210 protein-coding genes and 1 pseudogene (1 of these 211 running past the window's edge) are annotated in these 225,704 nt (G+C 66.5%); 104 read left to right on the top strand and 107 right to left on the bottom strand.

Annotation, left to right across the window (positions count from 1 at the left end; translation table 11 throughout):
- Positions 1-36 precede the first annotated feature (36 nt).
- The 4 genes from ctaD to CY658_RS02550 all read right to left on the bottom strand — a co-directional run bounded on the left by ctaD (position 37) and on the right by CY658_RS02550 (position 4,510).
- Positions 37-1,674, bottom strand: coding sequence for a cytochrome c oxidase subunit I (gene ctaD / locus CY658_RS02565; protein ID WP_101488727.1), 1,638 nt, complete (start codon positions 1,672-1,674; stop codon positions 37-39).
- A gap of 43 nt (positions 1,675-1,717) precedes the next feature.
- Positions 1,718-2,896, bottom strand: coding sequence for a cytochrome c oxidase subunit II (gene coxB / locus CY658_RS02560; RefSeq protein ID WP_101490187.1), 1,179 nt, complete (start codon positions 2,894-2,896; stop codon positions 1,718-1,720).
- Between the two features lie 59 nt (positions 2,897-2,955).
- Positions 2,956-3,432 carry a DUF2244 domain-containing protein gene (locus CY658_RS02555; protein WP_099792703.1) on the bottom strand — a complete coding sequence of 159 codons (477 nt, stop codon included), beginning with the start codon at positions 3,430-3,432 and terminating at the stop codon, positions 2,956-2,958.
- A 163-nt stretch (positions 3,433-3,595) separates the two neighbouring features.
- The gene (locus CY658_RS02550; protein ID WP_101488726.1) at positions 3,596-4,510 is read right to left on the bottom strand and encodes a class I SAM-dependent methyltransferase; all 915 of its coding nucleotides are present in this window, start codon (positions 4,508-4,510) and stop codon (positions 3,596-3,598) included.
- Positions 4,511-4,532: 22 nt separating this feature from the next.
- On the opposite strand from CY658_RS02550, the gene CY658_RS02545 reads away from it, so the two are divergent.
- The 3 genes from CY658_RS02545 to CY658_RS02535 all read left to right on the top strand — a co-directional run bounded on the left by CY658_RS02545 (position 4,533) and on the right by CY658_RS02535 (position 6,157).
- On the top strand, positions 4,533-5,249 hold the full coding sequence (locus CY658_RS02545; RefSeq protein ID WP_101488725.1) for a ComF family protein: 717 nt from the start codon (positions 4,533-4,535) through the stop codon (positions 5,247-5,249).
- 31 nt (positions 5,250-5,280) lie between these two features.
- Positions 5,281-5,742 (top strand): tRNA (uridine(34)/cytosine(34)/5-carboxymethylaminomethyluridine(34)-2'-O)-methyltransferase TrmL, encoded by a 462-nt coding sequence (gene trmL, locus CY658_RS02540; RefSeq protein ID WP_101488724.1) that lies wholly within the window; start codon positions 5,281-5,283, stop codon positions 5,740-5,742.
- Positions 5,743-5,866: 124 nt separating this feature from the next.
- A complete protein-coding gene (locus tag CY658_RS02535) occupies positions 5,867-6,157 on the top strand; it encodes a DUF4148 domain-containing protein (protein ID WP_101488723.1) in 291 nt (96 codons plus the stop codon).
- 25 nt (positions 6,158-6,182) lie between these two features.
- On the opposite strand, the gene CY658_RS02530 is transcribed toward CY658_RS02535, so the two are convergent.
- Both CY658_RS02530 and CY658_RS02525 read right to left on the bottom strand, forming a co-directional pair.
- Positions 6,183-6,653: a MaoC family dehydratase gene (locus CY658_RS02530; protein ID WP_099792714.1), complete on the bottom strand. Its 471-nt coding sequence runs from the start codon at positions 6,651-6,653 to the stop codon at positions 6,183-6,185.
- A 72-nt stretch (positions 6,654-6,725) separates the two neighbouring features.
- The gene (locus tag CY658_RS02525; RefSeq protein ID WP_101488722.1) at positions 6,726-7,346 is read right to left on the bottom strand and encodes a ParA family protein; all 621 of its coding nucleotides are present in this window, start codon (positions 7,344-7,346) and stop codon (positions 6,726-6,728) included.
- A 92-nt stretch (positions 7,347-7,438) separates the two neighbouring features.
- Here CY658_RS02525 and kefF point away from each other — a divergent pair, with 92 nt between their 5' ends.
- Together kefF and kefC are read left to right on the top strand one after the other, a co-directional pair.
- The gene (kefF, locus tag CY658_RS02520) at positions 7,439-8,188 is read left to right on the top strand and encodes a glutathione-regulated potassium-efflux system oxidoreductase KefF (protein ID WP_101488721.1); all 750 of its coding nucleotides are present in this window, start codon (positions 7,439-7,441) and stop codon (positions 8,186-8,188) included.
- Between the two features lie 2 nt (positions 8,189-8,190).
- Complete coding sequence (kefC, locus tag CY658_RS02515) at positions 8,191-10,050, top strand: glutathione-regulated potassium-efflux system protein KefC (protein WP_101488720.1); 1,860 nt, start codon at positions 8,191-8,193, stop codon at positions 10,048-10,050.
- A 9-nt stretch (positions 10,051-10,059) separates the two neighbouring features.
- Here the strand turns inward: kefC and CY658_RS02510 are convergent, their stop codons facing one another.
- Together CY658_RS02510 and CY658_RS02505 are read right to left on the bottom strand one after the other, a co-directional pair.
- Positions 10,060-11,022: a succinylglutamate desuccinylase/aspartoacylase domain-containing protein gene (locus CY658_RS02510; RefSeq protein ID WP_101488719.1), complete on the bottom strand. Its 963-nt coding sequence runs from the start codon at positions 11,020-11,022 to the stop codon at positions 10,060-10,062.
- A 16-nt stretch (positions 11,023-11,038) separates the two neighbouring features.
- Positions 11,039-12,040 carry a Bug family tripartite tricarboxylate transporter substrate binding protein gene (locus tag CY658_RS02505; protein WP_101488718.1) on the bottom strand — a complete coding sequence of 334 codons (1,002 nt, stop codon included), beginning with the start codon at positions 12,038-12,040 and terminating at the stop codon, positions 11,039-11,041.
- 122 nt (positions 12,041-12,162) lie between these two features.
- Here CY658_RS02505 and CY658_RS02500 point away from each other — a divergent pair, with 122 nt between their 5' ends.
- Positions 12,163-13,059 (top strand): MurR/RpiR family transcriptional regulator, encoded by an 897-nt coding sequence (locus CY658_RS02500; RefSeq protein ID WP_101488717.1) that lies wholly within the window; start codon positions 12,163-12,165, stop codon positions 13,057-13,059.
- A 3-nt stretch (positions 13,060-13,062) separates the two neighbouring features.
- Here the strand turns inward: CY658_RS02500 and CY658_RS02495 are convergent, their stop codons facing one another.
- The gene (locus tag CY658_RS02495; protein WP_101488716.1) at positions 13,063-13,938 is read right to left on the bottom strand and encodes an amidohydrolase family protein; all 876 of its coding nucleotides are present in this window, start codon (positions 13,936-13,938) and stop codon (positions 13,063-13,065) included.
- Positions 13,939-14,042: 104 nt separating this feature from the next.
- Between CY658_RS02495 and CY658_RS02490 the strand changes: the two genes are divergently transcribed.
- The 6 genes from CY658_RS02490 to CY658_RS02465 are packed head-to-tail and all read left to right on the top strand — an operon-like array spanning position 14,043 to position 20,755.
- Positions 14,043-14,816 carry a crotonase/enoyl-CoA hydratase family protein gene (locus tag CY658_RS02490; protein WP_101488715.1) on the top strand — a complete coding sequence of 258 codons (774 nt, stop codon included), beginning with the start codon at positions 14,043-14,045 and terminating at the stop codon, positions 14,814-14,816.
- A complete protein-coding gene (locus CY658_RS02485) occupies positions 14,813-16,666 on the top strand; it encodes a feruloyl-CoA synthase (RefSeq protein WP_101488714.1) in 1,854 nt (617 codons plus the stop codon). Before CY658_RS02490 ends, CY658_RS02485 begins: the two co-directional genes overlap by 4 nt.
- Before the next feature lie 21 nt (positions 16,667-16,687).
- Positions 16,688-17,452 (top strand): SDR family NAD(P)-dependent oxidoreductase, encoded by a 765-nt coding sequence (locus CY658_RS02480; RefSeq protein ID WP_101488713.1) that lies wholly within the window; start codon positions 16,688-16,690, stop codon positions 17,450-17,452.
- Positions 17,453-17,486: 34 nt separating this feature from the next.
- The gene (locus CY658_RS02475) at positions 17,487-18,479 is read left to right on the top strand and encodes a Bug family tripartite tricarboxylate transporter substrate binding protein (protein WP_101488712.1); all 993 of its coding nucleotides are present in this window, start codon (positions 17,487-17,489) and stop codon (positions 18,477-18,479) included.
- Positions 18,480-18,484: 5 nt separating this feature from the next.
- The gene (locus CY658_RS02470) at positions 18,485-20,224 is read left to right on the top strand and encodes an acyl-CoA dehydrogenase family protein (protein ID WP_101488711.1); all 1,740 of its coding nucleotides are present in this window, start codon (positions 18,485-18,487) and stop codon (positions 20,222-20,224) included.
- Between the two features lie 36 nt (positions 20,225-20,260).
- Positions 20,261-20,755 (top strand): MarR family winged helix-turn-helix transcriptional regulator, encoded by a 495-nt coding sequence (locus CY658_RS02465; protein ID WP_101490186.1) that lies wholly within the window; start codon positions 20,261-20,263, stop codon positions 20,753-20,755.
- Positions 20,756-20,771: 16 nt separating this feature from the next.
- Here CY658_RS02465 and CY658_RS02460 read toward each other — a convergent pair whose 3' ends face one another.
- Positions 20,772-21,425, bottom strand: a complete 654-nt coding sequence (locus tag CY658_RS02460; RefSeq protein WP_101488710.1) for a TetR/AcrR family transcriptional regulator — start codon at positions 21,423-21,425, stop codon at positions 20,772-20,774.
- 126 nt (positions 21,426-21,551) lie between these two features.
- Between CY658_RS02460 and CY658_RS02455 the strand changes: the two genes are divergently transcribed.
- The 4 genes from CY658_RS02455 (at position 21,552) to CY658_RS02440 (ending at position 24,421) form a co-directional block, all read left to right on the top strand.
- Positions 21,552-21,992 (top strand): VOC family protein, encoded by a 441-nt coding sequence (locus CY658_RS02455; protein ID WP_101488709.1) that lies wholly within the window; start codon positions 21,552-21,554, stop codon positions 21,990-21,992.
- Positions 21,993-22,043: 51 nt separating this feature from the next.
- On the top strand, positions 22,044-22,463 hold the full coding sequence (locus CY658_RS02450) for a VOC family protein (protein ID WP_101488708.1): 420 nt from the start codon (positions 22,044-22,046) through the stop codon (positions 22,461-22,463).
- Positions 22,464-22,512: 49 nt separating this feature from the next.
- Positions 22,513-23,988, top strand: coding sequence for an MFS transporter (locus tag CY658_RS02445; RefSeq protein WP_101488707.1), 1,476 nt, complete (start codon positions 22,513-22,515; stop codon positions 23,986-23,988).
- 70 nt (positions 23,989-24,058) lie between these two features.
- Complete coding sequence (locus CY658_RS02440; protein WP_101488706.1) at positions 24,059-24,421, top strand: DUF1428 domain-containing protein; 363 nt, start codon at positions 24,059-24,061, stop codon at positions 24,419-24,421.
- Between the two features lie 6 nt (positions 24,422-24,427).
- On the opposite strand, the gene CY658_RS02435 is transcribed toward CY658_RS02440, so the two are convergent.
- Entirely contained in the window at positions 24,428-25,186 is a 759-nt protein-coding gene (locus CY658_RS02435) for a sulfite exporter TauE/SafE family protein (RefSeq protein WP_101488705.1), read from the bottom strand.
- Positions 25,187-25,361: 175 nt separating this feature from the next.
- Between CY658_RS02435 and CY658_RS02430 the strand changes: the two genes are divergently transcribed.
- The 4 genes from CY658_RS02430 (at position 25,362) to CY658_RS02415 (ending at position 29,342) form a co-directional block, all read left to right on the top strand.
- Positions 25,362-26,144, top strand: a complete 783-nt coding sequence (locus tag CY658_RS02430) for a FadR/GntR family transcriptional regulator (RefSeq protein WP_101488704.1) — start codon at positions 25,362-25,364, stop codon at positions 26,142-26,144.
- 125 nt (positions 26,145-26,269) lie between these two features.
- Positions 26,270-27,682 carry an amidase family protein gene (locus CY658_RS02425; protein WP_101488703.1) on the top strand — a complete coding sequence of 471 codons (1,413 nt, stop codon included), beginning with the start codon at positions 26,270-26,272 and terminating at the stop codon, positions 27,680-27,682.
- A gap of 48 nt (positions 27,683-27,730) precedes the next feature.
- The gene (locus CY658_RS02420; RefSeq protein ID WP_101488702.1) at positions 27,731-28,735 is read left to right on the top strand and encodes a Bug family tripartite tricarboxylate transporter substrate binding protein; all 1,005 of its coding nucleotides are present in this window, start codon (positions 27,731-27,733) and stop codon (positions 28,733-28,735) included.
- A 133-nt stretch (positions 28,736-28,868) separates the two neighbouring features.
- Positions 28,869-29,342, top strand: coding sequence for a DoxX family protein (locus CY658_RS02415; protein WP_099792762.1), 474 nt, complete (start codon positions 28,869-28,871; stop codon positions 29,340-29,342).
- Position 29,343: 1 nt separating this feature from the next.
- Here the strand turns inward: CY658_RS02415 and CY658_RS02410 are convergent, their stop codons facing one another.
- Positions 29,344-30,057, bottom strand: coding sequence for a Crp/Fnr family transcriptional regulator (locus CY658_RS02410; protein ID WP_257884634.1), 714 nt, complete (start codon positions 30,055-30,057; stop codon positions 29,344-29,346).
- Positions 30,058-30,112: 55 nt separating this feature from the next.
- On the opposite strand from CY658_RS02410, the gene CY658_RS02405 reads away from it, so the two are divergent.
- Both CY658_RS02405 and CY658_RS02400 read left to right on the top strand, forming a co-directional pair.
- Positions 30,113-31,771: an adenylate/guanylate cyclase domain-containing protein gene (locus CY658_RS02405; RefSeq protein WP_101488700.1), complete on the top strand. Its 1,659-nt coding sequence runs from the start codon at positions 30,113-30,115 to the stop codon at positions 31,769-31,771.
- A gap of 117 nt (positions 31,772-31,888) precedes the next feature.
- Positions 31,889-32,248 (top strand): alpha/beta hydrolase, encoded by a 360-nt coding sequence (locus tag CY658_RS02400; RefSeq protein WP_101488699.1) that lies wholly within the window; start codon positions 31,889-31,891, stop codon positions 32,246-32,248.
- A 4-nt stretch (positions 32,249-32,252) separates the two neighbouring features.
- Here the strand turns inward: CY658_RS02400 and rtcA are convergent, their stop codons facing one another.
- The 7 genes from rtcA to CY658_RS32640 all read right to left on the bottom strand — a co-directional run bounded on the left by rtcA (position 32,253) and on the right by CY658_RS32640 (position 37,727).
- Positions 32,253-33,359: an RNA 3'-terminal phosphate cyclase gene (gene rtcA / locus CY658_RS02395; protein ID WP_101488698.1), complete on the bottom strand. Its 1,107-nt coding sequence runs from the start codon at positions 33,357-33,359 to the stop codon at positions 32,253-32,255.
- Positions 33,360-33,382: 23 nt separating this feature from the next.
- Positions 33,383-33,736 carry a zinc-ribbon domain-containing protein gene (locus CY658_RS02390; RefSeq protein WP_101488697.1) on the bottom strand — a complete coding sequence of 118 codons (354 nt, stop codon included), beginning with the start codon at positions 33,734-33,736 and terminating at the stop codon, positions 33,383-33,385.
- Positions 33,733-34,287, bottom strand: a complete 555-nt coding sequence (locus CY658_RS32320; RefSeq protein ID WP_143713527.1) for a hypothetical protein — start codon at positions 34,285-34,287, stop codon at positions 33,733-33,735. Before CY658_RS32320 ends, CY658_RS02390 begins: the two co-directional genes overlap by 4 nt.
- A 35-nt stretch (positions 34,288-34,322) precedes the next feature.
- On the bottom strand, positions 34,323-35,543 hold the full coding sequence (locus CY658_RS02385; RefSeq protein WP_101488696.1) for an RtcB family protein: 1,221 nt from the start codon (positions 35,541-35,543) through the stop codon (positions 34,323-34,325).
- A 36-nt stretch (positions 35,544-35,579) separates the two neighbouring features.
- Complete coding sequence (locus CY658_RS02380) at positions 35,580-36,080, bottom strand: hypothetical protein (RefSeq protein ID WP_101488695.1); 501 nt, start codon at positions 36,078-36,080, stop codon at positions 35,580-35,582.
- Positions 36,081-36,374: 294 nt separating this feature from the next.
- Positions 36,375-37,526 carry a slipin family protein gene (locus CY658_RS02375; protein ID WP_101488694.1) on the bottom strand — a complete coding sequence of 384 codons (1,152 nt, stop codon included), beginning with the start codon at positions 37,524-37,526 and terminating at the stop codon, positions 36,375-36,377.
- Between the two features lie 63 nt (positions 37,527-37,589).
- Complete coding sequence (locus CY658_RS32640; protein WP_180838836.1) at positions 37,590-37,727, bottom strand: hypothetical protein; 138 nt, start codon at positions 37,725-37,727, stop codon at positions 37,590-37,592.
- 507 nt (positions 37,728-38,234) lie between these two features.
- Here CY658_RS32640 and rtcR point away from each other — a divergent pair.
- From rtcR to CY658_RS02350, 5 genes are read left to right on the top strand one after another with little or no spacing between them, the layout of a single operon-like run.
- Positions 38,235-39,854, top strand: a complete 1,620-nt coding sequence (gene rtcR / locus CY658_RS02370; RefSeq protein WP_101488693.1) for an RNA repair transcriptional activator RtcR — start codon at positions 38,235-38,237, stop codon at positions 39,852-39,854.
- Positions 39,855-39,877: 23 nt separating this feature from the next.
- Positions 39,878-40,417: a 2'-5' RNA ligase family protein gene (locus CY658_RS02365; RefSeq protein ID WP_101488692.1), complete on the top strand. Its 540-nt coding sequence runs from the start codon at positions 39,878-39,880 to the stop codon at positions 40,415-40,417.
- Positions 40,414-40,971 carry an exonuclease gene (locus CY658_RS02360; protein WP_101488691.1) on the top strand — a complete coding sequence of 186 codons (558 nt, stop codon included), beginning with the start codon at positions 40,414-40,416 and terminating at the stop codon, positions 40,969-40,971. Before CY658_RS02365 ends, CY658_RS02360 begins: the two co-directional genes overlap by 4 nt.
- Positions 40,968-41,834 carry an alpha/beta hydrolase gene (locus CY658_RS02355; RefSeq protein ID WP_101488690.1) on the top strand — a complete coding sequence of 289 codons (867 nt, stop codon included), beginning with the start codon at positions 40,968-40,970 and terminating at the stop codon, positions 41,832-41,834. The genes CY658_RS02360 and CY658_RS02355 overlap by 4 nt, the downstream gene beginning before the upstream one ends.
- Positions 41,831-42,781, top strand: coding sequence for an ornithine cyclodeaminase family protein (locus CY658_RS02350; RefSeq protein WP_101488689.1), 951 nt, complete (start codon positions 41,831-41,833; stop codon positions 42,779-42,781). The genes CY658_RS02355 and CY658_RS02350 overlap by 4 nt, the downstream gene beginning before the upstream one ends.
- 33 nt (positions 42,782-42,814) lie before the next feature.
- On the opposite strand, the gene CY658_RS02345 is transcribed toward CY658_RS02350, so the two are convergent.
- Positions 42,815-45,028 (bottom strand): TonB-dependent receptor domain-containing protein, encoded by a 2,214-nt coding sequence (locus CY658_RS02345; RefSeq protein ID WP_101488688.1) that lies wholly within the window; start codon positions 45,026-45,028, stop codon positions 42,815-42,817.
- Between the two features lie 307 nt (positions 45,029-45,335).
- Between CY658_RS02345 and CY658_RS02340 the strand changes: the two genes are divergently transcribed.
- Both CY658_RS02340 and CY658_RS02335 read left to right on the top strand, forming a co-directional pair.
- Positions 45,336-45,605: a hypothetical protein gene (locus CY658_RS02340; protein ID WP_101488687.1), complete on the top strand. Its 270-nt coding sequence runs from the start codon at positions 45,336-45,338 to the stop codon at positions 45,603-45,605.
- Between the two features lie 87 nt (positions 45,606-45,692).
- Positions 45,693-46,163 carry a hypothetical protein gene (locus tag CY658_RS02335; protein ID WP_099792795.1) on the top strand — a complete coding sequence of 157 codons (471 nt, stop codon included), beginning with the start codon at positions 45,693-45,695 and terminating at the stop codon, positions 46,161-46,163.
- 50 nt (positions 46,164-46,213) lie between these two features.
- Here CY658_RS02335 and CY658_RS02330 read toward each other — a convergent pair whose 3' ends face one another.
- The 4 genes from CY658_RS02330 to CY658_RS02315 are packed head-to-tail and all read right to left on the bottom strand — an operon-like array spanning position 46,214 to position 53,701.
- Positions 46,214-47,059 carry a fumarylacetoacetate hydrolase family protein gene (locus CY658_RS02330; RefSeq protein WP_101488686.1) on the bottom strand — a complete coding sequence of 282 codons (846 nt, stop codon included), beginning with the start codon at positions 47,057-47,059 and terminating at the stop codon, positions 46,214-46,216.
- A 32-nt stretch (positions 47,060-47,091) separates the two neighbouring features.
- Positions 47,092-48,123 carry a TRAP transporter substrate-binding protein gene (locus tag CY658_RS02325; RefSeq protein WP_101488685.1) on the bottom strand — a complete coding sequence of 344 codons (1,032 nt, stop codon included), beginning with the start codon at positions 48,121-48,123 and terminating at the stop codon, positions 47,092-47,094.
- 37 nt (positions 48,124-48,160) lie between these two features.
- Positions 48,161-48,913 (bottom strand): 2-amino-5-chloromuconate deaminase CnbZ, encoded by a 753-nt coding sequence (cnbZ, locus tag CY658_RS02320; protein WP_101488684.1) that lies wholly within the window; start codon positions 48,911-48,913, stop codon positions 48,161-48,163.
- A gap of 51 nt (positions 48,914-48,964) precedes the next feature.
- Complete coding sequence (locus CY658_RS02315) at positions 48,965-53,701, bottom strand: RICIN domain-containing protein (protein WP_101488683.1); 4,737 nt, start codon at positions 53,699-53,701, stop codon at positions 48,965-48,967.
- A gap of 227 nt (positions 53,702-53,928) precedes the next feature.
- Between CY658_RS02315 and CY658_RS02310 the strand changes: the two genes are divergently transcribed.
- The 8 genes from CY658_RS02310 (at position 53,929) to CY658_RS02275 (ending at position 63,244) form a co-directional block, all read left to right on the top strand.
- The gene (locus tag CY658_RS02310; RefSeq protein ID WP_101488682.1) at positions 53,929-55,515 is read left to right on the top strand and encodes an ABC transporter substrate-binding protein; all 1,587 of its coding nucleotides are present in this window, start codon (positions 53,929-53,931) and stop codon (positions 55,513-55,515) included.
- Between the two features lie 9 nt (positions 55,516-55,524).
- Complete coding sequence (locus CY658_RS02305; protein WP_101488681.1) at positions 55,525-56,466, top strand: ABC transporter permease; 942 nt, start codon at positions 55,525-55,527, stop codon at positions 56,464-56,466.
- Positions 56,467-56,469: 3 nt separating this feature from the next.
- A complete protein-coding gene (locus tag CY658_RS02300) occupies positions 56,470-57,309 on the top strand; it encodes an ABC transporter permease (protein ID WP_101488680.1) in 840 nt (279 codons plus the stop codon).
- Positions 57,309-58,346, top strand: a complete 1,038-nt coding sequence (locus CY658_RS02295) for an ABC transporter ATP-binding protein (protein ID WP_101488679.1) — start codon at positions 57,309-57,311, stop codon at positions 58,344-58,346. The genes CY658_RS02300 and CY658_RS02295 overlap by 1 nt, the downstream gene beginning before the upstream one ends.
- A gap of 142 nt (positions 58,347-58,488) precedes the next feature.
- Positions 58,489-59,466, top strand: a complete 978-nt coding sequence (locus CY658_RS02290; protein ID WP_101488678.1) for an ABC transporter ATP-binding protein — start codon at positions 58,489-58,491, stop codon at positions 59,464-59,466.
- Complete coding sequence (locus tag CY658_RS02285) at positions 59,463-60,758, top strand: alanine racemase (RefSeq protein WP_101488677.1); 1,296 nt, start codon at positions 59,463-59,465, stop codon at positions 60,756-60,758. The genes CY658_RS02290 and CY658_RS02285 overlap by 4 nt, the downstream gene beginning before the upstream one ends.
- Before the next feature lie 20 nt (positions 60,759-60,778).
- Positions 60,779-62,263, top strand: coding sequence for an N-acyl-D-amino-acid deacylase family protein (locus CY658_RS02280; protein ID WP_101488676.1), 1,485 nt, complete (start codon positions 60,779-60,781; stop codon positions 62,261-62,263).
- A 42-nt stretch (positions 62,264-62,305) separates the two neighbouring features.
- Positions 62,306-63,244, top strand: a complete 939-nt coding sequence (locus CY658_RS02275; RefSeq protein ID WP_101488675.1) for a LysR family transcriptional regulator — start codon at positions 62,306-62,308, stop codon at positions 63,242-63,244.
- 33 nt (positions 63,245-63,277) lie between these two features.
- On the opposite strand, the gene CY658_RS02270 is transcribed toward CY658_RS02275, so the two are convergent.
- Genes CY658_RS02270 through CY658_RS02260 form a run of 3 tightly spaced genes read right to left on the bottom strand, consistent with a single transcriptional unit; the run spans position 63,278 to position 66,760 of the window.
- Complete coding sequence (locus CY658_RS02270) at positions 63,278-64,720, bottom strand: aldehyde dehydrogenase family protein (protein WP_219589571.1); 1,443 nt, start codon at positions 64,718-64,720, stop codon at positions 63,278-63,280.
- 18 nt (positions 64,721-64,738) lie between these two features.
- Positions 64,739-65,935: an ABC transporter ATP-binding protein gene (locus CY658_RS02265; RefSeq protein ID WP_101488674.1), complete on the bottom strand. Its 1,197-nt coding sequence runs from the start codon at positions 65,933-65,935 to the stop codon at positions 64,739-64,741.
- Between the two features lie 36 nt (positions 65,936-65,971).
- Positions 65,972-66,760, bottom strand: coding sequence for an SDR family oxidoreductase (locus tag CY658_RS02260; protein ID WP_308217181.1), 789 nt, complete (start codon positions 66,758-66,760; stop codon positions 65,972-65,974).
- 331 nt (positions 66,761-67,091) lie between these two features.
- On the opposite strand from CY658_RS02260, the gene CY658_RS02255 reads away from it, so the two are divergent.
- The 5 genes from CY658_RS02255 (at position 67,092) to CY658_RS02235 (ending at position 71,366) form a co-directional block, all read left to right on the top strand.
- Positions 67,092-68,315 carry an ABC transporter substrate-binding protein gene (locus CY658_RS02255; protein WP_257884632.1) on the top strand — a complete coding sequence of 408 codons (1,224 nt, stop codon included), beginning with the start codon at positions 67,092-67,094 and terminating at the stop codon, positions 68,313-68,315.
- Positions 68,316-68,407: 92 nt separating this feature from the next.
- Complete coding sequence (locus CY658_RS02250) at positions 68,408-69,298, top strand: carbohydrate ABC transporter permease (protein WP_101488673.1); 891 nt, start codon at positions 68,408-68,410, stop codon at positions 69,296-69,298.
- A complete protein-coding gene (locus CY658_RS02245) occupies positions 69,295-70,149 on the top strand; it encodes a carbohydrate ABC transporter permease (RefSeq protein ID WP_101488672.1) in 855 nt (284 codons plus the stop codon). The genes CY658_RS02250 and CY658_RS02245 overlap by 4 nt, the downstream gene beginning before the upstream one ends.
- Before the next feature lie 141 nt (positions 70,150-70,290).
- The gene (locus tag CY658_RS02240; RefSeq protein ID WP_099792797.1) at positions 70,291-70,869 is read left to right on the top strand and encodes a DJ-1/PfpI family protein; all 579 of its coding nucleotides are present in this window, start codon (positions 70,291-70,293) and stop codon (positions 70,867-70,869) included.
- A gap of 74 nt (positions 70,870-70,943) precedes the next feature.
- Complete coding sequence (locus CY658_RS02235; RefSeq protein ID WP_101488671.1) at positions 70,944-71,366, top strand: ribbon-helix-helix domain-containing protein; 423 nt, start codon at positions 70,944-70,946, stop codon at positions 71,364-71,366.
- A 26-nt stretch (positions 71,367-71,392) separates the two neighbouring features.
- Here the strand turns inward: CY658_RS02235 and CY658_RS02230 are convergent, their stop codons facing one another.
- From CY658_RS02230 to CY658_RS02205, 6 genes are all read right to left on the bottom strand, one after another.
- Positions 71,393-74,515, bottom strand: a complete 3,123-nt coding sequence (locus CY658_RS02230) for an autotransporter outer membrane beta-barrel domain-containing protein (protein WP_101488670.1) — start codon at positions 74,513-74,515, stop codon at positions 71,393-71,395.
- A gap of 363 nt (positions 74,516-74,878) precedes the next feature.
- On the bottom strand, positions 74,879-75,895 hold the full coding sequence (locus tag CY658_RS02225) for a Bug family tripartite tricarboxylate transporter substrate binding protein (protein WP_101488669.1): 1,017 nt from the start codon (positions 75,893-75,895) through the stop codon (positions 74,879-74,881).
- A 59-nt stretch (positions 75,896-75,954) separates the two neighbouring features.
- Entirely contained in the window at positions 75,955-76,932 is a 978-nt protein-coding gene (locus CY658_RS02220) for a Bug family tripartite tricarboxylate transporter substrate binding protein (RefSeq protein ID WP_101488668.1), read from the bottom strand.
- Positions 76,932-78,137 carry a 3-oxoadipyl-CoA thiolase gene (gene pcaF, locus CY658_RS02215; protein WP_101488667.1) on the bottom strand — a complete coding sequence of 402 codons (1,206 nt, stop codon included), beginning with the start codon at positions 78,135-78,137 and terminating at the stop codon, positions 76,932-76,934. The genes CY658_RS02220 and pcaF overlap by 1 nt, the downstream gene beginning before the upstream one ends.
- A 29-nt stretch (positions 78,138-78,166) precedes the next feature.
- Positions 78,167-78,814: a 3-oxoacid CoA-transferase subunit B gene (locus CY658_RS02210; protein WP_101488666.1), complete on the bottom strand. Its 648-nt coding sequence runs from the start codon at positions 78,812-78,814 to the stop codon at positions 78,167-78,169.
- Positions 78,811-79,512 (bottom strand): 3-oxoacid CoA-transferase subunit A, encoded by a 702-nt coding sequence (locus tag CY658_RS02205; RefSeq protein ID WP_099792811.1) that lies wholly within the window; start codon positions 79,510-79,512, stop codon positions 78,811-78,813. The genes CY658_RS02210 and CY658_RS02205 overlap by 4 nt, the downstream gene beginning before the upstream one ends.
- 137 nt (positions 79,513-79,649) lie before the next feature.
- Here CY658_RS02205 and CY658_RS02200 point away from each other — a divergent pair, with 137 nt between their 5' ends.
- Positions 79,650-80,435 (top strand): IclR family transcriptional regulator domain-containing protein, encoded by a 786-nt coding sequence (locus tag CY658_RS02200; protein WP_101488665.1) that lies wholly within the window; start codon positions 79,650-79,652, stop codon positions 80,433-80,435.
- 34 nt (positions 80,436-80,469) lie between these two features.
- Here CY658_RS02200 and CY658_RS02195 read toward each other — a convergent pair whose 3' ends face one another.
- A complete protein-coding gene (locus tag CY658_RS02195) occupies positions 80,470-81,474 on the bottom strand; it encodes a Bug family tripartite tricarboxylate transporter substrate binding protein (protein WP_101488664.1) in 1,005 nt (334 codons plus the stop codon).
- 205 nt (positions 81,475-81,679) lie between these two features.
- Here CY658_RS02195 and CY658_RS02190 point away from each other — a divergent pair, with 205 nt between their 5' ends.
- The 16 genes from CY658_RS02190 (at position 81,680) to CY658_RS02115 (ending at position 98,118) form a co-directional block, all read left to right on the top strand.
- The gene (locus CY658_RS02190; RefSeq protein ID WP_101488663.1) at positions 81,680-82,858 is read left to right on the top strand and encodes a nuclear transport factor 2 family protein; all 1,179 of its coding nucleotides are present in this window, start codon (positions 81,680-81,682) and stop codon (positions 82,856-82,858) included.
- Positions 82,859-82,935: 77 nt separating this feature from the next.
- Entirely contained in the window at positions 82,936-84,324 is a 1,389-nt protein-coding gene (locus CY658_RS02185; RefSeq protein ID WP_257884629.1) for a L,D-transpeptidase family protein, read from the top strand.
- A gap of 412 nt (positions 84,325-84,736) precedes the next feature.
- Positions 84,737-84,916 carry a Flp family type IVb pilin gene (locus CY658_RS02180; protein ID WP_101488661.1) on the top strand — a complete coding sequence of 60 codons (180 nt, stop codon included), beginning with the start codon at positions 84,737-84,739 and terminating at the stop codon, positions 84,914-84,916.
- 12 nt (positions 84,917-84,928) lie between these two features.
- On the top strand, positions 84,929-85,435 hold the full coding sequence (locus CY658_RS02175; RefSeq protein ID WP_257884628.1) for an A24 family peptidase: 507 nt from the start codon (positions 84,929-84,931) through the stop codon (positions 85,433-85,435).
- Between the two features lie 80 nt (positions 85,436-85,515).
- Positions 85,516-86,520 carry a Flp pilus assembly protein CpaB gene (gene cpaB / locus CY658_RS02170; protein ID WP_101488660.1) on the top strand — a complete coding sequence of 335 codons (1,005 nt, stop codon included), beginning with the start codon at positions 85,516-85,518 and terminating at the stop codon, positions 86,518-86,520.
- 48 nt (positions 86,521-86,568) lie between these two features.
- A complete protein-coding gene (locus CY658_RS02165; RefSeq protein WP_101488659.1) occupies positions 86,569-87,942 on the top strand; it encodes a type II and III secretion system protein family protein in 1,374 nt (457 codons plus the stop codon).
- Between the two features lie 41 nt (positions 87,943-87,983).
- On the top strand, positions 87,984-89,267 hold the full coding sequence (locus CY658_RS02160; RefSeq protein ID WP_101488658.1) for an AAA family ATPase: 1,284 nt from the start codon (positions 87,984-87,986) through the stop codon (positions 89,265-89,267).
- A gap of 3 nt (positions 89,268-89,270) precedes the next feature.
- A complete protein-coding gene (locus CY658_RS02155) occupies positions 89,271-90,587 on the top strand; it encodes a CpaF family protein (RefSeq protein ID WP_101488657.1) in 1,317 nt (438 codons plus the stop codon).
- A complete protein-coding gene (locus CY658_RS02150) occupies positions 90,580-91,584 on the top strand; it encodes a type II secretion system F family protein (protein WP_180838835.1) in 1,005 nt (334 codons plus the stop codon). The genes CY658_RS02155 and CY658_RS02150 overlap by 8 nt, the downstream gene beginning before the upstream one ends.
- The gene (locus tag CY658_RS02145) at positions 91,581-92,546 is read left to right on the top strand and encodes a type II secretion system F family protein (RefSeq protein WP_101488656.1); all 966 of its coding nucleotides are present in this window, start codon (positions 91,581-91,583) and stop codon (positions 92,544-92,546) included. Before CY658_RS02150 ends, CY658_RS02145 begins: the two co-directional genes overlap by 4 nt.
- On the top strand, positions 92,543-93,478 hold the full coding sequence (locus CY658_RS02140; RefSeq protein WP_257884627.1) for a hypothetical protein: 936 nt from the start codon (positions 92,543-92,545) through the stop codon (positions 93,476-93,478). Before CY658_RS02145 ends, CY658_RS02140 begins: the two co-directional genes overlap by 4 nt.
- Positions 93,475-93,891, top strand: coding sequence for a DUF3613 domain-containing protein (locus CY658_RS32930; protein WP_257884626.1), 417 nt, complete (start codon positions 93,475-93,477; stop codon positions 93,889-93,891). The genes CY658_RS02140 and CY658_RS32930 overlap by 4 nt, the downstream gene beginning before the upstream one ends.
- A 43-nt stretch (positions 93,892-93,934) precedes the next feature.
- Positions 93,935-94,420, top strand: coding sequence for a TadE/TadG family type IV pilus assembly protein (locus CY658_RS02130; RefSeq protein WP_101488655.1), 486 nt, complete (start codon positions 93,935-93,937; stop codon positions 94,418-94,420).
- Positions 94,421-94,428: 8 nt separating this feature from the next.
- The gene (locus tag CY658_RS02125; RefSeq protein ID WP_257884625.1) at positions 94,429-94,902 is read left to right on the top strand and encodes a TadE/TadG family type IV pilus assembly protein; all 474 of its coding nucleotides are present in this window, start codon (positions 94,429-94,431) and stop codon (positions 94,900-94,902) included.
- 13 nt (positions 94,903-94,915) lie between these two features.
- On the top strand, positions 94,916-96,676 hold the full coding sequence (locus CY658_RS02120; protein WP_101488653.1) for a TadG family pilus assembly protein: 1,761 nt from the start codon (positions 94,916-94,918) through the stop codon (positions 96,674-96,676).
- 29 nt (positions 96,677-96,705) lie between these two features.
- A complete protein-coding gene (locus CY658_RS02115; RefSeq protein WP_101488652.1) occupies positions 96,706-98,118 on the top strand; it encodes a sigma 54-interacting transcriptional regulator in 1,413 nt (470 codons plus the stop codon).
- 132 nt (positions 98,119-98,250) lie between these two features.
- Here CY658_RS02115 and CY658_RS02110 read toward each other — a convergent pair whose 3' ends face one another.
- The 7 genes from CY658_RS02110 to CY658_RS02080 all read right to left on the bottom strand — a co-directional run bounded on the left by CY658_RS02110 (position 98,251) and on the right by CY658_RS02080 (position 111,477).
- Positions 98,251-99,822, bottom strand: coding sequence for a TolC family protein (locus CY658_RS02110; protein ID WP_101488651.1), 1,572 nt, complete (start codon positions 99,820-99,822; stop codon positions 98,251-98,253).
- Entirely contained in the window at positions 99,819-101,114 is a 1,296-nt protein-coding gene (locus CY658_RS02105) for an HlyD family type I secretion periplasmic adaptor subunit (RefSeq protein WP_225617102.1), read from the bottom strand. The genes CY658_RS02110 and CY658_RS02105 overlap by 4 nt, the downstream gene beginning before the upstream one ends.
- An 83-nt stretch (positions 101,115-101,197) precedes the next feature.
- Positions 101,198-103,027, bottom strand: coding sequence for a peptidase domain-containing ABC transporter (locus CY658_RS02100; protein ID WP_101488649.1), 1,830 nt, complete (start codon positions 103,025-103,027; stop codon positions 101,198-101,200).
- A gap of 91 nt (positions 103,028-103,118) precedes the next feature.
- On the bottom strand, positions 103,119-103,412 hold the full coding sequence (locus CY658_RS02095) for a hypothetical protein (protein ID WP_101488648.1): 294 nt from the start codon (positions 103,410-103,412) through the stop codon (positions 103,119-103,121).
- A complete protein-coding gene (locus CY658_RS02090) occupies positions 103,409-106,513 on the bottom strand; it encodes a glutamate ligase domain-containing protein (RefSeq protein ID WP_101488647.1) in 3,105 nt (1,034 codons plus the stop codon). The genes CY658_RS02095 and CY658_RS02090 overlap by 4 nt, the downstream gene beginning before the upstream one ends.
- 111 nt (positions 106,514-106,624) lie before the next feature.
- Entirely contained in the window at positions 106,625-107,122 is a 498-nt protein-coding gene (locus CY658_RS02085; protein ID WP_101488646.1) for an OmpA family protein, read from the bottom strand.
- 92 nt (positions 107,123-107,214) lie between these two features.
- On the bottom strand, positions 107,215-111,477 hold the full coding sequence (locus CY658_RS02080) for a hypothetical protein (RefSeq protein ID WP_257884622.1): 4,263 nt from the start codon (positions 111,475-111,477) through the stop codon (positions 107,215-107,217).
- 300 nt (positions 111,478-111,777) lie between these two features.
- Between CY658_RS02080 and CY658_RS02075 the strand changes: the two genes are divergently transcribed.
- Positions 111,778-112,212 carry a DUF1841 family protein gene (locus tag CY658_RS02075; RefSeq protein WP_101488644.1) on the top strand — a complete coding sequence of 145 codons (435 nt, stop codon included), beginning with the start codon at positions 111,778-111,780 and terminating at the stop codon, positions 112,210-112,212.
- Between the two features lie 7 nt (positions 112,213-112,219).
- Here the strand turns inward: CY658_RS02075 and CY658_RS02070 are convergent, their stop codons facing one another.
- Positions 112,220-113,215 (bottom strand): LysR substrate-binding domain-containing protein, encoded by a 996-nt coding sequence (locus CY658_RS02070; RefSeq protein ID WP_257884621.1) that lies wholly within the window; start codon positions 113,213-113,215, stop codon positions 112,220-112,222.
- Between the two features lie 103 nt (positions 113,216-113,318).
- Here CY658_RS02070 and pcaH point away from each other — a divergent pair, with 103 nt between their 5' ends.
- The 3 genes from pcaH to CY658_RS02055 all read left to right on the top strand — a co-directional run bounded on the left by pcaH (position 113,319) and on the right by CY658_RS02055 (position 116,044).
- On the top strand, positions 113,319-114,041 hold the full coding sequence (pcaH, locus tag CY658_RS02065) for a protocatechuate 3,4-dioxygenase subunit beta (protein WP_101488643.1): 723 nt from the start codon (positions 113,319-113,321) through the stop codon (positions 114,039-114,041).
- An 11-nt stretch (positions 114,042-114,052) separates the two neighbouring features.
- A complete protein-coding gene (gene pcaG / locus CY658_RS02060) occupies positions 114,053-114,664 on the top strand; it encodes a protocatechuate 3,4-dioxygenase subunit alpha (RefSeq protein ID WP_101488642.1) in 612 nt (203 codons plus the stop codon).
- Between the two features lie 109 nt (positions 114,665-114,773).
- Positions 114,774-116,044, top strand: a protein-coding gene (locus CY658_RS02055) for an IS3 family transposase (RefSeq protein ID WP_219589569.1) whose coding sequence is annotated in 2 segments (ribosomal slippage) — positions 114,774-115,133 and positions 115,136-116,044 — 1,269 coding nt in all. Because the reading frame shifts where the segments join, the coding sequence is not laid out codon by codon here.
- 57 nt (positions 116,045-116,101) lie between these two features.
- Here the strand turns inward: CY658_RS02055 and htpX are convergent.
- From htpX to CY658_RS02010, 9 genes are all read right to left on the bottom strand, one after another.
- A complete protein-coding gene (gene htpX / locus CY658_RS02050) occupies positions 116,102-116,974 on the bottom strand; it encodes a protease HtpX (protein ID WP_101488641.1) in 873 nt (290 codons plus the stop codon).
- A 29-nt stretch (positions 116,975-117,003) separates the two neighbouring features.
- The gene (locus CY658_RS02045; protein ID WP_101488640.1) at positions 117,004-119,454 is read right to left on the bottom strand and encodes an IgaA/UmoB family intracellular growth attenuator; all 2,451 of its coding nucleotides are present in this window, start codon (positions 119,452-119,454) and stop codon (positions 117,004-117,006) included.
- 93 nt (positions 119,455-119,547) lie between these two features.
- Complete coding sequence (locus tag CY658_RS02040) at positions 119,548-120,345, bottom strand: DUF3025 domain-containing protein (protein ID WP_101488639.1); 798 nt, start codon at positions 120,343-120,345, stop codon at positions 119,548-119,550.
- Entirely contained in the window at positions 120,321-121,130 is an 810-nt protein-coding gene (locus CY658_RS02035; RefSeq protein ID WP_101488638.1) for an NYN domain-containing protein, read from the bottom strand. Before CY658_RS02035 ends, CY658_RS02040 begins: the two co-directional genes overlap by 25 nt.
- Positions 121,131-121,188: 58 nt before the next feature.
- Positions 121,189-122,007 carry an NYN domain-containing protein gene (locus CY658_RS02030; RefSeq protein WP_101488637.1) on the bottom strand — a complete coding sequence of 273 codons (819 nt, stop codon included), beginning with the start codon at positions 122,005-122,007 and terminating at the stop codon, positions 121,189-121,191.
- The gene (gene pyrC / locus CY658_RS02025; RefSeq protein WP_101488636.1) at positions 122,007-123,038 is read right to left on the bottom strand and encodes a dihydroorotase; all 1,032 of its coding nucleotides are present in this window, start codon (positions 123,036-123,038) and stop codon (positions 122,007-122,009) included. Before pyrC ends, CY658_RS02030 begins: the two co-directional genes overlap by 1 nt.
- A 37-nt stretch (positions 123,039-123,075) precedes the next feature.
- On the bottom strand, positions 123,076-123,597 hold the full coding sequence (locus CY658_RS02020; RefSeq protein ID WP_101488635.1) for an RNA polymerase sigma factor: 522 nt from the start codon (positions 123,595-123,597) through the stop codon (positions 123,076-123,078).
- 3 nt (positions 123,598-123,600) lie between these two features.
- Positions 123,601-123,813 (bottom strand): YgaP family membrane protein, encoded by a 213-nt coding sequence (locus tag CY658_RS02015; protein WP_101488634.1) that lies wholly within the window; start codon positions 123,811-123,813, stop codon positions 123,601-123,603.
- A 148-nt stretch (positions 123,814-123,961) separates the two neighbouring features.
- Complete coding sequence (locus tag CY658_RS02010; RefSeq protein ID WP_180838834.1) at positions 123,962-124,705, bottom strand: peptidoglycan-binding protein; 744 nt, start codon at positions 124,703-124,705, stop codon at positions 123,962-123,964.
- A gap of 165 nt (positions 124,706-124,870) precedes the next feature.
- Here CY658_RS02010 and CY658_RS02005 point away from each other — a divergent pair, with 165 nt between their 5' ends.
- The 9 genes from CY658_RS02005 (at position 124,871) to CY658_RS01965 (ending at position 133,056) form a co-directional block, all read left to right on the top strand.
- Positions 124,871-125,209: a Rieske (2Fe-2S) protein gene (locus CY658_RS02005; protein WP_101488632.1), complete on the top strand. Its 339-nt coding sequence runs from the start codon at positions 124,871-124,873 to the stop codon at positions 125,207-125,209.
- A gap of 47 nt (positions 125,210-125,256) precedes the next feature.
- Positions 125,257-125,499, top strand: a complete 243-nt coding sequence (locus tag CY658_RS02000) for a hypothetical protein (RefSeq protein ID WP_101488631.1) — start codon at positions 125,257-125,259, stop codon at positions 125,497-125,499.
- Positions 125,500-125,760: 261 nt separating this feature from the next.
- Positions 125,761-127,422, top strand: coding sequence for an ABC transporter substrate-binding protein (locus CY658_RS01995; protein ID WP_101488630.1), 1,662 nt, complete (start codon positions 125,761-125,763; stop codon positions 127,420-127,422).
- A gap of 35 nt (positions 127,423-127,457) precedes the next feature.
- The gene (locus CY658_RS01990) at positions 127,458-128,411 is read left to right on the top strand and encodes an ABC transporter permease (protein ID WP_101488629.1); all 954 of its coding nucleotides are present in this window, start codon (positions 127,458-127,460) and stop codon (positions 128,409-128,411) included.
- A 23-nt stretch (positions 128,412-128,434) separates the two neighbouring features.
- Positions 128,435-129,334 carry an ABC transporter permease gene (locus CY658_RS01985; RefSeq protein WP_101488628.1) on the top strand — a complete coding sequence of 300 codons (900 nt, stop codon included), beginning with the start codon at positions 128,435-128,437 and terminating at the stop codon, positions 129,332-129,334.
- 4 nt (positions 129,335-129,338) lie between these two features.
- Positions 129,339-130,388 (top strand): ABC transporter ATP-binding protein, encoded by a 1,050-nt coding sequence (locus CY658_RS01980; RefSeq protein WP_101488627.1) that lies wholly within the window; start codon positions 129,339-129,341, stop codon positions 130,386-130,388.
- Positions 130,389-130,423: 35 nt separating this feature from the next.
- Positions 130,424-131,413: an ABC transporter ATP-binding protein gene (locus tag CY658_RS01975; protein ID WP_101490178.1), complete on the top strand. Its 990-nt coding sequence runs from the start codon at positions 130,424-130,426 to the stop codon at positions 131,411-131,413.
- 26 nt (positions 131,414-131,439) lie between these two features.
- Positions 131,440-132,618 carry an amidase gene (locus CY658_RS01970; RefSeq protein WP_101488626.1) on the top strand — a complete coding sequence of 393 codons (1,179 nt, stop codon included), beginning with the start codon at positions 131,440-131,442 and terminating at the stop codon, positions 132,616-132,618.
- Between the two features lie 57 nt (positions 132,619-132,675).
- Positions 132,676-133,056 carry a cupin domain-containing protein gene (locus CY658_RS01965; RefSeq protein ID WP_101488625.1) on the top strand — a complete coding sequence of 127 codons (381 nt, stop codon included), beginning with the start codon at positions 132,676-132,678 and terminating at the stop codon, positions 133,054-133,056.
- Positions 133,057-133,102: 46 nt separating this feature from the next.
- On the opposite strand, the gene CY658_RS01960 is transcribed toward CY658_RS01965, so the two are convergent.
- Positions 133,103-134,017 (bottom strand): LysR family transcriptional regulator, encoded by a 915-nt coding sequence (locus tag CY658_RS01960; protein ID WP_101488624.1) that lies wholly within the window; start codon positions 134,015-134,017, stop codon positions 133,103-133,105.
- Positions 134,018-134,172: 155 nt separating this feature from the next.
- Between CY658_RS01960 and CY658_RS01955 the strand changes: the two genes are divergently transcribed.
- The 12 genes from CY658_RS01955 (at position 134,173) to CY658_RS01900 (ending at position 148,819) form a co-directional block, all read left to right on the top strand.
- Complete coding sequence (locus tag CY658_RS01955; protein WP_101488623.1) at positions 134,173-136,308, top strand: 3-hydroxyacyl-CoA dehydrogenase NAD-binding domain-containing protein; 2,136 nt, start codon at positions 134,173-134,175, stop codon at positions 136,306-136,308.
- Positions 136,309-136,340: 32 nt separating this feature from the next.
- Positions 136,341-137,531 (top strand): acetyl-CoA C-acyltransferase, encoded by a 1,191-nt coding sequence (locus CY658_RS01950; protein WP_101488622.1) that lies wholly within the window; start codon positions 136,341-136,343, stop codon positions 137,529-137,531.
- A gap of 18 nt (positions 137,532-137,549) precedes the next feature.
- Positions 137,550-138,758, top strand: coding sequence for an acyl-CoA dehydrogenase family protein (locus CY658_RS01945; RefSeq protein WP_101488621.1), 1,209 nt, complete (start codon positions 137,550-137,552; stop codon positions 138,756-138,758).
- Positions 138,759-138,770: 12 nt separating this feature from the next.
- Positions 138,771-139,913, top strand: coding sequence for an acyl-CoA dehydrogenase family protein (locus tag CY658_RS01940; protein ID WP_101488620.1), 1,143 nt, complete (start codon positions 138,771-138,773; stop codon positions 139,911-139,913).
- Positions 139,910-140,725, top strand: a complete 816-nt coding sequence (locus CY658_RS01935) for an oxepin-CoA hydrolase, alternative type (protein WP_101488619.1) — start codon at positions 139,910-139,912, stop codon at positions 140,723-140,725. The genes CY658_RS01940 and CY658_RS01935 overlap by 4 nt, the downstream gene beginning before the upstream one ends.
- Before the next feature lie 62 nt (positions 140,726-140,787).
- A complete protein-coding gene (locus CY658_RS01930; RefSeq protein ID WP_101488618.1) occupies positions 140,788-141,996 on the top strand; it encodes a CaiB/BaiF CoA transferase family protein in 1,209 nt (402 codons plus the stop codon).
- Positions 141,997-142,040: 44 nt separating this feature from the next.
- Complete coding sequence (locus CY658_RS01925) at positions 142,041-143,039, top strand: Bug family tripartite tricarboxylate transporter substrate binding protein (RefSeq protein WP_101488617.1); 999 nt, start codon at positions 142,041-142,043, stop codon at positions 143,037-143,039.
- Positions 143,040-143,094: 55 nt separating this feature from the next.
- Positions 143,095-145,047, top strand: coding sequence for an acyl-CoA synthetase (locus tag CY658_RS01920; protein WP_101488616.1), 1,953 nt, complete (start codon positions 143,095-143,097; stop codon positions 145,045-145,047).
- Positions 145,048-145,100: 53 nt separating this feature from the next.
- Positions 145,101-146,099, top strand: coding sequence for a Bug family tripartite tricarboxylate transporter substrate binding protein (locus tag CY658_RS01915; protein ID WP_101488615.1), 999 nt, complete (start codon positions 145,101-145,103; stop codon positions 146,097-146,099).
- Between the two features lie 37 nt (positions 146,100-146,136).
- Positions 146,137-146,886, top strand: a complete 750-nt coding sequence (locus tag CY658_RS01910) for an electron transfer flavoprotein subunit beta/FixA family protein (protein WP_101488614.1) — start codon at positions 146,137-146,139, stop codon at positions 146,884-146,886.
- A gap of 13 nt (positions 146,887-146,899) precedes the next feature.
- Complete coding sequence (locus CY658_RS01905; protein WP_101488613.1) at positions 146,900-147,832, top strand: electron transfer flavoprotein subunit alpha/FixB family protein; 933 nt, start codon at positions 146,900-146,902, stop codon at positions 147,830-147,832.
- Positions 147,833-147,847: 15 nt separating this feature from the next.
- Positions 147,848-148,819, top strand: coding sequence for an NAD(P)H-dependent flavin oxidoreductase (locus CY658_RS01900; RefSeq protein WP_101488612.1), 972 nt, complete (start codon positions 147,848-147,850; stop codon positions 148,817-148,819).
- A 723-nt stretch (positions 148,820-149,542) separates the two neighbouring features.
- On the opposite strand, the gene CY658_RS01895 is transcribed toward CY658_RS01900, so the two are convergent.
- The 3 genes and pseudogenes from CY658_RS01895 to CY658_RS01885 all read right to left on the bottom strand — a co-directional run bounded on the left by CY658_RS01895 (position 149,543) and on the right by CY658_RS01885 (position 151,524).
- Positions 149,543-150,670 carry a hypothetical protein gene (locus tag CY658_RS01895; protein ID WP_143713526.1) on the bottom strand — a complete coding sequence of 376 codons (1,128 nt, stop codon included), beginning with the start codon at positions 150,668-150,670 and terminating at the stop codon, positions 149,543-149,545.
- A 216-nt stretch (positions 150,671-150,886) separates the two neighbouring features.
- Positions 150,887-151,099: pseudogene (locus tag CY658_RS01890) on the bottom strand (helix-turn-helix domain-containing protein); the annotation flags it as partial.
- A gap of 155 nt (positions 151,100-151,254) precedes the next feature.
- Positions 151,255-151,524: a hypothetical protein gene (locus CY658_RS01885; RefSeq protein WP_101488610.1), complete on the bottom strand. Its 270-nt coding sequence runs from the start codon at positions 151,522-151,524 to the stop codon at positions 151,255-151,257.
- A gap of 241 nt (positions 151,525-151,765) precedes the next feature.
- On the opposite strand from CY658_RS01885, the gene CY658_RS01880 reads away from it, so the two are divergent.
- Positions 151,766-152,230: a DUF1993 domain-containing protein gene (locus CY658_RS01880; RefSeq protein ID WP_101488609.1), complete on the top strand. Its 465-nt coding sequence runs from the start codon at positions 151,766-151,768 to the stop codon at positions 152,228-152,230.
- A gap of 221 nt (positions 152,231-152,451) precedes the next feature.
- Here the strand turns inward: CY658_RS01880 and CY658_RS01875 are convergent, their stop codons facing one another.
- Together CY658_RS01875 and CY658_RS01870 are read right to left on the bottom strand one after the other, a co-directional pair.
- Positions 152,452-153,015: a hypothetical protein gene (locus CY658_RS01875; RefSeq protein ID WP_101488608.1), complete on the bottom strand. Its 564-nt coding sequence runs from the start codon at positions 153,013-153,015 to the stop codon at positions 152,452-152,454.
- A 595-nt stretch (positions 153,016-153,610) separates the two neighbouring features.
- Entirely contained in the window at positions 153,611-153,934 is a 324-nt protein-coding gene (locus CY658_RS01870; RefSeq protein ID WP_143599117.1) for a hypothetical protein, read from the bottom strand.
- A gap of 295 nt (positions 153,935-154,229) precedes the next feature.
- Here CY658_RS01870 and CY658_RS01865 point away from each other — a divergent pair, with 295 nt between their 5' ends.
- Positions 154,230-155,696 carry an aminotransferase-like domain-containing protein gene (locus CY658_RS01865; RefSeq protein ID WP_101488606.1) on the top strand — a complete coding sequence of 489 codons (1,467 nt, stop codon included), beginning with the start codon at positions 154,230-154,232 and terminating at the stop codon, positions 155,694-155,696.
- A 79-nt stretch (positions 155,697-155,775) separates the two neighbouring features.
- On the opposite strand, the gene CY658_RS01860 is transcribed toward CY658_RS01865, so the two are convergent.
- On the bottom strand, positions 155,776-156,258 hold the full coding sequence (locus tag CY658_RS01860) for a GreA/GreB family elongation factor (protein ID WP_099794983.1): 483 nt from the start codon (positions 156,256-156,258) through the stop codon (positions 155,776-155,778).
- A gap of 334 nt (positions 156,259-156,592) precedes the next feature.
- Between CY658_RS01860 and CY658_RS01855 the strand changes: the two genes are divergently transcribed.
- From CY658_RS01855 to CY658_RS01840, 4 genes are all read left to right on the top strand, one after another.
- The gene (locus tag CY658_RS01855) at positions 156,593-157,177 is read left to right on the top strand and encodes a TRAP transporter small permease (RefSeq protein WP_070060201.1); all 585 of its coding nucleotides are present in this window, start codon (positions 156,593-156,595) and stop codon (positions 157,175-157,177) included.
- Positions 157,174-158,472, top strand: a complete 1,299-nt coding sequence (locus tag CY658_RS01850) for a TRAP transporter large permease (RefSeq protein ID WP_101488605.1) — start codon at positions 157,174-157,176, stop codon at positions 158,470-158,472. The genes CY658_RS01855 and CY658_RS01850 overlap by 4 nt, the downstream gene beginning before the upstream one ends.
- A gap of 41 nt (positions 158,473-158,513) precedes the next feature.
- On the top strand, positions 158,514-159,551 hold the full coding sequence (locus CY658_RS01845; protein ID WP_099794979.1) for a DctP family TRAP transporter solute-binding subunit: 1,038 nt from the start codon (positions 158,514-158,516) through the stop codon (positions 159,549-159,551).
- A 79-nt stretch (positions 159,552-159,630) separates the two neighbouring features.
- Positions 159,631-160,572, top strand: a complete 942-nt coding sequence (locus tag CY658_RS01840; RefSeq protein ID WP_101490177.1) for a nucleoside hydrolase — start codon at positions 159,631-159,633, stop codon at positions 160,570-160,572.
- Positions 160,573-160,638: 66 nt separating this feature from the next.
- On the opposite strand, the gene CY658_RS01835 is transcribed toward CY658_RS01840, so the two are convergent.
- From CY658_RS01835 to CY658_RS01815, 5 genes are all read right to left on the bottom strand, one after another.
- Positions 160,639-161,376, bottom strand: a complete 738-nt coding sequence (locus tag CY658_RS01835) for an amino acid ABC transporter ATP-binding protein (protein ID WP_101490176.1) — start codon at positions 161,374-161,376, stop codon at positions 160,639-160,641.
- A gap of 44 nt (positions 161,377-161,420) precedes the next feature.
- Positions 161,421-162,110 carry an amino acid ABC transporter permease gene (locus CY658_RS01830; protein ID WP_101488604.1) on the bottom strand — a complete coding sequence of 230 codons (690 nt, stop codon included), beginning with the start codon at positions 162,108-162,110 and terminating at the stop codon, positions 161,421-161,423.
- Position 162,111: 1 nt separating this feature from the next.
- On the bottom strand, positions 162,112-162,843 hold the full coding sequence (locus CY658_RS01825; RefSeq protein WP_101488603.1) for an amino acid ABC transporter permease: 732 nt from the start codon (positions 162,841-162,843) through the stop codon (positions 162,112-162,114).
- 96 nt (positions 162,844-162,939) lie between these two features.
- Positions 162,940-163,839 (bottom strand): amino acid ABC transporter substrate-binding protein, encoded by a 900-nt coding sequence (locus CY658_RS01820; protein ID WP_099794976.1) that lies wholly within the window; start codon positions 163,837-163,839, stop codon positions 162,940-162,942.
- A 382-nt stretch (positions 163,840-164,221) separates the two neighbouring features.
- Positions 164,222-165,211 carry a LysR substrate-binding domain-containing protein gene (locus CY658_RS01815; protein WP_101488602.1) on the bottom strand — a complete coding sequence of 330 codons (990 nt, stop codon included), beginning with the start codon at positions 165,209-165,211 and terminating at the stop codon, positions 164,222-164,224.
- 61 nt (positions 165,212-165,272) lie between these two features.
- Here CY658_RS01815 and CY658_RS01810 point away from each other — a divergent pair, with 61 nt between their 5' ends.
- Positions 165,273-166,715 carry an amidase gene (locus CY658_RS01810; RefSeq protein WP_101488601.1) on the top strand — a complete coding sequence of 481 codons (1,443 nt, stop codon included), beginning with the start codon at positions 165,273-165,275 and terminating at the stop codon, positions 166,713-166,715.
- Between the two features lie 109 nt (positions 166,716-166,824).
- Here the strand turns inward: CY658_RS01810 and CY658_RS01805 are convergent, their stop codons facing one another.
- Together CY658_RS01805 and CY658_RS01800 are read right to left on the bottom strand one after the other, a co-directional pair.
- Positions 166,825-167,763, bottom strand: coding sequence for a 2-hydroxyacid dehydrogenase (locus CY658_RS01805; RefSeq protein WP_101488600.1), 939 nt, complete (start codon positions 167,761-167,763; stop codon positions 166,825-166,827).
- A gap of 43 nt (positions 167,764-167,806) precedes the next feature.
- A complete protein-coding gene (locus CY658_RS01800; protein WP_101488599.1) occupies positions 167,807-169,642 on the bottom strand; it encodes an ABCB family ABC transporter ATP-binding protein/permease in 1,836 nt (611 codons plus the stop codon).
- A 42-nt stretch (positions 169,643-169,684) separates the two neighbouring features.
- On the opposite strand from CY658_RS01800, the gene CY658_RS01795 reads away from it, so the two are divergent.
- Positions 169,685-170,128, top strand: coding sequence for an acyl-CoA thioesterase (locus CY658_RS01795; protein WP_101488598.1), 444 nt, complete (start codon positions 169,685-169,687; stop codon positions 170,126-170,128).
- Between the two features lie 10 nt (positions 170,129-170,138).
- Here the strand turns inward: CY658_RS01795 and CY658_RS01790 are convergent, their stop codons facing one another.
- From CY658_RS01790 to CY658_RS01740, 11 genes are all read right to left on the bottom strand, one after another.
- Complete coding sequence (locus tag CY658_RS01790; RefSeq protein WP_101490175.1) at positions 170,139-171,257, bottom strand: ABC transporter substrate-binding protein; 1,119 nt, start codon at positions 171,255-171,257, stop codon at positions 170,139-170,141.
- Between the two features lie 195 nt (positions 171,258-171,452).
- On the bottom strand, positions 171,453-172,217 hold the full coding sequence (locus CY658_RS01785) for an enoyl-CoA hydratase (RefSeq protein ID WP_101488597.1): 765 nt from the start codon (positions 172,215-172,217) through the stop codon (positions 171,453-171,455).
- Between the two features lie 202 nt (positions 172,218-172,419).
- Positions 172,420-173,013 carry a 2-hydroxychromene-2-carboxylate isomerase gene (locus CY658_RS01780; protein ID WP_101488596.1) on the bottom strand — a complete coding sequence of 198 codons (594 nt, stop codon included), beginning with the start codon at positions 173,011-173,013 and terminating at the stop codon, positions 172,420-172,422.
- Between the two features lie 50 nt (positions 173,014-173,063).
- Positions 173,064-173,810, bottom strand: coding sequence for an SDR family oxidoreductase (locus tag CY658_RS01775; protein WP_101488595.1), 747 nt, complete (start codon positions 173,808-173,810; stop codon positions 173,064-173,066).
- 5 nt (positions 173,811-173,815) lie between these two features.
- Positions 173,816-174,652, bottom strand: coding sequence for an acyl-CoA thioesterase (locus tag CY658_RS01770; protein ID WP_101488594.1), 837 nt, complete (start codon positions 174,650-174,652; stop codon positions 173,816-173,818).
- A 151-nt stretch (positions 174,653-174,803) separates the two neighbouring features.
- A complete protein-coding gene (locus tag CY658_RS01765) occupies positions 174,804-176,006 on the bottom strand; it encodes an acetyl-CoA C-acyltransferase (RefSeq protein WP_101488593.1) in 1,203 nt (400 codons plus the stop codon).
- 11 nt (positions 176,007-176,017) lie between these two features.
- Positions 176,018-178,441: a 3-hydroxyacyl-CoA dehydrogenase/enoyl-CoA hydratase family protein gene (locus CY658_RS01760; RefSeq protein ID WP_101488592.1), complete on the bottom strand. Its 2,424-nt coding sequence runs from the start codon at positions 178,439-178,441 to the stop codon at positions 176,018-176,020.
- Between the two features lie 39 nt (positions 178,442-178,480).
- A complete protein-coding gene (locus CY658_RS01755; RefSeq protein WP_101488591.1) occupies positions 178,481-178,915 on the bottom strand; it encodes a DUF2147 domain-containing protein in 435 nt (144 codons plus the stop codon).
- A gap of 45 nt (positions 178,916-178,960) precedes the next feature.
- The gene (locus tag CY658_RS01750) at positions 178,961-180,757 is read right to left on the bottom strand and encodes an acyl-CoA dehydrogenase C-terminal domain-containing protein (protein ID WP_101488590.1); all 1,797 of its coding nucleotides are present in this window, start codon (positions 180,755-180,757) and stop codon (positions 178,961-178,963) included.
- Positions 180,758-180,832: 75 nt separating this feature from the next.
- The gene (locus CY658_RS01745; protein ID WP_099794962.1) at positions 180,833-181,537 is read right to left on the bottom strand and encodes a TetR/AcrR family transcriptional regulator; all 705 of its coding nucleotides are present in this window, start codon (positions 181,535-181,537) and stop codon (positions 180,833-180,835) included.
- A 139-nt stretch (positions 181,538-181,676) separates the two neighbouring features.
- Entirely contained in the window at positions 181,677-182,435 is a 759-nt protein-coding gene (locus CY658_RS01740; protein ID WP_101488589.1) for an SDR family oxidoreductase, read from the bottom strand.
- 109 nt (positions 182,436-182,544) lie between these two features.
- On the opposite strand from CY658_RS01740, the gene CY658_RS01735 reads away from it, so the two are divergent.
- Positions 182,545-183,432: a LysR family transcriptional regulator gene (locus CY658_RS01735; RefSeq protein ID WP_101488588.1), complete on the top strand. Its 888-nt coding sequence runs from the start codon at positions 182,545-182,547 to the stop codon at positions 183,430-183,432.
- Here CY658_RS01735 and CY658_RS01730 read toward each other — a convergent pair.
- From CY658_RS01730 to CY658_RS01720, 3 genes are read right to left on the bottom strand one after another with little or no spacing between them, the layout of a single operon-like run.
- A complete protein-coding gene (locus tag CY658_RS01730; protein WP_101488587.1) occupies positions 183,422-184,270 on the bottom strand; it encodes a fumarylacetoacetate hydrolase family protein in 849 nt (282 codons plus the stop codon). The two genes, CY658_RS01735 and CY658_RS01730, sit on opposite strands and share 11 nt — an antisense overlap.
- Before the next feature lie 34 nt (positions 184,271-184,304).
- Positions 184,305-185,060 carry an SDR family NAD(P)-dependent oxidoreductase gene (locus tag CY658_RS01725; RefSeq protein ID WP_101488586.1) on the bottom strand — a complete coding sequence of 252 codons (756 nt, stop codon included), beginning with the start codon at positions 185,058-185,060 and terminating at the stop codon, positions 184,305-184,307.
- Positions 185,057-185,791: an SDR family oxidoreductase gene (locus CY658_RS01720; protein ID WP_101488585.1), complete on the bottom strand. Its 735-nt coding sequence runs from the start codon at positions 185,789-185,791 to the stop codon at positions 185,057-185,059. Before CY658_RS01720 ends, CY658_RS01725 begins: the two co-directional genes overlap by 4 nt.
- 174 nt (positions 185,792-185,965) lie before the next feature.
- On the opposite strand from CY658_RS01720, the gene CY658_RS01715 reads away from it, so the two are divergent.
- The 6 genes from CY658_RS01715 (at position 185,966) to CY658_RS01690 (ending at position 192,417) form a co-directional block, all read left to right on the top strand.
- Positions 185,966-186,673, top strand: coding sequence for a FadR/GntR family transcriptional regulator (locus CY658_RS01715; protein WP_101488584.1), 708 nt, complete (start codon positions 185,966-185,968; stop codon positions 186,671-186,673).
- Positions 186,674-186,720: 47 nt separating this feature from the next.
- Positions 186,721-187,728, top strand: a complete 1,008-nt coding sequence (locus CY658_RS01710) for a sialic acid TRAP transporter substrate-binding protein SiaP (RefSeq protein ID WP_101488583.1) — start codon at positions 186,721-186,723, stop codon at positions 187,726-187,728.
- Positions 187,729-187,739: 11 nt separating this feature from the next.
- Positions 187,740-188,297, top strand: coding sequence for a TRAP transporter small permease (locus tag CY658_RS01705; protein WP_101488582.1), 558 nt, complete (start codon positions 187,740-187,742; stop codon positions 188,295-188,297).
- A 51-nt stretch (positions 188,298-188,348) separates the two neighbouring features.
- A complete protein-coding gene (locus CY658_RS01700; protein ID WP_101488581.1) occupies positions 188,349-189,746 on the top strand; it encodes a TRAP transporter large permease in 1,398 nt (465 codons plus the stop codon).
- 2 nt (positions 189,747-189,748) lie between these two features.
- Complete coding sequence (locus tag CY658_RS01695; RefSeq protein WP_101488580.1) at positions 189,749-191,287, top strand: UxaA family hydrolase; 1,539 nt, start codon at positions 189,749-189,751, stop codon at positions 191,285-191,287.
- A 71-nt stretch (positions 191,288-191,358) separates the two neighbouring features.
- Positions 191,359-192,417, top strand: a complete 1,059-nt coding sequence (locus CY658_RS01690) for a malate/lactate/ureidoglycolate dehydrogenase (RefSeq protein WP_101488579.1) — start codon at positions 191,359-191,361, stop codon at positions 192,415-192,417.
- Here the strand turns inward: CY658_RS01690 and CY658_RS01685 are convergent.
- The 4 genes from CY658_RS01685 to CY658_RS01670 all read right to left on the bottom strand — a co-directional run bounded on the left by CY658_RS01685 (position 192,414) and on the right by CY658_RS01670 (position 196,293).
- Positions 192,414-193,298, bottom strand: coding sequence for a DMT family transporter (locus tag CY658_RS01685; protein ID WP_101488578.1), 885 nt, complete (start codon positions 193,296-193,298; stop codon positions 192,414-192,416). The two genes, CY658_RS01690 and CY658_RS01685, sit on opposite strands and share 4 nt — an antisense overlap.
- A gap of 207 nt (positions 193,299-193,505) precedes the next feature.
- Complete coding sequence (slmA, locus tag CY658_RS01680; protein WP_101488577.1) at positions 193,506-194,156, bottom strand: nucleoid occlusion factor SlmA; 651 nt, start codon at positions 194,154-194,156, stop codon at positions 193,506-193,508.
- Positions 194,157-194,243: 87 nt separating this feature from the next.
- Positions 194,244-195,137 (bottom strand): acetylglutamate kinase, encoded by an 894-nt coding sequence (argB, locus tag CY658_RS01675; RefSeq protein ID WP_099794950.1) that lies wholly within the window; start codon positions 195,135-195,137, stop codon positions 194,244-194,246.
- A gap of 64 nt (positions 195,138-195,201) precedes the next feature.
- Positions 195,202-196,293 (bottom strand): glycosyltransferase family 4 protein, encoded by a 1,092-nt coding sequence (locus CY658_RS01670; RefSeq protein WP_101488576.1) that lies wholly within the window; start codon positions 196,291-196,293, stop codon positions 195,202-195,204.
- A gap of 45 nt (positions 196,294-196,338) precedes the next feature.
- On the opposite strand from CY658_RS01670, the gene CY658_RS01665 reads away from it, so the two are divergent.
- Together CY658_RS01665 and CY658_RS01660 are read left to right on the top strand one after the other, a co-directional pair.
- On the top strand, positions 196,339-197,097 hold the full coding sequence (locus tag CY658_RS01665) for a glycosyltransferase family 2 protein (RefSeq protein ID WP_101488575.1): 759 nt from the start codon (positions 196,339-196,341) through the stop codon (positions 197,095-197,097).
- An 85-nt stretch (positions 197,098-197,182) separates the two neighbouring features.
- Complete coding sequence (locus tag CY658_RS01660; RefSeq protein ID WP_101488574.1) at positions 197,183-199,210, top strand: acyltransferase family protein; 2,028 nt, start codon at positions 197,183-197,185, stop codon at positions 199,208-199,210.
- A gap of 40 nt (positions 199,211-199,250) precedes the next feature.
- On the opposite strand, the gene CY658_RS01655 is transcribed toward CY658_RS01660, so the two are convergent.
- Positions 199,251-200,315, bottom strand: a complete 1,065-nt coding sequence (locus tag CY658_RS01655) for a glycosyltransferase family 2 protein (protein WP_101488573.1) — start codon at positions 200,313-200,315, stop codon at positions 199,251-199,253.
- Positions 200,316-200,325: 10 nt separating this feature from the next.
- A complete protein-coding gene (locus tag CY658_RS01650) occupies positions 200,326-201,330 on the bottom strand; it encodes a glycosyltransferase family 2 protein (RefSeq protein WP_101488572.1) in 1,005 nt (334 codons plus the stop codon).
- Between the two features lie 358 nt (positions 201,331-201,688).
- Between CY658_RS01650 and CY658_RS01645 the strand changes: the two genes are divergently transcribed.
- Both CY658_RS01645 and CY658_RS01640 read left to right on the top strand, forming a co-directional pair.
- Positions 201,689-202,492 carry an ABC transporter permease gene (locus CY658_RS01645; RefSeq protein WP_070060234.1) on the top strand — a complete coding sequence of 268 codons (804 nt, stop codon included), beginning with the start codon at positions 201,689-201,691 and terminating at the stop codon, positions 202,490-202,492.
- Between the two features lie 2 nt (positions 202,493-202,494).
- Positions 202,495-203,199 carry an ABC transporter ATP-binding protein gene (locus tag CY658_RS01640; protein WP_101488571.1) on the top strand — a complete coding sequence of 235 codons (705 nt, stop codon included), beginning with the start codon at positions 202,495-202,497 and terminating at the stop codon, positions 203,197-203,199.
- 52 nt (positions 203,200-203,251) lie between these two features.
- On the opposite strand, the gene CY658_RS01635 is transcribed toward CY658_RS01640, so the two are convergent.
- From CY658_RS01635 to CY658_RS01590, 10 genes are read right to left on the bottom strand one after another with little or no spacing between them, the layout of a single operon-like run.
- Positions 203,252-204,187, bottom strand: coding sequence for a glycosyltransferase family 2 protein (locus tag CY658_RS01635; RefSeq protein ID WP_101488570.1), 936 nt, complete (start codon positions 204,185-204,187; stop codon positions 203,252-203,254).
- Complete coding sequence (locus CY658_RS01630; RefSeq protein WP_070060237.1) at positions 204,184-204,549, bottom strand: GtrA family protein; 366 nt, start codon at positions 204,547-204,549, stop codon at positions 204,184-204,186. Before CY658_RS01630 ends, CY658_RS01635 begins: the two co-directional genes overlap by 4 nt.
- Before the next feature lies 1 nt (position 204,550).
- On the bottom strand, positions 204,551-205,468 hold the full coding sequence (locus CY658_RS01625; protein ID WP_101488569.1) for a transketolase family protein: 918 nt from the start codon (positions 205,466-205,468) through the stop codon (positions 204,551-204,553).
- On the bottom strand, positions 205,465-206,277 hold the full coding sequence (locus tag CY658_RS01620) for a transketolase (protein WP_101488568.1): 813 nt from the start codon (positions 206,275-206,277) through the stop codon (positions 205,465-205,467). Before CY658_RS01620 ends, CY658_RS01625 begins: the two co-directional genes overlap by 4 nt.
- Complete coding sequence (locus CY658_RS01615; protein ID WP_180838833.1) at positions 206,274-207,326, bottom strand: NAD-dependent epimerase/dehydratase family protein; 1,053 nt, start codon at positions 207,324-207,326, stop codon at positions 206,274-206,276. Before CY658_RS01615 ends, CY658_RS01620 begins: the two co-directional genes overlap by 4 nt.
- Positions 207,319-208,650 (bottom strand): lipopolysaccharide biosynthesis protein RfbH, encoded by a 1,332-nt coding sequence (rfbH, locus tag CY658_RS01610; RefSeq protein ID WP_101488566.1) that lies wholly within the window; start codon positions 208,648-208,650, stop codon positions 207,319-207,321. The genes CY658_RS01615 and rfbH overlap by 8 nt, the downstream gene beginning before the upstream one ends.
- Positions 208,643-209,725, bottom strand: a complete 1,083-nt coding sequence (gene rfbG / locus CY658_RS01605; protein ID WP_180838832.1) for a CDP-glucose 4,6-dehydratase — start codon at positions 209,723-209,725, stop codon at positions 208,643-208,645. The genes rfbH and rfbG overlap by 8 nt, the downstream gene beginning before the upstream one ends.
- Positions 209,722-210,495: a glucose-1-phosphate cytidylyltransferase gene (gene rfbF, locus CY658_RS01600; RefSeq protein ID WP_095743521.1), complete on the bottom strand. Its 774-nt coding sequence runs from the start codon at positions 210,493-210,495 to the stop codon at positions 209,722-209,724. The genes rfbG and rfbF overlap by 4 nt, the downstream gene beginning before the upstream one ends.
- 51 nt (positions 210,496-210,546) lie before the next feature.
- Positions 210,547-211,872, bottom strand: coding sequence for a hypothetical protein (locus CY658_RS01595; protein ID WP_101488565.1), 1,326 nt, complete (start codon positions 211,870-211,872; stop codon positions 210,547-210,549).
- A gap of 36 nt (positions 211,873-211,908) precedes the next feature.
- Entirely contained in the window at positions 211,909-212,391 is a 483-nt protein-coding gene (locus CY658_RS01590; protein ID WP_101488564.1) for an acyltransferase, read from the bottom strand.
- 67 nt (positions 212,392-212,458) lie between these two features.
- On the opposite strand from CY658_RS01590, the gene CY658_RS01585 reads away from it, so the two are divergent.
- Entirely contained in the window at positions 212,459-214,168 is a 1,710-nt protein-coding gene (locus CY658_RS01585; RefSeq protein ID WP_101488563.1) for a glycosyltransferase family 61 protein, read from the top strand.
- Positions 214,169-214,180: 12 nt separating this feature from the next.
- Here CY658_RS01585 and CY658_RS01580 read toward each other — a convergent pair whose 3' ends face one another.
- The 12 genes from CY658_RS01580 to CY658_RS01525 all read right to left on the bottom strand — a co-directional run.
- Positions 214,181-215,935: a hypothetical protein gene (locus tag CY658_RS01580; protein WP_143713524.1), complete on the bottom strand. Its 1,755-nt coding sequence runs from the start codon at positions 215,933-215,935 to the stop codon at positions 214,181-214,183.
- A 5-nt stretch (positions 215,936-215,940) separates the two neighbouring features.
- Positions 215,941-216,354 carry a GtrA family protein gene (locus tag CY658_RS01575; RefSeq protein WP_180838830.1) on the bottom strand — a complete coding sequence of 138 codons (414 nt, stop codon included), beginning with the start codon at positions 216,352-216,354 and terminating at the stop codon, positions 215,941-215,943.
- Between the two features lie 10 nt (positions 216,355-216,364).
- Positions 216,365-217,282 carry a glycosyltransferase family 2 protein gene (locus CY658_RS01570; RefSeq protein WP_101488560.1) on the bottom strand — a complete coding sequence of 306 codons (918 nt, stop codon included), beginning with the start codon at positions 217,280-217,282 and terminating at the stop codon, positions 216,365-216,367.
- A complete protein-coding gene (locus CY658_RS01565) occupies positions 217,279-218,028 on the bottom strand; it encodes a class I SAM-dependent methyltransferase (RefSeq protein WP_101488559.1) in 750 nt (249 codons plus the stop codon). The genes CY658_RS01570 and CY658_RS01565 overlap by 4 nt, the downstream gene beginning before the upstream one ends.
- On the bottom strand, positions 218,025-218,504 hold the full coding sequence (locus CY658_RS01560) for a GNAT family N-acetyltransferase (RefSeq protein WP_101488558.1): 480 nt from the start codon (positions 218,502-218,504) through the stop codon (positions 218,025-218,027). Before CY658_RS01560 ends, CY658_RS01565 begins: the two co-directional genes overlap by 4 nt.
- A complete protein-coding gene (locus tag CY658_RS01555; RefSeq protein ID WP_101490173.1) occupies positions 218,501-219,457 on the bottom strand; it encodes a hypothetical protein in 957 nt (318 codons plus the stop codon). The genes CY658_RS01560 and CY658_RS01555 overlap by 4 nt, the downstream gene beginning before the upstream one ends.
- A 10-nt stretch (positions 219,458-219,467) precedes the next feature.
- Positions 219,468-220,430 carry a glycosylase gene (locus tag CY658_RS01550; RefSeq protein ID WP_101488557.1) on the bottom strand — a complete coding sequence of 321 codons (963 nt, stop codon included), beginning with the start codon at positions 220,428-220,430 and terminating at the stop codon, positions 219,468-219,470.
- Between the two features lie 2 nt (positions 220,431-220,432).
- Positions 220,433-221,134, bottom strand: coding sequence for a WbqC family protein (locus tag CY658_RS01545; protein WP_101488556.1), 702 nt, complete (start codon positions 221,132-221,134; stop codon positions 220,433-220,435).
- 28 nt (positions 221,135-221,162) lie between these two features.
- A complete protein-coding gene (locus tag CY658_RS01540) occupies positions 221,163-222,269 on the bottom strand; it encodes a DegT/DnrJ/EryC1/StrS family aminotransferase (RefSeq protein WP_101488555.1) in 1,107 nt (368 codons plus the stop codon).
- 21 nt (positions 222,270-222,290) lie between these two features.
- The gene (locus CY658_RS01535) at positions 222,291-224,051 is read right to left on the bottom strand and encodes a glycosyltransferase 61 family protein (protein ID WP_101488554.1); all 1,761 of its coding nucleotides are present in this window, start codon (positions 224,049-224,051) and stop codon (positions 222,291-222,293) included.
- A gap of 144 nt (positions 224,052-224,195) precedes the next feature.
- Entirely contained in the window at positions 224,196-225,140 is a 945-nt protein-coding gene (locus CY658_RS01530; RefSeq protein WP_180838829.1) for a glycosyltransferase family 2 protein, read from the bottom strand.
- Between the two features lie 13 nt (positions 225,141-225,153).
- On the bottom strand, positions 225,154-225,704 hold the 3' portion of the coding sequence (locus CY658_RS01525) for a DegT/DnrJ/EryC1/StrS family aminotransferase (RefSeq protein WP_101488552.1). The gene runs 550 nt beyond the window's last position; the window shows 551 of its 1,101 coding nt (coding positions 551-1,101); its start codon lies beyond the right edge, outside the window; it ends in the stop codon at positions 225,154-225,156.

Below are 225,704 nucleotides of genomic sequence, written 5' to 3'. Positions count from 1 at the left end.
GTGCAGTGGCTGTGCGTGTTCGGCGTTCGCGGGCGATCAGCCGATCACCTTGGTGGCGGTCGCGTCGAGCTTGGGCGGGTTCTCGAAAGTGTGGAACGGGGCCGGCGACGGCACTTCCCACTCGAGGCCTTCGGCCGCTTCCCAGGGCTTCTGCGAAGCCTTCTCGCCCTTGCCGCGCATGGTGGGCAACACGATGAAGAGGAAGAAGTACACCTGCGCGAAGCCGAAGAAGAAGGCACCGACCGACGCGAGCGCGTTGAAGTCGGCGAACTGCATCGGGTAGTCGGCATAGCGTCGCGGCATGCCGGCCAAGCCCAGGAAGTGCATCGGGAAGAAGGTCACGTTGAACGAGATCAGCGACCACCAGAAGTGCACCTTGCCGCGCGTTTCGTTGTACATCACGCCGGTCCACTTGGGCACCCAGTAGTAGAAGCCCGAGAACATGGCGAACAGCGAGCCAGCCACCAGCACGTAGTGGAAGTGGGCCACCACGTAATACGTGTCCTGCAGCTGCGTGTCGATGGGTGCGACCGCGAGGATCAGGCCGGTGAAGCCGCCCATCGTGAACACGAAGATGAAGCCGACCGCGAACAGCATGGGCGTCTCGAAGGTCATCGAGCCCTGCCACATCGTCGCGATCCAGTTGAAGATCTTCACGGCCGTGGGCACGGCGATCAGCATGGTCGCGTACATGAAGAACAGCTGGCCCGTGAGCGGCATGCCGGTCGTGAACATGTGGTGGGCCCACACGATGAACGACAGGATGGCGATCGACGAGGTGGCGTACACCATCGAGGCGTAGCCGAACAGGCGCTTGCGGGCGAAGGCCGGTACCACCTGGCTGATGATGCCGAAGGCCGGCAAGATCATGATGTAGACCTCGGGGTGGCCGAAGAACCAGAAGATGTGCTGGTACATCACCGGGTCGCCGCCGCCGGCGGGGTTGAAGAAGCTGGTGCCGAAGTGGCGGTCGGTCAGCGTCATCGTGATGGCGCCTGCGAGCACGGGCATCACGGCGATCAGCAGGTAGGCGGTGATGAGCCAGGTCCAGCAGAACATCGGCATCTTCATCAGCGTCATGCCGGGGGCGCGCATGTTCAGGATGGTGACGATGATGTTGATCGAACCCATGATCGACGAGGCGCCCATGATGTGCATCGCGAAGATGCCGGCGTCCATCGAGGGGCCCATCTGCAGCGTGAGCGGTGCGTACAGCGTCCAGCCGGCCGCGGGTGCGCCGCCGGGCATGAAGAACGAACCCGCCAGCATGATGGCCGCCGGAATCAGCAGCCAGAAGCTGAAGTTGTTCATGCGCGCGAACGCCATGTCGGATGCGCCGATCTGCAGCGGGATCATCCAGTTCGCGAAGCCCACGAAGGCCGGCATGATCGCGCCGAACACCATGATCAGGCCGTGCATGGTGGTGAACTGGTTGAACAGCTCGGGGTTCACCAGTTGCAGGCCGGGCTGGAACAGCTCGGCGCGGATGAGCAGGGCGAGCACGCCGCCGATCATCAGCATCGTGAAGCTGAACAGCAGGTAGAGCGTGCCGATGTCCTTGTGGTTGGTCGCGAACACCCAACGGCGCCAGCCGGTGGGCGCGTGGTGGTCGTGATGCTCGTCGTGTGCGTGGCCGCCTGGGGCGTGACCGTGGGGGTCGAGGACTGCGCTCATGTCGTTGTTCCTTGCAATTTCTTCTTCGCGGGGCGCCGTCGGATCACTTGCCGCGCAGGGCCAGCACTTCAGCCGGTTGCACCAGCTGGCCCGTCTTGTTCGACCAGCTGTTCTTGGTGTACGTGGCCACGGCCGCGAGATCGGTGTCGCTCAGCTGTTTCCAGGCAGGCATGGCACCGTTGTTCTGGCCGTTGAGCAGCACCAGCAGCTGCACCTTGTGGTCGGAGTCGGTCACCTTGGCTGCGCCGTCGAGCGGCTTGATCGGGCCTGCGCCCTTGCCGTTGGCCTGGTGGCAGGCCGCGCAGTTGGAGGCATAGACCTTCTCGCCGCGTGCCAGCATGTCAGGCAGCGTCCAGACCTTGGTCGGGTCGTCGAGCTTGGCGGCGGCTTCCTTGCGCTTGGTGGCGACCCAGGCCGTGTAGTCGGCCGAGGAGACCACCTTCACGTGGATCGGCATGTAGGCGTGTTCCTTGCCGCACAGTTCCTGGCACTGGCCGTAGTAGTCGCCCACGGTCTCGGCGCGGAACCAGGTGTCGCGCACGAAGCCGGGAATGGCGTCCTGCTTGAGGCCCAGCTGCGGCACGGCGAAGGCGTGGATCACGTCGTTCGCGGTGGTGATGATGCGGACCTTCTTCTGCACCGGCACGACCATCGGGTTGTCGACCTTGAACAGGTAGTCGTCGGGCATCGCGCCCTTGGCGCCTGCGTCGGACATGGCGCGCTGCGAGCTGTCGAGCGTGGAGATGAAGGCCAGGCCCTCGCCTTCGCCGTTCAGGTAGTCGTAGCCCCACTTCCACTGGTAGCCGGTGGTCTTGATCGTGAGGTCGGCGTTGGTGGTGTCCTTCTGGGCCACCAGCACCTTGGTGGCGGGCAGCGCCATCACGATCACGATGAGGAAGGGAACGATGGTCCAGATGACCTCGACCACCACCGATTCATGGAAGTTGGCCGCCTTGTGGCCGACCGACTTGCGGTGCTTCCAGATCGAATAGAACATCACCGCGAACACGGCGATGAAGATGACCGTGCAGATGATCATCATGATCGTGTGGAGCAGATGCTGCTCCTGCGCGATCTTGGTCACGCCGACCGGAAGATTCAGCTGGCGCACCGAAGGGCCGCCGGGCAGATCGTTGACTGCGTGCGCCGCGTTGCTGAACGCCGCGCCGGCCGCCAGCAACAGATTCGCCGGCCTGTACTTATTGCGCCAAATGCTCTTCATCGTGTTCACGTTTCTTCAATTTTTCGAAAACCCAACCGTGCAGCACCGCGCGAGCCCCCTCAGGCGCCACGCAACGCCATGCGAATCTCGCGCGCCAATGCGGCTCGCAACTCCGGGCGTACATAGCGCCCCACCCTGACCGATCGACCCTGCCCCGAGACCTCGATCAGTGAACGATCGCCGGTCTGCGGTTCGATCCGCACCTGGTGCGGAAGAAATTCTGTGCGCTCGTAGTGCCCACCGTTCTCGAGCTCCACGACGAGGCGTCCGCCTTGCAGCGCGATCCGTTCGCCATCGGTGGCATGCCGCGCGTACATCATGAACGCAAAGCCCACCGCGGCCAGTTCGAGCCAGGCGAATGGCAATACCAGCGGCGCACCGTGCAGCCAGAACACCATGCCCGTTCCCAGAGATACCACGCACAGCGAGGCGTAGAGCCAGGCCAGCTGGCTCGGCGTCACCGAGCAATTTCGTTTCAGGAACCAGTGGATGTTCTGGCCTGAGACGGTGGCAAAACGAAACACGGAATTCGACACGGGCGAGTTCAGCAAATCGGTGCGTCGATGGTGGCCAAACCCCTCGTACAAACAGGATCCGACACCCCTCGATCACGGGACAATACCCGCGAGTTTCACGCAACGGCGGATTGTAGCGGGTAGAGCGCGAGCCCCGCGCACCGAATGAGGGCTGCCGGGTCGCTCAGGCGCCAGGGCGGCCGCGCTGGAGCATCGATCGCATCTCGCGCAACGACACCGCACTCTCGGGCGACAGCGCGACGCGCGGCGTCGGCTTGAAGGCGTGGCCGTAGATGACCTCGAAGGTCAGCGCGATGCGGCCCTCGCCTTCCGCGGCCGGCGCCAGCTCGGGCAGCGCCTGCTTGAGCGACCGGTGCCAGGCCTTGCCGCGCAGTGCGGGGAAGCGCGCCGGATGCAGGTTGCGCCCCAGGGTGCGCAGCTCGGCCAGGGCGGCCTCGGGCGTGGCCCAGGTGAGCACGATGCGCTCCATGTCCATCACGGGCTCGGCGAAACCGGCGTGCACGAGCATGTCGCCCCAGTCGTGCATGTCGGTGTATTCATGGCCGGCGGCGGGCCAGCCGAGGCGGGCATGCAACGCCCGCAGCTCGCGCACGGTGTCCGGGCCCAGGCAGGAGAACATCAGGAAGCCGTTGGTCGCGACCAGCCGGTGCCACTGCGCGATGAGCGCCTCGGGGTCGGCCGCCATGTGCAGCGACATGTTGGCCCAGAGCAGGTCGACGCCGTCTTCGGGCGTGGCGTCGAAGCGGGCCTTGCCGCCCTGCCAGCGGCGCGCGCTCCACCAGGGCGCGGTCAGCGCCTCGCCGGTTCGCTCGGCCAATGCGGGTTCGGGTTCGATGACGAAGGCTTCGGCGTCGCGGTAGCGGCGGGCCAGCAGCGCGTGGGCTTCGAGGCCACCGCGCAGCGGCGACCAGTCGGCCCACGTGCGGGGCTGGGCCTTGATCCATTGCAGCCGGTCTTCCATCCGGCGGCCGATTTCCTCGTGCAGCCAGGGCGAGCCCTCGGCGGGCGCGAGCCGGCGCCAGCGGTCGGCCGCCGTGGGATCGATGGTCGGCGGTCTTCTTGCGGGGTCGGTGGCCATGGGGCCGTGAGTATATTGAGGCATGCACAACCGCCGGGCCCTGAGGCCTTTCACCTCACTGCTTGCGCGGCTGCCCAGCCAGTGCGAGGTCTGCCGCGCCTGGCCCGCGCAGCGTGTGTGCGACGCCTGCGTGGCGCGCTTTGCACCGCCGACCGCACGCTGCGGGGGTTGCGCCCTGCCGATGCCCGAGGGCGTGGCCCGCTGCGGCGAATGCATCAAGCACCCGCCGCCGCTCGACGCTTGCCTGGCGGCCTGCACCTACGCGTGGCCGTGGCCCGACTGCATCGCCCAGTTCAAGTTTCGCGGCGAGGCAGGCTGGGCCGGCCCGCTGGCCACCCTGCTGCGCAGCGCGCCGTGGGTGGAGCCGGCGCTGGAGCAGTGCGACCTCGTGCTGCCGATGCCGCTGGCGCCTGGCCGACTGGGCGAGCGCGGCTTCAACCAGGCGCACGAGCTCGCGCGTCGGCTGGCACCGGCCAAGACTGACGCCACCCTGCTGCTGCGCACGCGCGACACGCCCGCGCAGAGCGGCCTGCCGCGCGCCGACCGGCTGCGCAACCTGCGCGGCGCCTTCGCCGTGGAGCCGCTGCGCGCCGACGGTCTGCAGGGACGGCGCGTGGTGCTGGTGGACGACGTGATGACCAGCGGCGCCTCGCTGTTCGCCGCGGCCGCCACCTTGCGCCTCGCGGGCGCGGCGCACATCATCGGCGTGGTGCTGGCGCGGACCGATCCGCCGCGCTGAACCCGCCGGCGGCGCCCGCGACAATCGGCGCATGTTCCATATCGTCCTGGTCCACCCCGAAATTCCGCCGAACACCGGCAACGTGATCCGGCTCGCGGCCAACACCGGCTGCACGCTGCACCTGGTGGAGCCGCTCGGCTTTTCGATGGACGACCGCCTGCTGCGCCGCGCCGGGCTCGACTACCACGAGTACGCCGAAGTGAAGCGCCACGCCGACTGGGCCGCGCTGCTTGCCACGCAGCAACCGCCGCTCGACCGCATGTTCGCGCTGACCACGCGCGGCACCCGCGCCGTGCACGACGCGCACTTCCAGCCCGGCGACTGGCTGGTGTTCGGCTCGGAAACCGCCGGCCTGCCGCCGCCGATTCGCGACGGCTTTGCCGAGCCGCAGCGTCTGCGGCTGCCGATGCGCGCCGGCCAGCGCAGCCTGAATCTGTCGAACGCGGTGGCGGTCACGGTGTTCGAGGCCTGGCGGCAAAACGGTTTCGCCTGACGGCCATTCAGCCCCTCACGCGACAGGGGCACATCCGATCAGCGCTGCGCAGCGTATGGGAAGACATGTCGGTGATTCGCACCGGCATCCGTCCCCTCAACGCTGACTGCCAAGGAGTCCCGCCATGCACACCACTTTGCGCCTCATCACGATCGCCGCCCTCGCCTTCACCGGCGGCGCCCACGCCTTCCAGGGCGAGCAGAACCCGCTCCCGCCCGCGCCCTTCCAGTCGTCGCTGACGCGCGCCCAGGTCCAGGCACAAGCCATGCAACCGCTGCAGATCAGCAATGGCGGCACCGGCGTGGCGCGCCCGACCTCGGGCAACGTCGACCGCGCGACGGTGCGCGCGAGCGCCGTCGGCATCACCCGACAGGGCGCGGCCACCTACGGCGAGGTCACCGACCGCCGGATGTAAAGAGAAGAAGAGAAGAAAAAACCGCTCAGGGAAAACGGCGCACCACCGACTCGGCGACGCACGCCGGCTTGGCGGCGCCTTCGAGTTCGATGGTGGTTTCCCAGGTCATCTGCAGGCCGTCGTTGGGAATCGGCTCGGCGCTCAACAGCTTCATGCGTGCGCGCAGGCGCTGGCCCACGGGCACCGGCGACATGAAGCGCACGCGGTTCAGGCCGTAGTTCACGCCCATGCGCGACTCGACCACGTCGATGGCCGTCTCGAAGAATTTCGGCAGCAGCGACAGCGTGAGAAACCCGTGCGCAATCGGCGCGCCGAAGGGGCCCGACTTGGCCCGCTCCACATCGACGTGGATCCACTGGTGGTCGCCGGTCGCCTCGGCGAACTGGTTCACCTGCTGCTGCGTCACGGAAATCCAGTCGCTCACGGCGACTTCCTGGCCGACGCAGGCGGCGAGATCCTGAAGGGTCTGGAATGTCTTTTTGGTCATGCGGGGCATTCTGGTGCCAAGGGCTCAAGGGTGGCTGTCGGACTTGCGACAACCGGGAATCGGGGAAATCCGGGGGCCCGTTCAGGCGTCGAGCCATTCGCAGATCGGCTGCCACTGTTCCAGGTCGCGCTGCACGCGGCCCGGCGCGATGTCGAACAGCGTGAGCCCGCGCGCCGCCAGCTGCACGTAGTTCTGCGTGTCGCGCAGCTCGCCCAGCACGGGCACGCCGAGGCCGGCAATGAACTCGTGCAGCCGGTCGGCCGCCAGCGTGCGGGCGTTCACGCGCATGCCGACGAGGCCGATGCGGGTCTTTTCGGCGCGGCGGCTTTCCATCAGGCGGTCGAGGAAATCGCGCGTGGCGTAGATGTCGAAGATGCTCGGCTGCAGCGGCACGATCACGCGGTCGGCCAGCGCCAGCACCTCCTTGAAGCGCCAGCCGTGCAGGCCGGCTGGCGTGTCGAGCACCGCATGCGTGGTGCCACGTGGCGGGCGCACCACGGTGCTCTCGCCGGTGGCTCCCCAGGTGGCGATGGGGCGGGCCTGCGGCGGGCGCAGACCGAGCCACAGCCGCGAGGACTGCTGGCGGTCCACGTCGCCGAGCATCACGGCATGGCCGCGGCTCGCGAAATAGCCCGCGATGTTCGTTGCAATCGTCGACTTGCCCACGCCACCCTTGGGATTGGCGACCAGAACCACCGGCATGAGGATCTCCTCCAGAACTGGGACAGGGTGGGATGGTAGTCGCCCCGGGGTGCGCGTCGGCGGCGGCGGGCCGTCTGCGTTATGTTCGCCACATGACGACAACAACATCCTCGGAGAACCCCGCTGGCGCCGCGAAAGCGGCCGGCAGCATCTATGTGCTGGCGGCCCACCCGCACTGGCGCGACTCGCGCGTGAACCGCCGCTTGTTCGCCGCGGCACAGCGCGTGCCCGGCGTCGACGCGAACGACCTCTACGGCAGCTACCCCGATTTCGCCATCGACGTCGACGTCGAACGCGAGCGCCTCGCCCGTGCGGACCTGGTGGTGCTGCTGCATCCGATCCAGTGGTACTCGATGCCGCCACTGCAGAAGCTCTGGCTCGACGACGTGCTCGGCTACGGCTGGGCCTACGGCCCCGGCGGCACCGCCCTGCAGGGCAAGGACTGCTGGCTGGTCGCCACCACCGGCGGCCCCGAGCCGAGCTACCACCCGCAAAGCTACAACCGCTATTTCTTCGACGCCTTCCTGCCGCCCTACGAGCAGACCGCCGCGCTGTGCGGCATGCGCTTTTTGCCGCCGCTGCTGCTGCATGGCGCGCGCCGCGCCAGCGAGGCCGAGGTGGCCGCGCATGTCGAGATGTTCGTGCAGCGCCTGGAGAGCTACCCGGTCTGGCCCGAGATGGACGAGCTCGACGCCTGCATCGCCTGCCCGGTGCCCGCGACCGACCGACCGACCGAATCGGACGACGTGAACAAGCTGGTGGCCGGCGCCTTCCACAACGCGATGACGCACGGCCTGGCCGTCGCCAACGGCAGCACCAGCACCAACAACAAGGCGGCCTGAGCATGGAACACGCACCCGCCTGGCTGACCAGCAGCCTGATCTACCTGGGCGCCGCCGTGCTGGTGGTGCCGCTGTCGAAGTTCCTCGGGCTCGGTTCGATCATCGGCTACCTCGTGGCCGGCATCGCCATCGGCCCCTGGGGACTGGGCCTCGTGTCCAGCGTCGAAGACGTGCTGCATTTCGCCGAGTTCGGCGTGGTGCTGATGCTGTTCCTCGTGGGCCTCGAGCTCGAGCCCAAACGCCTGTGGAGCCTGCGCCGCCCGATCTTCGGCTGGGGTTCGGCGCAAGTGCTCAGCTGCGCGGCGGTGCTGTTCGCCGCCGGCTGCGCCGTGGGTGCACCGTGGCGCGTGGCGCTGGTGGCCGCGCTCGGGCTGGCGCTGTCGTCCACCGCCATCGCGCTGCAGGTGTTCGGCGAACGCAACCTGCTGAAGACGCCCAGCGGCCAGGCCGGCTTCTCGATCCTGTTGTTCCAGGACGTGGCCGCGATCCCGATCCTTGCGCTGCTGCCGCTGCTGGCCGGCGCCACGGCGGCCGAGCAGTCCATCAGCGGGCTGGACCGCGCGCTCGAGGCGCTGAAGATCGTCGGCGTGATCGCCGGCATCATCCTCGGCGGCCGGCTGCTCTTGCGCCCGATCCTGCGCTGGATCGCGCGCAGCGACACGCCCGAGATCTTCACCGCCGCCGCCCTGCTGCTGGTGGTCGCCATCGCGGCGCTGATGCAGTTCGTCGGCCTGTCGATGGCGCTGGGCGCCTTCCTGGCCGGCGTGCTGCTGGCCGAGAGCGAATACCGGCGCGAGCTCGAGACCGACATCGAGCCCTTCAAGGGCCTGCTGCTCGGGCTGTTCTTCATCGCGGTGGGCATGTCGATCAACTTCGGCGTGCTGGTGGCCAACCCCTGGGTCATGGCCATGCTGGTGCTGAGCTTCCTGGCGATCAAGCTGGTCGTGATCTACGCGCTGGCCAAGGCCATGGGCCTGGCCTACCAGGAGCGGCCGGTGTTCACGCTGCTGCTGGCACAGGGCGGCGAGTTCGCCTTCGTGGTGTTCCAGGCCGCCGGGCCCGACGTGCTGCCGCCGCAGACCACCTCGCTGCTGATCGGCGCGGTCGCGCTGTCGATGCTGCTGTCACCGCTGCTACTGGTGCTGCTCGACAAGTTCGTGCTGCCGCGCTACAGCCGCACGGGCGGGCCGCAGCTCGACGAAATTTCGGAGCAGCAGGACGCCAAGGTGCTAATCTGCGGCTTCGGCCGCTACGGCCAGATCGTCGGGCGCCTGCTGATGTCGCAAGGCCTGCAGGTGACGGTGCTCGACCACGACGCCGACACCGTCGAAGGCCTGCGTCAGTTCGGCTTTCGCGTGTTCTACGGCGACGCCACGCGGCTCGACCTGCTGCGCACCGCGGGCGCGGGCACGGCGCGCGCCATCGTGGTGGCGGTGGACGACATCGAGCAGTCGCTCGACATCGTCGACCTGGTGCGCGAGAACTTCCCGCAGGCGCGCATCGTGGCCCGCGCGCGCAACGTGACGCACCTGTTCCAGCTGCGCGACCGCGGCGTGCAGGACATCGAGCGCGAGGTGTTCGAGTCGTCGCTGCGCAGCGGCCGTTCGACGCTGGAGGCGCTGGGCTGGCCGGCGGCCGAGGCGCGCGAGGCGTCGATGCGTTTCCGCCAGCGAAACCTCAAGCTCAGCGACGAGATCTACCCGCACTACAAGGACCGCGCCAAGCTGATCGCCGCCAACAAGGCAGGCCGCCAGCAGTTCGAGGAACAAATGGCGCGCGAGCGCGAAGAACGCAAGCTGCGTTCGGGCCAGGACTGGGACCGGCTCGGCGAAGACGAGCCGGGCGACGCGAAGGCGCCTTGAGGCCGGAAGTCAGACCGGCACGGTCAGGTACACGCCCTCGCGGCCGATCACCGGCGCGCGGGTCGGCATGAAGATCGTGCAGCCGTCGCAGGGCGAGCGGATCTCGCGCCCGGCCTGCACCGCGATCAGCGCGCCCTGGTCGAAGGTCTCGAAGCCGAGCACGGGCCGCACGAAAGCGAAGTCGTCCGAGGTGACTATGTGGACCTCGAGCAGCCGGAAGCGGCGTGCGGACACCGCCACGCGCGGCACCGGATCGATGAGCCCGAGGTGCGCCAGAAAGCGCAGCGACACGTCGGTGGCCAGGTCGGCGGCCGACTGCGCGAAGTGCTGGCCGCATTCGACCACCACCGCACCGCCGTCGATGCCCGGCTCGCCGTGGCGGCCGTACGCCGTCACACCCGTGCCGGGCGCGGCGCCGACAGGCATCACGAGGTGCACCGGCGGACCGCCCACAGCCTGCGCCAGACCTGCATTGCGCTCGAATTCCGGGTAGACCCAGAAGGGCTGCACGGGCGCGCGCGTGGAATGGATGTCCAGCACGTAGTCGGCCGCGTCGAGCACCGGCCGCAGTTCGCGCGCGCGGCGCAGCTCGGGGCTGTGCTCGGTGCCGTCGAGCAGCGCGGGCGACCAGATGCGGTTCAGGTTGTGCACCAGCTGGCGGTTCTCGTAGGGCCGTTCGATGTCGAAGGCCTCGTAGGCCTCGACGTTCGCGAAGCTCACGGTGAGCGTGCCGATCTTCGGGCGCACGCCGCCGTCGAGCAGGTGCGTGGCCGCGACCATGCCGCAGATCTCGTTGCCGTGCGTGAGCGCGTTGACGAGCACGTGCGGGCCGGGCTTGCCCGACGCGAAGCGGTGCACGTAGTCGATGCCGGTGTTGCCTTGCCGGTAGGCCGAGAGGTCGCGCGGCAGCACCTCGAGCGGTGCGGTGTCGGGTGCAAAGTCGGGCGTGAGGGTCGGCAGTGTCTGCGTCATGAAACCAGCCGCCCGCTCACTCGCCCCGGATGCCGGCGCGCTTGACCATCTCGCCGTACAGCGCGAGCCGCTCCGACATCATGGCCGTGAACTGCGCGGGCGACTGCGCCTCGGGCGCGAGCGAGCCGCGTGCCACCAGCCCCTCGACCATCGCCGGCTGCTCGGCCACCGAGCGCACGGCCTTGTGCAGCGCGGCGATGACTTCGGGCGGCGTCTTCGCGGGCGCGGCCAGGCCGATCCACGAGGTGGTGTTCAGCACCGGATAGCCCAGTTCGGTGAAGGTCGGCACGTCGGGCAGCGCCGCGACGCGCGTGGGCGAGGCCACGGCCAGCGCGCGCAACTTGCCGGCCTGGATGTGCGGCAGGAAGGGCGCGAGGTTGTCCAGGCCGAACTGCACTTCGTTCGAGATCAGCGCGGTCACCAGCGGGCCGCCGCCGCGGTAGGGCACGTGCGTGGCGTTGAGCTGCAGCTGCGACTTCATCAGCTCGACGTTGAGCTGGCCCATGCTGCCCGGCCCGGCGCTGCAGAAGTTGAGCTCGCCCGGGCGCGACTTCACCAGCGCCACGAACTCCTTGAAGGTCTTGGCGGGCACGGCCGGGTTCACCAGCAGCACATTGATGGAGCGCGCGAGCTGGCTGATCGACAGGAAATCCTTGATCGGGTCGTAGCCCGGGTTGGCCTGCGTCAGCGGATTGGCCAGGTGCGAGCTCTGCGACGACACCACGAGCGTGTAGCCGTCGGGCTTGGCACGCGCCACCTGCGCGCTGGCGATGGAACCACCGGCACCGGCGCGGTTGTCGATGACCACCGGCGTGCCCAGCGCCTTCGACAGCGGCTCGGCGTACAGCCGCGCGATCAGGTCGACCGAGCCACCGGCCGGAAACGGCACCACCAGCGTGACCGGGCGGGACGGAAAGGCCTGCGCACGCGCGGACAGCGGCAGCAGCGCCGCCGTCAGGCCGGCGCCGAGGATCTCGCGCCGGCGGAGGGCGGGCACAGCGGGGGTGGTGGTGCGCATGGCAATGTCTTTCTGCAGAAGAAGCGGGCAATCGGGCGGACAGGTCCGGCCGAAATCGTGCATTCATTTTTGCAAGGCGGCTCTATTTTTGCAATACTCGTTGCAAACATGAGGTTTCTCCGATGCCGCACGCAGACAGCCCCGCCGCTCCCAGCCTGAACCAGCGCATCTCGGGCTACGGCAAGAAGCTCACGAAGAGCGAACAACGACTCATCGAAGAGTTGCAGGCGCATCACCCGCAGGGGCTGCTCGAATCTGCAACGAGCCTTGCAAGAAAGGTGGGCACCAGCGCCTCGACCGTGGTGCGGCTGCTCGCCAAGCTGGGCTACACGAGCTACGCGCAGGCGCAGATGGAAGCGCGCGCCGAAGTCACCGCCCTGCTCGCTTCGCCCGCCACGCGCGCCGACGCGGTCATCGGCGACGACACCTCGGTGCGCAGTTGCCTGGACAACGCGCTGCTGCACGACCAGCACAACCTCGCCGCCACCTTCGCGGCGCTCGACGTGGTCGCGTTCGAGGCCGCGGTGAAGCTGCTCACGCAGCGCAAGGTGCGCGTGCATGTGCTCGGCCAACGGCACGGCGTGCCGCTGGCCAGCCACCTGGCGCTGCACCTGAACCTGTGCCTGCCCGATGTGCGGCTGCTGGGCGGCGCGGGCCCGCTGCCGCTCGAAGACCAGCTGCTGCGCATCGACGAACACGACCTGCTGCTCACGCCCACCTTTCGCCGCCATTCGCTCGCCATCGCGCGCACGGCGGCGTACTTCCGCGAGCGGGGTGCGAAGGTCGTCATGGTCACCGACAGCCCCACGGCGCCCGCCGCGGCCTCGGCCGATCATTTGCTGCTGGTGCGCACCTCCAGCGCGTCGCCGTTCGATTCGTACACGGCGGCGCTGTCGGTCTGCAATGCGTTGATCACCGCGGTGGCGCAACGCCGAAAGAAAGAACTGGCCGTTGCGTTCGAACGCGGCGCGCCGCTGTGGGAGCCGCAGTGGAACGACGCGGCGCCCCGCGCCGCCTGAACCTCAGGCCGCCGGGGTCTCGAGCTTCAACAACCGCACCGCGTTGCCCTTCAAGATGCCGGGCATCACCTCGGGCTTGAAGCCGGCCGCTTCGAAGTCACGCATCCAGCGGTCGGGCGTGATCAGCGGGTAGTCGCTGCCGAACAGGATGCGGTCCTTCAGCAGCGTGTTGGCGTACTGCACCAGCTGCTTCGGAAAGTACTTGGGGCTCCAGCCCGACAGGTCGATCCACACGTTGGGCTTGTGCGTGGCCACGCTCAGCGCCTCGTCCTGCCAGGGAAAGCTGGGGTGCGCCATGACGATCTGCATGTCGGGAAAGTCGATGGCCACGTCGTCCAGGTGCATCGGATTGCTGTACTCCAGCCGCAGGCCGCCGCCGCAGCGCATGCCCGAGCCGATGCCGCTGTGGCCGGTGTGGAAGATGGCCGGCAGCTTGTACTCGGCGATCACCTCGTAGATCGGCCAGGCCATGCGGTCGTAGGGATGAAAGCCCTGCACGGTCGGGTGGAACTTGAAGCCCTTCACGCCGTGCGCCTCGATGAGCCGCCGCGCCTCGCGTGCACCCATCTTTCCCTTGTGCGGATCGATGCTGCCGAAGGCAATCATGATGTCGCTGTTCTGCGCCGCGGCCTCGGCGATCTCTTCGTTCGGGATGCGCCGGCGGCCCATGTTCGATTCCGCGTCGACCATGAACATCACCAGCCCGATCTTCCTTTCACGGTAGTACGCCACGCTCTCGGCGATGGTGGGGCGCCCGCTCGAGCCGAAGTACTTGTCGGCGGCGCGGTCGTATTCCTCGCCGTAGTTGTCGAAAGGGTTCCAGCAGCTCACTTCGGCGTGGGTGTGGATGTCGATCGCAATCAGGTTCCGTGGGTCCATGTCGTTGTCTCCGGTTCGGGTAAATCCCTAGGATTCGGGAGGCTCCAATGCCTTGAATTGATTATTTCTCATAACCATAATCCAACGCAACCCCGGACACCCTCATGACCCATCCAGACCTCCACCTCGACATCCGCGACGACGTCGCCATCGTTCGTCTCACGCGCGGCGCCAAGCGCAACGCGCTGTCCGACGGCCTGATCCTCGCGCTGCGCAACACCTTCGAGACGCTGCCCGCCACCGTGCGCGCGGCCGTGCTCGACGGCGAGGGCCCGCATTTCTGCGCCGGCCTGGACCTGAGCGAGCTCAAGGAGCGCGACGCCGGCCAGGGCATGCAGCACTCGCGCCTGTGGCACAGCGCACTCGACCTGATCCAGCACGGCCCGGTGCCGGTGGTGGCGGCGCTGCACGGCGCGGTGGTCGGCGGCGGGCTCGAGCTGGCGACCGCCTGCCACATCCGCGTGGCCGACCGCTCCACCTTCTACGCACTGCCCGAGGGCTCGCGCGGCATCTTCGTGGGCGGCGGCGGCTCGGTGCGCATCCCCAAGCTGATCGGCGTGGCCCGCATGACCGACATGATGATGACCGGCCGCGTCTACAACGCCGAAGACGGCGAGCGCGCCAACTTCGCGCAGTACCTGGTCGACGAAGGCACCGCTTTCGACAAGGCCTTCGAGCTCGCCAAGCGCATCGCCACCAACGCGCCGCTCACCAACTACGCGCTGATGCACGCCCTGCCGCGCATCTCCGAGCAGTCGGCCGACCACGGCTTCTTCACCGAGGCGCTGATGTCGGGCATCGTCCAGGCCGCGCCCGAAGCGAAGGAACGCGTGCGCGACTTCCTCGAAGGCCGCGGCGCGAAGGTGAGCAAGGGATGACCGCCGTCCGCTACCGCCCGCTGGCCTTCGGCGTGACGCGCGCGCTGCTGCGCGACGGCGCGCCGGGCACGCGCTACCTCACGGCCGAGACGCCGCTGCAGGCCTACCGCGAACGCATGACCGACCGGCTCGCGCACTGGGCGCAGCTGGCGCCCGAGCGCACCTTCATCGCGCGCCGCGAACGGCTGGCCGACGGCCGCACCGGCGACTGGCTGCGCGTGAGCTATGCGCAGGCGCTGGAAGAAGCGCGCGGTATCGGACAAGCCCTGCTCGATCGCGGCCTGAACGCCGAGCGCCCGGTCGCGATCCTCAGCGAGAACGGCATCGAGCACGCGCTGCTCGCGCTGGGCTGCCTCTACGCCGGCGTGCCCTACTGCCCGGTGTCGCCGCCCTACTCGATCGTGAGCCAGGACTTCGACAAGCTGCGCCACGTGTTCGACACGCTCACGCCGGGCCTGGTGTTCGCTTCCGACGCCGCGCGCTTCGCCCGCGCCATCGAGGCCACCGTGCCCGCCGGCACCGAGGTCGTGCTCGCCGAAGGCACGCTCGCGGGCCGCGCCACCACGCGCTTCGACGTGCTCGCCGCCACGCCGGCCACGCCCGCCATCGACGCGGCGATGCAGGCCACCGGGCCCGACACCATCACCAAGTTTCTCTTCACCTCGGGCTCGACCAAGATGCCCAAGGCGGTGATCAACACGCACCGCATGTGGTGCGCCAACCAGCAGCAGCTGCGCCAGTCGATTCCCGCTTTGGGCGACGAGCCGCCGGTGCTGGTCGACTGGCTGCCCTGGAACCACACCTTCGGCGGCAATCACAACGTGGGCATCGTTCTGGACAACGGCGGCACGCTGTACATCGACGACGGCAAGCCCACGCCCGCCGGCATGGCTGAGACGCTGCGCAACCTGCGCGAGATCGCGCCCACCATTTACTTCAACGTGCCGACCGGCTTCGAGGCGATCGCGAACGCGATGGAAAGCGACGCCGTGCTGCGCCGCAACCTGCTGTCGCGCGTGAAGATGTTCTTCTACTCCGGCGCCGCGCTCGCGCAGCCCGTGTGGGACAGCCTGCACCGCACGCAGGAAGCGGAAGTCGGCGAGCGCATCGTGATGGGCACCGGCCTGGGCATGACCGAGTCGGGCCCCTTCGCGCTGTACGTGACCGGCCCCGACGTGAAGTCGGGCGACGTGGGCCTGCCCGCTGCCGGCATCGAGCTCAAGCTGATCGAGGTCGACGGCAAGACCGAGGTGCGCTACCGCGGCCCCAACATCACGCCCGGCTACTGGCGCGCGCCCGAGGCCACGGCGGAGGCCTTCGACGACGAAGGCTTCTTCTCGACCGGCGACGCGGTGAAGTGGATCGCTGACGACGACATCCACCGCGGCCTGCGCTTCGACGGCCGCATCGCCGAAGACTTCAAGCTCGCCACCGGCACCTTCGTGAGCGTGGGCCCGCTGCGCGCGAAGATCATCGCGGCCGGCTCGCCTTATGTGCAGGACGCGGTGCTGACTGGCATCAACCTGAAGGAAGTCGGCGCGCTGATCTTCCCGACGCAGAAGGTGCGGCAACTCGCCGGTCTGCCCGCCGACGCGACGATGCAGCAGGTGCTCGAAAGCGTGCCCGTGCAGGCGCACTTCCAACAGGTGGCCAACGACCTGGCCGCCATGGGCACCGGCAGCGCCAACCGCATCGCGCGACTGCACCTGATGGCCGAGCCGCCGTCGATCGACCGCGGCGAAGTGACCGACAAGGGCTCGATCAACCAGCGCGCCGTGCTCAAGCACCGCGCCGCGCTGGCCGATGCGCTGCACGCCGACACGCTGCCTTTCACGCTCAAGCCCCGCTAACCCCATTCAGGAGACACACCCATGAAGATCGAAGGACAAGCCGCACTCGTCACCGGCGGGGCCTCGGGCCTCGGCGAAGCCACCGCGCGCGAACTCGCGCGCCTGGGCGCCAAGGTCGCGGTGCTCGACCGCAACGCCGCGCTCGCCGAAAAGGTGGCTGCCGACATCGGCGGCGTCGCCTGCGTCTGCGACATCACCGACACCGACAGCGTGAACGCCGCGCTCGACAAGGCAGCTGCCGCACACGGCCCCGCGCGCATCCTGATGAACGTCGCCGGCATCGGCAGCGCCAAGCGCATCGTCGGCAAGGACGGCAACCCGGCGCCGCTCGAAGACTTCGTGCGCGTGGTCAACATCAACCTGATCGGCGGCTACAACATGGCGCGCCTGTTCGCCGCGCGCTGCGCGAAGCTCGATGCGCTCGACAACGGCGAGAAGGGCGTGATGCTCTTCACCGCCTCGGTCGCGGCCTTCGACGGCCAGGTGGGCCAGCAGGCCTACAGCGCGTCGAAGGGCGGCCTCGTCGGCATGACCCTGCCGATGGCGCGCGACCTCGCGCAGCACGCCATCCGCGTGTGCACCGTGGCGCCCGGTCTCTTTGCCACGCCGCTGCTGCTGGAACTGCCCGAGGCCGTGCAGCACTCGCTGGCCGCGTCGATCCCGTTCCCGCCACGCCTGGGCAAGCCTTCGGAGTTCGCCGAGCTGGCCTGCCACATCGTGACGAACGGCCATCTCAACGGCGAAGTGATTCGCCTCGACGGCGCCCTCCGAATGGCGCCGCGCTGATCCCAGCCCCCGCAGACAACCAGGAGACAACACCATGACCACTCGACGCCAACTCATGACGGCGCTCGGCGGCACCGCCGCGCTCGCCGCATTGCACCCCCTTGCCGCACTCGCCCAGGCGGTGCAGCAGCAGGTGAAGATCTATTACGGCTTCCCGGCCGGCAGCGCGGGCGACAGCGTGGCCCGCCGCGTGGCCGACAAGCTGGGCAACACGCCCTTCACCGCCACCAACCCGGTGGTCGAGAACAAGCCCGGCGCGGGCGGACGCATCGCGCTCGACACACTCAAGACCTCGCCGGCCGACGGCTCGGTGCTGTGTCTCGCGCAGGCCTCGGCGCTGTCGATCTACCCGCACATCTACACCAAGCTCAGCTACGCCATTCCCGACTTCGCGCCCATCTCCATCGGCGCCGTGATGACGCACGGCCTGGCCGTCGGCCCGATGGTGCCGGCCAGTGTGAAGACGCTGAAGGACTACATCGCCTGGGCCAAGGCCAACCCCGGCCAGGCCAGCTACGGCTCGCCGGGCGCGGGCTCCACGCCGCACTTCCTGGGCGCGCTGCTGGGCCTGAGCACCGGAGCCGACCTGCGCCACGTGCCGTACCGCGGCTCGCTGCCCGGCATCAACGACGTGGTGGGCGGCCAGATCGCCTCGTGCCTGACGCCCGCGGGCGACTGCCTGCCGTTTGCCAAGGCCGGCAAGCTGCGCGTGCTCGCCACTTCGGGGGCGCAGCGCCCGGCCTACCTGCCCGACGTGCCGACCTTCACCGAGCAGGGCTTCCCGGAAATCGTCGCCGACGAGTGGTTCGGTTTCTTCGCACCCGCCAAGACGCCGGCCGCGACCATCGCTGTCGCGAGCACCGCGGTCCAGGCTGCGCTGAAGGACAAGGCCGTGGCCGACGGCCTGCTGTCGGTCGGCCTCATCGCGCACGGTTCCTCGCCCGAGGAAATGAAAAAGTCGCTGCAGTCCGAGTACGAACGCTGGGGTCCGCTGGTCAAGAAGATCGGCTTCACCGCCGAGTCCTGAGACCGATGCACTACCAGCCCCGCCCCGAAGACGTCCGCTTCCTTTTGAACGCGGTGCTCGATGCACCCACGCGCCTGCGCGCACTCGCGCCTTTCGCAGAGCTCGACGAAGCGCTGCAGTCGCAGGTGCTCGAAGAAGCCGGCCGCTTCGTCGGCGAGGTGATCGCGCCGATCAATCGCGAGGGCGATGAAGTCGGCTGCCGCTTCGACGGCGGCGAAGTCGTCACGCCACCGGGCTTTCGCGCGGCCTACCAGGCCTTCGTGGACGGCGGCTGGCCGGCTCTTTCGGCCGCGACCGAAGACGGCGGCCAGGGCCTGCCGGCGGTGCTCGAAGCCATCCTCTACGAATGGCTCAGCGCCGCGAACCACGGCTTCACCATGGCGCCGGGTCTGCTGCACGGCGCGTACGCCTGCCTCAAGCACCACGGCAGCGAGGAACTGAAAAGCCGCTATCTGCAGAAGATCGCGACTGGCGAATGGCTCGCGACCATGTGTCTGACCGAAGCGCATGCCGGCAGCGACCTCGGCCAGGTGCGCACCCGCGCCACGGCGCAGGCCGACGGCAGCGTGCGCGTGAACGGCAGCAAGATCTTCATTTCCGGCGGCGAGCACGATCTCACGCCGAACATCGTGCACCTCGTGCTGTGCCGCCTGCCCGACGCACCGGCCGGACCCAAGGGCCTGTCGCTGGCGCTCGTGCCCAAGGTGTTGCTCGACGGTGCGCGCAACGCGGTGCACTGCGAGCGCATCGAGGAAAAGATGGGCCTGCACGGCAGCCCGACCTGCACGATGCGTTTCGACGACGCCACCGGCTGGCTGGTCGGCGAGCCCGGGCGCGGGCTGGCCGCGATGTTCGTGATGATGAACGCGGCGCGCCTGCATGTGGCGCTGCAAGGCATCGGCCTGCTCGACGCCGCGTGGCAGAAGGCCGACGCCTATGCGGCCGAGCGCCGCCAGATGCGCGCACCCGGCGCCGTGCCCGCCAGCCGCGGCAGCGAGGCGGCCGACCTGATCGCCGAACACCCGGCCGTGCGCCGCATCCTCGACACCCAGCGCGCCTGGATCGACGGCTCGCGCGCGCTGGCCTACCGCAGCGCGCTGATGCTCGACATCGCCACGCACGACGCCGACCCCAAGGCGCGCGAGCGCGCGCAGCGCTGGTGCTCGGTCGTCACGCCCGTGCTCAAGGCTGCCTGCACGCACCAGGCTTTTCACGGCGCGAGCGAATGCCTGCAGGTGTTCGGCGGCCACGGCTACGTGCGCGAATGGGGCGTCGAGCAGGTGGTGCGCGACGCGCGCGTGACCATGATCTACGAGGGCACGAACGAGATCCAGGCCATCGACCTGCTGGTTCGCAAGGTGCTGCCCGACGGCGGCGCGGCGCTGTCGGCCGTGCTGCTCGAATTGCGCGACACGCTCGACGCCTCGCGCGAGGCCGATGCCGACGTGCAGCGCCGGCTGGCGCAGCTGCGTTACCTGGGCACTACGGTGGCGATGGCCGCGCATGCCAACCCGGTACTGCCGTACGAGGTGGCGGACGACTTCCTGCGCGTGGTGATGCTCACGTTGATGGCGTGGGCCTGGGCGCGCATCGACGTGGCCGCGCCAGCTGATGCGGATCGCGTTCGCGCCGCGGCGGCCTTTCGGCGCTGGGTGCTGCCCGAATTCGAGATGCGGCTGGGCATCGTCAAGCGGGCTTGTGAGGGTGTCGCACTGGCGCATTCCGCACAAGAGGCTTCGCGCTAGTTGTTCGAGAAAGCAACGCGCGGTTACGCTCGCCGCATGCCTCCTTCCCCCGCGAAAAAAACGTCCGCCAGGACCGACACCGCCGCCGCGCCGTCTTCCCGGTCGGACCGGCTCGACGCCCGCGTGCTCGAAGGGCTGGTCGGCTACAACGCCCGCCGCGCCTGGCTGATCGTGAGCACCGTGTTCGCCGACCGCATGGCGCCCTATGGCCTCAAGCAGATCGACTTCTCGGTGCTCTCACTGCTGGCGCACAACCCGGGCGCCACCTCGCGGCAGCTGTGCAACACGCTGGACATCCTGCCGCCCAACCTCGTGAGCCTGGTGGCCGCGCTCGACAGCCGCGGCCTCATCGAACGCCGGCCGCATCCGCACGACGGCCGCGCCGTCGGCCTGCACCTCACGCCGACCGGCGAGACGCTCATTCGCGAGGCCGAGCAGGCCGTGGTGCAGCTGGAGACCGAAGCCAGCAGCCGCCTCAGCGCGCGCGAGCGCGAGACGCTGATCAAGCTGCTGCAGAAGATCTATCTCTGAGCTTTGAACGCGGCGATTACAGCCCGCGTTCCACCATGTCGATCAGGCGCTGCCCGAGCGCATGCGTGGCCGTCGCGTCGACCCCGCGCAGCGGGCCGTCGATGATGAGCAGCGCCAGCCCGTGCACCGCCGACCACGCGAGGTATTCGGCGCCCGGGCGCCGCTCCGGGTCGAGCAGGCCCGCGTCCACGAGCCGGTCGACGGCCGCGCCCAGCAATTCGAATGGGTTCATGCCGCTGGCGCCCGCGCCGTCGGGACCGACGTCGCCCTGCGCATCTTCCGACACCACGAAGGCCGTGCGAAACAGCCCCGGCTGCGCCTGCGCAAAACGCAGATAAGCGGTACCGATGGCGCGCACCTGCGCGCGTGCGAAATCGGCGGGCGGCTGGTCGCAGGGCAGCACGGCGAGTTCGCTTTCCATCGCCTTGGCCGCCTCCGACAACGCCGCGGCGCGCACCGCCAGCAGCAGGTCGTGCCGGCTCGCAAAGTGGCGGTAGGCCGCATTCGGCACCACGCCCACGCGGCGCGTCGCCTCGCGCAGCACCACGGCACTGGGGCCCCCGTCCCGCGCCAGTTCGATGCCGGCATCCAGCAGCGCACGGCGCAGGTCGCCGTGGCGGTAGGTGCTGCGCGCGGGCGGCAGGCTTTCGGGAACGTTGTTGAGCTTCATCGCGACTCCATGTGGACACTGTCCATTATCTCTGCTATTCTTTGTGGACGGTGTACACAAAGTAATTCCATTGTTTTCGCGCAGACCCGTTGTGCCCGTAACCCAACCCAACCCAAAGGAAACACCATGAAAGTCCAGTCTTACCTGTCCTTCGAAGGTCGTTGCGACGAAGCGATTGCCTTCTACAAGAAGGCCCTCGGCGCCGAAGTCGTGCAACTGATGCGCTACAGCGAGGCGCCGGCCGGCGGCCCCGAGGGCAATGCGGAAGCCGGGTGCGCCGGCGGCATGCCCGGCCCTGACAAAGTGATGCATTCGGTCTTGCGCGTCGGCCAAACCGAACTCATGCTGTCCGACGGCAGCTGCTCGGGCCACGCGGAGTTCAAGGGAATCATGCTGTCGCTGTCGGCCGGCAACGACGCCGATGCCCGCAAGTGGTTCGATGCGCTGGCCGACGGCGGCCAGGTGATCCAGCCGCTGATGCCGACCTTCTTCACGACCAGCTTCGGCATGCTCAGCGACCGCTTCGGCGTGGGCTGGCTGCTGGTGGCAGACCCGGCCGTCGCGTGACGCGCGAACCTGCTTTTTGTTGACTCACCCTCTCACATCCAAGGAACTCTCATGTCCCCCATCAACGCTTACCTCACGTTCGACGGCAACGCCGCCGAAGCCATGCGCTTCTACGAGAAGACGCTGCGCGGCACGATGCAGATGATGATGACCGTCGGCGAAGCGCCCGGCACCGAGCAGATGCCGGCCGACGCCAAGAAGCGGATCATGCATGCGTCGCTGGCCTACGGCGACGGCCTGCTCATGGCCTCCGACAGCATGCAGGGCCAGCCCTTCGACGGCATGAAGGGCTTCGGCGTGGCGCTCACGCTCGACACCGTGGCCGAAGCGCGGCGCATCTTCGACGCCTTCGCCGACGGCGGCGCGATCGGCATGCCCTTCGAGAAGACCTTCTGGGTCGAAGGCTTCGGCATGGTGACCGACCGCTTCGGCACGCCGTGGCTCATCAACGGCGGCAAGGCGCTGGTCTGAGCGGAGCCGCTCCTCTCTCCTTTTTTCTTCTTCGCAGGAAGCACCTTCCATGACCGAACCCCTCGACAACCGAAAGCGCTGGCTCGCCCTGATGGTGCTGTGCCTGGGCGTGCTGATGATCGTGCTCGACACCACGATCGTGAACGTGGCGCTGCCTTCGATCCGCACCGACCTCGGCTTTTCCGAGACGTCATTGGTCTGGGTGGTGAACGCCTACATGCTGACCTTCGGCGGCTTCCTGCTGCTGGGTGGTCGGCTGGGCGACCTGTACGGCCACCGCCGCGTGTTCCTCGCGGGCCTGGTGCTGTTCACGCTGGCCTCGCTGGCCTGCGGGGTCTCGACCTCGCAGGGCCTGCTGGTGGCGGCGCGCGCGGTGCAGGGCCTGGGCGGCGCGGTGGTGTCGGCCGTGGCGCTCTCGCTGATCATGAACCTGTTCACCGAGCCGGCCGACCGCGCCAAGGCGATGGGCGTGTACGGCTTCGTGTGCGCGGGCGGCGGCAGCATCGGCGTGCTGCTGGGCGGCCTGCTCACGAGCACGCTGAGCTGGCACTGGATCTTCCTGGTCAACCTGCCGATCGGCGTGGCCGTGTACGCGCTGTGCGTGGCGCTGCTGCCGAACGCACGCGGCCATGCGCACGGCGAGAAGCTCGACGTGGCCGGTGCCATCACCGTCACCACGTCGCTGATGCTCGCGGTGTACGGCGTGGTCAACGGCAACGAGGCGGGCTGGGGCTCCACGCAGACGATCAGTTTGCTCGGCGCGGCCGTGCTGCTGCTGGCGGCCTTCATCGCCATCGAGGCGCGCGTGAAGCATCCGCTGATGCCACTGGGTTTGTTCAAGCTGCGCAGCGTGTCGGTGGCCAACGTGGTGGGCGTGCTGTGGGCCGCGGCCATGTTCGCGTGGTTCTTCATCTCGGCGCTGTACATGCAGCTGGTGCTGCAGTACACGCCGATGCAGATCGGGCTGGCCTTCCTGCCGGCCAACGTGATCATGGCGGTGTTCTCGCTCGGCCTCTCCGCAAAGATCGTGATGCGCTTCGGCATCCGCAAGCCGCTGGCAGCGGGCCTGTGGCTCGCGGCCATCGGGCTGGCGCTGTTCGCGCGCGCGCCGGTCAACGGCAGCTTCGTGCTCGACGTGCTGCCCGGCATGGTGCTGCTCGGCCTGGGCGCGGGCATGGCCTTCAACCCGGTGCTGCTGGCGGCCATGAGCGAGGTCGACCCGTCCGACTCAGGCCTGGCCTCGGGCGTGGTCAACACCGCCTTCATGATGGGCGGCGCCCTCGGCCTGGCCGTGCTGGCCAGCGCCGCGGCGGCACGCACCACCGCCATGGCCACCGCGGGCGCGGCGATGCCGCTGGCGCTCAACGGTGGCTACAACCTGGCATTCCTTGTCGGCGCCGTGTTCGCGGCAGCGGCGGGTCTGATCGGGGTCTTGCTGCTTCGCCCGGCCTCGCCGGGACACACCCACAACAACAACGAAGCAGCGTCGGCCTCGGGCGCGGCGGGCAAGACGGCATCGTCGTGAACGCGACGGCGCCATGCAGCCCCCGCTTTTTCTTTTTCAACGTTTCTATCCCCTATTCAGGAGAACAGACATGGCTCGTTATGTAGACGGATTCATCGTCGCCATTCCCACCAAGAACGTCGAGGCCTACCGCAAGCTGGCACGCAAGGCCGGCAAGGTCTGGATGGAGTACGGCGCGCTCGAGTACGTGGAGTGCATCGCCGACGACGTGAAGCCCGGCAAGCTCACCTCGTTCCCCCAAAGCGTGAAGCTCCAGGCCGACGAGACCGTGGCCTTCTCGTGGATCACCTACAAGTCGCGCAAGCACCGCGACACGATCAACAAGAAGGTTATGGCCGACCCGCGCCTGGAGGCCATGATGGACATGAAGAACCTGCCGTTCGACGGCAAACGCATGATCTTCGGCGGCTTCAAGAGCATCGTCGAACTTTGAACGTGCTCAGGCCAGGAAGCCGTCGTAGACGAGCTTCAGGCCCGTGAGCAGCATGCCCAGATACACGAAGCGATAGAACCACGTCGCATCGATGCGGCGTGCAATGCGGATGCCGATCCACACGCCCAGCGGTGCGATCGGCATCAGCACGAGCGAGGTGGCCATCGTGCGAAAGTCGAGCAGGCCGAGCCACGCGTAGGGAATCCACTTGCTGAGATTCACCACGAAGAAGAAGTAGGCCATCGTCGCCGTGAACACCACCGGCTTGAGCCGCAGCGGGATCACGTAGGCATTGATCGGCGGCCCGCCTGCATGCGCGATGAAGCTGGTGAAGCCCGACACCGCCGTCAGCACCGCACCCACCGCGCGCGACGGCAGCGGGTCGTTGGGCTTGGGCGGAAACGCCAGGCGCTGCGCCAGGAACACCAGCGTGAACACGCCCACGATGCCCGCCACCGTGTGGGCCGAGAGCACGCGAAACAGCAGCGTGCCGATCACCGTACCGACCAGCCCGAACGGAATCAAAAACTTCAGCAGCGAGCGGTCGAAGTCGCGCCGGAACGCGGCCAAGCCCAGCAGATCCATGAGCAGCAGCAGCGGCATCAGGATGGCCGCCGCCTGCGGCACGGTGACGGCCAGCGCCATCATCGGCACGGCCAGCGACCCGAAACCGGCGCCGAAGCCGCTCTTGCTGATGCCGAGCAGCAGCACGGCGGGAACGGCGACCGCGTAGAACGACGGGTCGGTGATGAGGGGGAAAACCATGGGGAAAATGCGAGCGCAGAAAAAAGCCCGCCAGGGGCAGGCGGGCCGTCCGGGAGCGTAGCAGGAAGCCCCATTTCCTGCCGACGGCCCGCCCGGATCGGGCCGCGCGGGACAACCCGCTTGACAGCGTTTTCCATATTTATGACATTTATGATCATAAATACCCGAAACGCAGATGCCCCCATCCCAACCCAAGCCTTCGCTCACGCGCGACAAGCGCGTGAAGCGCTCCGACCAGGTGGTCGACAACATCAAGCGCTGGGTCGTCCAGACCCAGCAGCAGGTCGGCAACAAGCTGCCGCAGGAGAAAGAGCTGATCGAGCAGCTCGGCGTGTCGCGCGGCACGGTGCGCGAGGCGCTGGCCGCGCTGCAGGTGCAGGGGCTGGTCGCGATCAGCACCGGCCCCAACGGCGGCGCCACGCTCACGCAGGCCTCGTACGAGCAGTGCCTGCAGGCGGTGTCGAACTTCCTGTACTTCCAGCCGGTCGACATCACGATGCTGTACGCGCTGCGGCGCGTGGTCGAGCCTGAGCTGGCTGCCAACGTGGCCACGCGCCTGAGCGAGGCCGACCTGGCGGCGCTGGAGGCGCTGATCGGCCACAGCCATCCGGCGCACGGCGGCAGCGACGACTGGAACGAGCGCCGCGAGGCCGACCTGCTCTTTCACGACCGCCTCACCGAAGCCTGCAGCAGCCCCTTTCTGGCGCTGGTCTGCCGCCTGCTCAACGACGTGATCCGCCGCGTGATCATCGTGCGCAACGCGCTTACGGAGTTCGACCAGTTCGACGAGGAAATGGTGCACAGCCACACCGACCTGCTCGACGCGCTGCGCGCCCGCGACCCCGTCCGTGCGCGCGAGGTCATGCGCGTGCACATGGAACACGCCGAAGCCCTGGCCCTGGAGGCCGAATCCCGCGTCGACCGCGGCAGCCTGCTCATGAAGAAACCGACCGGCTGACGCGTGCGCGGTGCGCGCTGATCCGCGTCGCCGTCGCCCGCTTCTTCCCCTGCTCTCTTTTGCCTTCACCCCGGTTGCGCCGGGGTGCGGAGTTTCCTTTGCCTGAACTTTCCCTGACACAGACCATGACCTCATCCCCCGCCCTCTGGCAGCGCAGCGCCGCTGACATCGCCGACGCCGTGCGCCGCCGCGAGGTGTCCTGCCGCGAAGTGACGACCAGCGTGCTCGCGCGCATCGCCGAGCTCAACCCGCGCCTCAACGCCCTGGCCGAGGTGCTGGCCGACGAGGCTCTGGCCAGCGCCGATGCCGCGGACGCGCGCACCCTGCGCGGCGAAGCGCTCGGCCCGCTGCACGGCGTGCCGGTCAGCATCAAGGTCAACGTGGACCAGGCCGGCCATGCCACCACCAACGGCGTGATTCCGCTGAAGGACCACATCGCCCGCGAAGACGCGCCCGTGGTGGCGCACTGGCGCAGCGCGGGCGCCGTCATCGTGGGGCGCAGCAACACGGCGACCTACTCGTCGCGCTGGTTCACCGACAACGGCGTGCACGGCCGCACACTGAACCCGTGGGACGCGGCCGTCACGCCCGGTGGCTCCAGCGGCGGTGCGGCTTCGGCGGTAGCCAGCGGCATGGGCGCGCTGGCGCACGGCAATGACATCGGCGGCTCGATCCGCTACCCCGCGTACGCCTGCGGCGTGGCCGGTCTGCGCCCGACGGCCGGCCGCGTGCCGGCCTTCAATCCGAGCGCGACCAGCGAGCGCGGCATCACGCCGCAGCTCATGTCGGTGCAAGGGCCGCTGGCGCGCAGCATCGCCGACCTGCGCCTGGGCTACGAGGCCATGGCGCGCCCCGACGCGCGCGACCCGAACTGGGTGCCGATGCCGCACGACCTGCCGCGCCCCGCCGGCCCGATCCGCGTGGCGCTGTTCAAGCGCACGCCGGGCATTCCGGTCGATCCGGCCGTCACGCAGGCCCTGGACGACGCCGCGCGCTGGCTGCAGCAAGCGGGCTACGAGGTCGACGAAGCCGAGCTGCCCTTCTTCCACGAGGCCGCGGCCCTGTGGCGCACGCTGACCGTGGACGACAGCCGCCGCAACATCATCGCGGGCGTCGAGCAGCACGGCGACGACATCATGCGGCGCAGCCAGCGCTACATGCTCGAAGGCATGGCCGAGACCGACCGCGACGGTTTTCTCGACGCACTCGCGCGGCGCCAGGCGCTTCTGCGCAGCTGGTCGGTGTTCATGCAGGCCCATCCGCTGGTGCTGATGCCCGTGTCGTGGCAGCGCCCCTGCCCGCAGGACGAAGACATCGCCAGCCTGGAACGCGCCCGCGCCCTCATCGATGCCCAGAGCCCGCTGCTCGCGACCGCCGCGCTGGGCATGCCCGGCCTCGCGGTGCCCACCGGCATGGCGGGCGGCGCACCCATCGGCGTGCAACTGCTCGCCTGGCGCTTCCGCGAAGACCTGCTGCTGGAGGCGGGCCAGGTGCTCGAAGACGCCGCCCGCTTCACGCCGCTGGTCGCGCAGCCCTGAGCTTTCTTTCGGTTCCCCCTACTTATTCCAACCACTCGGAGACTTTCGATGAACCCCTTCTCTTTCCCCACCGGCCCCGCACTCTCACGGCGCGGCCTCATCCGCGCGGCAGCGGCCACGGGCCTGGGCGGCCTGCTGCCGTACGGCGCGAACGCGCAGCCGGCGGTCAACCGCCTGATCGTGCCCTTCCCGGCCGGCGGCCCGGCCGACTTCATGGGCCGGCTGCTGTCTGAAAAGCTCAAGGACGAACTCGGCCGTCCCGTCATGGTCGACAACCGCCCCGGCGCCGGCACGCGCCTGGCGGCCGAGGTGCTGAAGAACGCACCCGCCGACGGCACCACCATGCTGCTGGCGCCGGTCGACCCGATGTTCATCGGCCCCGCGATCTACGCCAACATGCGCTTCAACCCGGCCACCGACTTCAAGCCCGTGAGCGACGTGAGCGGCATCCAGTTCGGCCTGGCCGTGAGCGCCGCCTCGCCGGTGAAGACGCTGGCCCAGTTCGTCCAGGCCGCCAAGGCCAACCCCGACCAGGGCTCGATCGGCATCACCACCGTGGGCTCGCTGCTGCACTTCCTGGCGATGGACTTCGTGGCCCTGTCGCGCAGCGGCGCCACCCTGGTGCCTTACCGCGGCGGCGCGGCCATGGTCACCGAGCTGATCGGCGGCCAGGTGGCCTCGGGCATGGACGCCACCACCACGCTCACCGAGTACCACCGCGCGGGCAAGCTGCGCGTGCTGGCCGTGGCCGGCGACAAGCGTGCCGACGGCCTGCCCGACGTGCCGACCTTCGCCGAGTCGGGCTACCCGACGCTGGTGGCCTCGTCGCGCTACGTGCTCTACGCCCACGCGAACACGGCGCCCGCCACGCTGGCGCAGTGGAACCGGGCCGTGCGCAAGGTGCTGGCCCTGCCCGACGTGCGCGAGAAGCTCGGGCGCGTGGGCTACGACCTGCTGCCCGGCGCGTCGAGCGAAGAGGTGGTGCGCTACACCGACGCGCTGGCCGCGCGCTGGCTGCCGGTGATCAAGGCCTCGGGCTACAAGGGCGACTGAGGCCGGGCGGTAGACCCAACTGCTGAAAAGTGTGCGTAAACGCACCGACGCGCGGCGACCGGGCTCCCACACTGGCATGGCAACCGCCGCAGTCCGTGGCGGCCCTCCTTTTCTTTCCTTTCAAGGATTCGCCATGAACACCCGGGCTGCCCCCATCGCCTCCGCCGCTTCGGCGTCTTCCTCTTCGTCGTTCCTTGCCACGCCGGCTGCCCGCGACGACGCCGGCAAGCTGGTGCTGCGCGTATCGGTCGGCGTGCTGATGCTGCTGCACGGCATCTTCAAACTCTCGGCCGGTGTCGGCTTCATCAGCGGCATGCTGGCCAAGGCCGGCCTGCCGGGCGGGCTGGCCTACCTCGTGTTCGTGGGCGAGATCGTCGCGCCGCTGCTGATGATCGCGGGCGTCTGGACGCGTGCCGCCGCCGCCGTGGTCGTCATCAACATGCTCGTGGCCTTCGGCCTCGTGCACATGGCCGACCTGTTCGCGCTGACCAAGCAGGGCGGCTGGGCGCTGGAGCTGCAGGGCCTGTACCTGTTCGGCGCGCTGAGCGTGGCGCTGATGGGCGCCGGGCGCCTGAGCGTCGCCGGCCCCAACGGCCGCTGGAACTGATCTAGTCCCCGCGCACCTGCGACACCATCTGCGCGAGGCGCTCGGCATCGGCCACCACCAGCGCCTTGCCGTCCTTGCGCAGCACGCCGCTGCGCACCAGCGTGTTGAGTTCGCGGGTCACCTGCTCGCGGTTGGTGCTGATCTGGCTGGCCAGCGCCGCGTGCTTGGGCGCGGGCTCCAGCCGGGCCTCGTTGCCGTCGATGCCCGCCTCGCGCGCCAGGCGCAGCAGCTCGGCATGCAGGCGGTTCTGCACGCCGAGCGTGCTCAGGTCGATCACCCGTTCCGACAGCTGCCGCACCAGCGCAGCCAGCCGCTGCATCACGCGCTCGGCCACCAGCGGCTCTTCACGCAGCAACGCCAGGAAGGCCGCGCGGTCCAGGCTGGCGACCACGCAGGGTTCGAGCGTGACCACGTCGGCCGAACGCGGCCCGCCGTCCAAGGCGGCGATGTCGCCGAAATGCGCGCCGGCTTCCGAATCGCGGAAGGTCACCTGCCGGCCGTTGGCCGCGTAGGTCGTCACCCGCACGCGGCCCGACACCAGCAGGAACACCTCGCCCTGCAGGTCGGCGCGCAGCATCAGCGGCTTGCCGGCCGCCACGCTGTGCCACAGGCACTGGCGCGCCAGATGGTCGAAGCGGTCGTCGGACAGGCCTTCGAGCAGCGCGATGCGGCGCAGCGCCAGGCTGGAGCGGGGGGTGGGTTCGGGTAGGGCCATGCCGGTGGTCGTTGAGGCGCGCGCATTATGCTCGGGTGCCGCTTCGAACCCGTTCATGGACAGACGTTCCCCACCTCCCGCTTTTTCACTGAGGACGCCGACACGGCGCAACCTCCGCTGGGCGAGCGGGCTGGTGCTGATGGCCTACATCACGGTGCACCTGCTGAACCATTCGCTGGGCATCGTCTCCTTCACCGCGGCCGAGACCGTGCTGCGCGGCGTGCAGAAGTTCTGGCACAGCCTGCCCGGCACGCTGCTGCTGTACGGCGCCGCCGTCACCCACCTCGCGCTCGCCGTGGCCGCCCTGTGGGAGCGCCGCACCCTGCGCATGCCGCCGCTCGAAGCCCTGCGCGTGCTGCTCGGTTTTGCGCTCCCGCTGCTGCTGGCCACCCACCTCACCGCCATGCGCGGCGCGTACCTGGCCTACGGCATCGAGGGCTCGTACGTGCGCGTGGTCTGGGGCCTGTGGGACCTGGCCGGCGCGGGCGCGCAGCTGGGCATGATGCTCGCCGCCTGGGCCCACGGCTGCCTCGGCCTGCACTTCGCGCTGCGCGTGCGCCCGCTCTACCGGCGCCTGTTCGCGCCGCTGCTCACCATCGCCGTGCTGCTGCCGGTGACCGCGGCGATGGGCTTCGTCTCGATGGGGCGCGAGTTCCAGTGGACCGGCGTGCCGCCCGTCACGTTGCCGACGCCCGAACAGGGCCGCGCACTCAACGCCGCCGAGACCCACCTCAAGCTCTATTACGCCTTGGCGCTGCTGGCCCTGCTCGCGGCCTACGCAGCGCGCAGCCGGCTCGCCCGACGTGCCAGCGGTGCCACCGTCGCGCTGCGCTACCCCGACCGCACCGTGCACGTGCCGCCCGGCTGGAGCGTGCTCGAAGCCAGCCGCTCGCACGGCATCGCGCACGTGTCGATCTGCGGCGGGCGCGCGCGCTGCTCCACCTGCCGCGTGCGCGTGAGCGGCGCGCCCGAACACATCGGCACGCCGGGCCGCGACGAGCAGCGCACGCTCGATCGCGTGCGCGCCCCGCACGACGTGCGGCTGGCCTGCCAGCTGCGCCCGCGCGGCAGCATCGAGGTGACGCCACTGTTCGCACCGCTGCCGCGCGAAGGCCGGCCCGCGCCGGTCGGCCGCTTCGGGCACGAGCGCGACGTGGCGATTCTGTTCGTCGACCTGCGGCGCTGGTCGGGCCTCTCGGAACGGCAGTGGCCCTTCGACCTGGCCTACGTGCTCGACCGCTACTTCGCCATCGTGGGTGCCGCCGTGCGTGAGAGCGGCGGCGTGCCCAACCAGTTCATCGGCGACAGCGTGATGGCCATCTTCGGCCTCGAGAGCGACCTGCCCACCGCCTGCCGGCAGGCGCTGCGCGCCACCGAGCTCATCGGCGAGCGCATGGAGGCATGGAACGTCGACTTCCAGGCCCAGTTCGGCCAGCAGCTGGACTTCGGCATGGGCCTGCACGCCGGGCGCGCAGCCGTCGGCGAGGTTGGCTACCTCGAGACCACCACCTTCACTGCCATCGGCGAAGTGGTCAACACCGCGAGTCGCCTGCAGGACCATTCGAAAACTGCGTCGGCGCGGCTCGTGGTCTCGCAGTTCGCGGCGCAGCAGGCCGGCGCCGAAGAGACGCTGGGGCCGGTCGACACGCTGGACGTGCGCGGGCGCTCCGAACCACTGGCCGTGATGTATTCACGCGCCGCCAAGGCATCCTGAGCATCACCTGCCGGATTCGGTGCGCAAACGCACAGCGCCTTCCGCGATGCGGTTTCACACTGCAGCTTGTGGCAACGACGACTGTCCGCCGCCCACAGACTCAAGGGAAAACGCATCATGAACAGCAAGCAACTCCTCGCCATTTCCGCCGCCGCTTTCGCCCTGCTGGGCACCGCCGGTGCGGCCCACGCCGAAACCTACGAAGGCGTGCACGCCCTCACCTCGGCCGCCAGCCGTGCCGACGTGCGCACCGAAGCCGTCGCCGCTGCGCGCAATGGCAACGAATACTCGGACGCCTCCGCAGAAGGCACCGTCGCCGTGACCTCCACGCTCGACCGCCAGGCCGTGCGCGACCAGGCCGTGGCCGCCGCCCACAACCCGCTGCAAAGCCTGGACCGCCGCGCCTTCTACCGCGACGAAGTGCCCTCCGCCTACAAGAAGCCGGCCGTGAGCTTCACGCGCCAGGCCGGCCTGTAAGCCTTCACGACGCCACCACCTGCACCCGCGCCGCGCGCGGGCCTGCAGCTTCTTCAGTGATCGTGAAGCGCACCGGCAGGAAGCGCTCGATCACCTCGCAGTTCGTGCGCGTGTGCGGCGTCACTTCGCTGCAGGTGAACGCGCCCGACTGCCCCGGTTGCCGGAACACCGCGAGCGCCAGCAGCAGCGCGAGCTGATCGGCCAGGTGCGGCCCCACGGCCGCGTCCTCGTGCTTCTGGAACGCGCGCACCTCTTTCACGAGGCCATGCGCCACCTGCTCCGCACTCAGCGTCTTCTCGCCGAAGGCCGTGAACACCTCGGTGAGGTGCGCGTAGGCCAGCGTCACCAGCAGCGCATTGCCCGGCCCCTCGTTCTGGCGCGTCGGCACCGTGCGCAGTTGCTCGGCTTGCACCGACCAGCCCATCGCCGCGCCCACCGTTTCGAGTTCGCGCGCCGCCACGTGGCGCGGCAGGCCGGGCGCCAAGCACTCGGCATGACCCGCCAGCAGTTCGCCGCGCGAGAGCAGATCAAACGCTTGCAGCCGCGCGCCCTCCACCGCCGGCACGATCGTCGCGTCGACCTCGCCGCCACCGGCCGGATAGAAGCCGCAACGGCGCAGCTCGAGTTGCAGGTCGCCACCGAGGCGGCGTACCAGCGGCGCAAACGCACGCTCCAGAAAATGGAACGGCGGCGCCATCGGGTTGTGCGTGCCACCGCTCAGCCGCAGCCGGCTCACCTGCCCCGCGGGTTGCAGCAGCAGCGGCGGCAGCACGGTCTGCAGCACCAGCATGCAGCTGCCCGCACCGGCGATCGCAAAGCGGTAGTCGCCCGCGCGCACCGGACCCGGCACGAAGCGCAGCGACTGCGAGCCCAGCTCGGCGCCTTCGACTTGCGCGCCGCTGATCTCCGCGGCTGCATGCACGCACGCGAGGTGCTGGCGCATCAGGCCCGGCTTCGCGCGGCCCGCGCGGATCTTCGTGATGGTGAGCGGGCGGCCCGTGACCATCGACAGCGCGAGGCCGGTGCGCAGGATCTGGCCGCCGCCTTCGCCTTGGGAGCCATCGAGTTCGACGGCATCGAGTGCGCGTTGTTCTTCTTGTGCTTCCGTCATCGGGACACGTCTTTCTTTCTTGTTCAGTCGTTTGTCGTTGTTCTTGTTCGCGGCGTTCCGAGCCGGCATGCGCGACAGCGCACTGCCGTGCTGTGGATGCTGCCGAGCGCCACCTCGTACCACCACTTCTGCTGCTTGGCCGTCCACACCTCCTGCGCGCCGCAATCGCGGCAGGTGAACGCCTTGTCGACGTAGAAGGTGGGCAGCGGGCCATAGGTGTTGTTGTGCGCGGCCAGCAAGGCCGTGTCGGCAGCGACCATGCCTTCGGCACGCAGCAGGCGTGCGTCGGCCTGGCGCTGCTGCAGTGCCACAGCGCGCGCGGCGCGGTCGAGGCGGTGCGCCTTGATTTCGGCGCGGCGTTGTTTGTTGCTTTTCATGGCTCACGGCTCCACTCATTCTTGTTCTGCTCAATGGCATCCAGCATTCGCTGTGCGCGTCCGCGCGTCCAACCGTCCTTGCGTTGCGATAACGCGCGAACACGGGACGTGAATTCCTCATCGGCCCATCGCGCAGCCAGTTGGCAATCATGGCGAAATCGTCCGACCGAGGGCTGGCGAACCACTGCATCGAGCAAGACTCGACGCAACTCGCAGCGCTCCGACCCCGACAGCGCGCATTGCTTCAGCAGATGGCAAAGACGATCTCGCAAATAGCCAGACCGCAGGAAGCGCGGACTCAGCGCGACGTACCGCATGGCGCTTTCGCGCCACGCCCCTTCGCCCTGCAGAACGCCGCTTCGAGCCTCATCGCTCCACAGCGCGAACACAGGACTCTCGTAGCGATGGAACCGTTCGGCGGCCGACTTCCATGCCACCCATCGTGGCCCCGAGGCGGAACCACCGCGCTGCTTGAAAGCCTCTTTCAAGGCCTCCTCAAGGCGCGCCAGTTCCACTTCCGTTTGCCGAATGCAACGCTCGTCGATCTTCATCCTCGCCCTCGCGTGCCGACCCGGATGGACGGCGTCTACCCCTTCACACACACGACCTGCTTGAGCGTGTAAACCACCTCCACCAGGTCCTTCTGCGCATCCATCACCGCGTCGATGTCCTTGTAGGCCATCGGGATCTCGTCGATCACGTCGGCGTCCTTTCGGCATTCCACGCCTTCGGTCGCGGCGATCTGGTCGGCGACGGTGAAGAGCTTCTTGGCCTTCGTCCGGCTCATCTTCCGACCCGCGCCGTGGCTGCAGCTCATGAAGCTCTCGGGGTTGCCCTTTCCGCGCACGATGTAGCTCTTGGCGCCCATGCTGCCGGGGATGATCCCCAGTTCGCCGAGCTTCGCGCTCACCGCGCCCTTGCGGGTCACGAGCACGTCTTGCCCGAAGTGCGTCTCGCGGCTCACGTAGTTGTGGTGGCAGTTCACCGCTTCCACGTGCGCCTCGAAAGGCTTGGTGATGACCTTGCGCGCGGCCGCGACCACGCGCTGCATCATCACTTCGCGGTTCGCCCGTGCGAACTTCTGGGCCCAGCCCACGGCACGCACGTAGTCGCCGAAGTACTGGGCGCCTTCCTCGAAGTACGCCAGGTCTTGATCAGGCAGATTGCGCTGGTGCAGCTCGGCGTCCTTCTTCGCGAGTTCGATGAAGTGCGTACCGATGGCATTGCCCACGCCACGCGAACCCGAGTGCAGCATGAACCACACGGCGCCCGCCTCGTCGAGGCACACCTCGATGAAGTGGTTGCCGGTACCCAGCGTTCCCAGGTGCTTGTGGTTGTTCGTGTTCTTGATGCGCGGGTAGTCCTCGCAGATCAGGTCGAACTCATCCACCAGCTTCGCCCAGGCGGCGTCGGTTTCATCGGGCGGCGTTTCCCACGACCCCTTGTCGCGGCCCATGCGCTTGGGGTTGCTTCCGTGCGGCACGGCCTTCTCGATCGCCGAACGCAGCGGGCCCAGGTTGTCGGGCAGGTCGCGTGCGTTGAGCGTGGTCTTGCAGGCCATCATTCCGCAGCCGATGTCCACGCCGACGGCGGCGGGGATGATGGCCTTGAAGGTCGGGATCACCGAGCCCACGGTCGCACCGATGCCGTAGTGCACGTCGGGCATTGCCGCGATGTGCTTGAACACGATGGGCAGGCGGGCGGCGTTTTCGAGCTGCTTCTGCGCCTCGTCTTCCACGGGCACGCCGTTGGTCCACATCTTCACGGGGACGCCGTTGGCGACTTCATGTACTTTGTAGTTCGTCATTTTTTTCTTTCTCTCTGTCTATCTCTTATTCGGTTTCTACTTCCAGGAAGCCCATGGCCCCTTCTTGAATGCCGCGATGAGTCCTTCGTACGTGCGGAGCGGGAAATCGTGCTCCACCCAAAGTTCGCGGTACTTCACAAGCCCCAGCTCCACATAGATGCGCTCCAGGATCGCATGGATGTTGCGCACCAGGTCCACGCGTTGGAGGGTCCCGCGGTCGATCACTTCGTAGTTGTCCATGGCTGTCATTTCCCAGCTGGCCCAATCGCGGTAGCGGCGCAACTCGAAACCCAGTTCGTCCTTCTCGCCCGTCACCACCAGGTGAACCTCGCCGGGCTCGTCCATGAAGACCGCAGAGGCCTGCTGTGCGCCCTTCACAAGGTCGAGTCCCATGCGGGCGAGGTCGCCCAACGAATCGTGCAGGTACGACACCGCGAAGGCCACGGGCCCGGCGTCGGCACGAAAGCTCAACGTGGCCCAGCCGGTACCGCTCAGCACGTAGCCGATCCGCTCCTGGGTGCAATCTTCTTCCGACATGATCTTCTTTCTTTTCAGCAACTTCGTTCACATGACTGGTGGACACGGCGGGATTCGAACCCGCATCAATACGGCGACCATGGTGTTTGAGTCCGATGGCCCAGTCGACGATTGGAAACGCGCGCCAGTGACAGACCCGTCATCGGAGCCAGCACCTGCATCCTCAACCTTGCTCGTCAACCGACTTGCCCGCCGTACCTGGTCTTACCCAGGCTGCCGGCAATTTCAAACATTTTTGGCAGTGGCGCTCCCTTCTGTGCCTGCGTGCCCGTGTCTCTTTCTTTTTTCTGTCGCTCAGGAACCGTTCGGCCGCAGCGTCACGAGTCCGTTGAGCACCTGGTCCAGGCCGCCGATCACCGAGATCTTGTCGATGCGTTCGGCCACGCGTTCCAGCGTCTCGAGTTCCTTCATGCGCAAGGCGACGGGGTTGCCCTCCATCACCTTCGCGGTGTTCAGCAGCGAGCGCGTGGCCGCGGTTTCCTCGCGGCGGCGGATCACGTTGGCCTGGGCCGACTTCTCGGCCTCCACCACCTGCGCGAGGATGGTCTTCATCTCGCCCGGCAGGATGATGTCCTTCACGCCCACGCTCTCCAGCACCAGGCCCGACCCCTCGAGCCGCTCACGCACCTGCGCCAGCACCGTCTGGTCGATGGCGGACTTGTTCTCCAGCAGGGCGTCGAGCGTCTGCTCGCCCACCGCCGCGCGCAGACCGAACTGCAGCTCGCGGTACACATGCTCGGCCGGCTTGGGCATCTGCGCCAGGGCCTGCCGCACATCGGCGAAACGCCACACCGCCGACAGGTTCAGCCGCAGCCCCACCTTGTCGCGGGTGAGTATTTCCTGGCCGCTCACTTCGGCGATCTGCGAACGCAGGTCCACGCTGGTCACGGCCACCTGCCGGTTGAAGCGCCAGAAGCCGTGGTTGCCCGGCGGCAGCAGCGCCTGCATCTGGCCTTCGAGGGTCAGCACGCCGGCGTGGAACTCGGGCACTTGCACCAGCAGCACGCCTTCGAGCCCCTGCACCGCACGCGGACGCAGCGCCACGCTCTGCAGCTTGGCCAGCAGCTCGGCCGGCAGGCGGGCATCGGCAGCCACGTCGATCACATCGACGCGCTGCTCGCGCAGGCCGCGCCAGTAGAGCTTGCGGGTGGCGGGCGGCAGGATCTGCACCAGCACGCCGTCTTCATGGCGCAGGCCGACCTCGGTCTCGCCCAGCGACACCTGCACGAACTCGCGCTGCACCAGCTGCGGCTCGCGCGCCAGGAAGTAGTCGGCCAGCTCGTGCTCGAAGGCCAGCTCGGCCAGCGAGAAGCGCTCGAGCTGCACGGTGTCGAAACCCGTGAACACGCGGTGCTTGCCGGCGGCGTACAGGCCGTCGAAGTCGCCATTGCGCAGCAGCAGAACGCGTTCGTTCTTCTTCACGGTGAATGGGGTGAATCCCAGCATTTTTTCTTCCTCTCTCTTCTTCTTCGTTGCGGTTGTCGTTTGTTGTTCGTCTGCGTTTCAATATCAGGCATAGGGGCCCACGAAGGGCAGGCGGCGGGCACCGTGGTTTGCGAGGTCAGCAACGCAGCGCTCGACGGGTCGGTGCGGTGGCGCCGCCACGGGTGGCTGCGCCATCGCCTCCTTCTGCGTCGATGGCTGCATGCGGTTCCTTGCAGAACGCGCGATGCGCAAGCCGCCTGCACTGGCACGGTGTCGCTCGGCCGGGCCCTGCCCTGCGCCTCGCTCCGGTGTGCCGGGGCGGTGGGGCTTTCGCCCCCATCAAAGCGGCGGTGCGAACACCGCCGAAGGTTGTTTGCGGGAATCGAACCCGCCACGCCGCGTGGTTAGCGCAGTGCTCCACCATGAGCAGACTGGAACAAGTCCAGTGACCAACGCAGTTCAACAGCGGCATACCGCGGACCCAAGAACAGGTCTGGCCTGCGGCACCGGGCCGCTGTGAGGCGGCACCTGGGAGCGGATGAACTGCATCCGGACCCTTTCTCTATTGCAGCGAGCGTGCCAACTGGGTGGCAGTTCGGCAGAAAACAGGGCGACGGCGATGCAAGTCATTGACCGGCAAGGGAAATTTCTTCTTCGCTGCATGTGACACGGCACCCATCCCTTGCTAGCATTCATGAAATTCCTAGAAATTCAGCTAGTCTTTTATCCATGAAGCCCATCGTCGTCATCGGATTCCTCGGCACCCAGCTCGATGCCGGCCAGGGCGCGGGCCGCTGGAACAAGTGGCGCCCCACGGTCTCGCTCGCGCAGCACGACGACATGGTGGTCGCGCGCATCGAGCTGCTGCACACGCGCAAGCACACGGCGCTGGCCGAGGTGGTGAAGGCCGACATCGCCGCCGTGTCGCCCGAGACCACGGTCAACCTCGTGCCCTTCGACCTCGAAGACCCGTGGGACTTCGGCGAGGTCTACACGCGCCTGTACGACTGGGCGCGCGCCTACCCCTTCCAGCCCGAGCGCGAGCAGTACTGGACGCACATCACCACGGGCACGCACGTGGCACAGATCTGCATGTTCCTGCTGTCCGAATCGCGCGTGGTGCCGGGCGTGCTGGCCCAGACCTCGCCGCCGCGCAAGCAGCGCCAGGGCGACGCGGGCAAGGTCGCGGTGATCGACCTCGACCTGTCGCGCTACGACCCGATTGCGCGCCGCTTCGACGCCGACCAGCGCGACGCGGTCGCGTTTCTGAAGAGCGGCATCGCCACGCGCAATGCGCGCTTCAACGCGCTCATCGACGAGATCGAGCGCGTGGCCGTGCGCTCGCGCGCGCCCATCCTGCTGGTGGGGCCGACGGGCGCGGGCAAGTCGTTCCTGGCGCGCCGCATGTTCGAGCTGAAGCAGGCGCGCCACCAGGTGACGGGGCCGTTCGTCGAGGTGAACTGCGCCACGCTGCGCGGCGACGGCGCGGCCTCCACGCTGTTCGGGCACAAGAAGGGCTCGTTCACTGGCGCGGCAAGCGACCGCGCGGGGCTGCTGCGCACCGCGCACCAGGGCGCGCTGTTTCTCGACGAGATCGGCGAGCTCGGCCTCGATGAGCAGGCGATGCTGCTCAAGGCCATCGAGGAAAAGCGCTTCTTCCCCGTGGGCGCCGACAAGGAAGTGGAGAGCGACTTCCAGCTCATCGCCGGCACCCACCGCGACCTGCGCCGCGACGTGGCGCAGGGGCGCTTTCGCGAAGACCTGTTCGCGCGCATCAACCTCTGGACCTACGACCTGCCCGGCCTTGCGCAGCGGCCCGAAGACATCGAGCCCAACCTCGACCACCTGCTGGCCCTGCACGCGGCCGAGAACCACCGCGTGGTGCGCTTCAACGCCGAGGCGCGCACGGCCTACCTGCGCTTTGCGCAAAGCAGCGAGGCGCTCTGGCGCGGCAACTTCCGCGACCTGTCGGCAAGCGTGACGCGGCTCGCGACGTTGGCCGATGGCGGGCGCATCGCCGTCGCGCTGGTCGAAGCGGAGATCGCGCGGCTGCGCTGGCTGTGGAAGCACGAAGGCACAGGCTCGTCGGTGATGGCGGACGATGAGGTCGACCTGGAAGCCTTGCTCGGCGAAGAAAAATTCGCCGCGCTCGACCTGTTCGATCGCCTGCAGCTCGAAGCGGTGGTGCGCGTGTGCCGGCCGGCGCGCAGCTTGTCGGAGGCGGGGCGGCAGTTGTTCCAGGCCTCGCGAACGCAGCGCAGCGTGGTGAACGATGCGGACCGGCTGCGCAAGTATCTGGCCAAGATGGGGCTGGACTGGGCGCGCGTTTCAGCCGATGCGCGCCCCTGAGGGCGTGGGCTATCCTCCGCCCGATGCCCATCTCCGCATTCGCTGTGAAGGTCCCCGCGGCCGAACCCATCGCCGCAGACCTTCGCCGCCGTTTTGATCCCACCGTGGCGCTCGGCGTGCCCGCCCACACCTCGCTGCTCGTGCCCTTCATGGACCCTGCGCTGGTCACCGACGAGGTGCTCGCCCGCGCGCGGCGCGTGCTGCAACGCACGGCGCCGTTCGCGTTCGTGCTCGGCAAGGTCGGGCGCTTTCCCGAGACCGCGTACCTGGCACCGGAGCCCGCCGCGCCGTTCATCGAGATGACGCGTGCGCTGGTGAAGGAGTTTCCCGAGTTCCCGCCGTACGACGGCCTGCATGACGACATCATTCCGCATCTGTCGGTGGCGCATGGCAACGCGCTGCATGCGGAGGAAGCCGCCATCGAGTTGCAGGCCCGGCTGCTTGCGTCGGGGCCGGTGCAGGCGCGCTGCACGGAGATCGCGCTCATCGAGAACGCGTCGGGGCAGTGGTTGGACCTGCATGTCTTCGCGCTCGCGGAGCCCGCGACGACCCTTCACCCATGACCGAGATCTACATCAGCACCGACGTCGAAACCGACGGCCCGATCCCCGGCCCGCACTCGATGCTCAGCTTCGGCTCGGCCGCCTACACGGCCGACAAGCAGCTGGTGTCCACCTTCAGCGCCAACCTGCACACGCTGCCCGGCGCCGAGGCCGATCCCAAGACGGCTGCCTGGTGGCAGACCCAGCCCGAGGCCTGGGCCGCGTGCCGCACCGACCTGCAAGACCCGACGCATGCCATGAAGAACTACGTCGCGTGGCTCAAGGGCCTGAAGGCGCGGCCGGTGTTCGTGGCGTACCCGGCGGGCTTCGACTTCCTGTTCGTCTACTGGTACCTGATGCGCTTTGCGGGCGAGAGCCCGTTCAGCCATTCGGCGCTCGACATGAAGAGCTTCGCGATGGCCCTGCTGAAGACCGGCTACCGCGACAGCACCAAGCGCGCGATGCCGCGCCGCTGGTTCGACGCCGGGCTGCCGCACACGCACGTGGCGCTGGACGACGCCATCGAGCAAGGCGCGCTCTTCTGCAACATGCTCGCCGAAAGCCGGCAGGCATGACCACGACCTCGCCTGCTCGCCGCTGGTGGCAGCTGCCGCTCGCCGCCCTGCCGCTCTTCCTGCTCGGCGGCTGCGTGCAGTCGATGTTCTATTACCCCGACCGCGTGCGCTACGAAACGCCCGACGCGCTGGGCCTGCGCTACGAGAACGTGCGCTTCACCAGCGCCGACGGCACGCGCCTGAGCGGCTGGTTCATTCCCGCCGCGGGCCGGCCGGACCCGAAAGCGGCCAAGGGCACCGTGGTGCACTTCCACGGCAACGCGCAGAACATGAGCAGCCACTGGCGCTTCGTCTCGTGGCTGCCCGCGCAGGACTACAACGTCTTCGTGTTCGACTACCGCGGCTATGGCGAATCAGAAGGCGCGCCCGAACCCCGCGGCGTGTTCGAGGATTCGAACGCCGCGCTCGACCATGTGCGCGCCCGCGCGGATGTCGATGCGTCGCGGCTGTTCGTCTTCGGGCAGAGCCTGGGCGGCACGAACGCGATCGCGGCCGTGGGGTCGGGCAACCGGGCCGGCGTGAAGGCGGTGGCAATCGAGTCGACCTTCTACTCGTACCGCTCGATCGCCAACGACAAGCTGCCGGGCGCCGGCCTGCTGGTGCGCGACGACTACGGGGCCTCGAAGTTCGTTGCGGCCATTGCACCGATTCCGCTGCTGCTGATCCACGGCACAGCCGACATGGTGATTCCGCACGGCCACTCGCAGCGCCTGCTGGCCGATGCGAAAGAACCCAAGCAGCTGATCGAGGTGCCGGGCGCCGGCCACCTCGAGCCGATGGCGGCGCCGCGCTTCGGCACGACGTACCGACAGGCCCTCACCACCTTCTTCGACAGCGCCCCGGCGCTGCCTTCCCGCCCATGAAACATTTCGACGAAGCCGCCACCGGCGCACCCCTGAGCTTCGAGCGGCTCGTGCCCGCGCTGCGCGCCGCCTTCGCGGCCGAGGCGCAGGTGCCGCCGCGCCATGTGCACAACATCGAGACCGGCGGCGACGCGGCCACGCGCGGCACGGTGCTGATCATGCCGGCGTGGAGCGATGCGGGCTTTCTGGGCATCAAGACGATCAACATCTTTCCCGGCAACGGCGCGCGCGGCCTGCCCGGGCTGCACGCGACCTACGTGCTGTACGACGCGCGCACCGGCGTGCCGCTGGCGATGATGGATGGCAACGAGATCACCGCGCGGCGCACGGCGGCCGCATCGGCGCTGGGCGCTTCGTTCCTGGCCCGCGCCGATGCGCGCAAGCTGCTGGTGCTGGGCACCGGCCGCATCGCGCGCATGCTGCCCGCGGCCCACGCGAGCGTGCGCCCCATCGACGAGGTGTGGGTGTGGAACCACCGACCCGAAGGCGCCGAGGCGCTGGCCGAGCAATGGCGCAGTGAAGGCTGGAATGCAAAAGCAGTCGGCACCGACCTCGAAGCGGCCGTGCGCAATGCCGACATCGTGAGCTGCGCGACGCTGGCGACCACGCCGCTGGTGCGCGGCGAATGGCTCGCGCCGGGCGCACACCTCGACCTGATCGGCAGCTTCACGCCCGCGATGCGCGAAGCCGATGTCCAATGTTTCGATGGCACGCGCACCTTCATCGACACGCCCGAGGCGCTGCAGAAGGCCGGCGATCTGCTCGACGCGATCGCGGCCGGCACGTTGCGTGCCGACGCGGTGCAGGGCACGCTTGCCGAGCTGTGCCGCGGCGCGCGGCCCGGGCGCACGGGCGATGCCGAGCGCACGGTGTTCAAGGCCGTGGGCAGCGCGCTCGAAGACCTGAGCGCGGCCACGCTGGTGTGGCAGGCGCGCACGGACCCCTGAGGCCCGCGCTGCCCGCCACGGCCATCGTCAATCTCAGAACGTCACGTTCGCCGACAGCCAGATCGTGCGTCCGGCCGGCGTGGTGCCTGCGACCGACGCGCCGCCCTGGAAGTACTCGTTGACCCAGGCCGAGGTGCCGCTCAGGTTGACCTGCTGGAACTTGCGGAAGTCCTTGTTGAACAAGTTGTTCACGTTGGCGTTCAGGCGCACGTTCTTCGACACCTGGTAGGAGCCGCCGAGGTGGAACAGGTGGTACGCCTTGATGTCGCCCACTGCGCGGTAGATCGCGAGGTTGTTGCCCGTCAGGCGCGCCGGGTCGCCGGTGAAACGCGGGCTCTTGCCGCGGTACTCGCCGCGCAGCCAGAAGCGCCACTTGGCGTCGGGGTTCCAGTCGACCTGCGCATGCAACAGGTGGCGTGCGGTGTCGGCCAGCTTGCCGTTCTTCACGCCGCCTTCGGTCACTTCGCTGTCGGTCCAGGTGTAGCCCGCCTTCAGGCCCCAGGCCTTGGTCAGCTGCACGCGGCTGCTCAGTTCCATGCCCCAGGTCTTGGCCTGGTCGACGTTGACCGAGTAGTTCGCGGTCGGGTCGACCACGCAGCTGGAGATGCGCGCCACGCTGCAGTCGCCGCCGCTGGCGATCTTGTCCTTCACCTTGTTGTGGAACAGGGTCGCCGAGGCGGTCAGCCCCTTCTGGTTGTTGAACAGCGCCGCCAGCTCGGTGCTGGTGCTGGTCTCGGGCTTGAGGTTCGGGTTGCCGATGTTGAGCGTGGCGCCCTGGCCGCTCACGCCGCTGATGCCGTCGATCAGCTGGTTCAGGCGCGGCGCGCGGAAGCCCTTGCTGACGCCGCCCTTGAAGGTCCACTGCGGCGTGGCGTCCCAGACCAGGTAGCCGCGCGGGCTCACGTGGCCGCCGAAGGCGCTGTGGTGGTCGTAGCGACCGCCCAGCGTGGCGGTGAGGCCGGGCGCAAGGCGCCATTCGTCTTCGGCGAACAGCGCCCACATGGTCTGGCTCTGCGAGCGGGGCAGCAGGCCGTCGACCAGCTTGGCGTCCCACCACTGGCCGCCGACGGTCAGCACGTGGGCGTCGCCCACCGGCGCGACGAGCTTGCTGTCGAGCACGAGGTTGGTGGTCTTGAGTTCGCGTTCGCGGCCACGGTCGGCTTCGCTCAGCCAGTACACGGTGCGGCGGGCCGCGGCATTGCGCGGAATGGCGCCGCCGGGAATCGTGCGGCCGACGGTTTCGGTGGTGGTGTGCATCAGGCTGCTTTCCACCGTGCCGAAGCCCAGGCGCCCGGTGTGGCCGATGGCGACCTGGTCGCGGTTGAAGCGCAGCGCGTCCTGGTAGCCCGGCGGGTTGTTGCCGGTGCGGTTGGGCGCGGCCGCGTCGCGCGTGCCCAGGCGGCCGTCTTCGTTGTCGTACCAGCTGCGGCCCGATTCGACGTCGAGCCAGATGTCGTGCTGCCGGTTGGGCGTGAGCATCAGGCGGCCGCCCACGCTGTGCTGGCGGCTCTCAGCGGGCGCCGGGTTGCGGGCCGTCGCGGGCTGCGCCTGGCCGGGAGCCAGCACCCAGTCGGCGGCTTCGCGGCGGTAGATGTTGCCGCGCAGGGTCAGGCCCAGCAGGTCGGTGGCCACGGGGCCGCTCAGGTAGACGCTGGAGCGCGTCTGCGAACCCCAGTCGCTGTCCTGCGGAATGCCGGTTTCCATCGTGACCTGGCCGCCCCATTCGCGCGCCACCTTGCGCGTGATGATGTTGACCACGCCGCCCATGGCGTCGGAGCCGTACAGCGTCGACATCGGGCCCCGGATGACCTCGATGCGCTCGATGGCCGCCAGCGGCGGCATGAAGCTGGTGTGCGCGGCGCCGAAGCCGTTGGGCGTCACGTCGCCGGCCACGTTCTGGCGGCGGCCGTCGATGAGGATCAGCGTGTAGTCGCTGGGCATGCCGCGGATCGAGATGTCCAGGCCCCCGGTCTTGCCGGTGGAGCCGCCCACGTCGATGCCTTCGACGTTCTGCAGCGCCTCGGCCAGATCGCGGAACTGGTGCGTTTCCAGCTCCTGGCGCGTGATGACCGAAATGGACGCGGGCGCGTCCTTCAGCTCCTGCTCGAAGCCGGTCGCGCTGACGACGACCTCGCGCAGTTGTTGGTCAGCGGGCGTCTGGGCGAACAGGGCGGGAGAAAAAAGAGATGCGGCGGCCAGCGCCAGCAAGGACGGACGCGGCCGAAAGCCGCAACGCGAAAACAACATGCAAAAACTCCACGGGAAACGGCAGGAAAAACAGGGCCGCTCTCGGATGCGTTGTTGTTGTTGCGTACCAACTGATCGGCATCAATTCTATTGAGAATGCAAACAAATATTATTTGCATCCAGAGCAAGCGAAGGGACATTGCGCAAGGCCGATGGCGCTTTGTGCAGGCCCTGCTTTCGGCTGCCTCGGGCAAACCCCAGGTAGCCGAAAGTTCACCTTGAATTCAGGGGCGGATACGTCATCTGGCGAATAGCGATCCGCGAAGGACGCCGTTACTCTGGAACAAGAAAAAAGAGAGGTCCGTCCATGCTCACCATCCTTCAGAAAGCCGTGATCCTCGGGAAGGCCGGCGTCGAGGTACCGTCCCATCCGGTCGACGACCTGTCGACGCCGATGGCGACCGGGTCGCCGGTCAAGGCGGAAGGCGTGTCGCAGAAGGCGCACGAGTGGGCACGGGCCGTCGAGACCCTGTACGTCACCTACGTCGCGGCGCGCGCCGCGAAGAGCCTGCGCGATGCCGAAGAGGCGCGACAGTCGGTGATGCTGCGGCAGCTGTCGGCTGCGGTGCAGGCCTGATCACAAGCACTCCCCGTCATCGCAGCGTGCGCGTTCTGCGCTAGCCTGCGGCCTCCTCCATCCGCAAGAGAAAGGCACAGACGCACCATGGGACTGTTCGATTTCCTGAAGAAGAAAAAGGAACCTGAAGTAGAAATGCCGTCGACGCTCGAAGCCGGCATGGCTTCGCAGGCGGAAGACTTCATCGGCGCTTTTTCGCAACCCGGCACGCCCATCGACGGCGCGGCGCTCGACTACTCCGAAGCTTCGCTGGTCCTGGTCGACCAGGTGCTCGAAGACTTCTTCCAGCAGCAGGCGCCCTTGCCCGACGATCTGCACTTTCTGGCGTCGGCCTACGTTTTCGAAACAGCACGCCGCGAGTTCGGCGGACGCTACCTGCGCGGTGACGACGACAACCCTTTCGTGCTCGTGATCGGTCCCGACAGCGCACAGGTCGGCGTCTGCGCGATGGCCAAGGTGCGCGGGCGCGCCGTCAACGGGCCGGAAGACAGCCTGGCGTTCTTCTACGCCGGCATCGCGCCTGTGGTGCAGCGCGGCGTGAGCGCCACGCTGATCTGACACAGCAGCAGGCGCATCACGGCCCGCTGCTGCCCTCTGCCACCTCCCCTTCAATCGAATTGTGTGGCGACCTGCCGCTGGGTGCCCAACCCTTCGATGCCCAACGTGACGACATCGCCGCCCTTCAGGTAGACCGGCGGCTTGAACCCCATGCCCACGCCGGGCGGGGTTCCCGTGGAAATGATGTCCCCCGGGCGCAGGCTCATGAACTGCGAGAGGTAGGCAATCAGGTAACGCACGCCGTAGACCATGGTGGCCGTGGAGCCGCTCTGGCGCCGCACGCCGTTGACCTCCAGCCACATGTCCAGCTGTTGCGGGTCGGGCACTTCGTCGGGCGTCACGAGCCAGGGCCCGATCGGTCCGAAGGTGTCGGCCGACTTGCCCTTGGTCCACTGGCCCTGGCGCTCGGTTTGAAACGCGCGCTCCGACACGTCATTGATCAGGCAATAGCCCGCGACGTGGTCCATCGCGTCGGCTTCGCTGACGTACTTCGCGGTCTTGCCGATCACCACACCCAGCTCCACTTCCCAATCGGTCTTGGTGGAGCCGCGCGGAATTTCGAGCACGTCGTTCGGTCCGCCGATCGCCGAGGTGGCCTTCAAGAAAACGATGGGCTCGGGCGGTACCGTGGCGCCCGTCTCGGCCGCGTGGTCCGAGTAGTTGAGACCGATGCAGATGAACTTTCCCGAGCCTGCCACGCAGGCGCCGATGCGCGGAGTGCCCTCCACCAGCGGGAGGCTCTGCGGGTCCAGTGCGGCGATGCGCGCCAGGCCGGCGGGCAGCAGCACCTCGTGTGCGATGTCGTTCACGTGCGTGGAGAGGTCGCGCAAGCGGCCTTCCGCGTCGAGCATCGCCGGCTTTTCCTGGCCGACAGGCCCGTAACGCAACAGCTTCATTCGTCATTCCTTGGTTGTTTGTTGTTGGCTGGCTATCTGGCGGCACTGCTGCGTGCCTTGCCGAGCTCGGAGAACAGCTCTTTCGTCAGCGCCGGATCGATCTGCTTGACGTGCTTCTCCGTGACCGGCACGAGCTTCTCGCGCAGGCGTTCGCGCTCGGCGGCGGGGAACTCGGTCAGCACCATGCCCTTGCCCTTCAGGAACTCGGCGGCCTTGGCGTTGACGTCGCGGTTGGCGGCGCGCTGGAAGGGCTGCGTCTCCCGGGCCGCATCGAGCAGGATCTTGCGTTCGTCTTCCGACAGCTGCTCCCACCGCTTCTTGCTGAACAGCAGCACGACGGGGTTGAACGCGTGCCGCGTGTTGGAGCCGTACTTCTGGATCTCGTAGTACTTCGAGGCTTCCACCAGCGAGTACGGATTTTCCTGGCCGTCGACGGCCCGTTGCTCCAGCGCGGTGTAGACCTCGGGCAACGGCAGCGGCGACGGGTTGGCACCCAGCGCGCTGAACGCATCGATCATCACGGGGATCTGCATCACGCGAAGCTTCAGGCCCTGCAGGTCTTCCATGCGGGCGATGGGTCGGCGGCTGTTGGTGACGTTGCGAAAGCCGTGCTCGAAGTACGTGAGGCCGATCAGGCCCTTCTCGGGCAGCTTGTCCAGCAGCTTGCGGCCGACCGGACCATCGAGCACGAAGTCGGCTTCCTTCTCGTTGTTGAACAGGAACGGCAGGTCGAACAGCGAGAACTCCCGGGCCATGCCCGAGAGCAGCCCCGGGATCGCCATCGTCATTTCCACCGTGCCGCCCTGCAGCGAGGCAATGACCGAGGCATCGCCCCCCAGCACGCCCGAAGGAAAGAGCTTCACCTTCATCTTGCCGCCGCTCTTTTTCTCGACGATCTCCGAGAAGCGCTGCGCGCCCATGCCCTGCGGATGCTCCTTCTGGTTGACGAAGGCGAACTTGAAGGTGCGCTCCTGGATGTTCTGCGCAGCGGCGAGGCCGGCCGCCAGGAACGAGGTCAGGACGATGCAGGTGGCGACCAGGCGATGCGGCAGAGCTTTGGGCATGGGTGTCTCGGTGAGAGGGTTGGCGACCCGCGCGCGATCAGATCGCGACGCGTTCGAACTGGACGCTGCGGCAGTCCATCTCGTACTCGAGATCGACCACCGGCGGGCGGTTGTAGTGCCACGTGAGCCCGTGTCGCGCGGCACCACGCTTGACGATCTCGTCCGCGATGAACGGATGGATGTCGTGCACCGTGTACAGCTGCGAGCCCGTGGTGCTGGCCCAGGTGAAGCCCAGCGATGCCAGGCGACGTTCCATTTCGTCGAGCACCCACTGCGCCTTCTTCAGGATGGCGGGCGGCGAGGTGTCGCCCAGGCGCACGGCATGGTCGCGGTAGTGCCCCTTGCCTTCCGGCGCTTCGGCACTGCCGGCCACCACGAACGAAGCCGCCGCCTCGGCATCGGGCACGGTGTAGCTGAACGCATGGAACGAAGGCTCCGACGGCGGCGACACCGCGGGGCACACGTTGCTTCGCGCGACCGGGTTCAGGTCACCGATGAAGACGCCCCATTCCTTCAACGTTCCCACGTAGAGGTTGTTGAATTCGACGAAGCCCTGTTCGGTGAACGGTGCCGGAGACCGCAGTTCGCACGCGCAGAAGGCGGCCAGCGGACGTGAGGCCTCCTCCAGGATTTCCTTGATGCGCTGAAAGCCCTGCTTCAGGGGCAGGGGCTCCAGGAACCGCACGCGCTCGATGCGAAACCCAGGTTCGGCGGCCACGCCAGCCGAGTACTGCTGGACGCCCGGAATGAACCGATAGCCGCCTGGGAGGGAGAGTTGGAGTTCCGACACGTGATTTCCTTTTTGGAGAGCGAGAGAAAAAGAGAGAAGGCGCAGAAGCGCTCAGGGAATCTGGCTCCAGCGCTGATTGGCCCCGCCATGGCAGGCGTAGGTAGACAGCGCCGTTCCTTGCGTGGTCGAAGAGCCCGGCACATCGAGACACGCGCCTGAAGAGACGCGGTTGCGCAGCGTCGCCCCGACCAGGCTCCATTGCGTGGCCATGCCCGCCGTGCACGCCAGCTGCACCAGCGGGCCACCGCCCGCGTTGGTGTTGCCCTGTGCCAGGCACAGGCCGCTGTGCTTCGCGACGAACTGGGTGTAGCCGCCGCTGCTGTTGACGGTGAAGGTCTCGTTGTTGCCGTTGCCGCAGGCCCACTGCACCACCGTGGCGCCGCTCGCCGTCGAGCCGCCCGACACGTTGACGCACAGGTTGCTGACCTCCGAGCGGATGCGCGTGTCGACCGCCGGTGCGGTGTCGAGCGACTTCACGTACTCGCCGAGTGCCAGCACATCGGCCGCCGGCAGGCTCGATGCATTGCCGTGGCCGCCCGCGAGCACGTCTTGCAGCGTGGCCTTCTGGCCGTTGTGGAAGAAGCTCGGGTTGCTCCAGGTGCCGTAGAGCGTCGGTGTGTCGAAGCCCACGCCGGCCAGCGGCTGGTTGCTGCCCTTGCCCGACGAGAGCTGGACCGTGCCCACGTCGTGCCGCAGCCCGTCGCGCAGGCTGCCGGCCGTGTGGCAGGTCGCGCACTGCGCCGTGTTGAACACGGTCTGGCCGCGCACCGCGTCCACGCTGAGGTTGCCGTCCGCCGCGCGGGCCGGGCTGCGCATGTACTTGTTCAGCGAGTTCAGGTAGGCCGCGAGATCGTCGAGCTGCGCGTTGCGGCCCGCCTTCGGCACGCCGAGCGGATCGCCCGTGGCCGAGAAGTCGGCGTTCGTCAGGAAGCCCGTGCCGCCGAACTCATTGCGGATGTCGTGCTCGAAGTCCTGCACCTCGTCGAAGTTGGCGGTCCAGTGCAGCTTGCCGTGGCCCGTGCCGCGACGGCCCTGCAGGCTGATGGTGCGGCGCAGGCCTTCGCCGCGCTGCGTGAAGTCCCACACCATGCCGTCGTCGCTGCCATCGGCATGGCAGCTCGCACACGACATGTAGTTGTTCATGCTCATGCGCCGGTCGGACGCGTTGTAGAACACCTGCTTGCCGCGCAGTGCCGCGGCGGCCATCGGCTCCTGCGCGACCGTGGTGACGTTCTGCAGGAAGGCCGGGGCGGCCGACTCCGAAGACAGCACCTGCGCCACGTCGTGCACCGACACCGAGCGCGCCAGGAAGTTGTTCACGTACAAGCGCTTGCGCACCGCATCGATGTACAGGCCGTGCGGCGCGCTGCTGGCGTTGATCTCGCCGCGCACCGAGCGGTTGTAGGCATCGACGATGGCGACGCGGTTGCCCTCCATCTGCGCCACGAAGATGTAGTCGCCGGCCGGCGAGTACAGAGCGGCGCGCGCAGGGGCGCGGTCGTTGAAGTCGAGCTGTTCGCTGAAAACTTCCGCGGCCGTCTGCAGGTTCACCTGCGACAGGATGGAGCGCACGGTCTTGTCATGCTCCAGCGGCAGGCCGTCGCGGAAGGTACCGCGCACGATGTTGTCCTTCTTCGAAGGCAGCAGCGCACGCGCGCCGTCGGGCGAGATCACCACCTGGCTCAGGTAGTTGGGCACGCCGCGCGAGGCGGCCTCGGTATCGACCGTGGTGGTGTCGACCGCCAGTGCGATCGGCGTGGCGCCGCTGAAGCTCTGCAGGTTCACCTTGTGCAACTGGCCGCCCGTCATCTTCGACTTGAAGCGCGTCACGTAGGCCGACTGCGAACTCGCATCGACCGCGATGCCGCGCACGCTGCCTTCCAGCGGGAGCGTGCCCGTAGCGGCACCGGTCGTCGGGTCGAAGCTGACCAGGGCCGACTTGCTTTCGAGCGTCAGCAGGCCCTTCGCTCCGTTGGGCGTGAAGACGACACCGTACGGACCGCTTCCATAGGCCAGCGGCACCGTCGTCGACAGCGTGCCGTCGGCAGCGTTGAGCGCCACCAGCTTGTCTTCGCCCTGCACCGTGACCCAGATGCGGCCGTCAGGGCCCACCGCCAGCGTCTTCGGCTCGTCGCCCACACGCACTTCCCAGCGCTTGGCGAAGGTCTCGGCATTGATGGCGGCCACCGTGCCACTGTCGGGGTTCACCGAATACACCGAGTTCGCATCGCCCGCGATGTTGGTCGTGTGCGTGGGCGCCGCCGCCGTGACGGGTGCGATCACCGTGAGGTTGTAGGTGTAGAAGGTCTCCTGACCATTCGCGGCCTTCACCGTCAGCGTCACCGTGTAGTGGCCGGGGCTGCTGTAGGTGTGCGTGACGCCGGGTTGCGAGGCATACGCGCTCTGCGTGCCGTCGCCGAAGTTCCAGCGGAACTGCGCGCCGGTGGCGCCGAGCGTGGCCGGGTTGAAATTCAGCTGGCCGTTGACGATCTTCGGTGCGCCCACGATGCCGGGGTCGCCGATCACGGCCTGGCTGCGCAGCGCGGCCACGTCGGCGTCGCCGAGCACGCGGCCGTACACGCGCACCTCGGCCAGCGTGCCCTTGAAGAGTGCGGCGTTGCCCTGGATCTGCCCCAGCAGCTGGAACTTGGTCGTCAGACCCTTGGTGCCGGTGGGGCCGGTCGACGTGGTCTTCACGCCGTCGACGTACACCGCCTGCGCGCCCGAGGCCGCGTCGCGCGTGAGCACCACGTGGTGCCAGTTGCCGTCGTTCACGGCGCTTTGCGAGCGCGTGCCCGCGTTGTCGCCCACCGACAGCTTGATGTTGCCGGTGCTGTCGAGCCAACCCCAGAACACGTCGTCCGTGCCCGGCGACTGGTCGCGGCCGAAGATGCCGGGTGCGGTCCACGAGTTGGCGCCGCCGGCCTGCGTGGTCTTCATGTAGAAGCTCAGCGAGGCCGTGCCGCCCAGCGTGGTGGACACGCTGTCGTTCTTCAGCTGCACGCCCGTGGTGCGGTTCGCGAAGTTCAGGCCGATGCTCTCGAAGGCGTCGCCGGTGGCGGGCGTGCCGTTGTTGGCGCTTATCTGGTCACCGAGGTTGCCCGTGAGTGCCCAGTGGTGCATCAGGTTGATGTCGTTGGCGTTGCCGGTGTTGAAGGTGGAGCGGTAGTCGGCCGCAATGGCGTTGCCCGCATAGTCCTTCAGGCCGTTGGCGGGCAGGAACACCTCGTAGGCGGTGCCCGGTTGCAGCGGCTGCGCGGGATGAAAGTTGACGATGCCCAGCTGCACGCTGTAGGTGCCCGCCAGCGTGTTGCCGCCCACCGCGCGCACGATGAAGGTGTTGGCGTTCACGCTCTCGGGCAGGATGCTGTCGGTCATGCCCAGGCCGATGCGCGAGGTCAGGGCCTGCTGCTTCGCACCGTTCACGGGCGAGACCTGCTTCACTTCGGGCTTGGTGAGGTCGGGGTCCACCGCATGCACGATGAAACCGCTGCCCGAGCCGTGGTCGTTGCCGACGTAGATCAGGTTGCCGAACGGCGACACCTGGCCATGGTCGGAGCTCGAGAAATCGGGGTGCGTCGTCGCGAACAGTCCGCCGCGCCCGACCTCGACGTGGTTGAGCGGGTTGCTCACATCGACCTTGTGGATGTAGTTCTGCGCACCCTGGAAAACGAAGTTGTCCTGCGTGCTGCAGTACAGCTGCTGGTTGATCACCAGCCGGTTGTCTTCTGCCACGAAGCGCGATCGATCGCTGAGGTCGTAACCGAACATCTTGCCGCCGCTCTCCTGCGCGGAGGCGTAGACCTTCTTGCCGTCGAAGCAGGTGGCGTAGTAGCTGGCCGTAGAGCCAGCGACGGCGTCGAGCACCTTGGGATTCAGCGGGTCCGAAATGTCCAGGCTGGCGAAGCCGCTGGTGTTGGTCATCGACGTCAGCACCATGTGATTGCCCATGGTGAAGATCGGCCCCACGCGAAAGCCGCCGAGCTCGCCGGTCGGTATCGGGTTGGGCTTGCCGGCGCCGCGGTTCGCGAGCTGTGCGTTCGCGGGGTCTTTGGCGTCGATGACGAACACGCCCTGCTCCGCCGCTGCCACGTACAGGTAGGGCGCCTGCCACCAGAGCTGCCAGCTCACGTTGTTGTAGTCGCCCTTGTTGACGTTGGGCAGCACCAGCTTCTTGACCTGCTGGATGTTGTTGATGTCGGTGAAGTCCCAGAACTCGATGCCGAAGACGCTGGGAACGGCAACGTACTGCTTGCCGCCGATGGTGGCGATGCCGATGGAATGCGGCTCCCGCAATTCCTTGGTGCGACCGTCCGGCTCGTAGATGCGCTTCACGAGCTGGAGGTTGCGCGGATCGGAGACGTTGTAGAGCAGGAAGCCCCCCGGGCCCAACCCGCCGTCGGGCGTGAACGTCGTCAGGAAGTAGCCGTTGATCATGAGACCCACGTTCTGGCCGTAGTGGTACTTGGTGTACCCGGCGGTGGGATGCGTCACGCTGCCACCGGGGATCTTCGGCACATCGGCGCCGGTGCCTGCGCCGACACCGGTGTCCACCTCTTCCTTGATCATCGAGATGGGCTTGAACAGCTCGGCCTGCGCGTAGGTCAGGTTGCCCAGCCCGGGGCCCTGCAACGGCAACGGATCGGCCACCAGATCAGCGGCCGCGGAGGCCATGCTGGTGGCGGCCTTCCTGATCGTGTCGAGGGGGTTCACCCCAGTGATCGCCGCATGCGTCAGCAACGCACAGCCGAACAGAAAACCTACCGCAAGAACTTTCTTGGTGCTCATTGTCATCCTCGCAAATTCGATCGGACGCCATCTTTCGGTGGGAAAAGATTCGACCGGAATCTAGCAGCGGATCGATGCGAGAACGGCATTGAATTTCGAAGGGAGGGTTCGAATAGTTAGATCAGTGATCAGGGTAAATGGTGATGTTTTGGCATGGGTTGTGCTTCAAAGTTCGGGCCTGAAAAAGTGAATTCATTGCCCATCGATCGCCCATGAAGGAACACCCCATGTCTCACGCCGGTCCTGTTGTCCAGCGCCTGCCCCGCCTGTCGAAGCGCAGCCTGCTGGGAGCTTCCCTGCTCGCGATGCTGTGTGCCGCACTGCCGCATCCGAGTGCCCTGGCTCAGGCGCAGGGCCCGCGCAACTTCGCCACGCTGGCGATGGTGGCCGAGCCGCAGACGCTCGACCCGATGGCCTCCACGGCCGACCTGGTCGGAACCATCATGCAGCACGTGTACGAGACGCTCTACACCTTCGACGCCAAGTGGAACGTGGTGCCGATGCTGGCCGAGGGCATGCCCAAGATTTCCGCCGACGGCAAGACCTACGCCATCACGCTGCGCAAGGGCGTGATGCTGCACAGCGGCCGTGAACTCACGGCCGACGACGTGGTCGCCAGCCTGCAACGCTGGATGGACCAGTCGCCACGCGGCAAGGCCGTGAGCAAGGAAATCGAGACGTTGAAGGCCAAGGGCCCGCTGGGCGTGGAGATCGTGCTGAAGGCGCCGTATGCGCCGCTGCTGTCGCAGCTCGCGCTGCCCAGCAATGGCACGGCCGCGATGATGGCCAAGGAATCGATGGCCTCGCCGCTGAAGGACTTCGTCGGCACCGGCCCCTACAAGTTCAAGGAGCGCCGTCCCGATCAGTTCGTGCTGCTCACGCGCTTCGACAAATACAGCGCACGCAAGGAGCCTGCGAGCGGCTACGGCGGCAAGCGCGAAGCGGTCATCGAAGAACTGCGCTTCGTGCCCGTGCCGAACGCCAGCACGCGCGTCGAAGGTGCACTCGCGGGGCAGTACGACTTTGCCGACCTGCTGCCGGTGGAAGCCCTGCCGCGCCTGGAGAAGGCCAGTGGCAAGACGCTGCCGATCATCACGCCCGCGTTCGGTTTTCCGCTGGTGGTCTTCAACACCAAGGAGGGCGCGCTGGCCAACCAGGCCGTGCGCCAGGCCCTGCAGACCGCGATGGGCCAGGGCGAAATGCTCGCGGCCGGCTTCGGCGACACGCGCTTCTTCATCGCGGAGGCGAACCACTTTCCCAAGAGTTCACCGTTCTACTCGGCAGCCGGCGCCGACCAGTACAACCAGCGCAACGCCACCAAGGCGAAGGACGCCGCGGCCAAGGCCGGCTACAAGGGCGAGCCGATCCGCGTGCTCACCAGCCGCCAGTACGACTTTCACTACAACATGTCGCTCTTGATGGCAGAGCAGCTCAAGCGCGCGGGCTTCAAGGTCGACCTCAACGTGGTCGACTGGGCCACGCTCACCCAGCGCCGCAACGACCCGCGCCTGTGGGAAATCTTCATCACCCATTCGGGGCTGTTCCCCGAGCCGATGCTGTCGCCACCACAACTGGGCGACGGTGCACCAGGCTGGTGGGACTCGCCCGCCAAGAAGGCCTCGCTGAGTGCCTTCAACACCGAGAGCGATCCGGCCAAGCGTGGCGCACTGTGGGGCAAGGTGCAGCAGGTGGTGTACGACGAGGTGCCGTACATCAGCGTCGGCAAGTTCAATGCGCTCTCGGCCAAAAGCCCCGCGCTGGACAACTACCAACCCACGAACTGGCCGTTCTTCTGGAATGTGAAGATCAAGTAGGAGGCGCGCTTGTTCCGTTTCATTGCCTCGCGCTTCGCCGGCATGCTCACCGTGCTGGCCCTGGTCGCCGTGCTGGTCTTCGTGCTCACCCGCGCCGCCTCGGGCGACCCGATCTCCGTGCTGCTGGGCGACCAGGCCACCGCTGCCGACATCGCCCGCGTGCAGAAGGACTACGGCCTCGATAAACCCCTGCCCGTGCAGTTCGGCTACTGGCTGCGTGAAGTGCTGCAGGGCAACCTGGGCACCTCGATCTTCCTGCAGCGCCCGGTCACACAGGCGCTGTGGGAGCGCGCCGAGCCGACCACCTTGCTGGCGCTTCTGGCGGTGGCCATCGCCGCACTCATCGGCGTGCCCTGCGGCATCGTCTCGGCGGTGTTCCGCGGGCGTGTGGTCGACCAGTTCTTCACCGGCATTGCGATGCTGGGCGCGAGCATTCCGAGCTTCTGGATGGGCATCGTGCTGATCCAGATCTTCGCGGTGTCGTTCGGATGGTTCCCGGTCTCGGGCTACGGCGCGCCCGATGCGCCGTTCATGGAACGGCTGCATGCGCTGGTGCTGCCGGCCACCGTGCTGGGCCTCTTGAACTCCGCGCTCATCATCCGTTTCACGCGCGCCTCGATGCTCGACGTGCTGGGTGAAGACTACGTGCGGACCGCACGCTCCAAGGGCTTGAGCGAGAGCACTGTCGTCTTGAAGCACGCGCTGCGCAACGCCTTGGTGCCCATCGTCACCGTGATCGGCCTGACGGTCGCACTCATGATCGGCGGCGCCGTCATCACCGAGACCGTGTTCGGCCTGCCCGGCGTGGGCAACTTGGTGGTCAACGCCGTGCTGCGGCGCGACTACCCCGTCATCCAGGGCGCGCTGCTTGTGATCGCCGCGATCTATGTGCTCATCAATTTCTCGATCGACCTGCTGTACGCCGTCGTCGATCCGCGCGTGAAGGTCTGAACGATGCGCATGCCTCGAATGCTCCGCCAGCTGATGCACCGCCGCATCGTGATGGTCTCCGCCCTGGTGCTGCTGGTGATTGCCGTGCTCGCTGTGGGTGCGCCGCTGTTCGCATCGGCCGACCCCAACGACACGGCCGTGCTGCAACGCCTGAAGGCGCCCAGCGCCGAACACCTGCTCGGAACCGACGAACTGGGCCGCGATATGTATGCACGCATCGTGCACGGCGCGCGCTACTCGCTGGCCATCGCCGCGCTCACCGCCTTGGGCTCGGTCATCGCCGGCACGGTGCTGGGTTTGATGGCCGGTTTCTTCCGCCGCCTCGACACACCGCTCATGCGCGTGGTCGACGCCATGATGTCCTTCCCCGACATCCTGCTGGCCATCGCGTTGGTGGCGATCCTCGGCCCGTCGCTGATGAACACCGTGCTCGCGCTGGTGCTGGTCTATACGCCGCGTGTCGCACGCGTGGTGCGGGCCTCGACCTTGGTCGTGCGCGAGCTGCTGTTTGTCGAAGCCGTGCGCGCCCTGGGCGTGCGCACCTCGCGCATCCTGTGGCGCCACATCCTGCCGAACCTGATGTCACCCATCCTCGTGCAGGTGTCGTTCATCTTTGCCTACGCCATCCTGGCCGAAGCGGGCTTGTCGTTCCTCGGTGTCGGCGTGCCGCCCGAGATCCCCACCTGGGGCACCATGGTCGCGGGCAGCCAGCAGTACGCGCACCAGGCCTTCTGGGTCGTGCTGTTCCCGGGCCTGGCGATCATCTTCACGGCCTTGTCGCTGCAGTTGCTAGGTGATGGCGTGCGCGACCTGCTCGATCCGAAGCTGAAGAAGACCTCGTGATGAACAACGCCACGAATACCCCACGGCTCACGGTCACGAACCTGAGCACCAGCTTTCCCACCGAAGACGGCCTGATCCGCTCGGTGGCCGATGTGAGTTTCTCGATTCAACCGGGCAAGACCACCGCACTGGTGGGCGAATCGGGCTCGGGCAAGTCGGTCACCAGCCTCACGCTGATGCGCCTGTTGCCCAAGACCGCCAATGCGCAGGTCAGCGGATCGGCTTCGTTCGTCACGCGCGAAGGCAAGACGCTCGATCTGCTGCAGATCGGCGAACGCGAGATGCGCTCGCTGCGCGGCAACCAGCTGTCGATGATCTTCCAGGAGCCCATGACCAGCCTGAACCCGGTGTTCACCATCGGCGAGCAGATCGCCGAGAGCGTGCGGCTTCACAAGGGGCTGGACCGCAAGGCCGCGCTCGCGCATGCGCTGCGCATGCTGGAGCTGGTGGAGATTCCCGCCGCGGCCCAGCGCATCCACGAGTACCCGCACCAGCTGTCGGGCGGCATGCGCCAGCGCGTGATGATCGCGCTGGCCATGGCCTGCGACCCGACGCTCTTGATCGCCGACGAGCCCACCACCGCCCTGGACGTGACCATCCAGGCGCAGATCCTCGAACTCATGCGCCGTCTGCAGGCCGAGACGGGCATGAGCATCCTGTTCATCACGCACAACCTGGGCGTGGTGGCGCACCATGCCGACGATGTGGTGGTGCTGTACTCGGGGCGCGTGGTCGAGCAAGCGCCCGTGCGGCCACTGTTCGCGCAGCCCGAGCATCCGTACACGCAAGGCTTGCTGGCCTGTCTGCCGGGCAAGGCGCGGGTTCCTGGGCAGCCCAAGCCCAAGCGGCTGTTCGCTATTCGCGGGCAGGTGTCGAGTCCGCTGGCGCCGCCGCCCGGCTGCGCCTTCGAGCCGCGCTGCGACCAGGCGTTGCCTGAATGCCGCAGTGCGATGCCGCCGTTGATCGACATCCGGCAAGACCGCCAGGCGCGCTGCGTGCGCGTGCAGCCCGATGCCCAACTCGCGAGGGTCGCATGACGAGCGCCTTGCTTCTGTCTTGCCCCCTCTCCCGCTTGCGGGAGAGGGTTGGGGTGAGGGTGACGCCCGAGTCCTTCACGAGCACCCTCATCCCCCGCCTTCTCCCGCAAGCGGGAGAAGGCGCCAATACAAGAAGCCCACGATGACCACCGCCGCTCCCCTCATCGAAGTCCGCGGACTCAAGAAGTACTTCGGCAGCAGCGACCGCCCCGTGCGCGCAGTCGACGACGTGTCCTTCGCGATCCACCCCGGCGAGACCCTCGGCCTGGTCGGCGAATCGGGCTCGGGCAAGAGCACCATCGGGCGCACCGTGCTGCGGCTGGTCGAGCGCACCGAGGGCCAGGTGCTCTACCGCGGCGACGACATCGGAGATCTTTCCGGCGAACGCATGCGCAAGCTGCGCAGCAAGCTGCAGATCATCTTCCAGGACCCGTACGCCAGCCTGAACCCGAAGATGCGCATCAGCGCGATCCTCGGCGAGGCGTTGTCCACGCACGGGCTGCACAAGGGCGCCGCGGCGCGCGACAAGCGCATCGCCGAGCTGCTCGAAACGGTGGGCCTGCGCCCCGAGCATGCGAGCCGCTTTCCGCACGAGTTCTCGGGTGGTCAGCGCCAGCGCATCGGCGTGGCCCGCGCGCTGGCCGTGGAGCCCGAGTTCATCGTGGCCGACGAGCCGCTGTCGGCACTGGATGTGTCCATCCAGTCGCAGGTCATCAACCTGCTGGCCGACCTGCGCGAGCGGCTGGGCCTGACCATGCTCTTCATCTCGCACGACCTCGATGTGGTCGAGTACCTGTGCGACCGCGTGGTGGTGCTGTACCTGGGCAAGGTGATGGAAGTGGCCACCACCGACGAGCTGTTCGCGCGGCCTTCGCACCCCTACACGCAGGCCTTGTTGGCCGCAAGCCCGAAGCCCGACCCCGAGATGGCCACCGAGCGCATCGCATTGAAGGGCGACATCCCCAGCCCGATCTCGCCGCCCTCGGGCTGCGTGTTCCGCACGCGCTGCCCACATGCCATCGAGGCTTGCGCGAAGACCGTGCCCGCCCTCGAAGAAATCTCGGCGGGCCACTATCGCGCCTGCCTCCGAAAAGATCTGCTCTCCAACATCGCCGCATGACCATGACCGACAACTTCAACGATCCGCTGCTGGGCAGCAACTTCAAGGGCTATCCGCGCACCCAGGCACCGCGCCGGCGCAGTGAAATCGGCGCCGCCGGCTGGAACGTGCTGGCCGGTGACCTGCCGCTGCCGCTGGCCGTGCTCAAGCGCGAGGCGCTCGAACACAACCTCCAATGGATGCAGGCGCGCGTGCGCGAATGGGGCATCGATCTCGCGCCGCACGGCAAGACGACGATGTCGCCGCAGCTCTTCCAGCGCCAGTTGGATGCGGGTGCCTGGGGCCTGACCTTCGCCACCGTCACGCAGCTCGCGGTGGGCGTGGCGGCCGGCGTGCGTCGCACGCTCATCGCCAACCAGGTGGTGAGCGACGAAGACCTCGCGGGTATCCAGATGCTGCTGCACGCGCATGCCGGCCTGCGCGTCGTGTTCCTGATCGATTCGATCGCGCAGCTGGCGCTCATCGAAGACTGGTCGAAGCGCAACCCCGCCAGCGTGCCCTTCGAGGTGATGCTCGAGATCGGCATCGACGGCGGACGCACCGGTTGCCGCACGCATGAAGAAGCGGTCGCCGTGGCCAGCGCGGTGCGCGCCAGCAGCGCCGCGAAGCTGGTCGGTATCGAAAGCTATGAAGGCTTGAATGCCACCGGGTCCACCGAGCAGGACACCGCCTTTGCCAAGGCCCTGATGGACCGCATCGAAGCCGTCGCGCGTCATTGCGACACGCAGCAACTCTTCGAGACCGACGAGGTGCTGGTCTCGGCGGGTGGCTCGGCCATCTTCGACCTCGTGGCCGGGCGGTTGAAACCCGCACTGGGTTCGCCGGTACGCGGACTGCTGCGCTCGGGCTGCTACGTCACGCATGACCATGGCTTCTACAAGCGCATGGTGAATGTGGCCGACGAGCGCATGGGGTGCGCGTGCGGCGAAGGGCTGACACCGGCGATGGAGGTCTGGGCCAACGTGCAATCGCGGCCCGAGCCGGGCCTGGCGATCCTGTCGGTCGGCAAGCGCGACATCTCTTTCGACATGTCGATGCCCATCCCCATTGCGCACACGGCGCGTGGTGCCTTGCAGTCGCATGCGGTGCCCGCCAGCTGGAAGGTCACCGCGCTGAACGACCAGCATGCCTACCTGCGCTGGGACGCGAACGACGAAGCGCAAGCACCGGTCGTCGGCGACCGTGTCGGCCTGGGCATCTCGCACCCCTGCACCACCTTCGACAAATGGCACTGGATGCCCGTGGTCGAGAACGACTACCGCGTGAGCGATGCGGTCGTGATTCATTTCTGAGCAAGGCAACGCATCCATCCATGAACACACACAAGAACGGCGCGACGCTGCTCGAAGGCGGCCTCGTGGTCGACGGCTCGGGCGGCCCTTCGTGGCCCGGTGACGTGCTGCTGCAGGGCGACCGCATCCTCGCGCTCGGCGAAGGCCTGCGCACACGCCTGCCTGAAGGGCTGAACATCGCAGACGTCGACGTGGTCGACTGCCGCGGCAAGGTGATCGCGCCCGGCTTCATCGACGCGCACACGCACGACGATGCCATCGTGCTGCGCGACCCGCTGTGCCTGCCCAAGGTGTCGCAGGGCATCACCACCGTGGTCACGGGCAACTGCGGCATTTCGCTGGCGCCGTACCGCACGCCGCAGTCGAAGCCGCCGCTCACGCTGCTGGGCGCCGATTCGTTCAAGCACGCGACCATGGCCGAGTACCGCGCGGCCGTCGATGCGACGCAGCCCGCGCTCAACGTGGCCGCGCTCGTGGGCCACACCACGCTGCGCTTCGCGGCGATGCGGGCGCTCGACCGGCCCGCGAACGGAGACGAACTCGCGCACATGGCCGCGCTGCTCGACGACTGCATGGCCGCAGGCGCACACGGTCTGTCGTCGGGCCTGTTCTACGAGGAAGCGTTTGCTGCGCCAGCCGAAGAAGTCACCGCGCTCGCACGCGTCGTGGCGCGCCATGGCGGTGTGTATGCCACGCACCTGCGCAGCGAGATGCAGCAGATCATCGAGGCGATGCACGAGGCCGGTGACTCGGCGTTCGAGGCCGGCGTGCCCTTGATCATCTCGCACCACAAATGCGCAAGCCCCGCCAACTGGGGCCGCACGAAAGAGACGCTGCCGCTGATCGACGCCCTGTCGCAGCGCCAGGAGATCTCGATGGACGTCTACCCCTACGTCGCCGGCTCCACCGTGTTGCGCGAGGACATGGTCGATGGCGTCATCGACGTGCTGCTGACCTGGTCCGAGCCCCACCCCGAAATGACCGGCCGCCTCATCGCCGACATCGCGCGCGAGTGGGGCACCACCGAGAAAGAGGCCAGCCTGCGCCTGAAGCCCGGCGGGGCGTGCTATTTCCTGATGCAGGAAGAAGATGTGGAGCGCGTCATCGCGCATCCGCGCACCATGATCGGCAGCGACGGCCTGCCGCATGACCGTCACCCGCACCCGCGGCTCTGGGGTGCGTTCCCACGCGTGTTTGCGCGCTACTGGCGCCAGCGAAAGCTCTTCACGCTGGAGCAGGCGGTGCACAAGATGACCGGCATGACAGCACGCAACCTGCGCATCGCCGATCGCGGACTGCTGCGTGTCGGCGCGATGGCCGACGTGGTGGTGTTCGACCCCGAGACCATCACCGACACCGCGACCTACGACCAACCGCTGGGCGTGAGCGAAGGGATCGAACGGGTGTTCGTGAACGGCGTGCTCGCGTACCGTGGTGCGAGCGAGGCGCGGGTGCTCGCGCGCGCGGGGCGCATGCTGACACGGCAGGCGCGCGCCGCGAACTGAGCGTCGCCGCGCCTCGTCCCTGCCATCCCGTAGAGTGCACGCATGATCGAATCCACAACCCTTCGGTACTTCTACGAGGTCGCGGCCTTTGGCTCGGTGCGCGTGGCGGCGGAAAAGCTCTTCGTCGCCCAGAGCGCCGTGAGCCGGCAGATCGCGCTGCTGGAAGACGAGCTGGGGGTGCCCGTCTTCGAGCGCCACGCACGCGGCATGGCGCTGACCGCGGCCGGAGAGCTGCTGCTGCGCTATGCGCAGGACAACAAGACGCAGCTGGCCGACCTGAAGGGCCAGATCCACGAGTACGAGACGCTGGCCAAGGGGCATGTGCGCGTGGGGTGCGTGGAAGGCATCCTGCACGGCCTGCTCACGAGCTTCATGCCGAACTTCATCCGCACGCACCCGGGCATCACCTTCTCGCTCGACCTCATGGGGTCGCATGCGGTGGGCGAGTCGGTGGCGGAGCACAAGTACGACCTGGGCATTCTGTTCGGTGCCTCGCCGCGCCCCGACCTCATCGAACTGCAGAAGATCGAGCAGCCGCTGTGCGTGATCGCTTCGCCGCAGCACCCGCTGGCACAGCATCGCAGTTGCACGCTCGCGCAGGTCGCCGATGCGCCGCTTGCACTGCCCGACCGCTCCTTCGGCCTGCGCCAGCTGGTCGACCGCGTCAGCTCCAAAGGGAAGTTCAAGCTGAACATCGCGGTCGAGACGAATTCGCTGTCCTTCGCGAGCCGGCTGGTCGCGGAGTCGGACCTCATCACCTTCCAGCCGAGCGACGTGGTCGCGCCGCTGATCGAGGCCGGCAAGGTGGTGGCCATTCCGCTCACCGATGCGTCGCTGCGCTCGGCGCGCGCCACGCTGGTCGCGAGCTATTCCCGGCGCCTGTCGCTCGCAGCCAACCACCTGTCGCAGTCGCTGATCGCGTACATGCAAGGGTGGCAGCGGCCCGTGAAGCCGGGGCGCGCCAGGGGAAAGTCGGAATAGTCCCGGCGCGCGGGACCTTCGGCGTCGAGAGGCTCAACCCGGCAGCGTGACCGTGATCATCTTGACCTCGGTCATCGCCTCCAGTGTGTGCATGCCGCCCAGCCGGCCGATGCCGCTTTTCTTGCCGGAGCCACCGCCAAAGGGCAGGTGGAGTTCCCACCAGGTGGTGCCCGCGTTGATGTTGACGATGCCGGCGGGGATCGCCTTGGCCATGGCAATGCCGCGGCCGATGTCTTGCGTGAAGACGCCCACCGAGAGTCCGTAGTCGTTCTGCAAGGCCATCTGCAGGGCCTGCGCTTCGTCCTCGAAGGCAATGACCGGCACGACGGGGCCGAAGGTTTCCTCCCGGCACAGCCGCATGGCCAGGGTCACGTCGCGCACCACGGTCGGCTCGAAGAAGAGGTCGCTGCCCAGGTCCGGCCGCGCCCGGCCGCCGTGCAGCAGGCGTGCACCCTGCGCGATGGCCTCGTCCACATGCGCGCGCACCTTGGCCGCCACTTTGGCGTTGTTGAGCGGGCCCATGGTCGTCGCGGGATGCACGGGATCGCCCAGCACCTGCTCGGCGGCCTTGGCGACCAGCTTGTCGCAGAGGCGGTCGACCACGCTGGCATGGGCCAGCACAACGCCTGTGGCCGCACAGACTTGCCCTGCATTGAAGAACGCGCCGCCGGCTGCTGCAGCGGCTGCTGCATCGAGGTCTGCATCTTCACAAACGATCAGCGGCCCGTTGCCTCCGAGTTCGAGCAGCAGAGGCTTTCCGGCGCCTCGCTCGGCGATGCGCTGGCCCGTCGCGGTGCTGCCGGTGAAGGCAATGGCGGTCACGTCCGGGTGCACGACGACCGCATCGCCCACGGTCGCGCCCTCGCCGATCACCAGGTTGACGACGCCGGCAGGCAGCCCGGCCCTTTGGATTGCTGCCATCAGCGCGCAGGCCACGAGCGCTGTGGACGGCGCAGGCACCCAGACGATGGTGTTGCCGGTGGCGATGCCGGGAGCCAGGTACTCCACCGGAATGTTGACCGGGAAGTTCCAGGGCGTGATGACGCCATACACGCCGCGCGGCTGCCGCAGGGTCATGACGAGCTTGCTCGGGTCTTCTGCCGGCAGCGTCTTCCCGCCCATCTGCTTGACGAGTTCGGCGGCGAGCCGGAAGCCGTCGGCGGCCTTGGCGACCTCGCCTTGCGCTTCGGCCAGGACCTTGCCTTGCTCGCACGACAGCGTGTGCGCGATGGCCTCGCGCGCGGCATCGATCTCGGCCGCGATCGCCATGCACATCGCGGCGCGTTCGAACACCGGCGTGGCGGCCCAACCGACGGCAGCAGCCTTGGCAGCGGCGACCGCCGCGTCCGCCGTCTCGCGGCCCGACCGGGGCACGGTGGCGATGGTTTCGCCGGTGGCCGGGTTGACCACCGGCATCGTGTCGGCGGTGGTCGACCAGCGCCCGCCGATGTGGTTGCCCGTTTCGACGTCGGACATGCAGTGACTGCTCATCGCCTAGCCGTACGAATACGCGATCGACGCAGCATGGCGCGGGCCTTCGCTGCCACTGGCACGCAAGTCCACGCTGGTCACGGACGGCCTGTACCCGGCCGGCGCGGGGGCCGCGACACCCACATGGCGCTCGGTCTGCGCATCGAAACAATGCGTCGATGCGGCATCGCGGACCTGCAGGTGCACCACGTCGCCTGGCTTGAGGGCCACGCGGTCATGCACGGACACGCACCAGGGCGTCTCACTGCCAGCCACCGTGCCGTAGATCTGCGTCTTGTCGCCCGTCGACTCCGTGAGGATCACGCGCAGCGCCAATCCCTCCGGGGCCAACTGCAGATGCTCGGGCCGCAACCCCAGCAGGATGTGCTGTCCATCGGCCAGCAGCGGCGTGCACCCGGACGTCGGTAGATGCCAGGTCTGCCCGTCGGGCAGCGCGAGCCAGGTGCGGCCGTGTTCGCGATGCACCTGCCCCTGCGTGAAGTTCATCGCAGGCGAGCCGATGAAGCCCGCCACGAAGCGGTTGACCGGGCGGTCGTAGAGCTCCAGCGGCGCACCGACCTGCTCCACCCGGCCCGCGCGCATCACGACGATGCGGTCGGCCATGGTCATGGCTTCCACCTGGTCGTGCGTGACGTAGACCATGGTGTTGCCCAGCCGCTGGTGCAGGGCCTTGATCTCGGCGCGCATCTGCACGCGCAACTGCGCATCCAGGTTGGACAGCGGCTCGTCGAAGAGGAACAGCGCAGGCTCGCGCACCACGGCGCGGCCCATGGCGACGCGCTGGCGCTGTCCGCCCGAGAGCGCGCGCGGCAGGCGGTCCAGGTACGGCGTGAGGTTGAGCAGGCTCGCGGCTTTTTCGATGCGCGGGCGGAAGTCGCTTTCGGCCTCGCCGCGTGTGCGCGGGCCGAAGGCGATGTTCTCGTAGACCGACAGGTGCGGGTAGAGCGCATAGCTCTGGAACACCATCGAGATGTTGCGCTTTTGCGGCGACAGGTCGTTGGCCCGCGCACCGCCGATGCGCAGCTCGCCGCCGCTGATGGGCTCCAGCCCCGCGATCATGCGCAGCAGCGTCGACTTGCCGCAGCCCGAGGGGCCGACCAGCACGACGAACTCGCCGTGGGCAATGTCCAGGTCGATGCCGTGCACGACGGGCACGCCCGCGAAATCCTTGCGCAGTTGCTTGAGTTGAACCTGAGCCATGGGGTCTCCTTGTAGTTGTGAAAAGGGGTCGCTGGCTCAGTAGTCTTCGACGGTGATCTCACGGGCCATGGGAAGGACACCCGACATGAGGCCCGCATCCACCGGCAACGCCACGCCGGTGATGACGCGCGCGGCGGGCGACGCCAGAAAGAGCACGGCATCGGCGACGTCGTCGGGTGTCGCGAAGTCGCCCAGGGGGTACCACTTCTTCAGCTGCTCGAACACCTGCGGGTTCTTGTCGGCGCGCGCCTGCCAGGCGGGTGTCTTGACGGTGCCCGGCAGCACGATGTTGGCGCGGATGCCATAGCCGCCCAGTTCCATGGCGAGCGAGCGGGTGTAGCTGACGAGGGCGGCCTTGGCCGCGCTGTAGGCCGGATGGCCGAGCGTCGTGAGCGCGTTGACCGAGCCGATGAGCACCAGCTGCCCACTGCGGCGCTCGACCATGGCCTCGCGCACCGCCTCCACGCAATGGAACGCGCCATTGAGGTTGAGCTGGATGTCGGCCTGCCAGTCCTGCGGCGTGGTCTTGCGCACCGTCGGCCCGCGCGCGGCGCCCACGTTCGACACCAGCACATCCACCGCCCCGACCGTGGCGACGACTGCGGCCACCTTCTCGCACAAGCCTGCGCAGTCGGTGACGTCCGCCACCAAGGGATGCAGCCGCGCCAGATCGTCATCGCTCACGCCCTGCTCGGCCAACACGGCCGCCAGGCCCTGCAGTGCGCCCGCGTCGTGGTCCAGCGCGATCAGCCGGTCGCCGGCCTGCAGCACGCGGCGGCACAGGGCCTGGCCGATACCGCCCGCGGCGCCCGTGACCAGCGTCACGCGCTGGGGCGACGCGTGGGAATGAACCGAAGACGGGGTCGAAATTAATTTGTCCACGCAATGCGCCCTGTGAATTGCCAATACCTCTCCCGACCGGGCGGCAATAAATTACCGCGCGCAATTCGAGCTCGAATTTTGGAGCGTACAGGACGCCATCGGCATTGGGCCTTCAATATTTCGCACGCAGGGTTCTAGTTTTTAGAAATCGAGGGTTAGCTCTATCTATGGCGTGATCTGGCCGCCTCGTAAGATAAAAAAAGCGCAAGCATTGATCGCAGCAGAAGCAGACGTGGATTTAATTCATTTTCAATAATCTTACGAGGAATTAAATATGAAAAAACGAAATACAACTCTATTGGCCAGTGCAATTCTTCTGGGCCTTTCTTCTCTCACGGCCCACGCGGGAAATATCCGCATCGCCATGTCCAGCTACAGCGACAACACGCGCCCCTGGCTGGAGGCGTTGGCCCGGGAATATGAGAAGGCCAACCCCGGAGACAAGGTCAAGGTCGAGGTGGGAAGCTGGGAGAACATGCAGCAGAAACTGCAGGCGGAAATCGCCAGCAACAACCCGCCCGACCTGGCCCACGTCGCGACCCGCTGGGTCGGCGATTTCGTGAACGACGACCTGGTGGAACCGGTCGACAATTACGCCAATTCGGCCTTCAAGGAGCGCTTTATTCCTGCATTTTTGAATGCCGGCAATATCAAAGGAAAACCTTATGCGCTGCCCATTGCGGCCAGCGTGCGCGCCATGTTCTATAACAAGGACATGCTGAGCAAGGCAGGCTTTCCCAATGGCCCCAAGACCTGGGACGACGTGATTGCCGCCTCGAAAAAGATCAAGGCCACGGGCGCCTACGGTTACGGCATCCAGGGCAAAGACCTGGATACCGACACTTATTTCTACTACGCGCTGTGGAGCATGGGGGGCGATGTGCTCGATGCGGGCAACAAGGCCGCCTTCAATTCGCCGACCGGCGTGAAAGCCGCCACGCTCTACAAAAGCATGATCGACCAGGGCCTGACCGAGCCCGGCGTGGCCGGCAACACGCGCTATGACCTGCACAACCTGTTCAAACAGGGGCGATTGGGCATGGTCATTTCGCTGCCGCCGCTGGCCAAGGAAATTGCCAAGGACGCGCCGCAACTGAAGTACGGCATCACCGGCGTGCCCAACGGCGGCAAGGACATCACCTTCGGCGTGACCGACTCGATCATGATGTTCAAGACTTCGAAGAACAAGGAAACCGCCCAGAAATTCCTGAGCTTCATGTTCTCCAAGAACGCGCGGCTGAAGTTCGATCAGGGCGAAGGCTTCATGCCGGTGACGCGCGAGGTGGCCAACGACCCCGTGTTCAAGGACGACCCCGTGCTGTCCGAGTTCGTGACCCTGCTGCCCAACGCGCGCTTCGCCCCGCTGGTCGCCGGCTGGGAAGACTCGGCGCAGGCCGTCACCAATGCGCTGCAGGCCATCTACCAGGGCAAGGCAGAACCGAAGGCGGCGCTGGACAAGGCCGCGGCCGAAGCCAACACCAAGCTCAACAAGAAGTAAGCAAGCCAGCCTCGGGGCGCAGCCCTGGGGCTGCGCCAGCTTTCCGCGTGTCGCACCACGCCTAACCACGCCCATTCCGATCGAATTGCCCTATGCAGAATCCCGTTCGAGGTCCGGCCCTGGCTTGGGGGCTGATTGCGCCGAGCCTGTTGCTGACGATCTTCATCCTGGCCTACCCGCTGTCCACGCTGGTGTTCCAGTCGGTGCACGACATCTCGCGCTTCGGCCTGCTGCGGGCCTTCAATGGCCTGGACAACTTTCGCACCGTGTTCACCGACCCGGTGTTCGCCCATGTGGTGTGGCGCACGGTGCAATGGACGGTGTGCGTGGTCGGCGGTGCCGTGCTGTGCGCTGTGCCGATCGCACTCATCCTGCAGCAGGACTTCTACGGCCGGGGCGTGGCGCGCACCATCGTGATGTTGCCCTGGGCGGTGTCGCTGACGATGACGGCCATCGTCTGGACCTGGTCCTTCAACGGCCAGTACGGCATGGTCAATGCGAGCCTCGCGATGGTCGGAATCATCCAGGAGCCGATCAACTGGCTGGCCGACGGACAACTCGCGTTCTGGGTCGAAGTGGGCGTGGGCATCCTGGTGTCGATTCCCTTCACCGTCACGATCTTTCTGGGCGGCCTGTCGTCGGTGTCGCAGGACATCTACGAGGCGGCCGACATCGAAGGCGCGTCGCGCTGGCAGCAGTTCCGCCGGCTCACGCTCCCGCTGCTCAAGCCCTTCATCCACATGGCCATCGTGCTGAACGTGATCTACGTCTTCAACTCGTTCCCCATCATCTGGATCATGACGCAGGGCGGGCCGGACAACGCCACGCACATCCTCGTCACCTGGCTGTACCAGCTGGGCTTTCGCATGGGCCGGCCCGGCGAGGCGGCCGCCATTTCGCTCGTGATGCTGGCCTTGCTGCTGGCCTTCACCGTGTTCTACCTGCGCCTGCAAAAGCGCCAGTCCGCGAAGGCCGCCACATGATCCGCGCCGACAAACTCGTGCGCAGCCTCTGGTGCTGGCTGCTGCTCCTGCCGCTGGTGGTCGTGGTCATCTTTCCGCTCGCGGTGATGTTCTTCACGGCGCTCAAGCCGGCCTCGGAGATCTACGTCTATCCGGCGCGGTGGTTGCCGCAGCAGTGGCAGTGGAGCAACTTCTCCGCCATGTGGACCCAGACCGGGTTCGGCCGCGCGCTGCTGAACAGCCTGCTGGTGTCGCTCTCCGCGACGGTGCTGACGATTGCCGTCAGCGTGCCTTCCGCCTACGCGCTGGCGCGCCTGAAGTTTCGCGGCCAGGGCGGCTACCGGCAGTTTTTGCTCATCACGCAGATGATCTCGCCCGTGCTGCTGGTGGTGGGCCTGTTCAAGATGGCGGCCAGTCTTCCGTGGTTCGACGGCGGCAACATGACCGACTCGCGCCTGTCCGTGGTGATCGCTTATGGCGCCTTCGGCATTGCCTTTGCCGTCTGGATGATGACCTCGTACTTCGAGACCATTCCACGCGACCTGGAAGAGTCGGCCTGGCTCGAAGGTTCCGGCCCGGTGCGCACGGTGTGCAAGGTGTTCCTGCCGCTGGCATTGCCGGCCATGGCGGTCACGGCGCTGGTCACTTTCGTCAATGCCTGGAACGAGTTCGCGGTGGTCTACACGCTGATCCGCTCCACGGAGAAGCAGACGCTGACGGTGCTCGTCACCAACATGGTCGCGGGCCAGTACGTGGTGCAGTGGGAACTGGTCATGGCCGCCGCCATCTGCGCCGTGGTGCCGGTCGCCATTCTGTTTGCGTGGATGCAGCGCTACATGGTGCAAGGCCTGACCGCGGGCTCGGTCAAGTAGCCAGCGGCAAGCAGGGGCCGCAGCGGCATCACAGCCCGCTGCTACCCGCTGCGCCCTCCCCCTTCGAATAATGCGGCGACGGCCGACTCGCACCCTGCGCCGGCCGGTTTCGCCCCACCTCATCCGAAGGAGACAAACCCGATGGCTCGCAAGATCCTGATGCTCTGCGGCGACTACGCCGAAGACTACGAAACCATGGTGCCGTTCCAGACCCTGCTGGCCGTCGGCCACACCGTGCATGCGGTGGCGCCCGACAAGAAGGCCGGCGACTGGGTGCACACCGCCATCCACGATTTCGAGGGCGCGCAAACCTACAGCGAGAAGCCGGGCCACCGCTTCACGCTGAACGCCACCTTCGACGAGGTGCGCCCCGAGGCCTACGACGCGCTCGTGATTCCCGGCGGCCGCGCGCCCGAGTACCTGCGCATGCACCCCCGCGTGGTCGAGATCGCGCGCCACTTTCTCGCGACCGACAAGCCGGTGGCGGCCGTCTGCCATGGCGCGCAGCTGCTCGCGGCCACGGGTCTCATCAAGGGCCGCAAGGTGTCGGCCTACCCGGCCTGCCAGGTCGAGGTGGAACTGGCCGGCGCCGAGTACATGGGCATCCCGGTCGACCAGGCCGTGACCGACCGCAACCTCGTCACCGCACCGGCCTGGCCGGCGCATCCGGCGTGGCTGTCGCAATTTCTTGTGGTGCTCGGCACGCGCATCGAACACTGACCTGACGAAAGTGCGTGGGCGGCGCTACAGTGCCGCGTCGCCCCGATTCACCCCGCCTCTCGAGGAGATGGCCCATGTGCGAAGTCTTCATCAGCGCCGATCCGCAAAGCTACGACGCGCGCACGCGCTCGGTGCGGCTGCACGGCGTGGTCACCAGCATCCGGCTCGAGAACCTGTTCTGGCAGGTGCTCGAAGAGATCGCGCAGCGCGACGGCATGGCCGTGGTGCAGCTCATCGAGCGGCTGTACGACGAGCTGGTCGCGGCGCGCGGCGAGGTCGGCAACTTCGCGTCGTTCCTGCGCGTGTGCGCGTTGCGCTACGAGGCGATGGTGGCGCAGGGGCGGATTCCGGCCGACACGTCGGTCGCGATCCGCTCGCTCGATGCGAACGCCGTGCTGCATGAACTGCCGCAGGGCTGGGGACGGCCGTCGCCTGCGCAGCCGCCAAGCGAGACGCACGTGCGCACGCTCCACGCCGTCGTGCGGCGGCATGCGTAGACGCCGCACGGCTCCCCTTCGCGAGATCACCAGCGCATCTTCACGCCGACGCTGGCATTGACCCCGCTCTTGATGCGCGAGTCGCCGCCGGAGCCCGCCCACAGCTTGCCCAGCTCCACATACACGCTCGTGTTCTCGGCCACCTGCAGCGTGGCCCCTGCCGCCAGCTCGGTGCTGCTGCCGCCGGTGCGCGTCGCGATGTCCGTGACACCGGCCGGACCGACAAAGCGGGTGACGTCGGTGCCGCTGCTGTTGCGGTAGAAATTGACCCGCACATAGGGCTGCAGCAGCCCGGCGCTGGTGACGAACTCGCCCTTCACGCGCACGCCGGCGCGTGCCCGCCAGCCGTTGTGGCTGTTCTGCTGCACGAGGGCGCCGGAGATGCCCGTGTCACCCAGGCTCACCCGCTGGTGCACCAACTGCACCTGCGGCTCGACGGTCCAGTTGGGCGCAATGGGAATCGGCTTGCCCACCTCGATGGACGCCAGCAGGCTGTTGCCCTTGCCGCCCCTGGAGAAGCCCAGCGCGGGCGAGGCGGTGTAGCGGTGGCGGCCGGCCTGCAGCACGCCGTCGACGTACACGCCGCTGGCGTGCTTCCAGGTGGCATAGGCGCCCAGGTATTCGCTCTTCTGGTTGTTGCTGCCCACGCCGCGGTTCGCCAGGCCGCTGGCAAAGCCGTTCACGCGCATGTCGCCGTCGAGCTGGCCGACGTACACGCCGGCGTGCCAGTCGAGATTGGCCCACAGGTCGGTGCCGGCCTGGAAGCCCGTGAGGCGTCCCTTGCTCGTGGGGCTCACGGTGCCGCCCTGCGCGATGGTGCGCTCGGTGCTGATGATGCGGCCCCAGGCCTGGCGGTGGCCCTGCGCGGGCGTGACCGTGTTCGCGCCCGTGACCAGGTTGTCGCCCATGCGCTGGTGCAGGTTGCCGAGCATCGCGAGGCTGGACTGGCGCAGCTGCTCGGGCAGCGCGGCGTAGAGCGGCACTTCGGCGCGGTAGGTGGGCACGACGAGCACGGGCACGCCGCCTGCGCCGCCGGTGCTGGTGCCGCCACCGCTGGCAGGCGGCGTGCCGGGCGTCACGGGCGTCACCGGCGTGACGGGGGTGACGGGCGCGGCGGTCGAGCGCAGGTACCAGTTCTCGCCCGCGCCGGTGGCGTCGGCCGCATGCAGCCGGTACTCGTAGGCGCCCGCATCGACGTGCGTGCCGGCCAGCAGGAACGCGCTTTGGGTGGTCTGCGCGGTGGTGGTCGCGCCGTTGATGGCGCTGATCACCTCGATGCCGTTGCCGGTGGTGAGCGCGCCCAGGCCGCCCAGGTTGGTGATCTGCACATTCGTCGTGCCGCTGGCGACGGCGGTGGCGCCGCTCAGGATCAGCCGGTCGCTCGCGCTCGCGCTGGTGCCCAGCGCGGTCCCCAGTCGCAGCGTGCCGCCGTTGCCCACCCACGGGCCGTTGACGGTGAGCGTGGTGCCCGGTACCGCACCCACCAGCGAGACCGTGCCGCTGTTCGCCATCGACGCGAGGGTCTGGCTGTTGCCGGCCAGGTCGAGCGTCGCACCGGCGGCCACGGTGAAGGGGCTCACGCTGCTGAGCACGTTGGCGCCGCCGGCACGCAGGGTGCCCGCCGCGACGTTGGTCGCGCCCGCATGGGTGTCGGCGCCGCTCAGCGTCAGCACGCCCGCGCCGATCTTCACGAGATCGCTGGCGCCGGAGATCGCGCCCGTCCACGCCAAGTCGTTGCCGTTGGTGTTGATGGTTCCGGTGCCGCCCAGCAGCAATGCGTTGCTGACGCTGAGGCCACCGGCGCCCGCGACGACGCTGGCGGTCGCGCCCGCGCCGATCGACATCGCGCCCGTCATCGACGAGCCGGTGTTCAGCGTGAGGCTGTTGGCGCCGCCCGTGAACGCGACCGCCGCGGCGCGCGTGACGCCGTCGCCGCCCAGGCCACCCGAGATCGTTCCGCCATTGGTCAGCGCGAGGTTGGCGCCCGTCACGCCCGCACCGCCCACGCCGTTGGCACCGCTCGGGCCGCCGCTGCTGTTGGCGCCGCCGACGCCGCCCGCCCCACCGGCGATGGTGCCGGTGTTGGTGATGCTTGCGCCCGCGCCGATCGATGCGAGGCCCGCCCCGCCGTCGCCGCCGGCGCCCGGTGAACCGGTGCCGCCCGCCCCACCGCCGGCCGCACCGCCAGCGCCCCCGGCGCCGCCCGTGATCGCGCCGGTGTTGCCGACGGTGACGGCGACGCCCGCGAGCGTCGCGCCGATGCCCCCTGCGCCGCCGCCGCCGCCCGAGGCGTTGGAACGGGCGGGCAGCAATTCGGCCCCGCCGGCGCCGCCCGCGCCACCCGTGAGGGAGCCGGTGTTGGTGAAGCTGAGCCCCGGGTTGGTCGCGTTCAGGTAGAACCCGCCGCCCCCGCTGCCGCCGCCGCCGCCCTGCGAGAAGGCGTCGCCGCCCTTGCCGCCTGCGCCGCCCGTGGACGACCCCGTGGCCGTGTAGCTGCCGAGCGGACCGCTGAGGATCGAGCCGTAGCCGCCGGCACCGCCGCCGCCAGCTGCCCAGTACCCGTTGCCGCCCGCGCCACCGATGCCGCCCGTGTAGCTGTCGGACGAGCTGGCCACGTTGTTGGCGATCGACATCCCCTGGAAGCCACCGCCGCCACCGCCGCCATAGCCGTTGCCGTTGGCCGCGTCACCGGTCTGCGCCTGGCCCGCGCCACCGGCGTCGCCCTGGAACGCACCGGGACCCGCGGGCGCGCTGGTGGTGCCGGCCGCGCCGCCGGTGCCCGGCGTGGCGCCGGCGAAGCTGCCGATGCTGGCGTTGGCCCCCGCCGCGACGCCGCCCGGCGTCGACGATCCGCCCGCGCCGCCGAATGCATTGACCGTGGTGTCGTTGAGCCCGCCGCTGCCGCCCGTGCCGTCGCTGCCGCCAGTGCCCCCGTGCAGCGACAGGTCGCCGATCGGCTGGCCGCCCGCGCCGCCCGCCGCGAGCACCGGCACGACGCAGACCCACAGCGCCGCCGCCGCTGCCGCCGCAGCCGCCACCGCGCGCGCGCCGCCCCCGCCGCTCGATCGCGCGTGGCCGCGCGCGATTTCCGGCGCGGCCACCCAGGTGCCGGCGGTGGGACTCCACAGGGTTCGGAAGAACTTGTTCATGACTTCAACTCCCTCTTCGTTCACTGACTGAGCAGGTTGGAATCCGTGTGCAGCGGCAATGGCTTGCTCCTCCACACGGCGACGGTTTCGGATGTGCAAGTCAAAAATGTAAGAACGCGTGCCGGTTACGCGTATCCCTGCAAGGGGGTACCCTGAAATGGGAGCGGCCTACCGGAGGCGGGGCCGTGTCGCCTCTGTCGGGGCGTGCGGTAGACGGTCTACCCAGGCGTGTATCTGTGCGTAACATGTGACTTTGGGACAGCACAAACTTTCGGGCCTGACGCGGCACCGACGTGCCCCCAAAAGAAAAGGCACCCTCACGGGTGCCTTGTTCGTTGCAGGTGCCGCGCTGAGCGCGATCACTCAGTCCAGCGACACGTTCGCCTTGCGGATCACGTCGGTGAAGCGCTTCGTTTCCGTCGCCACGAACTGGTCGAACTGGGGGCGCGTGGTCGGGAACGGCTCGTAGCCGAAGCTCTTGAACTTCTCCAGCACGTCGGGTTCGGCCAGGCCCTTTTCGATGTCGCGCTTGATCTTCTCCGTCACCGAAGCCGGCAGGCCCTTCGGCACGGCAATGGCGTTCCAGCCGATGACCTCGAAGCCCTTCGGGCCGCCCGATTCGCTCACGGTCGGCACGTCGGGGAAGGCGGCGTTGCGCTGGGGCGCGGCCACGGCCAGGAAGCGCAGCTTGTTGGCGCGCTGCAGCGGGCCGGCGGTGGCGCTGCTGCCCAGCGCAAAGGCCAGCTCGCCGGTGGCGACCGAGGTGTACAGCTGCGTGGTTTCCTTGTAGATGATGTGCTCCATCTGCGTGCCGGTGGCCGACTCGAACAGTTCCGAGCCCAGGTGCACCGGGTTGCCGACCGACCACGAGCCGTAGTCGAGCTTGCCGGGGTTGGCCTTGGCGTCGGCGATGAGGTCGCCCACGGTCTTGTACTTGCTGTTGGTCGCGACGGTGAAGAAGAAGTAGGTCTTGAACAGCGGCAGCAGCGCGTCGAAGTCTTTCGAGGCGTCGTAGGGCAGCTTCTTGAACAGCGCCGGGTACGCGGCCAGGTGCACGTTGTCGAGCACGACGATGTCGTGGCCGTCCTTCGCGCCGCGCTTGAAGGCGTCGATGGCGATGAAGCCGTTGCCGCCCGGGCGGTTCTCGACCACCACCGGCTGGCCCCAGGCGCGCGAGAGCTTGTCGGCCACGAGGCGGGCCACGCCGTCCGGACCACCGCCGACCGGGAACGGCGTGATGATGCGCACGGGCTTGGTCGGGAAGGCCGCGGCTTGTGGCTGCTGCGCCGAAGCGGTCAGCGGCAGCAGGCCGCCGGCGGTCAGGGCCAGCGCGGCCGCGGCGATGGCGCGACGCGAGAGCGACGAACGGAAGAAGGACATGAAGGAAGTCTCCGGTTTAAAAATCGTTGATGGGTTGGGGGCAGCGCGGAGCCGCCCGGTCAGTCGACCGACGCGCCCGAGGCCTTGACGATGCCGGCCCACAGCGCGCTTTCCTTCGCGATGAGCGCGGCGTAGTCGGCCGGCCCGCCGAGCAGCGGCACGGCGCCTTCGACGTCGAGCCGCGACTGGAACTCGGCACTACCCGCCACCTGCAGCATCTGCGCCGACAGCGTCTTCACGAACGCATCGGGCGTGCCGCGCGGCGCGAGGATGCCGTAGGTGAGCGTGCTCTCGAAGCCCGCGAGTTCGCGCAGGCCCGACTCGGCCACGGTGGGCACGTCGGGCAGCGAGGGCAAACGCTTGGCACCCGTAACGGCAATGGCGCGCAGGCGCCCGCCCTTGACCAGCGCGAGCGCGGGCGGGATGACGCTGAACATCACCTGCACCTGGCCGCCCGCAAGGTCGGTAAGCGCGGGGTTGGTGCCCTTGTAGGGGATGTGATTGATCTTCGTGCCGGTGCGCTGCGCGAAGAGTTCGCCCGTGAGATGGCCGCCGGTGCCGCTGCCACTCGACGCGTAGTCGAGCAGGCCGGGGCGCGACTTCGCCTCGTTGACGAGGTCGGCCACGGTGCGCACCTTCGATGCGGCGGGCACCACGAGCACGAGCGCGGACGACGCGAACATGGCCACGGGCAGCAGGTCTTTGCGGGCGTCGAACTTCAGGCCCTTGTACAGCGCCGGGTTGATCGACACGGTGCCCGTGTGGCCCAGCAGCAGCGTGCTGCCGTCGGGCGTGCTGCGCACCACCTGCTCGGTGCCGAGGTTGCCGCCCGCGCCGGCCTTGTTGTCGACGATGACGCCCGACTTGCGCACCTCGCCCAGGCCCTTGGCCATCTGGCGTGCGAACACATCGTTGCCGCCGCCGGCCGCGAAGGGCACGACGATGCGGATCGGCTTGGCATCGCTCGGCTGCGCATGCGCGGGCAGGCCCGCTGCTGCCAGCAGCCCCAGCAGCAGCTCGCGTCGGGCGAGAGTCATCAGACGCGTTCCAGGATCACGGCGATGCCCTGCCCCACGCCGATGCACATCGTGCACAGCGCGTAGCGGCCGCCGCCCTTGTGCAGCTGGTTCACCGCGGTGGTGGCCAGGCGTGCGCCGCTGGCGCCGAGCGGGTGGCCCAGTGCGATGGCGCCGCCGTTGATGTTCACGCGCGCGTCGTCGTCCTTCAGGCCCAGCAGGCGCAGCACGGCGAGGCCTTGTGCGGCGAAGGCTTCGTTGAGTTCGATGACGTCGATCTGGTCGAGCGTGAGGCCGGTGAGCGCCAGCACCTTCTGCGTGGCGGGTGCCGGGCCGATGCCCATGATGCGCGGCGCAACGCCGGCGGTGGCCATGCCGACCACGCGGGCGCGCGGCGTGAGGCCGTGCCTGGCGGCGCTGGCTTCGTCGGCCAGCAGCAGCGCACAGGCGCCGTCGTTCACGCCGCTGGCATTGCCGGCGGTGACGGTGCCGTCGGGGCGCACGATGGGCTTGAGCTTGGCCAGCGCCTCCATCGTGGTGTCGCGCGGATGCTCGTCCTTGTTGACGATGATCGCGTCGCCCTTTTTCTGCGGCACGCTCACGGGCACGATCTCGGCGTCGAAGAAGCCTGACTTCTGCGAGGCCACGGCGCGCAGCTGCGAGTTGAGCGCCATGAGGTCTTGCGCTTCGCGCTCGATCTTGTAGTCGGTGGCCACGTTCTCGGCGGTCTCGGGCATCGAGTCGACGCCGTACTGCGCCTTCATGAGCTTGTTGACGAAGCGCCAGCCGATGGTGGTGTCGTACACCGCGTTGTTGCGGCTGAAGGCGCTCTCGGCCTTGGGCATGACGAAGGGCGCGCGGCTCATGCTTTCGACGCCGCCGGCAATCATCAGACCGGCCTCACCGGCGCGAATGGCGCGCGCGGCGGTGCCCAGTGCATCGAGGCCCGAACCGCACAGGCGGTTGATGGTGCCGCCGCCCACTTCGATCGGCAGGCCTGCGAGCAGCGCCGACATGCGCGCGACGTTGCGGTTGTCTTCGCCGGCCTGGTTGGCGCAGCCGTAGAGCACGTCGCTCACGGCCTGCCAGTCGACGTTCTTGTTGCGCTCGATCAGTGCGCGCAGGGGCACGGCGCCGAGGTCGTCGGTGCGCACGCTGCTGAGCGAACCGCCGTAGCGGCCGAAGGGGGTGCGCACGGCGTCGCAGATGAAGGCTTGATTGGTCATGTCTGTTGTCTCGGATTGAATGGAACGGATCAGGCAGCGATCGGCAGGCCGACCAGCGTCTCGAGCTCTTCGCGGCTCAGGCCCTCGACGGTGTCGACGAGCTTCAGGCCCTGCGGCGTGCACTCGAGCGTGGCGAGGTCGGAGTACACGCGCTTGACGCAGCCGATGCCGGTGAGCGGATAGGTGCACTGCTGCACCAGCTTGCTCGCGCCCTGCTTGGTGAGCAAATCCATCATGACCCACGTCTGCTTGGCGCCGATGGCCAGGTCCATCGCACCGCCGACCGCGGGAATGGCGTCTTTCTCGCCCGTGTGCCAGTTGGCGAGGTCGCCGGTGGCCGACACCTGGAACGCGCCGAGCACGCAGATGTCGAGGTGGCCGCCGCGCATCATCGCGAAGCTGTCGGCGTGGTGGAAGAACGAGCCACCCGGCAGCAACGTGACGGGCTGCTTGCCGGCGTTGATGAGGTCGTAGTCTTCTTCGCCGGCCTCGGGCGCGGGGCCCATGCCGAGGATGCCGTTCTCGCTTTGCAGGATGACTTCGCGGCCCTTCGGCAGGTGGTTGGCCACGAGCGTGGGCTGGCCGATGCCGAGGTTGACGACGGCGCCGTCGAAGATGTCTTGTGCGACGCGGGCTGCCAACTGGTCCTTGGTGCGACGTGTGTATGCCATGGTCATGCTGCCTTCTTGAAGCCGCCGGCTTGGGTCGCCACGCGTTCGATGCGCACCACCTGGTGCACGAAGATGCCCGGGGTCACGATGGTCTCGGGGTCGAGGGTGCCGAGTTCGGCGATGTCGTGCACGGTGGCGACCGTCTTCTTCGAGGCCATGGCCATCACGGGGCCGAAGTTGCGCGCGGCCTTGCGGTAGACCAGGTTGCCCCAACGGTCGCCGCGTTCGGCCTTGATGAGCGCCACGTCGCCGTGGATGGGGTACTCGAGCACGTACTGCTTGCCGTCGATCTCGCGCGTTTCGCGGTTGCCTGCGAGCTGCGTGCCGTAGCCCGTGGGGCAGAAGAAGGCGCCGATGCCGGCACCCGCGGCGCGGATGCGCTCGGCGAGGTTGCCCTGGGGCACGAGTTCGAGCTCGAGCTTGCCGCTGCGGTACAGGCCGTCGAACACCTGGCTGTCGGCCTGGCGCGGAAAGCTGCAGATGATCTTGCGCACGCGGCCGGCCTTGAGCAGCGCCGCGAGGCCGGTCTCTCCGTTGCCTGCGTTGTTGTTGACGACCGTGAGGTCCTTGGCACCCTGCTCGACGAGACCGTCGATGAGTTCGCCTGGAATGCCGGCGGTGCCGAAACCGCCGATGAGCACCGTGGCGCCGTCTTGGATGCCTGCCAGGGCATCGGCGACCGAGCGCGCGATCTTGTTGATCATGAAGCCTGTCTCCGGGAGTGAAGAAAGAAACCGAACGGTCCGAACACCCTGCCGAATTCACGAATCCTCGCGAACTGCAATTTGTTCGTCTAAAGAACTTTTGTTCGTATAATGAATTTTAGAGAGGATCGCTCGCCATGGCAACCCAGATGAAACAACCCGAGACCCCCGCCCCCGGCGACAGCTACGTGCAGTCTTTTGCGCGCGGCCTGCAGGTGATCCGCTCGTTCAGCGCGAGCGCGCCGCACCAGACCCTGAGCGAGGTGGCGGCCGGCAGCGGCCTCACGCGCGCAGGGGCGCGGCGCATTCTTCTCACGCTGCAGACGCTGGGTTATGTGGTGACCGACGGCAAGCTCTTCACGCTCACGCCGCGCATCCTCGACCTGGGCTTTGCCTACCTGTCGTCGATGCCGATCTGGAACCGCGCCGAGCCCGTGATGGAAGCGCTGGTGCAGCAGGTGCAGGAGTCGTGCTCGGCCGCCGTGCTCGACGCGACCGACATCGTCTATGTGCTGCGCGTACCCACGCAGAAGATCATGCGCATCAGCCTGGGCGTGGGCTCGCGGCTGCCGGCGTACTGCACGTCGCTGGGCCGCCTGCTGCTGGCCGATTTGAGCGACGACGAGGTGCGCGCACGCCTCGAGGCCTCGAACCTCGAGCTGCTGACCAAGCACACCGTGACCGACATCGAAGCGCTCATGGCCAAGGTGGCCCAGGCGCGCAAGCAGCAGTGGTGCCTGGTGAATCAGGAACTCGAAGAAGGCCTGATCTCCGTGGCCGCGCCCATCGTGAACCGGCAGGGCCGCATGGTGGCCGCGCTGAACATCAGCGGGCAGGCGAACCGCACGAGCGCGAAGGTGATGCAGGAGACGATGCTGCCGGCGCTGATCGATGCGGCGAAGCAGGTGTCGGCGCTGCTGTAGCAACAGCAAGCAGCGCCATCGCTCTGGCGCTGGCTCAGGCCTCCGAACGGATGCCCTTCATGATGATCACGCCGCCCAGTCGCGTGGTGTCTGCGCGCATGCGCTTGGCCAGCGTGTCGGGCGAACCGGGCTGCGCTTGCCAGCCGGTCTTCAGCAGGGCCTCGCTCACCTCGGGCGAGCTGATCACCTCGACCAGCGCAGCATTGAGCCTGGCCACCGCCGCCGGCTTCATGCTGGCGGGCGCGGCGAGCGCGGTCCAGATCTCGAGGTCGGCGCCGCGCACGTCGGCGTCGCGGATCGTCGGCAGCTCGTTGACCAGCGGGCTGCGCTCGGGCGAGGTCACGCCGATGGCCTTGAGCTTGCCCGACTTCACGTGCGGCATCGCCAAACCTGGCGGCAGCAGCGCCAGCTGGATCTCGCCCGCGAGGATGCCGGCGATCACCTGCGGGTTGCCGGTGTAGGGCTTGTGCTGCGCGGTGATGGCGGCGCGGCTCTTGAGCAGCTCCATGCCCAGATGGCCAACCGTGCCCACGCCCGGCGTGCCGTACTTGCCGCCGCTGCCCAGATTGCGCACCCACAACAGCAGGTCGGCCGCAGACTTGCCCGTGGCGCTGCCCGACACCACCAGCACCAGCGGCGCGGTGCCGATGAGGCCGATGGGCGCGAAGTCTTTTTCGGGGTCGAAACCCAGCGACGGGTTCAGCAGCTTGGCGATCGTGAGGTTGCCGTTGATCAGCGCGCCGATCGTGTGGTCGTCCGTGGCCTTGGCCACTTCGGCGGCCACGAGGTTGCCGCTGGCACCGGGCTTGTTCTCCACCGTCACCGGCTGGCGCAGGATCTTCGAGAGCGGCTCCGCGATGGCGCGCGCCGCCAGGTCGGGCGAGGCACCGGCCGGAAAGCCCACAAGGATGCGCACGGGCTTGGTCGGCCAGGCGACATCGCCGCCTGCGGCGCGCTGGGCCCATGAGGCCGGAGTGAACAGCGAGCTGGCAATGGCTGCGGCGCCGCCTTCGAGCAGGCGGCGTTTGGTGATCTTCAAGACGGACTCCAGAGGGATAGAAAAATCAGGGTAAATACGTGTACTTTGCTTACGAGACGTTACATGATGATGCTGCGGCGCACAAGTTCGGCACAACTGTGAATAGGGCCGTTCGACGGCCCCGTCAGCTTGGTATCCAGAGGTGACGGGCGCATTTACAATGCCTGCCGCATTCCCCTTCCCCTACCACGAGGTCTTGTCCGCAATGCCCAAGAGCCCCAGGCCTCGCGCCCGCTTCAGCTTCTCCCCCACCGTGCGCGCCCTGCTCCTGGCCGTTGCGGCCTGCGGCGCCGCGCTCCCCGCGCTGGCCGCGACCGAACACGAGGACGTCGACCGCCTCATGCAGTCCGGCAAGCTCGACGAAGCCATGACCAAGGCCGAGGCCTTCCTCAAGGACAAGCCGCGCGATCCGCAGATGCGCTTCCTGAAGGGCGTGATCCAGCTCGACACCGGCAAGCGCACCGAGGCCATCGCCGCCTTCACGCAGCTCACGCAAGACGCGCCCGAGCTGCCCGAGCCGTTCAACAACCTCGCCGTCATCTACGCGAGCCAGAACCAGTTCGACAAGGCCCGCAACGCCCTCGAAAGCGCCATTCGCACCAACCCCAGCTACGCCACCGCCCAGGAAAACCTCGGCGACGTGTACGCGCGGCTGGCCAGCCAGGCCTACAGCAAGGCACTGCAGCTCGACCAGAACAACACCGCGGTGCAGCCCAAGCTGGCCGTGATCCGCTCGCTCTTCACGACCACGCCGACGGCCGGCTCGAAGGGCGGCTCGACCCTCGTCGCATCGGCCACGACGACGCCCGCACCCGCTCCGGCTGCGAAACCCACCCCGGCGCCTGCGCCCACACCGGTCGCCAAGGCGCCGGCTCCCGTGCCCGCACCTGCGCCCGTTGCCAAGGCGCCCCCGCCTGCACCGGCGCCGGCACCCGCCGCCGCGCCTGTTGCACCGCCCGTCAAGGTGGCCGCAGCGCCCGCGCCGGTGGCCAAGACGCCTGAACCGGCGCCCGCCCCCGCACCGGCACCTGCCGCTGCGCCGGCTTCCACCGCCGAGATCGAATCCGTCGTGCGCGGCTGGGCCTCGGCCTGGGCCAGCCAGGACATGGACCGCTACCTCGCCGCCTACGGCAGCGACTTCTCGCCCGCCGGCGGACAAAGCCGCAAGGCCTGGGAAGAAGACCGTCGCGCCCGCATCGTCGGCAAATCCAGCATCAGCGTGAACCTCGAGAACCTCGCGATCAAGGTCGACGGACAGACCGCCACCGCCAAGTTCCGTCAGGTCTACCGCGCCGACAACCTCAACATCGCGAGCCGTAAGACGCTCGAGCTCCAACGCTCTGGCAACCAGTGGCACATTCGCAAGGAAAGCGTCGGCGGCTAGTGGCAGACATCGTCCGGCAAGGCCGGCTTCAGACCCTCCCGTTCCCGCTGCGGAGCGGGAAACTGCTCGCGGCCTTGATGGCCGCCTCTGCGCTCCTGCTGGCCACGCCCGGCGCCGCGCTCGCAGCCAACAACCACAGCAGCGGCAGCAGCAAGACAGCCAAGGCCGGCAGCGCGAAGAGCGCCAAGGCCGGCGGCAGTCGCGCGTCCGTCAAGGAAGCCCGGGCCAGCAAAGCCGGCAGCGGCGCCAGCAAGACGCAGCTGCAAGCCAAGAGCAAACGGGCGGCCGCGGCGGACAGCCAAGGCGCCGCCCGCCCGGCCCGCAAGTCCGCAAGAACAGCCGCGCCACTCCAGGAAGCCAGCGGCGCCGAGGCCCGCCTGATCGGCGTCTACGAACTGTTCGGCCGCGGCAAGAGCCGCGAGGCGCTGGCCAAGGCCCAGACCCTCGTGCGCGACCACCCGAACTTCCAGCTCGCGCAGCTCGTGTACGGCGACCTGCTCGCGGCGCAGGTGCCGCCGTCGAACGCCATGCCCGACACCGCCGGCATCGCGCGCCTGCGCGGCAACCCGGCCATGGTCGAGCTGCACGAGGAATCGCGCCGGCGCCTGCAGGCGCTGCGCGAACGGCCGCCCGCCGGCACCGTGCCCTCGCAGTTCCTTACCCTCTCGACCCGCAGCCGCTTCGCCATTGCCGTCGACGCGTCGCGCTCGCGGCTGTACCTGTTCGAGAACTCCGACAAGGGCATGAAGCTCGTCGCCGACTACTACATCTCGGTCGGCAAGTCGGGCACCGACAAGACCGTCGAAGGCGACGCGCGCACCCCGCTGGGCGTGTACTACATCACCAGCAGCCTCGACCCGCGCTCGCTCAAAGACTTCTACGGCGCCGGCGCCCTGCCCATCAACTACCCCAACCCGTACGACGTGCGGCGCGGCAAGACCGGCAGCGGCATCTGGCTGCACGGCACCCCGCCCCAGCAGTTTGCGCGGGCGCCGCTCGCCAGCGACGGCTGCGTCGTCATGGCCAACCCCGACTTGAAGCAGCTGCTGCGCAAGGTGCAGATCGGCGCCACCCCCGTCGTCACCGCGCGCAGCCTGCAATGGATTTCGCAGCCGCAGGCCGAAAAAGAAGAAAAGAAATTCGCCGAATCAATTACCGCCTGGAAAGATGCACGAGCCAGCGGCAATGAAGCGCAATTGAAGAAATTCTATTTGCCGGATTTCCAGCGCGCCAGCCGGAAGCCCGTCGATGCCAATTCGGTACTCCGCGACGAATTGACCTACGCACAAGGTAAACGAGTGCAAATCAAGGATACGTCGTACCTGCACTGGCGCGACACCGAGGACACCATGGTCGCCACCTTCGGCGAGGTGTTCGAGGGCGAGAAAAACGGCCGCACCCGCCGCCAGTACTGGCTCCGCCAGGGCGGCGAGTGGAAGCTCTTCCACGAAGAAATCCTCGGCTGAGCCCACTTCACCGGAGGGGTCTCCACCCCGAAAGCGTGACTTATTACCCAAACGAGGCCATCTCGTTGAGTGTTACAAATTGCACTCCAGGGTACCGTGCTACGTAACACGTAACGGGTGTGTTCCCGTAACGCTCAACTTCCGGACGTTCCCGCGCCCGTAACGTGTTCCCCTCGTCCATGCCAGTGTGCATGCGGTTTACAGAGGGAAACCGTCCTTTCCAGACTGTGAATAAGTGACCTTTTCTGCCCCGTCGCGGGGGAGGATTGGGGCTGGCCGCCATCCTGCTTTACCCCTCCGGGTAGCACATCCGGGACTCGATCCCATGTGTTTCTGCCCTTGATACACGGAGTTACGCTGTATAACATCCACCGTGCCAGCCTTTGTTAACACTTCCTTTCAGGAGATCACCATGCTTAGCTCTATTACTCGGTTTCTGCGCGATGAAGAGGGTGCTACTGCAATTGAATATGGACTTATTGCAGGGTTGATTGCTGCAGTTCTCGTTCTGGTACTCACCAATCTCGGCACGCAAGTCAAGAGCAAATTCAGCGCCATCCTCGTCGCACTCGGCGGAACGGCGGTTCCGTAATTCGGTTTCCAAATGATGGCATTCGCGTCAGCATGTTTGTTGTGGCTCATCGCCGTTGCCGTCTATGACTTTCGAGAACGTCGTGTCCCGAACTGGCTGGTGCTTGCCGGCGTCGTCTCGGCACTGGCTGCACTGGCGCTCGGGAGCACCCCTTTCGACAGCACTTGGCAATCCAGTTTGCTTGGCTCGGCGCTCGGTTTTGGATTTCTCCTGCTTTTCTATGTCACCGGCCTCATGGGAGCAGGCGACGTGAAATTCACCGGCGCCCTTGGACTGTGGGTCGGTCTGTCGGCCCTGGTGCCGATCTGGATCATCGCCAGTCTGATTGCGGGCGCCCATAGCGTCCTTTGGTTGACCCTCCGGCGCTGGCCGTTCTTCCCGCGACTTGCCCTGCTGCTCGCCGGCCCGTCGCGCGCACCCGAACCCGGCGCCCCGTCTCGTCGGGTTCGCATCATTCCTTACGCGGCCTACCTCGCATTGGCCGCTGCGGCGTGGATGGTTTGGGGGCGACAGAGTTAGCCATTGCGACTCTGCTTCGTCTCGCAGGCCCTTCATCTCTTTTCCGTGATCGCTTGCTCCCTTCCTTCAGTTCGCCGCCCATGATCAATATCACCAAAATCGTCGCTGCCCTCCTGGTCCTTCTGGCCATCGCGCTGGGTGGTTATGCCTGGATGCTTGGTCGGCAAGCACCGCAGAAGACTGCGGCGACGGCAGCACCCGCATCCGATCAGAGCAAGAGCCAGCAGACGCTCACCCACCCGGTTGTGGTCGCTGCCAAGCCTCTGCCCGCGGGCCTGGCCATCCCTGCGGATGCCTTGCGCGTCGAACGCCTTGCCGTGAATCCAGCCGGTGCCTTCCAGGAAGTGACAGCCGCCGCCGGTCGTGTCCCGGTTCTCGATCTTTCTGAGGGAACGCCTGTGATGGAGAACCAACTGGTTTCAGGCCTCGCCCTCCGTGTGGGCGAAGGCGAACGCGCGGTCGCGATCAAGGCCGACGAGGTCATGGGAGTCGGCAACAAAATCCAACCCGGCGATTTCGTCGACGTGTTCATCACGTTGAAGTCGGACGGCAAGGACGTGGATCGCAGCCAGGCACGCCTGCTTCTCTCTCGCAAACGTGTGCTCGCCTTCGGTTCTGCATCCGTCGATGGACTTCCCTCAAAGACGGCGGACAAGCAGCAACAGCAACAACAGGCCCAACGCACCGAGGCGGCCCGCACCGCCGTGCTTGCCGTCCCCGTGGATGACGTGAACCGCCTCACGATCGGCGACTCGACCGGTCGACTGATGCTCGCGCTGCGCAACCCGAACGACATGGGGGAACCCGACCCCAAGCTCTTCGCCGATCTCCCAACCGCATTGCAACCCGTCTCGGTCCGCCCAGGCGAGCCTCGCCGTCCGCCCCTGGAAGGTCTCGACCGCGCACAGGCGGGCCTGACCGCGGCGGACCTTGTGACTGGCGGCAAAGCCGTCGCCGGCCGCCCCGCTTTGGTTGAAGCGCGCAGCGTTTCCGCCGGCGCACGGACAACGCAGCCAAACGCTACCCGCGGGGGCCTTCAAGTCGAAGTCATTCGCGGCGACCGCAGTGAAACCATGAGTTATTGAGTGCCACGCACCTCAACCCTCACGTCCGTCATCCAGGAAAGAAGCCACATGCCCCACACGCCACGCGAACCGTCGTGCAGCCACCCAGGCGCCCCGTCGCTGCTGCGTTCGTCGCTGATCGCCTTGTGTGCACTGGCCCAGGCGGCTTGGCCGCTCACCACCAACGCCGCGGACACCCAGCCCACGCGCACACAACCTCAGCGGCCGCTGGTCCTCAATGCAGGCACGCAACAAGAGCTGCTGATAGACAAGGGCATCGAGCGGATGGCCATCGCCGACGAAACCGTTGCAGCTGTCACCGTCACGCGCAAGACGCCGAGTTCTCCCGCAGCGAGACTGATCATCACCGGCAAGGCGGCGGGGCGGACCACGCTGATGGTTTGGGAAAAGGGAAGCGCTGCCGCTACGACCTATGCCATCGAAGTACGGCGCCGCAGCTCTACGCTTGCCGGGACCATGGACAGCATGACCGCGCACCAGCAGGCTCGCGATACAGCACTGGCCGGCGCAGGCGACAAAGCGGAACTCATCGATCGCTCCGTCGTGAATGTGCGGAGCAACACCGTTCAGGTCGAAGTGAAGGTCGTGGAATTCAATCGGAGCGTCCTCAAGCAGGCAGGCCTGAACATCTTCAGCACGCGCGCCAATTCGAACGGGTTCAGCTTCGGGGTTTTCGGCCCATCGTCGCTCAGCAGTTCGGCCTTCGCACCCAACGGCTCTATAAGCGGCGAGTACGGCAATCCACTGGCACAGGCCTTCAGCCTGCTGTTCAACTTCGGCAAGGCTGGCATCGGCCTGAACGTTGGATTCCTGGAAGGCAACGGCATGGCCCGAGTACTCGCCGAACCCACGCTGGTGGCAATGTCGGGCCAGAGTGCCAGCTTCCTTGCAGGCGGAGAACTGCCCGTGCCCGCTCCGCAAGGTCTGGGCACCACGAGCATCGAATACAAGCCCTTCGGCATCGGCCTCACCGTGACGCCCACCGTGCTGTCCAACGACCGCATCGTGCTCAAAGTGGCACCGGAAGCCAGCGACCTTGACTACACCAACTCGCTCAGCATCGGTGGCGTCGCCGTGCCCGCGATCAGCACCCGGCGCGCCGACACCACGGTGGAACTGGGCGACGGAGAAAGCTTCATCATCGGCGGCCTCGTCAGCCGCACTACCACCTCGAATGTCGACAAGGTCCCGCTCCTTGGCGACCTGCCGATCCTGGGAACATTCTTCCGGCAGAACAAGTACCAGATGAGCGAGAAGGAACTGGTGATCCTGGTCACACCACATCTGGTCAAGCCGATTGCGCGCAACACAGATCTGACGCCTTACCTCCCAGGCGGCGCGGAGCAGCGTGATGGCCCCGTGTGGCGCTCGCACTTCCTAGGCGGTGCGGCCAACACGGCGGTGCCGGGCTTCTCTCGCTGATGGATGGAAGTCGTCTCAACCGCGCATCGCATAACGGCACCATGAACGCCCCACGCGACAACCTTCCGGAAACTGGCAGCGAGACCTACCTGTTCGCGTCAGCCAATGGCAGCCACATCACCTGGCTGACCGACGCCCTGAGCCCCGAAGGCTCTGTCGTTGTTCTGGGCCAGGACACGAAGACGATCGACGAACGCATCTCGTTGCTCGGTCCTGTGGCCGTGTTCATCGACTTCTCGCCCGAACAAGTCGCTGCGGCTAGCGAGCTTCATCAGCGCCTGAAGCGCGACTGGCCGACCTTGCCCGTGCTGGCCGCTGGCGTGTCTTCGCAACCTGCAGCGATGCTCGCCGCCCTTCGCGCCGGCGTGGACGACTTCATCGATATCTCGGCGGCGCCCGATGAGGCCGTGAGCACCCTGCGCGCGCTGCTCGAAAAGCGGCGCTCGCTCCCGGGCGGAATGCGCGGCAGCACGCTGGCATTGCTTGGGGCTCGTGCGGGCCTGGGCGTCACCACGTTGGCCACGAGCCTGGCTCTCACGCTGCACGATCAGCTGGCGCAAGCACCCGCACGCCCGGCGAGCCGCAGTGGGCGCCATGGCGTGGCCCTGCTCGACCTGGGCCTGCCCGCACGCGACGGCCTGCTGTACCTGAACACGCAAAGCGGCTTCAGTTTTGTGGACGGCGTGCGCAACCTGCGGCGCCTCGACCAGACCTTGCTGCACACAGCGCTCGCACATCACACCAGCGGCGTGGCCGTACTCCCGCTGCCGACGAATCTGGCGCAGGTGCGCGAGATCTCGCATGCCGATTCGGTCTCGTTGATCCGACGTCTGGCCGACTTCTTCGATTTCCAGATTGCCGATCTGGGCGGCTTCTCGACCATCGACTTCATCGCCCAGACCGTGCGTGAAGCACAGAACACCTGGGTGGTGTGCGACCAGAGCATCGGCGCCATCGTGTCGACGGCCAACATGCTCAAGGAACTTCGCGCTCGCAACGTCGAGATCGAACGGATGACACTGGTCGTGAACAAGTTCGACGCTCGCGTCGGCCTGTCGGCCAAGGACATCGCCGAACGCCTTGAACTGCCGTTGCAGCATGTGCTGCCCGACCGCAGCACCCAACTGCTCGCCGCCGGTTGCCGCGGCGAAATGCTCGTGCGCACCGCGCGCAACGATCCGTATGCGCAGGCCGTCGGCGGCCTCGCCCGCACCCTGCATCAGGAATACATGTCCGACTCCGGTCAACCGCCTGCCAAGGACCCGCGCTGGGTGGCACTGAAGGCGCAGATCACGGGGCTCTGGAAAAGAGATAACGAAGGCTGATCCATGTCCACTGATATCGAATTTGCCGACGACGACCAGGCATTCATCAACTCCCAGCAGTTCCAGGACATCAAGAGCTGGACGCACGACCACCTGCTCAGCCGCATCGAAGAGCTGGGCGCGGAATTCGGACGTTGGTCGCGTGCGTCGATCCAGCAGTTCGTCGAACTGGAGGTCGACAGCTTCGTTCGTCTGCGCCGTGTGCCGATCAACGACCGCGAGATGCAGCTCATCGCCGATGCGCTGACCAAGGAGCTGGCCGGTTTTGGCCCACTGGAAGACCTGCTCAACGACCCGGCCGTCGAAGACATCCTCATCAACGGCTACCAGAACGTCTATGTGTCGCGGCACGGCATGCTGGAGCGCGAGACCTTGCGTTTCGCGGATTCCGAGCACGTGATGCGCATCGTGCGTCGCATCCTCGCACCGCTGGGGCGCCGGCTCGACGAGTCGAATCCGATGGTCGATGCACGCTTGCCCGACGGCGGACGCATCAACGTCATCATCGAGCCGCTGGCCATCGACGGCCTGTCTGTCTCGATCCGCAAGTTCCGCAAGGAGCCCCTGACTCCCGCAGACCTGGTGAAGCTCGGCACCTTCGATGCTGGCATGGCACAACTGCTCGAGATCGCGGTGCGCGCGCGCTGCAACATCCTCGTGAGCGGCGGCACCAGCTCGGGCAAGACTTCGTTGCTCAACGCACTGGCCAGCTTCATCCCCTCGCGCGAGCGCGTGATCACCATCGAGGACACGGCTGAGCTTTCATTGGGCACCAGCCACGTGGTGCGCCTCGAGAGCCGCCCCGGTGGCTTCGACGGCACCGGCGTGGTGTCGATCCGCGATCTGCTGCGCAACAGCCTGCGCATGCGGCCGGACCGGATCATCGTCGGCGAAGTGCGCGGCGCCGAAGTCATCGAAATGCTGCAGGCCATGAACACCGGGCATGAAGGCTCGATGGGCACCATCCACGCGAGCTCGCCGCGTGAGTGCCTGTACCGCCTGGAAATGCTCTCCGGCTTTGCGGGCTATCAAGGCAGCGAGGTCAGCCTGCGCCGGCAGATTGCCAACGCCATCGACTTCATCGTGCAGATCGGCCGCCTCTCCAACGGACAACGGCGCATCATTTCGCTCAGCGAAGTCACCGGTGTGAACGACAACGTGGTGGCGATGCAGGAGCTGTATCGCTACGAACCAGTGGTGTCCCCGGACGGTGAAGAACGCGACCGCTGGGTCTCGCTCGGCATCGCACCGCATTCGCCGAAGATCACGCGCTTCCGCCAATCGATGGCGCGCGCGCAAAGCGGAGAAGGCCGTGCGTGAAGCACTGCTCATCGTGACCTGCATCGCGCTGCTGCTGGCAGCTGGCGGACTCTTGCTCTGGCAATGGGCAAGAAGCCGCCAGACCCGCCAGGCGACCGGGCGTCACCTTGAGCAGCAAATTCTGGCGAGCAGCGCCGATGCGGTGCCGTCCGTTGCGAATGTGCCGATGCCGTTGCGCGTTGCGCCGTCGGAGAGCTTCATTCCTGGCATCACTTCGGACCCTTGGCTCAACACCGAGGCAACCACCGGCACGCCTGCCCGCAAGGGCTTGATGGAAGCGATCTTGCCCGAGTGGCTGCTTGGCGCTGTTTCGCCCAAGGTCGCCACACTCGCCGTGGTCGGCATCGTCGTGCTGTGCCTTTTGACCGGACTCCTCGGCGGTGGAATCGCCGCGGCGGGCGTGTTGCTCCTGCTCGTCCTGGTTTCGATCTTCGCTGTATGGCTCCGACTTCAGAAAGTTCGCCGTCAGTTGATCAGCCAGCTCCCCGGATACATCGACGCGATGGTGCGCCTGATCACCATCGGCAACTCCACGCAAGCAGCGTTTCAACTCGCGATTGCCACGACGCAGGAGCCTCTGCGTGGGCACATGGACCGGTCCTCAGCCTTGGTCCGTGCGGGAGTGGATCTCGACCGTGCGGTGCACCAGACAGCGACCAATGTGCGTGTGGAAGAAATGTTCCTTCTGGCGTCCATCCTGGGACTCGGCGTGCGCTACGGTGGTCGTGCCGACCTGCTGCTTGAACGGGTTGCCAACTTCATGCGCGACCGCGAGCAGGCGGAACATGAACTGATCGCGATGTCTTCCGAAACGCGGCTGTCCGCCTGGATCCTGGGCCTTCTTCCCCTGGGCGTGGCCTCCGTCCTGATCCTGACCAACCCCGGATTCCTCGTGAGCATGTGGAACGACGAAACCGGACGGATATTGATCTTCTCATCGATCGGCCTGCAACTGCTGGGCGCCTTCCTCCTGTATCGACTGGCGAAACTGGCATGAGCTTCACCCCCAATCAGCTGGCCACCATCAGCCTCGTGCTCCTTGCACTGGGCTTGATGATCGCGGCCGGTGCGCTGATCGCGATGGAACTTCGCCGCAGCCGGAGTGGCCAGGTAATCGGCCGCGCGCTCCGCCGAGACACGACCACTCAAATCAATCTCACGACCCCTCTGGAGGCCGATGCGGAACTCGGTGCACCATTGCACGCCGACATTGAGCTTCCCTTTCATTGGCTCGATTCACGGATCGGGCGGGCCCTCGTCGCCGATGAAGACCGCCGACTGATCGACCAGTGCGGATTTGCGTCCAAGCGAGCGCAATTGATCTTCCTGGTCACACGCCTTTTGCTTGCGTTTCTTTTGCCAGTGGTCATCTACGTCGTCTGCCAGATCTACTTGGCGGAACGCTCCATTTTCGTGGCCCTTGTTGCCGCGTTCGTGATCGGATTCATGACACCGAAATGGGTACTCAGGCGCATCGCCACCGGCCGGCGCGAGCGGATTGCACGTGAACTCCCGCTCTTTATCGACCTGTTGAAGCTCCTGCAAGGCGTGGGCCTCAGCCTCGACCAGAGTCTTCAGATCATGGCCGACGATTTCTCGCACGTTTTGCGTGTGCTCGGCTACGAACTGACGCTGGCCAACCGGCAATACAGCCAAGGACGAACACGCGAGCATTCGCTTCATCGCCTTGCCACCCTTCATGGCAGCGAGGATCTGCGTGGTCTGGTCTCACTGCTTGTTCAGGTGGATCGCCATGGCGGTGCGGTGCAAGAGCCTCTGCGCATCTTCGGCGAGCGGCTGCGCGAGCGGCGTCAGTCGGAGATGAAGGCGCGCATCGGGAAGATCACCGTGAAGATGACCGCGGTCATGGTGGTCACGCTGCTGCCAGCGCTCGTCATCGTGACCGCGGGTCCCGGCTTTATCGCCATCTTCCGCGCGTTGGGAGCGACTTCACAATGAACATCCATCTCTTGGGGAACAGGCTGCTGCGCGCGCAAGGTCGCATCGCGGCACACACGGGGTCGTGCTTGATGGCATTAGCGATCGTTGGCTGCGCCACCCCAAAGGACCAATATGCGGCGAGCGCCGATGCCCAGCAACGCATGGCAGCAGAAGCCGCTGCGGATACCAAAGCGGGCACCTCCGTCGACACGAAGGAAACCTATCTCAAGCTCGTTGACCAGATGCAGCGCGAAAACCTGTGGTTCGCCTCGCTGGCGCACATCGATGCCCTCGAGCAGCGTTGGGGAGTCTCACCTGAATCCACGCGCCTGCGCGCCGACGCCTTGCGGCAAACAGGGCAAGCCGCCCAAAGCGAAACGGCCTACAAACGCCTGATGGGCACGCCCCTCGAAGGTGCCGGCTATCGCGGGCTGGGGCTTCTGGCTGGCGGACGTGGCAACTACCCTGAGGCCGTGCAGCTTCTGAAACAAGCTCAGCGCCGTGCGCCAACGGATGCGCTGCTGCTGAGTGATCTGGGCTACGCACAGCTGCGTGCGGGCTCGACCGAAGAAGCCCGGTTGCCGCTGATGCAGGCACTGCAGCTCCGCCCGGACAGTACACAAGCCCAGGCCAATCTCGCGCTGTACCTCGAACTCACGAATCAGCAAGAGCAAGCGGCGGCCATGATGGATGCGAATCGGATGTCTCCCGCTGCGCGTTCGGAGATCAGAGAGGCCGCTCGGCAGCTCCGTGCAGGAGGCTCCACGACGCCTGCAGTGTTCAGTTCCGAAGCGCCCGTGCACGACGAAGCCGCCGCTCCACTCGCACTCAAGGCGTCGCGCTGGTCCACCCTGACCGGTGTGCGCACCGCCATTCAGTCGAATCCCGCTGCAACAAGCGCCGCCTCGACACCTTTGATGCCGACAACGACGCCACGAGGTACACCATGAAAAAAGAACGCAACACCACTTTTCGCACCCTGCCGCTGTGCGGTTGGGTCATTGCCCTTCTTGCCTCTTCGTCGATGGCCATGGCGCAAAGCGCGACGGCGCCAGAACCTGCCGCTGTTTCCACAGCCGGAGCCACTCAAGCCACGGCCCAGACCTCGCCATCTCCGAACGACGCTACAGACGCCGAAGCAATTGGCGATGCACCGCTGCAAGTGGGCGATGCCACCCAAGGCTTGCTTGCCTGGCAGCGCAGTGGTGACATCGCATCCAAAACGACGCGCCCGATTGCAGGCAACGTCGCGCACCGAAGCTATGAACGCTATTTGAAGAGCTTCGAGTTTCCGATTCCAGAGCGGATGAGTTCGACGGTGAAGACTTCCTCTGGAGGCGGCGGTAGCGGCAGCGGCAAGTAGGCCGTCACGCTGCCTGCCTCATTCAGCCTTCGCAGTACGCCCCATGAAAGCGACCCGAACTCTCTCCACACCGCGCCAACAGCGCGGCGTGTATGCGATCGAGTTCGCGATGGTGTTCATGATCTTTTTCAGCATTCTTTATGCGGTCATCTGCTACGGCATGCTGTTTGCATTTCGACTTGGGTTGCAGAACGCTGCGGAAGATGGGGCGCGAGCGGCGCTGCAGTATCAGAGCAGCGTGGAGAAACGTCGAACACATGCAAAAGAAACAGCGACCGCACAAATCGGCTGGATGCCGTCTGTGGTCACAGTGAATGTGTCGGCACAAATTTGTTCGGCGAAAGAGGATAAATGCACGACCGCCGCGCCTTATGTGTGCGGAATCACGTGGAGTCACCGCTGTCAGGTCACCGTCCTTGTTCAAGCAAGCAATTTGAATTTGCTTTTGCCTCCACTGCCTAGTTTCGCGCTACCCGCCCAGATCGCTGGCAGCGCCAGCATGCTGCTTGACATGAGGTCCGAGCCATGAGGGCGGTCTTGTACCGAACGCGTCATGCACGACGCAAGCAGCGTGGTGTCGCAGCTATCGAGTTCGCTCTTGTCTTCATGCTGCTATTTCTCGTGATGTACGCGCTAGCGACTTTCGGTGCGGCGCTCTATATCCAGCAAGCCGTTTCGCGCGCTGCCGAAGACGGCGCCCGTGCAGCAGGACTCTTGCCCCACCCTCCAGATGCGGTCAGTGTCAAGGAGGCGGTCGTCGAGTCTTTGGCTCGCTCGCTCGTCGTTCCCACTTCGGCGAACGCAGACACGGCCAGCCGGAAGAGCTGGATCGCTGGCCACGTCACCATCGAGCCTTGTACGGCTGCAGCAGGTGCGACCAGTTGTGTGGTGACCATTACCTACCCCTACACGGGTGACGCCCGCATCCTTCCCTCGATGCCGCTGCTAGATGCCAGCGATTGGATCGAGCAACTGAGAAGCAGCGCCACCACGGCGCTCCGGACATCGTGAGAGCCCAACAGAAATGACCACAGGACTCACCCGTGCCACCAGTGGCGTGCGCAACCAGCAACGTCATCGAGGTTCGATCCTGATCAACATGGCCATCGCGGTGAGCCTGATCGTCATTACGCTCATCGGAACCGAGTTGGGCTATCTCTTTTTCGTGAAGAGAGAAATACAAAAGGCAGCCGACTTGGCGGCGCTCGCTGGCGCCCAGAAAATATCGAGTGCAGATGGATGCGCAGATGCGAAGACTGCGGCCAAGCTCAGCGCCAACGGAGTAAGCACCACCGACCCAAACAGAAATCTTCCCTCGATGTTCTCTTTGGTCGATGCAGATATCGAATGTGGTCGATGGTCTCCCGACAACAAAGATACCGTCGATCATTTCAAGATCGCGACAACCAGTCTTAACGCCATTCGCGTCACGCTCAGCAGAGCTCCGATTGCTCTCCTGCCTTTTTTTGAAGCAGACAGAACGATCCAGAGCAAAGCGATAGCTGTGAACGACCCAATTGCTGGGTTCTCTCTTGGGACTGGCGTTGCCAGCCTCAACGAAGGGGTTCTCAATCAACTCTTGAGTGCCTTACTTGGCACCAAAAATCAAATAGCCCTCGATCTGGTGAGCTACAAAGGCTTGGCGACAGGTTCAATTCGGCTTCTCGATTTGATTTCTGTCATGCCTAACATCGGCACCGTCAAGGAACTCTTGGATACGCGCATCCAACTGAAGGATTTCATGCTGCTCATGGTCAAGGCGCTTGGCACAACCAATGCCGCTGCAGTAGAAGCTCTCAACGGAATTATTTTGGCGCAAGTGCGATCAGCAGAAATCAAAGTTGGCGACTTGATCAAAGTGACGACCCCCTCTCTTGAAGGAGCGGCGGACGCGAGCGTCAATGTTCTGGAACTATTGATGGTCACGGCACAGATAGCCAACGGAACGAATGCGGCCAAACTTGACACGGGGATCGATCTCGGCGCGCTCGCGAAGGTAGATCTGCAACTGGTTGTCGTCGAACCACCGTCCATCGCGATAGGACAAGCGGGCAAAGACAGCAACGGGAAATGGAAAACCCAGGCGCATTCTGCAGCTATCAGATTGTTTCTCGATGCAAGAATTCTCGACACGAGCAAGATCCCTCTTGTCGGCCTCCTTACAGACATTAAATTGATCCACCTTCCCCTGTATGTCGAAGTGGCCCCTGGTCAAGCTTGGTTGACCGACATTCAATGCAATATCCCTCGCAAAGACTCACAGGTCACCATCGCTTCTCAACCTGGTGTCGTCAGTGTCTGCATTGCGGACGAAATGGACACTCAGATGACCAACTTAGAGACTCCCCCTAATTGCTCAGCGCCTGCGACGATTAGTAAGGTTTCAGTCCTAACCATCCCTATTCTTGAGGTTAAGGCAACCGTTCCTCTTCCAGCCACGGTACCGCTTCAGAGCTCTGCGTCAATGCACTTTGACGGAGTCATCGGCAATGCAGACGACATCCAGCGCAGTACCTCCAATGGAGTGGGGTCCGTGCTTTCAACCGCCGTAGGGGGATTGACGAGCGGCCTAAGTCTGAAGGCTTGCCTCCTCTCCATTTTCTGCTTGCCTACAACCGAACTAAAAAGTTTGCTCAACACGCTCAACACCGCTGTGATCACGCCGCTTCTCGGGCTTCTCGACCTCGTCATTCAACCGTTGCTTGGCCTGCTTGGCGTGCAGTTGGGCTACAGCGATGTCCATCACCAATCTCTCACATGCGGTGACTCGAAGCTTGTTTACTAGCGATTTTTCTTCTTGCGCTTCCTCGATACATGACCGCCCCTAGCTTCGACGAACTCGACCTCTTTGTCTGGGAAGGCAAAGCCGACATCCTCGACCGCATTGCGCGGTGCATGGCGAGCTTCGACGTGGAAGTCATCCGGGCCGATGGCCTGCCGCCGCCTTCGCAGGACCGTGGTGTCGCGCTGCGCCCTTCCGTCGCGATCATCAGCGTCACTGTCATCGATGGCGGCGGGTTGCCGCACGCGACCGAGCTGCTGCAAGGCATGCCGGTGATCTGGGTCGCTGCGGCATCGCGCGAGCGCGATTCGCGCACGTATCCGCCTGAGTACCTGCACGTTCTGCCCTACGACTTCACCTGCGCCGAGCTGCGCACGATGGTGGCCAAGCTGGTTCGGCAGCTGCGCGCGCGCGATGTCGCGCCGCAGGCACCCGACATGCTGGTGGCGCATTCCGATGCGATGAAAGGGCTGCTCGCCGAAGTGGGCGCCTTTGCGGACTGCAACCACCCGGTGCTGGTGCGCGGCGAGACCGGGGTCGGCAAGGAGCGCATAGCGCAGCAGCTTCACATCGGGCACCAGCAGTACGGCAAGGGCGCGTTCGTGGCGGTGAACTGCGGCGCGATTCCCGATGGGCTGTTCGAGTCGCTGTTCTTCGGCCATACCAAGGGCTCGTTCACCGGCGCCGTGCATGCGCACCGCGGGTACTTCGAGCAAGCGACGGGGGGCACGTTGTTCCTCGATGAGATCGGTGACTTGCCGCGCTACCAGCAGGTGAAGTTGCTGCGCGTGCTCGAAGACAGTGCGGTCACGCGGCTGGGGGCGACGTCGCCGATTCGCGTCGACTTCCGGCTCGTGGCGGCGACGAATCGCAACCTGCGCGAGATGGTGGCGAGTGGCGAGTTTCGTGCCGATCTGTTCTACCGGCTTGCGGTCATCGAGCTGCATGTGCCGAGCCTCGAAGAGCGTGGCGAGATCGACAAGATCGCGATCTTCAAGGCGCTGCTGACGAACGTGTTGGGCGACGAGCTCGAAGCCTTGGGCGAGACGCCGCACTGGCTCAGCGATGCGGTGGCCGAAACCTACTTTCCGGGCAACGTGCGGCAGTTGCGCAATCTTGCGGAGCGCGTGGGCGTGATCGCGCGGCAGTTGCACGCCTGGGACCAGAACCTGATCCAGCGCGCGATCGCACTCACGCGCGGCACGCCGGCACCGGCTGCGCTGGTCACCGACCGCAACGGCAACGGTGTGGCACTCGATGCAAACGGTGATCGCAAGGGCTGGAACAGCGGCGAGCGCAACCGCATCATCGCGGCGCTCGAGATCAACGACTGGAAGCGCCAGGACACGGCGCAGCATCTCGGCATCAGCCGCAAGGTGCTGTGGGAAAAGATGCGCAAGTACCAGATCCTCGACGGCGAACCCGGCATTCCCGAAGAGACCTGATTGGCTCGCCCTCGAGCTGCGCGGCACTTCGTGTCCGCTTCTTCTTTCCCCAACAGAGGCAACACCTGAGGCCCGGCGAAGCCGGTTCCTCGGTGTTTCACGAAAGGGCTTCGCTCTCGCTTGCCTCGTGGGTCAGTTGATTCCGAGGCGCGTCGTCCGGCGCAGCGGCGGGTTCGCCATCGCCGCGCCCGGCGCGCGATCGACCAGCGGTTCGCTCGCGCAGGCCGTGTTGCTCGAGATGCACAGCGCGCCCAGCAGGCCGTCTTCGGTCAAGACGTTGCGGCTCGGGGGGCCGAAGATGCGGTCGATCCAGTTGTTGACGCCGATGGGGTCGATGCGCAGTTCGCCGGTGGTGCGCGCCAGGCGCAGTTCCGAAATGCGCAGATCGAACACGCCGTCGATGTAGTCGAACAGCAGCGTGTAGTAGTCGAGCTGGGCATCGAGCACCTGGGGCAGGGTCTCGCGGCCGAACTCCATGAGGCGGCGGCGGCCGCGGAAGGCCTGGCCCGAGGTGCTGACGGCTTCCATCAACTGGCGCTCGCGTTCGCGGCCGGCCACGGTGCGGGACCACGACGACGCGGTGAGCTCCATCAGGTTGAGCTTCACGCCCTCCATCTTGGCTTCCTGGTTCGCAACTTCGGCCAGCGCGCCCTTGAGTTTGAGCTGGCGGTCGAAGCCGTTGCCGAAGTTCCAGTTCAATTCAAACGCGGCGCGTGTCGGGTCTTGCGGTGACACGCCGCGCGGGTCTTTGCTCTTCACGACGACGGCGTCGAGCGTGGGGTACAGGCCGGCTTCCGTCTGGTCGACCAGCGCACGCGCACGCGCCACGCGGCCCTGGGCTTCGGCCAGTTCGGTGCTGCGCGCTTCGGCGCGGCGCAGCGCTTCTTCCTGCGAACCGATGCGCCAGTGCGACGGCGCAGCGAGCACGGGCAGCGATTCGGGGGCGGGCGAGAACTTGAAGTAGTTGCGAAACTTGGCCAGTGCCTCGTCGCGCTGGGCCTCGAAGTCGGACTCGCGCGCGGCGACGAGGGCGCGGCGCGAGGCGGCCATGTTGAGGTCGTTGTCGCCGCTCACGCCGAGGGCCACGCGGCGCGCCTCGGCCTTCGACAGGTCGGCCACGACTTCGGTGGCGCGGTGCGCGATCTGCTTTTTCAGGTCGAAGCGCTGCACCTGCAGGTAGGCGGTGAGCGCATCGAGCACCACTTTCTGCGAGGTGGTGACCACGGCTTCGTCGTCGGCCTGGTTGCCGAGCTCGGCGGCGCGCTGTGCAGCGCTCATGGCGCCGCCGTCGATCAGGCTCACGCGCGCTTCGGCGGTGAGCACGGTGTAGTTCTCGCTCTTCGCGTCCTTGGCACCGCTGCTGTAGGTGCCCGATGACGTGCCGACCTTGAAGCGCGGGTAGCGCGCCATGCGGGCCGCGTCAACGCCGAAGCTGCTGGTGTTGGCCGCGGCCTGCGCGGTCAGAACTTCGGGGTATTCCTGCGACAGCGCAATGAGCGCCTGCTTCACGCGCTGTGCGTAGCTCGCAGCGCCGAGGGACGGTGGCGACAGCCGGCGCGACAGTGCGAGCGACGCGGGCGGCCCCTCCGGCTCGGAGGCTTGGGCGTAGGCGGTGGGCGGCAGCGCCATGCTGACGCACAAGGTCGCGCAGAGCACACCCGGGGCGATGCGCGCGCGCCGGCCCGGCAACACGGGCTTGCTCATGGTTCGCGGAAGGCTTCGCGCCGCAGTTTGAGCACAGGCCGCAGGATGTACCAGATGAACGGATCGGTTCCCACGCGCAGATCGACTTCGGCCTCCATGCCGGCGGTGACGCGGTTTTCTGGTCGCCCCACGTGCGACTGCGACATGCTGATGAGCAGCCGGTAGTACGGCGTGCCGTTGGCAATGGCGGCGTCGCGGTCGGCGTCGGCCGCCACGAGCTTGACCTTGCCGTCGACGGCGCCGTAGCGCAGGTAGTCGTAGGCGGTGATCTTCACGCGCGCCAGCTGGTCCACTTCGACAAAACCGCGGTCGTTCGGGTTGAGGCGCGCCTCGACCATGATCTCGTCCTCGTCGGGCACCACTTCCAAGATGGCTTCGCCGGGCTTCACGACCCAGCCGGCGCTGGAGCTGCGCAGGCCCTTCACGATGCCGTCGGCCGGCGCCTTGACGACGGTGCGCGAGCGTTGGGTGCGGGCGCGTGCGAGGTCTTCGCTCAGGCTGGCGAACTGGCGTTCGACCGTGGCAAGTTCGTCCGATGCGCGGCGGCGGTAGCGGCCTTCGGCCTCGGCCATCTTGGCCTGCGCCTCGGTGATGGCGGCCTGCGCCGAGATGATGCCCTGGCGCGCGACGGCAAGTTCGCTGCGCACGCCTTCGGCCTGGCGGCGCTTCTCGAGCACCTCGACCTGGCCGACGAGTTTTTCGCTGAGCAGCTGCTCCGAAATTTCCTGCTCTTTCTGCATCAGCGCGAGCCGGTCGGCCAGGCCCTTGGCCTTGGCCTGCTGCTCGAGCTGCTTGCTGCGCGCCTGTTCCAGGGCGGACACGGCGCCGGCCATGACGCCGCGCTGTTCGAGCGCGCGCGCCTGGTAGGCACCGACCTCGCCTTCGAGCACGGCTTCGTCGATCTCTGCATCGAACGAATCGCGCTTGAGCGGCTGGCCGCGGCTCTCGGCGATGAGGCGCACGCGGGTGGCCTGCGTGGCGGCATAACGCGCGGTGAGCTCTTCGAAGTTCAGGCCGCTGCCGCCCAGGTCGATCTCGACGAGCGACTGGCCCTGCTTGACCTTGTCGCCGTCTTTCACGAGCACGTTGCTGACGATGCCGCCTTCCAGGTGCTGGATCGACTTCACACGGTCGGAGGGGATCACGCGGCCCGGCGCGACAACGACGGTTTCCATCGGAAAGCCGAGCCCCACCGCCGCCAGCACCGCGACCGCGCCGCCGATGATCCACTGGCGCCGGCGGCCTTGCGGCGTGGTCTGCGCCGCCTGTTTCTCGCTCTCGCCCTGAAGCACCTGCGGCAAGTCTGGTTTCAAAATCCCGTACCCCTGTCTCTGTCTGTCAGTCGGTCAATCGATCAATCAAGCACGCAAGTCGCTCACGCCATCGAGCGCGACGCGGTGGGGACGCCGGCATTGCTGCTGCCGTCCTCGCTGTCGCCCAGCGCCACCAGCGGCTTCTTCACGCCGAAGAGCTTGGGCACCATGACGGCGGCCGAGCCGATTTCCACGTTGCCCTGGCCGGTGACGTGATAGACGGTGGTGGCCGCCGACACGATGCGCAGCGAGTGCGTGACCACGACCACGGTGCGCACCTTGGCCACCGCGAGCATGGTCGCGAGCAGGTTGCGCTCGCTCTGAAAGTCGAGGTCGTTGCTGGGCTCGTCGAGCACCAGCACCGAGGGCTTGCGAAGGAAGCTCATGGCGAGCGCGAGCTTGCGCCGCTCGCCCACCGAGAAGCCGGTGCCGCCCTCGCCCACCACGGTGCGGTAGCCGTCGGGCAGGCGCGAAATGAAGTCGTGCGCGCCCGAGAGCTTGCAGGCCGCGACGATCTGCTCGTCGCTCTGGCCCGGTGCGCCGCGGCGCATGGTGTCGACCAGCGGGCCGCCGAACCAGTACACCTCTTGCGAGAGATAGCTGATCCAGCGCGACAGCTCTTCGCGGCCGAACTGCGACAGGTCGTACTCGCCAATGCTCACCACGCCGTGCGTGGGCGTGTACAGGCCCGACAGCAGCTTCACGAGCGTCGACTTGCCCGCGCCGTTGCGCCCGACGATCACATGCAGGCCGCCGGGGCCGATGTCGAGGTCGACGTTTTCGAGCACAGGCTGCGGTGCGTCTTCGGTGAAGCTGAAGCTCACGTCCTTCAGCGTGACGCGGCCCAGCGGCTGCGGCAGCGCCATGCCGGTGGGCGCTTTCTCGACCGGTTCGCCGAGCACGGTCTCCAGGCGCTTGGCGGCTTCTTTGGCAGTAGCGAGTGCGCGCCAGTTCGACACCAGCCCGGCCACCGGCTGCAGCGCCTTCAGCGCAAGCATGTTGGAGGCGACGAGGCCGCCCACCGTCATCCACTGCTGCATGACGGCGATGGCGCCGACGGTGACGACGATCACCGAGAACACGGTGAGCAGCACGGTGGTGCCGTCGCGTGCGGTTTCGATCTGGCCGTTCTTGCCGAAGCTCTCGCTGAGCCAGGCGTTGTAGGTCTGCTGCCAGACGTCGATGGTCGGGCCGTCGTTCGACTGCGCCTTGAGCGTCTCGCGCGCATGGCAGATCTCGGAGGTGATGCGGTCCAGGCCGCGCCCGCGCAGCACTTCTTCGACGCGGCCGGCGCGCACTTCGTCGGCCCACCACCAGGCCAGGAACGACATGATGGCCAGGAAGGCCGCCACCACGGGCAGCACCGGCAGCGCGACGATGCCGATCACGATCAGCGCAAAGATCGCCATCGGCAGGTCGAAGATCGATTGCGCGAGCCCGCCGGTGACGGTGCCGCGCACCGCGCCCACATCGCGAAAGAACAGCTGCCAGGACGAGGCCGGCCGCGCCTCGAGCGCGCGCAGCGGGCGCCCGAGCATGGAGTGCAGCAGCGCGCCCGACACGCCGTGGTCGACGGTGGCGCCCGCGTTGCGCAGCAGGCGCGAACGCCGCGTGCGCAGCCAGAACTCGATGCACAGGAAGAACAGGATGCCGCACACCAGCGCAGCGAGCGTGGAAACGCCGCTGCGCGAGAGCACGCGGTCATACACCTGGAGCAGGAAGATGGAAGGCAGCAGCCCGAACAGGCTGATGGGCAGCGACAACCAGGCCGCGCTCTTGACGAGGGGGTAGGCCGCGCGAAACGCATCGTTCAGCGCACCGGCATACGGACTGGCGCCGGGAACGTCCGGCCTGTCGGCAACCAGCTGGCTGGGCAAGAGGAACTTGATCATGGGAAAAGACCGATCCGTCGGGCAACGACGCCGGCCCCATTATCAACTGTTACCCGATCGTTACAAGGCAGAAATTCGCCTCTGACGCCTCTCAGCATCGGTGTGCGCGAACCTGCGCCGGACCGGTCGCTTGCGCACCGTGCGTTCCGTGCGGCGCGGTGTTTTCCCTGAGCGTGCAATTCATTGTTTTTTGGGTAGACGAATGGGTAGCGCTGCGGCTGGACGTAGACGGCAGGTTGTCGGCAAACGCGAGTGCGATGTTGGCGCACAGCAGCATCAGCAGCACCCAGGCGCACAGCAGCTGGAGCCAGCCCAGCCACCAGCGCCGCGGCGGCACCTCGGGTTCGGAGTCATAGGGAATGTGGACCAACGCGTTCCATCTCATGGCAGTGCTTTCAGAACCCGGGCGAGCCGGGAAAGACCGACACCGGCGGAGCTTTTGGCCAGCACCCAGTCGCCTGGTTGCAGCAGCCCGCCGAGTGCGGTGGAGAGGTCGGACACATCGACAAACCAATGGGAGCGGACCTTGGTGCGGATGCGCGTGTGAAGCGCCCGCATCAAGGGTCCGCAAAGGAGCACGCGGTCAGGTTGCGACGCCAGCAACTCGGCCTCCAAGTCGAGGTGATGGCGTTGCGCCGCGGGCCCCAGCTCCTGCATGTCGCCCAGAATGGCCACCCGGCGCGCAGGCTCGCAGGGGGCTTGTGACAGCAACTCAAGCGCCGCCCGCATCGAACTCGGGTTGGCGTCGTAGGTTTCATCGATCAGCTTGAAGCTTCCGCCGCCGATGTGAATGGTGTGCAGCGCACCGCGTCCGCCCGGCGGCTCGAAGTGCGCAAAGGGTTCGACGGCAGCGGCCAGCGGCAGGCGCAGCGCCTGCAGCGCGGCCAGCGCGGCCACGGCGCTGGCGCCCATGTGGCGGCCCGGCGCGTTCAGGCGCAGCTGAAAGGGCTCGCCCGCCACCTCGGCCTGCACCTCGCCGTGGTCGAAGGCGAGCAGGCGCACGTCGGCGTCCTTGTGCTCGCCGTAGGTCACGATCTGCAACTGATGCGCCATGGCCGCTTCGGCAAAGGTGGCGAACTCGGGCATGTCGCGGTTGAGCACCACGCGGTCGCCCGCGGCCATGGCCTGGAACATGCGGCAGTCGAGCCGCGCGGCAGCCTCCGACGGGCCGCGGTGCTTCTGCGATGCGGCCGAGATGCCCGTCACCACGATGAGCGACGGCCGCATGAGCTGCGCCGATGCGGGCATGTGCGAGGTACCCATCTCGAGCACCCAGTAGGCGGCGTGGCGCGGCATGCAGGTGAGGTTCCACGCAATGCCCGACGGCAGGCTGATGCTGCCTTCGGGCTGCGCCACTTCGCCCCACACGGTGAGCGCGCCGGCCAGCATGGCGGCCACGGTGCTGCTGCCCGCGCCGCTGCCGAGCACGCCGCACACGCGGCCGGTGAACTGGGTGCGCGCATGGTCGCCGAGCTCGAGCACGGCCTGCAGCACGTTGGCCACCTGCAGCACGGGCACGCGCTTGTCCAGGTGCGGCTTGGGGTCGGTGCACAGCACGGCCGCGGCCGGCTGCAGCACGCCCTTGAGCGTGACGGCGGCCAGCGGTGTCTTCGAGGGCCGGGCCTGGTGTTCGAACACGACGCGGCCCTTGCGCATGAAGGTGCGCTGGGTCACGCCGGTGGCGCGCCAGCCGTCTTCGGGCTTGACGACCCATTCGCCGCCGGTGACGCGCGCCATCTCGCCGGCGGTCCAGACCGCGCCGTCGTCGCGCACGCCACCGCCGCCCCCACTGCCGCCGCTTCCGGGGCCGGGGCCGCCGGGCTGGCTGCGCCGGTCCAGCAGGTAGCGGTGGTAGGCCGCAAAGCCCGTCACGTACTGCTCGACATCGTCGATGCGCACGCGGAACGAGTGGTGCCGCACGAAGAAGGCGCCGACGACCGTGGACGGCCGGCGAAAGTACATCGCCATCTCGGGCCAGAAGAAGCCGTTGAGCAGGTAGTGCGCGCGGTAGTCGAGCGCGCGGTAGAACTTCTCGGTGTCCAGCTCGTCGAGCAGGTGCCGCATGGCGGGCATGCTTTCGAGCCGCTGCAGCATCTGCTGCGCCGCCAGCATGAGGCTGAGCAGCGTGGGAAAGGTGGTCTTGCGGTCGAGCACGAAGTCGAGGTAGCCCGCCACGTTCTGCAGCCCGAAGCGGAAGTAGCGCTCTTGCGGGCTCCACTGCGTGAGCTCGTTCACGCAGCCGCTGAGCCAGTGGTCGTGCGACTGCCAGTGCTGGCTCGCAATGAAATGGTCGAAGGCTTTCTCGACCGAGGCCAGCCAGCGCGGATCGCGCGTGAGGCCGTACAGGCGCATGAGCCCGAAGGCCGCCTCGCCGTCGTAGAAGATGACGCGCGAAGCCTGCTTGAGCGTGAGGTCGGCCGCATGCAGCACGTGGTCGAAGCGCCCGCTGGCCGGGTCTTGCAGCGCCACGATGCCCAGGGCGAGCTTCTCGAGCAGCGGCAGCCAGTGGCGCGTTTCCATCAGCTCGCAGTAGCGCACGAGCATGCGCACGCAGGCCGCGTTGCCGCCCAGGCGGATCTCGCCGCCGGTGTCGACGAGGTACGCCACTTCGCGGCCGTCGGGCAGCGTGTAGTCGCGGATCAGCGCGTCGGTGAGGTGGTCGATGGCGCGGTCGATGGCCGCGCGCAGCGTGTCGTCGCGCGTGAGCTCCCAGGCCTCGAGCATGGCGTGCACGGTGCCCGCGTGGCGCATCGCGTCGTAGGTCGGAATGCGGCGGTCGAAGCACGGAAAGTAGCCGTACACGAACAGGCCGTCGCTCTGCATCTGGCGCGCCAGGTACGACGAGCCGCTGCGCACGAGCTCGAGCACCGACTGCGGGTTGAGCGCCGGCAGCTGGCGGCGGCCCGCGTCGAGCCCCGTGCCCACGAGCTTGTGCACCACGCCGTCGGGCTGGCAGAACACGCCGACCGTGGCCAGCAGGTACACCGTGCGCTCCGACGATTCTTCCAGCGGCAGCGTGCGCTCGAAGCGGGCCTGCGCATAGACGTCGAAGTTGCGCACGTTCACCACCGAATGCGCGATGGTCGAATCGCCGCACAGCATGGCGTTGGCGTTGAGTTCCTGCTCGGTGAAGGCAAAGCCGAAGTCCTGGTCGAAGGCCAGGCCGAGCCGGAAGTAGTTGCGCTTGACGGCGGTGAGCTGGGTCTTGAACTGCGTCCAGTCCATGGGGCTGGCGCCCTCGACCCAGTCGATGCGCAGCCAGGGCGAGACGATGCCGCGCTCGCGCACCCATCGCTCGACGAGGTCGGCGCCTTCGCGCCAGGCGGTTTCGAAGTCGTCGGCCCGTGCATGCACGACGTGTGCACGCTGGGCGCCGTCGCTCACCGAGAAGAAGAGCGTGAAGGCCGGGTACGGTGCGGGCAGTGCCGCGCACACGGACACCAGGCGCTCGTGGCAGGCGTGGAGCTGGTCTGAGAAGGACATCATTCGGCTCCGGTCGAATGCGAGCGGCGACCGGTCGCGTCCGTCATCTGCTCTCGCTTGGACGACGTGATCGCGAACCGGGCACTGCCCTCGGAATCATCGCGTGGACCCGGTTCAGCGGTAGCTGAATTCGGCGCGGCGATTGAGCTGATGGCCCTCCTCGGTGGTGGCAAGCGATGCGGGCTTTTCAATGCCCCAGCTGACGGCTTCGATGCGTTCGGCCGGCACACCCATCTGCGTGAGCATGCGTTGCACGGACTCGGCACGGCGCTGGCCGAGCGCGAGGTTGTACTCGCGGCCGCCGCGCAGGTCGGTGTTGCCTTCGATGACCACGCGGCTCGCCGGCCGGTTGCGCATGTAGCCCGCGTGCGCCTCGACGATGCTGCGGTCGCCGGCCCTGACGTCGTATTTGTCGAAGTCGAAGTAGACGATCTTGGCCGGTGTGTTCTGCGGCGGCGGTGGGGGTGCCGGCTCCGGCTTGGGCACTTCGCGCACGCTCTTGTTGGAGTAGTAGTAGGTCGCGTCGTCGCGACCGCCCTTGGGAGGCACAACGCACCCAACGAGGCTTGCGCTCATTGCCACGAGGGCCAGTATCCGGAAATTCTTGTTCATGACGGTCCTTTCGCGGGACAGGCCGCTGGCGGCCTGTCCCTGTCTGCTTGCTATCGAGGTTTCCCTTCCTCTCCTTCGTCGTATCCCTTGGATCAGCCCAGCAGGCCGTGCAGGATGTTGGTCACGGGGGCCAGGGCACCGCCGGTCGGGCTCTGGTCGACCAGGCTGGAGATCGGGGCGAGCACGTTGTCGAGCACCGGGGCCACCGTGTGTTCGACGGTGTCCAGCAGACCGGTCACGACCGCGCCCACCGGAGCCGCTGGCGTGCCGGCCAGGATGTCGGTCACCGGTTCGACCGCGGTCGTCACGGTGTCGACCACCGTCGAGACCACCGAGCCGGCCGAGCCGTCGAGCAGGCTCGTCACCGGTTCCAGGATGCCGGCCACCGGTTCGGTGCCACCCGTCAGGCCGCCGAGCAGGCCGCCCACGAGGCCATCGGCACCGAGCAGGCTGCCGACCAGGCCGTCGTCACCGAGGACGCCGCCGAGCAGACCGCCTTCGCTGCCGCCGAGGACACCACCCAGGAGGCCGCCGTCACCGCCGAGAACCCCACCGAGCAGGCCGTCGTCACCCAGCACGCCGTCGAGCAGGCCGCCAGCGTCGCCGCCGGTCACGCCACCGAGGACACCACCCAGCAGGCCGTCGTCGCCGAGCACGCCGTCGAGCAGGCCACCAGCGTCACCGCCGGTCACGCCGCCGAGGACACCGCCCAGCAGGCCGTCGTCACCGAGGATGCCGTCGAGCAGGCCGCCAGCGTCGCCGCCGGTCACGCCGCCGAGGACGCCGCCCAGGAGGCCGTCGTCGCCGAGGATGCCGTCGAGCAGGCCGCCAGCGTCGCCACCGGTCACGCCACCGAGGACACCACCCAGGAGGCCGTCGTCGCCGAGCACGCCGCCGAGCAGGCCGCCGTCGCCGCCGAGGACACCGCCCAGCAGGCCGTCATCACCCAGCACGCCGCCGAGCAAGCCGCCATCACCGCCGAGGACGCCGCCCAGGAGGCCGTCATCACCCAGCACACCGCCGAGCAAACCGCCGTCGCCGCCGAGAACACCGCCCAGGAGGCCGTCGTCACCCAGCACGCCACCGAGCAGACCGCCGTCGCCGCCGAGCAAGCCGCCCAGAAGGCCGTCGTCACCCAGCACGCCGCCGAGCAGACCGCCGTCGCCGCCGAGGACGCCGCCCAGCAGGCCGTCGTCACCCAACACGCCACCGAGCAGACCGCCGTCGCCGCCGAGCAAGCCGCCCAGAAGGCCGTCGTCACCCAGCACGCCGCCGAGCAGACCGCCGTCGCCGCCGAGGACGCCGCCCAGGAGGCCGTCGTCACCCAACACGCCACCGAGCAGACCACCGTCGCCGCCGAGCAAGCCGCCCAGCAGACCGTCGTCACCCAACACGCCACCGAGCAGACCACCGTCGCCACCGAGCACACCGCCCAGCAGACCACCGTCGCCGCCGAGAACGCCGCCCAACAGGCCGCCGTCACCGCCGAGGACACCACCCAGCAGGCCATCGCCACCGATCAGGTTGGCCACGCCGTCGGTCACGAAGTCGACTTGCGTGTCCACCCCGTTCAGCAGGCCGCTTGTCGCGCCGGCGCCGAGCAGCTGGTCGACCACCGGGCTGGCCAGGTCGGCCACGCCGTCCGTGACGTCATCGACGAGGCTGTCGGCCGGGTCGAGCACGTTCGGGTTGTTCGGCGTGAAGCTCTCGCCGAGCACCGGGGCCAGCAGGCCATCGACGGTGTCGGTCACGCTGTCGGTCAGCGGCGCGACCGGGGCCAGCAGGTCGCCCAGGCCGAGGTCACCGAGCACGCCGTTGTTCAGGCCAGCCGCCAGGCCGGCGACCACGCCGTCGGCCGGATCGAGCAGTGCCGCGCCGGTGCCGGGGGTGCCGCCACCGCCGATGCCGCCGACCACACCACCCAGCAGATCGCCGAGGAGGCCTTCGTTGCCGAGCAGGCCGCCCACGGGGCCGTCTTCGCCGAGCAGGCCGCCGACCACGCCGTCCGGTCCGAGCAGGCCGCCGGCGCCCTCGCCGCCGAGCAGGCCACCCAGCGGGCCGTTGTCGCCCAGCAGGCCGCCAAGCAGGCCGTCGTCACCGAGCAGTCCACCGATGGGGCCGGTGCCGCCGAGCAGACCACCGACCAGGCCGTTGTCGCCGAGCACGCCGCCCAGCACGCCGTCGCCGCCGAGCAGGCCGCCGATGGGGCCGGCATCGCCGAGCAGGCCACCGACCAGGCCGTCGTCACCCAGCAGGCCGCCCAGCGGGCCGTCGCTGCCGAGCACACCACCCAGCAGGCCGTCGTCGCTCAGCAGGCCGCCGACCAGGCCGTCGTTGCCGAGCAGGCCGCCGATGGGGCCGCCTTCGCCGATGACACCGCCGAGCACGCCGCCCAGCAGACCGTCGTCGCCGCCGAGCAGGCCGCCCAGCGGGCTGTCTGCGAGCAGGCCGGAGATCGCGCCGTCCTGGCCGAGCAGGTTGTCGACAAGGCCGCCCTGGCCGAGCAGTTCGCCGGTGAGGCCTTCCGAACCGGCGAGGCCGGCCAGTGCGCCGTCGCCGCCGAGCAGGCCGCCCACGAGGCCGTCGTCACCCAGCAGGCCGCCGACCGCACCTTCGTCGCCGAGCAGGCCGCCCAGCAGGCCTTCCGCGCCGAGCAGGCCGCCGGTCAGGTTGCCGACGGCGCCGTCGCCGAGCAGACCACCGACCAGGCCGTCGTCGCCGAGCACGGTGTCGAGCAGGCCGCCGACGGCGGTGTCTTCACCCAGCAGGCCGCCGACCAGGCCGTCCGGTGCCAGCAGGCCACCGACCAGACCGTCTTCGGCCAGCACGCCTTCCACGAGGCTGCCTTCGCCGAGCACGTTCTCGAGCAGGCCGCCGAGCGCGCCGTCGTCGCCCAGCAGTTCGTCGGTGACGCCGCCGAGGCCGAGGGCGTCGGTGAGGCCGCTGACGATGCCGTTGTCGCCGACGAGGTTCTCGAGCCCGTTGTTGAGCGCGTCGGTCACGTAGTCGACCTGGTTGAGCAGGCCGTCCGTGATGGCACCGGCGGCGCCGGCACCGAGCAGCGGATCGAGCACCGGGCTCAGCACGCCGCCGAGCGGGTCGGTGATGCTGCCGACGGTGTCGTCGATCGGATCGAACTGGTTCGGGTCGTTGGCCTGGAACTCTTCGCCGAGCAGCGGAGCCAGCACGTCGTCGACGACGTCGGTCAGGTTGTCGACCGTCTCCGACACCGGGGTGAGCGAGCCGCCGAGGCCGAGCGCGTCATCCAGGCCACCGACAGCGCCACCCAGGATGCCGTCAGCGGGGTTGAGCAGGCTGTCGCCGTCTGCGTCGGCGTCTGCGTCGGCGTCCGAATCGCTGTCGGAGTCGCTGTCCGAGTCCGAGTCCGAATCGCTGTCCGAGTCCGAATCGGAGTCCGAATCAGAGTCGCTGTCGGAGTCGCTGTCGCTGTCGCTGTCGCTGTCGGAGTCGGAGTCGGAGTCGGAGTCACTGTCCGAGTCGGAATCAGAGTCGCTGTCCGAGTCGCTGTCGGAGTCAGAGTCACTGTCGGAATCGGAGTCCGAATCCGAATCGCTGTCCGAGTCCGAATCGGAATCCGAGTCGCTGTCCGAATCCGAATCCGAATCCGAGTCAGAGTCGCTGTCCGAATCCGAGTCGCTGTCCGAGTCAGAGTCGCTGTCCGAGTCCGAGTCGCTGTCCGAGTCGGAATCCGAATCAGCGTCCGCATCGGACTCACCGCCCGGGCCGCCCACGAACAGCGGGAAGCCGGAGGTGCCACCGTCGCCGCCACCGCCGCTGAGCGCAGCACCCAGCGCCGCGGCGCCCAGGGCGCCCAGCGCGAATTCACCGAGGCCGATGCCGCTGCCGGCTGCGGTCTTCTTGGTCACTGCCAGAGCGGCCGCGTCGGCGTCGCTGTCCGGCGGGGTCACTTGCAGGTCGCCCGAGGCGACGTCCACATTCACTTGTTCGAGGCCACCGGGCAGCTTGGTCGAGCCGATGGTTGCATCGGTGCCGCTGGTGAAGACGCCGGCCAGCGGCGCCTTGTTGGAGGCCGATCCGGGGAACAGCACGTTGGCCTGGCCGCCGTCCGGCACGATCACGCGGTCGCCGGCCATCAGGGTCTGATTGCCGTCCACCGGAATGCGGACACCCTCGCGCATCACTGCAACGCCGGGCGTAGCATTGGACAATGTGCCCACGCTGGAAGACGCCACAGCCGCAGGCGCGGCGGAGGCGCCGGCGCTGATGCCCGGCGCGCCCAACGGCGTGACGGTGGCTTGGGCAAGAAGCACGGGCGCAGCGCCAGCGGCGGAGAGCCCTTCGGTCGAAACGGTCGATGCTTGTGGAGCGGTCATGGCAGCCTCTGTGACAAAAGATGCATCTACAGGGGCAACTTGCGTGCCGCTTTTTTTCCGCCGTGCCAACGACGCGCCAACGGCGCTTCAAGTGATTGATTTGTATGAGAATTTTTCTGAAAACCGCGTCGCGTGCCGAACGCCGAAACAGCCCACAAAGACCTCATTTCGCGATTCGTTACGTAACGATGTAACGCCACGTACCCGGAACGCCGGACACGTCTCTCGCACTTTCCACAGGCCCGCCGCGCAGACCGCGCCGCCCGTTTTTTCTCCCTTTCTTCTCTCCTCTATCTAGATATGTTCAATCCCTCCCAGGAAGACGTGCGCCGCTTCTTCTGCGACGTGTACGCCAAGCACCGGCAGGGCCTGCCGATGGAGCCGCTGGAGACCATCGCGGCCGGCTGGATCGACGAGCACCCCGAGTACCACGAGGACCTGATCGACGCCGACGCGGCGGTGGCGCGGGTGTATGACGGATCGAACGGCCGCGAGAACCCGTTCCTTCACTTGTCGATGCACCTGTCGATCAGCGAGCAATGCTCCATCGACCAGCCGCGCGGCATCCGCCAGGCCGTCGAGCTGCTGGCCGCGCGCCGCGGCTCGCTGCTGGATGCGCACCATGAGGCGATGGATTGCCTGGGCCAGATGATGTGGGAGAGCCAGCGCGCGGGGCGCCCGCCGGATGGCGATGGGTACGTGGCGTGCGTGCAGCGCCGCGCCACGAAGGACTGACGAGCCCTCAGCCGACGTTGCGCGGCGCTCCTTTTCGCGACGGCAACGCGCCCTGCGCCTTCGCCGCCTCGCGCAGCAGCCCCGCCATCGCGGCACGCAGCGGCGACGGCTCGGCCTCGCTGCGCTGCAACAGCCCGACGGGCTCCTCGGTGCCGGTGGTGTCGATCGGCAGGCGCACCAGGCGGCCGTCGGCCAGTTCGCTGCGCGCGGCGCCCAGCGGCGTGATCCACACCGCGTCCGACACTGCCACCAGCGCGCGCGCCACCGCCACGTCGAGCGTCTGCAAGGCATTGGGCGGCAGCGCGAGGCCGCGCGCCGACAAAAAGCTCTCGGTGTTGTGGCGCGGGGCCGTGCCCTCGCCGTACACGACCAACGGATAGTCGAGCACCGCCTGCACCGGCGCCGGCTTGAGCGCGAGCGGGTGGCCGGCGCGCACGGCGAACACCAGCGGCTCGGTGTGCAGCAGCTCGAAGCTCAGGCCGCCCATGAGGCGCGGATCGCTCATGCGGCCGACCACGAGGTCGAGCTCGCCGGCGCGCAGCTCGTCGAGCAGCACGGCGTTGGCCGCGCTCTTCACCAGGGTCTGCACCGCCGGCCAGCCCTCGCGCAGCCGCGCCAGCGCCACCGGCAGCAGCGCGGGCGCCACGCTGGGCAAGGCGCCGATGCGCAGGCGCTCGATGCGCCCGCCCGCGGCCGGCGCCACGGCCTGCGCGCTGGCGTCCATCGCTTCGAGCACGCGCAGGGCGTGGGCCAGCAGCTGTTCGCCGGCCGGCGTGAGGCCCTGCACACCGCGGCGTCCGGCCTGGCTGCGTTCGACCAGCCGGGTGCCGACCACGGCCTCGAGCTCCGACAACGTCTTCGACACCGCCGGCTGGCTCAGCGCCAGCCGCTCGGCCGCGCGCGCCAGGTGGCGCTCCTGCGCGACCGCGACAAAGGCGCGCAGGTGCCTCAGCTGCACGTTGCGCACGAAATCCTGGCGAAGCTCGGCGGGAGACTTTTTCAATGCCTTCTGGTTATTGAAACTGGAACAATCTTCAATTTACATCATTGATTGCGACTTCTACAGTGCGGGCTTCGGATTCGTCCCACGACAGGAGACAACGTACATGACCAAGACCCCCGGTGCCCAGCCCGTCCTCACCCCGCGCGACTGGGACGCCCACCCCAGCTACATCTACCCCGGCTACAAGTCGACCGGCAAGCGCGGCCCGCAGAAGCCGCTGATTCCGCTGAAGGCCTCGCTCGGCGAGCTGCAGCAGCCGGTGTACGGCCACGACAGCATCGGCGCGTTCGACCACGACCTCACGCGCAACGCGCGCGTCAACGGCGAGCCGCTGGGCGAACGCATGATCCTCACGGGCCAGGTGCTCGACGAGCGCCGCCGCCCGGTGGCCAACACGCTGGTCGAGCTCTGGCAGGCGAATGCCTCGGGCCGCTACGTGCACAAGGTCGACCAGCACGACGCCCCGCTCGACCCCAACTTCCTGGGCGCCGGCCGCTGCCTGACCGACAGCGAAGGCCGCTACCGCTTCCTCACCATCAAGCCCGGCGCCTACCCCTGGGGCAACCACCCGAACGCCTGGCGCCCGCAGCACATCCACCTGTCGCTGTTCGGCCAGAGCTTTGCCAGCCGCCTCGTGACGCAGATGTACTTCCCCGGCGACCCGCTGCTGCAGTACGACCCGATGGTCACCGGCACGCCCGAGCGCTACCGCAACCGCCTCATTGCCGACTTCAGCCTCGACATCACCGAGGAAGGCTACGCCCTGGGCTACCAGTTCGACATGGTGCTGCGCGGCGCCGATGAAACGCCGTTCGAGAACCGCTGAAAGGATTCCCCATGCCATTGATGACCGCCCAGGCAGCCGACTTCGGCCAGACCCCGTCCCAGACCGTCGGCCCCTACTTTGCGTACGGCCTCACCGCCACGCAGTACGGCTACAACTTCAACCAGCCCTTCGACGCCGTGCTGGCGCTGGACACCGCCAGCGGCCAGCGCATCCGCCTCGAAGGCCGCGTGATCGACGGTGACGGCAACCCGATCAACGACGCGCTGATCGAGATCAGCCAGCCCGACGGCGAGGGCCGCTACCCGCAGACGCCCGACGAGGCGCGCGCCCTGGGCTTTCGCGCCTTCGGCCGTGTCGGCACGGGCACCGATGCGCAGCACCGCTTCGTGTTCCACACCGTCAAGCCCGGTGCCGAAACGCCCGGCGAAGCACCGCACATCAACGTGATCGTGCTGATGCGCGGCCTGCTGCTGCATGCCTTCACGCGCGTGTACTTCAGCGACGAAGCCGAAGCCAACGCGAAGGACGCGGTGCTGCAGAGCGTGCCGGCCGAGCGCCGTCACACGCTGATCGCCGAGCGCGTGGAGCAAGGCGGCGCGGTGACGTATCGCTTCGACATCCGCATGCAGGGCGCGGACGAGACGGCTTTCTTCGACGTCTGACCCCCGGGAAAATCCGGACGAAAAAAAGCCCGCTGATGCGGGCTTTTTCTTTGGGGCTGACCCGTCCTGATCTGGGTTGACACCTTTTCCCTCAAGAAAAGGCAAGTCAATGGAATCAGGCATCAAACGCACGCAGCGGGACTACACGGCGGCTTTTAAGCTGTCGGTGGTCGATCAGGTAGAAAAAGGCGAGCTCACGTACAAGCAGGCTCAGGCGCGCTACGGCATCCAGGGCCGCTCGACGGTGCTGGTGTGGCTGCGCAAGCATGGCCGCCAGAGCTGGGGTTGGGCATCATCTGGGCTGCCCATGCCAGTACCGATCAAGAAATCCTCATCTGCACCCACTGCACCACTGACCCCCGAGCAAAAGATCAAGGCCCTCGAAGTCCAGCTTCGCGATGCCAATGAGAAGGCTCAGCTGTTCGAAGCGGTGATCAACGTCCTGAAGAAGGACTACGGGGTGCGCATCGTAAAAAAGCCTTCGGGCAAGTCCTCACGCAAGAGCTCCTCCCGGGGCTGAGCGTGGCGAGGGCTTGCCGCCATTGGGGCGTCAGCCGCCAAGCCTACTACCAGCAGTTGCAGCATCAGCAGCAGCGCTGTGCGCGCGCCGACACGGTGATCGAGCTCGTTCGGGAGGTGCGCTTGCGCCAGCCCCGGTTGGGCGCACGCAAGCTGCACCATCTGCTCAAGCAGCCGCTGCAGCAGGCCGGTGCGTGCCTGGGGCGCGATGCGCTGCTGGACGTGCTGCGCGAGGCTCGCATGCTGGTGGCGCCCCGGCGGGCGTACCACAAGACCACCGACAGCCATCACCGCTTCCGGCGCCATCCCAACCTGCTCAAGGAGGGGCCGGATCAGGTGCGAGCAACAGCCAGCGAGCAGGTGTGGGTGGCAGACATCACGTATCTGCCCACTGACAAGGGCTTCGTCTATCTCAGCCTGGTGACGGACGCGTGGTCACGCAAGATCGTGGGCCATCACGTGCACGACAGCCTGCACACCCAGCAGGTCAGCCGGGCGCTGAAAGAGGCGCTCAAGGGCCGGCAGACCCGCCAGATGCTGGTGCATCACTCCGACAGAGGCATCCAGTACTGCTCGAACGACTATCAGGAGATCCACCGGCGCTACGGCATCGCCTGCTCGATGACCGACGGCTACGACTGCTACCAGAACGCGCTGGCCGAGCGCGTCAACGGAATCCTGAAGATGGAGTTCCTGCTGCATCGGCCCGCCGACCTGGCGCAGGCCGCCCGGATGGTTCGCCAGTCGGTGCAGATCTACAACCAGGAGAGACCGCACCTGTCCCTAGAATTGAAAACGCCCGATGAGGTTCATCGGGCGTCTATTGCCGGCTTCAGCACGCCGGCTATGTGTCCCTCGTAGGTGTCAACCTATCGCAGGACGGGTCAGCGACGGCGTTGGCCGTCTCTGGCAGTTGGCTCAGCGCGCGTTCTGCAGCGCAGCAATGCGCTCTTCGATCGGCGGGTGCGTGGCGAACAGCTTGCCCATGGCGCCCGTGATGCCCATGGCTTCGACCGCCTTCGGCAGTTCGCCGGCCGGCAGGCCGCCCAGGCGGGCAAGCGCGTTCATCATCGGCTGGCGGTTGCCCATGAGTGCGGCGGCGCCGGCGTCGGCGCGGAACTCGCGCTGGCGCGAGAACCAGGCCACCACGATGGCGGCGGCGAAGCCGAGCACGATGTCCAGCACGATGGTGCTCACGTAGTAGCCGATGCCCGGGCCCGAGGAGCGGTCGTCGCCGCGGCGCAGGAAGCTGTCCACCGCATAGCCGATCACGCGCGAGAGGAACACGACGAAGGTGTTCATCACGCCCTGGATCAGCGTCATGGTGACCATGTCGCCGTTGGCGATGTGCGCGACTTCGTGGCCGATGACGGCCTCGACCTCTTCGCGCGTCATGCCCTGCAGCAGGCCGGTGGACACGGCCACGAGCGACGAGTTCTTGAACGCGCCGGTGGCGAAGGCATTGGGCTCGCCTTCGAAGATGCCGACCTCGGGCATGCCGATGCCGGCCTTGTCGGCGAACTTGCGCACGGTGCCGACAATCCAGGCCTCGTCGGGCGACTGGGGGTTGTCGATCATGCGCAGGCCGGCCGTCCACTTGGCCATGGGCTTGCTGATGAGCAGCGAGATGATCGCGCCGCCGAAACCCATGATCAGCGCGAAGCCGAGCAGCGCCGTCAGGTTGAGGCCGTTGGCCGTGAGGAAGCGATTGACGCCGAGCAGGCTGGCGACCACGCCGAGCACCGCGACGACCATCACGTTGGTCAGGACAAACAGAAGGATACGTTTCAAGTTGAATTCTCCGTGGGGAAATCTGCCCCCTAGATAAGGGCCCCGGGGCCCTCTTCAAGCCGCGCGCGACGGGGAGGCCCTCGGTGTTGCATCCGGTGGAGCCATGATAGGAGCAAAAGTTCTGGCGCCCCGATATTCCCCGTCGGAGTCAAGGCCTGTCGGAAAAGGCCGTCGGAGCCCGGTGCCGGGCGGGTGGCGATGTCGGCGTGCAGCCGGCCGCGACGGCGACTGTCCTGCGTCCAGCGCAGCGCGAACAGCACGCCGTTGACCAGCACCAGCCCCGCGGCGAACAGCCACCACAGCACGTGCGCGCCTGCTGCGGTCATGCGCGAAGCATCGAGGCTCGGGTCGATGCGCACCCACGGCGTGCCGGCGGCGTCCTTGCCGCCGGCGGTGACCAGGCCTTCGAGCGTGAAGGGCTTCAGGCCTTCGGCCGTGGCGTTGCGCTGCAGGCGGGTCCAGCGGGCGAGCAGGGAACTGTCGGTATCGCTGTCGTCTTCGGCGACGTCGGCCGCGCCCGCGGTCGCGCCCGGCACATCGTCATTGCCCTCACCGGGCTGCTGCACCGGCGCGTTGTCGATGCGCATGGAAGACGCCAGCAGCACGCCGCCCTGCGCGGGCACGATGGCAGGACGCGCGGCCTCGATCTTCCCGGCCACCGCGCTATCGACCGCTTGTGCCAGCGCACGCTGCACGGACGCCAGCTGCTGGCGCGACAGGATGAGGTCGGCGTTCTCCTGGCCCGCTGCCGCGCTGGTGGCCAACGCCTGCCAGGTGTTCACCGGCGTCTCGACGCCGTCCTTGTCGACCGTGGCGTCGATGGCGCGCACGAGCTCGCGCTGCAGGCGCTCGCAGGCGGTGGGCGACAGGCCGGCGGCGTCCTTGCAGGCGGCATCGATCATCGCCACCGAGCGGTCGAAGCCGCGCACGGTCAGCGGCACGCTCTCGCGCGCACGGTAGGCCGCGAGCGGGTCGGAGGCCTGTCCGCCCATCTGCTGCATGCGCAGCATCGCGATCAGGCTGACCATCGCGTGGTTCTCGGTCGCGCGAAGGAAGCCGGGCTCGGCGAGCGCCAGCACGCTCGGCGGAATGTCCAGTGCGGGGACGACGGGTGCGGTGCCGTTCCAGCGCACGGACGTGCAATCGATGACCGGCACGCCGCTGGTGGTGTGCGCTTCGGCACGGCCGCTCATGTCGATCTCGCACCGGCCTTGGCCCTCCATGCGCGCGCGGCTGCCCCAATGAGGCGGCTTGTCCGCGAGCTGCCCAGCATCGCCATAGGTGGCTGTGGCGCCGCCATTCGTGAGCCATTGCGCGGCGAGCGCAGCCTCGCCGCGCGGGTCGGGTGTCGACAGCGCGACCGCGCCGATGGCGAGCAGGCCGATGACCAGGTGCAGCAGGTGCCGGCCCCAGTACGCGGGACGGAAACGCCGCCATTCGTCGGCCACCGACCACTTGTCGCCGAAGCTCACGGCGCTGAAGTCGCTGGTGCGCAGCTCGGCTTCGATCACCTCGCCGTAAGGGACCGACGCCGTCGTGCGCCAATGCGAAGGCAGCACCAGGCTCAGCTTGTCGCCGATGAACAGCCCCACGTTCTGGACCGACGCGTTGCTGGCGTTGACCACCGCGATCTGGTTGAGCATGCCGCGCACGCGGTTCACCGGCTGCGGTTGCCGCGCAGGCGCCGTTGCCGGCGGCGTGCGCACGAACAGCCACGCGGCCCACAGGCCCGCGAGCCCGCCTGCGCCCATCAGGTAGACGCTCACCGCTTGCGTGGCGTCCCAGGTGGCGACCCACAACAGCACGAAGGCAAGCAGCCAGGCGAAGGCCGAGGCCCAGCCGCCGCGCCCCATGCGACTTGCGACCTCTTCGGGCGTTTCGGTGCGCTGGCTCAGGATGTCGACTTCGCCGCGCTGGTAGCGCGCGTTGGGGTCGATCGCAACGGATGCAGCCACGGTGTCGGACAGGGCCGCGCCGGTGTCTGGTCCGACTTCATCCAGCGACGGGAGCGCACCGATCTCGCCGCGCTTCCATTGCTGGTCCTGCGCCTGCTGGCGCTGCGCGCGCTGCCGGCCTTCGAACAGATCGAAGCCGTTCAGGCGGATCACGACGGCGGACTTTCCGGCCAGCACCACCAGCGCCTGGTTGTGCGGCTCGATGTAGTCGATGGCGTCGTAGGGCAGCAGCACATCGACGTCGCCGATGGTGTCGTGCTCGGTGGACGAGCCCTGCGTCGACAGGCCGTGGCGCAGGAACGCACCGCTGAGTTCCCGCACGTTGTCGTCGACCGTGAGCTTCTGCCCCATCAGGAAGGGTTGCAGTGCCGATTTTTCTTCGTCGGTGATGCGGCGCAGCACCGGCGCATTGCGGAAGTCTTTCAGGGCACTCCGGTTGTCGGAGCGGCGCGACATGTAGACGATGAAGCTGTAGATCCCGTAAAGAATCAGCCCGACCTTGAGCACGATGATGATGGTGTCCATCTTGTTGACCTCTCCCCTGGCATGTGAACGTATGACGCGCGCGTGGCGCGCGATGCAAGCGCCTGGCGAAGGCCCCTCCCGGGCCCGTCAACGCTAGCGCGACTTCGGTTCTGACAACGCGCCCGACAACGGTCGAAAGACCTGCGGGTCGGCATAGAACGAAGCCGATGTATTTTCGACGCACCAGCCGGGCACACCGAGCACCGGAATAGGAACGAAAGGCTTCGCTTCGAGCTGTTTCGCGTCGATATTTCTTGCGATCGCCGCATCGTCGAGGGCTGCGGCGCCGGTCGCACGGTGCGTCAACAACACATGCGCGGTGATCGGCTTGCGCGGCGTCACCAGTTTTTCGAGCAGCGCATGGCCGAAGAGCAGCAGGCGTGCCTCATGCCACAGGCTGCGCTGCGTGACGAACAACGCCTGCCAGTCGCGCGCGATCAGCGCGTCCCACAGCGCGGGCGGTGCATCGAGCACGGCGCCGTTTTCGTCGAAGAGCGTGAGCGCATCGCGCAGCGGTCCGCGCGTGGCGCCGACGCCGGCGCGTGCGATCTCGGTGGCCTGCACTTCGTTGAGCCGGCGCTTGGTCTCGGGAAAGGCCAGCCAGACGAGGCCGTTGAAGAAGTCGTGCAGGTTGTCGCGCGTGGGCACGGTGCGCGTGCGGAAGATGTGGGCCTCGTAGGCCTGACCTTCGGGCAGCGCGTCTTGCGTGACGAAGTCGGGCACGGTCGGCGGCTTGGCCGCCTGCAGCGCGGCGGCGACGGTGCCGCTCTGTGCAATGGCCCGCGCCACGGCTTCGCCGGGGTCGCGGTACGGGGCCAGCCACGGTGCGGCCCACTCGATGGCCGCGACCACCGGCAGGGCCGAACTCAAGGCGCGGTCGCCCCCGTCCATCGGATGCGGTCGGGGTGCTGCATCACTGCGAACTCGGCCGTGAGCTTGTCGAACAGCTTGAGCGAGCTGCCGCTCTTGCTGAGCAGGCCGGCGGTGCGCAGGGCCTTGGCCACGTCGTTGAGCGGCACGTCGGTGCCGCGGCGCAGCGCGGGCATGGCCTGCAGGATGAACTCGGCCGCTTCGGAGATTTGAGGCACCGGCGGCGGTGGGGGCGGCGCGGCGGGCTTGGCCGTCTTGGCCGCCGTCTTGCGCGCGGTCTTGGCGGCCACCTTCTTCGCGGGCGCCGTCTTGGCGGCCGGCGTCTTCTTCGCCGCAGCGGTCGTCTTCTTGGCCGGCGCGGTGCGCACGGCCGGCTTCACGCCGTGGTGCGGGATGTCGATGAAGCTGTCGTAGACGCCGACGGTCTCTTCGCCGGTCTTGCCCTGCTGGCCGATGCCGCAGACGCGGCAGCCTTTTTCGCGCAGGCGGATCACGAGCGGCGCGAAGTCGGAGTCGGACGACACCAGCACCACCACGTCGGGCCGCTCGGCGATCACGAGGTCGATGGCATCGACGGCCAGCGCGATGTCGGTGCTGTTCTTGCCCGCCGACAGGTTCACCATCGGCCGCACCGACAGCCGCTTGAACAGCGCCTGCCGGTTCACGGCCATCTCGGCGTTGCAGTAGGCGCGGCGCACGTGGATGGCGCCGAAGTCTTCCATCGTGCGCTGCACGGCCTGCTCGATCACGTCGGCCGAGACGTTGTCGGCGTCGATCAGCAGCATCACAAGAGGATTAGAGGTCATAGGGTTCTGGTAATTGGTTGGCGGTTGCATGGCAATCACCGTGCAAGCGATGGGGCACTCAGCCCCGATATCTCACCGTGTTCGGCTGGCTTTTGGGCATCAACTCGAATTGCGCAGGATGCCGGCGAAAAAGCAGCACCGGCTTCGAAGTCCCTGTGAGCAACCCAGCGTCACGCAGCTTCTTGGCGATCAAGCTCAGATGCACCGGTTCTTTGGTCTTGAGCTCAGGAAGGATCGAAAGAATCTTCTTGAGAGATGGCGCTCCGGTCGCCGATGCCTTGGCCTGCGTCGGCTCTTGGGTCTTTCGCGCCACGGGCGGCGGCTTGATTTCGGGCGCCGGGCGCAAGACCGGCGGAGCATCCGGCAGCGTCACGCTGTCCTGCGCAGGTTTCGCTTCGGGTTGAACCTCCAAGAGAGGCGGCGCTTCGACCACGTCCAGCAGCACAACATCGTCGTAAAAGCTGTCGGGGTTTGCGAATATCTTGTTGGCCAGGCTGTAGCAAAGAACCTTGCAGCCCTTCTCCCGCAACCAGATGGCGAGCGGCACGAAGTCCGCGTCACCCGAGCAGATCGCGACGATATCGATGTCGTTGGTGCACACGGCCTCCACGGCGTCGATCACCAGCGCGCTGTCTGTCGTGGTCTTGTCGACGATCAGGTTCGCCACCGGCCGAACACCATGCTTCCAAAGCACGGCGTGGATGCTCTTGAGGCTCTCCGGCCGTCCATAGGCACGCCTGTAGATGACACGATCAGCCATCGATCGCAGCGCCAGCAGGACGTGATCGAGTGCGGTGGGATCGTTCAGGTTGTCGGCATCGATGAACACGGCCATGTTCTTGGCCGTGGTGCTCGTCGGCGTGCCGACAACGGCCATTACACGAGCTTCCAGTTCACGGTCTCGCCGCCGCGCAGCGGCTTGAGCGTGGCTTCGCCGTAGGGCACGGTCTCGGGCAGGGTCCAGGTTTCGCGCTTCAGCGTGACGGTGTCGGTGTGGCGCGGCAGGTCGTAGAAGTCGGGGCCGTGGAAGCTGGCGAAGCCCTCGAGCTTGTCGAGTGCGTTCACGCTGTCGAAGGCCTCGGCGTACAGCTCGATGGCGGTGAGCGCGGTGTAGCAGCCAGCGCAGCCCAGTGCGTGCTCCTTCAGGTGCGCGGGGTGCGGCGCGCTGTCGGTGCCCAGGAAGAAGCGATCGCTGCCGCTGGTGGCCGCCTCGACCAGCGCGACGCGGTGCGTCTCGCGCTTGAGCACGGGCAGGCAGTAGTAGTGCGGGCGGATGCCGCCGGTGAAGATGGCGTTGCGGTTGTACAGCAGGTGGTGCGCCGTGATGGTGGCAGCAGTGAAACGGCCGGCGTCGCGCACGTAGTGGGCACCTTCCTTGGTGGTGAGGTGCTCGAACACCACCTTCAGCTCGGGGAAGTCGCGACGCAATGGAATCATCACGCGGTCGACAAAGACCGCTTCGCGATCGAACAGGTCGATGGCGGGGTCGGTCACCTCGCCGTGCACCAGCAGCAGCAGGCCGTGCTTCTGCATGGCCTCGAGCGTCTTGTAGGTCTTGCGGATGTCGGTCACGCCGGCATCGCTGTTGGTGGTGGCGCCGGCCGGGTAGAGCTTGAGCGCGCGCACGCCGGCTTCTGCGGCGAGGGCGATTTCTTCGGGCGGCAGCTTGTCGGTCAGGTAGAGCGACATCACGGGCTCGAAGGACGTGCCCGCGGGCACGGCGGCGCGGATGCGGTCGCGGTAGGCCACGGCCTGGGCGGCGGTGGTCACGGGCGGACGCAGGTTCGGCATGATCAGCGCGCGGCCGAACTGGCGGGCGCTGTGGGGCACGACGGCTTCGAGGGCGGCGCCATCGCGCACGTGCAAGTGCCAGTCGTCTGGGCGGGTGATCGTGAGGGTGTCTGTCATGGCCCCGGGATTGTCGCATCGCCCCCGAGGCGAGCCACTACCCCAGCAGGTACTCGCGCACCAGCAGGCGCGCCCGGTGCAGCCGGCTCTTGACGGCACCCGGCGGCTCGCCCAGGCGCCCGGCGATTTCGGCGATGGTGAGTTCCTCGAAGTCGCGCAGCAGCACGACTTCGCGGTAGTGCGCCGGCAGCGATTCGAGCGCGTTGGCCAGGTCGATGCGCAGCGCGTCGTCGCTGCGGGCCGCGAGCTGGCGTTCGACCACGTCTTCGTCGAGCGGGTCGTGCCGGAACATCGCGCGCTGCAGGCGCAGGCATTCGCGCCGGATGACGGTGAACAGCCACGACGAGAACGCCGCGGCCGCCTGCAGCCCGCGCACCCGGCGCGCGACCACCAGCAACGACTCCTGCACGGCGTCGTCCACGTCGCTGGCCTGGCAGTGCCGGCGGGCGTAGCGGCGCGCGTCGGTCTGGCAGGCGGCGAGCAGGCCCTCGATGGCGACGGGGTCGCCGGTCTGCGCGGCCAGGATCAGGCAGGTGCGGTCGATGGTGGCGGCAGCCATGGGTCAGCGTCCTTCTTTGTCCAGCTTGCGCCCGAGCATCGCGCACATCGGGCAGAAGCCGACCAGCCCGGTAAGGGCCAGCATCGCGCCCATGAGGCCGACCGCGACGGCCAGCGTGTCCGCCGGCCAGTTCATGGCGGCGAAGGCGAGGCCGACGAGGCCCAGGGCGATGCGCAGGGCGCGTTCCCAGCCGGGGACATTCTTGACGTAGAGCATGGTGGTTTCCTTCGATCCGTGACGTGTGAGTGCGGGGGAACAGAACGCCCCTCCCGCATGGAAAGAGGCGGCCACCCGCCGAAACGGTTCGCGGAAAGTCAGGATTTTTTCATGCGCTCGCGGCAACACCCACCCGCATGAGGCACAGCTAGCGCTGGAACACCCCGCAGACGCGGTCGGCCACGGCCTGCATCCAGCGCACATGGCTGGTCGAGCTGCGCGCGCCCCGGCCCGGCGGCCAGGGGTCGAACACGCGCAGCGTGGTGCCGCCCCCGCCGGGGTCGTTGTCGCCGCGGATGCCCACGAGCACGACCATGTGGCCCGGCTGGCCGGCGGGCGCGCCGCCCTTGGCGCCCCAGCGCAGATCGAACATCAGCGGCCCGGCGTGCAGCGCGGTGCGCAGCGCAGCGACGGTCCACGGGCCGTGAGGCCGCAGCGTGAGGCCGTGCGCGGCGGCGAAGCGGTGGTTGTCGTCATCGCCGTTGTCACTGCCGGCTGCATGGCGGTCGCTGTCCACGCGGCGGCGCAAGGTGCCGTCGGTGCCCATGAGCTCGGAGGGCGTGCGCGCCATCACGGTCTGCACGGTGGCGCGCGTGAGCATCGCCGTGGCCGCGGCCCAGCACAGCGCGTGCACGGGCTGCGGAATCAGCGCCACGGGGTGCAGCAGCGGCGCGTGGGTTTCGTTGTCGAAGGCCACGTTGCGGGTGCAGGGGCCGGCCTCGCCGTCCTCGCACAGCCAGTGCGCGGCCTGCAGACGCAGCACGGCCGCCCGGGTGACGGGGCCGTAGTCGCCATCGGGTACGAGGCCGGGGCTGGGCTGCAGCTTGTGGTTCAGGGCGTCCTGCAGGCGACGGACATCGGCCCCGCGCCAGCCCTGTTTCAGCGTGCTCATCGGTGGGAATCCCCCTTGACACAAGGATGCACGGACGAAGGAATGCGAGCGGATGCATTGTGAAAACGGCACGCCCCTGCGTCTATTGGTCGGATGACATAGCCGGAACATGTGATGACACGGGGGTTCGCCCCCAAGCGATGGACCTTGGTAGGCTCGCTCCCCATGACCGCGCCCGCCCCGATCGCACACCCCATCGCCACCGAACTCGCCGACGGCGGCCTCGCCGCCCTGTTCACCGCGCCCGGTGGCGCGCCGGCCTTCGCGGTGCGCTGGCAGGGCGCCGTGCACGGCTACCTGAACCAGTGCCCGCACGCGGGCGGCCCGCTCGATTTCGAAGGCCAGATCCTCGAAAGCTCCGGGCGCTACCTGATGTGCGCGCGGCACGGCGCCATCTTCGAGCCCGACACCGGGCGCTGCGTCGGCGGCCCCTGCCGGGGCGCGCGGCTCACGCCGCTGGCGCTGCGCGAAGCGCCGGACGGCAGCGTGTGGCTGGCCGACTGAGGCCTTCGAGCCGCTACAGTCGCGACCTCTTCTTTCCGCCCTGCCCCATGCGCCGATTCGCTGCTTTCTCCGTCCTCGTTCCGGCCCTGCTCATCGTCGCGGGCTGCGTCTCGCGACCCGCGCCGCGCGTCACCTTCCTGGCCGACGGCGTGTTCAAGTCGCCCACCGCGCAGGACGCCGAAAACTACTGCCGCAACTTCGGCGCGCCGATGCGCTTCCTGAGCAGCACGCTGTCGGAAGTAGCGGCAGAGGGCGTGCCGGCAGGAGAAGTCGTCTACCGCTGCGACTGAGCGTCGGCTTCCTCGGGCCGCACGACATCGTGCGCGCTGGTGTTCGACGAGATCGTGCAGCGCGGCGCGCTCACCACCGGCCTGACTGGCACCTGGCGCGGCCGCCGATCGCGACGATCATGAACGTGGGAGTCGAGGTGGGCCTGCGCTGCGCACGGCGCGAGATCGCCTGAGTCGGCCAGGGGATATCCGTCGGCTGGCACATGTCGTGCTTGAGGGGTTTTCGTCCTTTCCGTCACCCCCCACCCACCGGAGTTCCATGTGAAGCGTGCTGCCCCCGCCCTGTCCCTGAAACCCCTGGCCGCCTGCGCGGCGCTCGCCGTGCTTGTTCTTGCATCGCCGGCCGCGCTCGCGCAGGAAAAAACACTGCGCATCGCCATGACCGCCGCCGACATTCCGCGCACCCTCGGCCAGCCCGACCAGGGCTTCGAGGGCAACCGCTTCACCGGCATCCCGATCTACGACGCGCTCACGCAGTGGGACCTGTCGAAGGCCGATGCGCCGAGCGTGCTGATCCCTGGACTTTCCACGTCGTGGGCCGTCGATGCCAAGGACAAGACCAAGTGGGTCTTCAAGCTGCGCCCCGGCGTCAAGTTCCACGACGGCTCGGCCTTCAACGCCGACGCCGTGGTGTGGAACGTGCAGAAGGTGCTCGACAAGGAAGCGCCGCAGTTCGACGCCAGCCAGGTCGGCGTCACGGCCTCGCGCATGCCCACGCTCAAGTCGGCGCGCAAGATCGACGACATGACGGTCGAGCTCACCACCAGCGAGCCCGATGCGTTCCTGCCGATCAACCTCACGAACCTGTTCATGGCTTCGCCCGCCCAGTGGCAGAAGAAGTTCGATGCCGCCGCCGGCGCCACGCCCGCCGACAAGGCGAAGGCCGCCTGGACCGCCTTCGCCGCCGACCCGTCCGGCTCGGGCCCGTTCAAGGTCACGCGCTTCGTGGCGCGCGAGCGTCTGGAACTGGCTGCCAACAAGACCTACTGGGACGCCAAACGCACGCCGAAGATCGACAAGGTCGTGATGATTCCGATGCCGGAAGCCAACGCGCGCACCGCCGCGCTGCTGGGCGGGCAGGTCGACTGGATCGAGGCGCCCTCACCCGACGCGATGGCGCAGATCACGCAGCGCGGCTTCAAGGTCTATTCGAATGCACAGCCGCACGTGTGGCCGTGGCAGCTGTCGTTCGCCGAAGGCTCGCCCTGGCTCGACAAGCGCGTGCGCCAGGCCGCCAACCTGTGCATCGACCGCGGCGGCATGAAGCAACTCCTGGGCGGCATGATGGCCGAGCCCAAGGGCACCGTGCCGCCCGGCCACCCCTGGTTCGGCAAGCCCGGCTTCGACATCAAGTACGACGTGAAGGCCGCGCAGGCGCTCATGACGCAGGCCGGCTACTCGGCCGCCAAGCCGATCAAGGTGAAGGTGCAGATCTCGGCCTCGGGCTCGGGCCAGATGCAGCCGCTGCCGATGAACGAGTTTGCGCAGCAGTCGCTCAAGCAGTGCTTCTTCGACGTGCAGTTCGACGTCATCGAATGGAACACGCTCTTCACCAACTGGCGCAAGGGCGCCAAGGATGCGTCGGCCAACGGCGCCAGCGCGGTCAACATCAGCTTCGCGGCGATGGACCCGTTCTTCGCGATGGTGCGCTTCGTGAGCACCAAGGCCTTCCCACCGGTGTCGAACAACTGGGGCTACTACGGCAACGCCGAGGTCGACAAGCTGGTGGCCGACGCGCGCACCAGCTTCGACGACAAGGCGCGCGACGCCGCGCTGGCCAAGTTGCACACGCACATCGTGGACGACGCCCCCTTCGTGTGGATCGCGCACGACGTGGGGCCGCGCGCCATGTCGGCCAAAGTGAAGAACGTGGTGCAGCCGAAGAGCTGGTTCATCGACATCGCGACGATGACGATGGACTGACCTTCTCCCGTAGCCAGCCACGAGCCAGCCACCCCATGTTCACCTACCTCCTGCGCCGCGTGATCTACGCCGTGCCGATCATGATCGGCGTGGCCCTCGTGTGCTTCCTGCTCGTGCACATCGCACCCGGCGATCCGCTGGTGTCGATCCTGCCGCCCGACGCCTCGGCGGACCTGCAGGCGCAGCTGCGCGAGCTCTACGGCTTCAACCGCTCGCTGCCCGAGCAGTTCGCGATGTGGGTCTGGCGTGCGCTGCACGGCGACCTGGGCGTGTCCATCGCGAGCAACCGCGCGGTGGCCGGCGAGGTGTTCACCGCGGTGGGCAACACGCTGCGGCTGGCGGTGGTTGCGACCTTCATCGGCTTCGTGCTGGGTTGTTTGTTCGGCTTCGTGGCGGGCTACTTCCGCAACTCGTGGATCGACCGATTCGCCTCGATGTTCTCGGTGCTCGGCGTGAGCGTGCCGCACTACTGGCTGGGCATGGTGATGGTGATCGTGTTCTCGTCGCAGCTCATGTGGCTGCCCGCCACGGGCGCGGGCCCGAGCGGTTCGGGCGACTGGGCCTGGGACTGGGAACACCTGCAGTTCCTCTTGCTGCCGGCGCTCACGATGTCGGTGATCCCGATGGGCATCATCGCGCGCACCGTGCGCGCGCTGGTGGCCGACATCCTCGACCAGGAGTTCATCGTCGGGCTGCGCGCCAAGGGGCTCACCCATTTCGGCGTGTTCCGCCACATGGTGAAGAACGCGGCGCCCACGGCGCTCGCCGTGATGGGCCTGCAGCTGGGTTACCTGCTGGGCGGCTCGATCCTGATCGAGACGGTGTTCTCGTGGCCCGGCACCGGCTTCCTGCTGAACTCGGCGATCTTCCAGCGCGACCTGCCGCTGCTGCAGGGAACGATCCTGGTGCTGGCGATGTTCTTCGTCGTGCTCAACCTGCTGGTCGATGTATTGCAGACGCTGCTCGATCCGCGCATCGCGCGCGCCTGAAGAGAGAAGAAAGCCGCAACACCATGTCCTCCGTGCTTCCCGCTTCTTCCGCCATCGCAGTCGAGCCGTTGCCGGCCCAGCGATCCCGCGGCTACTGGGCCTCTGTCTGGCTGCGCTTCCGGCGCGATCCGGTGGCCGTCGGCGCGGCCATCGTCGTGCTGCTGCTGATCGCACTCGCGCTGTTCGGCCCTTGGCTCGCACCGTCCGACCCCTACCAGTCGTCCATGCTCAAGCGCCTCAAGCCCATCGGCACCGAAGGCCTGCCCTTCGGCAGCGACGAACTGGGCCGCGACATGCTCTCGCGGCTGATCGTCGGCGCGCGGCTGTCGCTCTTCATCGGCATCACGCCGGTGCTCTGCGCCTTCGTGTTGGGCACGGTCATCGGCATCGTCGCGGGCTATGCGGGTGGCATCACCAACACACTGATCATGCGCACGATCGACGTGTTCTACGCGTTTCCCTCGGTGCTGCTGGCCATCGCGCTCTCGGGCACGCTGGGCGCGGGCGTGGTCAATTCGCTGATCTCGCTGACCATCGTGTTCATTCCGCAGATCGCGCGCGTGGCCGAAAGCGTGACCACGCAGGTGCGCACCCGCGACTACGTGGAAGCGGCACGCGCCTCGGGCGCCAGCCCCTTCACCATCGTGCGGGTGCATGTGCTGGGCAATGTGCTCGGACCGATCTTCGTCTACGCGACGAGTCTGATCGCGGTCTCGATGATCCTGGCGTCGGGCCTGTCGTTCCTCGGCCTGGGCGTGAAGCCGCCGGAACCCGAGTGGGGCCTGATGCTCAACACGCTGCGCACGGCGATCTACGCGCAGCCGTGGGTGGCTGCGCTGCCGGGCGTGATGATCTTCATCACGTCGATTTCCTTCAACCTGCTTTCCGACGGCCTGCGTTCGGCGATGGACAACAAGGGGTGAGGCCATGGACGCACTGAAAGACATCGGCGGCCCGGCACAGCCGCTCCTCACCATCACCGGCCTGGTCAAGCATTTCCCGCTGAAGAAAGACCCGCTCGGCCGCGGCGGCGGCGTGGTGCGCGCAGTCGACGGCGTGGACTTCGAAGTCATGAAGGGCGAGACGCTCGGCGTGGTTGGCGAATCGGGCTGCGGCAAGTCGACCACCGCGCGCCTCCTGATGCAGCTGATCGAGCCCACGCGCGGCGAGGTGGTGTTCGACGGCCGCGAGGTCGGCAGCCGCGACCTGCCGCTCAAGGAGTTCCGTCGCCAGGTGCAGATGGTGTTCCAGGACAGCTACGCCTCGCTCAACCCGCGCCTCACCATCGAGGACTCGGTGGCCTTCGGGCCGCAGGTGCACGGCGTGTCGCGGCGCGAGGCGGTGGCGCGGGCACGCGACCTGCTCGCGCGCGTGGGCCTTTCGCCGCAGCGCTTTGCCGAGCGCTATCCGCATGAGCTTTCCGGTGGCCAACGGCAGCGCGTGAACATCGCCCGGGCGTTGGCACTGCAGCCGCGCATGGTGATCCTCGACGAGGCGGTGTCGGCGCTCGACAAGTCGGTCGAGGCACAGGTCATCAACCTGCTGCTCGACCTGAAGTCCGAGTTCGGCCTGACCTACGTGTTCATCAGCCACGACCTCAACGTGGTGCGCTACGTGAGCGACCGCGTGATGGTGATGTACCTGGGCCAGGTGGCCGAGATCGGCCCGGCCGATGCGCTGTACGAAGCGCCCGCGCATCCCTACACGCGCGCGCTGCTGTCCTCGATGCCATCGATGGACCCCGACAACCGCACCGAAGAAGCGGCGCTTGCGGGTGATCCGCCGAACCCGATCAACCCGCCCACGGGCTGCCGCTTTCATCCGCGCTGCGCGCTCGCCGCCCCCGTGTGCAGCAAGATCGTGCCCGAACGCATCGTCACCGGCTCGCAGCATGCGGTGAGCTGCCTGATCCACGAAGCGGGCAGCGGGCATCCGATGGCGCAGCAGCAGCAAACCCTCCAGAGGCAGGCCGCATGAGCACGACAGCAGCAGACACCAGCACCGCCGAACCGATGGTCCGGCTGCGCGACCTCAGCGTCACCTTCAGCGGCGGCCGCAAGCCCGTGCATGCCGTCAGCGGCGTGAGCCTCGAAGTGCAGCGCGGCGAGGTGGTCGCGCTGATCGGCGAATCGGGCTCGGGCAAGAGCGTGACCATGCGCACCCTGCTGCGCCTGCACCCCGAGCGCCGCACGCGCATGGGCGGCCAGGTGCAGGTGGCGGGCCGCGACGTGCTCGCGATGTCGCAGCGCGAGCTCGCGGACTTTCGCGGCAAGGTCGCGTCGATGATCTTCCAGGAGCCGCTGCTGGCGCTCGACCCGGTGTACTCGGTGGGCGCGCAGATCGTCGAGTCGATCCGCCGCCATGAGTCCGTGAGCCAGGCCGAGGCGCAGCAGCGCGCGCTGGCGCTGTTCGAGCGCGTGCGCATTCCGAGCCCCGAACGGCGGCTCGAGGCCTATCCGCACGAGATGTCGGGCGGCATGCGCCAGCGCGCCATGATCGCGCTCGCGCTGGCCTGCAAGCCGCAGCTGCTGCTGGCCGACGAGCCGACCACCGCACTCGACGCCACGGTGCAGATCCAGATCCTGTTGCTGCTGCGCGAACTGCAGCGCGACCTCGGCCTGTCGGTGATCTTCGTCACGCACGACATCGGTGCCGCCGTCGAAGTGGCCGACCGCATCGCCGTGATGTATGCGGGCCGCATCGTCGAGGAAGGCACGGCACGCGAGCTGATCCGCTCGCCGCGCCATCCGTACACCATCGCGCTGCTCAAGAGTCGCGCGCACGGCGCACTGGCGCGCGGCACGCGGCTGGAAACCATCGGCGGCGCACCGCCCGATCTTTCCGCACTGCCGCCCGGCTGCGCCTTCGCCGAGCGCTGCGCGCTGGCCAGCGATGCCTGCCGCGCCGCGCAACCGCCCGTGGTCGAGCTGGCGCCGAACCACCGTGCGCGCTGCATCCATACGGATGCCGCAGCGGCCATCGCGCCCGTGCTGGTCGCCTGAATCCTCCACCCTTCATTCCCACCACCATGCCGTTGCACGACCCCGCCCACGCCTTCGTTCCGTATCCCGATGCGCCGGTGGCGCGCGCCTCGACCGGCCCGCTGGCCGACCTGAGCTTTGCTGCCAAGGACCTGTTCGACGTGGCCGGCTACCCCACGGGCGGCGGCAACCCGATCGTGCTTGCGATGTCGGGCATCAAGACCCGCACCGCGCCGACCGTACAGAAGCTGCTCGATGCCGGCGCGCGCTTTGCCGGCAAGACCGTGACCGACGAACTCGCGTTCTCGATGAACGGCAACAACGCGCATTTCGGCGCGCCGATCAACGGTGGCGCGCCGCTGCGCATCACGGGCGGCTCGTCGTCGGGCTCGGCTTCGGCGGTGTCGTCGAACCTGTGCGATTTCGCGCTCGGCACCGACACCGGCGGCTCGGTGCGCGCGCCGGCCAACCACTGCGGCCTGTACGGCCTGCGCCCGACGCACGGCCGCGTGAGCCTCGAAGGCGCGCTCGACCTCGCGCCCAGCTTCGACACCTGCGGCTGGTTCGCGCGCGACATCGGCACCTTCGCGCGCGTGGCCGATGTGCTGCTGGGCGCCGACGCAGTCGCCCTGCCCGAGCGCGTGCGACTGCTGCGGCCCGACGACGTCTGGGCGCTGGCCGTGCCTGCCGCGGTCGAAGCGCTGCAAGGCGCGGCCGATCGCGTGCAAAGCCTCCTCGGCCCCGCCAAGGGCACGATGGTGGCGCTGGAATCCTTCGACGCGATGTACTGGAACTTCCGCTACCTGCAGTCGCGCGAAGCCTGGCTCACCGACGGCCCGCTGATCGAGCGCTACGCACCGCCGCTCGGCCCGGGCGTGGCCGAGCGCTTCGCGTGGTCGCGCGACGTGACCGATGCGCAGGTGGCGACCGCGCGCGTGTTCCGTACCGCCTTCCGCGCGCACCTGGCCGGGCTGCTCGGCACCGACGGCGTGCTGCTGATGCCGACCATGCCCGACATCGCGCCGCTGCGCAGCGACAGCGAGGCCTCGATGGAGGACTACCGCAACCGCGCGATCCGGCTGTTGTGCATCGCGGGGCTGGCGGGCTTTCCGCAGCTGTCGATGCCGCTCGCGGCGCGCGACGGCGCGCCGCTGGGTATCTCGCTGCTCGGGCCGGCCGGGTCGGACCGGTCGCTGATCGCGCTGGCCGAGCGCATCGCGGGGTAATACAGGGCCATGCGGCCTGGGTTAGGCTGCTGTTCCCACGTCCCGCACAGAAGCGCCATGTCGAACAACACCCAGGTCACCACCCCCAAGGAAATCGCCGCCTCGCTCACCGAGTTCTGGTCGCCGCGCGTCGTCGCCGAAGTCGACGATGCCTACATCAAGGTCGCCAAGGTCCACGGCTCGCTCGCATGGCACAGCCATGACGACGAAGACGAGCTGTTCATGGTGCTCAAGGGGCGCCTGCGCATCGAGATGGAAGCCGGCCCCGTCGAGCTTGGCGAAGGCGAGATGTTCGTCGTGCCCAAGGGCGTGCGGCACAACCCGGTCGCCGACGAGGAATGCCACCTGATGCTCATCGAGCGCAAGACCACGCTGCACACCGGCAGCACCGTCACCGAGAAGACGCGCTCGCTCGCGGAGCAGTTGCGCCCGGTCTGATCAAGCCATCGCAGCGGCCTCGATGCGGGCCGGCGAAAGAAGTCGTCTACCCCTGCGACTGAGCCTCGGCGTCCTCCGGTCGCACCCGCGCCAGAATGAAATCGATGAACGTCCGGATCGCCCGCGTGTGCTGGCGGTTCGGCATGTAGAGCATGAACATCTGGGTGCCGAAGATCGACAGGCGCCAGTCGTCCAGCGTGGTCACCACGTCGCCGCGGCGCACGTCTTCCTGCACCACGTAGTCGGGCACGAGGCCCACGCCCAGGCCCGCGAGGATGGCCTGGCGCAGGAATAAAAAGTTCTCCGAAATCAGCGTCGGCTCCAGGATCACCTCGCGCCGGGTCTCGCCCTGGTAGGCCGAGATGCGCAGCTGCCTTCCGATAACGGCCGCCGTGACCACCGGCGTGGCGCGCAACGCGTCCAGCTGCACGGGCAGCGGGTGGCGCTCGGCATACGCGCGCGTGGCGCAGGCCACATAGCGCACCGGGCCCATCTCGCGCGCCACGAGGTTCTGCGGCGGCTCGGGGATCACGCGGATCGCAATGTCGACCTCGTCGCGCAGCAAATCCTCGATGCGGTTCTCGAACACCACGTCGAGCACGATGCCGGGGTACTGGCGCTTGAAGTCGATGAGCCAGTCGGCCATCACGAGCTGGCCGTAGCCGCTGGGCACGCTCAGGCGCACGCGGCCCTGCAGGCCTTCACCCAGCGCGGTGACCGACTCGCGCGCCGCCAGCAGTTCGGTCTGGATGGCCACGCCGTGCTGGTACAGCCGCAGGCCGATCTCGGTGGGCTCGGCGCGCCGGGTGGTGCGCCGGATCAGCTGCGCGCCGACCGAGCGCTCGAGCTGGTTCAGGTGGTAGCTGACGTTGGCGCGGGTCATCTTGAGCCGGCGGGCCGCCGCGCTCAGGTTGCCCGCGTCAAGAATTTCCACCAGCAGGGTGAGCGATTGCAGGTCCATGGGCGGATTGTGTCAAAAATTCTTTGACAGTCTGTCAACCACCTATGCAATTGTCAAAGCCGAGATACCGGCCAAGAATGCAGGGCTCCCCAGAGCCCCGGACCCCTCGGCTTCACGAGGGCCTGCCACGCAAGCAAGAGACAAGCGACACGCACATGGCCACCCCCACTCCCAGCCCTTCCACGTCCAACGGTCCCGTCACCTTCCAGCGTCAAGGCGACGTGTGTGTGGTGACCATCGACAACCCGCCCGTCAACGCCCTGGGCGTGGATGTGCGCCGCGGCCTGGCCGCCGCCATCGATGCGGCCGAGGCCGACAGCGGCGCCAAGGCGGTGCTGATCGTCGGTGCGGGCCGCAACTTCATCGCCGGCGCGGACATCCGCGAGTTCGGCCAGACGCCGCAGCAGCCCTCGCTGCCCGAGGTCTGCCTGAAGATCGAGAACTGCACCAAGCCGGTGGTTGCCGCCATCCATGGCGCCGCGCTCGGCGGCGGGCTGGAGATTGCGCTGTCGGCGCACTACCGCCTCGCCGCGCCCACCGCCAAGCTGGGCCTGCCCGAAGTGGCGCTGGGCCTGCTGCCCGGCTCGGGCGGCACGCAGCGCGCACCGCGCCTGATCGGCGTGAAGCCCGCGCTCGAACTGATGCTCAGCGGCCGCCATGCGGGCGCGAAGGAAGCGCTGACGCTCGGCCTCGTCGACCGCCTCGGCACCGACGCCGATGCACGTACCGAAGGCCTCGCCTACGCACAGGAACTCGTCGCCGCCAACGCCCCGGTGCGCCGCACGCGCGAAGCCGCCGGTCTGGCCGACAAGGACGCAGCCCGTGCCGCCCTCGACGCCGCACGCGCCGACACCGCCAAGAAGAGCCGCGGCCTGTTCTCGCCGATGAAGATCATCGAAGCCGTCGAAGGCGCGCTCACGCTGCCCTTCGACGAAGGCATGGCGCTCGAACGCCAGCTCTTCCTGCAGTGCATCGACAGCCCGCAGCGCGCCGGCCTGATCCACGCTTTCTTCGCCGAGCGCGAAGTGCTGAAGGCGCCCGAGACCCGCTCGGCCAGCCCGCGCGCGCTGGCCTCGGCCGGCATCGTCGGCGGCGGCACCATGGGTGCGGGCATTGCCGTGGCGATGCTCGACGCGGGCCTGCCCGTGACCATGGTCGAGCGCGACGAGCCCAGCCTGGCGCGCGGCCGTGCGCACGTCGAGAAGGTGTACGACGGCCTCATCGCCAAGGGCCGCATGACGCCCGAGGCCAAGGCCGCCGTGATGGCGCGCTTCTCGGGCTCGACGAGCTACGACGCGTTCGCCAACGTCGACATCGTGGTCGAGGCCGTGTTCGAGGAAATGGGCGTCAAGAAGGCCGTGTTCGCCGAACTCGACCGCGTGTGCAAGAAGGGCGCCGTGCTCGCCACCAACACCTCGTACCTGGACATCGACGAGATCGCCGCCAGCATCACGCGTGCGCAGGACGTGGTGGGCCTGCACTTCTTCTCGCCCGCCAACATCATGAAGCTGCTGGAGATCGTGGTGCCCGCCAAGGTGAGCGCCGACGTGGTCGCCACCGGCTTCGAACTCGCGAAGAAGCTCAAGAAGGTGCCCGTGCGCGCCGGCGTGTGCGACGGCTTCATCGGCAACCGCATCCTGGCCGTGTACCGCCAGGCCGCCGACCACATGATGGAAGACGGCGCCTCGCCCTACGAGATCGACGCGGCCGTGCGCAACTTCGGCTACCCGATGGGCCCGTTCCAGGTGTCCGACCTGGCCGGCGGCGACATCGGCTGGGCCACGCGCAAGCGCAAGGCCGCCACGCGCGACCCGCAGGCGCGCTACGTGCAGGTAGCCGACCGCATCTGCGAGCGCGGCTGGTTCGGCCAGAAGACGCAGCGCGGCTACTACCTGTACCCCGAAGGCGCGCGCACCGGCGTGCCCGACCCCGAGGTGCTGGCCATCATCGACGCCGAGCGCGAGCGCGCCGGCATCACGCCGCGCACCTTCACCGAAGAAGAAATCATGCGCCGCTACATGGCCGCCATGGTCAACGAAGGCGCCAACGTCGTGCTCCAGCGCATCGCGCTGCGCCCGCTCGACGTGGACGTGACCTTCCTCTATGGCTACGGCTTCCCGCGCCACCGCGGCGGCCCCATGAAGTACGCCGACACCGTGGGCCTGCCCCAGGTGCTGGCCGACATCCGCGAGTTCGCCAAGGCCGATCCGATTTTCTGGAAGCCGTCGCCGCTGCTCGTGGAGCTGGTCGAGCGCGGCGCCGATTTCGCCAGCCTCAACAAATCCGAGTAACCGTTAGAGCCCACCGTCCAGGAGACAAACCCATGCGTGAAGCCGTCATCGTTTCTACCGCCCGCACCCCGCTCACCAAGGCGCACCGCGGCGAATTCAACATCACCTCCGGCGCCACGCTGGCCTCGTTCGCGGTGAAGGCCGCGGTCGAGCGCTCGGGCCTGGACCCGGCCCTGATCGAGGACGCGATCCTCGGCTGCGGCTACCCCGAAGGCACCACCGGCCGCAACATCGCGCGCCAGTCGATCATCCGTTCGGGCCTGCCCATCAGCATCGCCGGCACCACCGTGAACCGCTTCTGCGCCTCGGGCCTGCAAGCCATCGCCATGGCCGCCGGCCGCATCGTGGTGGACGGCGCGCCGGCCATGATCGCGGGCGGCGTGGAAAGCATCTCGCAGATCCGCGGCCGCAGCCCCGGCGACGGTGGCGACCTCAGCCTGGACCCGTGGATCGTCGAGCACAAGCCCGAGCTCTACATGGCGATGATCGACACCGCCGACATCGTGGCCAAGCGCTACAACATCAGCCGCGAAGCGCAGGACCGCTTCTCGGCCGAGAGCCAGCGCAAGACCGAAGAAGCGCAACTGGCCGGCCGCTACAAGGACGAGATCGTGGCCTGCACCACCACGATGGCCGTGACCGACAAGGACACCAAGGAAGTCACGCACCGCGAAGTCACTGCCACGGAAGACAACTGCAACCGCCGCGGCACCACCTACGAAGCGCTGGCCAAGCTCAAGCCCGTGATGGGCGAAGACAAGTTCATCACCGCCGGCAACGCCTCGCAGCTGTCCGACGGTGCCTCGGCCTGCGTGATGATGGAAGCCAAGGACGCCGAGCGCGCCAACCTGAAGCCGCTGGGCGCGTTCCGCGGCCTGGCGCTGGCCGGCTGCGAGCCCGACGAAATGGGCATCGGCCCGGTCTTCGCCGTGCCCAAGCTGCTCGCGCGCCACGGCCTGAAGGTGCAGGACATCGACCTGTGGGAACTCAACGAAGCCTTCGCCTCGCAGTCGATCTACTGCCAGGACAAGCTGGGCATTCCGTCGGAACGCCTGAACGTGAACGGCGGCGCGATCTCCATCGGCCACCCCTTCGGCATGACCGGCGCGCGCCTCACGGGCCACGTGCTCATCGAAGGCAAGCGCCGCGGCGCCAAGTACGCCGTGGTCACGATGTGCATCGCCGGCGGCATGGGCGCCGCGGGCCTGTTCGAAATTTACTGATTCATTGAGGAGTCCGCGATGGACCTGAACTTCACGACCGAAGAAGAAGCCTTCCGCAGCGAAGTGCGCACCTTCCTGGCGGACAAGCTGCCTGCGCGGCTGTCCGACAAGGTGCGCGGCGGCGAGATCCTGGAAAAGGCCGACATGCAGGAATGGCACGCCATCCTGAATGCGCGCGGCTGGCTCGCCAACCACTGGCCCGAGCAGTACGGCGGCCCCGGCTGGACGGCGGTCGAGAAGTTCATCTTCGAACACGAATGCGCCCTGGCCTTCGCGCCGCGCATCGTGCCCTTCGGCGTCAACATGCTGGGCCCGGTGCTCATCAAGTACGGCAACGAAGCGCAGAAGCGCTACTGGCTGCCGCGCATCCTGAGCGGCGCCGACTGGTGGTGCCAGGGCTACTCGGAACCCGGCGCGGGCTCCGACCTGGCCGCGGTGAAGACCACGGCCGTGCGCGGCATCGACGCGCAGGGCGACCACTACATCGTGAACGGCCAGAAGACCTGGACCACGCTGGGCCAGCACGCCAACATGATCTTCTGCCTGGTGCGCACCAACCGCGAGGCGAAGAAGCAGGAAGGCATCAGCTTCCTGCTGGTCGACATGACCTCGCCCGGCGTGGAAGTGCGCCCGATCATCACGCTCGACGGCGAGCATGAAGTCAACGAGGTGTTCTTCTCCGACGTGCGCGTGCCCGCCGAGAACCTCGTGGGCGAAGAGAACAAGGGCTGGACCTGCGCCAAGTACCTGCTGACCTACGAACGCACCAACATCGCGGGCGTGGGCTTCTCGGTGGCCGCGCTCGAACAGCTCAAGGGCATCGCCGCGTCGCAAACCAAGAACGGCAAGCCGCTCGCGGACGACCCGGCTTTTGCGGCACGCCTGGCACGCGTCGAGATCGACCTGGAGAACATGAAGACGACCAACCTGCGCGTGATCGCGGCCGTGGCCGGCGGCGGTGTGCCCGGTGCGGAAAGCTCGATGCTGAAGATTCGCGGCACCGAGATCCGGCAAGAGATTTCGTCGCTCGCGCGCCGCGCCATGGGCGTGTACGGCCGCCCCTTCGTCGCCGAAGCGCTGCAGGACGGATTCACCGGCGAGACCTTCGGCCCGGCCTATGCCAAGGCTGCCGCTTCGCGCTACTTCAACAACCGCAAGCTGTCGATCTTCGGCGGCTCGAACGAAATCCAGAAGAACATCATCTCCAAGATGATCCTGGGCCTGTAAAGGAAAGACGCCATGAACTTCGAACACACCGAAGACCGGCGCATGCTCGCCGACAGCCTGAACCGCTTCATCGCCGAGCAGTACGCCTTCGATGCGCGTGACCGCATCGCGAAGTCTGAGCACGGTTTCAGCAAAGAGATCTTCCAGAACTTCGCCGAGCTCGGCGTGATCGGCGCGCTGTTCAGCGAGGCCGACGGCGGCTTCGGCGGCAGCGGCTTCGACATCGCCGTGGTCTTCGAGGCACTGGGCCGCGGCCTCGTGGTCGAGCCGCTGCTGGGCGCCGTGATGGTCGGCGAGGCGATCAGCGCCGCCGGCAGCGACGCGCAGAAAGAGAAGATCGGCGACATCGTCAACGGCGTGACCGTGGCAGCCTTTGCGCACGACGAAGCCGACACGCACTACGAACGCACGCGCGTGGCCACGACCGCCGAGCGCAGCGGCGACGGCTGGGTGCTCAAGGGCGCCAAGGCCGTGGTGCCGCAAGGCGAGCAGGCCGACCTGTTCCTCGTCTCCGCCCGCACCTCGGGCAACGTGGACGACGAAGCCGGCATCTCGCTGTTCCTCGTGCCCGCCAAGACCGCGGGCCTCACGGTGCGCGGCTGCCCCGCGATCGACGGGGGCCGCGTGGCCGAACTCACGCTCGACGGCGTGGCGCTCGGCGCCGACGCGCTGCTGGGCGCGCAAGGCCAGGGCGCTGCCACGCTGGAACGCGCCATCGGCCGCGGCGTGCTCGCGCTGTGCGCCGAAGCACTGGGCGCGATGGAAGCCGCCAAGACCGCCACGCTCGAGTACCTGCGCACGCGCAAGCAGTTCGGCATCCTCATCGGCAGCTTCCAGGCCCTGCAGCACCGCATGGCCGACCTGCTGCTCGAGATCGAACAGGCCCGTTCGGCCGTGATCAACGCCGCAGCGGCCATCGACGGCAGCGACCGCGTGGCGCGCGAGCGCGCGCTGTCGGCCGCCAAGTTCAGCATCGGCCGCATCGGCGCGCTGGTGGCGGAAGAAAGCATCCAGATGCACGGCGGCATCGGCATGACGTGGGAGCTGCCGCTGCCCCACTACGCCAAGCGCCTCGTGATGATCGACCACCAGCTCGGCGACGAAGACCACCACCTGCAGCGCTACATCGCGCTCGGCAAGGAGCTGGCAGCATGACGGACAAGACCGTCCTCATCTCGCAGGAAGGCGCCGTCCGCATCCTGACCAACAGCAACCCGGCCGCGCGCAACGCAATCACGCCGACGCTGTACGCCGAACTCTCCGCCGCGCTCACCGATGCGCAGAACGACCCCGAAGTGGGCGCCATCGTCTTCACCGGCGCGGGCGACTTCTTCTGCTCGGGCGGCGACCTGAACCTGCTGGCCAAGCGCCGCGAACTGCCCGAGGCCGAGCGCCGCGAGAAGCTCGAAGGCCTGCACGACCTGATCCGCGCGATCCGCGACTGCGGCAAGCCCGTGATCGCGGCTGTCGAAGGCGGCGCGGCCGGTGCCGGCCTGTCGATGGCGCTGGCCTGCGACATGCTGGTGTCGGCGCGCGATGCGTTCTACACGGTGGCGTACATCAAGGTCGGCCTCACGCCCGACGGCGGCGCCACGGCCTTCCTCGCGGAGTTCGTCTCGCGCCAGGTGCTCACCGAGCTGTGCCTCACCGGCGACCGCCTCACGGCCGAGCGCCTGCATGCGATGGGCGCCGTGAACCGCCTGACCGACAAGGGCGGCGCACTGGCCGAAGCCATCGCACTCGCGTCCAAGGTGGCTAACGGCCCGCAGCGCGCGAGCGCACGCATCAAGACGCTGTGCCGACAGGCCCATCGCGCAACGCTCGAGGAACAACTCGAGGCCGAAGCGGTCTACATGGTGACGTCGCAGGCCGACGCCGAAGCCGCCGAAGGCATCGGCGCCTTCCTCGGCAAGCGCAAGGCCGACTTCGTCGCGTTGCGCCGCTCGCCCAAGCCCGACGCGTCCTGACGCAACGCGCTCTCCCCTCGCGTGCAGATGCGGGGGTCTTTCGTTTTCCTGGAGTTGTTCCCATGCCCTCGCTGAATTCCTCGCTGCCGCTCGCCGGCGTGCGCGTCCTCGATCTGTCCCGCATCCTCGCCGGCCCCTGGTGCGGCATGGTGCTGGCCGACATGGGTGCCGAGGTGATCAAGGTCGAGCACCCGGGCCGCGGCGACGACACGCGCGACTGGGGCCTGCGCGTCGGCAAGACAGAAACCGCCTACTTCAACAGCGTGAACCGCAACAAGCGCTCCGTCACGCTCGACCTGCAGACGCCCGAAGGCCAGCAGATCGCGCGCGACCTCGCCAAGCAGTGCGACGTGGTGATTCAGAACTTCAAGTTCGGCGGCATCGACAAGCTGGGCCTGGGCTACGAACAGCTGCGCAAGGAGAACCCGGGCCTCATCTACTGCTCGATCTCGGGCTACGACCGCACCGGCCCCGAGGCCGCGCGCCCCGGCTACGACCTCGTGGTGCAGGGCGAGGCCGGCCTGATGGCGCTGAACGGCGAAGCCAACCAGCCGCCGCTGAAGTTCGGCGTGGCCGCCGTCGACCTGTTCACCGGCATGTACTCGGCGCAGGCCGTGCTGGCCGCGCTCTACCAGCGCGAGAAGACCGGCACCGGCCGCCACATCGAGATGGCGCTGTTCGACTGCGGCCTGATGATCACCGCCTACTACGGCCTCGAAGCGCTGCTGATGGGCGAAGACCCGCCGCGCTACGGCAACTCGCACCCGTCGATCGTGCCCTACGGCGTGTTCGACGCGGCCGACGGCCCGCTGGTGATCACCGTGGGCAACAACGCGCAGTTCTCGCGCTTCTGCACCGAGGTGATCGAGCGCCCCGACCTCGCGGCCGACGAGCGCTTCAAGACCAACATCCTGCGCTCGGCCAACCGCGCCGTGCTGCTGCCCGAGTTGCACGCCGAGCTGGCCAAGCGCCCACGCGCCGCGCTGCTCGAAAAGCTCAACGCCTCGGGCATTCCCTGCGGCGAGGTGCTCGGCCTGCTGGAGGCGCTGAACTCCAAGCGCGCGACCGATGCCGGCCTGGTCACCAAGCAGCCGCACCCGGTGGCCGGCGAGGTCGACGTGCTGGCGCCCCCCTACCGTTTCGATGGCGAGCGCCTGCCCGTGCGCAGCGCGCCGCCCACTTTGGGCGAAGGCACGCACGACGTGCTGAAGTCCCTGCTCGGCCTGTCGGATGAAAAGCTGGCAGCGCTGAAAACGAATGGCGTCGTCTGATCGCACACAGCGAAGACAACGCCCGCATCCCTGAAGAGAAGTCCATGGCCTTTCCGTTCCTTAGCTCCCCCCGCAATCCTGTTCGCCGCGCTCTGATCGCGCTGGCCCTTCCCCTCCTGGCCGGCAGCGCCTTCGCCCAGGCCTGGCCGACCAAGCCCATCACGCTGGTCGTGCCCTTCCCGCCCGGCGGCCCGACCGACGTGGCTTCGCGCATCGTGGCGCAGAAGATGTCGCTGTCGCTCAAGCAGAACATCCTGGTCGACAACCGCAGCGGCGCCTCGGGCACCATCGGCGCGGCCTTTGCGGCCAAGGCCGCACCCGACGGCTACACCTTCGTGATGCTGGCCACGCCGACGCTGCTGGCTTCGCACCTGTACGGCACCGTGCCCTACGACATCTTCAAGAACTTCACGCCCGTGGGCACGGTGTACGACCTGCCGATCGTGATGGTGGTGAACCCGAAGGCGCTGCCTAGCGTGAACGGCCTGCAGGACCTGATCGCCAAGGCCAAGGCCGACGGCGGCAAGCTCAACTACACGACCGCCGGCGCCGGCAGCTTCGGCCACCTGACGACCGAGCAGCTGAAGAACATCGGCAAGTTCGAGATGCAGCACGTGCCCTACCGCGGCAGCGCCCCGGCCGTGACCGACCTCATCGGCGGCCAGGTGCCGGCGATGTTCTCCGACCTCGTGGCCGTGATCCCGCACATCCGCGCCGGCACGCTGCGCCCGATCGCCGTGGGCTCCGGCAAGCGCGTGAGCCTGCTGCCCGACGTGAAGACCGTGGCCGAGCAGGGCTTCCCCGGTTTCGACGCCACCTCGTGGGGCGGGCTGCTGGCCCCGGCCGGCACGCCGCAGGCCGTGGTCGACCGCATGAGCGCCGAGCTGAAGAAGGCGCTGGACGACAAGGAAGTCGGCGAGAAGCTGCAGAGCGTGGGCTCCTTCGCGGCCTACGGCACGCCGGAACAGACCGCCACGCGCATGCGCCAGGACTTCGAGCGCTGGGGCAAGGTGATTCGCGACAACAAGATCACGAACCAGTAAGACACACGACGGGGCACCCCGTCCGCAGCCGGCCAGACGACCTCAAGGAGACACCATGACAACAGGCAACGACAAGAACAACAACAACGTCATCGGCACACCGTTCCGCCCCCGGTTTCCGGTGCGCGGGCTCGACGACATCCGCGCGCTCGAAGCAACGCCGCTCGAAGAAGCGCTCACGGTGCGCAGCACCTACGAGCTCTTCCGCAATTCCGGCGCAGCCTTCGGCGACAAGACCGCGCTGACCTTCTTGCGCAGCGGCAACCCGGCGGATGAACCCATCCGCTGGTCGTATGCGCAGCTGCTCGCAGGCATCCACCAGACCGCGAACCTGCTGCACACGCTGGGCGTGGGGCCCGACGATGCGGTCGCGGTGCTGCTGCCCGGTTGCCTCGAGTACCACCTCGCGCTCTGGGGCGGCGAGGCGGCCGGCATCGTGCAGCCGCTGAACCCGCTGCTCACCGACGAGAAGCTGGTCGCGCTCATGACCGCGGGCCGCGCCAAGGTGCTGATCGCCTACGGCTCGGACGCGGAATCAGGCATGTGGTCGAAGGCCATGCGCCTGCGCGGCCAGGTGCCCACACTCACCACCGTGCTGCGCGTGGCGCCGCACGATGAAGCGCCCGGCGCGGCCGGCACGCTCCCTGAAGGCGTGGCCGAGTTCGACGTGCTGCGCGCCGCGCAACCAAGCGACCGCCTCGTGAGCGGCCGCGACATCGCGCCCACCGACATCGCCGCCTACTTCCACACCGGCGGCACCACGGGCGCGCCCAAGCTCGCGCGCCACAGCCACGGCGCGCAGGTGTTCACCGCCTGGGCCAGCGTGCAGCTCGCGGGCATGAACGAGCAGGGCATCTCGATCAACGGCTACCCGCTGTTCCATGTGGCGGGCGTGCTGCCGGCCTCGCTCTCGTCGCTGTCGGCGGGCGTGGAGGTGATCATTCCGACGCCCTCGCTGCTGCGCAACAAGGAGGTGCTGGCCAACTACTGGAAGCTGGTCGAGAAGTACCGCCCGACCTCGCTGTCGGCCGTGCCCACGGTGCTCGCCGCGCTGGCCAACGTGCCGCTGGACGGCGCCGACATCTCGTCCATCACCTACTGCCGCACCGGCGCCGCCGTGCTCGCGCCCGAGCTGGCCGCGCGCTTCGAGCGCCTGTTCGGCCTGCACGTGCACGAGAGCCTGGGCATGACCGAGATGGCTGGCATCTCGACCATCACGCCGCCCGGCGTGAACGGGCCCGCGGGCTGCGTCGGTTTTCGGCTGCCATATGCGCAGGTGCGCATCGTGGCGCTCGACGAGAACGGCAGCGCCAGCGACCGCGAAGTGGCGCAAGGTGAGACCGGCATGGTGCTGTTCAAGTCGCCCAACGTGTTCTCGGGTTTCGTCGATCCGGCCGACAACGCCAAGGCCTTCACGGCCGACGGCTGGCTCGCCACCGGCGACCTGGGCTGGATGGACGCCGAAGAGCGGCTGCACCTCACGGGCCGCTCCAAAGACCTGATCATCCGCAGCGGCCACAACATCGACCCCAAGACCATCGAGGACGCGCTGGGCGCGCACCCGGCCGTGCAGCTGTGCGCCGCCGTCGGCGCCCCCGATGCCTACGCGGGCGAACTGCCCGTGATCTTCGCGACGCTGGTGCCCGGTGCCTCGGCCACCGAAGACGAGCTGCTGGCCTTCACTTCTGCGCGTGTGGACGAAGCACCCGCCCGCCCCAAGTGGGTGTCGGTGATCGCCACCATGCCGATGACCAACGTCGGCAAGATCTACAAGCCCGAGCTGCGCGCCATGGCCGCGCGGCAGGTGGTGGCGGCCACGGTCGCCGAGGTCTGCACGGCACTCGGCCTGAGCGATGCGGCTCAACCTGCAGTGAGCACGGAAGGTGAAAGCCTCGTGCATGTGCAGATCGACGCCGCCGCGGCGGGCACGCAAGCCGCTGCACTGCAGGAACGGCTTCAGAAGGCCCTGGAGCCGCTGCCCTTCAAGACGCGCATCGCGCTGAAGTGACCGACCTGCTGCTTCTTCAATACGATTTTCTGAAACCGAACGGGAGACAAACCATGACCCATCAAGCCTCGACCCGCCGCGCCCTGCTGTGCGCGGCAGCATCGACCGCCGCGCTGTTCGCGCTGGCCCCCGCGCATGCGCAGGCGCCCTACCCGAACAAGCCGATCCGCCTCGTCGTGCCCTTCCAGGCCGGCGGTGCGACCGACGTGCTGGCGCGCGTGCTGGGCCAGAAGATGGCGGCCAGCATGGGCCAGCCCATCGTGGTGGACAACAAGCCCGGCGCGGCCGGCATCATCGGCACCGACATGGTCGCCAAGGCCGCGCCCGACGGCTACACGATCGTTCTGTCGCTGAGCAACTCGCTCATGACCAACGAGTTCTTGTACGACAAGCTGCCCTACGACACGCAGCGCGACCTCACGCTGGTCTATCAGATCGCGATGGCGCCGCTGGTGCTCGTGGTGCACCCCAGCGTGACCGCGAAGACCGGGCCCGAACTGCAGAAGTACGTCGTCGCGCACAAGGGCAAGGTCGCCTACGGTTCGTACGGCGTGGGCGCCTACCCGCACCTGGCCGGCGCGCACATGAGCCTCACGCAGCAGGCCGACATGAACCACGTCGCCTACAAGGGCGAAGCGCCGATGGTGCAAGACCTCATCGGCGGCCAGATCCAGATGGCCTACGCCAGCGCGCTCGCGGCCAAGCCACACATCGATGCGGGCAAGCTCAAGGCCATTGCCGTGACCGGCGAGCGCCGCATGAGCACGCTGCCCAACGTGCCCACGATGGCCGAGCAAGGCCTGAAGGACGAGGCCTACCGCGTGACCGGCTGGCTCGCCATTGCCGCGCCCGCCAAGACGCCCAAGGCCATCGTCGACCGCATCGCCGACGAAGTGCGCAAGGCCACGCAGCAGCCCGACGTGCGCGAGCGCGTGGCGGCCATGGGCTTCGAGATCAAGGACAGCTCCCCCGAACTCTTTGCCGCAGCCTGGAAGCAGGAGCGTCCCGTGTGGGAGCGCCTGATCAAGCAGTCGGGCGCCAAGCTCGAGTAACCCCTTCCCCATTTTTTGTCATTCAAGAGGAACAGCCATGAAAGTTCTGGTGCCTGTCAAACGGGTCGTCGATTACAACGTGAAGGTGCGCGTCAAGAGCGACGGCACCGGGGTGGACATTGCCAACGTCAAGATGAGCATGAACCCCTTCGACGAGATCGCTGTCGAAGAAGCGGTGCGGCTGAAGGAAAAGGGCATCGTGACCGAAGTCATCGCTGTCTCGTGCGGTGACGCGAAGTGCCAGGAAACCCTGCGCACCGCCATGGCCATCGGCGCCGACCGCGGCATCCTGGTCGAGACCACCGAAGAGCTGCAACCCCTGGCGGTTGCCAAGCTGCTCAAGGCACTGGTCGACAAGGAACAGCCCCAGCTGATCATCCTCGGCAAGCAGGCCATCGACGACGACGCCAATCAGACCGGCCAGATGCTGGCTGCTTTGGCCGACCTGCCGCAAGCCACCTTCGCCTCGAAGGTCGATCTGGCAGCCGACAAGGTCACTGTCGCACGCGAAGTGGACGGCGGCATGGAAACGCTGACGCTCACGCTGCCTGCCGTCATCACGACCGACTTGCGCCTGAACGAGCCGCGCTACGTGACGCTGCCCAACATCATGAAGGCCAAGAAGAAGACGCTCGACRTCTTCAAGCCCGAAGACCTGGGTGTGGACGTGAAGCCCCGCCTSAAGACCCTCAAGGTCAGCGAGCCGCCGAAGCGCGGTGCMGGCATCAAGGTGCCTGACGTYGCCACCCTGGTAGACAAGCTCAAGAACGAAGCCAAAGTGATCTGAGGAAGAAACGAACATGACCGCACTCGTCATTGCCGAACACGACCACGCCAGCATCAAGCCGGCCACCCTCAACACCGTGACTGCCGCCCTGGCTTGCGGTGGCGACGTCCACATCCTCGTGGCCGGTGCCAACGCAGCAGAAGCTGCGAAGGCCGCCGCGCAGATCGCCGGCGTGTCCAAGGTCATCGCTGCCGACAGCGCCAGCCTGGCAGAAAACCTCGCCGAGAACGTCGCTGCTCAAGTGCTCGCGATCGCAGCGAACTACAGCCACATCCTGTTCCCCTCGACCGCCAACGGCAAGAACGTCGCTCCCCGCGTGGCCGCCAAGCTCGATGTGGCGCAGATCTCCGACATCACCAAGGTCGACAGCCCGGACACGTTCGAGCGCCCGATCTACGCCGGCAATGCGATCGCCACCGTGCAGAGCACCGACGCCACCAAGGTGATCACCGTGCGCACGACCGGCTTCGATGCCGCAGCCGCCACGGGTGGCAGCGCGACGATCGAAACCGCTGAAGGCGTCGCAGACAGCGGCAAGAGCAGCTTCGTCGGCCGTGAAGTCACGAAGAGCGAACGCCCCGAACTGACCGCCGCCAAGATCATCGTCTCCGGTGGCCGTGCCCTGGGCAGCGCCGAGAAGTTCACCGAAGTGATGGCCCCGCTGGCCGACAAGCTGAATGCAGGCCTCGGCGCCAGCCGCGCAGCCGTCGACGCAGGCTACGCCCCGAACGACTGGCAAGTGGGCCAGACCGGCAAGATCGTCGCGCCGCAGCTGTACATCGCCGCGGGCATCTCGGGTGCCATCCAGCACCTGGCCGGCATGAAGGACTCGAAGGTCATCGTCGCGATCAACAAGGACGAAGAAGCGCCGATCTTCTCGGTGGCCGACTACGGCCTCGTGGCCGACCTGTTCACGGCCGTGCCGGAACTCGTGAAGGCGCTGTAAGCGGCTGCGACAACGATGAAGACCCGCATCACCGAACTGCTCGGCATCCGCTACCCCATCATCCAGGGCGGCATGCAATGGGTGGGCCGTGCCGAGCTGGCCGCGGCCGTGTCGAACGCCGGCGGCCTCGGCATCCTCACCGCGCTCACGCAGCCCACGCCCGACGACCTGCGCCACGAGATCGAGCGCACGCGCACGATGACCGACCAACCCTTCGGCGTGAACCTCACGATCCTGCCGGCGGTGAAGCCGCCGCCGTACGCCGAGTACATCCAGGCCATCATCGACAGCGGCGTGAAGATCGTGGAGACCGCGGGCAACAGCCCGAAGGACTTCATCGAGGCCCTGAAGCGCCACGACGTGAAGATCGTCCACAAGTGCACCTCGGTGCGCCACGCGCTCTCGGCCGAACGCAACGGCGTCGACGCGGTGTCGGTGGACGGTTTCGAATGCGCGGGCCACCCGGGCGAAGACGACGTGCCCGGCCTCGTGCTGCTGCCGGTGGCGGCGCGCAGGCTGCGCATTCCGATCATCGCGTCGGGCGGCATCGCCGACGGCCGCGGCATGGCCGCCGCGCTGGCGCTCGGTGCCGAAGGCATCAATATGGGCACGCGCTTCTGCGTCACCAAAGAAGCGCCGATCCACGACAACATCAAGCAGGCACTGGTGGCCGCGACCGAGCGCGACACCAAGCTGATGTTCCGCACGCTGCACAACACGGCGCGCGTGTTCCGCAACGCGATCTCCGAAGAAGTGGTGGCCACCGAACGCCGTCCGGGCGGCTGCGAGTTCGAAGACATCCGCCCCTTGGTCGCCGGCGCACGCGGCCGCGCGGCGCTGGAGTCGGGCGAGGTGCACAACGGCGTGGTCTCGGCCGGCCAGTGCATCGGGCTGATCGATGACATCCCGACATGTGCCGAGCTGCTGGAACGCATGGTGCGCGAGTGCCGTGAACATCTGGACCGCGCCCGCAGCTGGATGAACTGAAGCTCTGCCGCGCTCCCGCCGACGGGGAACCTTGCTCCGCGAATGTCCCCCGCCCTTCGGGCTCCTCCTTGATTTCGCTGCGCAAGGCACCCCATCGACGTGAGCGTTCAGAGCCGCCTCAGACTTGCGCGGCACCGGGCCCACGAGGTCCGCGCGCGGCGCATCGCGGAAGCTGCATTTGTTGGCGCTCGCCGAGACTTCGTGCCGCATGAACCGGCTGCTGCATGACGGGAACGGAGGCGTTGTACAGCGGGCTGGTCATGGTGAGTTCACTTCTAAAATTTTGGGCACGATGGCCGGAGTTGGCGTGGCAGAGGCCCTGCCGACCATGCAAGGCTAACAGCACAGGGCGAACTGAATCGCCCCGGCTTTTGTGGCCAGCTTTTCTTCCCGCTGGTAGTCGGGGCAGCCGCGTTGAAGGGCAGTTCGCTAGCAAGAAGCGGACGTCAATTGCAGACGCACGACAGACCGCGATCGCTGCAAAGCCGTCGGTCGACCTCTCGCATCGAAGGACCGCATCGGGCCCATACCCGAAATCGGCAAAACGGTTTTGGCCCCCCCCCGAAGTTGACGCTCGTAGAGTCGAGTAACCGAGGCGATGTTGCCGCAGGCCGGTGCCCTCGACGAGACAGCGAACGGCTTATTGTTGGAGGTTGGCTGCCCTCAGCAAATCCGGGGATAGTGGCTTGGTGCCGCTGCATTGCGGTCGATGGCTGTCGTCACCTAGGACTGGGCTTCAATTCCATCTTCGGCCAAAAGCATTGGAACTTCGCTCTCGGCGAACAATGTCCGCAACAAACGTCCGAAGCGGTTCTCTTTCTCGACTCTGACGATGCGCCGACACGCTTCCAAGAAATTCATCCCAGCCTGGCCGAAGCGGTTCTCGTACATTTGGTTTTTCTCGAGGATGTCCAAACTTTTAAGTACGAAAAGCTTGAAATCACGCCCTTTCAACGTCCGCATCGCAGTCTCGAAATCGTCGATCGTGGACGCTCTCATCGCCGCTTCTTCCCGATGGCCCCAACTGTCGTTCTCGAGAAGGTACTTGATGGCATCGACGACGGTAACGCTGTGAATTCGAGCATCGCGAGCATGGTCGATTGCCGCCTTCAGTTTTGGGTTTAGCGGCTGCTGAAACGGCGATTCACCGAATTCGGACTTGTCAACGATGGTCGCGAAGTGAGCCAACCAACCATCAATCAAATCATCTTCTAGTTTGGTACCACCAGGTAGGTCGGCCATCTGTTTTCCGAGCGCGGTGACAGTGTAGGCGTCGAGGTCGGCGACTCTTGCGATGAGCTTGACTGCATCAGCTACGAGATCGTCGTCGCAGTCTGTGACGCCCCAATTGAATCGTTCAAAGAATTCATGAGCGAGACTTCTCGATTCGGTGCACTTCTCGTTGTGTCGGTAGCCTTGGATGACGGCCTCAATCGCCTTTGCGTCGTGCCTTCCGTCCCGGACGAAGGCAACAACTAGCTCTTCAAATTCGTCCGAAGAATTGATCCCTAGTTTCGACAGCAGAACTTTCCATGCGGCTGGCGTCGAGTCCTCGGCTTTCTCCTTGGACGCATCGCCTTTCTGCTCGAGGAAGAGCTTCAAAAAGTCGGTAGAGCCTCGGCCGTAGCCAGCGACATACTCCAGAGTCGGCCCGTCCTTGATTGCTTTATTTGCAAGAGCAGAAATGAGCACAATGGAGGGAACAGTTCTCGCCTGTATCGCGAGAGGCATGTCCCCAGTCACACCGAGGAGCCGAACCACAAGACGGTAAGCCTGACGGATGACCCGGATGTTGGTGATTCCGCACGCTTCAACCGCAGTCCTGGCCATCGCGCGGTAGGGGCTTTCCAAGTTCGGAACCGCGATGTCAAACGCGTCCTCAGGTGTCGGTGTGAAACGAAGTTCTTCTTCGACAACCTTCTCTCGGAACGCCGCCCAGAGCGCGCTGTCGGCGGGCTGTTGGATTCCGCCGATCTCTGACCCTAGATTTCCATTGAATACTGACCCACCCGTTTTGTGAGCCTGAAGGCTTCACAGTGTGGATAAGTGCTTGGTGTTCTCCTTTGTGTGGATCTGTCGCAGATTGCGCCGCTGTTTGCGCGATTTGGTTGCCTCGATCGCGAGCCAGGTCGCGAGCTTCTCGGCATAGGGATCGAGCTTGCTTGAGCTCGTCCGCTTGGCGTAGCGCGGCTCTTCATCGCCGGCTCGCAGGTACTTCTTTACGGTGTTGCGAGACAGGCCTGTACGCCTGGCTATCTCGCGAATGGACATCGCCTGCCGACGATCAGCATGGAGCGCAGAGCTGCCACCGAGGCCTGCACCACAAGCACCTCAACCGAACCGAATTCCCTCCATCACAAGGGCTTCAGCCGTCGCATCCAAAAGAACCCGTTCACCAGGGCGGGCCGCGAAACACGCAGCCCGCAGACCAGCCGCTAACCGCCAGTCTCAAGCGCCCCACGTCGCGCCTTCTCGCTCACCTGAAACAGCTCCCCAGCCTTGCGAGCAAGTTCAGCCGCAAGCCAGAGCACGTTGTCCAGTTGTCGAGGCCCGTCACCGCTGCACCAGTCGATGTCTTCCCCATGGCAGACCCACAGGAGCGCTTCGAGTTGCGAGAGGGTGTTTTCGAGAAGATCCGCCGGGTCTTGGGCGTTGTCTTCGGAAGCTACCGGCGTGCGAGGCCGGGCTATAGTCTTGGTAGCCATTTTTGTGCGTTTCCTTCCAAGGTGTTGCACGAACTTGGTTAGACGGTCGGGGTGCTGATAACACCTCGGCCGTCGCCTTTTGATACCTCGCATCTGCATCGCTGCTTTCGCACCGACGACCTGCCGCGAGGCAAGCAGCCTTCAAACATCTCGGTGGTGGGGGTGTGGCGCCTTTCTTCTTCCCTTGGTGGGGTCTCGAGTGACAGGGGCATTCACTCTAGAGAAGAACCCGGCGAAGTAGATGCTGCGCGCCCTGTCCGACGTGCTCAAGAAGGCCGAAGACCAGGCGACGCAGAAAAATATCGATCCCAATGCGCTGCTGCAGGCGCGGCTGTTCCCTGACATGTTTCCGCTACTGCGTCAGGTACAGATCGCCGCAGACTTCTCCAAGGGCATTGCCTCCCGCCTGGCGGGTGCCGAGGTGCCGTCCTGGCCCGACACTGAGGTCAGCTTCGCCGACCTGCAAGCGTTGATCGCCAAAGCTTTGGCCCATATCGGCTCCTTCAAGTCTGAGCAGTTTGATTCAAGCGAGAGCCGCGAGATCGTCTTGCGCCCCGGCACCCCCAAGGAAAAGAAGCTGACCGCAAGCGCATATCTTCTGCACTATGGCCTGCCGCAGTTTTTCTTCCACGTGACCACCACCTATGCCATCTTGCGTCACAACGGTATGGAGATCGGTAAGCGCGACTACATGGGTGCCTACTGACCCAAGACAGACAGGCGTTCGGCCACTCTGGCTGCCGCTCGATAGCAACCAGAGCCTCCGCGTTCGACGTTGGTCTGCTGATGGCGGCTATGCAGCGAAAACCGACTTCAACGTCGGCGCAACCAACATCTGCCATCAGTCCGAAGCGGTCGTCGAACGACGACCGCAACGCAGCGATTGCCGACGTCGCACCTAGGCCTGCCTGCACTCGAACGCGGTGTTCAACGGCCAGCGTACGGCAGCGACGAGTGATGCACGACGATGCGCAGCTTGCCGGCACCGTCCTTCACGAAAGTCCAGGTCTTGTCGACCGTGGTGACCTTGCCGTCCGGGTCGGTGAACAGCACGTTACCCAGCGTGCTGGCCACGTCGCCGTGGATGAGCACGGCACTGTTGGCAATCTCGCATTTGGTCCAGCCCTTCAGGGCGAAGCCGGTGTCGTTGGGAAAGGCAGGGTTGCCGCCCACGAAGTACGCCAGCGCGCCGTCGCGAGCGGTGCGGAAGGTCTGCGGCGATGTCGTGAGCGTCGGCTTGAACAGCACTGCGCCCAGCTGGTAGGCGTAGGCGCTGTCGATGACCTTCTCGGCCAGCGCCCTGGCGGCCGGCTGCCCTGCGCTGGAATTCGCAGCGCTGATGTCGACCAGCGCCTTGCACCAGGCCTGCTGGGCCCCCAGGACTTCCGCTTCCGTGATGCTCCGGTCGACGACTTTCTCCTTGGCGGCGGCCGGCAAGATTGCCCCTGCGATCAGGAGGCTGGCGATGGCGCTGGGAATGAATTTTTTCATTTGGGTCTCCAATTGAAGTAGTTGGATACCGGAGCGGCCGGGTGGGTCGAGCCGAGACCCAAAGTGCATCAATACGACATGCACAAGGCATGATGCGCCGGCTGATTTGCTCTGAGTAAAAGATGCAAATGAAATGAATGGTTGTGCATTCGCGAGATAGCCAGGCGTGCAGGCCTGGTCTCGCAACAGACTGAAGCGGGCGCACACGAAGGACGGCGATGCAGCGGTTGCCGACATCCCTCGGCCTCGCGCGAATGGGTACTGCCGGCCACAAGCAGCCACTCGGCGGGCTCATCGAATATGAAAATCGAGGATTGCCAGATCGAGTTCCGGCGCCGCCTCAAGGCTGCTGGCAAGAAGGTAACTGGCCTGATGCCTGGCACTGACGCAGGTTGGCGCAGGTTGGCGCAGGAGCAGAGACGATGCAGCCGGGCGATCACTTGACATGAATTCTGGGCGAGAACTTTGCCATCGGCGCGCTCGCCTCGCACGTCGGCATGCCAGCCAAATACCGCGCCATCGTGCCGATGTCCGTCTCTGAAAGGGTCGTGCCGTCAGTCGCACCGTATCCGGGCTATCGACCGAAAACTTCCAATCACTGCATGGCCAGGTCCAGACCCATCCAATTGCAAAATTCAAAGGTGAGGAAGAGCACGAGGAACGCAGAAGCGACGAACGCCCCGCCCACCTTGATGGATGTCAGTACCACTGCAGCTGTCTTTTGATTCTTGTCCTTCTGTCCCCGTTCGTAATGCCACTTGACGGCTAAATACATGCCCACGCTGAGCACGAGAACTTTGAAAATAACAAAAGAGATAGGGATTGAATTCATGATTGAAGGGATATCAATGGTGACAGACGGCGAAGTGCCCGAGTGCGGCGAGTAGCTCAATAGACCGATGAAGAAACGGAAATTCAATCAATCAATCAATCAATCTAACGAAACGGTTGCGGTGAGCTAAATGGGCGTCCGCAAGGCGCGTCGAAAGGCACGCAAGACATGGGTCGAAAGGCGGAGCAGTCTGCCTGCACCACAGAAGCACTCTCATCGTGCTGTCGAGTGTTCATCTTCCAGGCTGATACGTACAGAACCAGATCAGCTGAAAATTTTCGTATCAGATGCAAGGAGGCCGGTAGTCGCGCCGGGGCAGGCCGACGTCTGATATGACAATCTCGGGAGCGGTCCAGAACGACCGTATCAGAAAGAGATGCCCATGAACCGCTACGAGAAGCTTGCCGACAACATCGCTCAGCGTATTCGCGCGGGTAGCCTGAAGGCGAACGATCGCCTTCCCTCCGTGCGCGAACTGAAGTCGCAAATGGGCATCAGTGCGTCCACCGTGTTCTCTGCTTACTACCTGCTGGAGGCGCAAGGGCTTGTCGAAGCTCGGCAGCGGTCGGGATACTTCGTTCGAGCGGGCGCGGAAATGCCGGCCAACGAACTCGCCGCCAGCGAGCCTGTCCTGCGGTCCATGTCGGTCGACGTCTCGTCGCTTGTCTTTCAGGTCCTTGCACAGGCTCGCGAGCGCGATATGGTCCCGCTCGGCTCGGCCTTTCCGTCGCCAGAGCTGTTTCCCTTCGAGCAACTTGCCGCCGGCCTGACGCGAGCGCTCAAGCGGATGGATCCTTGGCAGACCGTCGAAGATTTGTCTCCAGGAAACGCCCAATTGCGCCATCAGATCTCCCTGCGTTACGGCAGCGTCGGGATGGATGTTCCTGCATCTGAACTGGTCATCACCAGCGGGGCGATGGAAGCCCTCAATCTTGCGCTCGAATCGGTGACGCAGCCAGGCGACCTCGTGGCGATCGAAACGCCAACCTTTTATGGTGCGTTGCAGGCACTGGAGCGGCGCGGTCTTCGCGCGGTCGAGGTTGAGACCCACCCGCGTACAGGCGTAGATCTCGACTCTCTTGCTCGCGTGATCGACCAGCATCCGGTGAAGGCCTGCTGGTTCATGCCGACCTTCCAGAATCCAATGGGCTGCACCATGAGCGACGCAGCCAAAGAGCAACTGGTCAGCATGCTCGCCACTCGCGCCATACCGCTGATCGAAGACGACGTGTACGGCGAGCTCGCGCATGGGGCTCGGAGACCGCCACCAGCCAAGGCCTGGGACCGGGATGGCTGGGTGCTGCACTGCAGTTCTTTCTCGAAATCCCTGGCACCCGGATATCGCATCGGTTGGGTAGCGGGCGGTCGCTTTGCAGCCACTTTGGGTCGCAACAAATTGATGAGCTCGCTGGCGACGGCACTCCCTTCGCAACTGGCGTTGCAGGAGTACCTGCAACACAAGAGTTTCGATCGTCACCTGCGCGCCCTGCGGCATTCGCTCAGCCGCCAGCAGGCTGCATGCTTGCGATTTATCGATCGATACTTTCCGACTGGAACGCGGGTCACGCGCCCCGAGGGTGGCTATTTCCTGTGGCTCGCGCTGCCAGAAGGTGTCGACTCGCTCGCACTGCACCAGGACGCTCTTCGGCTCGGCATAGGCGTAGCGCCGGGCCATCTGTTTTCAGCCGACCGCCGATACACCCGGCACCTGCGCATCAACTACGGGTATCTCGGCGACCCGCGCTTGGAAGGGGCTATCAGGAGTCTTGGAGATCTCGCCAACGCGCAGCTGAAATCTACAACTGGGAAATCGGAGCCAATCTTCGAGCAACGTTCGTCGAGACCCTAGTTAGCGTCAACGCAGGTCGAGGTCCGCCGCCTTCGACTGACTCTCAACGTCACGCGCGCCGCTTCTGTCCAGTCGCGGCTTAAAGAACCCGCAGCACCTCAAACTGCTGTCGGATGGGAGCGACCTGTATCGACACCTCATCACCCTCGCATTTGCCCAGCATTGCCCTGCCCAAAGGGGCTTCGCTGCTGATGACCTGAACAAGCTGAGTGCCGCTGACCAACGTCATGCTGCCCCCATCCGGGCCGAGAAAGAGCTGTTGCTGCTTGTCGTCGGAATCGACCAGGCAGACCAGCGAGCCGAGCTGTATGCCTTTGATGGCGTCGTAGGGACGCGGGCGGAATCGGCGCCAATTGGCCATCGCCTGGCGTATGGCTTCGGCGCGCCGAGCTTGGCCGGTGGCCAGGTAGGCGGCTTCGAGTCCCAATGTGTCGTATTTGTTTTCGGCGATGTTCTCTTCGTGAGTCGCCGTTTCATGGGCTGCCCGCACTGCCTGTTCGGCTTGCAGCAGGTCTTCGGCGAGCCGTTCCAGCACCTGCTGTTGCAGCAAGAATTTATCCATGACGAAAGATCGGTATCTCGAACAAGCGGGGGAGATTTTGATTATGAAGGGCTCATGGGCCCGAAGGCGACGGTCAGACGTCGTGACTGAAAGACAGCGCGCAGTCTGACGCGAACATTGAGCGCACCGAGGGGAGTACCCGGTGTCCTGTGCACGCGCCCCGAAGGACCTCAAACCGAGGCCGTCAACGCGCCGCCACAGCTAAGGAAACCCCCGATATATGAATGGTCATTGACCCCCTAGGATCGAGCGCTGCTCGCCTGTCAAGGTGTACGGATCGCGTCCCGGCGTCCGCCCGGTGACATGGTGCCTGCCTCAGCTGCCCTTTCCTTCGATGACAACTCCTCCCGAGTCCGGCCCCACGCTGGACGCCGCCAGCCCCCTTCCCCCCGACATCGAAGCCGCCGACGAACCGACCAAGGTTCCCCTCGCCATCGAAGACTGGCTCACGGTTCTCATCATGGGCGCGCTGGCGCTCATTACCTTCGCCAACGTCATCGTGCGCTACTTCACCGACTCGTCCTTCGCGTGGACGGAAGAGTTTTCGGTGTTCCTCATGATCATGCTGGCGCTGGTGGCCGGCTCGGCCGCTGTGGCGCGCGACCGGCACATCCGCATCGAGTACTTCTCTGAAAGCGGCTCCATGGCGCGGCGCAAGCGCCTGGCCCAGTTCGGCGCGCTGATGATCGCCATCTTGTTCGCGCTGATCGGCGCGCTCAGCATCCGCATGGTGTGGGACGACTACCGCTTCGAGGAAACCACGCCCGGCATCGGCTTGCCGGCCTGGTGGTATTCGATCTGGTTGCCCATCGTGTCGTTCGCGATCGCGGGGCGCGCCATCGGCCTCATGGTCCGGCGCGGGCGCAAGACGAACTACAAGTCTGACGACAACAACAGCAAGAAGGGCGACGCCAAGTGATCGCCACCCTGCTCTTCGTCGCCTTCGTCGTGATGATGCTGGTGGGCGTGCCCATCGGCGCCGCGCTCGGCCTGGCGGGCGCCGCCTGCATCGCGCTGGCCAACGCCGATGCCCAATGGTTCGGCCTGCTGGCCGTGCCGCAGAACTTCTACGCCGGCCTCGGCAAGTACCCGCTGCTGGCGATTCCGATGTTCGTGCTGGTCGGCTCCATCTTCGACCGCTCGGGCGTGGCGCTGCGCCTGGTCAACTTTGCCATTGCCATCGTGGGCCGCGGCCCCGGCATGCTGCCGTTGGTGGCGATTGCCGTGGCGATGTTCCTGGGCGGCATCTCGGGCTCGGGCCCGGCCAACGCCGCCGCCGTGGGCGCGGTGATGATCGCGGCCATGAGCCGTGCCGGTTACCCGCCGGCCTTCTCGGCCAGCGTGGTGGGCGCCGCGGCGGCCACCGACATTTTGATTCCGCCCTCGGTCGCATTCATCGTGTACTCGGTGCTGGTGCCGGGCGCCTCGGTGCCGGCGCTGTTCGCGGCCGGCATGATCCCCGGCGTGATGGCCGGCCTGGCGCTGATGATTCCGGCCGTGTGGCTGGCGCGCAAGCACAAGATGGGCGCGCTCGAATCGACGCTGCCGCGCCCGCCGTTCTGGAAGAGCTTTCGCGACGCGATCTGGGGCCTGGCGGCGCCGGTGCTGATTCTGGGCGGCATGCGCGCGGGCTGGTTCACGCCGACCGAAGCGGCCGTGGTCGCGGTGTTCTACGGCCTGTTCGTGGGCATGTGCATCCACCGGACCATCAAGGTGCGCGACCTGTTCGTGATCTTGCGCGAGTCGGGCGAGCTGTCGGCGGTGATCCTGCTGGTGGTGTCGCTGGCGGGCATCTTCGCGTACTCGCTCTCGACGCTGGGCATCATCGATCCGGTGACGCAGGCCATCGTCAACTCCGGTTTGGGCGAGTACGGCATCCTGGCGCTGCTGATCCTGCTGCTCATCACCGTGGGCATGTTCCTGGACGGCGTGTCGATTTTCCTGATCTTCGTGCCGCTGCTGCTGCCCATCGTGCAGCACTACAAGTGGGACCCGGTGTGGTTCGGCGTGATCCTCACGCTGAAGGTGGCGCTGGGCCAGTTCACGCCGCCGCTGGCCGTCAACCTCATGGTCTCTTGCCGCATCGCCAAGGTGCGCATGGAAGAAACCGTGCAGTGGGTGGGCTGGATGCTGTTCTCGATGTTCGTGGTGATGGTGCTGGTGATCGCCTTCCCCGAACTCGCGCTCTGGCTGCCCCGCAAGCTGGGCTACTGATTTTTTCGTTCCATCGACCATCTACAAAGAGGAGACCTTCCATGAAATTCCGCCGCACCCTGCTCGGCCTTGCCGCTGTTGCCGCCACGCTCGGCCTGTTCTCGACCGGCGCAATGGCGCAGGCCGCCTACAAGCCTGAGTACAAGATGTCGCTGGTACTGGGCCCGCCCACGCCGTGGGGCCAGGCCGGAAAGATCTGGGCCGACCTCGTGAAGGAGCGCACCCAGGGCCGCATCAACATCAAGCTGTACCCGGGCGTGTCGCTGATTCAAGGCGACCAGACGCGCGAGTTCAGCGCGCTGCGCCAGGGCGTGATCGACATGGCCGTGGGCTCGACCATCAACTGGTCGCCGCAAGTCAAGCAGCTCAACCTGTTCTCGATGCCCTTCCTGATGCCCGACTACGCGGCCATCGATGCGCTCACGCAAGGCGAAGTGGGCAAGGACATGTTCAAGACCCTCGACAAGGCCGGCGTGGTGCCGCTTGCCTGGGGCGAAAACGGCTTCCGCGAAATCACCAACTCGAAGCGGGCGATCAAGTCGCCGGCCGACATCAAGGGCATGAAGATCCGCGTGGTCGGCTCGCCCATCTACTCCGACATGCTCACCGCGCTGGGCGCCAACCCCACGCAGATGAGCTGGGCCGACGCACAGCCCGCGCTCGCCAGCGGCGCAGTCGACGGCCAGGAGAACCCGCTGTTCCTGTTCACCGTGCTCAAGATGCACACGGTGGGCCAGAAGTTCGTCACCACCTGGGGCTACGTGGCCGACCCGCTGGTGTTCGTCGTGAACAAGGAAATCTGGGCCTCGTGGACGCCGGCCGACCAGGCCATCGTGCGCCAGGCCGCGCTCGACGCCGGCAAGCAGGAAATCGCCATCGCGCGCAAGGGCCTGGTCGAAGCCGACAAGCCCGTGCTGAAAGACATCGCAGCCATGGGCGTGACGGTGACCAACCTCACGCCGGCCGAGCGCGACGCTTTCGTGAAGGCCACGCGCCCGGTGTACGACAAGTGGAAGTCGACCGTCGGCACCGACCTGGTGGCGAAGGCCGAGAAGGCCATCGCGGCCCGCGCGAAGTAAGCAAGCAAGCCTCGCGTTCCTTTCTTCCCCGTGCATCGGGGTGACGGGTGGTGGTGACGATCGCGACAATGTCGCCATGCTGCATCCCACCCTGATCATCGACACGGACCCCGGCGCGGACGACATGATCGCGCTGCTGTTTGCCCTGGCGGCGCCCGAATCGCTGGCGATTCAGGCGCTGACCACGGTGGCAGGCAATGTCCCACTGGCCAAGACCTCGCGCAATGCGCGCCTGGCCTGCGAATGGGCCGGACGGCCAGAGCTTCCGGTCTACGCGGGCGCCGAACGGCCGCTGCAGCGCACACCGATCTACGCCGCCAACATCCACGGCCGCGAAGGCCTCACGGGCGTGGCCGTGCACGACCCCGCCGTGCCGCTGGCCGAAGGCGGCGCCGTCGACTACCTCGTTCGCACGCTGCGCGCCGCACCCGAGCACAGCGTGACGCTCGCCATGCTCGGCCCGCAGACCAACCTCGCACTGGCGCTCGCACAGGCGCCCGACATCGTGCGCGGCCTGCGCGAGCTGGTGCTCATGGCCGGCGCGCACTTCAACGGCGGCAACATCACGCCGGTGGCGGAGTTCAACGTGTTCGCCGACCCGCACGCGGCCGAGGCGGTGCTGCAGTGCGGCGTGCCGATCACCATGCTGCCGCTGGACGTGACGCACAAGATCCTCACGAGCGACGCGCGCATTGCGCGGCTGCGCCAGCTGGGCAACCGCGCCGGCGCGATCGTCGCCGACATCCTCGACGCCTATGCGCCGCAGGAGATGGCGCACTACGGCATGCCCGGCGGCCCGGTGCACGACGCCACCGTCACGGCCTACCTGCTGCGCCCCGACCTGTTCCAGGGCCGACGCATCCACGTCGAAGTCGACAGCCGCGAAGGCATGGGCTTCGGCCAGACCGTGGCCGACTGGCACGGCAGCCTGAAGCGGCCCGCCAACGTGCAGTGGATCGTCGACGGCGATGCGCAAGGCTTCTTCGACCTGCTGACGGAACACATCGCGCGGCTGCCCTGAACACGGCGCCCATGAAAAAAGCCACGCTGCGGACAGCGTGGCTTTGTGCTTTGAGCGCGCAGCGAATCAGTGCTGCAGGATCTTGTTCAGGAAATCCTTCGTGCGCGGCTGACGGTTTTCCGGGTGGTTGAAGAACTCGTCCTTCGGGCAGTCTTCCAGGATCTTGCCGCCCACGTCGATGAAGATCACGCGGCTCGCAACCTTGCGGGCGAAGGCCATTTCGTGCGTGACGACCATCATGGTCATGCCTTCCTTGGCCAGGGCCACCATCACGTCGAGCACTTCGCCGACCATCTCGGGGTCGAGCGCCGAGGTGGGTTCGTCGAACAGCATCACGATCGGGTCCATCGACAGCGCACGGGCGATGGCCACGCGCTGCTGCTGGCCGCCCGACAGCTGGCCCGGGAACTTGTCCTTGTGCGCCATCAGGCCCACGCGGTCGAGCATCTTCAGGCCACGCACCTTGGCTTCGTCGGGCGTGCGGCCCAGCACCTTGATCTGCGCGATCGTGAGGTTCTCGGTCACCGACAGGTGCGGGAACAGCTCGAAGTGCTGGAACACCATGCCGACCTTGGAGCGCAGCTTGGGCAGGTTGGTCTTGGGGTCGTGCAGCGGAATGCCGTTGACGGTGATCTCGCCCTTCTGGAAGGGCTCGAGCGCGTTCACGGTCTTGATGAGCGTGGACTTGCCGGAACCCGACGGGCCGCACACCACCACCACGTCGCCCTTGGAGATGTTCACCGAGCAGTCGTTGAGCACCTGCACCGGGCCGTACCACTTGGAGACGTTCTTGATTTCAATCATTTTTTCGGACATTTGTTTCTCTCCGGTTCAGTTCAGCCACTCAATCAGCGAATGATGGCGATTTTCTTGTGCAGGCGTTTCACCAGCCAGGAAAGGGCGTAGCACATGACGAAGTACACGACCGCCGCGAGCAGGTAGGCCTCGATCGGACGACCGAAGTTCTTGCCCGCCGTTTCGAAGCCCTTGAGCATGTCGTAGGCGCCGATGGCGTAGACCAGCGAGGTGTCCTGGAACAGGATGATGGTCTGCGTGAGCAGCACCGGCAGCATGTTGCGGAAGGCCTGCGGCAGCACCACGAGGCGCATGTTCTGGCCGTAGGTCATGCCCACGGCCTGACCCGCGTTCACCTGGCCGCGCGGGATCGACTGGATGCCCGCGCGCATGATCTCGGAGAAGTAGGCCGCTTCGAACGCCACGAAGGTGATCACCGCCGAGATTTCCGAACGGTAGTTCGAGCCGAGCGAACCGAACATCGAATAGAACGACGCCGGCACCAGCAGGAAGAACCACAGGATCACCATCACCAGCGGGATGCTTCGCATGCCGTTGACGTAGATGGCCGCGGGCGTATCGAGCCACTTCTTGCCCGACAGGCGCATGAGCGCCAGGATCGTGCCGAAGATCACGCCGCCAATCGTGGCCACCACCGTCAGCATGATGCTGAAGTAGAAGCCCTTGATGACGAAGTTGCTGATGACGTCCCAGTTGTAGAAGGACAGGTCGAGATTCATCATGTCAGTGTCCTCCGCCGCCGGCGCTGGCCGAGACGATGAAGCCCGGCACGCGGGTCTTCTTCTCGATGAATGCCATGAGGCGGTTGATGATGAGCGCCGACACCACGTAGCACGCCGTCACCGCGAGGTAGACCTCGATGCCGCGCGAGGTTTCTTCCTGCGCCTGCATGGCGAACATGGTGAGTTCGGTGACCGACACGGCGAACGCGACGGACGAATTCTTGAAGATGTTCATCGTCTCGCTCGTGAGCGGCGGGATGATGATGCGGTACGCCATCGGCAGGATCACGTAGCGGTAGTACTGCGGCGTGGTGAAACCCACCGCCATGCCCGCGTAACGCTGGCCCTTGGGCAGCGCCTGGATGCCGGAGCGCACCTGCTCGGCGATACGCGCCGAGGTGAAGAAGCCCAGCGCCAGCACCACGAGGATGAAGCTCGGCACGCCCTTCATCACGGGGATGAGCGCCGGAATCACGTGGTACCAGAGGAAGATCTGAACCAGCAGCGGGATGTTGCGAAAGAGCTCCACCCACGCATTGCCGAAGCGCACGAGCCACGGACTGTCGGGCAGCGTGCGGATGATGCCGACCAGCGAACCGAGCACCAGCGCGACGATCAGCGCCAGCAGCGCGACCGACACCGTCCAGCCCCAGGCCGAGAGCATCCATTGCAGGTAGCTCGGATATTCCCCCCCGGGGTCTTGCAGAAAGACCTGCCAATCCCAGTTTCCCATGTGTGTTTACTCCTTCAGCTTCTTTTCGAAAAACCGCCCCTTGAAAAGAAACGCCCACCGTGAAAGGTGGGCGTCCATTCACGCAGCGACGCGCGCTTATTCCTTGGTGACGTACTCTTCAGCCGGCTTGTCGTTCGGGTTGGCCCACGCGTTCTTGGTGGCTTCGCCCAGCGGCAGGTTGATGGTCACGTTGGCCGGGGGAATCGGCTTGAGGAACCACTTGTCATACAGCTTGGTCAGCTCGCCCGACTTGGCCTGTGCCTTGATGCTGTCGTCCACGGCCTTCTTGAAAGCCGGGTCGTCCTTGCGGATCATGATGGCGATGGGTTCCACGGCCAGCACGTCGTTCAGGATCTTGTAGTCCTTGGGCGACTTCGACTTGGCGGCCAGGGCTGCCAGGATCGAGCCGTCCATCACGAAGGCGTCGGCACGGCCGGTTTCCAGCAGCAGGAAGCTGTCGGAGTGGTCCTTGCCGTAGACCTCCTTGAAGGTCAGGTTCTCGGCGCGCTTTTGCTTGCGCACGGTCTGCAGCGGCGTGGTGCCGGTGGTGGTGGCAACCGTCTTGTCCTTCAGGTCGGCCAGCGAGTTGATGCCCGAGTTGGCCTTGACGACGATCTTGGTTTCTTCGACGTAGGTGGTCACGCCGAAAGCCACGTCCTTCTGGCGGGTGGCGTTGTTGGTGGTCGAGCCGCACTCGATGTCCACGGTGCCGTTCTGCACCAGGGGGATGCGGTTCTGCGAGGTCACGGGCTGGTACTTGACTTCGAGCTTCTTGCCAGCGGCCTTCTCGAGGTCCTTGATGATGTTGGCGCAGACGTCGTAGTGGAAGCCGGTGTACTGGCCATTGCCGAGCGTGTACGAAAGGCCGGAGGACTCACGCACGCCTTCGGTGATGGTGCCCGAGGCCTTGATCTTGGCCAGGGTGTCATTGGCCTGTGCAAAGGCGCCGCTGGTGGCGAGCGCTGCGACAGCCAATGCCAATACTTGTTTTTTCATACGAAAAGCTCCTGAGGGTGACTGAAACAAATAGAACGAAATTCTAGACACTCGTATTTTGCGGGATACCCGGACCAACCCGGTGCATCCCACGGGCATCGCCGCCCGCCTCGCACCGGCCGCGCACATTGAAGCGCCAGCCTGGTGCAATCCAGACATTTCGCATTGTCTGACTTTCACTAAGCAGCCTTTGTGCCCGGCATTCGGGCGGCTGTGTGTGGCGGAAGCAGCGTACCGGCGATCCCCGGCGTGCAGCGGCCGAAAAAAACTGCCGCGACTGTAGTGGCGCCGGGCCCCAACCGCCAATGCTGATTGCGGGGAGCGGTATGCGTGGTGCTTATAGATTGTGCAGCGCACAAATTCGCCCACCATTCGCGATCGATCAATGCGGCGGCTGGGTCCCGACCAGGTACGACCACAGCGCGTCGGCCGTGCGCTTGGGCTGCATGCTTTCCGACAGCCCGGCCCGCGCGGCCGAACGGCTGGCGCCGGCCTTCACCGGGACCGGCGCGCTGGGCCGCTCGCGGTAGGCCCGGATTTCCATCTTGGCCTCGAGGCTGTCGATCTCGGGCGGCAGCGCGCTCACCAGCTTGCGCGCCTTGATCTCCTTGCGCACCGCGCTTTGCGGCAGGAAGGCGATGCCGTGGCCTTCGAGCGCCATCACCTTCAGGCCTTCGGCCATGTCGGTCTCGTAGACGCGGTCGAGGTGGATGGCGGTGCCCGACTCTTTCAGCAACTGGTCGACCACGCGCCCGAGGTACGCGCCCGGCGCGTAGCCCAGATAAGGCAGCGGCTGGCCCGGACGGCCCGGCAGCCGGTAGCGCGGCGCACCGTCGGCATCGGCCTTGACCCAGGGGGCCACGGTTTCCTCGCCGAGGCTGACCATCTCGTACTTGTTGGCGTCGAGCTGCAGCGGCTGCGAGGGGTGGTGGTAGGCGATGAGCAGGTCGCAGCTGCCCTCGACCAGCCGCAGCACCGCGTCATGCACGTTGAGTGCGATGAGGCGGCTCTTGATCGGCCCGAAGTGCTCGCGCAGGCTGGTGACCCACGACGGGAAGAAGGTGAAGGCCAGCGTGTGCGGCACGGCGATCTCGATCACGTCCTGCCCGGCGGCCGAGTGCCCGCGCAGCATGGCGCGCGTGCTCTGCAGCGACTGCAGCATCTCGATGGCCTGGCTGTAGAGCGTCTGGCCCGCGGGCGTGAGGCGCGTGGGGTACGAGCTGCGGTCGACCAGGTCGGTGCCGGCCCATCCTTCGAGCGCCTGGATGCGCCGCGAGAACGCCGGCTGTGTCACGTGCCTCAACTGGGCCGAGCGGCTGAAGCTGCGGGTTTCCGCCAAGCTGATGAAGTCTTCAAGCCACTTTGTTTCCATACGCGGCGATTATGCGAGCGCCGCGCCATACTGGGCGCCCCCTCCTTTTCCCGCATGCGCCATGTCTTTCGACGACCTGCCTGACCTCAGCGCCACCGAACTTTCGCGCCGCATCGCGGCCCGCGACGTGTCCTGCCGCGAGGTGATGCAGGCGTCGCTCGCCCGCATCGACGCGCTCAATCCGCAGTTCAACGCCATCGTCTCCCTGCGCGACCCGGGCCAGTTGCTGGCCGAGGCCGACGAACGCGATGCCGAGCTGGCGCGCGGCGAACGGCGCGGCTGGATGCACGGCTTTCCGCTGGCCGTGAAAGACCTGAGCCATGCCGCCGGCCTGCCGACCTCGATGGGCTCGCCGCTGTCGCCGCGCTCGCCCGCGCGCACCGACAGCCTGCACGTCGCACGCATGCGCGCGGCCGGCGCTGTCGTCATCGGCAAGACCAACACGCCCGAGTTCGGGCTCGGCTCGCACACCTACAACACGGTGTTCGGCACCACACGCAACGCCTGCGCACCCGACCGCAGCGCGGGCGGCAGCAGCGGCGGCGCGGCCGTCGCGCTGGCCCTGGGCATGCTGCCCGTGGCCGACGGCAGCGACATGATGGGATCGCTGCGCAACCCCGCCGCCTTCAACAACGTGATCGGCATGCGCCCCTCGCGCGGTCGTGTGCCCGGCGACCCGGAGCAGGAGCTGTTCTTCCAGCAGCTGGGCTGCGAAGGCCCGATGGCGCGCACGGTGGAAGACGCCGCGCGGCTGCTGGCCGTGCAGGCGGGCTTCGACACGCGCGTGCCGTTGTCGTCGCCGCACGCGCTGCCGTCGCCCGATGACATCGCGCTCGATGGCGACGGCAAGGGCCTGCGCATCGGCTGGCTCGGCAGCGTGTGGCCCGAACTGCCGCTGGCGCCGGGCGTGCACGAACTCGGCGAACAGGCGCTCGACACCTTCCGCGCAATCGGCTGCGAGGTCGAACCCTGCACGCTCGACGTGCCGCGCGAGCACAACTGGAGCGCGTGGCTGCGATTGAGGCAACTGCTGGTGGGCGGCAAGCTCGGCGCCTATGTCAGCGACCCGAAGCTCTTCGCCCAGCTCAAGCCCGAGGCGCAGTGGGAGATCGAGCAAAGCCGTCACCTCGACGCCGCCTCGCTGTACCAGGCCTCGCTCTACCGATCGAACGTGTACCGCGCGTTCCTCAAGCTCTTCGAGCGCTTCGACTTCGTGCTCGCGCCGACCGCGCAGGTGTTCCCCTTCGACGCCGACCTGCACTGGCCGGCCGAGGTGAACGGCGTGAAGAGCGACACCTACCACCGCTGGATGGAGATCGTCACACCCTTCACGCTGGCGGGCCTGCCCACGCTCAACGTGCGCGCGGGCTTCGGCGACAGCGGGCTGCCGATGGGGCTGCAGCTGGCGGGGCCGATCCATGCGGACCTCGAGGTGCTGCGGCTCGGGCATGCCTATGACCAAGCCTGCGGCTGGGCGTCTCACCGCCCCTCTGCATTGGATTGACTCCCTCCCCTTCCGGGGCAGGGCGGGGGTGGGGGCACGCGGCACATCCATCGGGCGCTCTGCCCGCCCCCATCCCAGCCTTCCCTCAGAGGGGGAAGGAGCAAAACCTTCAGATCGGCGTGCGCACGCCCCGCCCCGCGAAGTGCCCTTCGGCATTCGCGAGGAAGTGGTCCACCGACTTCTGCGTGGCCTCGGGCGACCAGCCCGCCATGTGCGGCGTGAGCAGCACGTTGTCCAGGCCGACGAGCGGCTCGGGGCGCTTGGGTTCGCTCTCGTACACATCGAGGCCCGCGCCCGCGATGCGGTGCTCGCGCAGCGCCTTCGCCAGCGCCTCGGTGTCGACCACGCTGCCGCGGCCGATGCTCACGAGGTAGCCCTGCGGCCCCAGCGCATCGAGCACTTCGGCATTGACGAGGTGCCTGGTCGCGGGACCGCCCGGCGCGGCCAGTATCAGGAAATCCGCCCAGCTGGCGAGCGACTTCAGGTCGTCGAAGTAGCGCTGCGTGGCGCCTTCGCGCGGCTTGCGGTTGTGATAGCCGACTTCCATGTCGAAGGCGGCGGCGCGCTTGGCGATCTTCTGGCCAATGGTGCCCAAGCCCAGGATGCCGAGCTTCTTGCCCGACACGTTGGCCGGCTGCGGAATGGCCTCGCGCCACACGCCTTCGCGGCACAGGCGGTCGAGCTTGCGGAACTCACGCACGATGCTGATGAGCAGGCCGAAGGCATGGTCGGCCACGCAGTCGTCATTCGTGCCGGCGCCGTTGGCGGTGGCGATGCCGCGCGCGCGTGTCACGTCGAGCGGCACGCCCTCGTAGCCCGCGCCGAGGCAGCAGATCAGTTCCACCGCCGGCATGGCCGCGATTTCCTCGGGCGTGATGCCGATGACGCCGATGGTCAGCACCGCGCGGAACTTGGCGCCGTGCTCGGCGATGGCGGCGGCGCGCTGGGCGTCGCCGAAGGCATAGGTCATGTCGTAGACCTCGGCAATCTGGGCCTGATGGGCGCTCGAGAGGCTGTTGAGCACCAGCAGGGGAATCTTGGTCGACACGTCTGAACTCCTGAATCGATAGGAAAGGGAATGAATGATCGGGCTAGAGCAAAGGCACTGCTTCGCTCTTCTGCAAAGCCCACATCTGGGCGTAGCGGCCCTGCTGGGCCAACAGCTCTGAGTGCGTGCCACGCTCGACGATCACGCCCGATTCGAGCACCAGGATCTCGTGCGCCTCGACCACGGTCGAGAGGCGGTGCGCGATGACCAGCGTGGTCTTGCCTTGCGCAGCGCTGCGCAGCTCCGACTGGATGGCGCGCTCGTTGGCCGAATCGAGTGCCGAGGTGGCCTCGTCGAAGATCACGATCGGCGGGTTCTTCAAGAGCGTGCGAGCAATGGCCACGCGCTGCTTCTCGCCGCCCGAGAGCTTCAGGCCGCGCTCGCCCACCGTCGTCTCGTAGCCCTTGGGCGTGGCCGAGATGAAGTCGTGGATGCGCGCGGCGCGTGCGGCGCCTTCGACCTCTTCGCGCGTCGCGCCGGGGCGGCCGTAGGCGATGTTGTATTCGACCGTGTCGTTGAACAGCACCGTGTCCTGCGGCACGATGCCGATGGCGCGGCGCACGCTGGACTGCTGCACGGCGCGGATGTCTTCGCCGCCGATGGTGATGCGGCCCTGCTGCACGTCGTAGAAGCGGTACAGCAGCCGCGCCAGCGTCGACTTGCCTGAGCCCGACGGGCCGACCACGGCCACGGTCTTGCCGGCGGGGATCTCGAAGCTCACGTGCTTGAGGATCGGGCGCTCGGGTTCGTAGGCGAAGCTGACGTCTTCAAAGCGGATGGTGGAGTTGATGCCTGCCAGCGGCTGCGCGCCGGGCGCGTCGCGCACTTCGCGCTCCTTCTCCATCAGCACGAACATCTTGTCCAGGTCGGTCAGGCTCTGCTTGATCTCGCGGTAGATCACGCCCAGAAAGTTGAGCGGAATGTAGAGCTGGATCATGAAGGCGTTGACCATCACCAGGTCGCCCAGCGTCATGCGCCCCTCGACCACGCCCGAGGTGGCGCGCCACAGCATCAGCACCAGGCTCACGGCAATCAGCAGCTGCTGGCCGGTGTTGAGCATGCTCAGCGTGCGCTGGCTCTTGATGGCGGCCTTGCGGTAGCGGTCGAGGCTGGCGTCGTAGCGCCTGGCCTCGAAGTCTTCGTTGTTGAAGTACTTGACGGTTTCGTAGTTCAAGAGCGAATCGACCGCGCGGCTTTGCGCCATCGAGTCGAGCTCGTTCATGGTCTTGCGAAACTGCGTGCGCCACTCGGTCACCGTGACCGTGAAGGTGATGTACAGCACCAGCGCCGCGCCCGTGATCCACACGAACAGCGAATCGAACTTCACGCCCAGGATGGTGAGCACCAGCGCCAGCTCGATGATGGTCGGCACGATGCTGTACAGCGACATCGAAATGAGCGAATGCACGCCGCGCGTGCCGCGCTCGATGTCGCGCGTCATGCCACCGGTCTGGCGCTCCAGGTGAAAGCGCAGGCTCAGCGAATGCAGGTGGCCGAACACCTCCAGCGCGATCTGCCGCGCCGTGCCTTCGGTGGCCTTGGCGAAGATCAGCTCGCGCAGCTCGCCGAACAGTGCCGTCGAAAAGCGCAGCAGCCCGTAGGCCAGCAGCAGCCCGATCGGCACGATGAGCAGCGCCTGCGCCATGTCGGGCTTGGGCGTCATCGTGTCGATGAGGTTCTTCAGCAGCACGGGCACGCCCACGTTGGCCACCTTGGCGCCCACCATGAAAGCGAGCGCGGCCATCACACGCCATTTGTACTGCCAGAGATAGGGAAAGAGGCGACGCAGGGTCGCCCAGTCGGAACGGTCGGCGCGGTCCGGCGGATGGCCGCCAGGCGCATGGGGAGAGGAGGAAAGGGCTTCGCCGCTTCGGCGCATGGGGGACAATCGTGGCTGTTGTTGTTGCCTCAGATTGTGCCCATGTCCTCTTCTTCCAGTGCCTCTTCCGCCGCAGCGACGGCCGCCGCCACCCTCAAGAGCCTGCCCACCGACATGGAGCTGGTGCTCAAGGTCATTCCGATGCCGGCCGACTGCAACGCCAACGGCGACATCTTCGGCGGCTGGGTCATGGCGCAGTGCGACCTGGCCGGCTCGGTGATCCCGGCGCGCTACGCCAAGGGCCGCCAGGCCACGGTGGCGGTCAACGAGTTCATCTTCAAGCAGCCCGTGCGGCTGGGCGACATCCTCTCGTTCTATTCGAAGCTGGTGCGCGTGGGCCGCACCTCGATCACAGTGACGGTCGAGGTGTTCGCCGAGCGCTTCCGCGCCCAGGGCGAGTACATCAAGGTGACGCAGGCCACCTTCACCTACGTGGCCATCGACGACAACGGTCGGCCCCGCCCCATCGAGCAGCCGACGGCCTGAGCCTCGGCCTTCAGCCGACGCCGATGCCGGCGTCGCGCACCCGTTCGATGCACTCGAACTCGCGGTTGATCCAGCGCGCGTCGCGCCGCTCCACGCGGCGGATGTAGACCGACTGCACCACGTCGCGCGTGTGGGCGTCGATCTCGACCGGCCCGCGCGGGCTGTCCAGCCGCAGGCCGCGGAACGCATCCACCAGCCGCTCGGCACCCGCCTTGCCGCCGCGCGCACCCGGCGCGCTCAGGGCCGCATCGATGGCCGCGAGCCCGTCGTGCGCCGCCACGGCGAAGTAGCCCGGTCGCAGGTGGCTGCCGTACTCGGCCTCGAAGGCGCCCGCAAAGCGCCGGTTGGCCGGCGACTCGTGGGCGAAGGAATAGTGGTGGCTGGTGACCAGCCCCTCGGCCAGTTCGCCGATGCCGTCCAGGTAGTGGTCGTCGGTGGCGTCGCCCGTGGCAAGCAGGCGGATGCCGGTGTCGGCCATGCCGCGGTCGCGCCAGAACTTCAGGAAGATGGCCGGCATCTGGCCCGACGGCAGAAAGAAGAACACGGCCTGCGGCTTCAGCTCGCGCAGGCGCAGCATGTAGGCCGAATAGTCGAGGGTGTTCAGCGGCACGCGCAGCATCGCGCCGACACGGCCGCCGCCTGCGGTGATGCCGGAGACGAAGGCGCTTTCGGCGTCCACGCCCGAGGCGTAGTCGGCCACCACGGTGCACACGTCGCGCAGCCCCTGCTGCAGCGCCCAGCGCGCCAGCGGCGCCGTGACCTGCGCGATGGTGAACGACACCCGCACCATGAACGGCGAGCGCCCGGTGATGCCCGAGGAGGCGGCGTTCATGATCACGGTCGGCACGCGCGCCTGCGTGGCGACGGCGCCGACGGCGTAGGCGTTGGAGCTGAAATCCAGCCCCGTGAGCAGGTCCACGCGCTCGCTCTCGATGAGGTCTTGCGCCTGGCGCCGCGCCTGTTCGGGCGCGCTGCCGGGCACGTCACGGCGCAGCAGTTCGACCGGCCGGCCCGCGATCTGCTGCTTGTGATCGGCCAGCCAGACCGCCATGCCGGCGTCGAACTGGCGCCCGCCGCCCGCATAGGGCCCCGACCACGAGCCAATGACCCCGATGCGCAACGGTCGCACGCGCGCCAGCACCAGCGAGGGCGCCGCGAGCGTGCTCGCGAGTAAGCCCAAAGCATGCCGGCGCGTCGGCCCGAATGCTACTTTTTCAGCAGCACGCATCGCCCGTGTGGCGGGCGCTGTGGGCTGGTTGATGTCTGGAGCAGGCACGAGGAACAGTGTACGCAGCCACCGTCCGCAAGCAAGTCCACGGAAGGCTTAGACCTTCGAGAAATCGGGCTTGCGCTTCTCCATGAAAGCGCCGAACGCTTCCTTGGCAGCCGGCTCGCGCAGCATGCGGCCGAAGCTCGCGCCCTCTTCGCCCATGCGCTCGAGCACGGCGGGCATCTGCGCCTTCTTCAGCAGGCGCTTGGTTTCGATGAGCGCGGTCAGCGGCTTGGCCGCGAGCTTGCGGGCCTGCGTCTGGGCGATGCCGTTGGCTTCGGTCGGCGGCACCACGCGGTTGACCAGGCCCACTTCGAGCGCGGCCTCGGCCATGAAGGGCTCGCCCAGCAGCAGGGCTTCGGCAGCGCGGTGGTAGCCCAGCATCTGCGGCACCAGCAGGCTCGACGCGGCCTCGGGGCACAGGCCCAGGTTCACGAAGGGCATCGAGAAGGCTGCGTTGTCGCCCGCGTAGACGAGGTCGCAGTGGAACAGCATCGTGGTGCCGATGCCCACGGCCGGGCCGCAGACGGACGCGACGATGGGCTTCGGAAAGGTCGCGATGCCGCGCAGGAAGCGGAACACCGGCGATTCCGTGTTGGCGGGCGGCGCGTTGAGGAAGTCGCCGATGTCGTTGCCGGCACTGAAGATCGTCGGGTCGCCCTGGAACAGCACGCAGCGCACAGCCGCGTCGCTCTCGGCCGTGGCGAGCGCGTCGGCCATCGCGGCGTACATGCTGCTGGTGATCGAGTTCTTCTTGTCGACGCGGTTGAAGGTGATGGTCATCACGCCGGCTTCGGTGTGGACGAGGATGTCGCTCATGGAATAGATCCTTGGATGGGTAAAACGGGGGGCGACGCGCTCAGAAGGTGTGAATGAATCCGGCGTGGCCGAGCAGCCCGTCCAGGCGCGCCCCATCAAGGCGCAAAGCGCAGCCATAGCTTGGGCTATGGCGAGCATTTGCAACGCCGAGGGGGCGTGTCTGGGCGGGATGAGCGGGCATGGCGGGTTCGTTCACACCTTCTCAAGCGTCGAGGGCTTCGCGGACGAAATCGAGGCGGTCCTGGCCCCAGAACATCTGGTCGCCGACGAACATGGTGGGGGCACCGAACACGCCGCGCTCCACTGCCTCTTGCGTGACCGCCTTGAGGCGGTCCTTGGTCTCCTGCGCGCCGGCCAGCGCGAGCAGGCCCGCGGCGTCGAAGCCTGCATTCTGCAAGACGGCACCGACGGTCGCGGGGTCGTTGAGGTTCTTCGGCGCGACCCACATCGCATGGAACACGGCATCGACATACGCGGCGAAACGTTCGGGCGCCGTCATCTGCACGCCGGTCGCGCCGCGCATCAGCAGCAGCGTGTTGATCGGGAAGTGCGGGTTGTGCACGAAGGGCACGCCATAGCGCTTCGCGAAGCGCTGCAGGTCGGTCGTGAGGTACGGGCCCTTGGCCTTGATCTCGGCCGGCGAATGGTTGCCCGTGGCCTGGAACACGCCGCCGAGCAGCATGGGCTTCCAGACCAGCTCGGCGCCGGTGTCGGCGCACACGTGCGGCAGCTGCGTGGCGGCCAGGTAGGCGGCGGGGCTGCCGACGTCGAAATAGAACTCGACGGATTTCGTCATGGGTGTCGTCTCCTTGTGGCTGTACGTCGCGACGCGAAGTCTGGCGCCGGTCAGAACTTCTCGGACCAGGGACGCAGGTCGAGCTCGTGCGTCCACGCATCGCGCGGCTGCGAGTGCAGCATCCAGTAGCTGTCGGCGATGTGGTCCGGGTTCAGGATGCCGTCGCTGTCCTTCAGCGCATAGCGCTCGGGGAAATTGCTGCGGATGAACTCGGTGTCGATGGCGCCGTCGACCACGACATGCGCGACGTGAATGCCTTGCGGCCCCAGCTCGCGCGCCATCGATTGGGCCAACGCGCGCAACGCCATCTTGGCGCCCGAGAAGGCACCGAAGTTGGCCGCGCCGCGCAGCGACGCCGTCGCGCCGGTGAAGATGATCGTGCCGCGATGAGCGCCCGTCGGCACTTCGCGCGCCACCATCCGCTTGGCCACTTCGCGGCCATTGAGGAAGCCCGAGAAGCAGGCCATCTCCCACACCTTGAAGTACTTGCGCGCGGACTCGGTGAGGATGCTCTCCGGCACGTTGGCACCGATGTTGAACACCATCACCTCGATCGGCCCGACAGTCGATTCGATCTGCTCGATGAGCGCCACCACTTCTTCTTCCTTGCGTGCGTCGCAAGCGAAGGCGTGGGCCCGGCCGCCATCGGCCTCGATCTGTGCCACCAGCGGCTGCAGCTTGTCGAGACTGCGCCGCGTGACGCAGGTGGCGTAGCCCTCGCGCGCAAAGCGGCGGGCAATGGCGCCGCCGGTGGCGTCGCCCGCGCCGACGATGAGAGCAGCCTTGGTGAGCGCCATGACGTTCATTCCTTGTAGTAGACGATCTGATTGGACGTGGCGAGCAGCGCGCCCTTCTCGCTCCACAGCTGCGCCTTCTGATCGAAGAAGCCGTTGAAGAACTGCTGCCCCGCCGCGCAGCCCAGCAGGTAGCCCGTACCGATCTCGGCCAGCTCGGCGGCGCCGACATGGAAGTACGTGGTGATCGACACCGTGCCCGCGGGCACGTGCTTGGCGCGGCGCAGCCAGACGCGCGGATAGAACACATCGCTCAACGCGGCGAGCGAAGCGAAATCGAGCAGGCGGGCCTGCGCGTCGCGCACCCAGATGCGGGTCTCGCTGTGCTGCAGGCTGCCGTCCCACTTCGAGGGAATGCCGCCGCTGAAGGGCCGCATCTCGTACTGGTCGAGCCATGCCACGCCCGACGGACCGATGCTCATGCGATCGACCGACTCGGGCTTCGGCGCCTCGGGCATGGTGAGGTCGACCTGGCTCCAGGTGTCGCGGCGCGCGGCCGTCACCACCGTGGCGGTGGTGGTCATGTTCGTCGTGCCGTCGGCGCCGGGCTGCGTGATCGTCACCGTCCAGTGCTGCGTCGAGCGGTTGGTGCGCACGGCGGTGGCCTGGATGTCGAACGCGCCCTCGCCGAGCGCGGCCGCGTAGTTGACGGTCAGCGCGATGGGCGTGCCGAGCAGGTCGGGGTGCTGGAGCACCGACTGCAGCGCCAGCGCCGCGGTGGTGCCGCCGAACGGACCGACCATGTTCCAGTAGTCGGGACTCGTGGTGCCGGTGAAGTGCCCCACGCGGATGTCGCTGTGGTGCAGGGCCAGGGCTTTGTCGAAGGGGTGTGGGGTCGTGCGCATGGTGATCGCCAGTGTGCCTCCGATGGATGACCTCACGCAGTCGTGTGCGGGACGTTGGCGTGCTGCACTGCGGCACGCACCGGGGGCCATGCACCGCCGGCAGGGAGCTGCTGCTGCTGCGTGCCGTGCATGGCCGTGATTCCCCTGCCGATCAGACGCGCTCGAAGATGCCCGCTGCGCCTTGCCCCATGCCCACGCACATCGTGACCATGCCGTACTTCAGCTTCTCGCGGCGCAGCGCGTGCACCACGGTGGCCGCGCGGATCGCGCCGGTCGCGCCGAGCGGGTGCCCCAATGCAATGGCGCCGCCCATCGGGTTGACCTTCGACGGATCGAGGCCCAGCGTGTTCATCACCGCGAGCGACTGCGCAGCAAACGCTTCATTGAGTTCGAACCAGTCGATGTCCTCGTGCTTCAGGCCGGCATAGCGCAGGGCAGCGGGAATCGCCTCGATCGGGCCGATGCCCATGATGTGCGGTGGCACGCCCTTGCTGGCGAAGCTCACGAAGCGCGCGAGCGGCGTGAGGCCGTACTGCTTGATGGCCTTCTCGCTCGCCAGGATCAGCGCACCTGCGCCGTCCGAGGTCTGCGAGCTGTTGCCGGCCGTCACGGTGCCGCGTGCGGCGAACACGGTGCGCAGCTTGGCCAGGCCTTCGATGCTGGTGTCGGGGCGCGCGCCTTCGTCCAGGCTCACGGTGCGGGTCTTGGCAATGGCCTCGCCGGTGGCCAGGTCCGGCGTGCGGTCGGTCACTTCGATCGGCGTGATCTCGTCGGCGAACTTGCCGGCTGCTTGTGCGGCCAGTGCCTTCTGGTGCGAGGCGAGCGCGAACGCGTCCTGCGCTTCGCGGCTCACCTTCCACTGCTGCGCGACCTTCTCGGCCGTGAGGCCCATGCCGTAGGCGATGCCCACGTCGCCTTCGCGCTCGAAGATCGAAGGCGACAGCGAGGGCGAGTTGCCCATCATCGGCACCATGCTCATGCTCTCGACACCGGCCGCGATCATCACGTCGGCCTCGCCGACACGGATGCGGTCGGCGGCCATCTGCACGGCCGACAGGCCGGATGCGCAGAAGCGATTGACGGTGATGCCGCCGATGCTGGTCGGCAGGCCGGCCAGCACCGCGCCGATGCGCGCGACGTTCAGGCCCTGCTGCGATTCGGGAATCGCGCAGCCGCAGATGATGTCTTCGATGGCCTTGGGGTCGAGGCCGGGAACTGCCGCGAGTGCTGCCTTCAGCGTGGTCGCGAGCAGGTCGTCGGGGCGGTAGTTGCGGAAGTAGCCGCGATGCGACTTGCCGATGGGCGTGCGGGTGGCGGAGACGATGTAGGCGTCTTGTACTTGCTTGCTGCTCATGAAATCTGTCCTTAGTTGCGGACCGGCTTGCCGGTGCTGAGCATGCCCATGATTCGCTCTTGCGTCTTGGGATGCACGATGAGCGAGCAGAACGCCTTGCGTTCCAGCGTCATCAGGTATTCCTCGGTCACGAGCGAGCCCGCGTCCACGTCGCCGCCGGTCACCACGTTGGCGATCAGGCTGGCAATGTGGAAGTCGTGCGCGCTGATGAAGCCGCCGTCGCGCATGTTCACGAGCTGGCCCTTGATCGTCGCGGCGCCGCTGCGGCCGGCCACGCGGAAGGTGCGGCGCAGCGGGGGGCGGTAGCCGGCGTCGGCCATGGCCTTCGCCTGCTGCAGCGCCACGTACAGCAGCTCGTCCTTGTTCGGCACGATCACGTCGCTGTCCAGCAGGTAGCCCAGCTTCTTCGAGTCGAGCGCGCCCGTGCCGACCTTCGCCATCGCCGCGGCGGTGAAGCCTTCGGTGAGGAAGGGCAGCAGGTCGGTGCCCGTGGAAGCCGATGCGTTCTCGGCCGCGCGGCGTGCGATATACGTCAGGCCGCCCGCGCCGGGGATCAGGCCCACGCCGACTTCGACCAGACCGATGTAGCTTTCCATCGCGACGACGCGCTTGGCCGAGTGGATGGCCAGCTCGCAGCCGCCGCCCAGTGCCATGCCGCGCACTGCGGAGATCACCGGCACGTTGGCATAACGGATCTTGAGCATGACGTTCTGCAGCTCTTCTTCCGCGCCTTCGACCGCACCGATGCCCGCGACCACGAAGGCCGGCAGCATCGCCTGCAGGTCGGCGCCGACCGAGAACACCTCGTCGGGCGACCAGATCACCAGGCCCTTGTATTCAGCCTCGGCCAGATCGACCGCAGCACCGAGTGCCTCGGCCACGTCGGGGCTGATGGCGTGCATCTTCGACTGGATGCTCGCAATGAGCACCTCACCGTCGAGCGTCCACACGCGCACATCGCCTTCGTCGCTGATCGTCGTGCCGGCCGTGTTGGCATTGGCTGCATTCGCACCCAGCACGCTCTCGGGGAACAGCTGACGGTCGTGCACGGGCAGCTTGCGCTGCGGCACGAACTTGCTCTGCGAGGCGCTCCACGAGCCTTCGGGCGTGTGCACGCCCCCGGCTTGTGCGACCGGGCCTTCGAACACCCACTTCGGCAGCGGTGCGGTGCTGAGCGCCTTGCCGGCGTCGATGTCTTCCTGCACCCACTTGGCGACCTGCGCCCAGCCGGCTTCCTGCCACAGCTCGAACGGGCCCTGCTTCATGCCGAAGCCCCAGCGCATCGCGAAGTCGATGTCGCGCGCGCTCTCGGCGATGTCGGCCAGGTGCACCGCGGCGTAGTGGAAGCCGTCGCGCAGGATGGCCCAGAGGAACTGGCCCTGCGGTCCTTCGCTCTCGCGCAGCAGCTTCAAGCGCTCGCCCGCGGGCTTCTTCAGCATGCGGCCATACACCTCGTCGGCCTTGGCGCCGGCGGGCACGTACTCGCCGCTCTTCAGGTCGAAGCGCAGGATGTCGCGGCCGACCTTCTTGAAGAAACCGGCCTTGGCCTTCTGGCCCAGGTTGCCCAGCTCGAGCAGCTTGGCGAGCACCGGCGGCGTCGCGAAGTTGGCATAGAACGGATCGGTCTCGGCGTTGAGGTTGTCCTGCAGCGTCTTCACGACGTGGGCCATGGTGTCCAGGCCCACCACGTCGGCGGTGCGGAAGGTGCCCGAGCTCGCGCGGCCCAGCTTCTTGCCGGTGAGGTCGTCGACCACGTCGGGCGTGAGGCCGAACTTCTCGACTTCCTTCAGCGTGGCCAGCATGCCGGCGATGCCGACGCGGTTGGCGATGAAGTTGGGTGTGTCGTGCGCGCGCACCACGCCCTTGCCGAGCGTGCTGGTGACGAAGGCCTCGAGGTCGTCGAGCACCTGCGGCTGCGTGGTGGGCGTGTTGATCAGCTCCACCAGGAACATGTAGCGCGGCGGGTTGAAGAAGTGAATGCCGCAGAAACGCGGTTTCAGGGCTTCAGGCAGTGCTTCGCTGAGCTTGGTGATCGACAGGCCCGAGGTGTTCGAGGCCAGGATCGAATGCTTGGCCACGTGCGGCGCGATCTTCTTGTACAGATCGAGCTTCCAGTCCATGCGCTCGGCAATGGCCTCGATGATGAGGTCGCACTCGCCGAGCTTGGCCAGGTCGTCTTCGTAGTTGGCCTGCTCGATCAGGCCCGCGTCGGCCACGTCGCCGAGCGGCGCGGGCTTGAGCTTCTTGAGGTTGTCGATGGCGCGCGTGACGATGCCGTTCTTCGCTGCACCTTGAGCGACCGCACCGGTCGCGTCTTTGGCGGCCAGGTCGAACAGCACGACAGGCACGCGCACGTTGACGAGGTGGGCGGCAATCTGCGCGCCCATCACGCCGGCGCCGAGCACGGCGACCTTCTTCACTTGAAATCGGGACATGTTGCTTGGTATTTCTTGGATGGGTTGCGTGCAGCAGGCTTACTGCACGCGATTCCAGGTTTGGGTGCGCCAGAAGGGGCCCAGATAACCGCGCACTTCGAGCTTCTTGCCGCCGTCGATGGGCGTGAAGCTCGCGCGGTATTCCTTGCCGTTCTCGGGGTCGAGGATCTTCCCGCCTTCCCAGACGTCCTTGCCCTCGGCCTTCTTGCCGCCACGGACGATCTCCAGGCCTGCGATGGGCTTGCCCTTGCGGTCGTCGCCGCATTCGTCGCAGGTGGCGTCGGGCTTGGTGTCTTTCTTCAACGACTTCTCGATGCGCCCGAGCAGCGCGCCGTTGGTCTCGGCGATGCGGATCTCGGCCTTGGCCTCGCCGGTCTTGTCGTCGACGTTGCGCCACAGGCCCACCGGCGTGCTCTGGGCCATGGCCGAGACGGCGGTGACGGTGAACAAGACGGCTGCAAGCGTTGCTTTCATGAGCGGGCTCCCGGTGGGTCGATGAAGAAAGGCGGTGTGCGTCGCTTAAGCGAGTGCGGCGTCGGTGTCCATCAACACCTTGCTGCCGGCGCGCGCGGTGCGCATGAGCATCACGGTCTCGGGGAACAGCTTGGCGAAGTAGAAGCGTGCGGTCTGCAGCTTGGCGACGTAGAACGGGTCGGTGTTGCCGGCGGCGATTTCGCGCAGGGCCACCTGGGCCATGCGGGCGAACAGGTAGCCGAACACGAAGTGGCCGGCCACGCGCAGGTAGTCGACGGCAGCGGCGCCCACTTCGTCGGGGTTCTGGAAGCCCTTGAAGCCGATCTCGGTCGTGAACTTGGTGAGCTGGTCGCCCAGCATCGCGATCGGGTTGATGAACTCGGCCATCTTCTCGTTCACGCCTTCTTCTTCCACCAGCTTGGCGACGAGCTTGCCGAACTTCTTCAGCGAGGCGCCGTTGTTGCCCAGGATCTTGCGACCCAGCAGGTCCAGCGACTGGATGGTGTTGGTGCCTTCATAGATCATGTTGATGCGGTTGTCGCGCACGAACTGCTCCATGCCCCATTCCTTGATGAAGCCGTGGCCGCCGAACACCTGCATGCACGAATTGGTCGCGATGTGGCCGTTGTCGGTAATGAAGGCCTTGACGATGGGCGTGAGCAGCGCGACCAGCTCGCCGGAGTCCTTGCGCACCTTTTCATCAGGATGGTTGTGCTCCTTGTCGAGCAGCAGCGTGCAGAAGATCTGCAGCGCGCGGCCGCCTTCGGCATACGCCTTGGCCGTGAGCAGCATCTTGCGCACGTCGGGGTGCACGATGATCGGGTCGGCTTCCTTGTCCTTGGCCTTCACGCCCGACAGCGAACGCATCTGGAGGCGGTCCTTGGCGTAGGCCAGCGCGTTTTGATAAGCCACTTCGGTCAGGCCGAGCGACTGGTTGCCCACGCCCAGGCGTGCGGCGTTCATCATCACGAACATCGCGGCCAGGCCCTTGTTGGGCTCGCCCACCAGCGTGCCGGTGGCGCCTTCGATCACGATCTGCGCGGTGGCGTTGCCGTGGATGCCCATCTTGTGCTCCAGGCCGGCGCAGAAGATCGGGTTGCGTTCGCCGAGCGAGCCGTCGGCCTTGACGTGGAACTTCGGCACCACGAACAGGCTGATGCCCTTGCTGCCCTTGGGCGCGTCCGGCAGGCGGGCCAGTACCAGGTGAATGATGTTGTCCGTCATGTCGTGCTCGCCGGCCGAGATGAAGATCTTGCTGCCGGTGATGCGGTAGGTGCCGTCCGCCTGCGGCTCGGCCTTGGTGCGCAAGAGGCCCAGGTCGGTGCCGCAATGGGGTTCGGTCAGGCACATGGTGCCGGTCCACTCGCCGCTCGTGAGCTTGGGCAGGTAGGTCTTCTTCTGGTCTTCGGTGCCGTGGGCCTTGAGCGCTTCGTACGCGCCGTGCGACAGGCCCGGGTACATGGTCCAGGCCTGGTTGGCGCTGTTGAGCATTTCGAACAGGCACTGGTTCACCACGAACGGCAGGCCCTGGCCGCCGAAGGCCGGGTCGCACGACAGCGCGGGCCAGCCGCCTTCGACGTACTTGGCGTAGGCGTCCTTGAAGCCGGTGGGCGTCTTCACTTCGTGCGTGGACTTGTCGAGCACGCAGCCTTCTTCGTCGCCGCTGATGTTCAGCGGAAAGGTGACTTCGGCCGCGAACTTGCCGGCCTCTTCGATCACGGCGTTGATGGTGTCGGCATCGGTCTCGGCGTGGGCCGGCAGTGCCTTGAGTTCCGCAGCGACGTTGAGCACTTCGTGCAGCACGAACTGCATGTCACGCACGGGGGGGTTGTAGGTAGGCATCCGGGACTCTCCTGGTCGAAGCTAGATAGATTGGAAAAAACGAAAACGGAAAAACGAAACGGGCAGCCGTGGCGCTCAGCGCACGGTCTTGAGCCGGCGCGTGCCGCGCGCAGCGGGCGCGGACTCGGCGGCATTGGAAGCAGGCGGCGCGTCCGGCGTGGCGGCGCGCGCGAGGATGTTGTCGAAGCCGACGTTGGCGCGGCCGATGGAGCCGGGCACCTGCAGAAAGCGGGCTTCGTAGTGCAGCGCGAGGATCAGGCCGTGGATCTCGAACCCGACCTGGCGCTCGTCGGCGTCGGCGCGCAGGTGGCCTTCGGTCTTCGACTGCACGATGGCGCGCAGCACGGCGGCCTGCCAGATGCTGACCGACTCGACCAGCGCATCGCGCACCGGACCCGGGCGGTCGTCGAACTCGGAGGCGCCGCTGATGTAGATGCAGCCCGAGTCGATTTCGGTCGAGGTGCGCTTCATCCAGTTGGCGAACATGGCGCGCAGGCGCGGCAGGCCGCGCGGCGCCGTCAGAGCGGGGAAGAACACTTCCTGCTCGAAACGGGCGTGGTACTCGCGCACCACGGAGATCTGCAGTTCTTCGCGCGAGCCGAAGTGGGCGAAGACGCCCGACTTGCTCATCTTGGTGATTTCGGCCACGGCACCGATCGACAGGCCCTCGAGCCCGATCTGCGCAGCCAGCGCCAGCGCGGCGTCGACGATGATGGCCTTGGTCTGCTGGCCTTTGGGGGCGGCGCGGGCCGGCTTGGCGGGAACGGCGGTGGCAGACATCGTGAAAGCTCCGAATAAAACGAACGGTCGTTCTATTTTGCAGGGGCTTTGCACTTTTGACCGCAAATGACCTTGGTCGGCGGTAGGTTAATGAAAGCAAGGGGCGACCGCCAGAGGGTCGCACCCTTGACCGGCGGGATCAGAACTCCTGCGACACGGGCCGCAGCACGACCTCGTTGATGTCCACGTTGGCCGGCTGTTCCACCGCGTAGACGATGGCGCGCGCCACCGAGTCGGCGGGGATCTGGTTGGCGTCGTAGAAGGCCTTCACGCCGGCGGCGCTCTCGGCGTCGCTGCTGCCGAACTTCAGTTCCGAGTCCACGGCGCCGGGCGACACGATGGTCACGCGCACGCCGCTGTTGCCCACCTCCACGCGCAGGCCCTCGGAGATGGCACGCACCGCGTGCTTGGTCGCGCTGTAGACCGTGCCGATGGGCGTGAACACCTTCAGCCCGGCAATCGAGGCGACGTTCACGATGTGTCCGCTGCCCTGCGCCTGCATGCGCGGCAGCACGGCGGCAATGCCGTAGAGCACGCCCTTGATGTTGACGTCGATGGTGCGGTCCCACTCGTCGACCTTGAGCTTGTCGAGCGGCGACAGCGGCATCACGCCCGCGTTGTTGACCAGCACGTCGATGCGGCCGAAGGCCTCGACGGTGGCGGCGGCGAGCTTTTCGAGGTCGCCCCGCTTCGCCACGTCAGTGGCCACGGCGATGGCTTCGCCGCCGGCCTCGCGGATCTCGGCGACGACCTTGTCGAGCCGGTCGGTGCGGCGGGCCGCGAGCACCACCTTGGCGCCGCGCGCGGCCAGGTGGCGCGCCGTCGATTCGCCCAGGCCGCTGCTCGCGCCGGTGACGATGGCGACCTTGCCTTGGATGTTGTCTTGAACGGAGGTCATGAAGATTTCCTTTGGGGTGTGTTGAAGAAGTGCATGCAGTGTGGAAAATCCATGCGTTCCAGTAAATGAAACTCTGGCGACTTCAGAATTCCCAAACGAGGAACACCCCATGTCCAACCGCCTCGAAGCCCTGCGCGTGTTCTTCACCGCTGCCGATGCCGCCAACTTCCGCGAGGCGGCCGTGCGCCTGTCGGTGTCGCCGCAGGTGGTGACGCGTGCCGTGCGCGAACTCGAAGAAGAACTGGGCGAGCCGCTCTTTCACCGCAGCACGCGCGGCGTGCAGCTCACCGACTTCGGGCGACAACTCGCCGAGCGCGCCCGCATCGCGGTGGGCGGTGTCGACGAACTCTTTCACCGCATCGACCGGCGCGCGCTGTCGCAGCACGCGGGCACGGTGCGGGTCACGGCGCCGCATGTGTATGGGCGCTTCATTCCGCAGGCGCTGGCGCCGCTGCTGGTGGCGCATCCGGGGCTGGTGCTCGACCTGCGGCTGTCGGAGCAGCATGCCGACGTGGTCGACCAGCAGATCGACATCGGCGTGCGTGTCGGGCCGATGCGCGACGCGCGCTTCGTGGCCCGGAGTGTGGGAAAGATGCCGCTGCGCGTGGTGGCGTCACCGGCGCTCATCGAACGGGTCGGCGCGCCGCGCACCGTGGATGCGCTGTCGAAGCTGCCAGTGACAGCGCTGATCGACCGCAGCTCGGGCCGGCCCTGGCCGTGGGCGTTCAGCAAGAAGCGGGTGTTCACCGTGTCGTCGCCCGCGTTCGTGACGGACAACATCGACGCCGAATGCGCCGCGGTGCTCGCGGGCATCGGCTTCGGCCAGCTCATCGGACCGTTGGCGGAGCCGTGGCTGCAATCAGGCGCGATGGTGGAGCTGCTGGCGGCCGATGCGCCCGACCCCTGGCCGGTCCACGTCTACCGCCCGCAGCGCGCGCCGGTGCCGGCGCGCGTGCGGTTGGTGTACGACGAACTGATCCGCGTGATCAGAGCTTGAAGGGCACGACTTCCTGGCGCTGCTCGCCGAGGCCTTCGATGCCCAGCGTCATCACGTCGCCCTTCTTCAGGTACAGCGGCGGCTTCATGCCCATGCCGACGCCGGGCGGCGTGCCGGTGGTGATGACGTCGCCGGGCATCAGCGTCATGAACTGGCTCACGTAGCTCACGAGCTTGGCCACGCTGAAGATCATGGTCTTGGTGCTGCCGGTCTGCACGCGCTGGCCATTGAGGTCGAGCCACATGGCGAGCTTCTGCGGGTTCTCGATTTCGTCGCGCGTGACGAGCCAGGGGCCGAGGGGGCCGAAGGTGTCGCAGCCCTTGCCCTTGTCCCAGGTGCCGCCGCGCTCGATCTGGAACTCGCGCTCGCTCACGTCGTTGATGGTGCAGTAGCCGGCCACGTAGTCGAGTGCGCTCTTCTGCGAGACGTAGCGCGCCTTCGTGCCGATGACCACGCCGAGTTCGACTTCCCAGTCGGACTTGACCGAGCCCTTGGGCAGCATCACCGGGTCGTTCGGACCCTGGATGCAGCTCGTGGCCTTCATGAAGACGATGGGTTCCTTGGGCACCGGCAGGCCCGATTCGGCGGCGTGGTCGGCGTAGTTCAGGCCGATGGCGATGAACTTGCCGACGTTGGCCACGGGGCTGCCCAGGCGCGGCTTGCCCTTGACCAGCGGCAGCTTGTCGACCTTGGTCTTGCGCAGCTTGGCAATGGCGGCATCGCCGAGCTGGTCGGGACCGATGTCCTTGACGATGGCGCTCAGGTCGCGCAGCTTGCCTTCTGCGTCGATGAGGCCGGGCTTCTCTTTGCCGGGGTTGCCGTAGCGGACGAGTTTCATGCGTTCCTTTCAGTGCATTGAAATGGGGAATGGATCAATAGGTGGAGCGACCAGCGGACAGGTCGAAGACCGCGCCGGTGGAGAACGAGCAATCTTCGGTGCAAAGCCAGCCGACCAGCGCGGCCACTTCTTCCACCGTGCCGAAACGGCCCATCGGGATTTTCGACAACATGAACGCGACGTGCTCGGGCGTCATCTGGTCGAAGATGGCCGTCTTCACCGCCGCGGGCGTCACGCAGTTCACGCGGATGCCGGTGTCGGCCAGCTCCTTGCCGAGCGACTTGGTGAGCCCGATGACGGCGGCCTTACTCGCGCTGTAGGCGCTGGCGTTGGGGTTGCCTTCCTTGCCGGCGACCGAGGCGATGTTGACGATGCGGCCTTCGCCCGCCGTGCCCTGCCTGCGCATCTGCGCGACCACCTCGCGGCAGCACAGGAACACGCCGTTGACGTTGACCTCCATCACCTGGCGCCAGTCGTCCACCGGGTAGTCCCAGAGCTTGACGTTGGGCCCGGTGATGCCGGCGCTGTTGACCAGCGCATCGATGCGCGGCGCGTGCGCGAGCGTGGCGGCCACGGCTTTCGCAACCGAGGGCTGCTGCGTCACGTCGACCTTCAGTGCGAAGGCCTTGGCGCCGAGCGCTTCGGCCGCACGTCCGGCGGCGGCTTCGTCGCGGTCCCACAGCGTGACGCTGCCGCCCGAGGCGACGAGCCGCTGCGCGATGCCGAAGCCCAGCCCCGTGGCACCGCCGGTGACCACCGCATGGCGGCCTTCGAAATCGAGCCGGTTCATATCGTGATGCCGCCGTCGACGGTGAAGTACTGGCCGGTGGCGAAGATGGATTCGTCGCTGGCCAGGAACACCACCACCGGCGCGATCTCCTCGGCCTGCGCGAGCCGCCCCATCGGCTGGCGCGCCACGAAGGCCTTGCGCGCGGCCTCGGGGTCGGCGTTGGCGTTGATGCGATCGCCCAGCGAGGGCGTGTCGACCGTGCCCGGGCACACGGCATTGCAGCGGATGCCGCGTGCCACGTAGTCGGCCGCCACGCTCTTGGTGAGGCCGAGCACGGCCGCCTTGGTGGTGCCGTAAACAAAGCGGTTGGGCAGGCCCTTCATGCTGGAGCACACGCTGGCCATGTTGATGATGCTGCCGCGCCCGGCCGCGAGCATGCCGGGCAGCACGGCCTGGATGGTCCACATCTGCGCGCGCACGTTCAGGCGGAAGGCAAAGTCGAGGTCGTCGTCGCTGGCCTGCTCGATGGTGCCGTTGTGCACCACGCCCGCGCAGTTGAACAACACGTCGAGCGTGGGCAGCTGCGCCACGACCGCGCCGATGGCCGCCTTGTCGAGCACGTCGAGCTTCAGGGCCGTGACGTTCGCCACGCCGGCGTAGGCCGCCAGCAGCTGCTCGTTGACGTCGGTGGCCCACACATGGGCGCCCTCGGCCGCGAGCGCCAGCACGCTCGCGCGGCCGATGCCCTGGCCGGCGGCGGTGACGAGCACGGTCTTTCCCTTCAATCTCATGGTCGGTGTCTCCTGGGTGTTCTGCGGATGCAGGGGTGTGCGGGGGTGGATTCGGGTTAGGCCCGATGGGTGACAACTGTGAATCGCCGTATTCTGAATTGGCCTTACCACTTGTCCAATTCAGGACAACCCTTAAGCCGATCCACCGCCTCGCCCGCCACCCGCCCTGCTCCCGTGCCGCTCCAGACCGTCGAACCCCAACGCCTCTATCGCCAGATTGCCGACCAGCTACGCGGGCTGATCTCCAAGGGCGAGTTCGACGTGGGCGCGCGCCTGCCCGCCGAGCGCGACCTGGCCAAGCAGCTCGGCGTGAGCCGGCCGTCGGTGCGCGAGGCGCTCATTGCGCTGGAGGTTGAAGGCTGGGTCGAGGTGCGCACCGGCTCGGGCGTGTACGTGCTCGACCGCTCGCACCGCGCCAGCGCGCCGGTGGCGCCCACCGAGTGGGGGCCGCTGGAGCTGATTCGCGCGCGCCGCGTGATCGAGGGCGAGACCGCCGCCATCGCCGCCCTCTCGGGCAAGCGCAAGGACGTGGACGCGATGACGCGCGCCATTGCCACCATGCGCGAGATGGCCGACCGCAACGTCATGCCGCTGGACGGCGACCGCGCCTTTCACCTGGCCATCGTCGGCGCCAGCGGCAACGTGGTGCTGGTCGAGACGGTGCAGGGCTTCTGGGATTCGCGCCGCGGGCCGATCTTCACGCGGCTGGGCGGCTACTTCGAGACCGTCACCTCATGGCGCGCCGCCATCGCCGAGCACGAGGCGATTCGCGACGCCATTGCCGCGCGCGACGCCGAAGCCGCGCGCACCGCGATGCACGCGCACATGGACAACTCGCACCACCGTTTCAGCGCGAGCTGGCGCCGCGCAAAGCCCTCCTGATTCCTCGCCAGCATTCCTGCCCATTAACTACAACGGAGACAAGCCACATGATCAGCAGCAAGAACAGCAAACGCACCGCCCTCAAGGCCCTGGCCGCCTGCGCCCTCGCAGCCGGCGCATTGGGCGTGACGGGCATCGCCAGTGCGCAGACCAAGCTCAAGTGGGCCCACGTGTACGAGACCTCGGAGCCCTTCCACAAGTACTCGGTGTGGGCCGGCGACGAGATCAAGAAACGCACCAACGGCCGCTACGAGGTGCAGGTGTTCCCGGCCTCCACGCTGGGCAAGGAAGCCGACATCAACCAGGGCCTGACGCTGGGCACGGTCGACATCATTCTGTCGGGCGCGAGCTTCGCGGGTCGCACCTACACGCCGCTGGCCATCTCGTACTTTCCGTTCATCTTCCGCGACGCCGAGCACCAACTCAAGTACGCCAAGAGCGACGTCTTCAAGGAGCTCGCCAAGGGCTACGACGACAAGAGCGGCAACCACATCACGGCACTGAGCTACTACGGCGCGCGCCACGTCACCTCGAGCGCCGCGCGGCCCGTGGCCAAGCCCGAGGACATGAAGGGCCTGAAGATCCGCGTGCCCGATGCACCGGCCTACCTGGCGTTCCCGAAATCGCTGGGCGCGAACCCGACGCCGATCGCCTTTGCCGAGGTGTACCTGGCGCTGCAGAACAACACGGTCGATGCGCAGGAGAACCCGCTGCCGACCATCGAGGCCAAGAAGTTCTTCGAGGTGCAGAAGAACATCTCGCTCACAGGCCACATCGTCGACTCGCTGCTCACCATCACCTCGGGCCAGCTGTGGACCAAGCTCTCGGCGGAAGACAAGAAGATCTTCACCGAGGTGATGCAGGAAGCCGCCGAGAAGACCGGCCGCGAAATCATCGCGTCGGAAGCGCGCCTGGTGGAAGAGTTCAAGAAGAAGGGCAACAACGTGATCACGGTCGACAAGAACGCGTTCCGTGAAGCGGTGCTCAAGGCCACCAAGCCGACGGATCAAGGCTACCGTCAGCAGGACTACGACCGCATCCTGGCGATCAAGTAAGCGACGCGGCCATGACCGAACAGAAGATCATCGACGACGAGGGCCACTTCCATGCGGAGGACGAAGTGGTCGACCTGTCGGACACCATCGCGGAGGGCTGGCTTTCGCTGGCCCTCTTCTGGATGCTGGGCCTGACGGTGTTCTACCAGTTCGTCACGCGCTACGTGATGAACGACTCGGCCGCCTGGACGGAAGAAGTGGCGCGCTACCTGCTCATCGGCGTGGTCTTCGTCGGCGCGGCGATCGGCGTGGCGAAGAACAACCAGATCCAGGTCGACTTCTTCTACCGCCACATGCCGCGCGCGATGGGCCGCCTGCTCTCGATGGCCGTGGACGTGCTGCGCACCGCCTTCTTCATCGCGGCCGTCGTCATGACGGTGCAGATGATGATGAAGATCGGCAACCAGACGCGCATGACGCTCGTCGACCTGCCGATGAACGTGGTGTACGCGCTGTGCGTGTTCGGCTTCGCCGCGATGGCGTGGCGTTCGCTGCAGGTGCTTCGCATCCACTGGCAGCGCGGCTACAGCGTGCTCGAACAACCCGAATCCACCCTGCACGACCGCTGACGCGGACCCCACCGCCACACAGACGCAGGCGCGGTCCTGCGACACAACCCCATGCTGAAAATCATCTTCCTGTTCTTCATGGCCGGCGGCATCCCCGTGGCCGTTGCCATGGCCGGCGCCTCGCTGGTCTACATCCTCGTGAGCGACAGCACGCTGCCGCCGTTCGTGGTGATCCACCGCATGGTGAGCGGCATCGACAGCTTTCCGCTGCTGGCCGTGCCCTTCTTCATCCTGGCCGGCAACCTGATGAACAACGCCGGCATCACCACGCGCATCTACAACTTCGCGCTGGCGCTCGTGGGCTGGCTCAAGGGCGGCCTGGGCCATGTGAACGTGCTGGGCTCGGTGATCTTCGCGGGCATGAGCGGCACGGCCATTGCCGACGCGGCCGGCCTGGGCACCATCGAGATCAAGGCCATGAAGGAGCACGGCTACTCCACCGAGTTCGCGGTGGGCGTGACGGCTGCGTCGGCCACGCTGGGCCCGATCATTCCGCCGAGCCTGCCCTTCGTGATCTACGGAATGATGGCCAACGTGTCGGTGGGCGCGCTGTTTCTCGCGGGCCTGCTGCCGGGCGTGATGATGGCCGTGCTGATGATGCTCACGGTGGCCTACTACGCGCACAAGAACAAGTGGGGCGCCGACGTCAAGTTCTCGCGCACACGCCTGTTCAAGGCGCTGATGGAGCTGGTCGTGGTGATCGGCTGGCCCATGCTGATGTGGCTGCTGGTGGCCAAGCTGGGCACGCCGCCGCAGCTCACGGTGTTCGCGGGGCTGGCCTCGCTCTTCGTGCTCGACAAGCTCTTCAGCTTCGAGGCGCTGCTGCCCATCATGACGCCGGTGCTGCTCATCGGCGGCATGACCACGGGCCTGTTCACGCCCACCGAGGGCGCCATTGCGGCCTGCGTGTGGGCCATGATTCTGGGCTTCGCGTGGTACCGCACGCTGTCGTGGAAGATGTTCATCAAGGTCTGCCTGGACACCATCGAGACCACGAGCACGGTCCTGTTCATCGTGGCGGCGGCGTCGATCTTCGGCTGGATGCTCACGGCCACGGGCGTCACCACCGACATCGCGAGCTGGGTGCTGGGCTTCACCAAGGACGCGTGGGTGTTCCTGCTGCTGGCCAACCTGCTGATGCTGTTCGTGGGCTGCTTCCTGGAGCCGACGGCGGCCATCACCATCCTCGTGCCGATCCTGCTGCCCATTGCGACGCAGCTCGGCGTGGACCCGATTCACTTCGGCCTCGTGATGGTGCTCAACCTCATGATCGGCCTGCTGCACCCGCCGATGGGCATGGTGCTGTTCGTGCTGGCGCGCGTGGCGGGCCTGAGCTTCGAGCGCACGACGATGGCCATCCTGCCCTGGCTGGTGCCGCTGCTGCTGAGCCTGGGCCTCATCACCTACATGCCCAAGCTCGTGCTGTGGCTGCCCAAGATGTTCTATTGACCATGACACCCTACATCCGACTCCATCCCGCCGACGACGTCGTCATCGCGCGCTCGCAACTGCTCGGCGGCACGCTCGTCGAGAACGTGGCCGTGCGCGGCCTGATTCCGCCGGGCCACAAGGTCGCCATGCGCGCCATCGCGCAAGGCGAACCGGTGCGCCGCTACAACCAGATCATCGGCTTCGCGAGCAAGCCCATCGCCGCCGGCGAGCACGTGCACACGCAGAACCTGGACATGGGCCCCGACAAGGGCGCCGTCACAAAAGGTTTTGAGCGCGACTACGCCTTCGGTGCCGACGTGAAGCCCGCGCCCGCCAAGCGCGAGGCGACGTTCATGGGCATCAAGCGCGCCGACGGCCGTGTGGCCACGCGCAACTACATCGGCGTGCTGACCAGCGTGAACTGCTCGGCCACGGCCGCACGCGCCATTGCCGACCACTTCTCGCGCAAGACCAACCCGCAGGCGCTCGCGGCGTTCCCGAATGTCGATGGCATCGTCGCGCTGACGCACGGCACCGGCTGCGGCATGGACACGCAGGGCATGGGCATGCAGATCCTGGAGCGCACGCTCACGGGCTATGCCACGCACCCGAACTTCGCGGGCGTGCTGGTGGTCGGGCTCGGCTGCGAAGCCAACCAGATCAACGCCTGGCTCGCGACCGGGCATCTGGCCGAAGGCGAGAACTTCCGCACCTTCAACATCCAGGACACGGGCGGCACGCGCAAGACGGTGGAGAAAGGCGTGGCGCTCATCAACGAGATGCTGCCGCGCGCCAACGCGGCGAAGCGCGAGCCGTGCAGCGCGGCGCACATCACCATCGGCCTGCAATGCGGCGGCTCCGACGGCTACTCGGGCATCAGCGCCAACCCGGCGCTGGGCGCGGCGGTCGACCTGCTGGTGGCGCACGGCGGCACGGCCATCCTCAGCGAAACGCCTGAGGTGTACGGCGCGGAGCACCTGCTGACGCGCCGCGCGGTGAAGCGCGAGGTCGGCCAGAAGCTGGTCGATCGCATCAAGTGGTGGGAGCACTACACCGAGATCAACGAGGGCGAGATGAACAACAACCCCTCGCCGGGCAACAAGGCGGGCGGGCTCACGACGATCCTCGAGAAGTCGCTCGGCGCGGTCGCCAAGGGCGGCACCAGCAATCTGGAGGCGGTGTACGAATACGCCGAGCCCGTGACCGCGCACGGCTTCGTCTACATGGACACGCCGGGCTACGACCCGGTGAGCGCGACGGGCCAGGTGGCGGGCGGCGCGAACCTGATCTGCTTCACCACCGGGCGCGGCTCGGCCTACGGCTGCGCGCCCTCGCCGTCGCTCAAGCTCGCGACCAACTCGGCGCTGTGGCAGCGGCAGGAAGAAGACATGGACATCAACTGCGGCGAAATCGTCGACGGCACGGCTTCGATTGCGGAGATGGGCCAGCGCATCTTCGAGCTGGTGCTGGCCACCGCATCGGGCGCGCAGTCGAAGAGCGAGCAGCACGGCTACGGGCAGAACGAGTTCGTGCCGTGGCAGGTCGGCGCGGTGATGTGAGGCCCGCGCAGCCCATGCCCGCCCTCCCCTTCGGCTACGCCATTCCATTGAACGCACGAGGAGCCTGATCCATGTCCAGAACACTGCCGGCCGACGGCCTGCAAACCAACGTCGCCCGCATCCTCGAAGCCGCAGGCAGCACGGCCGCCGAGGCGCAGCAGGTGGCCGCCAACCTCGTGCTGGCCAACCTGAGCGGCCACGACTCGCACGGCGTGGGCATGCTGCCGCGCTACATCGACGCCGTAGCCGAAGGCGGCCTCGTGCCCAACGCCGCTGTGAAGGTCAACCTCGACATCGGCACGCTGATGGGCCTGGACGGCCAGCACGGCTTCGGACAGATCGTCGGCGTGCAAGCGATGGAGCTCGGCATTGCGCGCGCGAAGCAGCACGGCAGCTGCATCTTCACGCTCGCGAACGCGCACCACCTCGGGCGCATCGGCCACTTCGCGGAGATGGCAACGGCGCAGGGGCTGGTGGCGATGCACTTCGTCAACGTGCTCTCGCGGCCCGTGGTGGCGCCGTGGGGCGGCGGCGACGGGCGCTTCGGCACCAACCCGTGCTGCATCGGCATTCCGCTGGCGGGCGCCGAGCCCTTCGTGCTCGACTACGCGACCAGCCGCGTGGCGCAGGGCAAGATGCGCGTGGCCCACAACAAGGGCGAGCAGGTGCCCGACGGCTACCTCATCGACGAACGCGGCGCGCCCACCAACGACCCGGGCGTGGTCGTGGTGCCGCAAAGCAACGGCCTGTTCGGCGCGCTCATGACCTTCGGCGAACACAAGGGCTACGGCATGGCGGTGGCCTGCGAGCTGCTGGGCGGCGCGCTCACGGGCGGCGGCACGTGGCACCGTCCCGCGGACACGGCACGCACGGTGCTCAACGGCATGCTGACGGTGCTGATCGACCCCGTGAAGCTCGGCACGCAGAAGGCCTTCGACGACGAGGCACGCGAGTTCATCGACTGGCTGCGGCAAAGCCCGCCGGGCCAGGGCTTCGACGCCGTGCAGATCGCGGGCGAGCCGGAGCGCCAGGCGCGCGCGGCGCGTCGGCGTGACGGGGTCTGGGTCGATGACGCGACGTGGGGCGAGATCGTCGCCGCCGGCGCCAAGGTGGGCGTGGCCGTTAGCTAACGGCGCACCGCGCGGCGCGACTTCTGGCTCAGCACGAGCGCGATGCCGCCGAGGATCGCCGCCGAGGCGAGCGCCAGCCGCGGCGTGATCGCCTCCGACAGGAACAGCACGCCGCCGAACGCCGCCAGCAGCGGCACCGACAGCTGCACGGTCGCCGCGCGCAAGGCCGACAGGCGGCCCAGCGCCGCGTACCAGACGACGTAGCCGAGCCCCGAAGTCAGCGCGCCGGAGGCCACGGCCAGCGCAATGCCACGCGCATCGGCGTGCGCGCGCGTGGCGAACACCAGGCTCAATGCGAAGGCCATCGGCGCCGCGCGCAGGAAGTTGCGCGCGGTCGCAGCCAGCGGGTCGGCCACGCCCCGGCCGCGCAGCGAATACACGCCCCACGCCACGCCCGCCACCGCCATCAGCACGGCGCCGAGCAGCGGCGGCGCGGCAACGCCGGGCGACACCAGGTAGACGAGTCCGGCCGCCGCGAGGACAAAGCCGAACCAAGCCAGCACCCCGAAGCGCTCGCCGCCGCCCAGGCCCGCGCCCAGCATCGTGAGTTGCACCGCGCCGAACAGGATCAGCGCGCCCGTGCCCGCGGACAGGCTCAGGTAGGCGAAGGAGAAGAACGCGACGTACGCAAACAGCATCACGGCGGGGAGCCAGCTGGTGCGCCCGAGGGCCGACGGCGTCGCCCGGAAGCGCACGACGAGCGCGAGCGTGATCGCCCCGGACGCGAGCCGGATGCTGCCGAAGCTGGCGGGATCGATGCCGCCGTGCTGCAGCGCGAGTCGGCACAACAGCGAGTTGGCCGCGAACGCGATCATGGCGACTGCGGTGAGCGCGACGACGTGCAGAAGAAGGGCCGGGCGGGCAGCGGCGGCGTCAGACATGGCGCGCCCCGGAAGGCCAGGGGCCGCGGCCGCGCGGGCTGCGGGAAAGACAAGCGCTCATGCGAACCTCCGATCAGAGGTCATGCGAAACGGGCTTGTCACCGCGGCATCACGTGGCGGCAAGGGAGGAATTCATCGTACGCGCCGCAAGAGGGCGCGTCGAGTTCGGCAGGGCTGCGACGGACCGGCTGGGCGCCGGTCGGGCCATCAAACGATCAAGGCGATCGTGGCTTCCAGGTGTTCGGAAGGCGCGCGGCGGAAACCCGAGCGCGCAAAGCGCTGCAGCTGACCGACCACGAAGGCCGTGAGCGCCGCGGCGCGCACCTGGGCATCGACGCTGGGCGTGGCCGAACCGTCGGCGGCGGCCGCGCCGCGCAGCACCTGGCGCAGCGTGGCTTCGATCTTGTCGAAGAACTGGTTCATGCGCTGCTGCAGGCGCTCGTTCTCGTAGACCAGCGCGTCGCCAACCATGACGCGCGTCATGCCGGGGTTGCGCTCGGCGAACTGCACGAGCAGCGTGAGGATGCGGGCGGCCTGCTGGCTGCCGGTGGCACCTTCGCGCTCGAGGATCTGGTTGACCAGCGTGAAGACGCTCTGCTCGATGAAATCGATGAGGCCTTCGAACATCTGGGCCTTGCTCGCGAAGTGGCGGTACAGGGCCGCCTCGCTCACCTCGAGTCGCGCGGCGAGCGCGGCGGTGGTGACCCGCTCGGCACCGGGCTGCTCCAGCATGGCGGCCAGCGCCTGCAGGATCTGCACGCGCCGCTCGCCCGGCTTGGGGCGCTTGCGCGTGGGTGCGGCGGCGGGGGTTTCCGCCGGGGTCTCTACGCCGGGGGCAGCTGTCTCTTCGTTCTGCATGGGAGCGCGTGCAAAGATGTAATCAATTGATTCTCGCACAGCGCAGTGAGCGCGCGCCTTCGGGTCGGCGAAGGCGCGCGAGGGCGTTCAGCGCGCCCGGATCATCGTGCCGTAGGCTTGGTCGGTCAGGATCTCGAGCAGCATCGCGTGCGGCACGCGGCCGTCGATGATGTGCACTGCGTTGACGCCGCTCTTGGCCGCATCGAGCGCGCCTTCGATCTTGGGCAGCATGCCGCCCGAGATGGTGCCGTCGGCGAACAGCTCGTCGATTTCGCGCGCGCTCAGGTTGGTGAGCAGGTTGCCGTTCTTGTCGAGCACGCCGGGCGTGTTGGTCAGGAGCATGAGCTTCTCGGCCTTGAGCACGGTGGCGAGCTTGCCGGCGACGACGTCGGCGTTGATGTTGTAGCTCTCGTTCTCTTCGCCGAAACCGATCGGGCTGACGACGGGAATGAAGGCGTCGTCCTGCAGCGCTTTGACCACGCTGGGGTCGATGGAGACGATGTCGCCCACCTGGCCCACGTCGTGGTGCACGTTGGGGTCGGTGCGGTCGGCAAGCTTGAGTTTCTGCGCGCGGATGAGGCCGCCGTCGCGGCCCGTGAGGCCCACGGCCTTGCCGCCGGCCTGGTTGATCAGGCCCACGATGTCCTGCTGCACCTCGCCGGCCAGCACCCATTCGACGACTTCCATGGTCTCGGCGTCGGTCACGCGCATGCCCTGGATGAAGCTGCCCTTCTTGCCCAGCTTGTTCAGCGCGGCCTCGATCTGCGGGCCGCCGCCGTGCACCACCACCGGGTTCATGCCGACCAGCTTGAGCAGCACCACGTCTTCGGCGAAGTCGGCCTGCAGCGCCGGGTCGGTCATGGCGTTGCCGCCGTACTTGATGACGATGGTCTTGCCGTGGAACTTGCGGATGTACGGCAGCGCCTGGGCCAGGATCTCGGCCTTGTCGCGCGGAGGAATGTTGAGGACGGGATCGGTCATGGACAGTCAGGCTCCAAGGCGGTGGACGAAGGAAGGAATTCTCGCAACAGGGGTGCGCCGGCGGTCAGGGCCGCAACCAGCGCGGCACCTTGAAGCGCACGATCATCAGGTACGCCCCGACGTAGGTCGTGACGAACAGAAGGCAGAACAGCATCAGCACGAAGGTGTTGTTCCAGAACAGCACCGCGGGCACCACCGACAGCGCGGCAAACATCCACAGGTAGGGCGAGGTGCGGTTGTTGCGCGCCAGCAGCTGGCGCGCCTCGTCGTCCGCGAAGGCCACGCGCACGATGCGGCGGAAGATCAGCTGATGAAAGTGCAGCGCGTCGGCCGTGCCCGGCGACTGGCCCCGGGCCAGCTTGCGGTAGATGGAGAACAGCGTCTCCCACACCGGGTAGATCAGGAGCAGCATCGGGAACCACGGCGAAACCACGCGGTGGCGCTGCACCAGCGTCACGCAGGCCACGGCGATCACCATGCCCCAGACATAGGCGCCGCCGTCGCCGGCGAAGATCTTGCCGCGCGGGTAGTTCCAGACCAGGAAACCGAAGGTGGCGCCGACCAGGCAGATCACCATCGCGGCCAGTTGCCGGTCGCCCAGCTGCAGCGCGACGTGCGAGATCGCCAGGCACACGAGCACGGCCACGGTGCCGGCCAGCCCGTTGTAGCCGTCGATGATGTTGAAGGCATGCGGCAGGCCGCCGATGGCCAGGGCCGCGAAGACCAGCGAGGCATACGGCAGCATCGCGAGCCAGCCGTCGAGCGTCTCGAAGCCGGTGCGCGCCACGCCCAGCCCCTGCACCCAGCACACCAGCAACGCCGAGCCGATGGTCAGGCCCAGCCGGTAGCGCACCTTGACCTGCTGCGTCACGTCTTCGACGATGCCGCCGAGCACGGCGGGCAGGATGCACACCAGCGTGAGCATCGAGGACTTGAGCGGCCAGGCGATGTTCAGCGGCTCGATCAGGCCGGCGCCCAGCCAGGCCGCACTCATGCCGAGCATGATGCCGGCCCCACCCAGACGGGGCACGTGGCCCTTGTGAAAACGCTGGGGCATGTCGGCGCCGTAGCGGCGCGCGTGTCTGCGCGCGCGGCGCATGAACAGCTGCACCGCGATGGCGGAGACGAAGAAACTGAGGATGATCAGGGCAATCATGAGTGGGGTTGGGGGAACCCTAGAATTCCCGAGCGAAATTAGACCATGCCCACGCCCCCTTCTTCACCCCAAGCCCCGGTCACCCTGTCGATCGTGAGCCACGGCCAGCTCGCGCTGGTGCTGCCGCTGCTCGAGCAGCTCGACCGCCACAGCCGAGACTCGATCGCCAAGGTCGTGCTCACGCTGAACATTCCCGAGCCCGACCTGACCGCCGGACGCCCCTGGGGCTTCGCCATCGAGCGGATCGAGAACCCGGCGCCCCTGGGCTTCGGCGCCAACCACAACCAGGCCTTTGCGCGCTGCGACACGCCCTGGTTCCTGGTGCTCAACCCCGACATCCGCTTCGACACCGACGTGCTGGCCCCGATGCTCGCCCAGGCCGCGCCCGATGCCGGCCTCATGACGCCGCGCATCCTGGAGTCGGGCCGCCCCGTGCCCGAGCCGCACCGCGACCTGTTGACCCCCTTCGAGATCGTGGGCCGCAAGAAGCCCGGCTACCAGCCGCCGGCCGTGCCGGCCTGGATTCCCGGCCTGTTCATGCTGTTCCGCAGCGAGGCCTACCGCCGCATCGGCGGTTTCGACCAGCGCTTCTTCATGTACGGGGAAGACTTCGACATCTGCGCCCGCACCCGGCTGGCCGGCTGGAAGCTCCAGGTGGCCGAAGACCTGCGCGCGCGCCACGACGCCCAGCGCGCCAGCCACCGCAGCAAGAAGTACCTGTACTGGCACGTGACCAGCCTGCTCAAGGTGTGGCTGTCGGGAGCCTTTTGGCGCTACTGGCGGCTGCAGCGCACCACCGCCTGAAAAAGGCGTCGCGACGTTTGCAGGGACAATCGGGGCCGAAAAGCCCCGCAAGAAAAGCCCACAAGCGCCGCTTTCAACACCGACGATGACGACACCGAGCAGCCCGCCCTCCCTCCCCGAACACGCCCACCTGGTTCACCCGAAATACCGCCCGGACATCGACGGGCTGCGCGCCGTCGCGGTGCTCTCGGTGCTCGGCTACCACGCGTTCCCGCAGTGGATCAAGGGCGGCTTCATCGGCGTCGACATCTTCTTCGTCATCTCGGGCTTCCTGATCACCACCATCATCCTGGGCAGCTTCCAGGGCGACGGCTTCAGCTACCGCGAGTTCTATGCGCGGCGTGTGAAGCGGATCTTTCCGGCGCTGGCGCTGGTGCTGCTGGCCACCATGGCCTTCGGCTGGTTCTCGCTGCTGCCACACGAATGGGAACAGCTGGGCAAGCACGTGGCCGCGGGCGCGGGCTTTGTGTCGAACTTCGCCTTCTGGAGCGAAGCCGGCTACTTCGACAACGCCGCCGAGACCAAGCCGCTGCTGCACCTGTGGTCGCTGGCCATCGAAGAGCAGTTCTACATTTTCTGGCCCGTGCTGCTCGGCCTGGCCTGGAAGCGCAAGTGGCGCATGCTCACCGTGCTCGGCACGGTGGCGGCGATGTCGTTCCTGCTCAACGTGACGACCATCCACAGCCACCGAACGGCCGCGTTCTATTCGCCGCTGTCACGCTTCTGGGAACTGATGATCGGCGGCATGCTGGCTTACGCGCGGCTGCACCGGCCGCCGCCGAAGCCGGGCTGGAGTCGTCACACGCAATCGATCGCCGGCCTCGTGCTGATCGTGCTGGGCCTGTGCTACATCCGCGGCGGCAAGGCCTTCCCGGGTTTCTGGGCCATCCTGCCGTCGCTGGGCGCCTTCTTCTGCATCGCCGCCGGGCCGACAGGCGTGCTGAACCGCTACGTGCTCGCGTCCAAGCCGATGGTGTGGGTGGGGCTGATCAGTTACCCGCTGTATCTGTGGCACTGGCCGCTGCTGGCCTACGCGCGCATCCTCGAAGGCAAGCTGCCTTCCGACGGCATCCGCGCGCTGATGCTGGTGGCGTCGTTCGTGCTCGCCTGGCTCACCTACCGTTTCGTCGAGCGCTACACGCGCCGCAGCGAGAACCCGACCGTGACGGCAGGGCTGGTGGCCGTGATGATCGGCTTCGTGGTGCTCGGCCTGCTGGCGACTACCCGCTACTACGTGGGCCGTCACAGCGATCCGTACTTCAACAAGACCGCTGCGGCCGCCAAGGACTGGGCCTACCCGGATGGCCTGAGTCCGATCAAGGTCGACGGCGAGGTGGTGCAGCAGATCGGCCAAGGCAAGCGACGGGTGCTGTTCTTCGGTGACAGCCACGTCGAGCAGTACGGACCGCGCGCCGTCGAGCTCGCCAAGACCTCGCCGGGCACGCTCGATGCGCTGTCCTTCGTGACCTGGGGCGCGTGCCCGCCGATTCCCAACGTGGTCGACGAGCAGAACAACCTCTGCGGCGAACGCCGCGACGGCGGCATGCGGCTGGCGATGAGCGACCGGTTCGACGCCGTCGTCTTCGGCGGCTGCTGGAACTGCTACTTCTCCGAGACCGGCAAGCCCAACGCCGAGACCGCAGCGGCCGACCGCTACTACTTCTTCGACGGCAAGGACAAGCGGCGCTTCATGGGCGGCGGCGGCGTGGACTTCTCGCTCAACATGCTCGAGACCGTGCTGACCACCCTGTCCAAGCACAAGCAGGTCTATCTGCTGCTGGACAACCCGGTCGGCGAGGGCTTTGGCCCCGAGGAGTTCGTGAAGGGCGGGCGCCTGGGCGACATGCAAGTGGGCAAGATGTCGCCCACCGCCCCCTGGGACCCGAAACAGAAGGCGCTGCACGAGCGCATGCGGCAGATTGCGCAGCGCAGCGGCGCCATCGTGATCGACCCGATTCCGACCCTGTGCAAAAAAGACTGGTGCACCCGCGCCGATGCCGACGCCACGCCGATCTACAAGGACGCCGGCCACCTGCGCGCCGAATACGTGCGCAAGCATGCGACCTACATGGACCCGGCAATGACGACACCGGCGCCGGCGCCAGCCCGCTGAGGACAGCGCTGCGGCGGCCTCCGGGCCGCCGCGGTGCGCATCAGGACTTGTAGACCTTGCGCAGGCTGCGAATGCCCGGCAGCTTCGTCAGCGCGCCGATGAAACGCACCATGCCCGGCGTGCTGCGACGCAGCAGGAACAACGTGATCCACAGACGCAGCTTCTTCTTGCGGCCCACATACGGGTTCGCGAAGACGATGGCCGCGTAGTCGTCGAGTACCGCCGTCATCTCGCCGCGGTACTGGTCGTCCTTCTTGATGGCCTCGATCGCTTCGTTCACAAAGAACAGCTGGAAGCGCGGCATCAGGTATTCGCGCAGGTAGTAGCGACCGCGCTGGTGCTCGTCGGGGAACATCTGCACCAGCTTCTTGAAGTACTTGAAGCGGCTGCGCACCATGCGGATGCCAAACGAGGTGCTGGCCGTGTGGATGCACCAGACCGTCACGGCCTTGTCCACGAAGTGATTGCTGTAGCCCTTGCGGAAGATGCGCAGGAACAGGTCGTCGTCCTCGTAGCCCATGAACTGCGAGTCGAAGCCGCCCACCGCGTCGAAGGCCTTGCGGCTCACGAGTGTGGCCGATGGCAGCACGAACATGTCGTAGCGCAGCAGGTCGAAGATGCTGCGCTTCGGGTGCTGCGCGTGGTCCTTGATGACGCCCGTGCGGATCACATTGCCGTCGCCGTCCGCCTCGTACAGGTCGGCGTAGATGTAGCCGAACAGGCGGTCGTCCGCCGGGATCGACGACACCAGCGTCTCGATGTGGTTCGGCAGGTAAAAGTCGTCCTGGTCCAGGAAGCAGATGTACTCGGAGGTCGACGCCGCCACGCCCGCATTGCGCGCCGAGCCCTGCCCGCCGTTCTCCTTGTCGAGGATGCGGAACGGGTAGCGGGCGGCCAGCCCGTCGAGCGCGGCGCGCTCTTCGGGACGGGAGCCGTCGTTGACCACGATCACCTCGTGCGCGGGCACCGACTGCTCGAACACGCTCTTCACCGAGCGCTCGATGAAATCGGCGCCGTTGTAGAACGGGATGATGACCACGACGTTCGGCCAAGCCGTCGGCTCGCCAGGCGGGGAAGAGTTCGCGGGGACGTTGGTTGGGTTCATTGTTGTTGTGTCAGACGGATTCGAAAAGATCGCGGACCACGCCGCGCACCCCGCGGCCGAACTTGTCGTAGCGGCCGGTCATGGCTTCGCGGGCGATCGGGACGATGCGCGAGAGCCGCGACGCCGGCAAGGCAGCGCGAAAGCGCTGGTGCACGATCTTGCTGCGCACCTTGTCGAGGATTTCGGGGGGCACGCGGTCGCCCAGCTGGAGCAAACGCTCCAGCAACAGCTCGGCCTTGATCGCGCGCTCGACGTGCGTGTTGCCTCGCGAGGCGAGCGCCTTGCGCACTTTTTCCTTGTAGGTGTCGCGGCGAGCACCGATCTGGTTGAACTCGTGCTGGCGGTATTCGATGAGGGGCGCTTCCAGCAGGTCGACCCGCGACGTCGTCGACGCGACGATGGCCAGCCACTCGTCGTGCACCCACTCGACAGGCAGCGGCAGCGCATCGGCGAGCAGCGCACGACGGAAAACCGTGGTGGCGCCGGTCACGAGGTTGCGGCGCAGCAGCACGTCGAAGGCATTGCCGGCGTGAACGCGTGCCAGCTCCGAAGGCGAAACTTCCAGCGCATGGAACAGCGTATGACCGATGTCGCGGCGGTCGGTGTCCACCAGGCGCGCGTCGGTATGCAGCAACACCAGGCTGTCGTCCTGCTCGAAGCGAGCCACCATTTTTTCAAGGCGGTCGGGCATCCACACGTCGTCCTGGTCGCTCAGCGCGATCAATTCGCTGGTGCAGGCGCTGATGGCCTGCTCGAAATTCTTGACGACGCGCAGCGCCGTGGTGTTCTCGAATATCCGCAGTGCGATGGAATGCTGCGGCCGCTCGGCGGCGCATTCGGCGACGGCGGCACGCACCACATCGACCGAGCCATCGCGCGAGGCATCGTCGGAAAGCACAATCTCGACCGGCGGACGGGTCTGAAGGCAGATGCTGCGAACTTGCTCGCGCAGGAAGCGCGCGCCGTTGTACGTGCACAGCGCGACGGAAACTTCAAGGGGACGGGTGATACTCATGGGTTGCTCGCTTTTTCGAGTGCGCGCGGCCCGTCAGATGTCTTTGCGGACGCTTTTTTACTTGTTCACGGGTGCCGATGGCCGGTGTTCCAATCGGGTCGCCGAATCAGCGCCGGTAAAATTATCGCCCACTTCACGCCAAACCAAACGTGCGCCCCCTTCCGCCACACAGCCGAGGGACAGGTTCCCGGCCTTGGCAAGCTTCGCGATGAATGGCTCACCGGCCATTCATCCATGAAAAAGGAAAACATCTCTTGACACGCATCGGCAGCGAAAAACTGGCGCCTGAAGAAGCCCGTTTCAACCACCGTCCGGGCACGGACGGCACCGCCCACCGGGCGCACATTCTCAAACTCACATGAGCCAAGTTCACTCAAATCTGCACCGCAGCGTCTTCGCGGACTGGTGGGAAGGCACGCGCCGGACCGACATCTGGTGGACGCTCGCCTGGTTCGACATCGTGCTGCGCTACCGGCGCTCGATGCTCGGCCCCCTGTGGCTCACGCTCAGCATGGGCGCCATGATCGGCGGCATGGGGCCGCTGTACAGCTCTCTGTTCGGCACCCCGCTGGACAAGTTCTTCCCGCACCTGGCACTCGGCATCATCTTCTGGAGCTTCTTCTCCAGCACGGTGACGGATGCGTGCAATGCTTTCGTCAGCTCGACCAACTACCTGAAGCAGGGCTACTTTCCGGTCAGCCTGTTCGTGTGGCGCAGCATTTCGCGCAACCTGATCCAGTTTGCGCACCAGATCGTGCTGTACATCCCGGTCGCGCTTTGGGCCGGCGTGTCGCTCGGCTGGTCTGCGCTCCTGGTCATCCCCGCGTTCCTGATCGCGGTGATCAACGCACACGCGCTGGGGCTGCTGCTGGGCCTGATCTGCACGCGGTACCGGGACGTCACCCAGATCGTTACCAGCGTGATGCAGATGCTGATGTTCCTGACCCCCGTGTTCTGGATTCCCGAAAATCTTCCGGGCCGCGCCAAGTACATTCTCTGGAATCCCTTCGCGCAAATGCTGGACCTGCTGCGCACCCCACTGATGGGCGGCGTGGCACATGCCCACAGCTGGTGGGGCATTCTGGGCTGGACCGCGGTGACCGTTGTCGCCGCGACCCTGGTGTTCGCCAAATACCGCCGCCGCGTCGTCTACTGGCTCTGATCATGGCTCTTATCTCTCTCAAAAACGTCGGCGTCAGCTTTCCCATCTATGGCGCAGGCGCCTCTTCGCTGAAGAAGACGATTGCCGCGTCGGTGACCGGCGGGCGCTTCGGCAAGGAAACCGGTGTCACCGTGGTGCAGGCGCTGAACGGCATCAACCTCGAGCTGAAAAGCGGCGACCGGCTGGGCCTCATCGGCCACAACGGCTCGGGCAAGTCCACCCTGCTGCGCACGCTGGCAGGCGTCTACGAACCCTCGTCGGGGGAAATGGTCCGCCAGGGCAGCGTCGCCAGCCTGATCGATCCGGCGCTGGGCATCGAACCAGACGCCAGTGGCGTCGAGAACATCATGCTCAGAGGCCTTGTGATGGGCATGAGCCGCAAGGAGATCGAGCGGCAGATCCCGTCCATCTGCGAGTTCAGCGGTCTCGGCGAGTACGTCAACATGCCCGTGCGAACCTACTCCACCGGCATGATGATGCGCTTGGCCTTTTCCATCTCGACCAGCGTCGAGGCGGACATCCTGCTCATGGACGAATGGCTGTCAGTGGGCGACGCGGACTTCAACGAGAAGGCCGAGAAGCGGATGCGGGACGTCGTTTCGAAATCCGGCATTTTGGTACTGGCCTCACATTCGCCAGAGCTGATCGCCAAGGAGTGCAACCGCGTCATCCATCTTGAGCACGGGCGGATCATCGAGGAGCGCTGAAGCGGACCGGACAGCCCCGGCCCCTTCTGGGGCGGGGCGGTTGCTCCGCCGTTCAGTTGTCGAAGTTCAGGCGCTCCCGCTCCACCACCAGTGGGCGCTTCATCACATGCGTCAGGATGGCGCCGACGTATTCGCCCAGAAGCCCGATGAAGAAGAGCTGGACCGAGGCGAAGAAGAACATGCCAATCAGGATAGGCGCTGTGCCCATCGAGAACTCGCTCCAGAACAGCACCTTCAGGACCAGATAGAGCAGCGACACGCCAAGACTGACACCTGACAGCGCGAAGCCCGCCATCGTGGCAATCCGCAACGGCACCCGCGAATGCGAGGTGATGCCCAGCATCGCGATGTCGTAGAGCGTGTAGAAGTTGTTCTTCGTGATGCCGCGCTTGCGGCGCGGCTGGTTGTAGGGCACCTGCACGGCCTCGAACCCGACTTCCGACACCAGCCCACGCAGGTAGGGATAGGGGTCGTCGATCCGGCGCAGCTCTTCCAGCACCTGCCTGTCGTACAGGCCAAAGCCGGTGAAGTTCTGGATCAACTTCACGTCGGCGATGCGTGTCACGGTCCGGTAGTAGGCGCGGCGGATCGCGAACATCAGGCCTGATTCGTCGGCAGTCGGCTTGACCCCGACGACCAGCTTGGCACCATCGCGCCAATACTCGACGAAAGCCTTCATCAGCTCCGGTGGGTCCTGGAGATCGGCCACCAGCAGGATCGCGGCGTCACCGCGCGCCTGCAGCAGCCCGTAGTAAGGCGAGCGGATGTGCCCGAAATTCCGTGCATTCAGGATCACCTTGACGTTGCGATCGGCTGCGGCCATCGCACGCAGGATTTCCGGCGTTCGGTCGGACGAGAAGTTGTCGATGAACAGATGCTCATACGTCACGCCCTCGATCGTCTCGAAGACGGCGCGCGCCTGGCGGTACACCTCCTCGACGTTCTCTTCCTCGTTGTAGCAGGGGGTGACGACGGTGATGTGTTTCATGAAGCAGAGAAAACAAAGCGGCGCTGGAGCACGAAGGCAATCAGTGCCAATGGAAGAATGACCATTGCGTTCGCCACATAGACACTGAGCCCCGCACGCAGCAGCAAGGCAACCGAGCCGACATTGATCAGGTAGACAACGACGTACACCGCGACGAAGCGGCCGAGCTGCGACAAGGGGGCGCCGCCAAAGACGAGCCGCCCCGTGCTCTGGAAATTGAACGCCACGCCGAGCACGGTTGCCAGTCCGATGGCGAGCGGGTACGCAAGCCCCGCCCACACGAAGGCAGCAAACAATGCGTAGCCGACCACCGTGTTCAGTCCGCCGACCAGCAGGAAACGCAGCAACTGCGAATTCAGCATCTCAGGACGTTTTCCACTTGTCGACGAAAGGCGCCACCCGCGCGAGTACCGACGCCAGGTCGAGTCCGTGCTCATGCATGGCATGGGCATAGGAGCCGCAGGTTTCGGAGAAACGCTCGCCCACACCAATGCGCAGCACCGGGACGGGGGTGGTTTCGGAGATCGCCTCCAGCACCGCCGCACCGAGCCCGCCGGCCGCCGAATGCTCTTCCAGTGTGACGATGGCCCGGCTTTGGGCGGCAATTGAGCTCAGCTGCCCGGCATCGAGTGGCTTGATCCAGGGCGCGCTCCAGACTGACACACCGAGCTCGGCACCCAACGCGCATGCGGCCTTGACCATGGAGCCGGTAGCGATCAATTGCACCGGGGCCTTCCCCGCTTGCACACGAACCAGCTCGCCGCGCACCAGCGAGGGCGCTTGGACATGCACGGCGCCCAGGTCGGCCTTTCCCATGCGCATGTAGACCGGGCTTGCGAGCGTCAACGCCGTCGACATGCAGGCCGTAAGTTCGTGCGCGTCGCACGGCGACATGATGTCGATGTGCGGCACCCCGCGCAGGCAGGCGATGTCTTCGAAGCTCTGGTGGCTCGTGCCCAGCGTGCTGTACACCAGCCCGGCACCGTCGCCGGTGAAGATGACGGGCAGCTTCTCGTAGCAGACGTCGATCTTGATCTGCTCGAGCACTCGCACCGGCACGAAGGCGCTCAGGCCGTAGACGATCGGCCGGAAGCCGGCCTTGGCCAACCCGGCGGCCACGCCCACCATGTTCTGCTCGGCAATGCCGGCGTTGATGTACTGGTCCGGGCAGCGTTTGCGGAATTCGTCGAACAGGGCGTAGCCGTGGTCTCCCGTCAGGAGCACCACGCGCTCATCCCTCGAAGCCGCCTCGACCAGGGCTGCGGAGAACGCGGCCCTCATGCCGAGGCTCCTTCGAGTTCGCGCAGCGCTTGCGCGTACAGCTCGGGATTCAGGCGCGAGTAGTGCCACGCATTGACGTTTTCCATGTACGAAACACCTTTCCCCTTCACCGTCTTCGCAACCAGCGCCTTGGGCCGGCCATTGCCGCGCCCTTCCAGGTCGGTGATCGCAGCAGAGATGGCCTCCATGTCATGGCCATCGACCGTCAACACATCGAAGTCGAAGGCTGCGAACTTGGCCCCGAGATCACCGAGCTGCATCACCTCGTCGGTGGTGCCCATTGCCTGGAAACCGTTCGCGTCCACGATGACCATGAGGTTGTCGAGCTTTGCGTGCGCCGCGAAGAGCATGGCCTCCCAAATCGGTCCCTCGTTGATCTCGCCGTCGCCGATGAGGGCATAGCATTTCTGACCGCTCTTGCGCCGCGACGCGGCCAGGGCGAGCCCCACGCCGACCGAGAGCCCATGACCGAGCGTGCCAGAGGTCACCTCGCACCCGGGCACGTGGGCATCCGACAGCCCCTTGAGCCGGGAACCGTCGTGGAAGTACCTGTCGATGTCGGTACGGTCGAGCCACCCCAACTCATACAGGCAGGCGTACTGCGCCATCACGCCATGGCCTTTGCTCAGGACCAGGTAGTCGCGCGCAGGATCGGCGGCGTCGGCCTTGTCGTAGCGCATGTGGCGCCCGTACAGGCAGGACAGCAACTCGATGATTGAAAAGGCGCACCCCAGGTGGACGGCATTGCCTGCGTAGGCCATTTCGAGCACCGTCTTGCGCAGGGAGGCAGGATCGAATGAATGTCTCATGATGAAAAAGATCGGTTGGCACCCGGCGTCGCAAGCCAGGAGAGGGTTCGGCGGATTCCTTCCTCGAGGCCGACGGCATTCGCCAGCCCGAGCTCATCGGCCGCGCGCTTCACATCCGGAACGTACCGATGGCCGGCCAGTCCCGGGACCGATCGACCGGCGATCTGGACGGGAACACCCGTGCGCGCAACGCGCGTCACCTCGCCGGCAAGCTCGGCGATGGTCACCTCGGTGTCGTCTCCGACGTTGTAGGCCCGGCCGGGTGCACCCAAAGCCAGACAGCTCAGCAGCCAGCGCGCCATGTCGCCCGCGTACTGATAGGTCCGGATTGCCTCGCCCGCTCCCTGCACCACGATGCCCTGGCCGCTCGCGGCTTGGGCAATGAACTGGGCCGCCGCCGAGCCGCTCGAAGGCAACAGGCAGGGGCCCAGGAACGCGAAACAGCGCGCGACAACCACGTCGAAGGGCCAAGACTGCGCCACGATACTTTCAGCCCGACGCTTCGCCCGCGTGTACTCGTTCGCACCATCGGCCTCGTGCCACGACAGCGATTCTGCGAGCCGCGCCACGCCCGGTTGGGCGCCGTACACCGCGCCCGAGCTGACATGCAGCAGTCGACGCACGCCACTGGCGGCCGCGAACTCGCACACGCGACGCGTTCCCGCCTCGGACAGGTGCTCCAGCCGACCAACGTCCGCCCCGGGTGGAGCCACCGGCAATGCCGCATGGATGACGGACGAGAACGTTCCGCCTGGAAACTCGAAATCGACGACATCGCCCTGGTGCAACTCGACCGACTTCGCCTTCGCGAGATGCGGGCTGCCTTGCGCGAACCGGTCGGGCTCGCGTGTCAGCACTGTCATGCGCAGGCCGAGGCCCAGCGCCCTGTCGGCATGCAGCAGGCATTCGAGCAGCCACTTGCCGATGAAGCCGGTCCCGCCTGTCAGAAACAGCGCCTGTCCGCGCAACACGTCCCACACGCTCGGCGCTGTCAACCGCAACACCTCATCGAGTTCCGATGCCGGAACAGGACGCGCAAGGTCAGTCAAAACGCAGGCCGAGGTAGGTCTCGATGCTTTCGACAGCGTGATCGAGCATCGGCTCCGTCAGGCCCGGGTAGACGCCGATCCAGAACGTGTCGTTCATGATTCGGTCGGTGTTCTTCAGCTCGCCGACCACGCGGTAGTTGCGCCCAATCATGTACGGCTGGCGCAGCAGGTTGCCCGCAAACAGGAGACGTGTGCCGACCTTCTGCTGGTCGAGGTAAGTGAGCAGGTCCACGCGCCGCGTGTTGGCCGCTTCGCGCAGGGTGATCGGGAAGCCGAACCACGACGGCTCCGAACCCGGCGTGGCCTCGGGGAGCTCCAGGAACTCTTCGCAGCTGCGCAGGCGCTCCGTCAGGTAGGCGAAGTTCTTCTTCCGGGCCGCCACGAAGCCGTCCAACCGGTCGAGCTGGGCCAAGGCGCATGCCGCCTGCATGTCGGTGATCTTGAGGTTGTAGCCCAGGTGCGAGTAGGTGTACTTGTGGTCGTATCCCTCCGGCAGATCGCCGAGCTTCCAGCAGAAGCGCTTGTTGCAGGTGTTGTCCTTGCCGGGCGCGCAGTAGCAGTCGCGGCCCCAGTCGCGGATGGATTCCGCGATCAGCCGGAGTTCGTCGTTGTTGGTGAACACAGCACCGCCCTCCCCCATCGTGATGTGATGGGCGGGGTAGAAGCTCAAGGTGCCGATGTCGCCGAAGGTGCCCACCAGCTGTCCCTCGTAGCGCGCACCCAGTGCATCGCAGCAGTCTTCGACCAGCCACAGCCCGTGCTTCTCGCAGGCGGCCTTGACGACCTTCAGGTTGTACGGGTTGCCCAGCGTGTGCGCCAGCATGATCGCCTTGGTGCGCGGGCCGATGGCCGCTTCGAGCAGGTCGGCGTCGATGTTGTAGGTGGGAATGTGCACGTCGACGAACACCGGGACTGCACCGCACTGCAGGATCGGATTCACCGTCGTAGGGAAGCCCGCAGCCACACCGATCACCTCGTCGCCGGGCTTGATCGCGCGGTCGCCGAGCTTGGGAGATGTCAGGGTCGAGAACGCGACCAGATTGGCCGAAGAGCCGGAGTTCACGGTCATCAGGTGCTTCACGCCAAGGTAGCCCGCCAGACGGCTTTCGAACAGCGTGTTGAAGCGACCGGTGGTGAGCCACGCGTCGAGCGACGCATCGACCATCAGTTGCATTTCGGGCGCACCGACGACCTTGCCCGAAGGCGGGATCATGGTTTCGCCGGGCACGAAGGGCGTGGGCACGCTGGCCAGTTCGCCGTACTCGCCGACCAGGGCGAGGATCTTCTTGCGCAGCTCGTTTTTCTTGAAGGAGATTTCAGTCATGGGTGGTGGTGCTTTCGTATTTTTCGATTTGTTCAAGGGTAACGCCGGCCATGTCGCGACCGTCGAGCCAGGCGCGCTGCCAATCGACGATGGCACCGAGGCTTTGGCGCAGATCCCAGCGCGGAACCCACCCCAGCGTCTGCCGTGCCTTTGAGCAGTCGAGCTTCAGCCAGTTGGCTTCGTGAGGCTGGTCTTCTTGTGCATTGCTGCGCCATTGCGCGCCGCCGCCCCACAGATCGACCAGACGGTCCGCGATCCAGGAGACAGGTCGGGCGTCCGAATCCGCCGGGCCAAAGTTCCAGGGCTGCGCCCATCCCGGGCCCTCGGCATGCAGGCGCTCGGCCAGCATCATGTAGCCCCGAAGCGGCTCCAGCACGTGCTGCCACGGCCGGACCGCATGGGGGTTGCGAATGTCCGCCACACGCCCTTCGGCAAAGGCATGCAGCAGATCGGGCACGAGCCGGTCTTCCGACCAGTCGCCTCCGCCGATCACGTTGCCGGCACGCGCCGTTGCGAGCGCAACGCCGTGCTCGCCATGACGGGCTTCATTGAAGAACGAAGACCGGTACGAGGCCGCGACCAATTCCGAGCATCCCTTGCTGTTGCTGTACGGGTCGTAGCCGCCCATGGGTTCGTTCTCGCGATAGCCCCACTGCCATTCCCGGTTCTCGTAGCACTTGTCACTGGTCACGACCACGATCGAGCGGACGCTGCTGCAGGCGCGCGCCGCCTCGAGCAAGTGCACCGTGCCCATCACGTTGGTGGAATAGGTCTCCACCGGATCGACGTAGGAACGCCGTACCAACGGCTGGGCGGCCAAGTGGAACACCACTTCGGGCGCGAACTCGTGCAGGGCAGTGCGCAGTGCACCGAGGTCGCGCACGTCGCCGATCAGCGAATCCGTGGCCGAGCGCGCCGCAGCCAGCGCATGCAGGCTGGGCTCGGTGGACGGCGCCAGTGCGTAGCCTCGGACAATGGCACCGTGCTTGCCCAGCCACAGCGCGAGCCAGCTGCCCTTGAAGCCCGTGTGCCCCGTGAGGAAGACGCGCTTGCCGCGCCAGAAAGACGGTGTCATTCCCAGACCTTCCACGGCGCCCGACCGCACGCCCACAGTTCTTCGAGGTGGGTCTTGTCGCGCAGCGTGTCCATCGGCTGCCAGAAACCGCCGTGCTTGAAGGCGGCCAGCTGCCCCTCGGCCGCCAGGCGCTCGAGTGGCTCACGCTCCCACACGGAAGCATCGTCCACGATGTAGTCGATCACTGAGGGCGACAGCACGAAGAAGCCGCCGTTGATCATGGCGCCGTCGCCCTTTGGCTTTTCCTGGAAGCTGCGCACCTTGTCACCCTGCATGTCGAGTGCGCCGAAGCGCCCAGGCGGGAAGGTGGCCGTGAGCGTGGCCTTGACCTTCTGCGACTTGTGGAAGGCAATTAGTTCGGTGATGTTCAGGTCGGCCACCCCGTCGCCGTAGGTGAAGCAGAAAAGCTCTTCGTCCCGCACGTAGGGCGCCACACGCTTGAGGCGCCCGCCGGTCATGGTGTCTTCGCCGGTATCGATGAGTGTCACGCGCCAGGGTTCGGCCTTGCGGTGGTGGACTTCCATGGTGTTGCCGACCATATCGAAGGTGACGTCGGACATGTGAAGGAAGTAGTTCGCAAAGTACTCCTTGATCACGTAGCCCTTGTAGCCGCAGCAGATGACGAAGTCGTTCACACCGTGCGCGGCGTAGATCTTCATGATGTGCCAGAGGATGGGCTTGCCGCCCACCTCGATCATGGGCTTGGGCTTCAGGCCCGTTTCTTCCGAAATGCGGGTGCCCAACCCACCCGCCAAAATCACAGCCTTCACTTTTTCCCCCTTGAAAATCAATCCAATTTTAATCGAGGCGAGTCACGGCATTCATCGCACCCTGCTCACTCTCGCAGACCAAGCCACGCTCGCCAGAGCCAATGCTACAAAGACCGAAAAAATCTTGGGGAGAAAGAAATACCTTACCTCGAACTGCACCAAAACAAATATCACGAAGAAACAGGCGTAAAAAGAAGAAAGCATCCAAAAATAGACAAGAAAATCAGATGATCTTCGAATGAGATATAGAAAAAAGAATGAGGCCGCAAACAAAATCAATACAACTGAATTTCCGAGATAGTCACCTGGAACATCCTCCGCCAAAAGCTTCGGAAAGGAGCGAATCGTCGGGAACCAGTAGATTTTTGCCAGAGACGCCTTGTACTCAATCCACTCGCCAAAATGGTCGAAAAATGCTTTGTAAAAAAGGGAGGGCTCTGTTTTTCCGCAAAAATCGGGCTCGAACTTACAGGCCAAATGCCCCCCGCCCGCTACAACAAAGCCTCCGTCCATCTCCCTCAATTTTTCCTCGGACATCAAGGCATTTCGGATGACGATGTCTTGCGTTTGAACCCAGTCCCATCTGCCGACGTCGACATAGTGATAAATGCGCCACGGCAGCATCAAGAGTTGCGCTGCAAGCACACAGATTGCCATCGCCTTCAGCGCAGTTGATCCGTTTGTTCGAATTGATTTTTTCTTCAAAAGAAAACTCAACGCCAGCACCAATACCACCAGCCCAAGAAAACCGACACTGAGCACAAGCGCGATCAGTTCATACTGCGAGCGGAAATAGGCCGCCAGCGCCAAAAAAACACCACCTGCCACTGCGTAGCGCACGACCCCGGTTCTGGCAGCGATCAGAAGAAGAAATGTGAATGTGATGAAGAATAGAACCGAAAACCCTTCGCCAAAGGAAAGGCCTACTGGTTGCAACAGAAAGAATCTTGTGACCGGGAGCAGGAATGGAACCAGTGGCAGCAACAGGGCCAAGAATACCGGAACATAAAATGAAAGGTAGCGCCTGACCGTCATCAGCATGAAGACACCAGTGATGATGGTCAACCCGAGAAGAACCACGAGAAACGGAGCTTCTTTACCAAGCACCTTGAAAATTCCACCCAACAGCAGCACGAATCCTGGCGGCCAGAGATTGAAGATCCAAGCGGACGGTTGGGCCAGCCACCCCTGATCAGCGACTTCAAGCCCAGCCCGGGCAAATGTTTTTGGATCGTTGATGGTCGGGAAATTCAGAAAATCCGAAGCGCTGATCCACAAATTCGGCTGTATGGCACTGTCCCGGAACCAACTGATGGCAAACAGGGCGGCCGCGTAAAAGAAAGCGACAGCAATTCGCTCCGTCGTCGTTTTTTTCATTCGTGATTTTTCAATTCCCAGCCGGGCTCAGGGCATTCATTCCTGATTCAAGAACCGGACATGGCGCGCCGGCGAGCCAACGACCAGCGAAAACGGCGCCACGTCACGCGTCACCACGGCGCCCGCCGCCACCATGGCATCATGCCCGATGGTGATGCCCGGCGTGATCACGGCGCCAGCCCCGATCGAAGCACCGCGGCACACGGTCGTGCGCAGAAACGACTCCGGATAGACCTTTGACCGGGGGAACAGGTCATTGGTAAAAATGGCGCCGGGGCCAATGAATACATTCGACTCGAGCGTGATGCCGTCCCAGAGATAGACTCCGGACTTGACTGTCACGTTGTCACCCACCACGACGTCGTTCTCGATGAAACAATGTGCCGACACATTACAATTGGCGCCAATGCGCGCACCCGCGAGAACGACATTGAATTGCCATATGTTTGTCCCAACACCAATTTCTTTGGCTTGAACATCGGCAAGAGGATGAATAAACGCCAAATTATTTGAAGTCATTTTAAGTCCATGCTTTCATGAAGTTTCACGAGATTCCGAATCGAGCCGCAACACACGCATCCATACAATGATCCGATTTCGCTCCTTGCTGCTACGCGCCCTCGCTCGAACAAAATTCGTCAATGCGAAATATTATAAGCAAAAATACGAAGACGTTGCAAGGGCGGCGCTGGATTCAAATTATCATTATTTCAAATATGGAATAAAAGAAGGCCGATATCCCAATCACACTACAGAACGATTTGCAGATTGGTTTTACGCCACTACCACGAAATTCCTGATCCGCTTCTGCCTCGACGAATCCTATTATCTTCGAACCTACCGCGATGTGCGGGAAGAAGGCATTTCGCCAAACGTCCACTACGCGCTGAGCGGTCGCAAGGAAAAAAGATACATCAATCGATTTTTTGCAACGATGAGCGGTTTGATCTATTTTGCAAAACTCGAACTCACATCACTTTCCAAAAACAGTGCCGCTCGCGAATCTGAGGTCGCGCTGTATAAATACACAATCTTCGAGTCCGCCCGAAAGGGGATCTTTGAAGAAATAAAATCCAAAGCCATTTCTCGACAACTGAGCGCAAACGATTCAGGAGAAAAAATATTTCTCTCGAAGCTCGAAACCATCGAATTCTTCGATCTGCCCGAGGCCGGATACAAGCTGGAAGACATCGAACCCGCCTATTCGATGGATTTTCAAGAACCGGAAATCATCGACTCGAACGCCGAACGTCCGCTGCGCAGGGCGGAAGTTCCGCGCAAATGGCTCGCAACGATCGATGACGCTGCTGTCCTTGGTGGATTCCAGGTGGTGGCAAAGCATCGCTTGGTGATTTACGAGCCAGCGGCAGATCCACACCAGGGTTTTGTAGCGGGCATCTGGCCGTACGTCGTTTCGCTCGATGAAAAGAGCGAAGTTCTTTTCTGGTTCCGCTATAAAAAGGAAATCAGCATCCCTTCAGCCATATTGTTGAGCGGTCGCTGCAGTCCAAATTACTACCATTGGCTTATAGAGTACCTCGGGAAATCCTATATTCTGTCGCAGCAGGACCGCCTGAGGAAAACGCCACTGATCGTCGACGACAAGATGTTCCCGCAGGAATTCGAGTCGCTGCAGGCCATGCTGCCCGACTGGCCCATTTACCGGCTCGATGACTCCACGTTGCTGAAAGTAAAAAAACTTCACGTGGTATCTGCCTGCACGAACCTGACCGACAACCTGCGCGGGCCGATGTGGAAGTTCTCGGCCATCTGCTTCAAGACTTTGGGCCACATGCGGTCTACTGTTTTCCAGCGGTTCGGCATCGAAGAGGCGGGCGCCGGCCACAGAAAGGTTTTCCTCGCGCGTCGCACCGGCCGGAACATCATCAACACGCCGGAAGTCGAAGAGGTGCTCGCGTCGTACGGCTACGAAATCGTGGACACCGGCCAGCTGTCGTTCGAGCAGCAGGTGCGCCTGTTCGCGGAAGCCCGCACCATCGTCGGCGCCATGGGAGCGGCATTCACCAACCTGATCTTCTGCCAGCCAGGCACGCAGGTGCTGGCGCTGTCGTCGCCCTACACGCAGCTCTTCTGCTCGCAATCGAACATGGCACTGTTCGCCGGGTGCAGCTATCAGATCCTTGTAGGCGAACACGCGTTGTTCCAGCCTGGCGACGAGCACACGGTTTCCGATCCCAGCCTGTTTCTGGACAGTTACGCCATCGATCCCAAGAAACTGGCGGCCGCGCTAGCCCACATCGAACGTCAGGCGGTCGAGGCATCCGCTGCCAAATAGCAGGTGCCCCCGTCAGTCTGACGGCCATCTCTGCCGAAGACCGCTCCAGATCTGGATCTTCTGCTGTTCGTGGGGAAACACCGCGTCCCCGCAGTGCTCGAAATTGGCTGGGAACCCCTTCAACGCAGCCGGAAGCGGCGGCAAGCTTGCATCTATGTTGAGTCGGATCGCGATCACAGCCTTGTCGGCAAGGGCTTCGTTCGACGCAAGCACCGCGTCAGCCTGGGCGACGTTGTTCAACCAGGGCGTCTCCACGGGCACCGCGTTCAGCGCCAGCGCCAGGCCAGGAACGTTGTACAGACCCAGAAACGGCGCGCCGGGCGCAATGCGGCACTTCGCGACGGCCGCATCGATCTCGTGCATGAACTGCAGGGTTCCCGCATCCACCTTCACCCGACCCAACGGGCCAATGGTGACGGCGAAGGATTGCCGGTCCATGCGTTCGTTGAGGTTGTAGGGAATCTTGGCTTTGGAGACGAGGATCTGGGCGCTCGTCAGCGCGACGAACCCAACGAGGATCGCCATCGACGCCACCGCATCCCTTGTGGCAACCGGTCTGGCGTACGCGGCGAGCGCCATCAAGGCGCCCCAGGAGGCCAGGGAAATAATCACCTGGCCGAAGAGCGCATTGCCGGTTCCCATCGCCACGGTGTATGGCAGCATGGCCAGCACGACGAAGAGCCATCTGGAGCGCGCCGGCACGGCCTGCCACGCGACAGCGAGCATGAGTACCAGAAAGACCAATGCCCGTTGCATGTACTCGACGTACTGCGCCATGCCGTACGAGAAATACTCCGCGGCGACAACCGTATGGACGAGCGCGGCGATCACGAGTCCGATCGTCACCCAGCTTTTTCTGATCAGGTACACGAGGACCGCGACGATGAGAAACACGTTCGACCGCATCGCGTCGGCAGCGTAGCCCCCGAACTCGATGGCGTAGCGGCCCAGCCGCGCGAGGATGGGCTCGGCCTGGACCATCCTGAAGAGCGCCATGCCACCGCTGAACGCTTGTGCCGCCTCACTGGGCGTGGTGTGCGAGAAGAGCAGCGCGACGAGCCCGAACAGCCCGCCAGCGATCACTGTCGCCAACGCCAGTGTCTTGCGCCCGCCCGAGCGGTCCAGCCACAGCATGACGACCACCACGAGCACAAAGGTGGCCACGCCCGACGAAGGCTTGCAGACGAACTCCACCGCGAGTGCGACGCCGGCCAACCCCAAAAGCCCGGCGCGCCCGGCTGCCGCGATCTTGTCTCCAGCCAGTAAAACCAGCCCCAGAGAGAGGTACGCACCCGCCGAGGCCAGCAGGTTGTAGCTCGGCGACACATTGATGGTGATCGCATACAGCAGCGCACAAACGACTGCACCGCCAACCACGGCGATGCGGCCCGGCCACTGCGGCATGACGGACGCAGCGCGTCCTTGCGCCGCGGCCAGCGCGCCCATGCCGAGCACCGCCGCGCTGCCGGTCAGCAGCAGGAAGCCCGCCATCCGAAACGACGCGAGGCTGCCCGTGATCTGCCAGAGGGGTGCCGTCGCCCATTGCTGGGCGCTGATGTAGTACCGGGTCTCGGCGGGATGGATCGCGAGCAGGAGGTAATAGGCTTCGTCGGTGATTTCGAAACCGCGGTTGCGTGACCAGACGGCATAGACGACCACCGCGCACACGGCGGCCAGCACGAGTGCAGCAACCGCCGCTTCCAGCATGTGCAGCGGAGTTGTCGCGTGGCCATCGGCCTCTTGGGCGGGCTTTTTGCTGTCGGCCACGGGTCTCACGGCGCCGAGGGTTGCTCGGCCCGCAGTGACCAGAGCCTTGCCGTCGAGAAGTTGAACAGCACCACGAACGGGATCAGCAGCAGCTGCCCATAGAACGGTGCGATGTGCGTGTTCGAGGTGAGCAGGTGCAGCATCAGCACGTTCAGCCCGACTGATACCAGGCCCGCGCCGATGTACTTGGCCAGCCGCGAGCCGAAGGTGACTTTTTCGCTCGGTTTGAAGACCCAGTAGTAGTTCAGCGTGTAGGTGAGCAGCATGCCGATCAGCGAGACCAGCACCAGCGCGATCAGGTGATTGATGCGCAGCACGACCACTGCCAGATAGAAAAGCACCAGCGTGAAGAGAAAATTCAGCCCCCCGACGACGGTGAACTTGGAGAACTGCGCGGCGAGGGTCTTGAAACGAATCACGCGCCGGACTTCAGAAGCGGTCCCTGACGATGTAGTTCGGCCGCTTGCGCACCTCCTCGTTGATGCGCCACACGTACTCGCCGACCACACCCAGCATCACCATGATGAGTCCGCCAATCAGCAAGACAGCGATCATGAGCGGCGCCCAGCCCTCGAACGGCGTGTGGCCCCGTGCCCATGCGACCACGATGCTGAGGCTGTAGAGCACGCCCAGGCCGGAAGTCAGCAGCCCCACCAGTGAGATGAACCGGATGGGCAGGTACGACGCATCCAGCATCGCGTCCAGGAAGTTCTTCAGCTTCTTGCCGAAGTTGTACTGCGACTTGCCAATGGTGCGCTTTTGCCGCTCATAGGGGATCAGGCTGGTCCGGTAGCCGGTCCACAGCAGGTCGCCCTGGAAGAACCGGTGGCGCACGTCGATGGCATTGAATTCGTCCATCACTTTGCGGTCCATCAGCACGAAGTCGAAACCACCCGACGGCATCTGAGGAATGGCCATGCGCAGCATGCCGTAGGCCAGGCTCGAATACGTCTTGGCCAGCCAGGTGTCCGCACGGTCCGTGCGATGGCAAATGACGATCTCGGACCCGGCAATCCACTTGTCGACCATCTCGGGAATCAGGTCTACCGGGTCCTGCAGGTCCGCCGAAATGTTGATAACCGCGTCGCCCGTCGCTTCCTTGAAGCCCGCCAGCATCGCGGCCATCTGGCCGAAGTTGCGCGTGAAGGTCAGGCCCTTCACGTTCGGGTCGCTCGCGCGGAGCTTGCGGATTTCTTCCAGCGAGCCGTCGGTCGAACCATCATCGATGAAGATCACCTCGTACTGGTGTGCCTTGAGGCGGTCTGCGAAAACGCTGGCGATCTTCTCGTGCGTCTTGGAGATCGCGCCCTCGTTCTGGTAGACCGCGACGACGAAGGAGACTTTCATTTTTTGGGCCCGCGCTCGCACATCAGGAAGATGCTCGAGCACAGGTCGGGGTAGACCTGCCCGAGTTGGTAGCAGCCTTCCAAGTACTCCTTGGAAATGATGTCAGTCTTCAGCAAGCGGTCCCACTGGAAGTTCGCCAGCGCCTTGAAGAAGATGCCGCTTCGGTGCACCACCCGCAGCCCGGCGGCGACTGCATCGCGCTCCAGCGTGTCCAGCGAATAGGTGCACAGGTGGCCGTGCTGCGCCTCGGCGGGCGTGACCGCCGCGTTGTGGGTGATCAGGCCCATCTTCACGGCGATCTGCCGCGAAGGCGCATTGGCATTCGGGCACACGAGGAAGAAGCGCCCATCCTCGCTCAGCCACTCGTCGTTGATGCGCTTGAGCACCTTGACCGGATCGTCCAGGTGTTCGAGCACGTGCGTGAGCACGATGTTGTCGTAGCGGTGCGGCAGCGTCGCGTCCTCGAAACGGGAGTGGATGAACTGCGCCTTGTCGCCCAGTCGCTTCTTCGCCTCGTTGAGTGCGACCTCGGAGGCCTCGACGCAGGTCACGTCGTCGAAGCGCGCCACCAGGCGCCGAGTGAAGTCGCCTTTGAAGCTGCCCAGTTCCAGCACCTTGCCAGGCCGGATGAACGGCTCGAACGACCGCAGCATGTACGGGTGCATGACGTCGAAGTCGAAGCCATACGCATACTGGTGGTCGGCTGTGTCCGCGATCTCTTTGTCGTAGTTGCGTTCTGTGCTCATTTTTTATCCCCACCCGTCGCCGGGCGCTCCATGCTGATCAATTCGCCGGTCTTCGATGCCGGGACGAAGCCCATGCGGGTGTACAGGCGGACCGCCGCCTCGCTGCGCTGATTGACTTCGAGCCTGTAGCGCCTTGCACGAGGAATGTCCATGCGATCGAAGCAGCCTTGCAGCAGCCGCTGCGCCAGGCCTGTGCCCCGGCACAAAGGCGCGACGCTGACGTTGGTCACGAAGACGTCGAGCCCCGGATTGTCGTACACCGCGACCAGCCCGACGAGGCCCAACTGTGCGTCCCAGGCTTCGAAGCGGACCGCCTTGCTCGCGATTTTTTCGGCATAGGCCGCAATGTCCACGCGCCCCGCGAGCGGCGGCGCGAAGCTGTCGCTGCACTCCCGCAGATGGCGGGCGATCTCGTCCGCCGGGGCCCGGTTGACCGTCAGTTCAAAGCGCCCCTGCTGTGTCATCTTCTGCGTCACTCGAGCACGGCAAGCCCGAAGCCGTGGCGCCCGAACTCGTTGCCGTTGTAGAGCAGGTAGACCTTGTCCTTGAAAGTGAAGGCGTGCGGGTAGCACTGCATGTCCGAATCCCAGTCCGCTTCGGGGATGTCCAGGCGCGGGGTGTCGTCGTCGCGAGTCCAGTTCGAGAGGTCGTCCGACCAGGCGTGGCCGATGCGGTAGCCCCGGCCCTTGGTCGCACGGAAGTCGAATGACTGGCGAAAGCAGAAGAACATGTGGAATCGGCTGCCGATCCGGACGACCGTCGGCAGCGCCTGGCTCTCGTCGGGGCCCAGGCTGTCGGAAACGATCTGCCGAGCCTCTTCCTTGGCCCAGTGGATCCGGTCGATCGAGGTGGCGTGGCCGATCTTGTAGGTGCGGTCGGGCGCAGCGCCGTCGGCGTACTGCTTCCAGCCGGTGCCGAAGATGTACCACATGTGAAACACGCCATCGACCGGGAGCACGAAGGCATCGCCCACGAGGCAGGGCTCGTGCAGCGACGCGCCCATGACGGGGCCGTGGCCGAGCTTGGTGAAGGTCAGGCCGTCGTCATGGCTTTCGGCCAGGCCGACCGCGGTATCGACCGATACGGACACGCGCCGGTTCCAGCCGCAGGTGAAGGCCGAAATCTTGCCGTCGTGGCGCACCACGTTGATCGGAAAGATGCCGTGCTCGTCGAAGCTGCCCAGTTCGCCCAGCGGGACGACGGGCTTGTCGGCCACGCGGAGGATGGTGCGCAGGTCAGGTCCGACGTCGACGAACGCGACGTGACTCAGGAACTTGCCGTTCTTCGGGTCAACGGCGCGTGTCGAGAAATAGATCCGCACGAAGTCGTCGAAGACCAGCGTCTGCGGCGACTGCGCGAACTGCACGCAACCGTTGGGAAGCGCGTGTTCCGTCGGGTCGAATATCTTGCCCAGCCTCTTCCACTTCATCGCCATGTCCTTACTCCAGCTTTCCGTCGAGCACTGCGAGGCCGAAGCCCTCGCGGCCAACCTGGTTGCCCAGGTACGCCATGTAGACCTGCCCGTCCACTTCGAAAACGTGCGGGTAGCTGATCATTTCCGAATCCCACCCCTCGTTGGAGATGTCGATTCCCGCCTTGTCATCGTCGCGCGTCCAGTGCAGCAGGTCGGGGCTGGAGGCATAACCGATGCGGTAACCAAAGGTCTTGCCGCGGTAACCGGCGCTGTACCGGTAGCAGAAGAACATGTGGTACTTGCCGTTGGCAAAGAACACGTCGGGGCTGGCCTGAGCCTCGTCTTCCTCGATGCGGCTTTCGATGAGGTCGCGGTCTTCCTTGTGCCAGGTGACGCCGTCGTCGGAGATTGCCATGCGGATCTTGTAGACCGGCTCGGCCCGGCCGTCGACCACCTTCCATTTGCGCCCGGCGATGTACCAGAGGTACCAGCGATCGTTGAAGCGGCGGATCTTCGGGCCGCTCATCACGAAGGGCTCGTTGGGCGAGTACCCGATCACCGGCCCGAGGCCGAGCTTGGTGAAGGTGTTGCCGTTGTCGTGGCTGATGGCCCCGCCGATGGCCACGTTGAACGGAACCGACTCGCAGCGCGTCCACCCCGCGTAGTAGGCGCGAACGTCCGCGCCGTCGCGCGCCACCGACACCGGGTAGACGCCGAACTCATCGAATGCACCCAGCGGCCCCAGCGGCAGGATCGGGTTCGCGCTGACGTTCAGTACCTTGAACAGGTCGCGGCGGTCCAGGTCGACAAAAGCCGAGTAGCTCACGTACTGGCCCTTGGCGTCGGCCTTGGGCCTGCACGAGAAATACACGCGCACGAAGCCATCGAACAGCAGGGTCGCGGGCGCTTGCGCAAACTCGTTGAGCCACTCGCGGCCGTGTTGAGGGCCAGGGCTGAAGACCTTGCCCAGTTTTTTCCACTTGAACATATTCAGATCAATTCGAATTTCGGCAGCAACGAGTCTCTGATCTCGTTGGCTGGATTGAACATCATGACGTCGACCATCGACAGCCACGGCACGAACGGGTCCTTGCCGAACTGCCGGTACTCGATAGGCAGGGACCGGATGAACTGCAGCGCAATGCCCTCCTGGGCGAAACGCTCGCGCGAGTACAGCTCCAGGCCGCCGATGGTGTTGATGTAGGTGTCGGCATGGCAGGCCGCGCAGATGGCGAGCACACGGTCTTCACCCTTCCACGCATGATCGGCCGGCACGCCTGAAGAAATCTCGATGGGCGTCGTGATGCCGAGGTATTTGCAGGTCTGGACGATCGAGCCGTGGATGTAGCGAAAGAGGTTCGTCTCCTCGTTCATGACGAGCGATCGCAAGAGCTCGATGCAGGGCTCGAAGTACGGCGCGGACCGGTACGCGCCAATGAACTGGTTCAGCAGCTTCTGCCGGTTGAAGTCTGTGGCCAGCTCGCGCTCGACGACGTCCAGCGCATCAGAGTCCTTCTTCAGCGGCAGCGAGAAGACGGCATCCGCGCCCCCCTGCAGCAGCCGGTTGCGATTGATCCAGCCCTTCTTCGTGTACTTGATGTTGTCGTACACCACGAACAGGTCCACCGCCGCGATCAGCTGGAAGTAGCCGATGTACGGCAGGAAGTACGGCTGCATGATCCCGACCTTCATCGTGCCTCCCTCCGTTCTTTGGACGCGCTCACAGCGTCGCGATCAGGTCAACGATGCGTTCGACCTGGTCGAAGCCCAGGTCGGGATAGATCGGCAGGCAGAGGATGCGGTCCGCCGCGCGGCTCGCGTTCGGCAGTTGGTCGCGACTGGCCGTTGGGAGACCGCGGTACATCGGGAACTCGGAGATCAGCGGATAGAAGTAGCGGCGCGGGTGGATCTCGTGCGCCTTCAGTTGGGCATAGAGCTCGTCACGCGACAGGCGGTACTCCGGCCCCACGAGGATCGGGAAGTACGCAAAGTTGGCCACCGATTCGCCGGCATCGGGAAGGCACACGATGCCCGGTACGCCGGCGAGCAAGCGCCGGTAGGCGCCGTCGATGGCCCGACGCAGATCCAGCGCGGTGTGCAGGTGCTTCAACTGCAGCAGGCCCAGCGCGGCATTGAATTCACTCATCTTGCCGTTGATGCCGGGTGCCACCACGGTGACTTCGCCCACATGGCCAAAGTTCTTGAGCTGGTCGATGCGCGTCTTGGTGGTCGCGTCCTTGCAGACGATCGCGCCGCCCTCGAAAGTGTTGAAGACCTTGGTTGCGTGAAAGCTCAGCACCGACATGTCGCCGTGCCTCAGGATGCTGCCGCCCTCGTCCTGCACGCCGAAGGCATGCGCCGCGTCATAGATCACGCGCAGGTTGTAGGTGTCGGCGATCGTCTGAATGGCCTGGGTGTCGCAGGGATGGCCGTAGCAATGCACCGGCATGATCGCCGTCGTCTGCGGCGTGATGAGCGCCTCGATGCGCGCCGGATCGAGATTCAACGTGCGCGGGTCGACGTCTGCGAAGACGGGCTTGATGCCGTTCCACAACAGCGAGTGCGAAGTGGCCACGAACGAGTACGGCGTGGTGATGACCTCGCCCGTGATGCGCATCGACTGGAGCGCAGTGACCAGTGCGATCGTGCCGTTGGTGAAGAGCGCGATGTGCTCCACGCCCAGGTACTCGCACAGCGCCTTCTCCAACTGCTGGTGAAACGGCCCACCGTTGGTGAGGATCTTGTTGTCCCAGATCTGTTGCAGGTAGGGCAGGAACTCGTCCAGCGGTGGCAGGTAGGGCTGGGTCACGTACACAGGCTTGGTCATGGGCGTTTCTTCTTTTGAACCTCAGGAGCCCAGCATGGCGAGCACTTTCGCGCGCACCCTGTCCGCCGGGACGACATAGTCGGAATGCTTGAAGCTGGTACTTTCGGTGGCTTCACCTTCCATGAACTCGGGCTTGAAGCCGAGATCAAGGATGGGGCCCAGCCAGCCGCCCCAGTTGAAGCTGTTCTGCTGGCCCAGGATCAACGCCTTCACATTGGTGGCCGCGAAGATAAGGCTGTTGAGCGCGGAGCCGTTGGGCGCGACGATGAACTCGGCTTCGCCGAAGGTCCGCACCTGGTGCGCGAAGTCGTACTCCTCCAGGAAGATGGACTCGAAGCCCAGGTCCTGCAGCCGCTCGATGATTTCTGCTTCGTTGCGCAACAGCCGCCAGGCGCTGTTCTTTCGCGACAGGAACAGCCTGCGTGAACGCTGGGCGGGCAGCGGATACCGCGCTGCCATCTTGTCCTTGATGTACTGCATCGACTCCGCAGACCATGACGCCTGGTGCTCCGGGGGGACCGTATGGTCGCGAAACAGCTCGACCGGAAAGAAAGTCGTCGTCGGCGCCACATGAAGGCATCCGACGTTCAGCGCGTGCCCGGTCTCCAGGCGATACAGCGGGTTTCCGACCAGCGCGGCGATGAAGTCGAAATGAGATGCAGGCATCTCGGCATCAACGATGATCGGCAGGCTCGAGAAGCGCGGAAGCTTCTCGAAATGGCGAAGCTTCGGGAGAAACTCGGCGAACCAATGGCCATACGCATTGCTCGCGAGGCCGGACAACATGATCCCCTCGTCGAGATGCGCGGTGGTGCCGATGGGTGCCAACAGCAACGCATCCGACCGCTGTGCCAGCACGGTCTTGTCGTACGCCAGGCTGACCTGGTTTCCATACAGCTCGTCTGCCAACACATCGGACACCACGCAGTCATCGCCCACATAGACCAGACTGGACGCGCTGACGATCCGCGCATTGCGCAGTTCGGCGAGATAGGGCTGGCTGGCGAGCACGTGCTGTTCGTGCGGGTCGCTCGCGTAGACCTCGGTCGGTGCGACGAGGCGTATCGAAGGCGGCGCTCCCAGGCTCTGGTAGCCCTCCCGGTTTTCGAGCGCCCAGTCCTTCGCGGAACGAATGCGCCTGAACGACGGCCTTTGCCCCTCGTCGGCCCCCTCCATTTGCTCGAGCATGCGCGCCAGATCGGCATCCCGGCGCCAGAAGAACAGGAACTTCAAGGCCAGTGGCAATGGCAGCTTGTCATTGGCGTACAACATGTCGAAGAGCCGGGAGAGTGCAGCGCCTTCGTCGCGGTCTCCTCGCGCCATCGCCATCTTCATCGCGGCCTCGAACGGCTCGACGATCGACTCTGCGGGCAGCTCGCAACATCTCATGTACAGGGACACCGCCTCCCCGGAATGACCCATGGCGCCCTCGGTGTGCGCAAGCAACAGGTTGGCGTAGTAGTCGTTGCCATTCAAGGCGACTGCGGCACGGAGGTACTCCCGTGCATCCGCGTGCTGCTGCATCTGGGCGTAGGCATGCCCCAGGAAAAGCGACGCCACGAAATTCGATTCCGGCACGTCGATCACGGCGCGACAAAGGCTGATGGCCTCGTCGAATCGCCGCTCTCCGGCCAGCGCCATCCACTTGGCGTGTTCGGCGTAGATGTCGACCTTCCGCACAGCCTCAGGAGGCGCTGCGACAGGCGCCGGACCGAGAGGTTGGCGTGCATCCACCGCTGAGGGGGATCGGCCCGTCAGCCTTCGAATGATTCTGGACAGCATGAGATGAGATTGTTCCTGCGTTGGGGAGCCCGGCGATCACCGGAGAAACCCGTCAATCCGTGCGAGCACGTTGAAGACTGCTTCGGCGCCTTCAGGCCGATCGTTCATCCTCGGTCACGGCGGTTTTCTTCAGCATCGCTCCCCTCACACAGCGTTCAGGGCGAATCGGGTGAGGTTGAGGCCGAAACGCTCGGCCTTGGCCAGAAAAGCAGGGTCTTCCGCCAAGGTCACGAGATGTTCCACCCCCATCATGCGTATTTCTTCCCGGGGATGAGACAGGAGAAAGAGAGCCTTGTCGAACGAGGTCAATGGCGTGTCAGGGTTGGCCACCGGTTCGAAGAGGCTGGGAAACGCGCGCCGAAGCTCTGCCGGCGCCCCGGTATCCAGCAGCGACCTGAAGATCGGGATGGACTCCGCCGTCGACGCAAAGTTTGCGCGCGTCGACGAGAGGTTGGCCGAATGCCGGCGATAGCGAACGACACGCGGCCCTGCCTCTGCGAGCTTCAATCCGGAGGCCGCGGCGCGCAGCCAATAGTCGTAGTCCTGCAACTGGATGAGGCCGGGGCGGAAACTCCCGGTTTTCCGAACCGCCTCGCGACGCATGAACGCGGTCGGCGCGCACAGGAAATTGCCTTCCAGCAACAAGGTGCGCAGCAGCGGCTGTACAGGCCGCTCGTCGAAGAACACCGGAAACGACTCGTCGGCCAAGGGCCCCCCTTCTGCGTCGATGAGGAACGGCTTCGAGAACACGATGTCGTTCGACGTGGCCTGCAGGAGTTCCAGTTGGATGTCGATGCGGTCCTCGACGCACACATCGTCGCCCCCCAGAAGCGCAATGAACGCCCCATCGGCCGCCGCAAGTCCCTTGTTGATGGCCGACGAGGGTCCGCCATTTTTTTGGTGCAGCAGAACGATCCGGTTGCCGAATTCGGTGGCCAGCAGTTCGGCTCCGCCATCGGTCGAACCGTCGTCCACAACAACCACCTGAAGATTCCGATGGGTTTGCCTCAGGGCGCTGTCCACCGTTTCAACGACGAACTTCACCTGGTTGAAGATGGGGATGACGACAGTGACCAGCGCCGACGACATGCAACGCGCCCTGTCAGGAGAAGAACTTGCGGATATGTCCAACCACGGCATCCACCTGCTCCGGCTTCATTTGCGGCCAGATGGGAAGCGACAAGGTCTCGTTCGCCGCGGCGGTCGCCAGCGGCAGGCTGTCGGCCGGCAACCCAAGCTCGGCGTAAGCGCCCTGCATGTGCGGTGCAATGGGGTAGTGCACGAGCGTCTGGACGCCCTGTGCCGTCAGGTAGGCCGACAGTTCGGCACGGCGTCCCGTGCTGACCACGTACAGGTGGAAAACGTGCGTGCTGTCCGCGGGCACGAACGGCGTGCGAAGGTCGCCCACACCTTCCAGCCCTTGCGAATACCTTGCGGCCAGCGCGCGGCGCTGGTCGTTCCATGCGTCGAGGCGGCCCAGCTTCGCGCGCAGCAGCGCGGCCTGCAATTCGTCGAGGCGGGAGTTCACGCCGGCAACCTCGTGCACGTACTTCTGGCTGGAGCCGTAGTTGCGCAGCATGCGCAGGTTGGCCGCCAGTTCGTCGTTGTCGGTCACCACGGCGCCCGCGTCGCCCATCGCACCGAGATTCTTCG

The organism is Variovorax sp. RO1, from assembly GCF_002849325.1.
Taxonomy (GTDB): Bacteria; Pseudomonadota; Gammaproteobacteria; order Burkholderiales; family Burkholderiaceae_C; genus Variovorax.
The sequence above is the reverse complement of the archived record's forward strand: the minus strand, read 5'-3'. Positions and strand labels throughout refer to the sequence as shown.

Excerpts from the sequence above, each read along its gene's own strand:
- ctaD (WP_101488727.1), bottom strand. The coding sequence starts at position 1,674 with ATGAGCGCAGTCCTCGACCCCCACGGTCACGCCCCAGGCGGCCACGCA.
- coxB (WP_101490187.1), bottom strand. The coding sequence starts at position 2,896 with ATGAAGAGCATTTGGCGCAATAAGTACAGGCCGGCGAATCTGTTGCTG.
- CY658_RS02550 (WP_101488726.1), bottom strand. The coding sequence starts at position 4,510 with ATGGCCACCGACCCCGCAAGAAGACCGCCGACCATCGATCCCACGGCG.
- CY658_RS02545 (WP_101488725.1), top strand. The coding sequence starts at position 4,533 with ATGCACAACCGCCGGGCCCTGAGGCCTTTCACCTCACTGCTTGCGCGG.
- trmL (WP_101488724.1), top strand. The coding sequence starts at position 5,281 with ATGTTCCATATCGTCCTGGTCCACCCCGAAATTCCGCCGAACACCGGC.
- CY658_RS02535 (WP_101488723.1), top strand. The coding sequence starts at position 5,867 with ATGCACACCACTTTGCGCCTCATCACGATCGCCGCCCTCGCCTTCACC.
- CY658_RS02530 (WP_099792714.1), bottom strand. The coding sequence starts at position 6,653 with ATGCCCCGCATGACCAAAAAGACATTCCAGACCCTTCAGGATCTCGCC.
- CY658_RS02525 (WP_101488722.1), bottom strand. The coding sequence starts at position 7,346 with ATGCCGGTGGTTCTGGTCGCCAATCCCAAGGGTGGCGTGGGCAAGTCG.
- kefF (WP_101488721.1), top strand. The coding sequence starts at position 7,439 with ATGACGACAACAACATCCTCGGAGAACCCCGCTGGCGCCGCGAAAGCG.
- kefC (WP_101488720.1), top strand. The coding sequence starts at position 8,191 with ATGGAACACGCACCCGCCTGGCTGACCAGCAGCCTGATCTACCTGGGC.
- CY658_RS02510 (WP_101488719.1), bottom strand. The coding sequence starts at position 11,022 with ATGACGCAGACACTGCCGACCCTCACGCCCGACTTTGCACCCGACACC.
- CY658_RS02505 (WP_101488718.1), bottom strand. The coding sequence starts at position 12,040 with ATGCGCACCACCACCCCCGCTGTGCCCGCCCTCCGCCGGCGCGAGATC.
- CY658_RS02500 (WP_101488717.1), top strand. The coding sequence starts at position 12,163 with ATGCCGCACGCAGACAGCCCCGCCGCTCCCAGCCTGAACCAGCGCATC.
- CY658_RS02495 (WP_101488716.1), bottom strand. The coding sequence starts at position 13,938 with ATGGACCCACGGAACCTGATTGCGATCGACATCCACACCCACGCCGAA.
- CY658_RS02490 (WP_101488715.1), top strand. The coding sequence starts at position 14,043 with ATGACCCATCCAGACCTCCACCTCGACATCCGCGACGACGTCGCCATC.
- CY658_RS02485 (WP_101488714.1), top strand. The coding sequence starts at position 14,813 with ATGACCGCCGTCCGCTACCGCCCGCTGGCCTTCGGCGTGACGCGCGCG.
- CY658_RS02480 (WP_101488713.1), top strand. The coding sequence starts at position 16,688 with ATGAAGATCGAAGGACAAGCCGCACTCGTCACCGGCGGGGCCTCGGGC.
- CY658_RS02475 (WP_101488712.1), top strand. The coding sequence starts at position 17,487 with ATGACCACTCGACGCCAACTCATGACGGCGCTCGGCGGCACCGCCGCG.
- CY658_RS02470 (WP_101488711.1), top strand. The coding sequence starts at position 18,485 with ATGCACTACCAGCCCCGCCCCGAAGACGTCCGCTTCCTTTTGAACGCG.
- CY658_RS02465 (WP_101490186.1), top strand. The coding sequence starts at position 20,261 with ATGCCTCCTTCCCCCGCGAAAAAAACGTCCGCCAGGACCGACACCGCC.
- CY658_RS02460 (WP_101488710.1), bottom strand. The coding sequence starts at position 21,425 with ATGAAGCTCAACAACGTTCCCGAAAGCCTGCCGCCCGCGCGCAGCACC.
- CY658_RS02455 (WP_101488709.1), top strand. The coding sequence starts at position 21,552 with ATGAAAGTCCAGTCTTACCTGTCCTTCGAAGGTCGTTGCGACGAAGCG.
- CY658_RS02450 (WP_101488708.1), top strand. The coding sequence starts at position 22,044 with ATGTCCCCCATCAACGCTTACCTCACGTTCGACGGCAACGCCGCCGAA.
- CY658_RS02445 (WP_101488707.1), top strand. The coding sequence starts at position 22,513 with ATGACCGAACCCCTCGACAACCGAAAGCGCTGGCTCGCCCTGATGGTG.
- CY658_RS02440 (WP_101488706.1), top strand. The coding sequence starts at position 24,059 with ATGGCTCGTTATGTAGACGGATTCATCGTCGCCATTCCCACCAAGAAC.
- CY658_RS02435 (WP_101488705.1), bottom strand. The coding sequence starts at position 25,186 with ATGGTTTTCCCCCTCATCACCGACCCGTCGTTCTACGCGGTCGCCGTT.
- CY658_RS02430 (WP_101488704.1), top strand. The coding sequence starts at position 25,362 with ATGCCCCCATCCCAACCCAAGCCTTCGCTCACGCGCGACAAGCGCGTG.
- CY658_RS02425 (WP_101488703.1), top strand. The coding sequence starts at position 26,270 with ATGACCTCATCCCCCGCCCTCTGGCAGCGCAGCGCCGCTGACATCGCC.
- CY658_RS02420 (WP_101488702.1), top strand. The coding sequence starts at position 27,731 with ATGAACCCCTTCTCTTTCCCCACCGGCCCCGCACTCTCACGGCGCGGC.
- CY658_RS02415 (WP_099792762.1), top strand. The coding sequence starts at position 28,869 with ATGAACACCCGGGCTGCCCCCATCGCCTCCGCCGCTTCGGCGTCTTCC.
- CY658_RS02410 (WP_257884634.1), bottom strand. The coding sequence starts at position 30,057 with ATGGCCCTACCCGAACCCACCCCCCGCTCCAGCCTGGCGCTGCGCCGC.
- CY658_RS02405 (WP_101488700.1), top strand. The coding sequence starts at position 30,113 with ATGGACAGACGTTCCCCACCTCCCGCTTTTTCACTGAGGACGCCGACA.
- CY658_RS02400 (WP_101488699.1), top strand. The coding sequence starts at position 31,889 with ATGAACAGCAAGCAACTCCTCGCCATTTCCGCCGCCGCTTTCGCCCTG.
- rtcA (WP_101488698.1), bottom strand. The coding sequence starts at position 33,359 with ATGACGGAAGCACAAGAAGAACAACGCGCACTCGATGCCGTCGAACTC.
- CY658_RS02390 (WP_101488697.1), bottom strand. The coding sequence starts at position 33,736 with ATGAAAAGCAACAAACAACGCCGCGCCGAAATCAAGGCGCACCGCCTC.
- CY658_RS32320 (WP_143713527.1), bottom strand. The coding sequence starts at position 34,287 with ATGAAGATCGACGAGCGTTGCATTCGGCAAACGGAAGTGGAACTGGCG.
- CY658_RS02385 (WP_101488696.1), bottom strand. The coding sequence starts at position 35,543 with ATGACGAACTACAAAGTACATGAAGTCGCCAACGGCGTCCCCGTGAAG.
- CY658_RS02380 (WP_101488695.1), bottom strand. The coding sequence starts at position 36,080 with ATGTCGGAAGAAGATTGCACCCAGGAGCGGATCGGCTACGTGCTGAGC.
- CY658_RS02375 (WP_101488694.1), bottom strand. The coding sequence starts at position 37,526 with ATGCTGGGATTCACCCCATTCACCGTGAAGAAGAACGAACGCGTTCTG.
- CY658_RS32640 (WP_180838836.1), bottom strand. The coding sequence starts at position 37,727 with ATGCAGCCATCGACGCAGAAGGAGGCGATGGCGCAGCCACCCGTGGCG.
- rtcR (WP_101488693.1), top strand. The coding sequence starts at position 38,235 with ATGAAGCCCATCGTCGTCATCGGATTCCTCGGCACCCAGCTCGATGCC.
- CY658_RS02365 (WP_101488692.1), top strand. The coding sequence starts at position 39,878 with ATGCCCATCTCCGCATTCGCTGTGAAGGTCCCCGCGGCCGAACCCATC.
- CY658_RS02360 (WP_101488691.1), top strand. The coding sequence starts at position 40,414 with ATGACCGAGATCTACATCAGCACCGACGTCGAAACCGACGGCCCGATC.
- CY658_RS02355 (WP_101488690.1), top strand. The coding sequence starts at position 40,968 with ATGACCACGACCTCGCCTGCTCGCCGCTGGTGGCAGCTGCCGCTCGCC.
- CY658_RS02350 (WP_101488689.1), top strand. The coding sequence starts at position 41,831 with ATGAAACATTTCGACGAAGCCGCCACCGGCGCACCCCTGAGCTTCGAG.
- CY658_RS02345 (WP_101488688.1), bottom strand. The coding sequence starts at position 45,028 with ATGTTGTTTTCGCGTTGCGGCTTTCGGCCGCGTCCGTCCTTGCTGGCG.
- CY658_RS02340 (WP_101488687.1), top strand. The coding sequence starts at position 45,336 with ATGCTCACCATCCTTCAGAAAGCCGTGATCCTCGGGAAGGCCGGCGTC.
- CY658_RS02335 (WP_099792795.1), top strand. The coding sequence starts at position 45,693 with ATGGGACTGTTCGATTTCCTGAAGAAGAAAAAGGAACCTGAAGTAGAA.
- CY658_RS02330 (WP_101488686.1), bottom strand. The coding sequence starts at position 47,059 with ATGAAGCTGTTGCGTTACGGGCCTGTCGGCCAGGAAAAGCCGGCGATG.
- CY658_RS02325 (WP_101488685.1), bottom strand. The coding sequence starts at position 48,123 with ATGCCCAAAGCTCTGCCGCATCGCCTGGTCGCCACCTGCATCGTCCTG.
- CY658_RS02315 (WP_101488683.1), bottom strand. The coding sequence starts at position 53,701 with ATGAGCACCAAGAAAGTTCTTGCGGTAGGTTTTCTGTTCGGCTGTGCG.
- CY658_RS02310 (WP_101488682.1), top strand. The coding sequence starts at position 53,929 with ATGTCTCACGCCGGTCCTGTTGTCCAGCGCCTGCCCCGCCTGTCGAAG.
- CY658_RS02300 (WP_101488680.1), top strand. The coding sequence starts at position 56,470 with ATGCGCATGCCTCGAATGCTCCGCCAGCTGATGCACCGCCGCATCGTG.
- CY658_RS02295 (WP_101488679.1), top strand. The coding sequence starts at position 57,309 with ATGAACAACGCCACGAATACCCCACGGCTCACGGTCACGAACCTGAGC.
- CY658_RS02290 (WP_101488678.1), top strand. The coding sequence starts at position 58,489 with ATGACCACCGCCGCTCCCCTCATCGAAGTCCGCGGACTCAAGAAGTAC.
- CY658_RS02285 (WP_101488677.1), top strand. The coding sequence starts at position 59,463 with ATGACCATGACCGACAACTTCAACGATCCGCTGCTGGGCAGCAACTTC.
- CY658_RS02280 (WP_101488676.1), top strand. The coding sequence starts at position 60,779 with ATGAACACACACAAGAACGGCGCGACGCTGCTCGAAGGCGGCCTCGTG.
- CY658_RS02275 (WP_101488675.1), top strand. The coding sequence starts at position 62,306 with ATGATCGAATCCACAACCCTTCGGTACTTCTACGAGGTCGCGGCCTTT.
- CY658_RS02270 (WP_219589571.1), bottom strand. The coding sequence starts at position 64,720 with ATGTCCGACGTCGAAACGGGCAACCACATCGGCGGGCGCTGGTCGACC.
- CY658_RS02265 (WP_101488674.1), bottom strand. The coding sequence starts at position 65,935 with ATGGCTCAGGTTCAACTCAAGCAACTGCGCAAGGATTTCGCGGGCGTG.
- CY658_RS02255 (WP_257884632.1), top strand. The coding sequence starts at position 67,092 with ATGAAAAAACGAAATACAACTCTATTGGCCAGTGCAATTCTTCTGGGC.
- CY658_RS02250 (WP_101488673.1), top strand. The coding sequence starts at position 68,408 with ATGCAGAATCCCGTTCGAGGTCCGGCCCTGGCTTGGGGGCTGATTGCG.
- CY658_RS02245 (WP_101488672.1), top strand. The coding sequence starts at position 69,295 with ATGATCCGCGCCGACAAACTCGTGCGCAGCCTCTGGTGCTGGCTGCTG.
- CY658_RS02240 (WP_099792797.1), top strand. The coding sequence starts at position 70,291 with ATGGCTCGCAAGATCCTGATGCTCTGCGGCGACTACGCCGAAGACTAC.
- CY658_RS02235 (WP_101488671.1), top strand. The coding sequence starts at position 70,944 with ATGTGCGAAGTCTTCATCAGCGCCGATCCGCAAAGCTACGACGCGCGC.
- CY658_RS02230 (WP_101488670.1), bottom strand. The coding sequence starts at position 74,515 with ATGAACAAGTTCTTCCGAACCCTGTGGAGTCCCACCGCCGGCACCTGG.
- CY658_RS02225 (WP_101488669.1), bottom strand. The coding sequence starts at position 75,895 with ATGTCCTTCTTCCGTTCGTCGCTCTCGCGTCGCGCCATCGCCGCGGCC.
- CY658_RS02220 (WP_101488668.1), bottom strand. The coding sequence starts at position 76,932 with ATGACTCTCGCCCGACGCGAGCTGCTGCTGGGGCTGCTGGCAGCAGCG.
- pcaF (WP_101488667.1), bottom strand. The coding sequence starts at position 78,137 with ATGACCAATCAAGCCTTCATCTGCGACGCCGTGCGCACCCCCTTCGGC.
- CY658_RS02210 (WP_101488666.1), bottom strand. The coding sequence starts at position 78,814 with ATGACCATGGCATACACACGTCGCACCAAGGACCAGTTGGCAGCCCGC.
- CY658_RS02205 (WP_099792811.1), bottom strand. The coding sequence starts at position 79,512 with ATGATCAACAAGATCGCGCGCTCGGTCGCCGATGCCCTGGCAGGCATC.
- CY658_RS02200 (WP_101488665.1), top strand. The coding sequence starts at position 79,650 with ATGGCAACCCAGATGAAACAACCCGAGACCCCCGCCCCCGGCGACAGC.
- CY658_RS02190 (WP_101488663.1), top strand. The coding sequence starts at position 81,680 with ATGCCCAAGAGCCCCAGGCCTCGCGCCCGCTTCAGCTTCTCCCCCACC.
- CY658_RS02185 (WP_257884629.1), top strand. The coding sequence starts at position 82,936 with ATGGCCGCCTCTGCGCTCCTGCTGGCCACGCCCGGCGCCGCGCTCGCA.
- CY658_RS02180 (WP_101488661.1), top strand. The coding sequence starts at position 84,737 with ATGCTTAGCTCTATTACTCGGTTTCTGCGCGATGAAGAGGGTGCTACT.
- CY658_RS02175 (WP_257884628.1), top strand. The coding sequence starts at position 84,929 with ATGATGGCATTCGCGTCAGCATGTTTGTTGTGGCTCATCGCCGTTGCC.
- cpaB (WP_101488660.1), top strand. The coding sequence starts at position 85,516 with ATGATCAATATCACCAAAATCGTCGCTGCCCTCCTGGTCCTTCTGGCC.
- CY658_RS02165 (WP_101488659.1), top strand. The coding sequence starts at position 86,569 with ATGCCCCACACGCCACGCGAACCGTCGTGCAGCCACCCAGGCGCCCCG.
- CY658_RS02160 (WP_101488658.1), top strand. The coding sequence starts at position 87,984 with ATGAACGCCCCACGCGACAACCTTCCGGAAACTGGCAGCGAGACCTAC.
- CY658_RS02155 (WP_101488657.1), top strand. The coding sequence starts at position 89,271 with ATGTCCACTGATATCGAATTTGCCGACGACGACCAGGCATTCATCAAC.
- CY658_RS02145 (WP_101488656.1), top strand. The coding sequence starts at position 91,581 with ATGAGCTTCACCCCCAATCAGCTGGCCACCATCAGCCTCGTGCTCCTT.
- CY658_RS02140 (WP_257884627.1), top strand. The coding sequence starts at position 92,543 with ATGAACATCCATCTCTTGGGGAACAGGCTGCTGCGCGCGCAAGGTCGC.
- CY658_RS32930 (WP_257884626.1), top strand. The coding sequence starts at position 93,475 with ATGAAAAAAGAACGCAACACCACTTTTCGCACCCTGCCGCTGTGCGGT.
- CY658_RS02130 (WP_101488655.1), top strand. The coding sequence starts at position 93,935 with ATGAAAGCGACCCGAACTCTCTCCACACCGCGCCAACAGCGCGGCGTG.
- CY658_RS02120 (WP_101488653.1), top strand. The coding sequence starts at position 94,916 with ATGACCACAGGACTCACCCGTGCCACCAGTGGCGTGCGCAACCAGCAA.
- CY658_RS02115 (WP_101488652.1), top strand. The coding sequence starts at position 96,706 with ATGACCGCCCCTAGCTTCGACGAACTCGACCTCTTTGTCTGGGAAGGC.
- CY658_RS02110 (WP_101488651.1), bottom strand. The coding sequence starts at position 99,822 with ATGAGCAAGCCCGTGTTGCCGGGCCGGCGCGCGCGCATCGCCCCGGGT.
- CY658_RS02100 (WP_101488649.1), bottom strand. The coding sequence starts at position 103,027 with ATGATCAAGTTCCTCTTGCCCAGCCAGCTGGTTGCCGACAGGCCGGAC.
- CY658_RS02095 (WP_101488648.1), bottom strand. The coding sequence starts at position 103,412 with ATGAGATGGAACGCGTTGGTCCACATTCCCTATGACTCCGAACCCGAG.
- CY658_RS02090 (WP_101488647.1), bottom strand. The coding sequence starts at position 106,513 with ATGATGTCCTTCTCAGACCAGCTCCACGCCTGCCACGAGCGCCTGGTG.
- CY658_RS02085 (WP_101488646.1), bottom strand. The coding sequence starts at position 107,122 with ATGAACAAGAATTTCCGGATACTGGCCCTCGTGGCAATGAGCGCAAGC.
- CY658_RS02080 (WP_257884622.1), bottom strand. The coding sequence starts at position 111,477 with ATGACCGCTCCACAAGCATCGACCGTTTCGACCGAAGGGCTCTCCGCC.
- CY658_RS02075 (WP_101488644.1), top strand. The coding sequence starts at position 111,778 with ATGTTCAATCCCTCCCAGGAAGACGTGCGCCGCTTCTTCTGCGACGTG.
- pcaH (WP_101488643.1), top strand. The coding sequence starts at position 113,319 with ATGACCAAGACCCCCGGTGCCCAGCCCGTCCTCACCCCGCGCGACTGG.
- pcaG (WP_101488642.1), top strand. The coding sequence starts at position 114,053 with ATGCCATTGATGACCGCCCAGGCAGCCGACTTCGGCCAGACCCCGTCC.
- CY658_RS02045 (WP_101488640.1), bottom strand. The coding sequence starts at position 119,454 with ATGGACACCATCATCATCGTGCTCAAGGTCGGGCTGATTCTTTACGGG.
- CY658_RS02040 (WP_101488639.1), bottom strand. The coding sequence starts at position 120,345 with ATGGACGGGGGCGACCGCGCCTTGAGTTCGGCCCTGCCGGTGGTCGCG.
- CY658_RS02035 (WP_101488638.1), bottom strand. The coding sequence starts at position 121,130 with ATGACCTCTAATCCTCTTGTGATGCTGCTGATCGACGCCGACAACGTC.
- CY658_RS02030 (WP_101488637.1), bottom strand. The coding sequence starts at position 122,007 with ATGGCCGTTGTCGGCACGCCGACGAGCACCACGGCCAAGAACATGGCC.
- pyrC (WP_101488636.1), bottom strand. The coding sequence starts at position 123,038 with ATGACAGACACCCTCACGATCACCCGCCCAGACGACTGGCACTTGCAC.
- CY658_RS02020 (WP_101488635.1), bottom strand. The coding sequence starts at position 123,597 with ATGGCTGCCGCCACCATCGACCGCACCTGCCTGATCCTGGCCGCGCAG.
- CY658_RS02015 (WP_101488634.1), bottom strand. The coding sequence starts at position 123,813 with ATGCTCTACGTCAAGAATGTCCCCGGCTGGGAACGCGCCCTGCGCATC.
- CY658_RS02010 (WP_180838834.1), bottom strand. The coding sequence starts at position 124,705 with ATGAGCACGCTGAAACAGGGCTGGCGCGGGGCCGATGTCCGTCGCCTG.
- CY658_RS02005 (WP_101488632.1), top strand. The coding sequence starts at position 124,871 with ATGACCGCGCCCGCCCCGATCGCACACCCCATCGCCACCGAACTCGCC.
- CY658_RS02000 (WP_101488631.1), top strand. The coding sequence starts at position 125,257 with ATGCGCCGATTCGCTGCTTTCTCCGTCCTCGTTCCGGCCCTGCTCATC.
- CY658_RS01990 (WP_101488629.1), top strand. The coding sequence starts at position 127,458 with ATGTTCACCTACCTCCTGCGCCGCGTGATCTACGCCGTGCCGATCATG.
- CY658_RS01985 (WP_101488628.1), top strand. The coding sequence starts at position 128,435 with ATGTCCTCCGTGCTTCCCGCTTCTTCCGCCATCGCAGTCGAGCCGTTG.
- CY658_RS01980 (WP_101488627.1), top strand. The coding sequence starts at position 129,339 with ATGGACGCACTGAAAGACATCGGCGGCCCGGCACAGCCGCTCCTCACC.
- CY658_RS01975 (WP_101490178.1), top strand. The coding sequence starts at position 130,424 with ATGGTCCGGCTGCGCGACCTCAGCGTCACCTTCAGCGGCGGCCGCAAG.
- CY658_RS01970 (WP_101488626.1), top strand. The coding sequence starts at position 131,440 with ATGCCGTTGCACGACCCCGCCCACGCCTTCGTTCCGTATCCCGATGCG.
- CY658_RS01965 (WP_101488625.1), top strand. The coding sequence starts at position 132,676 with ATGTCGAACAACACCCAGGTCACCACCCCCAAGGAAATCGCCGCCTCG.
- CY658_RS01960 (WP_101488624.1), bottom strand. The coding sequence starts at position 134,017 with ATGGACCTGCAATCGCTCACCCTGCTGGTGGAAATTCTTGACGCGGGC.
- CY658_RS01955 (WP_101488623.1), top strand. The coding sequence starts at position 134,173 with ATGGCCACCCCCACTCCCAGCCCTTCCACGTCCAACGGTCCCGTCACC.
- CY658_RS01950 (WP_101488622.1), top strand. The coding sequence starts at position 136,341 with ATGCGTGAAGCCGTCATCGTTTCTACCGCCCGCACCCCGCTCACCAAG.
- CY658_RS01945 (WP_101488621.1), top strand. The coding sequence starts at position 137,550 with ATGGACCTGAACTTCACGACCGAAGAAGAAGCCTTCCGCAGCGAAGTG.
- CY658_RS01940 (WP_101488620.1), top strand. The coding sequence starts at position 138,771 with ATGAACTTCGAACACACCGAAGACCGGCGCATGCTCGCCGACAGCCTG.
- CY658_RS01935 (WP_101488619.1), top strand. The coding sequence starts at position 139,910 with ATGACGGACAAGACCGTCCTCATCTCGCAGGAAGGCGCCGTCCGCATC.
- CY658_RS01930 (WP_101488618.1), top strand. The coding sequence starts at position 140,788 with ATGCCCTCGCTGAATTCCTCGCTGCCGCTCGCCGGCGTGCGCGTCCTC.
- CY658_RS01925 (WP_101488617.1), top strand. The coding sequence starts at position 142,041 with ATGGCCTTTCCGTTCCTTAGCTCCCCCCGCAATCCTGTTCGCCGCGCT.
- CY658_RS01920 (WP_101488616.1), top strand. The coding sequence starts at position 143,095 with ATGACAACAGGCAACGACAAGAACAACAACAACGTCATCGGCACACCG.
- CY658_RS01915 (WP_101488615.1), top strand. The coding sequence starts at position 145,101 with ATGACCCATCAAGCCTCGACCCGCCGCGCCCTGCTGTGCGCGGCAGCA.
- CY658_RS01905 (WP_101488613.1), top strand. The coding sequence starts at position 146,900 with ATGACCGCACTCGTCATTGCCGAACACGACCACGCCAGCATCAAGCCG.
- CY658_RS01900 (WP_101488612.1), top strand. The coding sequence starts at position 147,848 with ATGAAGACCCGCATCACCGAACTGCTCGGCATCCGCTACCCCATCATC.
- CY658_RS01885 (WP_101488610.1), bottom strand. The coding sequence starts at position 151,524 with ATGGCTACCAAGACTATAGCCCGGCCTCGCACGCCGGTAGCTTCCGAA.
- CY658_RS01880 (WP_101488609.1), top strand. The coding sequence starts at position 151,766 with ATGCTGCGCGCCCTGTCCGACGTGCTCAAGAAGGCCGAAGACCAGGCG.
- CY658_RS01875 (WP_101488608.1), bottom strand. The coding sequence starts at position 153,015 with ATGAAAAAATTCATTCCCAGCGCCATCGCCAGCCTCCTGATCGCAGGG.
- CY658_RS01865 (WP_101488606.1), top strand. The coding sequence starts at position 154,230 with ATGAACCGCTACGAGAAGCTTGCCGACAACATCGCTCAGCGTATTCGC.
- CY658_RS01860 (WP_099794983.1), bottom strand. The coding sequence starts at position 156,258 with ATGGATAAATTCTTGCTGCAACAGCAGGTGCTGGAACGGCTCGCCGAA.
- CY658_RS01855 (WP_070060201.1), top strand. The coding sequence starts at position 156,593 with ATGACAACTCCTCCCGAGTCCGGCCCCACGCTGGACGCCGCCAGCCCC.
- CY658_RS01845 (WP_099794979.1), top strand. The coding sequence starts at position 158,514 with ATGAAATTCCGCCGCACCCTGCTCGGCCTTGCCGCTGTTGCCGCCACG.
- CY658_RS01835 (WP_101490176.1), bottom strand. The coding sequence starts at position 161,376 with ATGATTGAAATCAAGAACGTCTCCAAGTGGTACGGCCCGGTGCAGGTG.
- CY658_RS01830 (WP_101488604.1), bottom strand. The coding sequence starts at position 162,110 with ATGATGAATCTCGACCTGTCCTTCTACAACTGGGACGTCATCAGCAAC.
- CY658_RS01825 (WP_101488603.1), bottom strand. The coding sequence starts at position 162,843 with ATGGGAAACTGGGATTGGCAGGTCTTTCTGCAAGACCCCGGGGGGGAA.
- CY658_RS01820 (WP_099794976.1), bottom strand. The coding sequence starts at position 163,839 with ATGAAAAAACAAGTATTGGCATTGGCTGTCGCAGCGCTCGCCACCAGC.
- CY658_RS01815 (WP_101488602.1), bottom strand. The coding sequence starts at position 165,211 with ATGGAAACAAAGTGGCTTGAAGACTTCATCAGCTTGGCGGAAACCCGC.
- CY658_RS01810 (WP_101488601.1), top strand. The coding sequence starts at position 165,273 with ATGTCTTTCGACGACCTGCCTGACCTCAGCGCCACCGAACTTTCGCGC.
- CY658_RS01800 (WP_101488599.1), bottom strand. The coding sequence starts at position 169,642 with ATGCGCCGAAGCGGCGAAGCCCTTTCCTCCTCTCCCCATGCGCCTGGC.
- CY658_RS01795 (WP_101488598.1), top strand. The coding sequence starts at position 169,685 with ATGTCCTCTTCTTCCAGTGCCTCTTCCGCCGCAGCGACGGCCGCCGCC.
- CY658_RS01785 (WP_101488597.1), bottom strand. The coding sequence starts at position 172,217 with ATGAGCGACATCCTCGTCCACACCGAAGCCGGCGTGATGACCATCACC.
- CY658_RS01780 (WP_101488596.1), bottom strand. The coding sequence starts at position 173,013 with ATGACGAAATCCGTCGAGTTCTATTTCGACGTCGGCAGCCCCGCCGCC.
- CY658_RS01775 (WP_101488595.1), bottom strand. The coding sequence starts at position 173,810 with ATGGCGCTCACCAAGGCTGCTCTCATCGTCGGCGCGGGCGACGCCACC.
- CY658_RS01770 (WP_101488594.1), bottom strand. The coding sequence starts at position 174,652 with ATGCGCACGACCCCACACCCCTTCGACAAAGCCCTGGCCCTGCACCAC.
- CY658_RS01765 (WP_101488593.1), bottom strand. The coding sequence starts at position 176,006 with ATGAGCAGCAAGCAAGTACAAGACGCCTACATCGTCTCCGCCACCCGC.
- CY658_RS01760 (WP_101488592.1), bottom strand. The coding sequence starts at position 178,441 with ATGTCCCGATTTCAAGTGAAGAAGGTCGCCGTGCTCGGCGCCGGCGTG.
- CY658_RS01755 (WP_101488591.1), bottom strand. The coding sequence starts at position 178,915 with ATGAAAGCAACGCTTGCAGCCGTCTTGTTCACCGTCACCGCCGTCTCG.
- CY658_RS01750 (WP_101488590.1), bottom strand. The coding sequence starts at position 180,757 with ATGCCTACCTACAACCCCCCCGTGCGTGACATGCAGTTCGTGCTGCAC.
- CY658_RS01745 (WP_099794962.1), bottom strand. The coding sequence starts at position 181,537 with ATGTCTGCCACCGCCGTTCCCGCCAAGCCGGCCCGCGCCGCCCCCAAA.
- CY658_RS01740 (WP_101488589.1), bottom strand. The coding sequence starts at position 182,435 with ATGACCTCCGTTCAAGACAACATCCAAGGCAAGGTCGCCATCGTCACC.
- CY658_RS01735 (WP_101488588.1), top strand. The coding sequence starts at position 182,545 with ATGTCCAACCGCCTCGAAGCCCTGCGCGTGTTCTTCACCGCTGCCGAT.
- CY658_RS01730 (WP_101488587.1), bottom strand. The coding sequence starts at position 184,270 with ATGAAACTCGTCCGCTACGGCAACCCCGGCAAAGAGAAGCCCGGCCTC.
- CY658_RS01725 (WP_101488586.1), bottom strand. The coding sequence starts at position 185,060 with ATGAACCGGCTCGATTTCGAAGGCCGCCATGCGGTGGTCACCGGCGGT.
- CY658_RS01720 (WP_101488585.1), bottom strand. The coding sequence starts at position 185,791 with ATGAGATTGAAGGGAAAGACCGTGCTCGTCACCGCCGCCGGCCAGGGC.
- CY658_RS01710 (WP_101488583.1), top strand. The coding sequence starts at position 186,721 with ATGATCAGCAGCAAGAACAGCAAACGCACCGCCCTCAAGGCCCTGGCC.
- CY658_RS01705 (WP_101488582.1), top strand. The coding sequence starts at position 187,740 with ATGACCGAACAGAAGATCATCGACGACGAGGGCCACTTCCATGCGGAG.
- CY658_RS01700 (WP_101488581.1), top strand. The coding sequence starts at position 188,349 with ATGCTGAAAATCATCTTCCTGTTCTTCATGGCCGGCGGCATCCCCGTG.
- CY658_RS01695 (WP_101488580.1), top strand. The coding sequence starts at position 189,749 with ATGACACCCTACATCCGACTCCATCCCGCCGACGACGTCGTCATCGCG.
- CY658_RS01690 (WP_101488579.1), top strand. The coding sequence starts at position 191,359 with ATGTCCAGAACACTGCCGGCCGACGGCCTGCAAACCAACGTCGCCCGC.
- CY658_RS01685 (WP_101488578.1), bottom strand. The coding sequence starts at position 193,298 with ATGTCTGACGCCGCCGCTGCCCGCCCGGCCCTTCTTCTGCACGTCGTC.
- slmA (WP_101488577.1), bottom strand. The coding sequence starts at position 194,156 with ATGCAGAACGAAGAGACAGCTGCCCCCGGCGTAGAGACCCCGGCGGAA.
- argB (WP_099794950.1), bottom strand. The coding sequence starts at position 195,137 with ATGACCGATCCCGTCCTCAACATTCCTCCGCGCGACAAGGCCGAGATC.
- CY658_RS01670 (WP_101488576.1), bottom strand. The coding sequence starts at position 196,293 with ATGATTGCCCTGATCATCCTCAGTTTCTTCGTCTCCGCCATCGCGGTG.
- CY658_RS01665 (WP_101488575.1), top strand. The coding sequence starts at position 196,339 with ATGCCCACGCCCCCTTCTTCACCCCAAGCCCCGGTCACCCTGTCGATC.
- CY658_RS01660 (WP_101488574.1), top strand. The coding sequence starts at position 197,183 with ATGACGACACCGAGCAGCCCGCCCTCCCTCCCCGAACACGCCCACCTG.
- CY658_RS01655 (WP_101488573.1), bottom strand. The coding sequence starts at position 200,315 with ATGAACCCAACCAACGTCCCCGCGAACTCTTCCCCGCCTGGCGAGCCG.
- CY658_RS01650 (WP_101488572.1), bottom strand. The coding sequence starts at position 201,330 with ATGAGTATCACCCGTCCCCTTGAAGTTTCCGTCGCGCTGTGCACGTAC.
- CY658_RS01645 (WP_070060234.1), top strand. The coding sequence starts at position 201,689 with ATGAGCCAAGTTCACTCAAATCTGCACCGCAGCGTCTTCGCGGACTGG.
- CY658_RS01640 (WP_101488571.1), top strand. The coding sequence starts at position 202,495 with ATGGCTCTTATCTCTCTCAAAAACGTCGGCGTCAGCTTTCCCATCTAT.
- CY658_RS01635 (WP_101488570.1), bottom strand. The coding sequence starts at position 204,187 with ATGAAACACATCACCGTCGTCACCCCCTGCTACAACGAGGAAGAGAAC.
- CY658_RS01630 (WP_070060237.1), bottom strand. The coding sequence starts at position 204,549 with ATGCTGAATTCGCAGTTGCTGCGTTTCCTGCTGGTCGGCGGACTGAAC.
- CY658_RS01625 (WP_101488569.1), bottom strand. The coding sequence starts at position 205,468 with ATGAGGGCCGCGTTCTCCGCAGCCCTGGTCGAGGCGGCTTCGAGGGAT.
- CY658_RS01620 (WP_101488568.1), bottom strand. The coding sequence starts at position 206,277 with ATGAGACATTCATTCGATCCTGCCTCCCTGCGCAAGACGGTGCTCGAA.
- rfbH (WP_101488566.1), bottom strand. The coding sequence starts at position 208,650 with ATGACTGAAATCTCCTTCAAGAAAAACGAGCTGCGCAAGAAGATCCTC.
- rfbG (WP_180838832.1), bottom strand. The coding sequence starts at position 209,725 with ATGACACCGTCTTTCTGGCGCGGCAAGCGCGTCTTCCTCACGGGGCAC.
- CY658_RS01595 (WP_101488565.1), bottom strand. The coding sequence starts at position 211,872 with ATGAAAAAAACGACGACGGAGCGAATTGCTGTCGCTTTCTTTTACGCG.
- CY658_RS01590 (WP_101488564.1), bottom strand. The coding sequence starts at position 212,391 with ATGACTTCAAATAATTTGGCGTTTATTCATCCTCTTGCCGATGTTCAA.
- CY658_RS01585 (WP_101488563.1), top strand. The coding sequence starts at position 212,459 with ATGATCCGATTTCGCTCCTTGCTGCTACGCGCCCTCGCTCGAACAAAA.
- CY658_RS01570 (WP_101488560.1), bottom strand. The coding sequence starts at position 217,282 with ATGAAAGTCTCCTTCGTCGTCGCGGTCTACCAGAACGAGGGCGCGATC.
- CY658_RS01565 (WP_101488559.1), bottom strand. The coding sequence starts at position 218,028 with ATGAGCACAGAACGCAACTACGACAAAGAGATCGCGGACACAGCCGAC.
- CY658_RS01555 (WP_101490173.1), bottom strand. The coding sequence starts at position 219,457 with ATGAAGTGGAAGAGGCTGGGCAAGATATTCGACCCGACGGAACACGCG.
- CY658_RS01550 (WP_101488557.1), bottom strand. The coding sequence starts at position 220,430 with ATGTTCAAGTGGAAAAAACTGGGCAAGGTCTTCAGCCCTGGCCCTCAA.
- CY658_RS01545 (WP_101488556.1), bottom strand. The coding sequence starts at position 221,134 with ATGAAGGTCGGGATCATGCAGCCGTACTTCCTGCCGTACATCGGCTAC.
- CY658_RS01540 (WP_101488555.1), bottom strand. The coding sequence starts at position 222,269 with ATGACCAAGCCTGTGTACGTGACCCAGCCCTACCTGCCACCGCTGGAC.
- CY658_RS01535 (WP_101488554.1), bottom strand. The coding sequence starts at position 224,051 with ATGCTGTCCAGAATCATTCGAAGGCTGACGGGCCGATCCCCCTCAGCG.
- CY658_RS01530 (WP_180838829.1), bottom strand. The coding sequence starts at position 225,140 with ATGTCGTCGGCGCTGGTCACTGTCGTCATCCCCATCTTCAACCAGGTG.